Raw genomic sequence first — 218,638 nt, 5'->3', positions numbered from 1 at the left:
ACGTTGCCGGCAATCGCGCCGGCGACGTCATTGAAGGTTTCGCGCGCTGTGCGCAGGCCGCGTAGCTGCAACTCCTCCTGGCTCAGCACCTCGATGCTGGCCGGGGTTTCGCGGGCCGTGAGCCGCAGGCGGCTGCCCGCGTCGGTGGCGGTATCGAGATGAAGCGAATCTCGCTGGCCGGTGACGACGATGGGTCCCGGTGCATCCGGCGCCGCAGTGGACTGTGCCCGGCACGGCGTGGTGACGACGGCCGCAAGTAGCGCGACCGTAGAACTCTTGAACATGAATAGCCTTTCGCGCCGGTGCGGCCTGCGCCCCCCGTCCCCTGATCCTCCAAGCGGCGACGCGCGCGCGGTGCCAAGCACCGTCCGAACGAAGCCGAAGCGGCGCCCGCGAGCGCCGCGGTCAGGCTGGCAGGGGCGGGCCGCGCAGCGGCGGGCGTAGCCGGGGGGCCGCGCCGACAGCCAGCGCCGCACGGAAGAACAACGCGGCAGCGACGATGAACAAGATCGCCGAGGCAAGCTGGATCGGGTCCGCGCCGGCCAGGGCCGGGGTGGCGAGATCGGCAAAGGCACAGCCATCCTCCGCCTGGGGATGCTCGGCTGGGGCGTCGCCATGCTGCATGGCCACCGGCGCGGCCGCGCTTGCGTGATGCGCGTGGCCGGCCGATCCGTGCATGCCCGGCATCGAAGTGTGCGCGGGTGGAGCGATCGGGAGCATGGGGCCGGAGCCCGAGCAGGCGACCAGCCGCAGCCCATGGTCACCCAGTACCGGCATGAATCCGGCCGGCACCGCCAGCCGCAACGCAAGGGCGCTCAGCACGACCAGCACGGCAAGCCACCGGTGACGGCGGAAGGTTGACCGGAACGACCTCACAGCTGCGTGTCTAGGCCCGCGATGTCCTGTTGTCATCCGGGGCGCCAACTATGTTGCCCCCCCGGATCTCGCTGACCGCCGAAGCGGCCTGTGCTTGATGTGCGTGAGCACGTAGCGGGCGAACAGGCCGGCTCGCGCGGCATCGGGGAGCCCGACAAGCCTGAACATGGCACTCCCATGATAGCGGTCGGTGACTAAGTACAAGAAAAAATAGGGAAGTATTCCAGACCTTATTCTGATACGGGCCGCCCATGCTTTCAGTCACCGACAATTCCGATAGTTCGGCCACGCTGCTGGTGGTGGACGATGACCGCGACATCCGTCTGCTGCTCGCCAACAGCCTGGGCGGGCGGGGGTACCGAGTCGAGACCGCGTCCAACACCCGCGCTATGGACGAAATACTCGCCAGCACGCCCGTGGACCTGGTGATCCTGGACGTGATGATGCCAGGGGAGGACGGTCTGTCCGCCTGCCGCCGCATCGCCCGCGCGGACGGGCCAGAGATCATCATGCTGAGCGCATTGGGCGAAGAGGCGGATCGGGTCCTGGGCCTTGAAGGCGGGGCGGGGCATTATCTTTCCAAGCCGTGCAGCGCGCGCGAAATATTGGCGACGGTGCGCGCGGCGTTGCGCCGCCGGGGGGCGATCGCGGCGCCCAAGAACGAAGTGTTCGGGTTCGAAGGCTGGCGCATTGATCTGGGCAGTCATGAGCTGTTCGACCCGAAAGGGGTGCTGGTCGGGCTGACCGACGGCGAGTTCGCAGTGCTGCGGGTGTTCATCGAACGGCCGCGTCGCGTGCTGTCTCGCGAAGTGCTGCTGCAAGCGGCGCGCGGCCCCGACTCGGACGCCTATGACCGGGCGATCGACGTGCAGGTCAGCCGCCTTCGCCGCAAGCTGCGCGCGGGTGGCGACGACATCATCCGCACGGTCCGCAACGAAGGCTATCTGTTCGTTCCGCGGGTGTCGCGTCTGTGAACCGCGCCGGCGACACCTCCCGGTCGCCGCTCTTCCTGCGCATCTTCCTTGTGATGCTGCTGTGCGTCGGCGTTGCGCAGTCGATGAACCTCGTCCTCGTCATGGCCGCCGAGACGCCTGAACAGAAGCTCTACAGCATCGGCCAGATCGCCGACGCGCTGCACGGCGGGCGGGCTCCCGACGAGACGCTGCGCCTTTCCCGCGTTACCAGGGTTCCTTCGGTCCTTTCAAATCCGCGGGGCGAGCGGCTGAGCGTTGCGCTCGGCATGGCGTTGCGGATCGATCCGGCGCGGATCCGTTTCAACTTTCCGTCGGGAATATTGGGCCGCGAGCCGGTCTATGAACGGAGCAGCCTGCCGAAGGCCCTGCCATTTGCCAGCGCGGAGGCGGCGCGTTCGGTTTACGTCTTCGGCGCTTTTCGCGTGTGGGTGCAGGGCGCAGATGGCGGTTGGATCCAAGTGGAGCCCGACGGCGCAGTGGAGCCGTGGCGTTGGTTCGGCGTTCTGTGGCTGATCACGTCGGTGCTGGCAGTGGCGCCGTTCGCCTGGGCATTGGCGCGGCGCACCGCAAAACCGTTTGGCGCGTTTGCCGCGGCGGCCGAGCGGCTGGGCCGCAATCCGCACACCCGTCCCCTGGCGCTGAGCGGCCCGAGCGAGATCGTGGAAGCGGCCGCAGCATTCAACCAGATGCAGGCCCGGCTCAACCGCTATGTCGACGACCGCACCACTGTGATCGGCGCACTGGCCCATGATCTGCGCACCCCATTGATGCGCATGGCGCTGCGGCTGGAGAGCGCGCCCGATCCGGTGCGCCGCGCATGCGAGGGCGATATCCGCGACATGCAAGCGCTGATCACCTCCACCGTCGCGTACGTCCGCGAGACCGGCCAGCCGGCGACGCGGCGTCCACTCGACCTGCGCTCGCTTGCCGAGACGGTGACCGATGATCTGAGCGACCGTGGCGAGCCGGTTACGATGGAGCCTGGCGAGCCGGTGGTGATCGAAGGCGATTCGGCGGCGTTGAAGGCGATGGTGACCAACCTAGTATCCAATGCGCTGAAATATGGCGGAAGCGCCCATGTTTCGTTCGACGCCAACGGCGATGATGTGCGCCTGGAGGTGCGCGATCATGGTCCAGGCATTCCCGACGGGGACATCGACCATGTCTTTGAACCGTTTTTCAGGGGCGAACGCTCACGCAACCGTGATACTGGAGGGATTGGCCTGGGCCTGGCCAGCGCCCGCGCCGTGGCCAGGGCGCATGGCGGCGACATCCTGGTGGAAAATGCGCCGGGCGGAGGACTTCGCGCGCGCGTGACCTTGCCTGGCTGAGCCGTTGCCGCGACAACATGCGGTAAAGGCATGAACAGGAGAGTGTATGGACGTGACGCGCCGGGCCTGCCTAGCAGCAGTTGCCTCCATGCCTCTTGCCACTAAGGCGGCGGCGTTCGACGCGCCTGTTATCGGCAGTGTGCAGCGGTTCGACGCCGAACTAGACCTCATCCTTGCTCCAGATGCCCGGATCGAGGTGATCGCAAGCGGCTATCGCTGGACCGAGGGGCCGGTATGGGTTCGCGACGGTGGCTACCTGTTGTTCTCCGACGTGCCAGCGAACGTCATTCATCGCTGGCAGCCGGGCAAGGGCGCGGCGCCGTTCCTCCAGCCTTCCGGGCTTGCCGGGCCGATTCCGGCGGCGATCCGCGAAGCTGGGTCCAACGGGTTGGCGATCGATGCGCAAGGGCGGCTGGTGATGGCTGATAGCGGCACCCGCGCGATCGCGCGCGTCGACCTGACGACCAAGCGCAAGACGATCCTGGCCGATCGGTACCAAGGCAGCCGCTTCAACAGCTGCAACGATGTGGTGATCGCGCGGTCTGGGGCGATCTACTTCACCGATCCCCCTTATGGACTGGCCGAAGGCGATGCTTCGCCGCTCAAGGAAATGAAGGCGAACGGCGTGTACCTGCTGGAAACCGACGGACGCGTCGTGCAGCTTGACGCGAGCCTGACGCGCCCGAACGGCATCGGCCTCTCACCCGATGAGCGGACCTTGTACGTGGCGCAATCCGACGAAGAGCGCCCGGTGCTCCTGGCTTATGCGCTGGATGCGAAGGGGCTACCGGTCGAGTCGCGCGTGCTGAGCGACTTCCGGCGCGAAGTGGACGCCAAGCTGCCGGGGCTGCCCGACGGCATGAAGGTGGGGAAGAGCGGGCACCTGTTCGCCAGCGGGCCGGGTGGTATCCATATCCTGGCGCCCGACAGGCGGCGGCTGGGCCTTATCTCCACCGGCAAAGCAGCCGCGAATTGCGCGTTCGGGGAGGACGGGCGGACGCTGTTCCTGACGTCGAGCGACATGGTGGCGCGGGTGCGGCTAAAGCTATCGGGCTGGTGACTTGATGGCCGCTTCCCGAGGCGAGGATTGCTCGCGAGCGAGGGCGTTCCCTTCGCGGCGTTGCACGCCTAGATCGGGGACATGGCCGACCAAACGCCGATCCCTGCCGCGACACTGATCGTGATGCGCGAGGCTGCCGCCGGGCCGCCCGAGCTGCTGATGGTGGAGCGGGCGCGGACCATGGCGTTCGCGGGCGGGGCGCTGGTGTTTCCGGGTGGACGCGTCGATCCGGGAGATCGGGTCGTGACCGCGACGCTTGCCGGGGGCACCGAGGAGCTTGCCGCGCGGGTTGGGGCGATCCGCGAGACGCTGGAAGAGGCGGGGATCGCCGTGGGTCTTCGGGTGCCTGACGCCACGGCGGTGCGCGCAGCGCTTCCTGGGGGTGCGGCATTGGCGGAGCTGGTCACGCGGGCGGGCGGTGCGTTCGACTTGGACGCGCTCGTGCCCTTTGCCCGCTGGTTGCCGGACAAGGTGCCGCACCGCATCTTCGACACCCGCTTCTATCTGGCGCGCGCGCCGCATGGGGCCACGCCCGCGGTCGATGGCACCGAGAATGTGCGGGCGTTCTGGGCGACGGCGTCGGATGTGCTCGGGCTGGCGGATGCAGGCGAAGCGACGCTGATCTTTCCCACGCGCCGCAACCTGGAGCGGCTGGCGATGTTCGCCTCGTTCGAGGAAGCGGCGGCGCACGCGCGCGCGCATCCGGTTCGCATCATCACGCCGTGGATCGAAGTTCGTGACGGCGTGGAGCATCTCTGCATTCCTGCCGACGCGGGGTATCCGGTGACTGCGGAGCGGCTGGACCGGGCGGTTCGCGCATGAGGTTGGCGAGGCGATTGCCGGGCGTGCTCGTAACGCTTGCCGTGCTGCTGGGCATGGCCTTCGCGCTCTATGCCGTTCTGCGCAACCGGCCGCAGGACCTCCCCTGGACGCGGCTGGATCTGGGCGAGCCGATCGGCGCGTTTACCGGGCGCAAGCTGGCGGCGCTTGCCGGACGATCGGGCGAGTGCCGCGCGCTGCTCCACGCTGCGGGCGTGCGCTATACCCGGCTGCCTGCGGTGCGATCGAGCGCCCAATGCGGCTATGACGACGCGGTCCGCTTCCAGTCGGGCGGGGCGCAGGCGATCGACTATAGCCCGGCCCGGCTGGGGACAAGCTGCCCAGTGGCCGCGGGCCTGGCCAAATGGGAGTGGGATATCGTCCAGCCCGCGGCCCAGCGGCTGTTCGGCGCGCGGGTGGAGTCGATCGAGCATTTCGGCAGCTATTCGTGCCGGCGCATCTATGGCCGCAGCTCGGGCGATTGGAGCGAGCATTCGCGGGCGAACGCAGTCGATATCGCGGCTTTCCGCTTGTCCGACGGGAGTCGGATCAGCGTGGTCAAGGACTGGAAGAGCGGCGGCGACAAGGCCGCGTTCCTGCACGAGGTTCGCACCGGCGGGTGCAAGCTGTTCGCAACCGTCCTGTCGCCCGACTATAACGCCGCGCATCACGACCACCTGCATCTCGACCAGGCGAGCCGGGGCGAGATGGGGTGGCGAGTATGCCGGTAAGGCGCGCTTCAGTTCGGTAGGACGGCGGCGTCGACCTTTTCCACCCATTGCGGGAAAAAGGCCGGCTGGCGGTTTGACCAGCCCGACGCGGTCGCCGCGGCCTCGCTGATCGAATGGAGCAGCTTGCGCCGAAGGTCCGGATGCAAGCTGGGTAGTGCCGCTGCCGCGCAGAAGGCCGAAGGCAGGAAGGGCCGGATCTCGGCGCCCATCAGCCGCTCATACAAGAAGCGATACGCGCCAAAGCTGGTGATCCGCCCCTGGCCTAGGTCGAACGCGGTCAAGGTGGCGAGTGGCGCCAGGAAGGGCTCGATCGCGCCGAGATCGGCTTCCTCGGGCATCAACGTGCGGATCTGGTCGAGACGGACGTACATCCGGGCCTGTGCGCGGATGCTGGCAGCCTCGACCACGTCGCGCGACCAGCGTTCCATCGCGTCTTCCCGCTCAAGCCCGATGTCGAGCGAGCGGCGGATATAGCGCTGCGTCGCTGCACTGAACCCCGCGAACTCCTTCATCTCGGCCAGCGTCATCGCGCCTGAGGCCAGCTTCGTTCCTGATGCCATTCCTTCACTCCCGCCCCAGTCAATTTACCACCCGGACATCGTGCGCGCTGTTAGTTAACAGGACGCACACCTCCGACCGTTCCCACTCACAATAGGGTCGAGAAGGTGCTGCACTGCAATATTGATTGCAATCAGGTGCTTCTGCCCGAGTGAATGTGTCTTGGTATAGACGGTTCTGCGCAACATTGCTGCGGTGCGCTATTCCGGGAAAGCGCTGAGGCGCGGGAACTCACGTACCTCCGGGCTTCTACAGGGTTCCGTCGGTTCATCGGTTCGTCCCCACGGCTTATCGGATCGGCCAACCGCAGGGGTGTACCGTCGTCCTATGATTTGTGTAGCAACACTCCAACAACGCTTCCTGACCGGGGGGTCACATGAATTTTCGAGTTTTTGCAGCGCGTTTCGCGCTGTCGGCGGCTTGCGCCCTGATGACTGTGATACCGGCCCAGGCAAAGGGCGGCGTCCTTCAATGCGTGCCGTTCGCCCGTCAGGTTTCCGGCGTGGATATCCGCGGCAACGCCTGGACCTGGTGGAGCCAGGCCGCCGGTCGCTATGCCCGCGGCAATGCGCCCAAGGCCGGTTCGGTGATGTCGTTCCAGAAGACCGGCAAGATGCCCTATGGCCATGTCGCCATGGTGTCGAAGGTGGTAAGCGACCGCGAAGTGCTGCTGACCCATGCCAATTGGTCGACCCGCGGCGGGATTGAGCGCAACGTCCGCGCAGTCGACGTCTCGGCGGCAGGCGATTGGAGCCAGGTGCGCGTGTGGTTCGCCGCCGTGGGCGGGCTCGGCACCTCGAGCTATCCGGTCAACGGCTTCATCTATGCCGACGGCGCGCCGCAGGCGGAACTGCCCGCTACGCAGATCGCCCAGAAGTCCGACAAGATCCTGATGGCATCGCTGGACCTGGACCTGAGCGATCTGAAGGCGACCGGCGTCGCCAATTAAGCGAGTTCAGGCCACGCCTGGCCTGAACGTCATCGCCACGCCATTCATGCAATAGCGTTTGCCCGTCGGGCGGGGACCATCGTCGAAGACATGGCCCAGATGCCCGCCGCAACGCCGGCACAGCACTTCGGTGCGCAGCATGCCGAGCGTCCGATCGCTCCTGATGGCCACGGCATTGCCGAGCGGCTGGTAGAAGCTCGGCCAGCCGGTGCTGCTTTCGAACTTCGTCTTCGCCGAGAACAACGGCAGGCCGCATCCGGCGCAGGCGAAGGTGCCGGCGCGGTGCTCCTTGTTGAGCGGGCTTGAGTAGGGGCGCTCGGTACCTTCCTTGCGCAGCACATTATAAGCCGCCGGCGACAACCGCTTACGCCATTCTGCGTCGCTGAGCGTCAGCGGGAAGCGCTGGGCAGCTTCGGCGGGCCCGCCGCCACAGGCTGCGGTGAGTGCGCCGAGCGTGGTGGCGGCCAGGAACGTGCGGCGATCGGTCTGCATGGCGTAGATGTAGGAACCGGGCGCCCTTTTCCAATCCTCCCCGCGGGGGGAGTGGGTCAGCGTAGCTGGTGGAGCGGTAGGCGGTACCCACGAGGAGAATACCTCTCCGTCACGCTTGCGCCCCAGGGGGAGGATCTAGGCCGCGGCCGCCGCCTTGCGCCGCCTTGGGCCGCCAGACTTCAGTACGCCGCGTCGAAACAGGCGCGCGGCGATCGTTACGGTGATGCCGACCCACAGCGCCTGCCAAGCAAGCGCCAGCAGGTGCGGCCAAATCTCGGGCGCGTTGGCTGCGCGGGCGGCCATCGCCAGGGGCGAGCTGAACGGGAACATCTCGGCAAAGGTTGCGAGCCAGGCGTCGGGATGTCCGGCGGCATAAGATGCCAGGCCCAGCATGCCGAACTGAAACACCGTGATCGGCAGCGACAGCATCTGGATCTCGCGCTGCGTGCCGGCCAGCGCGCCCATGCCCAGGAACACCGCGCTTTGCAGCATGTACGCCATGGTAAAATAGGCGACGAACAGCAGCGCAAACACCGGGCCGACGGCAGTGCCGATCTCCCCGACTTCAGCCGCCATGCCTTCGGGCAGGAAGCGCGGTACATTGGCCACCAGCGTGCCCCAGAAGCAGACGAACAGGAGCGCCGAGCCGAACGCGCCGATCAGCTTGCCGAAGAACACGCTTTCCAGCGGCACTGCGGCGGCGAGCACTTCGATCACCTTGTTGGAGCGCTCCTCGGCCATGGCGCCGACCACTTGTCCCGACAGCATCAGCGTGAGGAAGAAGATGCCGAACGCGGCGAAATAGGCCGCTTGGCTGCGCCCGCTGGTCGTCAGCTGTCCACGTTGCACCACTTGCACGTCCGCACGGCTGAGTGGAGCGGTGCCGGTGCGTTCGGCCCGCACGACTTGTTCGGCCAGTTGCTCGAGATAGCCTGCCTCCACCGTCGCAGATGGCGCGCGCAGGATGTGCGGGCGATCGAACGGGCCATACAGCACCGCGGCGACATCGATGCCGTCGCTGGCGAGAAGTTTCCGAGCCTGTGCCGAACGATCCCCCGCCGGCATGTCGATGCGCAGCTCGGGCCGGACCGATGGATCGGAGAAGATCGTCCGCAAGCGGCGGTCGACCGCTTGCACCACCTGCGCCTCGCGCGAGTCGGCGATCACGACAATGCGCCGCTTGGCGTCGCCGCCGGTCGCGGCGGTGGTGGCACTGAGGCTGCCGATTACTCCAAAGCCGATCATCAGCAGCGGGCTCAACAGGAACAACAGGAAGGTTGGCGTCAGCACCGTGGCGGTGAAATCGCGCCGGGCGACGGTAAGCGCCTGCCGCGCGGCGTGGCGGAACCGAGTCATGCCGCATCCTCCCTGATCGCGTCGCGCCCGACGATGCGCACGAACGCATCGTGCAGGCTGGGGCGCTCGATCGACAATCCGGAAATGCCGTGACCTGCACCAATCAGCCGCACCAGCAAGGCTTCGACGCCGTCGTTCGGCATCGTGAAGCGCCAGCCTTCCCCGTCACGTTCGGCATCGGCCGGGAGCAGCGCCCGCGCCGCCTCGCCATGGTGATGGGGCGTGTAATAAACCTTGAAGGGGAGGGTGGCTCGGGCGTCGTTCACCGTGCCTTCGAACTGCACCTTGCCCCCGGCGATGATCGACAGCCGGTCGCACAGCCGCTCGGCATGCGCCATGACGTGGGTGGAAAACAAAATGGTGGCGCCGCGCTGCTGCTGCGCGCGGATCAGCAGCTCCAGCCGCTCTTGATTTACGGGGTCGAGGCCGGAGAAGGGCTCGTCAAGCACCAGCAGTTCGGGCTCATGCACGACGGAACCGAGCAACTGAACCAGCTGCGCCATGCCTTTGGAAAGTTTGCGGATCTTGTCGTCGGCGGCATGGCCGAGCCCGGCGGCGTCGAGCAATTCGCCCGCACGCTTGCGCCCAGTCTTCCACGGCAGGCCGCGCAGCGCGCCCATGAAGGCGATTGCCTCGCGGCACTTCATGTTGGGATATAGCCCGCGTTCTTCGGGCAGATAGCCGACGCGGTCGCTCGCCTCGCGTGGACGGTCATGGCCCAGCAGCATGCGGTCGCCTTCGTCCGGCTCGATGATGCCCAGCAGCATGCGCAGCGTCGTCGTCTTGCCCGCGCCATTGGGGCCGAGCACGCCGTAGATCAGCCCCTGCGGCACGGCGATGCTGACGCCGTCGACCGCGCGCCGGTCGCCGAAGCGCTTGACGAGGTTGGCGGCGCTTACCGCCAGTGCGCTGCTCAATATGGGTCCCCCGTTTGCTGGCTTCGTGGTAGCGGGACGATGTGCAGCACGGCAAGTCACTCGAAGCGCAAATCAAAGCAAAGGCGGCAGAAATCGGTTTCGCCGCCTGTGGTGTCGCGTCCGCCGATGCCGCGCCCAAAGCGGGCATACGCTTGCGCGAATGGCTGGCCGATGGCGCACACGGCTCCATGATCTGGATGGAGGAGCGCGCCCATCACCGCGAAAGCCCCTCGGCGCTGTGGCCGGAGGTGCGGTCGATCATCGCGCTGGGCATGAGCTACGCGCCGGCCACCGACCCGCTGGCCTTGGCCGACAAAGGCGGGATCGGCCGCATATCGGTCTACGCCCAGGGCGGCGATTATCACGACGTGATCAAGCGTCGGCTGAAGGAGCTGGCGCGCTGGCTGGTTGCGGCGGCGCCGGGGGCGGACGTCAAGGTCTTCGTCGACACCGCGCCGGTGATGGAGAAGCCGCTGTCGGAGGCTGCGGGGCTCGGCTGGCAGGGGAAGCACACCAATCTGGTGAGCCGCGAGCATGGCAGCTGGTTGTTCCTGGGCGCGATCTACACGACGCTGGACCTCGAATCCGATTCCGCGGGCCGGACCACCTGTGGCAGCTGCGACGCCTGCCTCGCTGCATGCCCGACCGATGCGTTCCCCGGTCCGTTTCGGCTCGATGCGCGGCGCTGCATCTCGTACCTGACGATCGAGCATAAGGGGCCGATTCCGTCCGAATTCCGCGCGGCGATCGGAAATCGCATCTATGGCTGCGACGATTGCCTGGCGGTATGCCCTTGGAACAAGTTCGCGGCGGCAGCGCATGCAAACCAGGCATTCCTGCCACGGGCGGAGTTCGTCGCGCCGGAGCTTGGCGACCTGTTGCAGCTCGACGATGGCGCCTTCCGTGAAGTGTTTGCCGGTTCGCCGATCAAGCGCATCGGGCGCGACCGAATGATGCGCAACTGCCTGATCGCGGCGGGAAACGGTGGGAATGCTGGGTTGGTGCCGGTGGTTGCCGCTCTTCTAAACGACCCCGCACCCGAGGTGCGCGGCGCGGCGATTTGGGCGCTGTGGCGGTTGGATGCTGGGCGGTGGGAGGTTGAGCGGGAAGGGCGCTCGCTTGCTGAAGTAGACCCTGAGGTGATGGCGGAGTGGAATCAAAATTCCCCCCGGAACGGGGAGGGCGACCGCGCCGCATAGCCGGCGTCGGGAGGGGGATGGCCGCTTCCACCATGCTTGCGCATGGTCACCCTCCCCGTGCCGGGGGAGGCGTGCGATCACTTTCGCCGCGCGCCTAGCGCTGCGACGCAGCTCGCCTGGTCGATAGGGCCCCCATCGCGCTGGCGCGTGTCGATATAGGTGACCGCCGGTTCCCCCCGCCCCTTGGGCGGATAGAGATAGGCGTCGAGCACGCAGATCGGCCCGGCGAACTGCAGCTTGCGCGCGGGGCCTTCGCTCACATCGAGCATCGGCTTGCCGAATTGCGCGAGCAGCGCGTTGGCGGTCTGCCCTCGTATGGCAGTGACGCTGGCGGGTAGCGGTCCGTTGGGCACGGGAACATAGCCTGCCGGGCGCGCCGATGGGATCGCACCGCCCGTGCCGCATGCCCCGAGCAGCAGCGCTGCACCGAGAAACCAAAACTTCATGCGCGTCTCCCGCGGTGGAATAGATGCGTCGCCATGGCCGCGCCCAGCACCGGTGCCGCCAGATTGACGAAGGGGATCAGCAACAAGGCCGTCACCACGGCGCCAAGCACGAAGCGGCGGCCGCGCGTGCGCGTACGCCAATCCGCGACCTCGGCAAAGGGCATGTGCCGAACTGCAACCATGTCGCCAAGGTCGCGTCCCAGCAGCCAGGCATTCACCAGAAAGAACGCCGCTGCCGTTCCGACGCCGGTGATCAGCAGCACGAGGTAGAGCGGCGACATGAGCAGGTTCACGCCGACCGCGCGTGCCGCCGATCCCAGCCCCATTGCCGCGGATCGGGCTAGCGGCACGTCATGCGCCGCCGCATGCGACGTGGGATAATGGCGCGCCTCGACTGCGGCGACTACGTCATCGGCGAAAACGCCGACCGCAGCGATGGCGATGGCGCGGAACAGCAGCCACCAGGCGAGCACCAGCACCAGCACCGTAGCGACATCGGCGAGCCAGCCGCTGCCAGCGGAGCCTGTCCAGCCGGAGACCGCCGCTTCCAGTCCATGCAACGCGTACCATAGCCCCACGCCGCCCGCCGCGAACAGCAGCAAGGTGAGGAGGAACGACTTGGCGAACACCGCCAGCACCGGGCGATCGAACAACTGGCCAAGGGACAGGGAAAGCGCCTGCAACATTGCGCTCTCCCTTGCCCGCCCCTAGGGCGTGGACGCAACCCTATTGGAGCCAAGACTTGACCAGCCCCACTTACGACGTGGTCGCGATCGGCAATGCGATCGTCGATATCCTTGCCCAGGCCGAAGACAGCTTCATCGAGGAGATCGGCGTCGCCAAGGGCTCGATGCAGCTGATGTTCTCGCCCGAAGAGGCGGACGCGCTCTATGCGAAGATGGGCTCGGGTCGTGAAGTGTCGGGCGGCTCGGCGAGCAACACCGTTGCGGGCATCGCCGCGCTGGGCGGCAAGACGGCGTTCATCGGCCAGGTGGCCGACGACCAGCTCGGCGCGGTCTTCGCGCATGATCTGCGCGCGGCGGGCGTCGACTACAACACGGCGGTCCGTCCGGGTCAGCCGACCACCGCGCGCTGCCTGATCTTCGTGACGCCGGACGGCCAGCGCACCATGAACACGTTCCTGGGTGCGTCGCAGTTCCTGCCCGCCGAAGCGCTGGACGAAACGGTGATCGCTGATGGCGCGATCCTGTATCTCGAAGGCTATCTGTGGGATCCGGAAGAGCCGCGCGCCGCGATGCGCAAGGCGATCGGCATCGCGCGTACGAATGGGCGCAAGGTTGCCTTCACGCTGTCCGACGTGTTCTGCATTTCGCGTCACGGCGATGATTTCCGCGCGCTGATCGCAGACGGCCTGATCGACATCCTGTTCGCCAACGAGAATGAGCTTCTGGCGCTGACGCAGAAGGACGCGTTCGAGGACGCGGTTGCGGCGATTGCCGCGCAGGTTCCGCTGGCGGTGGTGACTCGTGGCGAACAGGGCGCGCTGGCGCTTTCGGGCGGCGAGCGCGTCCAGGTGGCTGCCGAGCCGATCGCCAAGCTGGTCGACACCACGGGTGCTGGCGACATGTTCGCGGCGGGCTTCCTGCACGGGCAGGCACAGGGCCGCGGCATCGAGGAGTCGCTGCGGCTCGGCGCGATCTGTGCGGCGGAGATCATCCAGCACTATGGCGCCCGCGCCGAAGTGGACCTCAAGACGCTGACGGCCGACAAGCTCGGCTGAGCCAAGCCAAACCGCTGAACCTGGAAGGGCTGGGGTAACTCCCGGCCCTTTTTCGTTCCTCCCCGGCACGGGGAGAGGGCCACGCAGCATGGTGGAGGGGGAGCGCAGCAGGCGATCCGCTCGCGGGGAGCCCCCACGACAACACCTGCGGCGGCGTCCCCTACCCCTACCTGGGAGGACTAAAAAAGGGCCGGAGGATTTCTCCCCCAGCCCTTGTTTCGAACCGAAACCTGAAGCCTCAGGCGTCCTTGTACCCCGGCGTGGGTGCGCCCGGGAGCGGCGGAACCGGCTGAGGCGGCGCATCCGGATCGGCTTCCGACACGTCGATGATCCCGCGCCCGACATGGCTGCGCGAGCGGCTGTAGCCGAAATAGACCAGCAGCCCGATCGCCGCCCAGATCAGGAAGAGGATGATGCTCTTATGATCCAGGCTGATGAACAGATACAGGCAGCCCAGAATCGCGATCGGCGCCGTGACGAACACCGCGGGCGTGCGGAACGGACGCTTGCGGCCGGGCTCCTTTTTGCGGATCACCATTACCGCGATCGACACCGCAGCGAAGGCGAACAGCGTGCCGGAGTTGGAGATGTTCGCCAGCTGACCCACCGGGAAGAATGCCGCGAACAGCGCCACGGCGATGCCGGTGATGATCGTGATCACGTGCGGCGTGTTGAACTTGGGGTGGATCTTCGAGAACGCAGCGGGGAGCAGGCCGTCACGGCTCATCACGAAGAAGATGCGGGTCTGGCCGAACATCATCATCAGGATGACCGAAGGCAGCGCCAAACCGGCGGCGAGCCCGAGCAAATTGCCGATCTGGGGCCAGCCGATCTCGCGAAGCGTGAACGCCAGCGCTTCCTTGGAGCAGACCACGTCCTTGAAGCCCTGCGCGGCGCGCGCGGCGCACTGTGCACTCAGGTCGCGGCTGCCGGGTTCGAGCACGGCACCGGCGGCGTCGACCACCGGCTGGGTGCTCAGACCTGGGGCGCCGATCACCCCGGCTGCGACCAGGATGTAGAAGATGGTGCAGATGCCGAGCGAACCGATCAGGCCAATCGGCATGTTGCGCTGCGGGTTCTTGGTCTCCTCGGCCGCGGTCGAGACCGCGTCGAAGCCGACATAGGCGAAGAAGATCGAAGCCGCCGCCATCGAGATGCCGACAAAGCCGGTCGGTGCGAAGGGCGAGAACTGCGCGCTGTTCATCACCGGCACCGCCAGCGCGATGAACAGGGTGAGCGCCGCCACCTTGATCGTCACCAGGATCGCGTTGATCGTGGCACTTTCCTTGGTGCCGATCACCAGCAGCCACGTCACCAGCCCGGCGATCGCCATGGCAGGCAGGTTGATCAGTCCGCCGTCGAACGGCCCGAGCACCAGCGTGTCAGGTATGTCGATGCCGAACGTGTGTTCCAGCAGGCCGACGACATAACCCGACCAGCCGACCGACACCGCGCCTGCGGCAACGGCATATTCGAGGATCAGCGCCCAGCCGACCATCCAGGCGATCAGCTCGCCCATCACGGCGTAGCTATAAGTGTAGGCGGAGCCGGACACCGGCACCATCGCCGCCATTTCTGCATAGCAGAGCGCGGCGAACGCGCAGACCACGCCCGCGATGATGAACGACACCATCATGCCCGGCCCTGCCTTTTGCGCGGCCTCGGCAGTGAGAACGAATATGCCGGTGCCGATCACGGCGCCAATTCCGAGCATGGTCAGCTGAAAGGCACCGAGCGAACGGTGCAGAGATTTCTTTTCGGCTGTCGCTAGAATGGCATCGAGTGGCTTTACGCGCCCGAATATCATTGAGTTGGTCCCCTAAACGGCGCCGGTTCGCGCCGCACCCTAGATGAAAGGCGCGAGCCTAGCCGCAAACGCGGTAGGTGCAATGCTTTAGTGCGCCGCCCACGCCTCCGACCGGCGCACGCCGTCGCGCGAAACGCTTATCGCGAAAGCATCGGCCCGAGAGGCTCGCCGCCGAACAGGTGGACGTGTAGATGCGGCACTTCCTGCCCGCCATGCTGGCCGACATTGGCGAGCAGGCGATAGCCTTCGCCCACCAACCCCGCCTCGCGCGCCACATGGCCGACTGCACGGACGAAGCCGGCAATCTCCGTGTCGCTGGCGCGTGCGGAGAGATCATCCCAGCTGACATAGGCGCCCTTGGGGATCACCAGCACATGGTGCGGCGCCTGAGGCGCGATATCATGGAAGGCGAGGGCGTAGTCGTCCTCATACACGGTCTTTGCAGAAATCTCCCCACGCAGGATCTTTGCGAAGATGTTGCCGGAGTCGTAGGGCTGGGTGGCGTCAATCGGCATGGAAGTCTCCTCTGGAAGCGGCATACCCAATCCTCTCCGGCACGGGGAGGGGGACCATGCGAAGCATGGTGGAGGAGGCGTGCCTCATGGGAGTCGCTCAGCGGAGGCCCTTCCACCACGCGCTGGCGCGAGCGGTCCCTTGCCCCGTACCGGGGAGGGGTTAAGCGGTGCGCCCTGCCTTCTCTTCCAGTCCCGACAACCCTTCGCGTCGCGCCAATTCCGCGCGCACATCGTCCAGGCTCAACCCCGCATCGGCGAGCAGCACCAGCAGGTGAAACATCAGGTCGGCCGCCTCGCTCACCATGCCCGCACGGTCATCGGCAATCGCCGCGATCACGGTTTCGACCGCTTCCTCGCCAACCTTTTGCGCGATCTTGGCGCGGCCTCTGGCGGTCAGCTTCGCGACATAGGAGGTCTCGGGATCGGCCGCGCGGCGCTGGCGGATCGTCTGTTCGAGCGCGTCGAGCGTATCCATGCCGTGCCGCTGCGGGAGCGGCGCGCCGCTGTCAATCCTTGCGGCGGAAGCGCGCGCGCAGTTTGCGTCGGGCAAGCCAGACGCCGCCCGCCGCACAGGCGGCAAGGGCAAGATCCGACAGTTCAGGCATCGAGCGGCTGCCCGCCACCCCGCTATGCGCCGTCGGCTGCGCGAGCACGGGCGCGGCGATGAGAAGCAGGGCGGCGGCGATGCGGGGCATGCGCGCAAGATAGGACCGGGGAGTTGGAGAAGAGTTAAAGTGCGCCAGTTACCGACGGAAGCGTCGGATGGGCGATTCGCGATACGCAGGCTCCCGATGAAGGCTGCGGCTAGCCTCGGCGCAGCTTCTAGTGAAGGTTGCCAGCGAAGGCTTCATTGCAACTGGACCCCTCCTTCGCCGGGAATGCCGACCGAAGCCGCCTCGCTCAACGCCGAACCGGAATACCCGCCGCCGCCATCACGGCATGCGCATCTGCCACCGTCGCCTCGCCGAAGTGGAAGATCGACGCCGCCAGCACCGCCGACGCATGCCCGTCGCGCACCCCCTCCACCAGATGCTGGAGATTGCCCACGCCGCCGCTCGCCACCACTGGCACCGTCACTCGGTCGGCGATCTCGCGGATCAGCGCCAGATCGTATCCATCGCGGGTGCCATCGCGGTCCATCGAGGTCACCAACAGTTCGCCCGCGCCCAGCGCCGCCAGCCGCAGCGCATGCTCCACTGCGTCGATGCCGGTCGCGCGCCGCCCGCCATGGGTGAACACTTCCCAGCGCCCTTCCGCCACGCGCCGGGCATCGACCGAAGCGACCACGCACTGGCTGCCCATCCGCTCGGCGATCTCCGCCACCACCTCGGGCCGCGCCACTGCCGCCGAGTTCACCGCGACCTTGTCTGCCCCGGCCAGCAGCAGCGCGCGCGCATCCTCGACCGTGCGGACGCCGCCGCCGACGGTCAGCGGCATGAAGCACACCTCGGCGGTGCGGCGCACCACGTCGATCATCGTGCCGCGCGCCTCATGGCTGGCGGTGATGTCGAGGAAGCACAGTTCGTCCGCACCGGCCGCGTCATAGGCGCGCGCCTGCTCGACCGGATCGCCGGCATCGCGCAGGCCGACGAAGTTCACGCCCTTGACGACGCGGCCGTTCGCCACGTCGAGGCAGGGGATGACGCGGGCCCGTACGGTCATGCGAAGTCCGCAGGCGACGCGCGCAGCCGTGCCGTCTCGATCGCCTCGGCCAAGTCCAGACGTCCGTCGTACAGTGCGCGGCCGGTGATCACGCCCTCGACGCCGTCGAGCACATGACCTGCCAAGTCCTGAACGTCGGCGATGCTGGCGACCCCGCCGCTGGCGATCACCGGGATCGCGACCTCGCGGGCGAGCGCCACGGTCGCCTCGACATTGCAGCCCTTCAAAAGCCCGTCGCGGCCCACATCGGTGAACAGCAGCGCGGCGACGCCGACATCCTCGAATCGGCGGGCGAGATCCGCCACGGCGACATCCGACACATCGGCCCAGCCGCGCGTGGCGACCATGCCATCGCGCGCATCGACGGCCACCACGATCCGTCCGGGATTGTCGCGGGCTGCTTCACGTACCAGCTCGGGGTTTTCCAGTGCTGCAGTGCCGATCACCACCCGCTGCACGCCAAGGTCGAGCCAGCGCTCGATCGACTCACGATTGCGGATGCCGCCACCCAGCTGCACCTTGCCGCCGAAGCGCCCGAGGATCGAGGCGACTGCGGCACCGTTGACGGACTCACCGGCGAACGCGCCGTCGAGGTCCACCACGTGCAGCCACTCGGCACCGGCCTGCGCAAAGGCCTCAGCCTGCGCGGCGGGGTCGTCGCCATAGACGGTGGCCCGATCCATGTCGCCCTCGGCCAGCCGCACGACCTGGCCGCCCTTGAGATCGATCGCCGGAAAAATGATCAAGGACATCAAATCCTCCTCGTGCCGGGGAGGAATGTCCTCATCACGGCTTCCATGCCAAAAACCTTTGCAGCAGCGCGATGCCGTAGCGCTGGCTCTTTTCGGGGTGAAACTGCACGCCAGCCAGATTGTCACGGCCGATCGCGGCGGTGACCTGATCGCCATGCTGCGTGGTCGCGAGCACATCCTCGCCTTCGAACGCGAAGCTGTGCAGGAAGTAAGCTTCGCCCGGCTCGATCAGCGGATGGTCGGAACAGGGCACGACATCGTTCCAGCCCATGTGCGGCACGCGTACCTCGGGAGAGGGAGGCAACTGCCGCACAACGCCTGGAATCCAGCCCAAGCCGCCATGCACGCCCAGTTCCTCTCCGCGCGTCGCCATCAACTGCATGCCGACGCAGACGCCCAGGAACGGCGCGCCTTCGTTTAGCACCCGCTGCTCCATGGCCGCGACCATGCCGTCGATCTCACGCAGCCGATTGGCGCAGGCGCCGAACGCGCCCACGCCGGGCAATACGATGCGGTCGGCAGTGGCGACCACATCGGGATCGGCGGTGATGACCAAGTCCTGCGCGCACGCCGCCTTCAGCGCATTGTGCACCGAATGGAGGTTGCCAGCGCCATAGTCGATCAGCGCAAGCGTCACTGCGCCAGCGCTTCCAGTCCGGGCGCCAGGATGCTCGGCGTCACTTCAACGAACGCATAGTCCGCTGCGCCTTCGAGTGCGAACGGGTCCTGCGCCGCCCATGCCTTCACCTCGTCCATGCTGCCGCGCGCCAGGAACATGCCCCCGGTCACGGGCTGCTGACGCCCGGCGAGCAACAGCCGGCCGTCGGCCACGCCCTGCTTCAGCCAATCGACATGTGCCGGGCGCAGCCGGTCGATCTCGGCGATGTCCACCTTGTAGCTAAGCAACACGACGATCATCACAGCACTCCCTTGGTCGACGGAATGGCATCGGCCTTACGCGGGTCAATCTCGACCGCTTCGCGCAGCGCCCGGGCCAACCCCTTGAACGCAGCCTCGGCGATATGGTGGTTGTTGGTGCCGTACAGCGTCTCGACGTGCAGCGTCACACCCGCCGTTTGGGCGAAGCTGTGGAACCAGTGCTCGAACATCTCGGTGTCCATCTCGCCCAGCTTCTTCTGGCTGAACGCGGTCTTCCACACCAGATACGGGCGCCCCGAAATGTCGATCGCGACGCGCGCCAGCGTCTCGTCCATTGGCGACAGCGCATCGGCGTAGCGGCGGATGCCACGCTTGTCGCCCAGCGCCTTGGCCACCGCTTCGCCGATCGCAAGGCCGGTGTCCTCGACGGTATGATGCTGGTCGATATGCAGGTCGCCTACGGTCTTCACGTCCAGGTCGATCAGCGAATGGCGGCTCAGCTGCTCGAGCATGTGATCGAAGAAGCCGACTCCGGTGGCGATCGTGTACGCTCCCGTGCCGTCCAGGTTCACGGTGACGTCGACCGAGGTTTCGCTCGTCTTGCGGCTGATCGTGGCGGTACGCATGTCCGCCTCACATAGCGACACGGGCAGCGCATGCAATCTTGACCGGAAGGCTCCAGCCGCTACCCAGAGGGGATGAACGCCAACGTGCCCGACAGCCTGATTCCCTATGACGAGATCGTGCAGGAAGCCCTGCGCGCCGTCGTCGGCCGCGTCCTGAATTCAGTGGCGGCGACCCAGGCGCTGCCCGGCACGCACCATTTCTATATCACGTTCAAGACGCATGCGCCCGCCGTCGACATCCCGCAGCGGCTGATTGAGCGCTTCCCGGACGAAATGACCATCGTCCTTCAGCACCGCTTCTGGGACTTGAAGGTCGATGACGAGAAGTTTTCGGTGGGCCTGAGCTTCAGCGGGGTTCCCTCGATGCTGGTGGTCCCGTTCTCGTCGATCACCGGGTTCCATGATCCGGCGGTGAATTTCGAGCTTCGCTTCCACGTGACAGAGCTGGCCGAAGAGCCGGGTCAGCATGACGAGGCGGAAAATGACGGCGACACCGCTGTTGTCGTGAAGCCGGCCGAGGACGGCTCGAACGTCGTGTCCGTGGATTTCAAGCGCAAGAAGTAACCCGCCGGAGCTTCGGAGACTCGGCGAGATCGAAAGCTCCTGGCAAGCGAAGGCGGATCAGCCCTGGGTCGGCCGGAGTAGCCGGCTGCGAAGATCTTCCATCTTTACTTGGCTCGCGGCGGAGACCCGGTCGGGCGCCTTCAGTACGGCGCCGATCTGCTCCAGCACCTGGCTGGCCCGATCCAGGTTCTGAAGCGCGCGGGCGTGGCGCTGAAGCAGGATCGGATCCTCGACCAGATTCTCGCCCAGACTGTCGAGCAGCCGCTGCACATACAGGATTTCTTCCGCGACTCGGGCGTCGAGTACGTCCCTGTCGGGGCCTGCGGGCGTCGCGGCCTCCGGCTCGGCGGGCAGGGCCGCGCCGCTCCGCACCGCGTGCTGGATCGCGTCGACGCGCTGCTGCCCCTTATATCCGTTGAAGCTGGGCGTCAGCAGGCCGGCAACCCACTCGTCGACGGAGATGCTGGTGGCTTCGAACTGGATGCCGCACCGGCCCCCAGCCTGCCAAACCACGGTGGCCGGCATTTCGATCACCGCCCGTCGCAACACCAGCTTGGTGCCGATATTGGGCAATGCCACGCCGTCCAGCATCGCGCCGCTCTGCGACAGATTGCGGATGCGCACCGTCGCCTGCAGCGTGCCGGCCTGGATCGTCGCAGCCAGCATGAGGTTCTTGCGCGGGGCACGCGCAACCTGGCCCGGGGCGGCAGGCGTTGTCGGCATAGCGGTACTCACCGTCTTGGTACTCCATCCCCCGGAATCTATTTTCCTACCGCTCGCCATACCGGCGTTCTGACAACGCTTGGTAAATGCCGGGACAATTTCCGCACCGTGTCACGCGCGGGTGCGTGCTGGCGTCGACGGGGCAGGGGGGCTAGAGCCGCTGCATCTACTTGTCCGAGGTTATGGAGGACCGCTTGACCACCCGCACCGAAACCGACTCGATCGGCGCCATCGAAGTTCCCGCCGACGCCTATTGGGGCGCGCAGACCCAGCGTTCGATCGAGAATTTCCCGTTCGGTTCGACCGAGCGGATGCCGCTGGGCATCGTCCACGCGCAGGCGATCGTGAAGCAGGCCGCGGCCCGGGTGAACGTCAAGCACGGCCTTGACCCTGAGATCGCCAAGGTCATCGATCAGGCGGCACAGGAGATCGTCGACGGCAAGCTCGACGACCAGTTCCCGCTGGTGATCTGGCAGACTGGCAGCGGCACGCAGACCAACATGAACGTGAACGAGGTCATCGCCGGCCGCGCGAACGAGATCCTGACCGGCAGCAAGGGCGGCAAGTCGCCGATCCATCCGAACGACCATGTCAACATGGCGCAGTCGTCCAACGATTCGTTCCCGACCGCATTGCACATCGCCGCGGCGCGCGCAGTGACGCTCCAACTGTATCCCGCGCTCGACCGGCTGCACGCCTCGCTCCAGGCCAAGGTTGAGGCGTGGGACCACATCGTCAAGATCGGCCGCACCCATCTTCAGGATGCGACGCCGCTGACGCTCGGCCAGGAATTCTCGGGCTACGCAGCGATGCTGGCTTCGGCGCGTGATCGCTTTGCGAGCGTGCTCGATCTCGACATCTTCAAGTTGGCACTAGGCGGCACCGCGGTCGGCACCGGGCTCAACGCGCCGGAAGGCTATGCCGAGGATGTCGCGGCGGAGATCGCCACCATCACCGGGCTGCCGTTCGTCACTGCGCCCAACAAGTTCGAGGCGCTGGCGACCAAGGACCAGCTCGTGAACCTGTCCGGCGTCTGCAATACGCTCGCCGTGTCGCTCAACAAGATCGCCAACGACATTCGCCTGCTCGGTTCCGGCCCGCGCTCGGGCCTTGGCGAACTCGACCTGCCGGCCAACGAGCCGGGCAGCTCGATCATGCCGGGCAAGGTCAACCCGACCCAGAGCGAGTCGCTGACCATGGTCGCGGCCCAGGTGATCGGCAACCACATGGCCGTCACCGTGGGCGGCATGCAGGGGCATTTCGAGCTTAACGTGTTCAAGCCGCTGATTGGCTCCAACGTGCTGCGCTCGATCCACTTGATGTCGGTCGGCATGGTCAGCTTCGCCGAGCGCGCAGTCGACGGTGCCAAGGCCAACGAGAAGCAGATTGCCGACCTGGTCGGCCGCTCGCTGATGCTCGTCACTGCGCTGGCGCCCGCGATCGGCTATGACAATGCCGCCAAGATCGCAAAGAACGCGCATGAGAAAGGGCTGACGCTTAAGGAGTCCGGCCTTGCCCTCGGCTTGGTCGACGAAGCCACCTTCGACCAATACGTCCGCCCCGAAACCATGGTCGGCCGGTAATTTCTTCAATCCTCCCCGAGTACAAGCTCGGGGAGGATCTTCGTGGAACCCATCCCCATCTCCTTCGCTATTCCAGCAAAAGGAGACGCACATGATCGGTGACGCAATCGCGGCCTTTGTTGGCCACAAGATCGACGCCAGCGACGGCGAAGGCGGCGCGGTCGGCGCCGTCGCCGGCGTGGCGGCGTGGAAGGCGGCGAAGACCGTCATCCCCGCCGTCCTGTTCTTCGGCGCGATCGCCTGGGGCATTCAGTATCTCGCCAATCACGGAGACGACGCATGATCCGCAACATTCTGGGTGCTATGATCGGCAGCCGTATCGACCGGCGTGACGGCCGCGGCGGCGTCAAGGGCGCCGTGCTCGGCTATGCGGCACAGCGCGCGCTCACCCGCATGGGCGCGCCAGGGCTGGTGCTTGCCGGCGGCTATGGCGTGTACCGCATGCTCAAGGACCGGCGGAACCGCCGCGCATGACTTGACGGGGGGCGAGTCTCCACGCCACTAGCCCCCATGCCGCACCGCACCGAAAACGATCCGCACAAATTCCGTCGCCGCGGAGTCCTGTTCGTCCTGTCCTCGCCTTCGGGCGCGGGCAAGTCGACGATCGCGCGGAAGCTATTGGCTGCGGATCCGTTCCTCGAAATGTCGGTGTCGTACACCACGCGTCCGATGCGCCCGGGTGAGCAGGACGGGGTCGACTATAACTTCGTCGACCTCGACCGCTTCCGCGAAATGGTGACGAACAACGAGTTCCTGGAATGGGCACACGTGTTCGATCACCGCTACGGCACCCCGCGTGAGACCGTGAACGCGATCCTCGCCTCGGGCCGTGACGTGCTGTTCGACATCGACTGGCAGGGCGCGCAGCAGCTGTTCCAGCTCGCCGGTGGCGATGTCGTCCGCGTCTTCATCCTGCCGCCCAGCCTCAAGGTGCTGCATGAACGGCTGATCAACCGCGGCACGGACTCTGTGGAAGTGATCGACGGCCGCATGTCGCGCGCCAACAACGAAGTCAGCCACTGGGACGGCTATGACTATGTGCTGGTCAATGACGAAGTCGAGCAATGCTATGAAAGCGTCCACACCATCCTGAAGGCCGAACGCCTCCGCCGCTCGCGCCAGACCGGCCTGATCGGCTTCATCCGCGGCTTGAACAAATAACCTCGTAAATCCTGCCCCCCCGGGGGAGGATCTAACTCACAGCGATTCCAAGAACCGCACACCTGCGTCAAAGTCCCTCCGCCGCGCTTCGGCAGCTTCGACCGCCAGCGCGTCCTCGCCCCATTGCTCCGCTTGCCAGTCTTCGTCGATGCGCGCCGCCTGCCACACCGTCTCGGCATCCGCCGCACCTTCCAGCAGCGCCAGCGCGGCGACCAGCGACCCACTGATCGTCACCACCGGCGACAGTCCCGCCAATCGGAACGGATCGAGCGCCAGCACCGCTTCACGCAGCCGCGCCACCGTCGCGTCCGGCTGGGCGCGGTGCATCACGCCGATCGCCGTCTCGAAGTGCACATCATAGCGCCCGCGCGCCCAATCGAGCAGCGGATCCCAGGCCGCGGCCTGGCGCTCGACCAGCGGCGCGGGCTCCGCGGCGCGGTAACAGAGCAGGTCGCTCTCGCCATAAGCGGAAAGGCCTTCGGCAAAGGTGTCGCGCGCCGTGGAAATCCGGTCGATCGCTGCATTGGCCAGCCCGGTCAGCGGCATCGCGCGTGGGTCGATCGTCTCTCGCACCTCGCGCCACTCCGCCGCCACGGCTTGCGCCAGCTGCGGCGTCGGCAGCGTCAGCGGAGCGCGGCCGGGAGTCCGCACCGGCTTGCCGTCCAGCGCGACCTCACCGGCTTCAACGGTCACATCCTTCCAGAATCGCCTCACGGTGTCGGGGTCTTCCATTTGCGCGCCATGGCCCGGGGCACCACGGCCATGATGTAGAGTGAGGCGAGGATCAGTGCGCCGCCAAGCAGCGTGTGTTCCGTCGCGGTCGAACGTCCGGTGATCAGCAGCCCCAGCACCGCGCCGGCGGCACCGGCCAGGTTGACTCCGGCCATCAGGTAATAGCGTTTCTGCGCCAGCCGGTCTGCGTCGGTCATAGGGCCTCCAGATGCGCGGGCAGATCGCGGGCATGCTCCAGCACATGCCGCGCCCCGGCGTCGGCCAAATCTTGCCGGCTGTGGTATCCCCATGCAACACCTATGGCATGGGCGCCGGCGGCATTGGCCATCGCCATGTCGAAGCTGGTGTCGCCGATCATCGCCGTCGTCTCGGGCGATGCTCCCGCCTCCGCGATCGCGGCTTTGATCATCGAGGGGTGCGGCTTGGACGGGTGGCGGTCGGCGGTCTGCAAGGTGACGAAGCGATGCCGCAATCCATGCTGCTCCAGCACTCGGATCAGCCCACGATCCGACTTGCCCGTTGCCACGCCCAGCACCCAGCCATTCGCGTCCAGCGCCTCGATCGCTTCCAGCACGCCGTCATAGAGCGGCTCGTCCTCGATATGCCCCGCGGTGCGTAGTTCCAGATAGACCTGCTTGTACCCCTCGGCCATCGCCTCGTGCAGATCGCGCCCCGCTTCGGGGTGCAGCCGTGCGATCGCCTCGACCAAACTCAGCCCGACGATCCGCCGGATCGCCTCGCGGCTGGGCGGCGCCAACTTCTGCCCTTCGAAACAATGCTCCATCGCCAGGCAGATGCTTGCCTGGCTGTCGACCAGCGTGCCGTCGCAATCGAACAGGGCAAGGCGGCTTGTCATCGCCAAAATCCTCCGGAGGGGGAGGGGGACCGCCGAAGGCCGTCCAGGGGTAGGTGCCGCAGGCTATGTCGCGCGTGGAAAGTACCCCTCGACCAGTTTCGCTGGTCCCCCTCCCCCTCCGGGGGAGGATCCAAGTACGTCATCACCGGCCGCCCCGGTCACCGCCACGCGGACCACTACCGCCGCTACGCCCGGCGCCGCTACGCGGTCCGGCCCCGCCGCTACGTGGTCCGCCGCTGCCTGAGCGCGGCCCGCTTCCGCCAGCGCGCGGTCCACCAGTCCCATCGCCGCTTGATCCGCTCCCGCCTGGGCGCGCGCTGCGTCCGGCAGGTGCGCCGCTCTTGGACGCGCCGCCGCCGCTCCGGGAACCGCTAGCGCCGGCCTTCGGCGCACCGGCACGGCCGCTGCGACCCGCTTCGCTCTCGCCCCGCCCACGCCGCTCGCCGCGCCGTTCCTTGCGCACCGACTTGGCATGCGCGCGCGCCTGCGACTTCAGTTCGTCGCGGCTGAGCGGCGGGCGATCCTCGAACGCCGTCGTCTCGCCCAGCGCCAGGTCGAATCCCATCGTCTTCATCGATTCGGCAAAGTGGCTCGGTAGCTCGGCGGTCACGTCGATCTTCTCGCCATCGGGATGATCGATCCGCAGCCGTCGCGAATGCAGGTGCATTTTCCTGGACACGCCCCCGGTCAGGAACGCTTCGGGGCCGCCATATTTGCCGTCGCCGACAATCGGATGCCCGATCGCCGCCATGTGCACGCGCAGCTGGTGCGTGCGCCCGGTAAAGGGCTGAAGCTCGACCCAGGCGCCGGTGTTTCCCGCGCGCTCGATCATGCGATAGCGGGTGCGCGCCGGTTGGCCTTCCTTTTCGTCCACCTGCATTTTCTCGCCGCCCGTGCCCGGCTGCTTGCCGATCGGCAGGTCGATGAAGCCGTCGGCGATGTCGGGCACGCCGACCACCAGCGCCCAGTAGATCTTCTTGGCGGTGCGCCCGGAGAACGACTTTGAGAAGAACGCCGCCGCCTTGGCCGACCGCGCGACCAGCAGCGCGCCGGACGTGTCCTTGTCCAGCCGGTGCACCAGCTTGGGGCGCCCCTCGGCTTCATATTGCAGCGCGTCGAGCAGCCCGTCGACATGCTCGAACGTCTTGGTGCCGCCCTGTGTGGCAAGGCCCGGCGGCTTGTTGAGCACGATCGCGGCGGAGTCCTTGTGGATCACCATGCTTTCGGCGAGTTCGGTCTGCTCGGCGCTCAGCGGCGGACGGTCACGCTTGGGCCGCGGCGTGCTGGCGGGCTTCGGCGCCTCGGGCGGGGGCAGGCGCAGCACCTGGCCGGCGGCAAGCCGGTCGGCCGGGGTGGCCCGCGCGCCGTCGACGCGCAGCTGCCCGGTACGCGCCCAGCGCGAGACGGTGTTGAAGCTCACATCCTCCATGTGGCGCTTGAACCAGCGGTCGAGGCGGATGCCATCGTCATCCGGGCTTACCGTAAACTGGCGTACGTCATTGCTCATGCCACGGCCCTTATCATGCCCATACCCGCGGCCAACGCCGCCACCGATCCGATCACCGAGACCAGAACATATCCAAGCGCCATCACCCAGTCGCCGCGCTCGATCATCGTCACGACGTCGAGCGAGAACGCCGAAAACGTCGTAAACCCACCCAGCACGCCGACGCCCAGCAGCAGGCGCCATGGCTCGCCGACCTCTCCGAACCGCGCCAGGCTGCCGGCCAGCAGCCCCATGGCGAACCCGCCGATCAGGTTTACGGCCAGCGTGCCGAACGGATAGCTCGGCCCCCACCAGCCCAGCGCCGCCCGCCCGGCCAGGTGCCGGGCACCGGCGCCGACGGCGCCGCCCAGCATCACGAGGAAAAGATTTGGCATGGCGCAAGCCGGTAGCCTGAAATCAACGCTTTGCCTATTCCTGCGTGATCCCGAGCGCGTGGCAACCAGCGCGAGGCAGAAGAAGCGGTGTTCCAGCCCAAGGCGCAAAGGCGCTAAGAAGGCAGGGCTCGCGCAGAGGCGCGGAGGCGCAGAGGGAGGCAACCTGCCGCGCGCCAGCGGCCCTCAACAACCAGCGTTTCCACATTCGATAGCCGCTAACGCGGCACATGCAGGCGTCACGCGCCAAATCTCTCCGCGTCTCTGCGCGAACCTCTTACTTAAAACTTTCGCGTCTTCGCGCCTTCGCGTGAACCCTCATGTTCCCGCGCGAAGGCCGAAACTCAGCTGCCGTTGTTGGCGATCATGTCGATATCGGTCCCGCCATCGCTGCGGCTGGTCATGAACAGCACATACGCGCCGTCATCGCGCACGCGCGTGCCGCCCAGTATATGCTGCTTGCCATCCACCTGATGCTCGGCGGTGTACCCGCCGCGCTTTGCCTTGGTGTAATACCAGTCGAGCAGCAGCTCCATTGGCTGGGCGGTGGAAAAGGTCACGACGCGCAGCGAGCATGTGCCGCCCTGGTTGCCCGCCGCCTCGATCATCCGCGCCTGTGGGAACAGCGGCAGGTCGGCGGGCAGGCGCGTCGCCCAGCGTGCGGAATAGTTCAGCGTCGAGGCGCATTGCCGGGTTCGCGCATTCTTCTGGCGCGATGCCAGCCCGTCCAGCGTGATGCTGTCGCGCGCGGCGGCGCATTGCGGACAGTCCTTGCCGGCCGCCACCGCCGGTGGAGCCTTCATCAGGCCGCTTGTGTCGATTTTGTCGCGGTTGGCGGCGATCGCGTCGCTCGGCACCATCGCTGAATAGGGCTGGGGCGGCGGGCGCAGCGCGTCCTTGTTCGCCATCTGCGTCAGCTGCGGGTCGACCATGATCTGCTCGTGCAGCGCACTGGTCACCGCCGGATCGGCGATGTTGCCAAGCTCGCTGTCGTTGACCGGCACGGGCTCGTCCTTCTTCCCGCAAGCGGCGAGCATCAGGGGCAGGGCAAGCAGAAGGGCAGGGCGAACCATCGCGAACGTTCCTTTAGGGTGACCGCGGTGCTGCCACAGCCACGGTTAAGGAAGCGTTGGGTGTATTGTTCAGGCGGCCTGCCGCGCCGTTCCGGTGGGCATGCGGATTTCGGGCAGTGCCCGAAGCGCAGGCCGCGCGAACAGATAGCCTTGCTGATAGCGTACGCCCAGATTGGTCAGCGTCGCATATTCAGCCTCTGTCTCGATCCCTTCGGCGATCACGGTGATGTTCAGCCCCTGCATCATCCGCATGACGCCCTCGACGATCATCCGCCGCGGCAGGCTGGTGTCGATCCCGCGCACCAGCTCCATGTCCAGCTTGATCAGGTCGGTCTGCAACCGCGCCAGCAGCCCCAGCCCGGCATGCCCAGCGCCGAAATCGTCCAGCGCGGTGGCGAAGCCCAGCCGCTGATACGCTTCAATAATCGACGCAACATGGTCGGTGTCGACCATCTCCTCACCCTCGGTGAACTCGAAAATCAGCCGGTCACTCGGCAGTCCGGTCTTGCGCGCGGTCTTCAGCGTCAGCTGGATGCACGCCATCGGGGAATACACCGCGTTGGGCAGGAAGTTGATCGACAGCCGGGCGCCGGTGTCGAGGATACCCGCGTCGACCGCCTGCTCAATCGCCGCGACGCGGCATTGCTGGTCGAACGCATAGCGGCTCGCCTCGGTAACGCGGCCCAGCACGTCGCCGGCGCTTTCCCCGTTCGCGCCACGCACCAGCGCCTCATAGGCAAAGGCGTGTCCGGTGTTCACGTCGACGATCGGCTGGAACGCCATGGCGAGGCCGAAATCCTCAGCGCCTTCGCGGCATCCCCGGCAACCCAGCTGTGTCATGCAGATCCCTTCCGGACCCTGCTCTATCCACGAGCCGATAATAAACCGTTGATCGGCCGAACGATTCCTCGCCTAATTTCCTTGATCATCCCGCCCTCGAGCCCGGATCCCGCTTCTTCTGCCGGTCCAAAGCAGCGGGACCCCGGCGCAAGGCCGGGATGACAAGAAGCGAGGATAGACCCTTACGCCGCGATCCCCTCCAGCGCCTCGCTCGCCGCCATCCACGCCAGCTCCGCGGCATCGATCTTGTCGCTCAGCTCAGCACGGCGCTTCATCAATTCGGTCATGCTCAGCTTGGCGAGCGGTCCTTCGGCCGTGCTGGGATCGAACATCGCCCGCTCCACCGCGCTGCGCTGCTCGGTCAGCTTCGCCAGCTCCGCCTCGGCCGCCTTCGCTGCCTTGCGCAGCTCGGCTTCCTTCTCGCGCGCCTCGGTCGCCAGCCGCCGCGCTTCCTTCTTGTCGGCCTTGGACAGCTTGGGACCGGCGCCGTCCTTGCTCAGCACGAAGCTGATATAATCGTCCAGCGACCCGTCGAATTCCTTGGCCGTCCCGCTGTCGACCAGCACCAGCCGGTCGGCGGTCATCTCCAGCATGTGCCGGTCGTGGCTGACCAGAACGACGGTGCCCGTATATTCGTTCAGCGCCTGGATCAGTGCCTCGCGGGCGTCGACGTCCAGATGGTTGGTCGGCTCGTCGAGGATCAGCATGTGCGGCGCGTCGCGCGTGATCAGCGCCAGCGCCAGCCGTGCACGCTCGCCGCCCGACAGCTTGCCGACTTCGGTCGTCGCCTTCTGCCCCGAAAAGCCAAACCGCCCTAGCTGCCCGCGCACCGCGCCCTGGGTCGCGCCCTTCATCAGGCTGGTCATGTGCTGCAGCGGAGTCTCGCTGCGATCGAGCTCTTCGACCTGATACTGGGTGAAATAGCCCACCCGCATCTTGCCGCTGGCGTTCATCTCGCCCTCCATCGGCGTCAGCTGCGCCGCGAGCAGCCGCGCCAGCGTCGTCTTGCCGTTGCCATTGCGCCCGAGCAGCGCGACGCGGTCGTCGGGATCGATGCGCAGGTTCAGCCGCTTGAGGATCGGCGTCTCGCCATAGCCGACGGTCGCCAGGTCGAGCGTGATCAGCGGGGGGCGCAGCTCGTCGGGATTGGGGAAGTCGAAGCTGAGCGTCGGATCGTCGAGCAGTTCGGCGATCGGCTGCATCTTGGCCAGCGCCTTTTGCCGGCTCTGCGCCTGCTTGGCGGTGGACGCACGCGCCGAGTTCTTCGCGATATAGGCCTGGAGATGCTCGCGCTGCGCCTGCTGCTTGGCCCGCGCCGAGGCGATCTGCGCCTGCCGCTCCGCCCGCTGCCGCTCGAACGAGTCATACCCGCCGGGGTAGAGCGTCAGCTTGCCGCGATCCAAGTGCAGGATGTGGTCGACCACATTGTTCAGGAAGTCACGCTCGTGGCTGACCAGCAGGATCGTCGCGGGATAGGACTTCAGAAAGTCCTCCAGCCACAGCACCGCCTCAAGGTCCAAATGGTTCGACGGCTCGTCGAGCAGCAGCATGTCGGGTTGCGAGAACAGCAACGCGGCAAGCGCCACGCGCATCTTCCACCCGCCCGAAAAGCTGTCGAGCGGCCGGTGCTGCATGTCCTCGTCAAAGCCCAGGCCTACCAGGATCTGCGCCGCACGGCTCGGCGCGGTATAGGCGTCGATCGCCATCAGCCGCTCATACACCTCGCCCAGCCGGTCCGGGTCCTGGCTGGTCTCGCTTTCCTCCAGCAAGGTGGCGCGCTCGATATCGGCGGCCAGCACCGTCTCGAATGGCGTGGCGTCACCATGCGGTGCTTCCTGCGCGATATAGCCCAGCTTGGCGCCGCGCGGCATGTCGACGCCGCCGGTGTCGGGCTCAAGCTGCGACGCGATCACCTTGACCAGCGTCGACTTGCCCGCGCCATTGCGGCCGATCAGCCCGATGCGCCCCTTGGGCGGCAGCTTGGCGGTGGCATTGTCGATGATCGTGCGCCCGCCAAGGCGCACCGTGATGTCGGTCAGGTTGAGCATGCCCGCGCCCGTAGCAGGCCCAGCGCTTCAGCCCAAGCGCCGCGTGCTTTCAATAGCGCCCATTCTCAATAGCGCCCATTCTCAATAGCGGTAGCGCAACTCCGCCCGACCGCCCGGCGGCAGCACCGGCGACCAGGTGGCGATGCCATCGACCACCACCAGCGGTTCGCCCTCGCTGACGATCTCGTTCCCCGCGCGCGCGATCGGAAACTCTGCCGCGACTGGATACGGATTGGCGTTGGTGACGCTCAGTACCGCCTGTTTATCGGCAAGCACCGCCTGCTCCACCATCACCTGGCTGCTCACGCCCGCGCCCAGCCGCAGCGTCTCGCCCATCGCGCGATCGGTCATGCTGCCCAATCCGAGCAACAGCCGCTGGTCGCCGCGCCGTGCATACAGCGCCGTGTCACCGGCAGGCAGCGGCACGCCCAACCCTGCATCCTTCTCGTTCTTGAGCGCCAGCACGATGTCGGTCGGCGCGGCGTCGATCTTCTGTCCGGGGTAGATGACCTTCCGATAACGTCGCTCGAACGGCACCCGCGCCTGCGACAGCAGCGCCAGTTGCTTCTGCCCGCGCGGGGAGACGGTGACGCGCTCGGGCACGCGGTACAGCTTCAGGTCGCCCAGGTCCTCGGGCGGCGGCGGCGGCGCCGGGGGAGCAGGCGGCGATACCGGCGCCGGCATCACCGTGGCAGTTGACATGGCCATCCTGCTGCCAGTCACCACGATCTCGTCCGCTTCCTCGAACCGCTCCTCGCGCAGGTCCGAGGTGGTGGTGCCCAGCGGAAAGCACATCAGCCGCAGCGCCGCCACGGCGCGCTCGATCGGCTGCGTCCAGATCCGGTTCAGCCGCCCGGCCACCGCCTGCACTTGCGCGCCGGCAAAGCGCTCCGGGTTGGCGTTCGCCAGCGTCAGCCAGGCGAACAGATCAAAGCTGCCACCATCCGGCGCCATCGTCGCGACATAGCTGGCCCGCCAGTCGAAGCCGGAGGACAGATAGGTGAGCGTCACCGTCACCGTCTGCGCGCGCGTGCTGGTGGTCGTGACGCTGAGCACCGGCTTGCTCGACAGCCCGGCGGGGACTTCTTCGAAGCGTAGCTTCTCGGGCAGCCCCGAGCAACGCAGCGCCTCGATCCCGCTCCCGGTCTGCAGGATCACGCCAGGGGAGGGGCCAGCGACGATGGTCGCCTCCTCGCTCACCTGCTTGCCGGTCGCCTTGTCGGTGCGGGTGAGGGTAACCTGCCGCCCCAGCGTGCCGTCCACCAGCGCGGCGGGTGACAACAGCCGCGCGTCGCGGTTCTTCTCGATCGTCCCGCCGGGCAGCCCCTCGACGATCGCGCTCACCGGCACGATCCCCTCCGCCACGCCCTCGAACCGCACCACGGACGTTCCGCGCGGCAACTTCACGCGCCGCGTCTCGGTCACCATCGCGAATCCGCGCAGATAGCGAAGATCGATCGCGCCGCCGCCATTGGGCGCGCGGTAGACGGTCAGCGAGACGCGGTCAGGCGCCGGCGACGTGACGGTCTGCGCCCGCGCCGGCCCTGCCCCCACCACTGCCAGGGCCGTGCCTAGGAGTGTACGCCACATGCTCAGTACCGCGTGTCGAACGTCGCGGTGACCACCGCCTCCCCATTGGCAGGCACCGGCACCTGCCATGTCATCGCGCCCGCATCGGTGCGCTCGCCCTTGCCGCTGTCCGCCAGCACGCGCGTATCGCCCCAATCCAGCCCGTTCTGCACCAGCCGCACGGTTACCGATCGCGCCCGCGCGTTGGTCAGGCGGTAGCGCATTTCGGTGCGCCACCGCGTGCTCGAGATTCGCGTACGCGCCACGGTGGTCGCCTGAACCTTCACGTCGAACGCGTCGCCGGTGGGCAGCGCGATGTCCGAGCCCTGCGGCGTATGGTCGATCCGGTTCTCACCCGTGAACTGCGGCTGCCCGCGCGCATCGCGCACATAGACCCGCACCACCCCTGCGGGCAGCGCATCTCCAAGCCCGGCGGCCCCTGAGTTGGAGAAGCGCAGCATGGATTGGGCACTGCGGGGTTCTTCCGAACTGCCCAGCCAGCCATTATCGAAACGATAGCCCGAACTCGCCGCAGCGCCCTTCACATCCAGAAAGCTCACCTGCTTGGTCTGCTTGTCCGCGATCGTCGTGCGCTCGGCCAGCGGATACAGATAGAAGTCGCCCAGCTGTTCGCGACTGGCGGTTTCCGTGCCGGGCGCGATGCGCGTGACTCGCCGCGGCCGCGCGCGATATCCGCCGTTGCTATCATCGGCACTGCCGACCTCGCCGGCCACCAGCAATGTCTTGGCGTTGTTGAAGGTCGTGGCGCTGGTGTTCTTCAGCGTCACCCAGCCTTGGACGTCGATCTTCCCGCTCTTGTCGTCGAACAGCGCGACATAGTCCGCGCTCCAACCGAGCCCGCGGCTCAGATACGACAAGGCCGCCGGGCGCGCGCCGCTCCGGCTGCTTGCAAGGGTGACGGACAGGGTAGGGCGCGCCCGCAGCGATTCGGGCACGCGGTCGAACACCGCCCGCACCGGCAGGCCATCGTCGCGCAGCACTTCGATGCGCCCGCCGATGTCCAGCACCACGCCGCCATTCACTGCCAGCACACGCGCCCGCTCGCGGGTCTCGGCACCGGTCGCCGGGTTGGTCCGCACCAGGGTGATCGTTTCGCCCACCGCTTTTTGCATCAGGCTGGAGGGGCTCAGCAGGTCATAGTCGAAATTCTGCTCGACGATCGTGGCGTCGGGCACGGCCAGCGAAACCGTCTCGGCGCGGATCGCCGCACTGACATCGGGAAAGTCCTGCCGTACGCGCCCATTGCTCAGGCTGAGCGTCCGTACGTCCTGCACCAGCGCGACATCGTTGTTGTAGATGGTGACCGACACGTCTCCCTGTGCCGTGGAAGCATTCGCCGCTGCCGGTGCGTCTTGTGCGGCCACGCTCAACGGCAGCAATATCGCCGCGCACGCGCCAATCCCCATGACCGCCCGCATCGCACTCTCCCCCTTTGTTCGCCGCCAGCATGCCCGGCCTTCCTGCGCGTGGCAATGGCGGGACGGCGTTCTATACGGGGCCTTGCGTCCTATCTTGCCAACACACCCGCGCCACTCCATATTCCGCCCATGCTGAACCTGCTTTCCATCCTCATCGGCCTGGTGGCGCTGCCCTTCGCGGCCGTCGGCATCATCCCGATCCCGCTGCTGCCGCTGATCAATTGGATCGCGCTGCCGATCGCGATTGTCGGCACGGTGGTCGGCATGGCCTCGCGCAGCAATGGCGGACGCAATTTCAACCTGGTCATCGTCCTGATCAGCGGCCTGCGAGTGATGCTGACCGGCGGCATCATCTGACAGCCAAACTGGGCGGCTCGGCGTCGGCCGCCTCGCGTCAGACTTCGTGGGTCGATCGCTGACCGGTGGCGCTCAGCACGATCCGGCGCGCACCCTCGGGCTTGGCCTCGGACAGCCAGACCCGGATATTTGCCGTGGAGTCCAAGCTGGCGGAGATGTTCAGCAACCTGTATTCCCGCGGCGGCTGTGAGCAGGCGATCAAGATCGGGCTGGAACTGGCCGCCGATGCCGAATTGAACAAGAGCGGGCGGCTCTGGCTGTACATGGCGGCGGCCTATGGTCAGCAGCATGCCGCGTTGGTCCGCGCCGGGAACGCCGACGATGCGGCGCTGGCAAGCAGCAGGAACAGGGCGCTCGAGGCGGTGCGCAACGCCGTCTCGCTCGACCCGGCGGAAAACCTGCCAGCGTTCCGCATGCTCTACGACCGCACCGACACAGCCAGGCCAAGGGGGGAGAGCGATCTCGTGATATTCTTCGGCGATCCCGACTTCGACAGGATATTGCTGCCGCCTTCGCACGGCGACGCGATCTGACATGAAAAAGCCCGGCGGAAACCCGCCGGGCTTTGTTTTGCCGCATCGGCAAGCGCGTCAGCGGCAGCGCACGTTGCCACGGTCGACCGACGAACCCAGTGCTGCACCGGCGGCTGCGCCCAGCAATGTGCCCAGTGTGGACGAACGGCCATTGGACAGCGTGTTGCCCAGCAGCCCGCCGGCCAGGCCGCCAACGATCAGGCCGGTGGTGCCATCGTTGCGGCGGCAATAATATTGCCCGTTGCGGCCGCGATAGATCCGGTCGTTCCGGCTCAGGCGGCGCTCGCGATAATAACGCCCGTCGCGGTAATATTGGTCGGCATAATAGACGCGCTGACCCGGGCCGGGACGGTTGTAATCGTAATCGCGATAGCGGCGCCAGTCTCTGCGCGCCTCGCGGCGGTCGCGGCGGTCATAGCGGCCGTCTCGCCGATCGCGCCAGTCCTGGTCCATCGCAGCAGTGACGGCGGCGGTGCTCACCATCGACGCGGCCGTCGTGGCGGACGCTGCCGGCACGGCGGCGGGAAGGGTCGCGGCAGCCAGCGTGGCAGCAAGAAGAAAACGCATCGTCGCGACTCCATGTCGTTGTCGATGCGGTTTGAACGTGCTGCCCGCTTACGCGGTTGCGTGAACGGAAAACTACCTTCCGTTCACATCCCGTCCAGCATCAGATCCGCGTGTCGCCAGGATAGGCGAACAGCAAATCGCTGCCCATCTCGGCATGCAATTCGCAGCCCCCGTGCAGCGTCACGCACTCGCCGGCATGGAACGGCACGCCGTCCACCACGCCTTCGCCCTGCACCGGGATCAGCCACCCGGTCTTGCCCTCCGGCAGGGTTAGCGTGCGGTGACCGCCCTCCCAGCGTTCCAGGACGAACTTGGGCCCTTCGACCAGGATGGTCCGGTCATCGGCAACCTTGCCGGGCATCGGGTGCGGCACGAACGGACGCGCGTCGGATACCGCCACGCCTTCGTCCAGGTGCAGCTCGCGCGGGCGGCCATAATCGTACAGGCGATACGTGGTGTCGCTGTTCTGCTGAATCTCGATCAGGGTGATGCCCGCGCCGATCGCGTGCACCGTGCCCGACGGCGCATAGAAGAAGTCGCCCTGCTTCACCGGCTTCCAGTCGAGCAGATCCTCGATAGACCCGTCCAGCGCCGCGGCGCGCAGCGTCTCGCCATTTACCGGCGCTTTGGTCCCCAGTGCGATGGTGGAGTCCGGCTCGGCGGCCAGGATCACCCAGCATTCATCCTTGCCGCGCGGCAGCCCGCGGGCATGCGCCTGCTCGTCATCGGGGTGCACCTGCACCGACAGCTTCTCGGACGTGAACAGATATTTGATCAGCAGGTCGGGCGTGCTGTCGCCGGGCGTCTGGAACCACACCTCGCCCACCGGCTCGCCATCGGCGGCAGGATCGGTGAAGCCGGGATACAGGCTGTGCCGGCCCCAGGGCTTCTCGACGCGGTGAGTGGCAAGCAAAGTGGCAGTCACGGTTCTTCTCCGGTGCGGGGAGGGGATGTCGCGCTTCACCTAAGGGCGGGGCCGGGGAACGGCAATGGTATGGTTGCGGTACTGCAATCGTCCCCTGCAAGGGGAGGATTGCAGTTGAGCGCGACACCGCCACCCGCGCGACCCAACCGCCTGTACTTTCAAAGCGCGCGCGCGGCATCAAATCACCTCCCGCACACTTCCCGCCGCAATCCCGCCCTGAAAAGGATTGTTTGCCGCCACGCCCCTCGGCTAAGACGCCAACCCATGCGTAACTCCCTGTCGCGCGCCGCCGCGCTCGTGCTCCTCCCGGTCCTCGCTTTCTCCGCCGCCGGCTGCGCCCGCCGCGGGGGCGGCAATGCCGACCTGCCTTATGTCGCGCGCGACGTCGGCACGCTCTACACCGCGGCCAAGGACCGGCTCGACCGCCGCCAGTACAAGCTGGCCGCCGCGCTGTTCGATGAAGTCGAGCGCCAGCATCCATATTCGATCTGGGCGCGGCGCGCGCAGCTGATGGGCGCGTTCAGCTATTATCTGAACCAGGATTATGCCCAGGCGATCGCCTCGGCGCAGCGCTTTCTGGCCGTCCACCCGGGCAACCGCGACGCCGCCTACGCTTATTATCTGATCGGCCTGAGCTATTATGAGCAGATCGCCGACGTCACCCGCGATCAGAAGATCACGCAGCAGGCGCTCGACTCGCTCGGCGAACTCACACGCCGTTACCCCAACACCCGCTACGCGGCAGACGCACGGCTCAAGATGGACCTGGTGCGCGATCACTTGGCGGGCAAGGAAATGGAGATCGGCCGCTTCTATCAGCGCCGGGGCCAGTGGCTCTCCTCCACCAGCCGCTTCCGCTCGGTGGTGGACAATTACCAGATGACGACGCACGTGCCCGAAGCGTTGCTGCGCCTGACCGAGAGCTATCTAAACCTCGGCCTGCCCGGCGAGGCGAACAAGGCGGCCGCCGTGCTCGGCGCCAACTATCCCGGGACCGACTGGTACAAGCGCGCTTATGACCTGATGCAGGACAATCGCGAAAAGCTTGCCCAGGCACAGATCGAGGCACAGGCCCCGGCGCCGACCGCCCCTGCACCAACAATCCCCGCGCAGCCCCAGGCGACTCCGGCCACCTAAAAAGCGGGCGTGACGGCTTCCGTTCGCGCTGTGTTCCTGCGATAAGGCACGCGCATGCTGACGGCGCTTTCCATCCGCGATGTGGTCCTGATCGAGGCGCTGGACCTCGAATTCGGCCATGGCCTTGGCGTGCTCACCGGCGAAACCGGGGCGGGCAAGTCGATCCTGCTCGATGCGCTGGGCTTGGCGCTCGGCGCCCGCGGCGATAGCGGGCTGGTCCGCCAGGGCGCGGCGCAGGCGGTGGTCACCGCCAGCTTCGACACTCCGGCCAGCTATGGGGGCATCGCCAACCTGCTCGCGCAGAACGGCCTCGACCTCGAACCAGGCGAGCCCTTGCTGATCCGCCGCATCGTCAAGGCCGATGGCGGCAGCCGCGCGTTCGTCAACGATCAGCCCGCTTCTGCCGGGCTGTTGCGTGAACTCGGACCCCATCTGGTTGAGATCCACGGCCAGCACGACGACCGGGGCCTGCTCAACGCCCGCGGCCACCGCAGCCTGCTCGACGCATTCGCCCGACTTGATACCGGCAGCGTTGCGGTCGCCCACCGCGCCTGGCGGCAGGCCGAGGATGCGCTTGCCGTCGCCCGCGCCGAACAGGACCTGGCCGAGCGTGACCGTGAATGGCTCGAACACGCCGTCGCCGAACTGCGCACCCTGGCGCCCGAGCCCGGCGAGGAGGAGCGCCTCGCCGACCGCCGCGCCTCCATGCAGCGCGGCGAAAAGATCGCGACCGAACTCCAGTCGATCGCCGAATTGCTCGACGGCTCCGAAGGCGGCCTGACCCAGCTTCGCCAGGCCGCGCGCATCCTCGAACGCATCGCGCAGGGGCATGACGCGCTCGCCGAAGCCCTCGCCGCGCTCGACCGCGCGATCACCGAAGCCGCCACCGCGCAGGACGCGATCGACACCGCCGCCGAAGCGCTCGCCTTCGATCCCGCCGCGCTGGAGGCCGACGAGACGCGTCTGTTCGATCTGCGCGGCCTGGCGCGCAAGCACCGCGTCCAGCCCGACGATCTCGCCACGCTGCTCGAGGAACTATCCGCCCGGCTCGAGCGCCTGCAAAGCGGCGGCGCGGGCATCGCGGCGCTCGAACGCGGGGTCATTGACACGCACGCCACCTACGCCGCCGCCGCGCAGACCCTGTCGCTGGCGCGACAACAGGCCGCCGCCCGCCTCGACGCCGCGGTGGAGACCGAGCTCAAGCCCTTGAAGCTCGACTCCGCCCGCTTCCGCACCGCGGTGGAACCGCTCGACGAGGCGCAATGGACCGCCACGGGCATGGACCGCGTTGAATTCGCCGTCTCCACCAATCCCGGCGCCCCCTTCGCCCCGCTCATCAAGATTGCCTCGGGCGGCGAGCTCTCGCGCTTCATCCTGGCGCTGAAGGTCGCGCTCGCCGAACAGGCCGGCGCCGCCACCTTGATCTTCGACGAGATCGACCGCGGCGTCGGCGGCGCAGTCGCCAGCGCGATTGGCGAGCGCCTCGCGCGCCTCGCCGGCACCGCGCAGGTCCTCGTCGTCACTCACAGCCCGCAAGTCGCGGCACGCGGCACCCAGCACCTGCTCATCGCCAAGAGCCATGACGGCACCGTAACGCGCACCGGTGTCACCCCCTTGAGCGAAGCGCAGCGCCGCGAGGAGATCGCCCGCATGCTTTCGGGCGCCGAGATTACCGACGAAGCCCGCGCCCAGGCGCAGCGCCTGCTCGCCGCCTAGCCGCCGACCCGTTCCACAAAACGGCGCGCCCGCGACCCAAGTCCTTCCGGCAGCGCGTCGGCCGCAAATGCCGCCACCGCCTCGATCTCAAGCGACCGCGCCGGCCGGTATACCGCGCCCTCCACCAGGAACACCCGCACCGTATCGCGCTTGAAGTCGATCACATGCTCGAACCGGTCGGCTTGCCGGATCGACGTGTGACTGGCCAGCCCGATCTCCTCGCGCAATTCCCGCAGCATCGCCGCCTCGGGCGTCTCGCCGCGCTTCACGCCGCCGCCCGGCAAGTGCCAGCCTGCCCGGTAGGACAGCCGCACCAGCACCACATTTCCTCCAGGCGTCCGCACCACTGCCTGCACGCCCTGGCTATGCGGTCGCGTGAAGAACCACAGCGCGCGGCAAAGCCGTTGATAGGCGGACACGGCCAAACGGATGAGGAAGCGCGGCATGGCGCATCGATACGTCACTGCGCGCACCGGCGCGAGGCACCCATCGCCCGCCTGGCGCGTTGTTGCGCAAAGTCGCAGGGGAGTTGGTATGGACATCATCAAGCTACCGATCGGACAGGCCGCAGCCGGGAATGTCGATTGCATCCGCATTCAGGAGCTGCCGGATGGGCAATTCGAACTGAACGGCTCGGTGCTGTTGCAATGCGGCGATTCCGATGTGGCCGAATCGGTGGCGATGGTGGGCAGCGAGCCTTATCGCAGCGCTGACGCCGCCGAATCCGCCGGCATGGCCTGGGCTGCCGACCATTGCGTCGAGCAACTGCACGTCGCCCGCTCCGACGGCACCAAGCCGCTGCCCGATCCCGCCTGACCGCGCAGCGGCTGCCAAATGCTCGACGCGCGACATGAACGAACCCGTCGGGAATGCGACAAATAGCGACACAAAAGCGTCGGCGGTGGGACATTCGCGACACAGCCCATGCCCATATGTCTCCTCAGGCCGCTTCGGCGGTCCGGTTCTCAAGAGGAGAGTTTCCATGCAGAAGTTCGCACTCATGCTCGCAGGCCTCGGCATCGCCGCCGCCACCGTTCCCGCCGCGGCCATCGCCGCCCCGGCGCCCGCGTTCGCCCAGGCCGGCTGGCAGAATGTCAATGCGCGTCAGGCGCGGCTCGAAACACGCATCGACCAGGGCATCCGCTCCGGCGCGATCACCCGCCGCGAGGCCACCCGCCTGCGCAACGACTTCCGCGCCCTGTCGCGCCTTGAGGCGCAGTATCGCCGCTCGCGCCCGGGCCTGACGCTCAACGAACGCCGCGATCTCGATCGCCGCGTCGACGCGCTTTCGGCACGCATCCGCGTCCAGAAGCACGACAATCAGCATCGCGGCCGCCGCTGGTAAGCCGCACCCGCGCCCATCCCCTGCAGGCCAGGGGGTGGGCGCCCTATCGCAGCGGCTTGCCGCTGTCCTTCCACTTGTCGAGGATCTGCGATTCCCCGCTTGCGGCATAATCGTCCGCAACCGATCCGCTCTCGGCATAGGCCGGTTGCACGCGCTCCACTGGCGTCGCCGCCTTCACCGCCGCCGCGACCGCCTGCACCGGCGCCACACTGGCGGCCGTGACGGGGGCGGGGACCAGCCCTGCCATCTGCGGCACCGGCACGTCCACCGGCGCATGCGGCCCGGGCAGCGGCTCGCCGCCGCGGTACGCCTTGGCAAACGCCGCCGCCGTACCCCACCAGCCCTTCCAGCGGTGGAAGAAATGCGCGCCGAACACGCCGGTCATCACCAGGCTGCGGTTCCACGACGGAGTGACGGCATAAGTGTGGTAATGCGTCGCCAGGCCCACTGGCGCGAACACGCTGCCCGCCAGCGCCGCCGCCGCCACGCCCTGGGCCCGCATCCAGGCGCTGCGTGCCGGCACCCGCGCCATTGCGCCATCGCACGCAAAGCTGAACTGGCAGCCGCGCCGCTCCGATCCCTGATACACCACGCCGCACACGGTCGCTGGAAAGGCCGAGTGCCGCACGCGGTTGAGCACCACTTGCGCCACCGCCCGCTGCCCGTCCTCGGGCTCGCTCGCCGCTTCGTAATAGATTGCGCTGGTCAGGCATTGCAGCGCCCGGACGCGATCCTCCGCGGTGCCGGCCAGGCGAAAGGGTTGGGCAGGGCGCACCGATCCGCCGCCCGGCAGTTCGGCCGCTGCCGCAACCGGCACCGCCGGCAGCGCGATGGTGCCGGTCGTGCCTGCCGCGATTGCGGCATCGTCATCCACGGCGTTGTACAGCGCGGCGCCCGGAAAATGATCCTCGGCCTCATATCCACTGGCGGCGGCGTGGACCGCCACGGCGCCGGTCTCGGGCGGTTGCAGCGCCTGCGCGGAAAAGCCGGCGCCAACTGCCGAGACCAGCAGACCCGCCGCCAGCCCCCGCAATTGCATGCCGCTAAATCGCCGCCAGACCACGCCACATCTCCCCGCACCGGAATGGCGCGGACGGCAGCCCATATATTGCGCTTCGCCTGCGGGTGCGCCCCCCGTTTTAAGCGCGTCCGCAGCGACACAGCTTATGGTTAAGCTAAACTTTTGGTGGAGAACCCGTCGCGCGGACGCCCCTAGGTCGTATCGGGTGCGGCTGCGCAGCAGCCGCGCGGCGCGTGGCACCGCTCCAGCCCTCTCCAAGCTGCGCTAGGCAGCGGGCTGCCAAGCTTCGTTATCCTCTCCCCTATCAAGGGGAGAGGATAATCAGGCTGAATGTCGATACGCCCTGACGCCACGTCTTAGCGATAGCGGTACAGCCGCACGCGATAGACCCTGCCTTCGGCGGCATCCTTGGAAAACAGGCGAAGCGACTGGCCCTGTGCATTCTCGTCGCCGTTCAGCCGCCGCCCGGTCACCGTGCCGCTGTCGCGCAGCATCTGCTCGTCGATCGCCTCGATGCCGACGATGGGCGCGCCCGGGCGGTCGCTCGTGAAGCTGATCTGCACGTCGCCGCTGCCCAGCACGATGAATTCGTCCGGGCCGGTCTGCAGGAACATCGCGGCGACGCGGCTGGTGGGATCCACGCTGCCGTCCGGGCCGTTCGCGCGCGTCATGTTGACGACATAGTCGCCGATCCGGCCACGCCCCACGCGCTGCGCGGCGCCCTCCATCACCACCGTGTTGATCTTGCCCTCGGCCTGCTTCTGCAACACCAGCGGCGCCAACCGCTTGAGCTGACCATAGATGGCGCCGATCGCCGGATCGCCGTCATGGCCGGCACCCACGCCTACGCTCACGTCGCCGGCCAGCACGACTCCCGCGCCATCGACGCCAAAGGGTGAGAAGCCCAGGCCTTTCAGCGCGCCGATGGTATAAAGCAGATTGGCTGCCCCGGCTGCGCCGCCGCGCGCTTCGGGCACGAACAACACATTGTCCGGCCGCCGATATTCGGACGCCCAATGGGCGTAATTGTCGAAATAGATGTCGGGGGACAGGAAATCGAGCGAAGGCGCACCCGCTTTCCAAATGTCGAGCGAGGACGGCAGCGGCCCGCCGGAATTATACTGGCCCGGCTCGTAATTGGGCCGGATCAGCGCAGCGTTGGTAAACATGGGCAGGGCGTATTCGGCCTTACCGGCGGCGGTCACGCGCTCGATAAAGGTCGCGTACCACCATGACATGAACAGCGAATCGGTCATCGCGCCGTTGCCGAACACTTGCTGCCACGAACCGGTCATCGGGGCGCCCGCCGCCTCCCAGGCCGCACGCAGCTGCGGGTTGAGCGTGGCGCGGTGCGCGCTCAGATGGCGCATCAGCGGCTCGGGTACGGGCGCGCTGAAGGCGGCTTCGGCCGGTGCCGAATGGTCGCGCGATTCGGGGATCACCCCCACTTCGTTCTCGACCTGCACGAACAGCACCGTCTGGCGCGTGCCGTCGACCGCGCGGAGGTGCTGCATCAGCTTGGCGAACGCGCGCGCATCGGCGTCGCGCGCCGCGGTGGAAAAGGGCGACAGCCGCTCGGTCCCGCGCCCATCGGCGGTCTGCACCCGTGCGAACCGCGCCTGGTCGCGCTTCACCCATCCGGGCACATAGCTGGAATAGGTATTTTTCCACGATCCGAACCACAGGATCACCAGGCGCAGGTCATGGTCGCGCGCGCTCTTCAGCAGCCCATCGACATTGCTGAAATCGAACCGGCCTTCTTCCGGCTCGATCGTCTCCCACGCGACGGGAACCAGCAGCGTGTTCAGGTTCATCGCCTTCAGCCGCGGCCAGATCGGCGCCATATAGGCAAGGTCGCTGGTGCTGGAATTATGCGTCTCGCCGCCAAGCACCAGGTACGGCTTCCCACCGACGATAAGCTGCGTGGCCTCGCCGCGGCGCTCCAGGCGCGGCAAAGTCTGCGCTTGTGCGCTTCCTCCTGCGACCTGTGCCAAACTCGCAGCGGCCAGAACAAGAGCAGCTAACAACGTTCGCATTCGGGGGACCTCCGGCTGATCAACAGATCGGTTCAGCGCACAGCTTCGTTGCATGGCGGAAGCGCGGGCGCAATCGGCCAGCTGGCGCTGCGGAACGACGGACCTGGGCGCGGCTGTTCGGAACCGTTACGTCACCTTCGGGGCAGTGACCATGGCCGTCCAACTCGATGCCCTCCGCCGGGCAGCAAGGTTGTTCATGCCGTAAACTGAAGGCATGATGGCAGTATCATCCGACAGGAGAGCCTTCGATGTTCCGTCCGCTACTCGCATTCGCCTGCGTCGCAACCTTGGGAGCCGGCGGCGTAGCCGCCCAGTCGGCCCGTTCGTCCGGGGACGTAGCCGCCGCCGTTGCCGCCCCGACGCGCACGCCCGCCAACCGTGAGCGCGACCGGTACCGGCATCCGGTGGAAACGTTGAACTTCTTCGGCGTGAAGCCCACCCAAACGGTGGTCGAGTTCCTGCCCGGCGGCGGCTGGTACACCGAGATCCTGGCGCCGCTGGTCAAGGGCAAGGGCCGCTACCTCGCGCTGGTCCCGGGCGCGCAGCAGGCCGACCGGCTTCGCGCGTCGCTGGCTGGCAAGGCGGCGCTATATGGCGACACCCAGGTGCACACGCTCGATTTCGCCACCGGGGCCTCCAGCGTGCCCGCCGGGACGGCGGACGTGGTGCTCACCTTCCGCAACGTCCACAATCTGCTGATGCAGGACGATCCCGCAGTGGCGGCCCGCGCGTTCAAGGCGTTCTACGCCGCGCTCAAGCCAGGTGGCGTGCTGGGCGTGGTCGACCATCGCCTGCCAGAGGACATGGACACCGCGCGCGAGAAGACCAGCGGCTATATCAAGCGCTCCACCGTCGTCCGGCTCGCGCAGGAGGCGGGGTTCCGGCTTGCGGAGGAAAGCAGCGTCAACGCGAACGCCAAGGACACGCACGACCATCCCGAGGGCGTTTGGACGCTCCCGCCGACCTACCGGCTGAAGGACGAGGACCGCGCCAAATATGCCGCGATCGGCGAAAGCGACCGCTTCACGCTCAAGTTCGTCAAGCCGCGCTGAGGCGCCGGGCGGGGAAGGGCGCTTCAGCCCTTCTCCGCAGCGCTTCCGCGATAGGCTTGGCGGAAGCTGTTGGCGAAGGTGGCGAGCTGCCCCGCTTCGATCGCGCCGCGCAGGTCGCTCATCAGCGCCTGGTAGAACCACAGATTATGCTCGGTCATCAGCATCGCGCCTAGGATCTCGCCCGCGCGCACCAGGTGGTGCAGATAGGCCCGGCTCCATGTTCCGCATATCGGGCAGCCGCATGCCGCATCGATCGGTCCTTGGTCCTCGCTGAACTTGGCGTTGCGGATGTTGATCGGGCCGGTCCGGGTGAATGCCTGGCCGGTGCGGCCTGACCGCGTCGGCAACACGCAGTCGAACATGTCGATGCCGCGCTCCACGGCGCCGACGATGTCGTCGGGCTTGCCCACGCCCATCAGGTAGCGCGGCTTGGCTTCGTCCAACTGGCCGGGCGCATAGTCGAGCACGCCGAACATCGCTTCCTGGCCTTCGCCGACCGCCAGCCCGCCCACGGCATAGCCGTCGAAGCCGATGTCCTTGAGCGCGTCGGCGCTCGCCTTGCGCAGCCCTTCGTCCAGCGCGCCCTGCTGGATGCCGAACAGCGCCGCGCGCTCGGCATGTGCGCCGCCCGCGTCGAAGCCGTCGCGGCTCCGCTTGGCCCAGCGCATCGACCGCTCCATCGCCGCGGCCTGCACTTCGCGGGTCGAGGTGGTGGGGACCAGTTCGTCGAACGCCATGACGATGTCGGAGCCGAGCAGCCGCTGGATCTCCATCGATCGCTCGGGGCTCAGCATGTGCTTTGTGCCGTCCAGGTGAGACTTGAACGCGACGCCTTCCTCGGACCGCTTGGTCAGTTCGGACAGGCTCATCACCTGATATCCGCCGGAATCGGTCAAAATAGGCTGATTCCAGCCCATGAAGCCGTGCAATCCGCCCAGCCTGTCCATGCGTTCGGCGGTCGGGCGCAGCATCAGGTGGTAGGTGTTGCCCAGGATGATGTCGGCGCCCGACGCGCGCACGTCCTTCGGCTTCATCGCCTTGACCGTCGCGGCGGTGCCGACGGGCATGAAGGCGGGGGTGCGGATCTCGCCGCGCTGCATGGCAATCGTGCCGCGGCGCGCTTTTCCGTCGGTGTTGTGGATGCTGAACTGGAAACGGGGCATGGGCGTTGCCCTAGCGCCGCTCTGCCGGGGGAGTCGAGGGAACATGGTCAGCGAAGCCGATCGAAACTTGCGCGAAATGGCTGCGCACCGTGGCTTGAAGCTGATCCGCTCGCGGCGACGCAAGCCGGGCGGGGACTACGGTCTGTTCGGGTTGGAAGACGCCGCGGGCAAGCCTGTGCTCGGCGTGGAAGATGGTGTGTTGTCAGCCACTTATGAGGAGGTTGAGGCTTATCTGCGCGGGCGCCTCCACGCCGATTGGGCCCAATCCGCCGGCACGCCGACCAAGCGTTTTCCGCGTCGACAAGATACTGTCCAACCTCCCAAGCCCCGCTTCAAACCCGAAGTCGCCAACCTCCTGAAACCGCTACCCCCCGCAACGGACGGCGAAGTCTTCACCCCTCTCCTCGATGCCCCCAGCTTCAAGGTAGAGCGCATCGTCTCCCACGGCCAATCCACCCCCAACGATCAGCCCATGGTGCAGGACCGCGACGAATGGGTCCTCCTCCTCGAAGGCGCCGCCGGCATCCGCGTCGAGGACTCGCAAGTGATCACCCTGAAACCGGGCGATCATCTCCGCATCGGCAAGGGACAACCCCATTGGGTCGCATGGACCGCAACCGACCGCCCAACCGTTTGGCTTGCGATCCACTTGGATTGAGAGGAACAACCATGGTCACCAACCCCGGCGACGAAGCCGAACCCGGCACACCCGGAACCGGCGAAAACATCTGCCCCCAATGCAATGGCTCAGGCGAGTTCAGCGGCCGCGAATGCTCCGACTGCGCAGGCACGGGCAAAGTGATCGAGGGGATCGGCGGCGCGTAGCCTCAACTGTTCGCGGCGACGAAATCCAGGATGTCCTCCGGCACCCTGAACAACGTGTCGGGTTCATGCGCGGCGAGCACTTCCTCGCTCGCATATCCCCACAACACCGCGCCCGCGCGCATCCCGACTTCGCGCGCCGCATCGATGTCACGCGTTTCATCCCCAACCGCGAATGCTTGATCCGGAGCCACACCCAGTTTCTTAAGCACGTGGCGGAACTTGGGCGCCTTTCCGAACAGCGACGATCCGCACGCGAAAATGTCGATCCGTGCCGCATGCTGATCGCCCAGGATCAGCCGCGCATTGCGTTCGGAATTAGAGGTGACCAGCGCGATCCTGACGCCCGTTGCGGCCAATCGCTCGAGGAGATCGGGGGTGCCGGGGAAGAGTTCTATCTGATGAAAATCGCGGTGAACAAGTTTGCGAAGGTGCCGCGCAATGAGGGGCATTTTCCAGCGGGCGATGCCTAGATATCCAACCACTTCACGAGAGCTTTTGTGGCGGAGCATCGCCACTTCGGCGTCACACACGCGGCGGAAGTTGAAACGTCGCGCCAATTCGTCCGCGACCGACAGGAACCAGTCGCCGCTGTCCGACAGCGTCCCGTCGAAATCAAAGATGACCAGCCGCACCGGCCGATCAGACATGCGAAGGACCATGCAGCCGGCACTCGGCGCCTTCGCCAAGCTCGATCTGGACCGTGATATGGTCGATGCCGAAATCGTGGGCGAGCCGATGCGCAAGATCGCCAAGGAACGCGTCCCCGGGGTGCCCGCCGGGCATCACCAGATGCGCGGTCATCGCAGCCTCGGTCGTGCTCATCGGCCAGATGTGGAGATCGTGGACCCGAGCGACCCCGGGCAGCGCGACCAGCGCGGCGCGCACCGCGTCGGGATCGATGCCCGCAGGCACCGCATCGAGCACCATGGTCAACGATTCGCGCAGCAACCCCCAAGTGCTCCACAGGATCACGGCAACGATCGCCAGGCTGATCGCCGGATCGATCCATCCAGCCCCCGTCCACAAGATCAGAGCCCCGCCGATCACCACGCCCGCGGACACCGCAGCATCCGCCGCCATGTGGAGATAGGCGCCGCGGATGTTGATGTCGCCCTTGCGCCCGCCAACGAAGAGCAGCGCGGTCGCGACGTTGACGGCAATGCCCACCGCCGCCACCGCCATCACGGTGCCGCCGGCGACCGGGGGCGGCGCGGAGAACCGGCCCACTGCTTCCCAGGCGATACCCCCGACCGCGAACAGCAACAGCACCGCGTTGCCGAGCGCGGCCAGAATCGAGCTGCCGCGAAAGCCATAAGTGAAGCGTTTGGACGCGGGCCGGGTCGCCAGTTTCGCTCCGCCCCAGGCGAGCAACAGCCCCAGCACGTCGGAAAGGTTGTGCCCGGCATCGGCGAGCAGGGCGACCGAATCAGTGAGGAAGCCGGCGGTGCCCTCCACCACGACGAAGATCAGATTGAGCGCAGTTCCGATCGCGAAGGCACGCCCATAATCGACGGGTCCGTGCGTATGTCCGTGAGCATGACCATGACCATGACCATGCCCGCGCGCGTGACTATGCGCGTGGCGGTGACCAGGATCATGGTGCGGCGCGGCATCGTTCATGCGGGAAGATGTAGCGACAAATGGCGGCGATGTGCCATCCCTGCCGATCGCGGCGCGTCGGGTAGTTGTGGAAGAATCTGGTGAGGCGCCGTCGTCGGTCAGTTGCGGCGGCGGCGGCCCTTGCCGTCGCGGTCGCGGTCGCGATCTTCGCCATCGCCGATCCGCCGGGCCCGGATCGTCAGCAGCTCAGCACGAACAATGGTGCCGTCCTTGTCCGCATCATACTGGGCGAAATAGCGCCGAAAGCGCGCGAGCAGTTCGTCGACCGTGATCCCGTTGCTGCCGTCGGCGTCCACGTCGAACGGGCTGGGCAGCGCGTTGCGGTTGCCCAGCCATCGCTCTGCCCAGTCACCGAAGCGGATGTAGCCCATCGTCGTGCTGCCAGAGGCGATGGCATCGAAGGACTGGCGCACGCCCGCGTCAAATTCGGCACGCGTGACACGCGCGTCCCTGTCTGCGTCGAAGGCGGCAATCATCATGCTGACCGGTTCGGCAATGATCGTCGCGTTCCCGCCCGCCGCCTGACGTGCGCATTCGGGCGTGGCCGCGGTGCATGGCGGGGAAGGGCGGTCCTGGGCAAAAGCGGGTGACGCCAGGCCAATGCCCAGGAGAAGGAGAATGCGCATCGGCAGGGCTTTCAAAGGGGGAGACCGGGCAAGCGAGCAGTTCGGCAGGCATAGCCGTGAAGCGGCTGCCGCGTAAGCATTTCCCGCTGGTCGATGCGGTGTGACCGAGACCTTGTGCGTCAACGATGCTGCAAACTGCCGCGGAATGAAGTTTGAGCGGGTCGAGAGGTTGTCGACTACACAGGTCTGCTCGACGGTTTCGAACGCAGCCTGTTCCCACGCCTGGATCGTCAGAGTGGTGGTTACAGATATAAACAGTCGCGCAGAAGGCTCAGTCTCTCAGATTATTGCTCTACTCGTCGCATCCATAAAATAAATTGTTGAATGTTTGGCTGTCCTGGTAAATCTTACAAATTCTGAAGACACCGGGAAAACCTGGTGCGAACAGGAGAGGAAGATTGATGCACCCATCGCTCAAGGTGTGTTTGCTGCTTGGCGGCGCTTTCGCAACCGTGCCCGCCGCGGCGCAACAAGAAACGGCGGCAGCACCCGGTTCTGCCCAGACCAGCACGCTTCCCTCGGCACAGGACACCGCCTCGCCAGGCGCGGAGCTGAGTCAGGGCGAGGCGCAAACCGACGACGTGGTGATTACCGGAATCCGCAGCAGCCTTGCGGCTTCCGCACGCATTAAACGCGACGCGCAGCAGATCGTCGATACCATCTCCGCAGAGGATGTCGGCAAGTTCCCCGATGCGAACATCGCTGAATCCTTGCAGCGCATCACTGGCGTGGCGATCGACCGATCGGGCGGCGAAGGTCAGTTCATCACCGTGCGCGGGCTGGGTCCGGAGTTCAACACGGTGCTGGTCAACGGCCGTGTCATGGCGACGGACAACCCCGGCCGCGAATTCTCGTTCGACGTGCTGTCGTCCAACATGATCCAGCGTACCGACGTATTCAAGTCGAGCGTGCCCGAGCTGCAGGAAGGCGGGATCGGGGCGACCGTCAACATCATCACGGCCCGGCCGCTGGATGGCCAAAAGGGCTTTCACTTCGCGGCGTCGGCAGGTGCCATCTATGACAGGTTGCGCGAGAAGACCGGACCGGACGCCTCAGCCACGGCATCGTGGACCAACGACAGCAAGACGTTCGGCGTGGTCCTGTCGGGCTCTTACACCGATCGTTACAGCCAACTCGATTTCGTACAAACCGAAGGCTGGCTGTTCGGCCCGCAGCAGGTAGTGGCCGGCACCCCGGGCTCGACCAATCTGCCTGCCAGCGCAGTGACGAGCAGCGGGCCGATCCATACCCCGCAGAACATCCAATTCGACCGCTTTCAGGAGCGCCGCAAGCGCATCAACGTCGCGGGCGCCGTGCAGGCGCAGCTAACCGACACACTGTTGCTGACGGTGGACGGTATCTTCTCGAAGTTCGACGTGGTTACCGACCGCAATTACTTCGTCAGTTTCTATGCGCAGCCGTTCATCGGCTTGCAAACCGACGAAAACGGCACGGTGACGAGCTTCAACCGCTTCGGGCTGGATTTCCTGGCGGCCAATCCGGCGATCCAGGGCGCCGGCTATCCCGCCGGGGTGGGCGACAACATCACCGGCCCGACCAGCCGCCTGACCGAAACCTATCAGGCTGGCGGTAACCTGAAATGGAGCCCATCGGCCGATGTCGAGCTGCGGCTGGACGTGTCGCGGACGCAGGCCGTGCAGCGCAATCCCGGGCAGTTTGTCGTGGTCGGCGCGCGCACCAGCACGGCGCCCGGGTTCGACCTGAACAAGGGCAACGACCTGCCGATCGCGTCCAACCTGGGCGACATCACCAATCCGGCGATCATGACCGCCCATTATCTGGACGTATCCGACAACCGGGCGCGGGATGAAGGATCCGAATATCATCTGGATTCCGACTTCAAGGTGCATGACAGCATCCTTCAGGCGGTTCGTGTCGGCTTTGCTTATTCGGATCGGCAGAAGGTGCGGCGTTCGCTGAACAACCAGGATGGCCAGTGCGCCTATTGCGGGTACGAAATCCCGATCGATCCGGCGCTGTTGCAGCCTTACAAGCTGGACAACTTCCTGTCCGGCGCGACGGGCGCCGAAGCGGTGCCAAAGCAGTTCTTCACCTACGATCCAAACGCGATCATCGCCTATCTGTCCGATCCGGCGCGTCTGGCGTTGCCCCGTAGTGGGCGCACGGCCGAACAGCAGGCGGCCGAAGCCGCGCGGCTGTTGGCGCTGCCCGGTGGTCCTTTCGGGGTGCGGGAAAATCTGGGGAGCCGCCTGGACGTGACCGAGCGGCTGTTGGCCGGCTATATCGCGATGCAGTTCGGCGGCGAGCGCTGGACGGCGAATGGCGGTGTGCGCGTCGTGCGTACCGAAACCATTTCGCGCGGATTCGATCTGCCGGTGCTTGGAATATCGGTCACACCCGGGGACGATACGCTGCAGTTCGCCTTCGGAACCTCTACGCCGGTTTCGGTTCGAAACAGTTATGTGAATGCGTTGCCGTCGTTCAACATCAAGTACAATCTGACGGACAAGTTCGTCGCGCGTGCTGCCTTTTCGCAAACGGTAACCCGCCCGACACTGACCGATCTGGGCGTCGACAACAACTTTGGCGGCCGGGTGTCCGTGCCGCTGTCCGGCGGCGGTAATCCGTCGCTTCAGCCGTTCAAGTCGACCAATTACGACGTCTCGCTGGAATGGTATCTGTCCTCCGTCAGCTATCTCAGCGTTGGCGGGTTCTACAAGACACTGAACGACTTCCTGGAATTGCAGACGCTGCCCGTGCAACGCTTCGGCCGCACCTTCCAGGATACGCGCACGCGCAACGGGCAGACCGGCTATATCCGCGGTGTGGAAGTCGGCGGACAATATGCTTTTGACTGGCTGCCCGGCTTCGCCTCAGGCTTCGGCGTCACGGGCAATTACACCTATGTGAACAGCAAGGCGGAGCGGGACCAGGCGCTTGCCGATTATGAGTGCGGTTATAACGGGCTCTCGCCCCATTCGGCGAATGGCAGTGTCTTCTACGAGAAGTTCGGGATCTCGGCGCGTGCGTCGTATAACTGGCGCTCGGAATATCTGCGTGCCTGCCAGTCCAGCCAGGGGCGTCCGCGCAACCGATCGAGCTATGGGCAGCTCGACTTCAACCTGGGCTATGACGTCACGCCCAATCTCCAACTTTATGTGCAGGGTGTGAACGTCACCAACCAGCGCGTGCACGAATGGTCGGCGATCCAGGACCGGTTCCTGCTGCTTCAGGACACGGGCGCGCGTTATAATTTCGGGGTTCGGGCGAACTTCTGAGCCGGGGTGATGCTTTCCGTTACGGCCGGGTGATCGGCCGTGACGGCAAGCTGTCTGGCGTCCAGCTGCGACAGGTTCGCGGCCGAAACTTGTACGTCGTCGGGATAAGCAACGCGCCGTGGATGACGCACCTGCCATTTGGCGGCGCCGAAATCCGTTCGCTTGCTGCGTTATGGCTGCGGGCCGGGCAGTGATGCGTCTGTCGTCACACCACCCAGTGGGTAGCTCCCTTTAGGCCGCCAACGCCGTTGGTGCGGCTATGCCTTGCACCGCTGTGCCGCGTGCGGGAGGTGTGCAGGGGCCTGGTCGGCGGTTTCGCGCATCTGCCCGTCGGCGATGTCGATCGCTATCAGCAATTCATCGAAACAGGGCGACTCATCGACCGCGAAGGCGCGGGAGAAACCGGAACCCAGGCGTTCCAAATCACGCGCGTTGAGAAGCCCGATTGCTACGATCCGATCCGGCATGGCCCCTCCTTAATGTGCATCAAGACAACGGCGCAAGGGAGGAGAGGTTTCGGTGATGCCGGTGCCTGCGGTAAAATAGGTTGTGGACGGTGCGCGCGCCGCGCCGGCGCGTGGCGCGAAGCGCCAAAGGCAAACAACAGGAGGGCGCTCCCCGGGGACACTGTCCCGGGGAGCGGTTCCTTTGGTTACAGGCGAATGGAAACGCCTGCGACGATCTGGCGACCCAGCAGGTCGTAGCCCATGATCGTATTGCCTCGCAGCAGGCCGATGCGGCTGCGGCTGTCCGGCACGATCGGCGGGTCGCGATCGAAGATGTTGTTCGCAGCGAGGCGGAACGTCATCTGCTTGTTGATGTCGAACGTGAACGCCAGGTCGAACCAGTCATAGGCCTTGATGCCCGGGAACTGGTCGCGCTTGTCGCCTTCGGGAAGCGCCGGGATGCCGGTGCTGGCAGGTGCGTACACCGTCATCGGCATGGCGCTGCGGTGACGCCAGTTGAGCGACACGCTGGCGACACGGCTAGGCGCGGTCCAGGTGGTGCGAAACTGGTGCGCCCAGGTCGGCATGCTCTCGCCGCAACCGCTGCCGAAATAGCCGGTGCAGTCGCGCGGCGCGATGTCCGGCGCGCCCTGGCTGCCGACCAGCGTCATCAGCGTGCCGTTGAAGCTCATGTCGAGCGAACCGACATCGCCCATGCCGACATTATACTGGCCCTGGAAGTCCCAGCCGTGCGACTTGGACTGGTAGCCGTTGGTCGAACCGCGCGACACCCAGCCGGTCGCCGGGCTGGTGGTCGGCGAGCTAGACAGCGTGCCATCGGCGTTGCGCTTGATGCCGCGGCAATAATAGTCGTTGCCGGTGGTGAGGCAGCCGGTGAGCCAGTCGAGCGGATTGAAGAATTCGAGCTGATCCTCAAGGTCGATCAACCAACGATCGACGGACACCGTCAGGCCCGGAATGAAGCGCGGGCGCAGCACCACGCCGACCGTCGTGCTGTAAGCAGTTTCCGGCCGCAGTGCGAAGCCGCCTTCGCGAACGGTGCAGGCATCGTTCGGGCAGATGAGCGTCGGGCTGTTGTAGAGGTTGGTGGCCAGGCCGGTATTGGCGCACTGCTGCGGCGTCCAGGACGGCGCAACGCGCGGGCCATTCGGGTTAGACGCGTTGATCTGCGGCGCGCAGGGATCGGCATAGAAACCCTGGTTGTAGAAGATGTTGGAGGCATTGGCCGCCGCGCCGACGCCGGGCGCTGCCTGCGACTTGTTGTACGAGGCGCGGAAGGTGATGTCCGAGACGGGCGACCAGATGCCTTCGATCTTCCAGGTGCCGAACTTGTCTTCCAGGCGGTTGTACTTGGAGATACGATAGCCTGCGTTCAGCTGCAGCAGCTTCGTCCAGGACTGGTTCTCTACCAGCGGCGCCTGAAGCTCGACATTGCCTTCCAGGATGGTCTGGGTGGCACGGACGTTGGCGCCGCTGCTGTTATTCTCGCGGAAGATGTCGTTATAGTCGGTGCGGTCCATCTCCGAGCGGAACTCGGCGCCGAGCGCGATCGCCAGACCCTGCTCCGCAAAGGGCGAGGTGATGCCATACTTGCCGAGATCACCGCTCACGGTGCCGAGAAACTGCAGCAGGCGAGGAACGCGCTTGGCGATACCGCCGGTCGCGCCGCCGAACAGATACTCGTTCAACGCAGAATCGCTGTTGAACGGCGTAAAGGCGTTGAACGGCGTGCAGGTGGGATCGGTGCCGTTGACGACCGAGCGGCAGGTCGGGCGGCCATTCACGTTCACTACGTCGAGCGAACGGTTGATGTTTTCGAAGCGTGCGCGCGGCACGTCGATCGTATCAAGCTGTCCGCGCGAGATCATGCCGGCGACATCATAGGACCAGGCATTGTCCAGCACCCGGCCACGCAGGCCCGCGACGATGCGGTAGCCCGCGTTGATGAACTCCTGACGCACGAGCGGCTGGGAATCGAAGCGATAGCGCACGTCAAGCGGCGCATATTGCCCCGCCAAGCCCGCGTTCGCGCCGCACAGCGTCTGTGCCTGCGAGGCGGAGAGGAACGGGTTGTCGCAGTTCACCTGGAACGGTGTGGTGCCATAAACGGTATAGGAGTAATTGCGGTTCAGCTGCGTGTTGTACGACTTGTCGCGATAATAGAGCCCGTTCACGTACAGTTCGACGTGATCCGAGATCTCCGCGGTCAGGAAGCCACCGGCATTGATGCGGTGGAACGGTCGCTGAAACGCCCAGTCGTCATACGGATTTGCCGAGCTTCCGAAGGGCCCGCTGTTGATCGGGATGAAGGTGCCGTTGCCGTTCGGGTTGTTGACATACTGCGTACCCGCGTTCGGACCCGCCTGAGGGATGATCGTTCCGGCGGGCGTGTAGCTGGCGCGCGAGCAGGCAAGCGGCGAGGTGGGGCTGCTGGTCACCACTTCGCAGACCGCGTTCGCGCGGTCGCGCAGCTTGACCAGGGTCGACTGGCGGTAATCCGCGAACGCCGAGATGTTGACGCGGTCGTCGAACAGGTTCTTGCCCACAGCGATGCTGAGATCGGCACGAGCGCCGTCGTTGGTCATGCCGAGCGGCGAGCTGAAGCCGGCACGCTGCGCCGCATCGGTCACCGCGCTGCTGCGATTGTTGTGGTTGAAGAAACTGTAGTTTCCGTCGAGGCGGATACCTTCGAAATTCTTCTTGAGGACGAAGTTGACGACGCCGGCGACGGCATCCGACCCATAAACCGAAGAGGCGCCGCCGGTCAGCACGTCGATGCGCTCCACCAGCGCGTTGGGAATGATGCCCAGGTCGACCGAGTTGGGCAGGCCAATGCGGAGGCCGTCGATCAGCATCAGCGTGCGCTCATAGCCCAGGCTGCGCAGCTTGATGCGCTGACGCCCTTCGGAGTCGCTGAAATTCTGTTCGGAGTTCACCTGCACCTGGGGCAGGCGGTTGACCACTTCCTCGATCGTGGTCGCGCCTTGCGCGGCGATCTCGGCTGCGGTGGTGGTAACGATCGGCGCGGCCGAGCGATTGTTCGGCCGCTGGATGCGCGTTCCCGTGACGACGACATCCCGGGCGTCGTCATTCTCAACGCCGGCTTGGCCGGAATCGGCGGCAATCTTCGCCGCGGCGACCGGATCCCCGGCTGAAACTGGTGCGTCCTGCGCCGCGGCAGGCATTGCGATCAGCGCGGCCACACAAGAACTGGTGGCCAAAAGTCCCCTAAACAACATTCTATTTCCCCTTCGCTTCCCTGAAGCGTCGGGTGGATCGATGCAGCGTCGGCCGCTCCTGCTGGCCATTCCGCCACACATTGCGCGGTGAGCTATCCTGCCCATTCCGCACATGCACCGCTCCCCCAACGTCGGTACATGAATGCTGTCACAAAGGGCTGCCTTCGACAATACCAATTCGAACAATTGTTTTATAAACCTGTTCACCCGCGTTGTAGAATTTCACAGATACTAGGCGGCAAATGCCTCCCTCATCCGGCGCGGCTGCCTGGCTCCGCCGCCTCAACTACAGTCGGGGTGCCCGACGTCATTGTAGGTCTGGCGAGCTTAGCCTCAGGCGGCGCGGATCCGCTCCAGAAATCCGGCTGTCTCCGCTCGAAGCGTATCGGCTTGCCGGGAAATGTGAGCGATGGTCTCGTTCATGGCGCGAGCCAGGCTGCTGGTCACTTGGGCACCGCTGGCCAGTTCGGCCGCACGTTCGCGGACATCGTCGACATGGTCTGCGACCTGATTGGTCTCATGCCCGATTTCGAGCGTCGCCTGGCGCTGCTGCGTGATCGATGACGCGATGAACGAGGCGATCGCCGCCACTTCGTCGATCTTGCCGGCGGTTTCCGTCATGCGGGCAGAGGCGGTCGCGATCTGACCCACGATCGACCCCGTCTGCGCGCGCACATCGGCAGTGGCGTTCGACGTGCGGCTGGCCAGCGCCTTGACCTCGCCCGCGACAACGGCAAAGCCCCTGCCGACATCACCTGCCCGTGCCGCCTCGATCGTTGCGTTGAGCGCGAGGAGCTTGGTCTGGCCGGCGACTCCGTCGACGAGCTCGATGACGTCGTCGATCTTTGCCGCTTCCTCGCGAATGGCATGAATTCGCTCCGAACTGGAGCTGGCGAGCATTCGTGCGGCGTCGCTTAAGGCGGCATGTCCATCGACATGACTGGCGATCTCACCCACGCTCTGCCCCAGCTCACTTGCAGCGGTAGCGGCAAAGAGCGCCGATGAAGAGGCCGCGGTGGCGCGCTCCGCGACATCGGCGGCGGCGCCTGCGCTTTTCTCACCAATGGTGGCGAGTTGCGCAGCGGACTGGTCCAGTTCCGCCACGGCTTGCGAGAGCAAGGTCACCGCCGCGGCGACGTCCTTTTCGAATTGTGCGCCGAGTTCGAGCAGCGAAGCGCGTTTGAGTTGTTCAGCCTGACGGGAGGCGGCGATGCTTTGTTCTGCTTCACGGGCGCGCGTCTCGGCAGCGCGCCTTGCCTGCTCCTCGGCCGATTTGCGTTCCACCTCAACCCTGGCCAACTCGCTCTCGGCGAGCCGGCTGGTGGAAGTCTGCGCTTCCGCGAACACCGCCGATTGATCCACCGCAGCCTTTGCCATGATCGCATAGTAAACCAGGATCATCGGCAGGCTGACCGCGGGCCCCCCGAGCGTGACTGGCGACGAGGTAATCGCCAGTGACAGAGCGACCGGCGTGCTGAAGCCGAAATAGCCGATAGGCAGGTTCACATACATAATCAGCCCGACGGCCATCAGCGCCAACTGCACCAGGGAAACGAGGAAGATCTGCTCGCGGCTGGCATAGGCGGTAAGCGCGATGCACAGCACCGCCCAGCCTATGCCGACCAAGCTTGCGCAGATCAGATGGCATCGGGCGACCTCCTTGAGATCCTTGTCCGCCGTGCGAGTGGGAATCACGCGCCAACCCCAGATCATCGTCCCGATGATCAACAGCGCGCCGGCAATGGCGCCAGGCCGATTGGTGGAGCCCCAAAGAGCGGCGATACCCGCCGCGACGAAAACAATCGCGAGTGGCACGAGACCGCGCCAGGCATGCGTCGTGGCATCGAGCTGCCGCGCGAATACCAGCCGAACGGTCCGATCTTCCGCAATACCCATCCTGCACAGCGCCCGGACATAGCTGACCAGCAGGTTCCAAGCAGAGGGTAGAAATTTCTCGGGTTGTGCCACTTCGACGTCGCCTGCTTGCTTCTCAGGCAAGTTTAAGCGGCAATGGTTAACGCTATGATATCCGCGATTTACAAGGCGGGAGCCGGAAGAAGCAGCGATGCGTCGCCATAAGAGTAGAAGCGGTATCCACTCGCAATCGCATGCGCGTACGCCGCCTGCATCGCCCCCAGCCCCATCAGCGCCGATACCACCATGAACAGATTTTGGGCACGATGTAGGATAAGAGATACTTCTCGAGAAATCTGGCTGCTGTTTAACCCACACCCGTCAACGTCCTGAACGCGGCTGTCTTACGGACTCGAGGCTTAGCCAGCCCAGAGCATGTTGGCTGGATGCAGTTTGGCGAAGTCGCCCACCATCCGGCAGCACGCAGCGCTTCCGGCGTACCTCTCAAGGAGTGCTGTCGACGTAGCTATGTCTCGAACTGGTGGAGGCCGTGTGAGAACGGCTTTGTGCGTTGGTTGGTTGGGCGCGCGCGGCGTTGTGGTTCAGCCCTGCATTGCGGCGATGAGCCCTGGCACGTCCAGGAGCGCGATGGCGCGCTTAATGTTGTAGGCGAGGATGTGGAGGCTGGCCTCGGTTGCCACGTTCCCGAGCCTTCGTGTTTTGAGGTGGCTTCGGCCCATCCAGTCTTTCAGCGTACCGAAAACGTGCTCCACCGTTCGTCGTCGCACGCGCATGGCATCGGGCCAGCGGTCAAGCCGGGCCTGCATGGCATCGATCACCTCTTCATGCTCCCATCGTTTGATGCGTCGCTCGATGCCCGCGGTGCAGTTCGCCTTTACAGCGCAGCGGGAGCGACAGGCTGGCGTGGCATAGCCATGAAGCGTCAGACCATGTTCGAGGCTGGAGAAGCGTCGGGTCAGGGTTTAGCCGGCGGGGCAGCGATAGGTATCAGTGTCCGGCTGGTAGACGAAGTCCTGCTTGCCGAAGCGCCCCTCGGCCTTGGCGCCTGAGTTAGTGGCTTGGGGCAGATCGCCACGACGCCGTCCTTCTCGCACGCCAGCACCTCCGGGCCTGAGAAGTAGCCGCGATCGGCCAGCACGATAAGCGTATCGGCGCCGGTCGCGTCTCGCGCCTGTTTCCCCATGCTCGCCAGCGACGTGCGATCGTGGCCAAGATTGATCACTTCGTGCGCCACGACGATGTGGGTGTCCGCGTCGCCCGCCGCCTGAAGGTTGTAGCCGACAAGGCCCGTGCCGCCTCCCGCCGACGCCATCGCGCGCGCGTCCGGGTCGCTCAGCGAGATCTGCCGGTCGGGTGTGGCCGCGACCGCCTGCTCCATGGCTTCCAGGTCGCGCATTTGCCGGCGCAAGGCGTCGAGCCGCGTCGTCGTCAGCCGGGCCGTGCGCCATTCAGCTGCCTCGCCCTCCTGCCGGTCGGCAGTATCGAGCATGCCGAGATAGCGCTGGATGCTGGCATCCACCTGCTCCATCCGGTGCCGGATCGTGACAGGCGTGAAGTTCCGGTCGCGCGCATTCACCGCTCGCAGGCGGCTGCCGTCCACCGCCACCGTGCCGCCAGCGATGAGACCCAGGTTGCGGCAGACCAGGACAAAGCGCCGGCATGCCGCCTGTATCGCCGCACCATGGTTGCGGCGAAAGTCGGCGATGGTCTTGAAGTCAGGCGCGAGTTTGCCTGTGAGCCACATGCACTCGACGTTACGGCCCGCCTCGCGCTCCAGCCGCCGGCTCGACTGCACCTGGTTGAGGTAACCGTAGATGTAGAGCTTGAGCATGGTCGCCGGATGATAATTCGGTCGCCCCGTCGCGGCGGCTGCGCCAAAACCCAGCTCGCTCAAGTCCAACTCGTCCACAAACATGTCGACCACCCGAACCGGGCTGTCCGCGATCACATAATCGTCGATACAGTCCGGCAGCAGCAGCCTCTCCCGCCGGTCGCTCCCCTCGATGAAACGGCCCATCCCAGCACCTCCATCAGCGCCAGAACTCTACCACATCAGCACGTTTTCACACAGTCTCGGTGGAAAGCGGTCGGTCTGCTTTCGCGTGCGAGCCGCCGAAAGCAGACGGGCTTGTCGGTAGCTCGGCGAGCGGACTCACGGTGTTGCGCGCATAATTCATGCGTGGCGCCGAGGTGGTGGCTTAGGTAGCTTTGTCGCATGACAATCAAGCTCATCTGCCTCGACGCTGACGACACGCTTTGGTACAATATGAAGCACTTCAACTCGACTGAAGAGGCTCTGCTGGATCTCGTCGAGCCGTTCGCCTCCCGCGATATCGCGCGGGACCAATTGAATGCGTGCGAGGCGAGAAACCTGAAGCTTTATGGCTACGGCGCTAAGGGCTTCACCCTGTCGATGATAGAGACCGCTATCGAATTGGCGGACGACCCGTTGCCTAAAGATCTTCTCGCGCGCATTCTGGCTGCCGGTCGCGCATTGCTGTCGCATCCGGTCGAACTTTTCGACGGGGTTGCAGATACCTTGGCCCAACTCGCTTCCAGGGGCCCCCTCGTCCTCGTCACGAAAGGAGACCTGCTCCACCAAGAAGCCAAGCTGGCAGCCTCGGGGCTGGGGGACCGCTTCAGCGGGATCGAGATCGTAAGTGACAAGACGGCTGACACATTCCGCCGGATTTTCAAGAACGAAGGCGTGGCTGCTGAAGAGGCGTTGATGGCGGGGGACTCGCTCCGCTCGGACATCAACCCCGCGCTAGAAGCGGGTGCATGGGCAGCCTTCATCCCGCAAGAGGGTGCTTGGGTTCACGAGAAGGCCGAAGTGCCAGCCAATCACCCGTGCTTTACGAAACTGAACAGCCTCGCGGAACTGCCTGCATTGATTGACGCCATTCGTTAGGAGGCTAGCGTTTCCACAAGCCGGACCGCCGAACCATCGGACAACATCATTCGCGTCCATCGGCACCGGCTGGAACGGATGGGCACCGCGACGGAGTCGTTATTTCCGGTTTCAAGCTCGACACAGGGCTCTCCAGCGTCCCTCATTCTGTATTCGGCAGCTGCGATCTCAGGCGTGGCATAAGGCCATAGAGATCGGCCAGTGAGGTCCTCCTGCCCGAACTCACCTCTTCTTGAGGATGATGCAGCCAGCAATGTGTGGGTGGTGTTGCAGATGATGTGCACGGGCCGCGGGCTCTCGCAAACAAGCTTCGCCAGTTCCCGATCGGCGGCCGCTTCCAATCTCGCGCTCAACACGGACCAGAGCCGGGCATATTGATCCGGCGCTGGTGCTATCGAGCCTGCCTCCCAACGCGAGATTGTACTTTGAGTAACGCCGAAGATTTCAGCGGCGTGCGCTTGCTTGATGCGGTGGAGCAGCCGCCACCTCCGCAGTGCCAATCCTGTCGAGTGGAAGTCCGTCAAGGCCATCAGGAACAATCCATCTTGCGCTCCGTCACACGGCGAGCCGCAACGCGATGCCAGTTCATAACGTTGTCTTCCCACCAATGCGAGCGCAAGTACATCTGGCCGCATTTAGTTTCGTGGCCCAACCATCCGCGCAATCTGCCGGTTGCATACAGCAGCTAGGTTCGAGCATCAGAGGTACAGTGATCACGATCAGACCCTCGACTCCGAAGGATGGTGACCGGGTCCTTACGATCTGGCGCGATGCAGTTGACGCCACCCACACCTTCCTGACGCCCGAAGACCGGCTTGCGATAGACGAACTGGTGTCAAACTTCCTGCCGAAGGCACCGTTGTGGCTCGCGGTCAATTCAACCGAACGTCCAGTTGCCTTCATGCTGCTCAACGACGGGCACATGGAAGCTTTGTTCGTCGACCCGACCGTGCGCGGGGAGGGGGTTGGGGCTGCCCTCGTTAGGCACGGTTCGGCTCTGCACCCAAATTTGACTACGGACGTCAATGAACAGAACGAGCAAGCGGTGGGCTTCTACGAACGGATGGGCTTCGTCCAGGTGGGTCGCTCAGCGTTAGACGGCCAAGGCAGACCATACCCCCTCGTGCATCTCAGGCTTCGAGTTCAAACCGCGATGAGCGCTGTGCGATAGGTGATGGTTTTTTGCCCATAGGCTGAGGCCAGGGCGAGTACCTTTCAGCAACGCCGGCTGGCTAAGTCAGCTTCGATGAGATTCTCTTTCCAGATTTCGACAGATGATCGACGCGGGCTGCTGATGATGACGTTCAGCAGTTTAGCCACCCTAGCGGATTTCGAAGAGTGGGAGGCAGAGCGCGATCAAACGCTTTCACACAGCACCAATTTGGCCCTGATCGACGTCCGCGCTTGCAACATCCAGACACAGGAAATCGCCGAAAAGATCCGGAAGACGATTGGAGAGGATGCTAGTCGCTTTCGCCGAGTGGCGATCGTTACCGGCGCTTCGGCAATCAAGATGCAGATGCGCCGGATGAGCGGCGAAGCCGACACGGTTCGCGGATTGACGACCGGGCATCGGCTGAGGCTTGGCTATTCGAAGCTGTATCTATGTGACCGCATCGAAAATCGGGACAGCAGGCTAGGTGGTGCCGGCCACGCAATCAATAGACGGCAGCAGCTGAGCGCCAGGACTTCGCCGTTCGGCTTGTCGCGAGGCGTCTCCGTCCGTTAGTCGATCAACACGCATAATGGTTGGCGCCCGGTCTGCTTACGCGGCGATTACCGTCGTAAGCAGACGCAGAGGGGAGGCGCTGATCCGCTCTATGCGGAAGCCAATGACTGGTGAGCGGCGACGCCCGCGAGCACCCCCGAAGCCGACGCGATCGTCGCATTATGCATAGGGCTGGTCGCATCACCCGCCGCGTACACGCCGAGCTCTGAGGTCGCTCCCCAGGGATCTACCTTCACGAAGGGACCGGTGGGGCCATCCTCCATGGCGCAGCCAAGCTCGGCGGCGATCATGCTGGTTGGTCTGGTCCGCGGCGCGGTGAAAACGGCGGACACTTCGATCATGCGGCCGTCTGCCAACTCGACGGCGTGTAGGTTCGGAGCGTCTCCGACCAACGCGATCACGGGAGAGCGCTCGATCCGTACGCCCCGCTTGCTGAGCAAAGCCGCCTGTTCCGGTTCGGGTTCGTGGACGCCCTGCGTGAAATATGTGGCCGGTCCCCAGTCGGGGATCAACACTGCTTGGTGCGCGGACATCGGGTGGTTGGCTATCACACCGAGAGGATGGTCGCGAACCTCATAGCCGTGGCAATATGGGCAATGAAGGACCGTCTCTCCCCATCGTTCCGACATGCCGGGAATATCGGGCAGGATGTCTGTAACGCCAGTGGCGAGCACGAGGCGCTTTGCACGGTGCTCGGCCCCATCCGTCACCGTGACGACGAAAGAATCGTCCTGCCGGGCGGCGCGCTGTGCCTCCGCGGCGAGAACCTGAGCCGTGGGATATTTTAGCAGCTGGGACGTCGCCCCCCGCATGATCGCGTGAGGCGCGTTGCCGTCCTGGCCAAGAAAGCCGTGCGATGCGTTAGCGTACCGATTCCGCGGCATGCCCGCATCTATCAGAAGGACGTTCTGCCGTGCCCGGGCAAGCTGCATAGCGGCGGACTGGCCCGCGAAACTCCCGCCGATCACAATCACATCATGCATGTCACTTTACTCCTGCCATGGCGCGTTCTGTAACAGGATAAGTTACATATCCGGGTAAACCGGATTATGCAACTCATGATGTGACATGAGCACCCTGAGGAAGAAATCGATGCAACCGGACGGTCGTTTATCGAGGATGCTGCACCTCCTGATCCACCTGGACAGGGCCGATGCCCCGATCACCTCCGGGGACGCGGCGCAGATGCTCAACACCGATCCTGTGGTGGTGCGGCGAACAATGGCGGGGCTGCGGGATGCAGGGCTGGTCCGCTCAGATAAGGGGCACGCCGGGGGCTGGACTTTAACGAAATCACTTGACCGCTTCACGATGCTGGACGTCTACAAGGCGGTGGGAGAGCCGCGGGTTTTTTACCATAGGCTTGGCTGATCCAGCGCCTGAATGCCTTGTCGAACAGGCAGTGAACGCCTCGATGAACGATGCGCTTAGGGCAGCCGAAGCCATGTTGATCGGCAAACTCGGCAAAGTCACTCTGGCAGAGATCGCGAAGGATCGTGAAAAGCGTTACTCGTCTCGCGGGGAAGACATCGAGCGCTTCGTCGAAAACGTTCGATCACGCGGTGCCTTCGTGGACTACCATCGCGTGCTGGGAGCCGACCACGACTTCGAAGTTAATAAGACGATCGCGCCCAAGGTTCTACCAGAGGTTGCAAGAACTATGTGTCGCTTCCTTATAGAACAGCAGGTGTAGACGTAGATACAAGTTCAAGCCGAGCAACATACGTGAAAAGGTGGGGCTCTTTATAAGCAACGCAGGAACGCTCAAGTGAGCTAGAGACGAGTTGCGATGGTTGCTCTGATTTGCTTGCGGATTGAGTGGCCCGCTAGATGCTGCTCCACACCGGAATAACCCTCGGACGCGAGTGTGCGGCGGACCTCCTCCACGTCGCGGCAACCGCTTTCACGCGCGAGTTCGAATGCCCGCTCCAGCGTACTCTTCCTCTGCACCACGATCAGCCTTTGAGGTGCTCTTCGACGGCGGCGGCGCTGTGGCCAACAGCATCAACAGCTTCCTTCAGCTGCTCGTGCGTGACGCCGAACTTATTGGACCAGTACCGAACTTCGTAGTCCTCGTGGATTGCGATGCGTGAGGCGTCTTCGGGGCCTCGAAGCTCTTTGTTGTCGGACATGCACTTCTCCTTTGAGATCATAACGATTGCGACTCTCTAAGGATGCAAGCGTCGCCCGTGGCTAGGTCAAGGAGCGGGGCAGTCAATCAGCCCCTGAGCCTGCGGGTTAAGTGCTTCCATTTCTGCTCGGTGCGGGAAACGGATCAGCAGGCGTCGGCTGGTGCGAGTTAGCGCGAAGACGAGGGTGACGCAGGTTGTATCGGTGACATCGGATGCGGTGGCCCAGAGTCGCCAGAGAGGTGTTCCAGTCCCGCGCCATCGCATACCGGCAGAACCTAGATGGGTCGTAGATGTGCTGCTTCCCAACTTGGAAATGACGAGCAGGTTGGCTTTGTGGCGGATCAGATCATGAAGGTCATCAAGCCGAACATTCGCGCCCATCCTAGAGGGGGAGGTGCAGCTGGTTTGGATCAAAGGTCCGATCGCCGGTCAGAGCCTGCGCGATCGAAACAGCCAGTTCTTGCGCTGCCTTCTGGCGCATCTGTTCATCGGGTGCGGTTAAGCCGATCCTTGCCCATCCGGGCGTGGAGAACAGCAGCGCTTCAGCAATCGCGGCGGGCTGGAGGGAGTCGGTCTGCATCGCGGCAGAGTGGAACATAAAGAGAACACTGGCAACCCCTGGTTGAAGGCCTCGTGACGCACATGGTCCAAGGCCGAGAACCCGCCGCCATAATGCGGCACCGCCTCGGAATCTGCCGGCCTGTTCACGGCCCAATTGCAATCGTCCTGCTGTTGCTACCAAGCACCCACCACTGCAAGGCGAATGGGCGTTAACCTGATACTCGTGGCTGTCCCCACTCAGCACCGTTGTAACGGGAGAAGGAGCGACGCATCCCCGTAAGAGTAGAAACGGTAATCATTTTCAATGGCATGGGCATAAGCCGCCTTCATCTGGTCGAGCCCCATCAGTGCCGATACCAGCATGAACAGGGTCGAGCGCGGCAAATGGAAATTGGTCATCAGCCCATCGATGCCGCGAAAGCGGTAGCCCGGGGTGATGAAGATCGCCGTGTCCCCTTCGAAGGGGCGGATGATGTTGTCTTCGCCCGCGGCGCTTTCGATCAACCGCAAACTGGTGGTGCCCACGGCGATCACACGGCCGCCGGCGGCGCGAACGGCGTTGAGCCGGTCGGCCGTGGCGGCGTCGATGCGGCCCCACTCAGCGTGCATCTTGTGTGCGTCAGTGTCCTCTGCCTTGACCGGCAGAAAGGTGCCGGCGCCGACATGGAGCGTAAGCGTGGCGTGGCCGATGCCTGCCGCCTCGAGCCGGGCGAGGAGATCCGGGGTAAAGTGCAGCGCCGCGGTGGGGGCGGCGACGGCCCCCGGCTCATTGGCGAACATCGTTTGATAGTCAGTGGCGTCCCGTTCGTCGGTCGGACGCTTGGAGGCGATATAGGGCGGGAGCGGCATATGGCCGCAGCGCGCGAGGAGCAGCTCCACCGGCTCGTCGCCGGCAAAGCGCAACAGGAAGCTACCGTCTTCGGCGCGGCCGCTGGCGGTCGCGGTGACTCCTTGGCCGAAGTCGATCACGTCGCCGTCGCGCAGCCGTTTGGCGTTGCGGATGAAGGCCCGCCACTCGCGCGGACCCTCCCGCTTGTGGAGGGTGGCGCCGATGCGCGCATCTCCGCGCCGCCCATCCAGCTGCGCGGGGATGACGCGGGTGTCGTTGAATACGAGCAGGTCGCCCGGAGCTAGCAGCCCGGGCAAGTCGCGGACGTGTCGGTCCTGGCGCTCGTCACCCGTCAGCAGCAGCAGGCGGGCCGCATCGCGCGGCTGCGCGGGGCGCAGCGCTATCCGCTCGGGCGGAAGCTCGAAATCAAACAGGTCTACGTTCACGGCCCACGACTCCGCTTATTGCGGCAACGTCGCCTTTTGTTCGCCAGCCGGCAGTGCCGGGGCATTGACGGGAGCTGCCTGGTAGGCCGGGGGATTGTCCGACGCGATATAGGCGTGGAGGATGCGGGTAGGGCGCGCGGGCGGCTCACCACGCTCGATCTTGTCGACCCACTGCATGCCGTCGGTCACGCGGCCGAATACAGTGTAGTCGTGATCGAAGCCCAGCCGCGGGCCGAACATGATGAAGAACTGGCTGTTGGCGCTGTTCACGTCCTGCGCGCGAGCCGCGGAAACGGCGCCGCGGACATGGGGCAGGTTGCTGAATTCGGCGGGGACGTTGGGCAGATCGGAGCTGCCGCGGCCGGTGCCGGTGGGATCCCCACCCTGGGCCATGTTTTCGCTGCCTTCGATTACACGATGGAAGATCGTGTTGTCGTAGAAATGCCTGCGGGTGAGTGCCTTCACCTGCGCCACCATCTTGGGCGCGGCGTCGGGGCGCAGGCGGATCGTGACGCGACCGCCGGTGGACAGGTCGAGAACCCAAGTGTTTTCAGGATCGGCCGCGACGGATACGGGCACGTGAGTCGCCGCGTCGGTCTGAACGCCCTTTAGCGGCTCCGGCTTGGGCGGCGGCCCCTTCTGCGCAGCGGCGGGAAAGGCGAAGAACAAGGCGGCCATGGCAGCCGAACTGGCAACGAAACGCATCAACATCCCCACGGGTATGAACCGGTCGGTTCTAGACCATCACTATGTGGCGAACAAAGGGCGATTCAGCTGCCCTTGCGGCCAATCTTGCGCACGCGCTCGACCACCTCGGTCTCGACAGCAGGCGAGACGAACTTGCGCACGTCGCCACCGTACAAGGCGATCTCCTTGACCAGGCGGCTTGCGATCGGCTGGAGCGAGACGTCGGCCATGAGGAAAACCGTTTCGATACGATGGTTCAGCTGTTGGTTCATGCCAGCCATCTGGTACTCGTATTCAAAGTCGGCAACGGCGCGGAGACCCCGGACGATCATGCTGGCCCCCTGGCGCTCGGCAAAGTCCATCAGCAGCGAATCGAAGCTGACCACGCAGATGTCGCCCTCGATACTCGCCACTTCGCGCTTCACCATCGCCAGGCGCTCTTCGATCGAGAACATCGGCGATTTGGAAGGATTGGTGGTGACGCCGATGACCAAGCGGTCGACCAGCTTTGCGCCACGGCGAATGATATCCATGTGACCGCGGGTGATCGGGTCGAACGTGCCGGGATAAACACCAGTGCGCGTGGTCATGGCTTAGCGGTCCCGTTCAAGCGTGTAGCGGGCAATGTCGCGCAGAAGGTCCGCCTCGGGACCGAAGTTCTTGAGATGCTCCACGGCTTGATCGACCAGGATGCGCGCCTGTTCGCGGGCACGATCAAGCCCAAGCAGCGTGAGGAAGGTTTCCTTGCCCGCTTCGCCATCCTTGCGCAGTTTCTTGCCGGCCAGAACCTCGTCGCCCTCTGCGTCGAGGATGTCGTCGGCGATCTGGAAGGCGAGCCCCATGTCGCGGGCATAACCGCGCAGGCCCTTGCGGCCCTCGACAGGCACGCGGCCCAGCACCGCGCCGCATTCCACCGAGCAGCTGATGAGCGCGCCGGTCTTCATCGCCTGAAGCCGAGTCACGGTGGGCAGGTCGAAGCTCGCTTTTTCCGCCTCCAAATCCATCATCTGCCCGCCGGCCATCCCCGACGGGCCCGCGGCGTGGGCAAGCGTCTGGAGGAGTTCAACGCGGACGAATGGATCGGCATGCGTCGCCTCGTCGGCCAGGATCTCGAAGGCGAGGGCATGAAGGCAGTCGCCCGCAAGGATCGCAGTGGCCTCGTCGAATGCCTTGTGCACCGTGGGTTTGCCGCGGCGCACGTCGTCATTGTCCATCGCCGGCAGATCGTCATGGACCAGCGAATAGACGTGGATGCACTCGATCGCCGTACCGACGCGCGCCATGCACGTGCGGTCGACGCCGAACAGCTGCGCGGTGGCGAACACCAGCAGCGGGCGGAGCCGCTTGCCGCCGCCGATCGCGGCATGGCGCATCGCTTCGTACAGGCTGCGGCGGGGATCGTCGGGCACCGCGAGTACGAGATCGAACTGACGGTCGATCTCGGCCGCGACCTGACGCAGCGCCGATTCAAGGGCGAGGCTGGCGTGCGGGAGCGCCATGTCAGCCGGCGTTGAACGCGGTGGTGCCGGTCGGCCGGCCTTCGGCATCGGTGCGGATGGCCTCGATCCGGGCCTGTGCCGCGTCCAGCCGGGCGGCGCATTGGCGGCGGAGCTGGTCGCCGCGCTCGTACAGATCAATCGCCTCCTGAAGCTGTGCCTCGCCGCTTTCCAGCCGCGCGACGATCCGCTCGAGTTCCTTCAACGCGTCCTCGAACGAGAGCGCCGCGATATCCGCTTCTTCTGCCATGCGCACGCTATGCGGCAGGGGCGTTGCCCTTGCAACCGGGCTGAGCGACCATGAGTTCATGGCCCGACAGCAAAGGAAACTCCATGTTCACCAGCATCAATCCGGCAACCGGCGCCACGGGCGACAGCTTTCAGGAGCTTGCGCCCGAAGAGATCGAGCTTGCGTTGCAGCGGGCGCAGGACGCGTATCGGTCCTGGCGCACCACGCCGCTGCAAAAGCGTACGCAACTGCTCTGGGCGATCGCCGACAAATGGGAGGCCGACAAGCCGCATCTGGCGCAAGTGGCGGTGCGCGAGATGGGCAAGACGCTGAAGTCGGCAGTGGCCGAAGTCGAGAAGTGCATCGCCGGCTTTCGCCATTATGCCGAACACGGCCCGCGCTATCTGGAGCCGGTGGACGTTGAAACCGCGGCCGGCCATGCCGCGGCGCGCTGGCTGCCGATGGGACCGGTGCTGGCGATCATGCCGTGGAATTTCCCTTATTGGCAGGCGGTGCGCTTCATCGCGCCGACGATCATGGCGGGCAATGTCGCGCTGCTGAAGCACGCGTCGAGCGTGCAGGGCTGTGGGCAGTTGATGCAGCAATTGGTGAGCGCCGCTGGCGCGCCGGACGGATTGTTCCAGAACCTGCCTATCAAGTCGGACATGGTGTCGGATCTGATCGCCGACCAGCGCGTGGTGGCGGTGACGCTGACCGGCAGTGAAGGCGCGGGCGCCAAGGTGGCGCAGGCGGCAGGGCGTGCGCTGAAGAAGGTCGTGCTGGAGCTGGGCGGGTCCGACCCGCTGATCGTGATGCCGTCCGCCGACCTGGAAAAGGCGGCGAAGACGGCAGTCACCGCGCGCGTGCAGAATGCCGGGCAGAGCTGCATCTGCGCCAAGCGGATGATCGTGCACCAGGATGTGTACGACGCGTTTCTGGAGCGGTTCGCGGCCGGCATGCAGGCGGTGAGGGTCGGCGACCCTATGGAGGACGGCGTCGAGATGGGGCCGCTCTCCAGCATCGAGCAGCGCGACACGGTGCTGGAGCAGGTCGAGCGTGCAAGGGCGGCGGGCGCAACATTGTTGGTCGGTGCGGAGAAGATCGAGCGCGACGGCGCGTGGATGACGCCGGGCGTGCTGGTCGACATCGATCCGGAGAGCAACGTGGCCAAGGAGGAGATTTTCGGGCCGGTGGCCGCCGTCTACAAGGCGCGTGACATCGACCATGCGATCGAACTGGCGAACGACGTGCCCTATGGGCTGGGGTCGGCGGTGTGGACCAAGGACGATGCCGAGATTGAGCGATTCGCGCGCGATATCGAAGCGGGCATGACGGCGGTCAATTCGCTGCTGGCGTCGACCCCTGAGGCGCCGTTCGGGGGCGTGAAGCTGTCAGGGCATGGCCGCGAGCTGGGGCCTTGGGGGTTGCATGAGTTCATGAACCTGAAGGCAGTGATGTTTGCCGCGGAAGGCGAGCGGACGGGCCCCAAGGCCGCCGACTAAGGCGAACCCGATGCTCTCCCCTCCCTGCAAGGGAGGGGAGGCTCGTCGACTGCTTACTCCGCCGTCACCTCGGCATAGAGGTCCTTGCGGCTGAGCTTGCCGATCATCGTTTTGGGCAGGCTTTCGCGCACCACCACCTGCGACACGCGTTCGTGCTTGCCAAGATGGCCGTTGAGCCACAGGCAGAGTTCGGGGCCGCTGGCGGTGCTGTCCTCGTTGAGCGTGACGTACGCGCGGGGAAGCTCGCCATGATAAGGGTCGGGCAGGCCAAGGACGAGGCACTCCTTCACCGCGGGGTTGCGGTAGAGCACCGCCTCAATCTGGCTGGGGAATACCTTGAAGCCGCCGACGGCGATCATGTCCTTGAGCCGATCGACGATGCGGACATAGCCGTCTTCATCGATCAGCCCGACATCGCCGGTGCGCAGCCAATGGTCGTCGACAAACACGCTGGCATCGGCATCGGGGCGGTTCCAATAGCCCTTCATGATCTGCGGGCCTGACACGACGATCTCGCCAGGCTCGCCTTCGGGCGGGGGGCGCTTCGGATCTTCCTTGTCGACCAGCCGGACGCGGGTGGCCGCGAGCGGCTGGCCGATCGTGCCAGGCTTGTTCATCCCGACATAGGGATTGGCGGAGACCACGCCCGAGCTTTCCGACAGGCCATAGCCTTCGATGATGCGGGCGCCGGTGATCCCCTCAAAATTCTCCTTCAGCTGCTGGGGCAGCGGCGCGCCGCCCGAGATGCAGAATTTGAGCGAGCTGAAGTCACTGGGCTTCATGCCAGGCGCGTCGAGCAGCGCCTGATACATGGTCGGAACGCCCGGCAGCGAGCGGGGGCGGGTGCGGCGGAGCTCGGCCAGTGCCTGCTTCGCGTTAAACCGCGGCAGCATCACGATCTCGCCGCCGGTCACCACCGTGCGATTGAGCACACAGGTGTTCGCGAAGACGTGAAAGAAGGGGAGCACCCCGAGGATCCGGTCGGTGGTCCGGCCCATCTCCGGATCGAGTCGCGCAACCTGGCGCGCATTGGCCGATAGGTTCTGGTGCGTGAGCACCGCGCCCTTGGGCGTGCCGGTGGTACCGCCGGTATATTGGATCAGCGCTACGTCATGCTCGGGGTCGAGCTGCGGCATCTCGCAGCTGCCTTCGTTTGTGATCAGTTTGGAGAAGGCGAGGACTCGCGGATCGGCAGGGCGGGGGGTGACTTCCTTGCCCTTGAACAGCCGGTAAAGCAGCGACTTGGTAGCGGGAAGGCCGCCAGCGACGGAGCCGACAACAAGGCGTTCGAGGCCGCTCTTTTCCAGCACCTTGAGTGCGGTAGGCAGCAACGCCGTGGCGGAGATGGTGAAGAGAAGCTTGGTGCCCGAGTCGGCGACCTGTTCGGCCAGTTCGTCGACGGTGTAGAGCGGGGAGAAGTTCACCACCGTGCCGCCTAGTTTCAAAATCCCGTAATAGGCGGCGACATAATGGGGGACGTTGGGAAGGAATAGGCCGATCCGGTCACCCGGCCCATAACCCAGTTTTCGCAGGCCGCAGGCGACGCGGTTCACGCCGTCCGACACCTCCCCATAGCTGTATCTGCGACCCATGAAGTCGAGCAGCGGCGCCTGGGGATGATCCCTGGCGCTTTGCTCGAACAACTCGATCATGGAAACGGGAAGGAAGGGTTCGTCCCACACTCCCGGATGACGATAGGCGGTGCGCCAGGCTTCCTCTGCGTTTATCATTGACACCAATGTAAGCAGTCGAGCGAAAACCGGTCAATGGGCCAGCTGCTTGCTCCACGTTAGGAGAAAGGAAAATCCGACGATGCCGAGGTCGACCACCGCCTGCATCCGCTGCGGCGAGAGGTCACCTTGATGATGCGTCACGATCGTGATGTCGGCGCGATGCGGCGGTGCGGCGATGGCAATCAGCGCGATGCCGGCGAGTCCTGCCCACATCAGCGTACGAACCCGCTTCGTCATCCACCCTCTCCCTCGCGCAGATGCTATCGTGCCCTGCGGCGTGCTGCAATGCCATTGGCAGGCTTGCCCGCCTTCGCCCCTGTCGACAACGTTGGTTAGGAATAAGCTCCTTCGTCCTGGCTTCGCCTGCCGCGGCTTCGCGCGGCAGGCGGCAGGGAGATGGCGTGCACGATGCCCGGTTTTGCTTCGTCGAAATGGACGCTAGGGAGCGGCTGCGAGAGGATAATTCATGGTAGTAACGCTGCCCGAAAGCGGGAGCGGCATGCAGGGCAAGCGGATCGCCGCCGTGGACATCGTTCGCGGCTTCGCGCTGATGGCACTGTTCCTGGTCCACATGATGGAGAGCTACGAGCTCTACTGGGCCAACCCGCAGTCGGGCCCGGCGGACGCCGTGTTCCTGTTGTTCATGGGCAAAAGCTTCTCGCTGCTGGCGCTGTGTTTCGGGTTCAGCTTCTTCATCCTGATGGATCGCGCGGCGCAGCGAGGTCAGGATTTTTCACTGCGTTTCGCCTGGCGGCTGCTAATCCTGGGCGCGATCGGCGTGCTGCACGGCGTGATCTATCGCGGCGATATCATCCAGGTGTTGGCGGTTATCGGCATGCTGCTGCTGTTGATGCACCGGGTGGAGGACAATCGCCTGCTGGCGGCGTTCGCCGGGCTCCTGCTACTGGCGCCCAGCCTGTGGTTTCAGCTGGTCGCGGCGGCGCTAGGGGCGGATTGGGCCAACCAGCCTTCGCGCTCGTCGCATGACCCGGCGATGGCGATCTATCTTGGCGGCACCCTTACCGAGACGCTGCGCGCCAACCTTTGGCAGGGGCAGGTGCCGAAATGGTGGTTCATGTTAGAATATGGTCGGGTCGTTCAGATCCTCGGCCTGTTCGTGCTGGGAATGCTGCTGGGACGAATCGGTTTCTTTGAGCGGCTGGATCGTTTCACGGTAAGTCGTCGGGTGGCGCTCGCCTGCTTGGTGGGCGTGATGGTGGCGTCGTATTTCTGGCGCGCGGTGGTGTTCAACTGGTTCGCGACCTTCGGCCATGGCGATGGCGCCAACCGAATGTTCGATGCGATCCTCGCCAGCTGGTTCGAGCTTGCCGGCACCTTTACCTGGGGGCTGGTGCTATTGGAGCTGTGCCGGACACCGGCGGTCCGCCTGCTAGACAAGCTCGCGCCGGTCGGGCGGGCGACGCTGACCCTCTACATTCTTCAGTCGGCGGTGTTCGTGCCGCTCTTCTACAATTTTGGGCTGGGGCTGTGGGACGATTGGAGCCAGGAAACTCGGCTGGTGGTGGCGCTGGTCGCGATCGGCCTGCAGGTCTGGGGCGCACGGCTGTGGTTCGCGCGCTTCCATTACGGACCGATTGAATGGGTGTGGCGGGCGCTGACCTATTGGCGCCGTGACGTGCCGTTTCGGCGCGAGCCGCGGCGTGCGGGGCGGCTTTGCACGGCGTAACGCCGCGGTCTGGAGCTGCCTCGTGACCAGGGTTCCCCCGGCGAGGCACAAGATGGAGGTCTTCCATCTCGACGCCGTTGCAACTTCGCCCGGCCTTCGCCGGGGAACTGCTTTCCTACTGCCAACAGTGTGACTACAAACAAAAAGGGCCGAGACTTAAGTCCCAGGCCCTTTGTCATAACCGCCGCAGTTACTCGGCTTCTACCGGCTCGGTCTTCTTGCCGCTGCCCTTTTTGGGCTTTTTGGGCGCGGCGGGGATCGTCTCAAATGCGAGCGCGCCGTCCTTCATCTTCACATGCACCTCGCCGCCATGGACGAGCTTGCCGAACAGCAACTCCTCGGCAAGCGGCTGCTTGATCTTCTCCTGGATCAAACGGCCCATCGGGCGCGCACCATAGAGCTTGTCATAGCCACGCTCGGTGAGCCACGCCTTCGACTCGTCGTCGAGCTGGATGTGGACGCCGCGATCCGCCAGCTGGAGCTCGAGCTGGAGGATGAACTTGTCCACCACGCGCGCCACCACTTCGGGTGGAAGATAGCCGAACGGCACGATCGCATCGAGACGGTTGCGGAATTCCGGGGTGAAGAGGTTCTTGACTGCTTCCTCCTGGACATCCTCGCGCCCGCCGAGATTTCCGAAGCCCAGGCTTTCCTTGGCCATGTCCGATGCGCCGGCATTGGTGGTCATGATCAGGATGGTGTTCCTGAAATCGACCGTCTTGCCATGGTGATCGGTGAGCTTGCCGTTGTCCATCACCTGCAACAGGATGTTGAAAAGGTCGGGATGCGCCTTTTCAATCTCGTCGAGCAGCAGCACCGAGTGCGGGTTCTGATCGACCGCGTCGGTGAGCAGGCCGCCCTGATCATAGCCGACATAGCCGGGAGGCGCACCGATCAGCCGCGAGACGCTGTGGCGTTCCATATATTCGGACATGTCGAAGCGCTGAAGCGGGATGCCGAGCAATTCGGCAAGCTGCTTCGCCACTTCGGTCTTGCCGACGCCGGTCGGGCCCGAGAACAAATAGTTGCCGATCGGCTTGTCGGGATCGCGCAGGCCTGCACGGCTGAGCTTGATCGCCGAGGACAGCACTTCGATCGCCGCATCCTGCCCGAACACGACCCGCTTCAAGTCGCCTTCAATGTTGGCGAGCACCCGCGTGTCGTCGCTCGACACGGTCTTGGCCGGGATACGCGCCATGGTGGCGATCACCTGCTCGATCTCCTTGGGGGTGATCGTCTTCTTGCGCTTGTTGGGCGCCACCAGCATCTGCATCGCGCCGACTTCGTCGATCACATCGATCGCCTTGTCGGGCAGCTTGCGGTCGTTAATGTAGCGCGCGGAGAGCTCCACCGCCGACTTGATCGCGTCGGGAGTGTATTTGACGTGGTGGTGCCCCTCGAACGCCGTGCGCAGCCCGGTGATGATCTTGATCGTGTCCTCAACCGAGGGCTCGTTGACGTCGATCTTCTGGAAGCGACGGAGCAGCGCCCGGTCCTTCTCGAAGTGGTTGCGGAATTCCTTGTAAGTGGTCGAGCCGATGCAACGGATCGTGCCGCCCGACAGCGCGGGCTTGAGCAGGTTGGACGCGTCCATCGCGCCGCCGCTGGTCGCGCCGGCACCGATCACCGTGTGGATCTCGTCGATGAACAGCACCGCGTGGGGCAGCTTCTCGAGCTCGTTGACGACCTGCTTCAACCGCTCTTCAAAATCGCCGCGATAGCGCGTGCCGGCAAGCAGCGCCCCCATGTCGAGCGAGTAAATCACGGCTTCGAGCAGCACCTCGGGCACCTGGCCCTCGACGATCTTGCGCGCGAGGCCTTCGGCGATCGCGGTCTTGCCGACGCCGGGATCCCCCACATAAAGCGGGTTGTTCTTCGAGCGGCGGCACAGGATCTGCACGGTCCGATCGACTTCGGCCGACCGGCCGATCAGCGGATCGACCTTGCCGTTCTTCGCCTTTTCGTTGAGGTCCACGGTGAACTGCTTGAGCGCACTCTCGCTCTTGCCGCCCTTGGGATCCGCCTTTGCCTTTTCTTCTTCGGCGCCTTTGGGCGTGGAGGCTTCGGCCGGGGCCGACCCCTTGCCGACGCCGTGGCTGATGAAGCTGACGGCGTCGAGGCGGCTCATGTCCTGCTGTTGCAGGAAATAGACCGCATAGCTTTCCCGCTCGCTGAACAAGGCGACGAGCACGTTGGCGCCGGTCACTTCATCGCGGCCCGACGACTGCACGTGAAGGATCGCGCGCTGAACGACGCGCTGGAAGCCGCTGGTGGGCGACGGATCGGTCGCTGTATCGACCTTGAGCGCTTCGAGTTCGGTGTCGAGATAATGCGCGACGGTGTTCTTGATCTCACCGAGATCAACGCCGCACGCGCTCATCACCTTGGATGCATGTTCATCGTCGACGAGCGCGAGCAGCAGGTGCTCCAGCGTCGCATATTCGTGGCGGCGGGAGGACGCGGCCTCCAAAGCCTTGTGCAGGGTAGATTCCAGCGCGGAGGCGAAACTAGGCATTCAGGTATAACTCCTGTGGGCCGAAAGGGATACGCGACCCGTTTGTCTTTATGTCGGGATGGCGTCGCCCCGCATCAAGCATGGCCGTCCGGCTTCGGAGATCAGGGGCGCTTGGCCCATGGTTCCGTGCCGCCACGCTCATTTCCTGAATAGCGCGTCGGCGCTTGCGCGGTGGTGAACCGCGTACTCTATTTTGGCGCGGCTGCGCTCGATTTCGGCCTCCAGGGCGAGAATGCGCGCTTCGAGTTCGTCCACGGAGAGCGGGTCTAGGTCCTGTCTGGCGAGCGCGTCGAGCAGATCGTCTTTACGGCGCGGAAGATTTTCGTCGGCGTCCATCGGGGCAGCGTTGACCGCGGCAGGGGCGATGTCAATAAGACGCCGGAATTCTACGGAAGCTGAAAGCGACGAACGGATGATCGTGCCCGAAACAATGTTCGCGATCGATCCGGCCGAGCCGGGCGGCCCCGAGGTTCTGGTTCCGGTGAAGCGGCCTGTTCCGCGGCCCGGTGACGACGAAGTGCTGATCAAGGTAGCGGCTGCCGGGGTAAATCGGCCCGAGGTGATGCAGCGCATGGGGCTGTACCCGCCGCCCGCGGGAGCACCTTCCATCCTGGGCATGGAGTTGTCGGGAGAGATCGTGGCGGTAGGAGGCGAGGTGCCGCGCGAGATGATCGGTCAGCCGGTCTGCGCGCTGGTGACCGGCGGTGCCTATGCGCAATACGCAACGGCGCCCTTTGGCCAGTGCCTGCATGTGCCCGAGGCGCTGAGCATGGTCGAAGCGGCGGCGATGCCGGAAACGCTGTTCACCGTGTGGACCAACGTGTTCGAGCGCGCTTATGCCTCGGCGGGCGACTGGATCCTGGTGCATGGCGGCACCAGCGGGATCGGTACGATGGCGATCGGCTTGGCCAAGCTGTTCGAGCTCAGCATCATCGTGACTGCGGGGTCGGACGCCAAGTGCGATGCGGCGCGCCGGATCGGGGCGGACCACGCGATCAACTATCGTGACGAGGACTTTGTGGCGCGCGTCCAGGAGATTACGGGAGGCAGGGGCGTCGACGTGGTGCTCGACATGGTCGGCGGTGATTACGTCGCCCGCAACATCCAGTGCCTGGCGGAGGAGGGGCGGCACGTCTCGATCGCTGCCCAGCGCGGCGGAGAGGCTGCAATCCCCATTTGGCCCGTAATGCGCAAGCGGCTGACCCTGACTGGATCGACGCTGCGCCCGCGCGACAAAAGCTTCAAGACCATGGTCGCCGACGAAATCGCCCGCACGGTGTGGCCCCACGTCGAGGCCGGCAAGTTGAAGCCGGTCATCGACAGCGTGTTCCCTTTGGCAGAGGCCGCAGACGCACATCGCCGCATGGAAGCAGGCGATCACGTAGGCAAGATCGTGCTGACGATCGAGGCGTGACCCGGCGCGCTGCCTACGAGCGCGTCTCAGGCCCGGAAGACAGCCGCTTCGGCTGTAAAGGTCGCGATGCCGGTCAGCGATGGGCCTGGCATCCACCGAGGATTGTCGGCGTAGATCCGGTGATGCTCGGGATTGGCATAGATGATGGTGACGCAATCGGTCTCCATCGCGAGCGCGCGCTCTAGCTGGAGTTGAACCTCCCGCATGATCTGCGCGCCGAAAGGATTGTAGAAATATGCGACGATGTGCGCGCCGGCGGGAGTGTAGGACGTGGCGTCCGCCTGTACGATCGCCGCATCGGATTGGATGCCGCTGCGCGCCGTGAAGCGTTGGAGGTTGTCGCGTGCGATCTCGCAAAGGCTCCCGGCTAGTTCGACGCCCGTCACGGACTTGAAGCCCATCTGCATTGCCAGCATGAGCATCCGCCCCTTGCCGGCCCCGTAATCGATGAAATCGCATCGCGCGGGGACGATGCCGAGCAGTTCGACGGGCTCGCGCAGCATCGCCGCATCGCTCGGGTCGTAGCGGCGGCATTGATCGATGATCGCCGGATCAAAGCCTAGATCATGTACGCCGACGCCGCCGCTGGTGTCGGTGCCCCATTGTTGATCGAATGCGCGGTCTTGCACGCGACGTGCGCGATTTGCCGAGGACAGCGTGGTCATCAGATGCGTGACATTCTTGACCGCGAGTTCGGCCAAGTCCGCAGGGCTTCTTCCACGAAGGCGTGAGCGAAGCCGCCCTAACATCTCTGATCCCTTCCACGTTTACGAATGGCGGTCTAGCCGAATAGTTGTTGAGAAGCGGTGCATGTCTCAGGGCATATGCCAGCCGGCTCCCCTAAGCGGCAGACAAATTCATGTTGTAACAAACATGCGGCATACAAGCTTTGGGCAACGGCTCAGCGGGGACCTCGGCCATGGCGACGATCACCAGGCTTCCTTTCGATGCGACGCATCTTTCCGATTTTCAGGCCAGCAAACCAGCGATTCCCGAGCGGATCATCGCTGGGCGCCGCCAATACCGCACTGTTTGGATTTCGGACGTGCATCTTGGCACGCGCGGCTGCAACGCGGCGATGCTGATAGACTTTCTCGATCATGTCGACAGCGAGAAGATGTATTTGGTTGGCGACATATTTGATGGATGGGCGCTTAAGAAACGCTTCTATTGGCCGGCTGCGCATAATGACATCGTCTGGCGCATACTGAAGCGAGCGAAGCGCGGCACCGAGATCGTCTATATTCCCGGCAACCATGACGAGATGTTCCGCCAGTTCACAGGGCTGAATTTCGGTGGAGTGCACATCAGGCGCCAGGCAGTGCACGAAACCGCCGACGGCCGGCGGCTGCTGGTGCTGCATGGCGACGAGTTCGACGCGATCACGATGTCGCATCGCTGGCTCGCATATCTGGGTGATGCGGCATATGAGGCGATGATGGCGCTGAACCGGTGGCTGAACGTCGTCCGCCGTTCGATGAACCTACCCTATTGGTCGCTCAGCAAATACGCCAAGCAGAAGGTGAAGAACGCAGTGTCCTTCATCTCTAAATTTGAGGAAATCGTCGCGCACGAGGCAAGCGTGCGGCGCGTCGACGGCGTTATCGCCGGCCACATCCACAAGGCGGAAATGCGCGACATCGCCGGAATCGCATATTATAACGATGGCGATTGGGTAGAGGGTTGCACCGCGCTGGTGGAGCATTACGACGGATCCATGGAACTTCTCCATTGGGCCGAGGAAATCGCCGCGCGGGAAGCGCCCGAATCCGAGGTCAGACTGGCGGCGGCGTGACGGCGGCGGAGGCCGAACCGGTGCGCATCGCAATTGTAACCGATGCCTGGGAGCCCCAGGTCAACGGCGTCGTCCGCACGCTCAAATCCGTCCGGCGGGTGCTGGAAGGGCAGGGGCATGAAGTCGAGGTGATTTCACCCGACCTGTTCCACTCGCTGCCGTGCCCCACCTATCCGGAGATTCGGCTTGCCCTGGCGCGCACCGCGAGCGTCGGTGCTCTATTGGAAAGGTTCCGGCCGACAGCGATCCATCTGGCCACGGAAGGACCCCTCTGCATTGCGGCGCGACGGTGGTGCCTGCGCCATGGCATGCCGTTCACCACTGCTTATCACACGCAATTTCCCGATTATGTCTCGGCGCGCTCGGGTGTGCCGGCGGAGTGGATTTGGCGTTATATCCGCTGGTTTCATGCGGCGAGCCAGGCGATCCTTGCGTCGACCCCGTCTATCCGGCAGTCGCTGGTGGATCACGGCCTTGGCCAAGTGAAGCATTGGGGACGCGGGGTCGACCTTTCCCACTTTCGACCTGACCAGCACCCGCATTCCGTTATGCAGGATTTGCCTAGGCCGGTGCAGTTGTACGTGGGCCGCGTCGCGGTCGAAAAGAACCTGGAGGCGTTCCTGCGCACCGATCATCCCGGTACCAAAGTCGTCGTCGGGGATGGCCCGGCACGTGCCGGGCTAGAGGCGCGCTTTCCTGACGTTCATTTCCTCGGGCCCTTGTTCGGAGAGCAACTAGGCTCCGCCTATGCGGCGGCGGACGTCTTTGTGTTTCCCAGCAAGACCGACACGTTCGGGCTGGTGATGATCGAGGCACTGGCATGCGGTGTTCCGGTAGCGGGATATCCGGTGACGGGACCGATCGACGTGCTGACGCCAGAGGTCGGCGCGATGGCGCCGGACCTGACCGAGGCCATCGCCGAGGCGCTGACGAAGGATCGGGCGGCGTGCGCCGGCTATGGTCGCAGCTTCACCTGGGAGGCGAGCGCACAGCAGTTTCTTCAGGCGCTGTATCCGATGCGAGACGAACAGGCCGCGGCGTAAGTCGGAGCGGCCGCCGCGAATCGCTATGCCTCGGTAATATCTTGCCCTTGCTTCTTTCGCGCACTAAGTCACTGCCATGAATGGCCGCCCGTGAAGGGCGGCCCTTATTGTTTCTGGAGACTATCGTGGCCCAGCCGCTGATGCCGCATGCGACCGCTTCCTGGCTGGTCGACAATACGTCGCTTTCTTTCGAGCAGATCGCCGAGTTCTGCGGGCTCCATATCCTTGAGGTGCAGGCGATTGCCGATGATACCGCGGCCACGAAGCTCACCGGCCGCGATCCTGTCCGCGCGCACGAGGTGACGATGGAAGAGATCGAGAAGGGGCAGGCGAACTCGAACTACGTGCTCAAGATGCTGAAGGGCCCCGAGCAGGTTCGGCGCACCAAGGGGCCGCGCTACACGCCGGTGTCCAAGCGCCAGGACAAGCCGGACGGCATCGCCTGGATCCTGCGCAACCACCCGGAGGTATCGGACGGGGCGATCGGCAAGCTGATCGGCACCACCCGCACGACCATCGCCGCGATTCGCGACCGCAGCCATTGGAACATCGCCAACATCGTGCCCAAGGATCCGGTGACGCTGGGGCTTTGCTCGCAGCGTGAGCTGGACGCACTGGTAGCCAAGGCTGCCAAGGCAGCGGGCATCGAGGCGCCGACCGACACGCGTTTGGAGGGCGACCGCGAGGCGCTGATCGAGCAGCTGCGTGCCGAGCGCCAGGCTGCCGCGCATGTGAACGATGGCGAAGAGCCGAGCGAGGTTCGTGTCGAGCACACTGCCGAGACGCTGTTCAAACACTGAGTTCTTCGAAGCGAATGGGAACGGGCTTCGGCAGGCGCCGGGGCCCGTTTTCTTTTGGCGAAAGCAGCGGCCTTGCGGGCGCGGTGAAACGCTATAGCTTCTCCCCACACCTTCGGGAGAGCAGCGATGTGCGACGAATGGACCGCAGCCGATAACGACCGTCACCTGGGCGCAATGACGCGGCGAAGCTTCGCCACGGCGGCAGCGGCGGCAGGTGTTTCGGTGCTGCTGCCGAGCCCGGCGAACGCGCTGGCGGTGAAAGGCAGGGACGTGACCATCCGCACGCCCGACGGAAATGCCGACGCCTATTTCGTCGCGCCGGCGAGTGGCAGGCATCCGGCGGTGCTCGTCTGGCCGGACATCATGGGACTACGGCCTGCGTTCCGCCGGATGGCCGACAGGCTGGCCCAGTCGGGTTATGCGGTGCTGACGGTGAACCAGTTCTACCGCTCGACCAAGACGCCGTTCGTGCAAGCTGGTGAGTCGTTCGACCAGCCTGCGGTGCGGCAACGGATCGAGCCGTTCCGCAAGGCACTCACACCCGAGGGCACGACGCGGGACTCGATCGCCTTTGTCGCGTTCCTTGATGCGCAGCGGGAAGTGGATACGGGAAGCGGGGTGGGCGTCACCGGCTATTGCATGGGCGGGCCGATGATGATGCGGACGGCGGCGGCGAACCCGGCGCGGGTGCGGGCCGGGGCGAGCTTCCACGGCGGCGGGCTTGCGGCAGACGGGCCCGACAGTCCGCTGCTGCTCGTACCGCAGATGAAGGGGCGGTATCTATTCGCGGTGGCCGAGAACGATGACGCGCGGGCTCCTGGCGACAAGGACAAGCTCGCTGCGGCGTTCGCCGCGGCGAAGGTGCCGGCGGAGATTGAGGTGTATGCCGGGACGCTGCACGGGTGGTGCCCGCCCGACAGCCGGGCGTACAATCCGGCGCAGGCCGAGCGGGCCTGGGGGCGGTTGCTGGCTACGCTCTTGTGGACGCGGAAAACGTGAATCCCGGACAGTCGACCCTTGACTCGAGGATTTGAGAGTTCATGATATGTTCTTGTATCAACAAGGGGAGACGTGGCATGTCGGACGAACTGGTTTTCTACACCAACCCACAATCGCGCGGGCGCATCATCCGGTGGATGCTTGAAGAGGTGGGGGCGCCGTACCGGACCGAGATCGTCGACTATGGCACGACGATGAAGGACACGGCGTATCGGGCGATCAATCCGATGGGGAAGGTGCCGGCGATCGTGCATGGCGGCAAGATCGTGACCGAGTGCGCGGCGATCTGCGCCTATCTGGCCGAGACGTTCCCCGATGCGGGATTGGCGCCGCAACCCGCAGAGCGTGCCGATTATTATCGCTGGCTGTTCTTCGCGGCAGGGCCGGTGGAGCAGGCGGTGACTAACAATTGGGCCAAGTTCGAAGCGACTGCGGAGCAGGGGCGCATGTTCGGCTATGGCAGCTTTGACCAGGCGGTCAGCGTGCTGGAACAGGCCGTGTCGGCGCATCCCTACATCGCCGGCGACCGGTTCACGGCCGCGGACGTCTATGTCGGGTCGCAGGTCGGCTGGGGAACGATGTTCGGCACGCTGCCCAAGCGCGACGCGTTCCTGGCCTATCATGAGCGGCTGACCGCTCGGCCGGCCTATCGCCGGGCTGCCGAGGCGGACGATGCGCTGATCGCCGCCGCGGCCTGAAGCGGATAGCAGTGGGGGCAGCCGCGTGGCTGCCCCTGCCCAAGAGGCCCCTGCTTACAGGGCGATGGTGTAGCTAAGGAAGTCCGGGACCGGGCCGTTCCAGCCTTCATCCGGACCATCGTCGGCAGCATTGGCGTAGCGGCGCGGTTCGCGGGCCAGCATCTCCGGCGAGCGGTCGTCCGATGCCCGGTTACGGCCGCGCGCAGAGCGCTCGTTCCGTTCCGGGGGCTCGCTGCGCTCGGCACGGGGGGCACGCTCGGCACGCGCGCTGCGTTCCGCAGGCGCGTTGCGCTCCACCGGTTCGCCGCCGCGTTCGGCGCGCTCGGCTCGGTCGCTCCGATCCGCACTGTCGCCATTCTCCGGACGCGCGCTACGTCCCGCGCGATCACCACGTGCCGCGCGGTCGCCGGTCTCCGAGCGAGCGCCGCGTTCGGCGCGGTCGCCATTCTCGGCGCGCGCGCGACCGCGTCCGCCTCGCTCGCGGCGCTTGCCAGCGTCGTCGGCCCGTGGTTCGCTGGCGGTTTCCTCAGCGTCGGCAGTGACCGTCACGCGCGCGATCTTCTGACCGGTCAGCTTTTCGATCTCGGCGATGTTCTCGGCGTCTTCGGAGGTCACCAGCGTATAAGCGATGCCGGTCGCGCCGCCGCGCCCGGTGCGGCCAATACGGTGGACATAATCGTCGGGATGCCAGGGCGCGTCGAAGTTGAAGACGTGGCTGACGCCCTTGATGTCCAGGCCGCGCGCCGCGACGTCCGAGGCGACGAGGATGTTGACGTCGCCCGACTTGAACCGTTCAAGCTCGGCGATGCGCGCGGGCTGGTCCATGTCGCCATGGATCTCGGCCGAGCGGAAACGGTGCTTCTTGAGGCTCTTGTTGAGCTCACGCACCGTGGTCTTGCGGTTGCAGAAGATGATCGCGGTGCGGACGTCCTCGCGCTCGAGCAGGGTGCGCAGCGCGCGGCGCTTTTCGAAGCCGCTGGAAGCCACGGGCACCAGATGCTGGGTGATGTTGATGTTGGTGCTCGCGGGGCGCGCCACCTCGATCTGCTTGGGATTGTCGAGGAACTTGTCGGCCAGCTTCTTGATGACCGGCGGCATGGTCGCGGAGAACAGCAGGGTCTGGCGCTGCTTGGGCAGCTTGGTGCAGATCTCTTCGATGTCGGGGATGAAACCCATGTCGAGCATGCGGTCGGCTTCGTCGATCACCAACAGGCTGCAGCCGGTGAGCAGGATCTTGCCGCGGCTGTACAGGTCCATCAGGCGCCCGGGGGTGGCGATCAGCACGTCCACGCCGCGCTCCAGCGCCTTGACCTGGTCGCCCATCTGCACGCCGCCGATGAGCAGGGCCATCGAAAGCTTGTGATGGACGCCATACTTCTCGAAATTTTCGGCAACCTGCGCGGCGAGTTCGCGCGTCGGTTCGAGAATCAGCGAGCGCGGCATCAGCGCGCGGGTGCGGCCTTCGCCCAGCACATCGATCATCGGCAGCACGAAGGCTGCGGTCTTGCCCGTGCCCGTCTGCGCGATGCCGATCAGGTCGCGGCCCATCAGCACCGATGGGATCGCCTGCCGCTGAATCGGCGTGGGATCGGAATAGCCTGCGGCGGTTAGTGCGCGCAGAAGGTCGTCAGAAAGGCCGAGATCGGCAAAGCTCATGCGGTTATCCGGAAAACGGACGCGATTGCCCACGTCACCAAGCCTGCACGCGCTTGCGGATTTGGTCGCGAATGTCAAGCGCGTGGCGCGATTTAGCGCGAGGCGAGCGCAGAAGATCGGGGGCGAAGCGCTCCACCGACGCCGCGTTTCGCTCCGGCGGCGGGACTCAGTCGGACGCGACGAGCTTGGCGAAAGACTGGATGCCGCACGAGCGGCCCGTGCGCGAGCGGAAGGCGTCGCGCCCGGCGCATATCTTCTTGTCGGGATTGGGTTTGACGTAGAATCCCGAATAGAAGCCCAGGGCAGGGCAGCGTGCGCCCAGACGCGCGCGCAGCTGGCCGCCATCCTTGAGCAGCAAGTCAACGCTGTCGAATCGGTTCACGGTGAAGCCGGCGAGCTTTTCCACCTTCACGCACTTGCCCGCCTTTTTCTCCAGCAGCGGCGTGGGCCGGGGCTCGCGCAGGATGATGGTGGTCGTGGTAACGGTCACGCGCGGCACATGCACGGTGGCACGCTGTTGCAAGGCATGCGCCGCCATATCCCAAGGGGAACCCATCGGCTGGGCCGAGGGCGCGAACAACAGCAGCAATCCGGAGGCGACGATGATCGGGTTCAGCATGCGAGGACCGTTTCTATTCCCGAGTGTTGAACAGTGGATGAACTGCGGAGGCGATGCTAGCGCCGCAGCCATGAACCCGAGCCAGCATCAGCTTGTCGACTCCCTACGCGCGCGGTTTGGCGCCGGCATCGCCGAAACCGACCCGCAAATGCTGGCGCCCTGGCTGGCCGATTGGCGGGGCCGCTTCCAGGGTGCGACGCCCGCGATGCTGTCGCCCAGTTCGCTTGAGGAAGTGCAGGCAGTGTTAGCGCAGGCCGGCGCCTTTGCCGTGCCGTTGGTACCGCAGGGCGGCAATACCAGCATGGTGGGCGGTGCAACGCCGCCGGCCGACGGCAGTGCAGTCATCCTGTCATTGCGGCGCATGAACCGCATCCGGTCGATCTCGCCCGAAGACAGCCTGGCGATCGCCGAGGCCGGCGTCATCCTGGCGGACTTTCACGACGCGGCTGGCGCCATCGGGCGCCGGTTTCCGCTTGATCTGGGATCGCGCGGCAGCGCGACCATTGGCGGGCTGGCTTCCACCAATGCGGGGGGCACGCAGGTGCTGCGGTGGGGAACGATGCGCGCGCTGGTCGCGGGGGTGGAGGCAGTGCTGCCCGATGGTTCGGTGCATGACGGACTGTCGGCGCTGAAAAAAGACAATCGTGGTTATGATCTGAACCAGTTGCTGATCGGTGCCGAGGGAACGCTGGGCGTCATCACGGCGGCGACCCTGCGCCTGGTGCCGGCAGTAGCGACGAGAGCAGTCGCGTGGGCGGCGATGGAAAGCCCCGACCAGGCGCTTTCTCTGTTGCGGCGGATAGAGCGGCAGACCGACGCAGTCGAAAGTTTCGAGATCATGCCCGCCGAAGCGCTGGCGAGCGTCCTTGCGCATATTCCGGGCACCCGCGCGCCAGTGGATGCCAAGCACCGCTGGCATGTGCTGATCGAAGCGGTGGCGACCGATGCCGGTGACCGAGCCCCGGAAGACCTGCTGGCGGACCTGTTGCGCCAGCCGCTGGAGGCGGGGTTGGTAGGCGACGCGGTGGTATCGGCCAGCGAGGCGCAGGCCGAGGCATTCTGGCGCATCCGCCATGGAATATCCGAATCCGAGCGTGCCCGGGGCGCGGCCGTGCAGCACGACATATCGGCGCCGGTGGATGCGATGCCGCGCTTCATGCGCGAGGCCGGGGCGGCGATCGAGGCGCGGTTCGCGGGAACGCAGGCAGTGGCGTACGGCCATCTGGGTGACGGGAATGTCCATTTCCACGTGCGCGCGCCCGTCGCCGCAGATCGCGGGCACTGGTATGCCAGCGAGGCCCCGGCGATCACGCGTGCGGTGCACGACCTGGTCGTTCAGGCGGGGGGCTCCATCTCTGCAGAGCACGGGATCGGTCAGATGAAGCGGGACGAATTGGAGCGGCTTGGGCCGGCGTCGCGCGTCGCCACCCTACGCGCGATCAAGCGCGCGCTGGACCCGGCCGTGCTTCTCAATCCAGGCAAGCTGGTGACGCTTGCGCGCCGATTGGACAGGTCATAGACCGCCACGCAACCTTTTAGACGGTTGCAAGTTTCAGGAGATTCGGATGGCCACGGCGCCGCAGCAGCAGCTTCCTTTGTTTTACAATCAGCTCGAGCCGCTTTCGAGCCAGGTTCATGGCGACTATCGCGTTCGCGTCGCCGACACTGCGAAGTTCCTGGCGGAGCAGCACGCCGTGCCCGTCACTGTCGAGGAATTCCCGCTGGTGCAGCGTTACATGCCGATCGTGTTTTCGGTCGGCGACGATCCCGTTCCGCTGGCGCTGATGGGCCTGAACGAAGGGGTGAATACCTTTTTCGATGAAACCGGCAAGCTGATCGACCCCAACTTCTACGTGCCGGCCTATATCCGCCGCTATCCCTATCTGTTGGCGCGGCTGCGTCCGGAATCGGACGAGCTGTCGCTGTGCTTTGATCCGACCGCCGACACGATCGGCCAGTTCGAAGATGGCGAGCCGCTGTTCGTCGACGGCCAGCCGAGCGACTTCACCAAGGGTATCCTTCAATTCAACGAGCAGTTCGAGCAGGCCGGCGCCCGCACGTCGATGTTCATGAAGGACCTGAAGGACATGGGTCTGCTGATGGACGGTGAAGTGACGATCCAGCCGGAAGGCGCCGCTCAGCCGTTCATCTATCGCGGCTTCCTGATGGTGGACGAGGCCAAGCTCAACGAGCTGCGGGGCGACCAGCTGCGCAAGATTGTGCAGAACGGGATGCTGCCGCTGATCTATGCGCACCTGTTCTCACTGTCGCAGATGCGCGACATCTTTGGCCGCCAGATGCGCATGGGCAAGGTGCCGCAGCCGCAGCTCGTCGCGCCGATGTGATGCCTCCGGTTCGCTGAGCGATCCACTCAGCCGGTGAAAAGAGAGGCGGCGGTCACCTTGGTGGCCGCCGTTTTCATAAGCGAGAAAGCGTTTGATCGCTGCGGAGGCACGGCTGCTCGCAGTTTGCGCGCAGCCCTTGAACCAAACAAACGCTCGACTATATTCTCATTTGTACGGCGTCGTGTCCCCCCTTTCGCGGTGCCGTGCGACACGCCCTCGGGCGTGTCTCCTCCCTGAACCTTGGCCACCTCGCGGGTAACCGCGGGGTGGTTTTTTATTCGGCTGCCATCGCGTTCGGGAGGGCTTCGTCGAGCAGCGCGTCGAGGATGGCCCGGAGCAGCCGCGCGGCGGCGGCGAAGCCGGGCCCGGGTCGGTCCAGGGTAGCGTCCAGATAGAAGCTGCGGTCGAATTCCAGCTGGACGCCATGGATGTTGCCGGAGGGCCGGCCATGCCGCTCGAGCGTGTGGGCCCCGGCATAGGGCGTGTTGATGGCAACAGGCACGCCGAGCCCGCGTGCCGCCTCTTCGATGCGACCGGTGAACCGCGCCGCGGCCGCCTTCCCGAACCGGTCGCCGATCACGAGGCGCGGCGGCTCCCCCGAGGACCGCAGGGGCGGCATGGAGTGGATGTCCACCAGAATGGCGATACCATAGCGGGCGTGGGCCGTTTCCAGCGCGTGGTCGAGCGCGGTGTGATACGGCCGGTGATCCTCGTCGATGCGTGACGCGACTTCGCCGGAGGACAACCGGCGATTCCAGATATCGCCGCTGTTGCCGACGCGGCGCGGGACCAGACCGAGCCCGCTGCGCAGCTTGTCGGATAAGGGGGCGCCGGCTGGTCCGGCGCCATCCTCAACCTTGGGATCGCGATCCTGCTCACTGCGGTTCAAGTCGATCCAGGCGCGCGCACGGTGGGCGATGAACAAGGTCTCGCCCCGCCAGGCTTCCAGCGCCAGCGCGTCGGCACAGCGATCCTCCAGGGTCTTGAGCGCGGCAACCGGAACGCGGATCGCGGATTGCAGCGCCTGGGGATAGTCGCGGCCGGCATGCGGCACCGCAAGTACGAGCGGGCTTGACGGCACAAGCGGCCCGTGGCGCGTGAAGGAGGGCGGCGACGTCACTCACCCCTGCCTAAGCACGTGCCGCCGCGCAGGCAATGGGCCGCCGCGATCACCGGCTGGAAATTCTTAAGGCATTGACGCATAAGACATCGCCCACACCTTGGGGAGCGACGATGATCCGGATTTTGCTGGCTGAGGATGACCGCGTGATGCGGGAATACCTAGCCCGCGCGCTCGAACGGTCGGGCTATGCCGTTACTGCGGTGGACCGCGGCACCGCCGCGCTGCCGCTGATCGAGAGCGAACGATTCGATTTGCTGCTGAGCGACATCGTCATGCCCGAAATGGACGGCATCGAGCTTGCCCAGCGCGCCGCCGAGATCGCGCCCGACATGCGCGTGATGTTCATCACCGGCTTCGCCGCGGTGACGCTGAAGGCCGGCAAGCAGGTGCCCCAGGCACGCGTGCTCTCCAAGCCGTTCCACCTGCGCGACCTGGTGCTGGAAGTGGCCCGCATGTTTGAAACCGAGAATGTCGGCCTGAGCTGAACTTTTTGAACAAGAGGTGCTTGCGCGGCCCGATAACCGCCGCTAAAGCGCCGTCTCCCCGGGGGGCGTGTAGCTCAGTGGTAGAGCACTGTGTTGACATCGCAGGGGTCGCAAGTTCAATCCTTGCCACGCCCACCACGCGAAAAAGGCTCGCCAGGCAATAGCTTGGCGGGCCTTTTTGTTTGGCGATGCGCGCGAACAACGCTTTGACATGCGGCGGCTTTTGGGGCCCATGGGGCGTATGAACGACGCCGATGCCGCGCTGCTGCGCTTGTTGGAAACGCTGCGGACGCGCGGCTATCATTTCGTCACGCCGACGCCCGCGACGCACGCGCGCGTGGTGGCGCGGCCCGGGCGCGATCGGGCGCGGGACCTGGCTGATATTTTCGGGTGGAGCTTGCCGTTCGAGCGCGGGCTGCTCGATGGCGATCTGCTGGCGCTGCTGGAGGCGGCGGGTGCAATGGAGGATGCCGGCCAAGGGCTGGTGCGCAGTGCGGTGCGGGTGTCGTGGCTGAAGGGGGAGCTGTTCCTGCATTCGGCCTATCCGACCGAGGAAGAGGACGCGGTGTTCTTCGGGCCGGACAGCTACCGCTTCGGCGATCTGATCGAGGCGGAGCTGGCGCGGCACTGTCCGCCTGGTGCGCGGATCGTCGACATCGGCACGGGAAGCGGGGTCGGCGGCATCGTCGCGGCAAGGCTGTGCCCCGGTGCTTCGGTGGTCCTGACCGACATCAATCCCAAGGCGCTGCGCCTTGCGCGCATCAACGCCGCCGCCGCGGGCGTGGCGGTGCAGTGTGTCGAGGGAGATGACCTGAGCGGTGTGGAGGGCTCGATCGACGTAGCGCTGGCAAACCCGCCCTATATCATGGACGCAGGCAGCCGCGCGTATCGCGACGGGGGCGAAATGCGCGGCGGCAAGGTGTCGTTCGAAATGACGCGCATGGCCGTGGAGAAGCTCGCGCCGGGGGGCCGGGTGGTGCTTTATACCGGCAGCGCGATTGCTGCGGGCGAGGACGTGCTGCGCGACGCGCTGGCGGGGCTGGCGGCCGCGCATGGGCTCGACTTCAGCTATCGCGAGCTTGATCCGGACGTGTTCGGCGAAGAGCTCGACCAGCCGCCTTATGCGGAGATCGAGCGGATCGCCGTGGTGGGAGCGATCCTCACGCGGCGGTGAGGCGCTTCCGCTCCCGGGCGGCGCGAGCGAATCTCAGTCCCTCAGCGGATCGTGGCCCCAGTTCGTTAACGAGTATCCGGAATGTCGGCCTTGTGCTCTGGGCCTTGTGCTAGATGCCGGTGCACATAGCCAACGACTTTGGCCATATGGGCGTAATCGGCGTCGCGCTTTCTTTGTGCGCAGAATCTCCGCGCTGTGCTCGCCGGAGTGTGATGGCCGACGCTTTCGCTGCCGCCGTCATGGGTGATGCCGACCGAGCGGCTTTCCTGCGTCCCCAGCCAGCGTTCGCGCTCTGCGGGGGCGAGGTTCACCACCTGGGGAAAGTCGCGATAGCTTTGTTCGGGATCGTCGCTCATGCGCAGGTCAACCGACATGGCGGGAAAGGCGGTCCGTGGCCCCGGTGGTCCGGAGCCACGGAGACTTGGCCTTAGATGTGCAGCGCCTTGCCGTAAGCGCCGAGCACGCTTTCGTGCATCATTTCGCTGAGCGTGGGGTGCGGGAAGACGGTTTCCATCAGCTCGGCCTCAGTGGTCTCAAGCGTCTTACCGATGGTGTAGCCCTGGATCAGCTCGGTGACTTCGGCGCCGATCATGTGCGCGCCCAGCAGCTCGCCGGTCTTGGCGTCGAACACGGTCTTGATGAAGCCTTCGGCCTCACCCAGTGCGATGGCCTTGCCATTGCCGATGAACGGGAAGTTGCCGACCTTGACGTCGTAGCCGGCTTCCTTGGCCTTGGCTTCGGTCAGGCCCACGCTGGCGATCTGCGGGTGGCAATAGGTGCAGCCCGGGATGTTGCGCGGGTCCATGGCATGCGGGTGGCCGCCATTGATGGCCTCGACCGCGATCACGCCCTCATGGCTCGCCTTGTGCGCGAGCCAGGGCGGAGCGGTGATGTCGCCGATCGCGTACAGCCCGTCGACATTGGTCTTGCAGGTGGCATCGGTCTTGAGGAAGCCACGGTCGTCCATCGCGACGCCGAGTTCCTTCAGGCCGATATCGGCCGTGTTGGGGACGATGCCGATCGCGACGATGACATGGCTGTAGTCGCCCTGGATGAGCTTGCCATCCTTGTCCTTGATCGTCGCCTTCACGCCGGCGTCATTGGCCTCGATCTTTTCGACCGCGGCCTTGGTCAGGATGGTCATGCCCTGCTTCTTGAGCGACTTTTCCAGGAAGGTGGAAACGTCGGCATCCTCGACGGGCACGATGCGGTCCATCATCTCGACCACGGTCACGTCGGACCCCATGTCGTTGTAGAAGCTGGCGAATTCGATGCCGATCGCGCCCGAGCCGATGACCAGCAGCTTGGTCGGCATCTCCGCCGGAGTCATCGCGTGCCGATAGGTCCAGACGCGCTTGCCGTCGCCGGGCAGGTGGGGAAGGTCGCGGGCGCGCGCGCCGGTGGCGACGATGATGTTCTTCGCGGCCAGTTCGGTGGTCTTTCCATCGGCGGCGGTGACAGTCAGCTTGCCTTTACCGGTCAGCTTGCCGGTGCCCATGTGAACGGCGATCTTGTTCTTCTTCATCAGGTGCGTGACGCCCTGATTGAGCTGCTTCGCGACGCCGCGCGAGCGCTTCACCACTGCGGCGATATCCGCGCTGATGCCATCGGCGACCAGGCCGTAATCCTTGGCATGCTGCATATAGTGGAAGATCTCGGCCGAGCGGAGCAGCGCCTTGGTAGGGATGCAGCCCCAGTTGAGGCAGATGCCGCCCAGATTCTCGCGCTCGACGATTGCGGTCTTGAGCCCGAGCTGCGCGGCGCGGATCGCGGCGACATAGCCGCCGGGGCCCGAGCCGAGGACGATAAGGTCGTAGGATTCAGCCACTGAAACTTCCTTCTTCTCCCTCCCCCCTTGCGGGGGAGGGGCGGGGAGAGGGGGAGCGCAATGCGGGGCTCGATGCCCCGGCTTGCGCTTCGATTGCCGCCAGAATGGCAGTTAGAACGGAATCTGGTTCCGCCAAGATGGCGTTGTTGTGGAAGCGGAGCAGGCGAAAGCCTTGGCCTTGCAGCCAGGCGTCTCTGGCCGCGTCATAGGCGCTGGCGATGTGCTGAGCACCGTTAGCTTCGACTATCAGGTGATGCTTTAGGCAGGCAAAGTCTGCGATGTAGCGGCCGATCGGCTGTTGCCGCTTCCACTTGGTATGGGCGAGGCGATGGTTGCGGAGCAGGCGCCAGAGCTTGCGTTCGGCTTCGGTGGGGTGCTTGCGCATTTCGCGCGCTCTGGCGAGCGCGCGCCCTCTCCCTCCCACCGCTGCGCGGCGGGCCCCTCCCTCCCCCGTAAAGGGGGAGGGGGAAGAAGAGAGTTCAGGCAGCACTCACCACTCGCGGCTTCCGTTCCTCGTCGATGGCGACGAAGACGAATTGCGCTTGCGTCACCATGCATTGCGCCTCGGTGTGGCGGCCGCGGCGCCAGGCCTGGACGTCGATGGTCATCGAGGTGCGGCCGACCTTGACCATGTCGGCGAAGACCGAAACCTCGTCACCGACCGCGACGGGGGCGTGGAACTTCATGCCCTCGACTGCGATCGTGACGGCGCGGCCGCGCGAATGGCGCGATGCGACCAGGCCGGCGGCCATGTCCATCTGGCTCATCAGCCAGCCGCCGAAGATGTCGCCATAGGGATTGGCGTCTGCGGGCATGGTGGTGACGCGGATCGCCGGCTGGCGATTGGGCGGGCCGGTTTCAGCCATGGGGCATTTCCTTGTTCGTGCCGTGCAGCCGCGCGCGGTCTTGCGCATAGGCGCGGCGCAGCGGACCGATGCCCATCAGCACGACGATGACCATCGCGGCGTACGCGACCAGCCAGATGTCGTCCCTGCCTAGCGGGTAGGACCAGGCCGCAAGCCAGGCGATGCCCCAGCTAGCGAGCAGGCCGGAAACGATGAAGGCCGTTTCGATGAGGACGCGCATGGCCGGCGGGGCCTTACGCGATCATGCCCATGGGCGCTTCGACCAGCGCCTTGAAGGTCTTCATCAGCTCGGCGCCATCGGCACCGTCGATCGCGCGGTGATCGAAGCTCCCAGTGGCGCTCATGATCGTGGCAATCTGGAGCGCGTCGTCGATCACGTACGGGCGCTTCTCGCCCGCGCCGATCGCCATGATCATGCCCTGAGGCGGATTGATCACGGCTTCGAACTGCTTGATGCCGTACATGCCCATGTTGGACAGGCTGGCGGTGCCGCCCTGATATTCTTCGGGCTTGAGCTTGCCTTCCTTGGCGCGGCCGGCGAGGTCCTTCATCTGCGTCGAGATCGAGGCAACGCTAGCGCCCGCGGCGTCGCGGATAATCGGGGTGATCAGGCCGGTGGGCGTGGACACCGCGACGGAGACGTCGGCGCGGCTGTACTTGATCAGCTTGTCGCCAGTGTACGTGACGTTGCACTTGGGCGTCTGTTCCAGCGCGACGCCGAGCGCCTTGATCAGCAGATCGTTGACCGACAGCTTCACGCCACGCGCTTCGAGCGCCTTGTTGAGCTCGCCACGCAGCTTGAGCAGCGCGTCGAGGCGGATGTCGACGGTCAAATAGATGTGCGGGACGGTCTGCTTCGACTCGGTGAGACGGCGCGCGATCGTCTTGCGAATGTTGGAGAGCTTCTCTTCCTCGTGCGGGATCGAGTCGTCGTACCAGATGGCCTTGGTTTCGGCGGAAGCGGCAGGCGCAGCAGCGGCGCTGGGTGCCGAAGCGGCAGCGGCGGGTGCAGCCTGCTGGACAGCCGGGGCGGCGCCGGGCTTAGCGCCTTCGACATCGGCCTTGACGATGCGCCCGTTCGGGCCGCTGCCGGTTACCGAGGACAGGTCGACACCCTTGGCGGCGGCGATCCGCTTGGCGAGCGGACTGGCCTTCACTCGGTCGCCCGAAGCGGGGGCGGGGGCGGGCGTTGGAGTGGGAGCGGGGGTCGGAGCCGCGGCTTCCGCCTTGGGAGCGGGCGCAGGCATGGACGCCGGGGCAGGGACGGCGGCGCTGGCGGACGATACGTCCTCGCCTTCGCCCGCGATCACCGCGATCACCGTGCCGACCTTCACATTGTCGGTACCCTCGGCGACGAGGATCTTGCCGATCGTGCCTTCGTCCACGGCTTCGAATTCCATGGTCGCCTTGTCGGTCTCGATCTCGGCAAGGAGGTCGCCCGACTTCACCGTGTCGCCCTCCTTGACCAGCCACTTGGCGAGAGTGCCCTCTTCCATCGTGGGGGAAAGCGCCGGCATTTTGATTTCGATCGACATGGAGGTTCCCGTCGGTTGGACCTGTAGGTGTTGGCGTCTTCCTTTGCCGCGACCTTCCCTAGGGTCAACCCCTCGGACTTGCGCAAGCTGCAATCGCACGGCACGTAAATGTGCTAAGACACGGGGAAACAAGCATGCGCACCTATCTGGTCGTGATCGACGACAGTCCGGAGGCCGAGATCGCGTTGCGCTTCGCGGCGCGGCGGGCAGTGAAGACCGGCGGCAATGTCGAAATCCTGGCACTCGTCCCGCAGCCCGAATTCGTTCAGTGGGGCGGGGTGATGGCGGCGATCGAGGAAGAGGCGCACGAACGTGCCGAAGCTTTGCTGCAGCGCGCGGCGGGCACGCTGCTCACCGAATCGGGGCTGAAGCCGGCGATCACCGTGCAGGAAGGCGACGGCGCCAAGGTGGTGCGCGAGATGATCGCTGCCAATCCAGCGATCGCGGCTTTGGTGCTGGGCGCCGCGCCGAGCGGAGCGCCGGGTCCGCTGGTCAGTCACTTCACCGGCGCCGATGCCGGGACCTTTTCCGTGCCGGTTATGATCATTCCCGGCTCGCTCGACATCGCCGCCATTGACCGCCTGAGCTGAAGGTATTCCCATGCGCCATTATCTTGCCCTGCCGCTGTTGTTCGCCGCCGTGCCCGCCGCTGCGCAGGACCAGCCAAGCCCCACGCGGCTGAAGGCCGATGTCGAGAAGCTGGTAAGCTTCGGCACGCGGCACACGCTATCCTCGCCGACCGATCCCAGGCGCGGCATCGGCGCGGCGCGGCGCTGGTTCGCGAGCGAGATGGAGCGGATCGGAAAGGGCTGTGGCGGCTGCATCCAAGTAGCGAACGTGGCGCGAACCTTTACAGGGCCGCGAGCGCCGAACGGAGTAGAGATCGTCGACGTGCTCGGCTTCCAGGCGGGCAGCGATCCCAAGCGCGTCGTGATCGTGATGGGGCATATCGACAGCCGCGTGACCGATGTAATGAACGCGACCGCCGACGCGCCGGGCGCCAATGACGATGCGTCTGGCGTGGCGCTGGTGCTGGAAGCGGCGCGGATCCTGTCGAAGGAAAAGCTGAACGCGACGGTGATCTATGCCGCGTTGTCGGGCGAGGAGCAGGGGCTGTATGGCGGCACGCTGTTGGCCGAGACGGCCAAGGAGCGCGGCTGGACGGTCAGCGGCGTGCTCAACAACGACATCGTCGGCAACACGGTCGGGCAGGACGGGCGGCGCGTGGCCGACCGGGTGCGGGTGTTCTCCGAAGGCATCCGCCAGGTCGAGCCGCTCGACGCGCAGATGGCGCGCGGGGCCGATGGCGGCGAGGATGACGGGCCTTCGCGCGCGCTGGCCAAGGCGGTGGATAGCGCGGCGAAGACGATCCCGGGCGGACTCGACGTGTTCGTGGTGCGGCGGTTCGACCGGTTCGGGCGGGGCGGGGATCATACGCCGTTCCTGAAGCTGGGCTATCCGGCGGTGCGCTTCTCGGTCGGCGCGGAGAATTACGATCAGCAGCACCAGGACCTGCGCAGCGAAGGCGGCAAGGTCTATGGCGACACGGTCGACAAGATGGACTTTCCGTATCTGGCAAAGGTGACGGCGATCAACGTCGCGACGATCCGTCAGTTGGCGAAGGCGCCCGCTGCGCCCGACAGCGTGACGATCGGCGGGGCGCTGGCGACCGACACGTCGGTGAAGTGGCCGGCCGTGGCGGGTGCGGCGGGGTACCGGGTGCACTGGCGCCGAGCGGACGCGCAAGACTGGACCGATCACCTGGACGTCAAGACCAACGAGGCGGTGCTAAAAGGCGTGATCGTCGACGACAGCTTTGTCGGCGTTTCGTCGCTGAGTGCCGATGGGGCGGAGAGCCTGGTGACGTTTGGCGGGCGCGAGCGAAAATAGGTTGCCCGCTGTTCCCCGGCAAAGGCCGGGGCCCAGCTTCGATGAAGTCGAGGGTGGTTCCGCCTCGCTAGGCTGGTGGCAGCTGTTCTCCGGCCCCCGCCGGGGAACAGTTTAGTAGAGTCTCACGTCCGGTTCGATCTCAGCAGCCGCAGCGCGGGGCGCGGCGGAGCAGCTTCTTGCGCAGCACGCGCTTGGGCGCGACCGCCACGCTGTCGGCAATGATGCGCTCCTCCACCACCGTCGTGGTGGTGGTGACGATCGGGGCGGGGTTGATCACGATCGTGGTGGAGGCGCCGCTGGCATAATAGCCGCTTGCATAGGCGCTGCCGCCATAGAAGGCGCCGCCTTGATACGCCCCGCCACAGACCTGTGCACAGGGTGGAGCGCCATAGGTGCGAACCTGCACGGGCGCGGAATAGGGCTGGACGTGGATCGGAGGCGCGGGCGGGTAGGCGCCGTACGGCGCAGGGATCGGCGCGTCATAGCCGGCGCCGGGTGGGGGCGGCGGGACGTCGGGTGCTACCGGAATGTCGTAATCGTCATAAGGCTCGACCGGCTGGATCTGCGGTGCGGCGTAGCTCGCGCCGGCGTCGGCATAGCTGGCTGCATAGGCGTAGCTTTCGGAATAGCTGCTGCCGTCGCTCCAGGCGATGCCATCGCGCGAGTCCCACACCTGACCGCGGCCGTCGACCAGCACGGCGTCGTCATAATAGCGCACCCAGCTGTACCCCTGGGGCGGGGCGGCGAGCCCGAAGCTGAGATAATCGGGGACGCGGAAGCCCGACCCCGTCCAATAGGATGGCAGCGCGTTGCCGCGGTGCAGGCGGCGATAGCCGCTCCAGCCGCCCGGCGCCTGCCAGCCGGCGCTCCAGCGTCCGTTGACCGGCTTGCCCCAGCGGTGCGGACTGACTCGGCCGACCTGCGGGCCGGAGCCCTTGGGCATCACGACCCAGCGGCCGTTCTTCCACACGCGCTGTGCCGTTGCGGGCGTCGCAGCGGCGAGTGCCGTAACGGCTGCCGCCGCCAACCAAAGATTTCGCACCTGGGTCTACTCCTTCGTGTGCAAGCCGAGACTCGCTTAACGAGAAAGTAACCCTTACGCTTCCGTGAAGAAATCCACGAGAGGTGGTTAACGCTGTCCCAATGCGGGTCAGCGTCCCGCAAGGCGTGGGGCGAGGATGCGGACCAGTGCTTCGCAGCCTGCGGCGTCGCCTGCGTCGAAACGCCCCGGCAGGGGGCTGTCGAGATCAAGCACGCCGAGGAGTTCGCCCTGATGGACGATCGGCACCACCAGTTCGGAGCGGCTGGCCGCGTCGCAGGCGATGTGGCCGGGAAAGGCGTGGACGTCCTCGACCAGCTGCGTCTCGCGGGTGCTGGCGGCGGCGCCGCATACCCCCTTGCCGAACGGGATGCGGATGCAGGCGGCTTTACCCTGGAACGGGCCTAGCACGAGCTCGTCAGCCACGTTGCGGTAGAAGCCGGCCCAATTGAGATCGGGCAGATACTGCCAGATCAGCGCCGACACATTCGCCATGTTGGCGATGGCGTCGGGTTCGTCGGCAGTGAGCGAGTCGAGCGCGGCGGCGAGGTCGCGGTAGAGTTCGGACTTGGATCCGGCGGCGATGTCGAAAGCGTACATGGGAGGCGATGTAGGCGATCCGCTGCGCCAGCGCGAGGGCTGGCGCAGCGGTGCGGCGATCACGCCGCGATGGCGTTCAGTGCGGCCATGGCGTCATCGGGTAGTTCCAACTTGGCTGTGGCCAGGTTCTCACGCAGATGCGCCACCGACGACGTGCCCGGGATCAGCAGGATGTTGGGCGCGCGGCGAAGCAGCCAGGCGAGCGCGACCTGCATCGGCGTGGCGCCGAGCTGCTGCGCGACGTCCGACAACGCCGAGGACTGAAGCGGAGTGAAGCCGCCCAGCGGGAAGAAGGGCACATAGGCGATGCCTTGCGCGGCGAGATCGTCGATCAGCGCATCGTCGTCGCGGCGGACCAAGTTGTAGTGGTTCTGGACGCAGACGATGTCGCAGATGGTGCGGGCTTCGGTGACCTGAGCGGACGTGACGTTGCTCAGGCCGACATGGCGAACCAGCCCTTGCTGCTGGAGTTCGGCGAGGACGGTGAGACGTTCGGCGACCGAGCCTTCGCTGGGTCCGTGGACGTTGCCCATGATACGCAGATTGACGATGTCGAGCGCGTCGAGCCCGAGGTTGCGCAGATTGTCGTGCACCGCCTGGCGCAGTTCTTCGGGCGATTCGGCGGGGAGCCAGGAGGCGTCCGCGCCACGCTTGGCGCCGATTTTGGTCACAATCATCAGGTCGTCCGGATAGGGCGAAAGCGCTTCGCGGATCAGCTGGTTGGTGATGTGCGGGCCGTAGAAGTCGCTGGTGTCGATGTGATTGACGCCCTCCGCAACCGCTTCGCGCAACACCGCCAGCGCGGCGTCGCGATCCTTGGGCGGGCCGAAAACGCCCGGACCGGCGAGCTGCATCGCGCCATAGCCGAGGCGGCGCACCCGGCGATCACCGAGAGAGTAGGTGCTGGACTGATCGATCATGAGAGTTCTCCGCTTGAGACCAACTCCAGATAGGCGGTGGCCGGTCGCACGATAATCCGGCAGGATCCGCACGGGCTGTGCGGGATCGCGAACAATGAAGTACGATCTGGGTGACTTGAACGCGTTTGTGGCAGTGGCCCGATCGCGCGGATTCCGCGACGCGGCGCGCGCCAGTGGTGCGAGTGCGTCCGGCCTGAGCGAGGCGGTGCGGCGGCTGGAGGCGCAGATGGGCGTGCGGCTGCTCAACCGCACCACCCGCAGCGTTGTGCCAACCGAGGCCGGTGAGCGGCTGCTGGCGCGGCTGGCGCCGGCGCTCGGCGAAGTCGAGGCTGCACTGGATGTAGTGAACGGCTTTCGCGACAAGCCTATGGGGACGCTGCGGCTGAATGTACCGGTCACCGCCGCACGGCTAGTGCTCCCGAGGATCGTACCAGAGTTCCTGGCGGCCTATCCTGACATCCGGCTAGAGGTGATCGCGGAAGACAGCTTCGTCGACGTGCTAGCGGCGGGGTGCGACGCAGGCATCCGCTATGACGAGCGGCTGGAGCAGGACATGATCGCGGTGCCGATCGGCCCGCGGGTGCAGCGCTTCGCGGCAGTGGCGTCGCCTGCTTATCTAGCCGGGCGGGGAAGGCCGGAGCATCCGCGCGATCTGCTCGATCATGCCTGTCTGCGCGGGCGGTTCAGCAGCGGGTCCATGCCGGACTGGGAGTTCAGCCGCGACGGGGAGCTGGTGCGGGTCGATCCCCCCGCGCAGTTGATCGTGCAATCGGGCGGGGCGATGGACCTGGCGCTGGACGCGGCATTGGCCGGGTGTGGAATCCTGTACCTGTTCGAGGATTGGCTGCGACCGCATCTCGACACCGGCGCGCTGGAGCCGGTGCTTGAGCCGTGGTGGGACTCGTTTCCGGGGCCGTTCTTATACTATCCCGGAAGGCGGCTGGTGCCAGCGCCGCTACGGGCGTTCGTGGATTTCGTGCGTGCGGGTAGTCCGCAGAGGGGTTGAGCCGCGCCTGCATCGCGCCGAACCTCACCCCGGCCCTTTCCACGAGCGGGTAGGGAGTGTTTGATCAGTCCAGGCTGACCTTGCCGCGGCCGGCCTTGACCTGGCTGCGGCCCTTCTTTTCGTCAACGCGGCGCGCCTTGGCGGCTTTGCTTGGCTTCGTCTTCACGCGCCGGGGATCGCGCTGGAACGATTCCGCGATAAGTTCGGATATTCGGGCGCGCGCATCGGTGCGGTTGGCGTCCTGCGTACGGAACTTGCGCGCGGTGATGACCAGTTCGCCGCCCGACGTCAGCTTCGAGCCGGCGAGCTGCTTGAGCTTTTGATAGGCGTAGAGCGGCAGGCCGAGCTTGAAAACATCGATGCGCAACTGGACCGCGGTGGCGACCTTGTTGAAGGTGTCAAGGTTTCCCCGCGCCTAGAAGCGTCACTCTCGGATTTTTCCGCGTCCAGCCTTGATGGTGGATCGCTTCACTTTGCTATCTACCCTCCGAGCTTTCGCGGCTTTGCTCGGTTTGGTGGGGCGGCGTTTTTTCTCAACAAAGGTGGCTTCGCGGATTAGCTCGATAAGGCGCGAACGCACTTCTTCGCGGTTCATGTGCTGCGACCGGGAGCTTTCTGCTCGAAGGATCAAGACGCCATCGCGCGTCATCCTTGATCCAGCCAAAGCCACCAGCCGCACTTTGACCATTTCGGGAAGCGTTTGGTTGGCAGCCACATCGAAGCGCAGGATCACTGCCGAGTCGGTGGTGTTTACATGTTGGCCACCGGCACCGCTCGCACGCGTGGCGGATTCGACAAGCTCGCTATCGTCTATCCAGATTGAGCGGGTGATCGGGATGGCAACCATGCGGCGCGCTTACATCAGCAAGTGATGGGCGACAAAGCGCTCACAGTGCCGCCCATCGCTGATATTTAGTCAGCGTATAACTTCGCTTCGGCGGCGCGGCGGCGCGTAAGGCCAGCGAGCACCTTCCCGCCAGCTTTATTCCAGCGCAGAAATTCCTTGGCCGCTCCGGCGTGATCTCCGGAGATGTGCTTGCGTAGGAGGGTGGACGATTTCAGTGCGGCCAGTCCGCAATTGAACGCGAAGCTCACCAACGCATCGAACTGCCCCTGCGAACAGTCTCCGGCGATCTTGGCGACACCATCAGCAAACTTCGCCACATCGCTGGCGAGACGGTCAGCGGCTTGCTTCTGTGTCCAGACCATACCGAGTTTGATATCAGGGCCAGTCGCTCCCCACCCAAGCGTGGGGACGCCAGCCGAGCATGTGTAGGCGCGGAGTTTGCAGCCTTCAAAGGCCTTGATCAGGTCGATGCATTCTTTGGAAGGGGATAGGTTCATCCCCTATTTAGTGGATCAGGCAGCGACCTTCCTTTCCGCACCACCGATCCGTGCCTTGGCCATTTCGAAGATGTCGCGTCCTTGCCTGTCGGTACCATTCTCCGCGCCGACGAACCGGCGTTTCGTATTCAGCGCTGCGATACCAGCCGAGCCACTTCCCATGGTGGGATCAAGCACGATCTCGCCCTCATTGCTGAAAGTGCGGATCAGGTATTCAAGCAACCAAATCGGCTTGGCGAAGGGATGGAGCTTCTTCGCATCATGGTCCTTCGGGCCATAGATGACGCTACGCGGACAATTCTTAAGGGCATCATATGCCTCACCCGCCTTCTTTTTCGAGCTATGCGGATTTTGAAGATAGTTGACCGAGCGTTCGCGCTTCCGGACAAACTTGGTCACCTTTTCCGCGCCTTGCGGGTTGTAGGTCATCTGCCTTTGAGAGGAAGCCTCACCAGTTGCGGTACCCTTCGAGAACACAATCATCGTCTCGTGACAGCGGAGGAACTGACCCTTGGAGTGCTGGAAGTTGGTCGCGTTGGGCTTCTCCCACACGGTGTCGTACTTGTAGATGTCGCGACCGGCGTTCATCAGATCAGTGGCGAACGGCTGAACACAGAATGCGACAATCGCCCCGCGATCAGTGACGATGCGCCGCATCTCGGTCATCCAAGCTTCAACATCGATCTTGGGATCGATCTCAAGTCCAGTGATTCCATACGGGAGGTCACAGAGCACGAGATCAACGCTCGCGTCCGGAAGCTTGCGCATCATCTCCAATCCGCATCCGTTCACCAGTTGAGGGTGATCAAGGGTAAGCGTGACCTGATCGTCATTGGCAGCACGAGTAACCTTCACGCGAGGGCTCTTGGCGGGTGCCGCCGACTTCTTCGGCTTGGGGGCAGGGGCCGGAGCAACGGCATCGGGCGCAGTCTTCGGGGCGATCAGCCGATAGCGGTTGCCGTCCGCCTCAACATCCATGGCAGGGTTGTTGGCAAGATCGCGATAGCGCTTGTAGATCAGCCCGAGCGAAACGCCGTGCCGTGCGAGCCTCTGGTGAAGCGCCGGGGCACTCTGAAATTCGTGCGTCAGAGCGTTGAGGAAGATGGTGTCCGCGTAGCGCTTGTCGGTGCGCTTCAACTTGACCTTCGGAGCGACCTTTGCGCTTGCCTGCACCTTCTTCACCGGCTGCGGTTCGACAGGCTTGGGCTCAACGGGTGCGTTGTCATTCGAGATAATGCTGGCGAGTGCTTCGAGCTTCCCTTCCGCCGCAGTGGCGCGGGCATTCGCCCGCTCGACAATTTCCATGATCGTGGCGGTAAGCTGGTTGAGGATTTGGTTGAGGTTGTTCATTTCAGTTCTCCATCTGTTGCAAGGTTAACCGTTACTGTCGGCGTCACTTCGATAGGCAGAGAAATACATGCGAACTGTCCGGATGTCCCACGGCTGTAACGGGTGGAAGGGATATCGTAACGGGTGCAAGGAGGGTCAGCAGAAAGGGCGGAAGAGGTAGAATGAAGCGTATCTTCGTGAACTTGGATGGAGCGGTGTCGCGCGACATCCTCGCGGAGAAGGACTGGATTCTTGGCAACCAGTCTTCGACGGCTGAAAAGCGGCGAAGGGCGTTCGACTACGCCTCGGGCGTGGCGAAATGGGTGAGAGTTGCCGTCCACAATACGCGCAACCCGAACACGGGGGTGATTTCGCTCCGGAAGGTAGCCAAGTTCCTCAATAACTTCCAACCCGAGGGCTTCCCGATCCTCTCGCAAGAGGGAAAGCCGTTCGCCGCGACGACGGTATCGCGCTTGCTTTATGAGACAGAGACCAAGAACACCGGTTGGGTGGAATTCGAATTTGAGCGTGAGATTGCTCGACTTGGTGACAAACTCACACCGGAGATCAGGAAGAAACTTGAAGCCAAGCGTGATGAGTTGATCCAACGGGGTGTCGAGCTTGGTCGATACATGCGGATGGACGATGCGCCCGTGAGGAAGCCGGACCCGCTTTGGTAGGCGACGCTACTGCCTCGCCAACGAGATCATCGCATCAGCATGGTCATCAGTCGTCGCGAGTAGATCGTGACCGTTGAGCATCCGGCCAGCGAACGGGAACACGGGAACATCCCAGTCCGTGGCTTCGCCAGCTTCGATGGCCGCGCTGATCATCCGCGCGAGCATGTGGCGGATGCGTTCCCGACCATCCGCGAAGTCGGGATAGTCTAAAAACTGATTTTCAAACTCGGTGGTGGTCCACCACCCGGTTGGCCGATAGGTGGAACCGACCATCGGGACCGGGGGAAGATCGTCCGGTTCAAGTTCAAAATCAGTTTCGAACACGGTGGAGAGATCGGGAAGCTGTGGGGTCATGCCTCACCTGCCGCAACCAACATCGGGTTTAATGTGGTGCGGGCGATCTCGGCCTCGACACGCGCGAGCGCGGCTTCGGCACGATCAGCGCGGCGCGTCTGGCGATGTAGTGCTATAAACAATGTGATAGTGATGGTCACAGTCGCGATGACCGTGGCAGTGTAGAGTAGTTCCATGGTTCTCCTTGGTTATTTCAAAAACTGGTTGCGAGCATCGTGAGATCGATTTCGTTTTCGGCGCAGACGATCAGTGCTTCATTGTTGACATTGAATCGGAGCCAAATCTTTGCGACCGCGTTGCGGTCAATCCACTCTTGAAGTGCTGGTGAGAATATCCACCGAAACCCTTCCGTGTAGTCGATCATGGATCGACGGGCGGGCATCTCGTGTGGAGCATTGGCGGCTCTCTGAAGCCCCTGTCTCATGGCCATCATCTTGGTGAATCCTTTCGTGTAGTAGATATCCATCATACATGTCCTTTCTTCTCTCTTCATTATTTACAGTGTTGCTGCGAAATTGCCCGGATAAGGCTCATTTTTTCCACTTTTTGAGTTTCTCCTTCACCGGACACTGCTTCTCCACACGCTCGGCCATCAACTCCGCGTAGCGAGAGACCGCAGCCGCGTGAGCGTTCTCCGCGTCGTGATCGATGTCGCTGGTGTCTCGTCCGATGCTGGTGGCGAACTGGAACCCGATGCTGGCGAGATCATCGGCGCTGATCGCGTAACCCTTGAGCAGAGCGCGGACGCCAGTCCGAACCATGAAGGGAAACATGCGGGTGCCCGGTGCTCCGGTGCATGCCTTGGATAGGCTCTCATTGGTCACGAAATCGCCGTGTAGGCTGATTTGAGAGGGGCAGGGGAGCTTGAGGCCGCTGGTATCGATAAAGGCGCTGGTGAGCGTCTTTGAGGCTCTGGCGGGCACCACAACCGGGTTGGTGAGCTTGATGAGATCGACACAAACCGGCTCGCCAGCATCGTGCCGGTGAAACTCCGCACCCGGCCAAGCGCGTGGTGCGATGAACAACCGGGACTCATCCTTGGTCTTCACATCCACGCAGCCAAGCCACTGTGCGAAGCTTGCCCATACCTCGGCAAATTCTTCCCGCTCCACGAGACGATCCAGCGGGAACATCAGGCGGAAGCAATGGCCATCTGACTTGTGCGATGTGGTGGTGTAGATGACGAAGGGAGCATCTTGCGCCCTCATCTTCTCCGTGACCGCCTCGATGGTGGAGTGGGGTTGATTGCCTTCCTTGTTGTCGATGTCAGCGGCAAACCAATTCCACCCAACCACCCGGCTCTTCGCTCGGATCACGCCGTCGTCATAGATGGCGGGACAGACGCAAAGCGTCCGCCCCTTGTCGATACCGGGTCTCTTCGATTGTCCTTCGAGGAAGTCGGCGAACGACTTCCAAGAGGGTTTGGTATCGGTGACCGGGCGGTTGTCCCGGACATGCCGAACGGTGCTGAAAGCGATCACGAAGACACCCGCGCACGGAATTCCGCGTTGTTGAAGATGGGTGTTCGTCACGGTGGTCGCGGGAGCTACCGGGCCAACATACTGCCACCCGTTGAACTTGTTGGTCTTGCGGACGATTAGCGGGAAGTCGGCTTCCTGTGCGCTCATGCGGCGAAGCTCGTTGAGGAAGGCTTGTTGCTCCAACGGACGCGCCTTCCGCATTGCCGAGCACCAGTCCCGATAAGCGAGGTAGATCGTCTCTTTGGTGATCACGCCTGTGTCGAGTGAGCCGCCCCCACCGGGTGGTCCGGGTTGATAGTTAGTGCATTGTCGTCTCCGCCGCCATTGCGGGTTGGAGGTGGAGCGAAGCGGAACCGGAGGCCGGCAATGGCGGCGTCTCTGTGTCGGGTGCCGGTGGTCGGTAGCCTAGGCTGCTGTGGGGTCGGACGGTGTTGTAGTGGCGCCGCCATGCCTCGATCAGCACCTTGGCTTCGGCGAGGCTGTAGAAAATCTCGCCGTTCAGCAGCTCGTCCCGCAGCGAGCCGTTGAAGCTCTCGTTGTAGCCGTTCTCCCATGGCGAACCCGGGGTGATGTAGAGTGTCTTTACGCCGATCTGCCTGAGCCAGGTCTGGACGGCGGTGGCGATGAACTCGCTGCCATTGTCCGACCTGATATGCGCGGGCGGCCCCCGTTCGATGAACAGCTCGGCCAGTGCTGCCAGTACGTCTTCGTATTTGAGCTGGCGCGCGACGACGAGTGCCAGGCACTCGCGGCTGGCCTCGTCGATTATGGTCAGGATGCGGAACTTGCGTCCGTCATGGGTGCGTTCCTCGACGAAGTCGTAAGCCCAGACATGGCCCGGATATTCTGGCCGCAACCGGATGCACGAGCCATCGTTGAACCACAGCCGCCCGCGTTTCGGCTGGCGCTGCGGCACCTTCAGCCCCTCGCGTCGCCAGATCCGCTCGACCCGCTTGTGGTTCACCGACCAGCCCGCCGCATGCAGCAGCGCGGTCACCCGGCGATAGCCGTAGCGCCCGTACTGCCTGGCTAGTGCGATAATATCCTCGGTGAGCGCCAGTTCGTCATCTGCCCCGCACGGCATCTTGCGCTGCGTCGACCGGTGCTGGCCGAGCACACGGCACACCCGCCGCTCGGATACATCCAGCACCTCCCGGACCTGGTCGATGCAGCGCCGGCGCCGCGCAGGGCTCAGAAGTTTCCCTTGGCGGCCTCCTGCAGGATCAACTTGTCCAGCGTCAGATCCGAGATCGCACGGCGCAGCCGCAGGTTCTCCTTCTCCAGATCCTTCATCCGCCGAGCCTGATCGGTCTTCAGCCCACCATATTCCTTGCGCCAACGGTAGTAGGTCTGCTCGCTGACCCCGATCCGTCGGCACGCCTCGGCGGTCGTGCCGCCCTGGCCCAGCACGATCTCAACCTCACGCAGCTTCCCGATGATCTCCTCGGGCTTGTGCTTCTTCGCAGGCATTCGTCGTCCCTTCCTTGATCCAGACTGTCATAGTCGATGGACCACTCAGAAGGGGGCAGCTCAGATTCGCCCCTCTAACCCACGCACTCGCAGACGCGATCCTTGAAGCTCCCGGCTGGGCACGGCTTGGGATAGCCGTTTCCGATGCGCGAATGCGGCAGCGAGCAGCGCATGAACTCGCGCTCTCAATTGTAGAAAACCTCAATCCGGCACCCGCAGACGCTGCGGACCAGCTACCTCTGGCGTTGTGAGCCATGGCGGGACGCTTCCTTTTAGCAAAACGCTTGCCAAGCTGCGGCTGGTGACAGATTCGGCCTCACGGGGGAGGCGGGGAAGGTGGCAGCAGGTGCCACAGCAGCCCTCTGGGGCTAAACGATGAGCTTTACGACAGCTATCAAGACTTGTTTCCGTAAGTATGCTTCTTTCCGAGGGCGAGCGCCAAGATCAGAGTTCTGGTTCTTCACCCTCTTCTGGTTCGGTGTTTGCTTCGCAGCGATCATACTCGACACCATGCTCGGCTGGTCCGGCGAAGAGGCGGGCGCGGGGCCGCTTTACGCTTTAGCGGCAATCGGCCTATTTCTTCCATCGATCTCTGTCGCGGTGCGGCGATTACATGATACGGACCGCTCCGGATGGCGGTATTGGCTGGTCCTGTTCCCGCTCATCGGGTTTATCTTTCTCCTCGTATGGTTTTGCCAACCCGGCACTGCCGGTGAAAACCAGTATGGAGAGGAGACCATCTAACGGGAATGTTTGTGGGACAGGGCGGGTAGTGCCTGTCTCACAACCTATCTAACGCCGCGGGCGTTCACTTCGAGCAGCTTAGCTTTCCAAACCTTGGCAGCTTCATCGTCATTGCGGGCGATAGCGCGAAAATGCTCATCCTCAATCAATCGGAATGCCAAAGAGCCGAAGTTCGACTATTGCTTCGGTAGGGTCTTTCAACGCAATCATGGTGCGGCGCACAATGCCGATGCGACATGAAGGGTTCTTGAACAAATTCGACTGATCTGGATCAATCAGGCCGCATTTGCGGAGCGTCGATCCCGGAGGTTGAGATTAGGGTTTCGTTAACGAAACATGCTGCATGCGCGAACTTCAAAGATCAGGAGGTTCCTCACAGTGCAAAACGAGTGTGCCCGTGGACTTGAGTTGACCAAGCTGGCGGTTGTCTGCCGCGACATGGCAAGAGTGGTCGGAAGCGATGAAATGCACAACGAGTTGCTGAAAATGGCCAATGAGTATGAGGTGGCCCTTGCCGCGCACAAGCAGTCGCACGGGTTAAACTGATCCGCTGATCCGTTATTCACGACAGCGATTAGCGGTGCAAGCTCGCAAGCACATCCACCCACGGGCAATGCTCGAAGGTCTTCTCCTCACGAATTTTCGTGAGCGGCAGAGTGCCAGATATTAAAGCCGAATAAGCGCTATTCTGAAACGCCTCTACCTGCACCGCTGCTTGGTCTCGCCAGTGTGGGTGAACAGCGATCAGACACCCTTCTGGGGTGTCGGACTCGTGTGCCGTCCACCAGTCGCGCGATATCGCGCGGATGTAGTCGAAGTTGTGTCCAAGGATGTCCTTCGTCTGGCCGTCTCGCCACACGACGCACCGAAGATGGAACTCGTCCCTGCCTTCCCCATGGCTGAAGATCAGGAATGATCCGTGTTCTTCGGCGCGATCCCAGTCGATCTCGCCGCAAGTTATTACGCCACCGATATGAGCCATTGCTAACTCTCCCGATGCCGGATTAGGTCGGAAAGAGTTACCTAAAGGTTAACTTACAAATGCCCGGAAGCTACTTGTAACTGCCACGACTAATGTGTCAGCCGAATACACGCCGATTGAAAGGCAAGATGTTTTAGGTTTCCAACATAGATCAGCACGACTCTCCATCGTCTTCGAGGAGCCAAGCTAACGCAGCAGAGTGGAATTCACTTCGAGCAGCTTCGCTCGCCACGCCTCGGCTGTGTCATTGTCGTTCCGTGCCACTGCTCTTTCGATCTCATCCTCGATCAGTCGATAAGAGAGTTGGCCGAAGCGGGAGGTAATCGACTCAACGGGTTGGTTCAAAGCGAGCATCATCAACATTGCGGTGCCGAAATGCGGACTTGCGAATCGTTTTCAAGCGGCTTGGCGACGCAATGATGGTTAAGCCGGTTGGATTGAAGCGAACTCCCCGAGCGTCTCCCGGATGCCTCGCAGCGTCATCGGCGCGAGCTTCATAGCGTCGGTGGTTTCGCCGATTGGGAAAGTGAGTAGCTTATCCGCACCTTTCGGGTTGACCGCATTCAGGTCGATGGCTTTGACGAACTTGCCATCTGCGAAACGGTAGCACTTCAACCCGCCGCGCAGGGTAACATCGAACGCCCCATCCGAGTGAAATTCGATACGATCAATGACTCGGCGGAGTGCGGCGGCCAGTTTCGCTCGCATGTCGAAAAGCGCAGCACCAGAAACGCCCACCATTTCGTCGCGGAGCTTGCGGACGGTGGCGCGTCGAGCATCGATAACACTCCGCTTGGTTGTGCGAACGGTCTCATCAAGCTCAACGATTTCCGCCTGAATGGTAGGTAGGGCTGCGCTGTAGCGCTGAATTGATGCGTAAAGCATATCCTTGATAGTGCCGTCTTCCTCTTGTTCCCACTTGGCGAAAGCACTCGCGAGGCGTCGCTTCGTGTCGTCTCGCTCGGCCTCTTTCGCGTTGAGTTTCAGACCAGCGATATCGGCGTTGTTGGCCTCTGTGTCGCTGACTTTGATGTCAGTCACCCAATCGAGGACTAGGTTCTCAAGTCGCGCATATGGAAACCGGGCACTGTTCTGGCACTGGTGCCCTCTGCGATTACCCGAACAGGTAAGGAACACGCTCGCGGGGCTGGAGCGGCTCTGGCGGTCTCGATACTCCATTGAGCGGCGACACTGACAGTGGGCGAGCCGGACAAAGATATTAGGCACCTTGCCCGTCTTTCCCGGCGATGCGCCGCTATGACGCTTTGCGATTTCAGCCTGTGCGAGGTAGAACAGCTCGTCCGAGATCACAGCAGGGAAGTAGCCTTTGATTGGATCACCGATTGGGCGGCGCGGGCCATCAACCTTCGTGTAAAGCTGTAGCTCTCCGATGGTGCGGCGATCCTTCAGAATTTCCGCTATCGCCGACATTCCCCAACCGTCTCCGTGCTTAAAAGGTCGTTCCCCTTCCGCGTTGAGACGGCGTGCGATGGCTTCCTTACCTAGTCCCTCGACGCAAAGCGAGAAGATGCGGCGCACGGTCGCGGCGCGTTCATTAAAGTGCCACTCCCCGACCAAAGGATCGGTAGGGTCATCCGCGATCAGGCAAAGCCACCCCGGACCTTGCCGAGTTAGCTTCTTCCGAATGCCCGGACCCAACTCGGAGCGCTTGTTATCCCAAGCTTCCTTGAGCCGTTCAGCCTTGTCCTTCTGTTCGCGGTTGCCCTTGATGAACGCAGAGATAGAAACCGTGAGATCGTTGGGGCGATCTATGATGGTCCGCGTGCTGTAGATCATGTCATCGTTGAGCGTCGCAACCACGATACCAGCTTCGATGATTCGCAAAAACAAAGACACAGCGGAGAGCACATCTTCGCGGGTAAGGCGGTCCAGATTTTCCACGATGAGATAGGAACCGCGTTCAATCTCCCCGCTTTCGATCTTCCCGAGGAAACTGGCGAGCGCACCTTTGTGGCGGTTCGTCCCCTTGTAGGCACTCAAGCCAAGGTCCCGGTGTGAGGTGTCGAGCGTCAAACCATTCTGGGACGCAAACTTCTCCGACTTCGCTAGCTGCCTGCGGAGCGAATCCCCTTTAAGCTGGGCGGGCGTCGAGAAACGAATGTAACTGTAAGCTGTCGCAGGCATTCCCGAGTCCTAACAAAAGCGGGTGCGAACCCGCATTCATTATCTTCGGGGAAACTAGGGGACCTTGTTGACGTTCTGCCCGCCTGGGCCGGAAGCAGCGAGGAAGCGTTCCTCGACGATAGCTTCCTCAGGAATTTCAGTCACGGCCAAAGCCGAGATTATGGAAGCGCACCGGCAGCGGCGCGTGTGCCTCGACCGGGGGCTTGCCCTCGCGCGGGATGGTCAGACCCTCGGCATGGAGCATCACTGCGGGGCCGCCGGCGCCGTAGACCGGATCGCCGGTGATCGGGATGCCGAGCCCTTCGGCAGCGTGGATGCGGATCTGATGCGTGCGGCCGGTCTCCGGGTAAAAAGCCAGCAGGGCCCGTCCGCCGCGGGACTCGAGCACTTCCCAGCGGGTGCGGGCGGGCTTGCCCTTCGGGTCGCCGCGCATGCGCCAGCCATTCTCGGCGCTGGAAATCTTGGCGAGCGGCAAGTCGATCATGCCTGATTGATCCGCGGGCACGCCCTCAAGGATTGCAAGGTAGCGTTTTTCCACAATGCCGGCTTCGAATGCCTGCGCGAAGCGCTTCATCGCTTTGGGATTGCGCGCGAGCAGCAGGCAGCCGCTGGTGTCGCGGTCGAGCCGGTGCATCGCCACGGGCAAGCGGCGGAAACCAAAGGTCAGCTCGCCGAGCAGATCCTCGAGGCTAGTGGAGCGATCACGCGGCCGGTCGACGGGGAGCCCGGCGGGCTTGTCGATCACGATGGCTTCGCCGTCGATGAAGAGTACGCGGTCCTGGAACATGGATCGGCATATAGCGGGCTGCCGCCAAACGAAAAGCGGCGGCCGGTAGGGGAACCGACCGCCGCCTGTGAAACCGCGCGAGAGGAGGGGCGTGCGCGGTTTCAGTCGCGCGCGTCGGGGATTACGCGGCGAGCTTGTTCGCGACCTCGGCTATGCGGCGGCCCTGGTAGCGTGCGCCTTCGAGCTCGACATCGCTGGGCAAGCGGCTGCCGTCGGCACCGGCAATGGTCGTCGCGCCATAAGGCGAGCCGCCCTTCACTTCATCGACACCGCCCTGGCCCTGGAAGCCATAGTCGAGCCCGACGATGGTCAGGCCGAAGTGCAGCAGGTTGGTGATGATCGAAAAGAGCGTAGTCTCCTGACCGCCATGCTGGCTGGCGGTGGACGTGAAGGCGCCGCCGACCTTGCCATTGAGCTTGCCCTGGAACCACAGGCCGCCCGCCTTGTCCCAGAAGCTAGCCATCTGGCTCGACACGCGGCCGTAGCGGGTGGGAGAGCCGACGATGATGCCGTCGTAATTGGCGAGCTCGTTGACATCGTCGAGCACCGGGTGGCTTTGATCAGCGATGAAGCCGGCCGCCTGGACGACTTCGGCCGGCGCGGTCTCGGCGACGCGGCGAACGTCGACCTGCGCGCCGGTGCTGCGCGCACCCTCGGCGACGGCATCGGCCATCTTCGCGAGATGGCCATAGGACGAGTAATAGAGGACCAGGATCTTGGACATGGTGGATGCTCCCTTGTGGTTCGGATTCACTCGCTGTCGACGAGAACGATTTCGGCGTCTTGGAGCGCGGTGATGATGATGTTTTTGCCGCCGGTGAACGCTGCGCCGTCGCGCGCATGCACCTGCTCGCCGTCGATCTCGACCGCGCCGATTGCGGGGACCAGATAGGCGTGCCGGGCGGGACCGACGGCATAGTCGATGCTTTCGCCCGCTTTCAGCGTGGCGCCAAGAACGCGCGCGTCGGAGCGAATCGGCAGGGCTTCGCCGTCCTCGGCAAAGCCGGAGGCGAGCGGCACGAATTTGCCTGACCGGTCGCCCTTGGGAAAAGGCTTGGCGCCCCAGCTGGGCTGGCCGCCGCGGGTGCGCGGCTGAATCCAGATCTGGAAGATGCGCGCGGTTTCGGGCTCAAGATTGTATTCCGCGTGACGCACGCCGCTGCCCGCGCTCATCACCTGAACGTCGCCGGCTGCGGTACGGCCTTTGTTGCCCATCGAATCCTGATGGGTGATCGCGCCCGAGCGGACATAGGTGATGATCTCCATGTCCTGATGCGGATGCGGTGGGAAACCGGAATTGGCTGCGATCTCATCATCGTTCCAGACGCGCAGCGCACCCCAACCCATGCGGTTGTGATCATAATAGCCCGCGAAGGTGAAATGGTGACGCGCCTTGAGCCAGCCGTGATCGGCATTTCCGAGGCTATCAAATGAGCGTTTGTCGAGCATGTTGATTATCCGGTTCAAGGCTGAGACATAGGCAGCACCATTGCGAGCTGAAATGGAAACGTTGGAAACCGATCGTTTCTGATGTACGCGTGCTCTCCATGAAACTGCCTGATTTCGAAGCCTGGGCGATCTTTGCCGCCGTCGTGGAGCATCGCTCGTTCAGCGGCGCCGCGGAAGCGCTGGGTGTATCCAAGGCAACGGTTTCAAAGGCGATTACGCGGCTGGAGCAACGGCTGGGCACCGCGCTATTTCACCGCACCTCGCGCCGGCTGGCACTGACCGAAAGCGGGCGCGGGCTGGCCGAGCGGGCGCAGCGTATCCTGTCAGAAGGCGAAGCGGCGGAGGAGGCGGCATTCGAATCCGCCAGCGCGCCGGCGGGGCTGGTGCGCATCGCGGCGCCGCTCACTTTCGGGATCAGCCATCTGGGCCCGGCCCTGGCCGAGTTCATGACGCTGCACCCGGGCATCCGTGTCGACCTGCGCCTGTCCGATGCGTTCGTCGACATCGTCGGCGAGGGGATCGACGTGGCGATCCGCATCGCCGAACTGCCCGACAGCTCGCTGCGCGCGCGGCGGCTGGGGCCGGTGTCGACCTTCGTGGTCGGCGCGCCAGCCTATTTCGAGCGCGCGGGGCGCCCGCGCCACCCCGCCGATCTCGCGACGCACGCATGCTTCATCTACACCAACACCAGCTCGCCCGACGTGTGGCGGTTTCGCAAGGCAGGCGGTGAGGAAGCGGCGGTACGGGTTGACGGCCCGGTGCGCACCGACAATGGCGATGCGATGCTGCCGGCGCTGTGCGCGGGCCTGGGGGTAGCGCGGCTGCCCGATTTCCTGGTCAACAAGCATATCGCGGCGGGAACGCTGGAGGCGGTGCTGAATGACTGGTCGGGCGGCGCGGCGGGGCTGCACCTGATGACGCCGCCCGGCACATTGCGGCCGGCCCGTGTGGAAGCGCTGATCGAATTCCTGTCCGAGCGGCTCAAGCGATTGTGCGTAGAGGCCGCGTAACCGCTTCGTAACCGCTGTGGCGATAGCCTTAAGTATATGTCCTAAGACACGTGAATGGAGCCGGTTAGGCCGAAATTAACCTTTTGCCTTCAGACGGGGTTAGGTTAATGGAATCGTCCAACGCGTCGGCCAGCGGGGCTCCACGCGTCTGAGGACAGGGGATACGGCGATGCGCGTGCTGCTGATCGAAGACGAGCCTAGCACTGCAAAGGCAATCGAGCTGATGCTCGGCGCGGAAGGCTTCAACGTCTACACCACCGACTTGGGCGAAGAGGGCTTGGATCTTGCCAAGCTCTATGACTACGACATTATCCTGCTCGACCTGAACCTTCCCGACATGCACGGCTATGACGTGCTGAAGAAGGTCCGCGTCGCCCGCGTGCAGACGCCGGTGCTGATCCTGTCGGGCGTCAACGAAATGGATTCCAAGGTGCGCTCGTTCGGCTTCGGCGCCGACGATTACGTCACCAAGCCCTTCCACCGCGAGGAACTGGTGGCGCGCATCCACGCAGTGGTTCGCCGCTCGAAGGGCCATTCGCAATCGGTCATCCGCACCGGCAAGCTGGCGGTGAACCTGGACGCCAAGACCGTCGAAGTCGACGGCGCGCGCGTGCACCTGACCGGCAAGGAATATGCGATGCTGGAGCTGCTGTCGCTCCGCAAGGGCACGACCCTGACCAAGGAGATGTTCCTCAATCATCTCTATGGCGGGATGGACGAGCCCGAGCTCAAGATCATCGACGTCTTCATCTGCAAGCTGCGCAAGAAGCTGACCATGGCGACCGAAGGCGAGAATTACATCGAGACTGTCTGGGGCCGTGGCTATGTGCTGCGCGAGCTGGACGGCGTGGAAGCGGGCGTTTCGGCAGTCGCCTGATTTGAAACACAGCGGGGGCTGTATGGGCCGCGGTTCCGGATGGAGCCGCGGCCCTTGTTTTTTGAGGCGCTGAACGCGAGGGGTCCTGCCAGTTCGACAGACGCACTCAGTCTATGACGGTGATTTCGGTTGCGGTGACGGTCTCGTCCCTAGGGTGGATGACCGCCGAGAATTGTCTTTCGACGAACACGACCTGGCCACCCCACATCATTTGAAGATAGTCGCGCCGGGACGCGTGAAGCTTCTCCCACCAGCCGAGCGCTTCCATGCCGGCGCGGCCGATCATGCCGGGCGAGTACCTTGACGCAAGGCTCGCCCCGCGCCCTCTGCTGCGCTCGCTCGTCTCGTTGCAAATAGGTGCGGTGTGCTTAGCGGCGCCGCGACTGGGCGTGGGCTTCGGCGCGGTCGAGCAGGGCTGCGAGATCTTCGCTGTCGATGTCGAAGCTCTCATGCGCCTCCGCCAAGGCGGCGTCGATGTCGGCACGCAGGAGGCTGGGGATTGCGGCGGCCGGGGCTGGCTTGTGCGGGTAGCTGTGGCGCGAAAAGCGGTGATAAGCGAGACCCACGCCCACCAGCACGGCGGCGTTGAGGCCGACCGGGAGCAGCGCGAAGGCGAAACCCTTACCCAAGATCGCGGGGCCGCCGAGCACCGGCAGCAGCGCGCAGGCGCCGCCGGGCGGATGGAGGCAGCGCAGCAGCGACATCAGCAGGATGGCTAGGCTTACCGCCACGCCAGCGGCAAGCGCCCCATGGCCGAGCAGCAGCGCGCAGAAGAGGCCCACCGACACCGACAGCATGTTGCCGCCGAGTACGGGCCAGGGCTGGGCCAGTGGGCTGGCCGGCACGGCATAGACCAGCACCGCGGAGGCGCCCATCGGCGCGACGAGGAAGGGCGCCGCGGCTGGCGGCAGCAGCCCGCCGACGGCCGCAGTGACCACGATGCCCGCAAGGGCGCCGACGCAGGCGATCAGCCGGTCGGGCCAGTTGGCGCCGGCCAGCAGCAAGTGCCCTATTTGGCGGGCCATGCCTTATATCCTCCAACCCAGGTTTCCAGCACTTTGGTGGCACGCAGGGCGCCGGGGGCGGCAGTGACCGGATCGCGGTCGAGGATCAGGAAGTCGGCGAGCAGGCCGGGGGCGAGGCGGCCGATCTTTCCTTCGGCGAAGCCCGCATAGGCGGCGCCGGTGGTGAAGCCGGCCCAACCCTGTTCGCGCGTCACGGCATCCTGCATGCGCCAGCCGCCGGGGGGCTGGCCCTGCGGATCCTGGCGCGTGAAGGATGCGGCCCAGCCGGCCCAGGGATCGGGGCTCTCGACCGGATAGTCGGAGCCGAAGGCGAGCCGGCCGCCGGTCTGGAGGATCGAGCGCCAGGCATAGGCGCCGTTCAGCCGTCCTTCGCCCAGACGGGCTTCCGCCATGGTTCGGTCCGAAGTCTGGTGCACCGGCTGCATCGAGGCGATGATGCCGAATTTGCCGAAGCGGGGCAGATCCGTGGGATCGACGATCTGGGCATGTTCGATCCGCCAGCGGCGATCGTCCTTATAGGTGTCCGACAGCACCTCGATGGCATCGAGCGCCTGCTGGTTGGCGCGGTCGCCGATGGCGTGGATGGCGATCTGGAACCCGTCCATCGAGCCGCGCGTCATCATGTTGAGCAGTTGGTCGTCGCTGAGGAAGCCCAACCCCCGCTGGTTAGGGGCGTCGGCATAGGGTGCCTTGAGCCACGCCCCTCGGCTGCCCAGCGCGCCGTCGTCATAGATCTTGATGCCGCCCATGCGCAGCCGATCGCCATAGAGCCACGGCGTCGGGCCCTGACCTGCGACAGTGAGCGCGGTGTCGACGCCGTGTGCATAGCTCATGATGCGTACCTTGAGCAGGTTGAGGTCACCGATGCGGCGATAGGTCAGCCAATCCTCGATGGTGGTGCCCATGTCGGCCGTGGCGGTGACGCCGAGCGACAGCAGCTTGTCCTGCGCGGCGAGGAACGCGGCGTTGCGCTCCCGCGGCGTGGACTGTGGAACGACCTTCTCGACCAGGGTGCGCGCGGAGTCGACCAGCACGCCCGCAGGCGCGTTACCGCCTGCGCGTTCGATGCGGCCGCCGGCGGGGTCCTTGGTCGCGGCGGTGATACCTGCGGCGGCGAGCGCGCGGGTGTTGGCCCAGCCGGCGTGGCCGTCGACCCGCTCGAGATAGACCGGACGGTCGCTAACCGCGCGGTCGAGATCGGCGGCGGTCGGGAACCGGCCAAGCCCCCAGCGCTCCTGGTTCCAGCCACTGCCGACGATCCACTTGTTGGGATTGGCCGCGGCATAGCTGCGGATCTTGTCCAGCGCTTCGTCGAGCGAGCGGGTCTGCGACAGGTCGAGCAGCAGGAGCTGCGAGCCCAGCCCCATGACATGGCCGTGCGCGTCGATCATCCCGGGCACGAGCGTGCGCCCCTGCATGTCGGTGCGCCATTCGACCTTCTTGGGCGGCTTTTCCTTCCCGGCGAACAGGCGGACCACCTTGCCGTTCCGGTCGATCTGCATCGCGCGGAACCGGACCACTTCGCCGCGTGCACCTAGCGTGATGCCGTTGACGTTGTCGACCACGCCATCGGCCAGGGCGGCGGGCGCGCTGAGCAGCGCAGTGGCGGCAAGAAGCGGAGTCAGGATGCGGGTGAGGCGGGGCGTCTTGAGCATGGGGCAAGCGCATAGGGCCTGTTCCCCCGCTGCGCCAGATGGTCTACGCCTTGCCGCATGGCCACCAAAGCAGTTCCGGCAGCAACGCCGCTATCCGTATCGATCGACGATGTTCGTGCAGCGCAGGCGCGAATTTCCGGATCGATCGTGCGGACGCCAACGCTGATCAGCAAGACGCTGTCGAAGCTGACCGGTGCGACAGTATATCTGAAGTTCGAGAATTTGCAGTTCACCGCCGCTTATAAGGAGCGCGGTGCGCTCAACACGCTGCTGCAATTGGACGAGGCGGCGCGCGCGAAAGGGGTGATCGCCGCGTCGGCGGGTAACCACGCGCAGGGGCTGGCCTATCACGCGACGCGGCTGGGCATCCCAAGCACCATCGTGATGCCGGTGAACACGCCGATTGTGAAGGTCACCCAGACCGAAGGACACGGCGCCACCGTGATTCTGCACGGCGAAACGTTCGACGCGGCCTATGCCCATTCGCGTACGCTGGAGGCCGAGAGGGGCTTTACCTTCATCCACCCGTTCGACGATGCCCGGGTGATCGCTGGCCAGGGTACGGCGGCGCTGGAGATGCTGGAGGATGTGCCCGAGATCGACATGCTGGTAGTGCCGATCGGCGGCGGCGGGCTGATCTCCGGATCGTCGGTGGTCGCCAAGTCTGAAGGGCGCTCGGTGGAAGTCGTCGGCGTGCAGGCCGAGCTGTTCCCGTCGATGTACAACCGCATCCACCATACCGAGATGCCCTGCGCAGGCGATACGCTGGCGGAGGGTATCGCAGTGAAGGAGCCCGGCGGGATCACTGCGGGAATCGTCGAGGCGCTAGTCGACGACATCGTGCTGGTCGGCGAGCGTCGCTTGGAGGAATCGGTCAGCCTGCTGCTCCAGATCGAGAAGACGGTGGTCGAAGGTGCGGGCGCGGCGGGGCTCGCAGCGCTGTTGTCCGAGCCCGAACGGTTCAAAGGGCGCACGGTCGGCACTATCCTGTGCGGCGGCAATATCGATACGCGGCTGCTCGCCAATGTGCTGCTGCGTGATTTGGCCCGCTCCGGGCGGCTGGCGCGGCTGAGCGTGCGCTTGCAGGACCGGCCGGGCGCATTGTTTAACGTGGCCAAGATCTTCCAGGAGCAGGGCGTCAACATCCTGGAACTGTATCACCAGCGGATCTTCACGACGCTGCCGGCCAAGGGATTGACGCTGGATGTGGAATGCGAAACGCGCGACCGCAATCACCTCGACCGGCTGATCACCGCGCTTCGCCGCGCGCAATATGAAGTGAAGCAGATTGAATTAGCCTGAGCCGGGTTCGCCATGAGGGGCCTTGGGACGAGCGAAGCCGAGGGGCGGATTCCCAAGCGCACGCTTTTGCTATATGCTGGGTGCAGCCGGGAAGCGGATACCCGCTCGTATTCGCGGAATGGTTAACGGTTGCGCCAGACCAACGCGGCCGCGAGGCGTTAAGTCGCTGTTCTGGCATTCTACCTTCTGCGATCGATTGTTAACTTTCTTTCATGGTAAAGGCGCTTTTCATCATGTGCCGACCGCTTCATAGTCGCGTCCACAAGGCCGATCGTGTGGCCGGAACGAGGACCAACAGGCGGTGACTGCACTTACCCGTTTCCCCCGATTCTTCGTGACCAGCCCGTCACCCTGCCCGTATCTGCCGGGGCGGCAGGAGCGGAAGATCTTCACCGAACTGAGCGGGCAGCACGCCGGGGAGCTCAACGATGCGCTGGGGCGGATCGGATTTCGGCGGAGCCAGTCGGTCGCTTATCGACCTAGCTGCGCAGGCTGCACGGCGTGCGTTTCGGTGCGGATCGTCGCCGATCAGTTCCAGCCCAATGCGACGCAGCGCAAGCTGCTCAAGCGCTATGGTGACCTGGAAGTCACGGCGTGCAAGCCTTGGGCGACCGAAGAGCAATATGATCTATTGCGACGCTATCTGACCGCGCGGCACCCGGGCGGCGGCATGGCGGCGATGGACGAGAGCGACTATGCCGACATGGTCGAGCAGTCACCCGTCAGCTCCTATGTGATCGAATATCGCGAGCCGTCGGTGGACGGCGCGCGCGGGCGGCTTGTGGGCGCATGCATCACCGATCGGCAGGCCGACGGGCTGTCGATGATCTATAGCTTCTTCGTGCCGGACGATACGCGGCCGAGCATGGGCAATTACATCATCCTCGACCACATCCTGCGCGCGCGGGATGCCGGTTTGCCCTATGTCTATCTCGGCTATTGGGTGAAGGGGTCCGAGCGGATGGCGTACAAGACGCGCTATCGGCCAATCGAGGTGCTCGGCCCCAATGGCTGGGCGCTGCTGACCGACGAGGACGAGACCCTTGCCATGCCGTTGCCGTCGAAGGTGCGCGCGCTGGCTTGATCGTCGCCTTCAGGCGTCGCCGGGCATCTGTTCCACGTGCAGGTCGACATCGAGCTGTTCCAAGCCGTAGCCGATGCGCGTGCCGGCGATCGCCGCCGCGCCCGCTGCGTCGAGGCCGATTGCGACACGGACATAGCGTTCGTCGGGGATTAGGCCTGCGGCGGGATCGAAACCGATCCAGCCCAGGCCGTAGACATGCGCTTCGGCCCAGGCGTGCGGCGCGGATTGAGCTACGCTGTCGCTGCGGTAGCCGGATACGTAGCGGGCGGGGATCTGAAGGCTGCGAGCGGCTGCGATGAACATCTGGGCGACGTCGCGCGATGTCGCCTTGCCGGCAACGAACGCCGCGGCCGCCGAGGTGCCGGTGTCCGGTGCATCGGGTGCGCAGGGGAAGCGGGCGTGAAGCGCGCAATTCAAACGGTGGAGCGTGTCGAGCGGATCGCGCGCGCCCGAAACGCTGTCTGACGCAAAGCCAGGAAGGTCTGTGCCCGGCGCAGTGCGCGCGGTGGTGCGGAGATACAGGAGCGCAGGCAGCGGTTCGGCTGCTTCGTGGATCACACCATCGGCGTCGGTGGTCAGCACTTCGCCGGTGACGTGGACGTCGATCGCGGCGAGCGGCCCGTCGGCATAGAGCATCGTGACGGCGTTACCGAATCCGTCGGTCGCGTCGCGCAGGCGGGCGTCGCAGTCGACGCTGACCATCCAGTTCACCACCGTCTGATCGCGCGTGTCGCCCGGCGTGAGGCGCAGCATCTGAACGATGCGGTCTTGAGGCTTGGAGAAGCGGTAGCGGCTGTGGTGATCGATGGCGATGCGCATCAGATGAACCGAAACTGGCGGCTTATCGCGGCGTCGAGCATCGCATTTTCCTGAATAAAGGCGGTCAGATGTTCGTGGAGGCCCGTGACGATGATATCTGAGGTGCGGGTCTTCTGCATCCGCGCCATGCGCGCCCGGGCCATGCGGTCCGCCTCACCCTGAAGGCCAGTGCGTTTGGCGAGTTGGCTGAGAATGCCGACGCTTTCCTCGGCACAGGCCGCGAGGCTGCGTGGCAGCTCGACGCGGCTGACCAGCAAGTTGATGACGTTGCTGGGCTGAAGGCCTTCCTTGTAGAGCCAGCGATAGGCATTCACGGCCGAGACAGTCTGGAGGATCGTCGTCCATTGATCCCGGTCGACGACGCCGCCGACCCGTTCGCCCTCGGGCAGCAACAAATGGTATTTCACGTCGACCAGCCGGGCGGTGTTGTCGGCGCGCTCCACGGAGGCGCCGAGCTGGATCAGCCAGGTCGCCTCGTTGCGCATCATGCGGTGGATCGACCCTTCGAAGCCGCGAGTCTCGCCCTTCACTTGCTCAACCAGATTCAGCGTCTGCGTAGCACTGCCGGTGCTTACCCGGTTCTGGAACAGCAGCCAGGCACGGTTAACCGCGGTCCACGCGTCGCGGGTGAGCGCGGTGCGCACGGCGCGCGCATTGTTGCGCGCCAGTTCCAGGCAGCGGACGATCGAGCCCGAATGGCTGGCGTCCAGCGTGAGAAAATGCGCGACCTCGGCCTGGGTGAAGTTGCCGCCGGTCGCGGCGAACGCCTGGTCAGTGTAGCTGACGGCGAGCGCGCTCTGCCATGCCGCTTCGCCAGCGGGACGGGCGGAGAGGGCGTCCAAGCGGATCGTGGCTTCCACCAGCCGGGCGATGAAATCGGCGCGTTCGACATAGCGGCCAAGCCAGTAGAGTGCCGAGGCGGTGCGGGAGAGCATCAGCATGGCGACCTCACAGTCCCTGCCGCTGTGATTGGGACTGAGTAGGCGCGCGGTCGTCCAGCAGCACGAAGCTGTCCTTGGTGCCGCCACCCTGGCTGGAATTCACGACCAGCGAGCCTTCGCGCAGCGCCACGCGGGTGAGACCGCCGGGCACGACGCGGACGCCATCGCTGCCGGTGAGGACGAATGGGCGGAAGTCGACATGGCGTGGCGCCAGGCCCTGTTCCACCAAAGTGGGCACCGTGGAGAGTGCCAGCGTTGGCTGCGCGATGTAGCGATGCGGTTCGGCAATCAGCGCGGCGCGGAAGTCGGCGATCTCCTGCTTGGAGGCGGTGGGACCGACGAGCATGCCATAGCCGCCCGAGCCGTCGACCAGCTTAACGACCAATTCGGGAAGATGATCGAGGACGTACTTCAGCGGCTGCGGTTCGCGGCACCGCCAGGTCTCGACATTGGGCAGCTTGGCGTCCTGGCCGGTGTAGAAGCGGACGATTTCCGGCATGTAGCTGTAGATCGCCTTGTCGTCGGCGATGCCGTTGCCGGGAGCGTTGATCAGCGCGACATTACCGGCACGATAAGCGGCGATGAGGCCGGGCACGCCCAGCATCGAATCAGGCCGGAAGATGAGGGGATCGAGAAAGTCGTCGTCGATCCGGCGGTAAATGACATCGACCCGCACCCGTCCGCCGACGGTCTGTACCCAGACGATGTCGTCATCGACGACCAAGTCGGCGGCTTCCACCAGTTCGATCCCCATCGAATCGGCAAGGAAGCTGTGTTCGTAATAGGCCGAATTGAAGTGGCCCGGCGTCAGCACGACGCACATCGGATCGGGGTTGTTGCCTGGCGCGACGGAGCGCATCGTCTCGAGCAGCCGGTCGGGATAGCTGTCGACTGGGGCGACGCGGAATTCGCGGAACAACTCGGGACACAGGCGCAGCATCGCCTCCCGGTTCTCCAGCATATAAGACACGCCCGACGGGGTGCGAGCATTGTCCTCCAGCACGAAGAACTGGTCGGGACCGGTGCGGACCAGGTCGATGCCGCAGATATGCGCCCAGATGCCATGCGGCGGACGGATGCCGGCGACTTCGGGGCGGAACTGATCGTTGCGGAAGATGAGCTCCGGCGGGATCAGCCCTTCGGCGAGGATGCGGCGCTCGCCATAGATATCTTCGAGGAAGGCATTGATCGCCTGTACGCGCTGCACCAGTCCTTCCGACAGGCTGGTCCATTCCTGATGCAGGAAGAGGCGCGGCACAATGTCGAACGGGATGATGCGTTCCGCCGCATCGTTTTCGCCATAGACGGCAAAGGTGATGCCGAGCTGGCGGAAAGCGGCTTCGGCGGATTGCTGACGTTGGTGGAGTTCCTCGGTCGAGGTGTTTGCCACCCAGCGCGACAGCGCCTGGAATTCAGGTCGCGGCGAATCCGGCCCGCCAAAGCCCCAAATCTCGTCGAACGCCCCACTTGTTCCCATTCACGCCCCAAGCGCTGAAGTGCCTGCAAGTTCCATGCTGCAACGCACCGTGAGGCCGCACAAGGAAATTAACGGGAGCGAGCAAGATCAACGAGTTGCGACCGGCTTAGGATTTGCGGCAATAGTTGCGGGTGGTCTTGGCCCGGCGTGTACCACAAGTAGAGCGGCACCCCGGCGCGGTTGTGGCGCTCGATGAAGCGGCCGAGCGCCGGATCGCCGTTGGTCCAGTCGCCCACAAGAACTGCGACGTTGCCGTCGCGCAGCGCGTCGCGCACCGCAGCGGTGTCGATCACTGCCTTTTCATTCACCTTGCAGCTGAGGCACCAGTCGGCCGTGAAATAGGCAAAGACCGGTCGGCCTTCGGCGCGGAGCTGCGCGAGGCGGGCTTCGCTGAAGGGCTCGGTGCCGGATGGGGCCTGCTGGCTGGATTGCGCGGGGCGGACGAATGCCGTCGCCGCGCAGGCGAGCAGCAACAGCGGCAGCGCCGGAAGCCAGGCGCGAACGGCGCCACCGCGCTGGCGGGCGCCTGCCCACCACAGAGTCAGCGCAGTAAGCAGCATTGCGCCCAGGCCGATCGTCATGCCGTTCACCCCGGTCTGGCGTCCCAACACCCAGGCAAGCGCCAGCGCGGTCAGGAACATCGGCACCGACAGAATGTGGCGCAGCGTCGCCATCCAGGCGCCGGGCCGCGGCAGGCGGCGGCGCAGCGCCGGCACGAAGCCGAGCAGGAGGAAGGGAAGCGCGATGCCCAGCCCCAGGCCGCCGAACACCGCGAGAGCCGCAGGCCAAGGCAGGATCAGTGCCGCGCCGAGGGCGGAGGCCATGAAAGGTCCTGCGCATGGCGTGGCGACAAAGGCCGCGAGAGCTCCAGTGGCGAAGGCTCCGCCCCGTCCGCTCGCCGCCGCGCGATTGGCGAAGCCGGGCGCGCCTAACTCGAACAGGCCGGCCAGGTTAAGCGCGATGGCCACAGTCAGCAGCAACAGCAGCAGGATGACCCCAGGGCTTTGAAGCTGGAATGCCCACCCGGCCGATGCGCCGCCGGCACGGATCGCGAGCAACGCGCCGCCTAGCGCAAGGCACACCAGCACTACGCCGGCGGTATAGGCCAGGGCTTCGCCCCGCGGATCCTCGCCGTGCCCCTTTGCCAGACTCAGTGCCTTGAGGCTGAGGATCGGGAAGACGCAGGGCATAATGTTGAGGATAATGCCGCCGAGCAGCGCGGCGAAGAACGCGGCCAGCGTTGTGACCACGCCCGTGGAAAAAGTGGAGGATGCCAGTGGAGGCACGTTGCCGGGTGTAGCAGTGACGAGCAGCCCCTGGCCGCCGATCTGAAGGACACCCTGCAAAGCTTTGGGCTGCCCCTTGGCCGCGGTCTCGATCACGATCCGGTCGCCGTCGCGTCCGACGGTCTGCGGCGCGGCATAATCGAGCGCATTCTGCGTGCGCGGATAGAAGTATGCGTCGTCGAGCGGTGCATCTGCAGGGTACGGGACGGCGAGCCTGATCCGCCCGGCGTCCAACTGGAAGCTGGCCGGGCTGCCCAGCGGCTTGGGCAGCGCGGCACGCCAGCGGTCGAACCGCGCCCGGCGCTCTGGCGCGATGCTGCCATCGCCTACGGTAAGCGTTGTGGCGAGGTCGGCCCGCTCGGGTACGCAGATGGCGTCGGTGCAGACGAGATAGTCCACACGGACCCGGACGGGCAGCGTACCGCTGGCGCCCGCCGGCAGCTTCAGCGTGACCAGCGGGGCGAAGGGGCCCTCATAGACATAGTTCATCAGGCCCGAGATCATCAGGCGCTGCGGCACCGGGTAGCTTGGTTCGCCAACGCTGGCCCCCGACGGAAGCGACCAGTCGAACCGTGCAGGCAGGCCGGCGTCGCCCGGGTTCTGCCAATAGGCGTGCCAGCCTTTTTCCGGAGCTGAGGCGAGGGCCAGCGTCACCGTGCTACCGGGCGCCGGGTGATCGGTTTCCGCAAGCAGTTCGACGCGGACATGCGGTCCGTTGCCGACCGGCTGGGCAAGCGCCGGCAATGCGACAAGCGCAAGCAGCAGCGACATCAATCCGAAACGAAGGAAGGCCATGGCCCGTCCTTGCCCAGGAAGCGCCGTTGGACAATAGCTGGGTTCATATCCTTCCCTTGCCGGAGCCGGCCCATGAAATTCACCACTCCCGTTGCCGCCGCGCTGGCGCTGCTTGCCGCGTCGCCGATCGCTGCCCAGGAAGCGCAAGCTCCGGCCCGTGCCGCAGCGCCCGCTGCGCCGCCCAAGCTGGTGGTGGTGATCTCCGTCGACCAATTCTCGGCCGACTTGTTCGCCGAGTATCGCGCGCAGTTCACTGGCGGGCTGGCGCGGCTGATGAGTGGTGCGGTGTTCCCGTCGGGCTATCAGAGCCACGCTGCGACCGAGACTTGTCCGGGACACTCCACCATCCTGAGCGGCGCGCGCCCGGCGCGGACCGGGATCGTCGCCAACGACTGGACCGACTTCAACGCGCCGCGTGACGACAAGACCGTCTATTGCGCTGAGGACGAGAGCGTGCCCGGCAGCACTTCCGAAAGCTATACTGTGTCGGACAAGCATCTGAAGGTGCCGACGCTAGGCGAATGGATGAAGCTGGCCGATCCTGCGAGCCGCGTCGTGTCGGTGGCCGGCAAGGATCGCGCCGCGGTGATGATGGGCGGGCACAAGGTGGACGAGCTGTGGTGGTGGAACGGCAAAGCCTTGGTCTCCTATGCCGGGCGCACCGCGCCGGCGATGGTGACCAAAATGAACGCCAATGTCACCGGCCGTATCGGCGAAGCGCAGGCGCCGATGGCGCTGCCCGCCTTCTGCCAGGCACGCAGCCGGGCGATCCCGCTAGGTGCGACCAAGACGGTAGGTGACGGGCGCTTCGCACGCGCTGCCGGCAATGCCGGCGCGTTCCGCGCCTCGCCCGAGTTCGACGAAGCGATCCTGGCGCTAGGCGCCGGCGTCGCCACCGACATGAAGCTGGGCCAGAACGGGCACACCGACCTGTTGATCGTCGGCGCGTCGGCCACAGACTATGTCGGGCACACCTTCGGCACCGAGGGTAGCGAGATGTGCATCCAGATATTCGCGCTCGACCAAATGCTGGGCAAGCTGTTCGCGGTGTTGGACAAGACCGGCGTCGATTATGCCGTCGCGCTGACCGCCGATCATGGCGGGCATGACTTGCCCGAGCGAAACGACGAGCATGCCGCGCCGATGGCGGCGCGCATCGACCCAAAGCTGAACCCCAAGGCAGTCGGCGCGGAGATCGCCACCAAGCTGGGCATCAGCGGCAACCCGCTGGCCGGAAGCGCGGCTGGTGACATCTATGTCGATCCCAAACTGCCCAAGGCGCAGCGCGACAAGGTGCTGGCAGAGGCGATCGGTCGCTATGCCGCGCATCCGCAGGTTTATGGCGTATATACCCGGGCGCAGATCCTGGCGACGCCGCATCCCAAGACGCCGCCCGAGACCTGGACGATGCTGGAGCGCGCGCGCGAGTCGTACGAGCCTTCGCGATCGGGCGACTTCGTGGTGGCACTGAAGCCGCGCGTGACGCCCATCGCTGATCCGACCCGTGGTTCGGTGGCGACGCATGGCAGCTTCTGGGACTATGACCGGCGCGTGCCGATCCTGTTCTGGCGCAAGGGGATGACCGGGTTCGAGCAGCCGCTGTCGGTGGAGACGGTGGACATCGCGCCGACGCTGGCCGCGCTGATCAAGGTGCCAGTGCCGGTCGAGATCGACGGGCGCTGTCTGGACCTGGACGCGGGGCCGGGCGACACCTGCCGCTAGGCTCAGCGGCGTTCGAAGGAGCGGATGCCGGGCCCTAGCGTGTTGGTGCCAAGTTGGATGCGCTGGCCGCTGAGGTCGGCAACGAAGGCTGGGTTGGTCGGCGCGCCCGGTGCCAGCGTAGCCGTGTTGCCTTCGACGCGGAGTCCGGCGGTGGCATAGGTCTTGCCCTCGGCCGCGACGACGATCAGGCCGGAATTGTTTTCCTTGTTGCGGCCCTGAACGAAGGTGTTGCCCGAGATCACGCCAGTGCCGCCTTCGGACAGATCGATCATGTAGTTGGTCTTGGTGCCACGGCTGTCGTCGAAGCTGTTGTTGTTGATCTGCACCTGGCGCGCGCGCAGCTTGACATAGTGACCGCCGGTTCCGCGTTCGAAGCGTGAGCGAGTGACGGTGACCAGACCGTCGACTGCCAGATAGATCGAGTGCGAGCAATTTTCGGTTTCGCACTGGCCGAGGCCGGAGAAGGTCGATCGGTCAATCGTGATGCGGCGCACGGTTTCATGCCCGCCGCCCAATATGCCTTCCTGGCTGTCGAGGAACATCGAATTGGTGACGGTGAGGTCGCCCATCTCGATGCGGATGCCGGCGCCGTTGCCGTCATTGACCGAATAGCCGCGGAATACGATGCCATCGACGACGGAGCCGCGACCGCGGAGCACGAAGGCGGCCTTGTCCTCGCACGTCTCGGACTCGAAGATCGCCTTGCCGGGCACCGTCGCCTTGAAGGTGATGTGACCGCCGGCTTGCACCGTGCACTGGCGATAGGTGCCGGGCGCGATCAGGATGGTGGCGGTACCGTCGCGCACCTCGGCGACTGCTTCGTCCAGGGACGCGAAACCCTGCCCGGTTTCAGCGATGACGAAGGGCGCGCGCTGCTGCGTCTGGGCGGCGGCGGGGGCGGCAAGGGCGAGCAGGGCGAAGATCGGGCGCATGGGCGAGGTATGCGCCCGATCGGCAAACAGGCGGTTAAGGCGCTCAGCGCAGCGTCTTGATGATCCCCGAAAAGTCGAGCCCTGCGCCTTCACCGGCGACGAACGTTTCGTAGAGTTCTGCGGCGCGGGCGCCCATCGGGGTTCGCGCGTTGACGCTGCCTGCGGCTTCCATCGCCAGTCGGAGGTCCTTGAGCATCAGCGGTGCGGCGAATCCGCCCTGATAATCGCGGTCCGCGGGAGTTTCGGGGCCGACGCCGGGAACGGGACAATAGCTGGTGACGGACCAGCTCTGGCCCGAGCTGACCGAAGCGACGTCGTAGAACTTCTGGGGATCGAGACCGAGTTTCTCCGCAAGAGCAAAGGCCTCGCAGGTGGCGATCATCGTCGCGCCGAGGATCATGTTATTGCAAATCTTGGCCGCCTGCCCCGCGCCGTTGGCGCCGGCATGGATGACCGACTTGCCCATGTCCGACAGGAAGGGCTCGGCCTTGTCGAAGGCGGTGGCGCTGCCGCCGACCATGAAGGTGAGCGTGCCGGCGTTGGCCGCTGCGATGCCACCGGATACGGGGGCATCGACCGCGGCGAGACCATGGTCAGTAGCCGCCTGGGCGACGCGACGGGCAGTGTCGACGTCGATCGTCGAGCAGTCGATCAGGATCGTGCCGGGTTCGGCATGCTCGAAGATGCTGTCGCCATAGACACTTTCGACATGCTTGCCGGCGGGCAGCATGGTGATGACCGCCTCGGCACCTTCGATGGCGGCGATCGCATCATTTACCGGAAGGCAGCCGGCCTTTTTCGCCTTGTCGAGCGCGTCTTGGCTCAAGTCGAAGGCGCGGACGTCGTGGCCGGCCTTGGCGAGGTTTGCCGCCATGCCGCCGCCCATATTTCCCAGGCCGATGAATGCGATGCGTGCCATGTTGTCCTCTCCTAACGGTGTCTCTCCCGTTGATAAGGGAGAGAATAGCGCAGCTTGCCAGCTTTGTGGCTAGCCAAGAATGGCGGGTGGAGCGGAGCTTGGCTCCGTGCGTTTGCGAGGCAAGCGCTCAGCCCGCACCCAGCTTCGACTAAGGCATTTCGAGCCTAAGTTTGCACCCCCTCTCCCTTGAAGGGAGAGGGGGGCATCGTTTACTTGCCCGTCCAGATTCCGGACCGCTTTTCGACGAAGGCGGCCATGCCTTCCGTCTGGTCTTGCGTGCCGAACAGCGCGTGGAACAGGCGGCGTTCGAACTGGACGCCTTGAGCAAGCGTGGTTTCATATGCCACGTCGACCATCTCCTTGTTCGCTTTTACCGCGAGCGGTGCCATTGAGGCGATCGTTGCGGCGGTCTTGAGCGCGTCGTTCAGAAGCTCGGCTGCAGGGAGGATGCGGCTTACCAGACCCGCGCGCTCGGCCTCGTCGGCGTCCATCATCCGACCGGTGAGGCACATCTCCATCGCCTTGGCCTTTCCGACGGCACGGGTAAGGCGCTGAGAACCGCCCATGCCGGGCGAGACGGCGAGCTTGATCTCGGGCTGGCCAAACTTCGCGCTGTCGGCGGCCAGGATGAAGTCGCACATCATCGCCAGCTCGCAGCCGCCGCCGAGCGCATAGCCAGCGACCGCGGCGATGACCGGTTTCCGCGTGCGGGTGAACGCGTCCCAGCCGGCGAAGAAGTCATGGCCGTACATGTCGGCGAAACCCTGCGCCTGCATCTCCTTGATGTCGGCACCGGCGGCGAAAGCCTTTTCGCTGCCGGTGATGACCGCGCAGCCCTGCGATGCGTCTTCATCGAAAGCGCGCATCGCGTCGAGCAGTTCGGACAGGATCTGGGTGTTGAGTGCGTTCAGCGCCTTGGGGCGGTTGAGCGTGACGAGCGTGACGGCGCCGCGCTGCTCGACCAGGATGGTTTCGTACTGGGACATGGAAGGTTCCTTGTTCAGGCGGGCTTCCAGGATTCGTGGTCCGGAAGCGGCGCGAAGATGGCGTCGATCTGGTTCTGGGTCACGCCCTCGGGCGTGGCGGGGTTCCACTTGGGCGCGTTGTCCTTGTCGAGGATCACCGCGCGCACGCCCTCGGCAAAGTCGGGCAAGCGGCCGACGCGGGTGGCGACGGCATATTCCTGGCGCATCTCGTCGGCGAAGCTGGGCATGGCACGACCTTCAGCGAGGAGGCGGAGTGAGACCTTCATCGCCTGGGGCGATTTGGTACGCAGGGTGGCGCGCTGTTGCTGCGCCCATTCGCTATCGTCGGCTTCGAGCACGGCGACGATGCCCTCGAGCGTGCTGGAGGCGAAGAGCCGGTCGATCACGTCGCGATGCGCGAGGATGCGCGCCTGCGGTGCCGGCGCGACGAGGGTATTGAGGATACTTTCGATCTGATCTGGCGCCTCGGCCATGCGCGCCTTGGCTTCTTCGAGCCTCTCGGCAGGAAGATAATGGCTGGCGAGGCCCAGCGCGAGGCATTCGGCCCCGTCGAGGCGGTGCCCGGTCAGCGCGATATATTCGCCCATACGGCCGGGCAGGCGCGACAGGTACCAGCCGCCACCGACATCAGGAAACAGGCCTATCCCGGTTTCGGGCATGGCAAATTTGGTGTTCTCGGTGGCGACGCGGAACTTCGCCGGCAGCGAGATGCCGACGCCGCCGCCCATGGTAATGCCGTCCATGAAGGTGATGATCGGCTTGGGATAAGTGAACAGCCGGTGGTTCATCCGGTATTCGACGCGGAAGAAATCGGCGGCGTTCTTGCCGCCGCCCGCGCCGCTTTCCGCGATCATGCGGATGTCGCCGCCGGCGCAGAAGCCGCGGCCTTCAGCGTGGTCGATGAGGATCGCTTCGATGGTGGGGTCAGCTTCCCACGTGTCGAGCGCGTGGAGCATTGCCTGGCACATGGCGGTGTTGAGCGCGTGGAGCGCCTTGGGGCGGTTCAGGCGGATGCGGCCTAGTGCGCCTTCGTCGGTGGTGAGGACGTCGGTCATTTTGATGCACGCGAAGGCGCGAAGGCGCAAAGAGAGGAAGTGAAGAGGTTCGCGCAGAGGCGCGGAGGCGCAGAGGCACGCCTTCCGGCGGCGTCAGCCGCCCGTCGATCGGCGAGCAGCTTGGCTAGCGGTGCGTGTTCAAGGCCGCTGGCGCGGCGAGGCCAACTCTCTGCGCCTCTGCGCCTGTGCGCGAACATCGTCTTCGCGTCTTCGCGCCTTCGCGTGAACATCACTGCCGCACCAAGTCGCGGCCGACGATCATGCGCATCACCTGGTTGGTGCCTTCCAGGATCGAATGGACGCGCAGGTCGCGCCAGAAGCGCTCGATTGGATAATCCTGGAGATAGCCATAGCCGCCGTGGAGCTGGAGCGCGCGGTCGACCACGGCGCTGCCGGTGTCAGTGGCGAAGCGTTTGGCCATGGCAGCGAAGCGGGTCTTGTCCGGCGCGTTCTCGGTCACCTTGGCGGCGGCGAGGTAGAGCAGGGCACGGGCGGCTTCCAATTCAGTCGCCATGTCGGCCAGGGTGAACTGCGTGTTCTGGAAGTCGGCGATGGGCGTTCCGAACTGCTTACGGTCCTTGGTGTACCTAACAGCTTCCTCAAGGCAGCGCTGCGCGCCGCCCAGGCTGCAGGCGCCGATATTGAGGCGGCCGCCGTCCAGGCCCATCATCGCGATGCGAAAGCCTTCGCCCTCCGCGCCGACTAGGTTCTCTACGGGCACGCGGACTTGATCGAGGATCACTGCCGCGGTCGGCTGCGAGTGCCAGCCGAGCTTGCGCTCCTGCGCGCCGAAGCTGACGCCGGGCATGTCCTTTTCGATCACCAGCGCGGAAATGCCCTTGGGGCCTTCCTCGCCGGTGCGGACCATGGTCACGTAGATCTCGTTCTCGCCGCCGCCGGAGATGAACTGCTTGGTGCCGGTGACGATGTAATGGTCGCCATCCTTGACAGCGCGGGTCTTGAGCGCGGCGGCGTCGGAGCCCGAACTGGGCTCGGTCAGGCAATAGCTCGCCAAGCGATCCATGGTGACCAGGCTGGGGAGGTACTTGTCCTTAACCGTTTGGCTGCCGAACCGGTCGATCATCCAGCTCGCCATGTTATGGATCGAAATGAAAGCGCTGGTGGAGGGGCAGCCATAGGCCATCGCTTCGAAGATCAGCGCGGATTCGAGTCTGCCCAGGCCGATGCCGCCGCTCTCCTCGGACACATAGATCGACGCGAAGCCGAGCTCGGCCGCGGCCTGAATCGTGTCGCGGGGGAAGATGTGCTTCTCGTCCCACTCGCCGGCATGCGGCGTGATGCGATCGGCGGTGAACTGGCGGGCGAGGTCTTGGACCTGGCGCTGCTCGTCGGTGAGGTCGAACTGGTGAGTCATTGCTTCAGCCCATCGTGGGGATGACAAAAGCATCCTGGATGCGGCTGGGGCCGCCATCCTCGGAGCCGCGTGGCAAGTCGACCGAACCGTCGGGCCAGCGCTGGGTCACCGTCTTGGTCTTGGTCCAGAAGCGGATGCCTTCCATGCCGTGCTGGTTGATGTCGCCGAACGCCGAGCGCTTCCAGCCGCCGAAGCTGTGATAGGCGACGGGCACCGGGATCGGCACGTTGATGCCGACCATGCCGACATTGACGCGCGCGGCGAACTCGCGGGCGGCGTGGCCGTTGCGGGTGAAGATCGCCACGCCGTTGCCATATTGGTGTTCGCTGGGAAGGCGCACGGCGGTCTCGAAGTCGGGGGCGCGGACGATCTGCAGGACGGGGCCGAAGATCTCTTCCTTGTAAGACTGCATGTTTGGGGTCACGCGGTCGAACAGCGACGGGCCGATGAAGAAGCCCTGCTCATGGCCCTGAAGCTGAAAGCCACGACCATCGACGACCAACTCGGCGCCTTCGTCGATCCCGGTCTGGATCCAGTTCTCGACACGCTGCTTGTGTGCGGCGTTCACAACAGGCCCGTAATGCGAATCATTATCGGTCGAAATGCCGACGCGCAGCGATTGAATCGCGGGTAGCAGCTTCTCGCGCAGCGCGTCGGCAGTCTTTTCACCGACCGGAACCACCACCGGAAGCGCCATGCAGCGCTCGCCGGCTGAACCGAAGGCGGCACCAGACAGGTCGGCCACGACCTGGTCGAGATCGGCGTCGGGCATAACGATACCGTGGTTTTTCGCGCCACCCATCGCCTGGACGCGCTTGCCCGCGTCGACGCCGCGACGATAGACATAATGGGCGATGTCGGAAGAGCCGACGAAGCTGACGGCGCTGATAGCGGGATGATCGAGGATCGCGTCGACCATCTCCTTGTCGCCGTGGACGACCTGGAGGATGCCGTCGGGCGCGCCGGCTTCCAGCATCAACTCGGCGAGGCGGACGGGAACGCTCGGATCGCGCTCACTCGGCTTGAGGATGAAAGCGTTGCCGCACGCGATGGCGACGCCGAACATCCACATCGGGATCATCGCGGGGAAGTTGAACGGGGTGATGCCCGCGCCGATGCCGAGGGGCTGGCGCATCGAATAGACGTCGATGCCGGGGCCTGCCCCCTGCGTGTATTCGCCCTTGAGCGCATGGGGGATGCCGCAGGCGAATTCGATAACTTCAAGGCCGCGCTGAATGTCCCCCTTGGCGTCGGCGATCACCTTGCCATGTTCGGAGGAAAGGGTGTGGGCGAGGGCTTCCATGTTCGACTCAACCAGTTCCTTGAAGCGGAACATGACGCGGGCGCGGCGCTGCGGGTTGGTGGCGGCCCATGCGGGCTGCGCGGCCTGGGCGGCGGCGACGGCGCGGTCGAGATCGGCCTGGGTGCCGAGCAGGACCCGCGCCTGAACCCGGCCGGTGTTGGGGTCGAAGACATCGCCGGTGCGGGCGGCGGCGCCACCCGGGTTGTTGACGATGAAGTGCTCGATCGTGCGCATCCAAACTCTCCTGCGGCGGGCTCATTGGCCCGACTCGTCATGTAATTTTATTGCGCAATGACACAGGGGCGAGCGGCACTCAACCGTCCGCTGCCGGAGGTTCAGGCCGAAAGGCCGATCGGGACGGGCAGCAGGCGACCTTGCTCGTCGGGAACGACCATCACCTCGACACCGAAGGCGTCGCGGAGCGGTTGGTGGGCGAGCGCCTCGCGGGCGGGACCGAAGGCGACCACCCGGCCACCCTTGAGGAGAAGGACGTCATCCGCGGCGCGGGCGGCTTGGATCAGGTCGTGAAGGACGATGACCACGCCCATACCGCCCGCAGCGAGGGTCCGGAGCTGATCAAGGAGGCCAAGCTGGTGGACAGGGTCGAGGCTGGCCAAGGGCTCGTCGGCGAGGAGCCATTGCGGCTCGCCCGCTAGGACCCGTGCAAGCAGGACGCGGGCGCGTTCGCCGCCGGAGAGGGCGTGCATGTCGCGTTCGGCGAGGTGGTTGGTATTGGTCGCGGCTAAGGCGGCGCCGATGGCCATCGCGTCGGCCTGCGACGGGCCGGCAAAGGGCGAGCGGTGCGGCAGCCGGCCCAGCGCGACGACTTCGCGGACGCCGACATTCCAATGCACCGAAGCGTCCTGCGGCAGGTATCCGAGCAGTTGGGCACGTTCTCGTACGGAGATGCGGTTGAGGTAGCGCCGATCGAGGCGGACATGGCCGCGGTCGGGATCGAGCAGGCCGGCCATCGTGCGGATCAGGGTGCTCTTGCCCGAACCGTTGGCCCCGAGGATCGCAGTGACGCGGGCGGGGCGGAACTCGGCGGTGACGCTGTCGAGGACGCGGCGGTGGCCGAGGCTGACGCTGAGATCGGTGACGCTCAGATCCATGAGGCGCGGCGTCCCTTGAGCAGAAGCACGAAGAAGAAGGGCGTGCCGATCAGCGCCATGGCGATGCCGAGACGGACCTCGCTCGCGCCGGGGGAGAGGCGGACCAGGCTGTCCGCGGCGAGGACAAGGGCCGCGCCGCCCAGCGCGCTCGGGAGCAGCAGTGCGGAAGGCCTAGCGCCGGTGAGCGGGCGCAAGAGGTGCGGAACGATCAGGCCGACAAAGCCGACGATGCCAGTGACCGCGACGGACGCGCCGACCGCTAGGCCGGTGCCGAGAACGACCAGCATCTGCACGACCCCTAGGCGGACGCCGAGGGAGCGGGCGGCGTCTTCGCCTAGCGTGAGGGCGTCGAGGGAACGGCCTGTAAAAAGGAGAAGGGCGCAGCCCAAAGCGATGAAGGGGAGAGCGAGCTGCACTTCGCCGAAGCTGCGATCGGTGAGGGCGCCCATCAGCCAGTCAATGATCTCGGCGGTCATCCAGGGATTGGGCGCGACCGAGATGAGGAAGGCGGTGAGGGCGGCGGAGAGGCTGGCGAGCACCGTGCCGGCGAGGATGAAGGCAACGGCGCCTTCCGAGCGCCAGGCGAGGGCGGCGAGGAGGAGCATGGAGGCGCAGGCGACTATCATGGCGACGCAGAAAATGACGAGGGGAGCCGTCGCTGCGAAGAGGACAATGGAGGCGACGGCGCCAAGTGCTGCACTGGAGGATATTCCCAACACAGCTGGATCGGCGAGGGGATTGCGGAGATAGCCCTGAAGGACCGCGCCGCTGAGACCCAGGGCGGCGCCGATGGCGGTGCCAAGGATCGCGCGGGGGAAGCGGAGTTCGGCGATGATCCACCAGCGCGGGTCAGCGGAGAACCAAGCGTCGAAGGGCACCCACGCCTTTCCCGCCATCAGCGATGCCGCGAACAGCAATGCGACCAGGAGCAGCAGCGAAAGGTTCAGGAAAAGGCGGTTCATCGAGCGATCTCGCGACGAATTCGCGCCAAACGCGCCATTGCAGGCACGATCACGGGGCCGCCGCAATTGACCAGTTCGCGCGGGAACACGGCCTGTGTGACCTTGGCGCCGCTGCGGCGAACGGCCCACTTGCGGAGCTGGGCGGCGCGCGAGTCCGCGTCGCGGCCCGCTTCCTCTGGCGCGATGATTGCGCGGGGCGGATCGGCGAGCACCTGTTCGATCGGGAGATAGCCGGTGTGGGTGAGGCCATAATGCGCCGCGTGATTGCTGAAGCCGGCCTTGGTCATCATTTCGTCGAGCAACGTGCTGCCTCCCGTAGCCAGATTGCCGCCGATCCATAACAAAGCCGTGACAGGCGGCGTGTTGCTGTGCGCGTCGCGGACGGCGGCATCGATACGGGCGACCAGGGCGTCCCCTTTAGCGGGCGCGCCGACCGCGGCGGCGAGTTCGCGAATTTGCGCCTTGTTGGCGTCGATGGTGGGCGGGATGTCGAGGTAGAGCGTCTTGAGGCCGGCGCGGGCGAAAGCCTCACGCGTGGAGGGGGCGGTGTAGCTGCTCGCCACCACCAGCGAGGGACGCAGCGTGATCACTTCCTCGGCACTGCCAGAGGTGGCGGGGAGGCTTGCCGCCACCTCTGGCGGGATGGAGCTGGCGCGCGGATCCTTGGAGTAGCGGCTGATTGCCGTGATGCGTTCAGGCGCGACCAGTTCGATCAGCATCGCGTCCGCGCAGGGATTGAGCGACACGATCCCGCCGGTGCGGGACGGGGGCGCCGCGCATCCTGCCAGAACCAAGCAGAGAAACGCGGCGCGCCGCATCAGTAGCGCAACCGGACGCCGGCAAAAGCCGAGCGGCCATAGGTGCCATAGCCGGAGACCACCTGGTAGCGCGCGTCGGTGACGTTCTCGACCCGGCCATAGACCGAGAGCAGCTGGTTGATCGGCAGCTCGGCACGCACGCTGCCGATCGCGAAGCCGTCGAGCCGGGTACGGTTCGACGCTTCGTTGAGGCTGTCGCCGATCATCGTGACGGTGCCGCCGAGCGACAGACCGAACGGAAAGCGGTAATCCGCCGAAACGCTGGCGACATCGCGCGGACGGCGGGCGAGATCGTTGCCCTGGTAGCCTGCCGAGCGGTTCTCGGTATCGGTGTAGGTGTAGTTGGCGGTGAAGGTGAGCGCGTCGACGGGCTTGAGCGCGAGTTCGACCTCGACGCCCTCGGCATGAGCACGGGCGACATTGGCGTAGACCGAGTTCACCAGGTCGAAATCGATCTGATTGCGCGTATTGCGGTGGAAATAGGTCAAGCCGAGCTTGGCCGCGCCGTCGAGCGCGGACTGCTCGATGCCGACATCCCAGCTCTTCGCGGTTTCCGGCGCGAGCGTATCGGTGCCGTAGAAGGGCGCGAACAGCTGGTACAGCGTCGGCGCCTTGAAGCCTTCGCTATAGCTGGCGCGCAGCAGCGTGCCGTCCAGCGGACGGATCGCAGTGGAGGCGCCCCAGCTGGTGAAATCGCCGAAGCGGCTGTGATTGTCGTTGCGTACGCCGCCGGTGATCGTGACCTGCTCGACGGGGGTTACGATCGCCTGTCCGAACACGCTGGTGATGTCGGCGCGGTTGGTCTGGCTGCCATCATAAAAGCGGAGATTTTCCTGCTCGGCGCCAAAGGTCAGACGCAACTGATCGGAGAACGCGGCGTCGCCGCGATATTCATACCGTTCACTGCGGCCGCGATAGAGATAGATGGGGGTGACGCTGGAATCGTCGGCGAAATTGTCGCGGTTGATATCCGCGATCGTGAAGGCCACGCGGTTGGAGATCGGCCCGATATCCGCGAACAGGCCCGCATAACCATAAAGTTCCTGCGTCGTGGCGAACTCGTCAGTGTCCCCGAAGGAATAAGGGGGGATGGAGAGGTAGCCGTCGAGGTCCGCGCGTGAGTCGGCATAATAACCGCGCAGGTCCAGCCCGATACCGGGCGCGAACTCGACGCGCAGGCGGCCACTGGCATTATACTGGCGGAAGCCGTCAGCCTCAGTGCCGTTTGCCGCCGTCGAAATGCCGTCGGTCCGGAAGTAGCCGGCGGTGAAGCCGCCCTGGACGGTCTGCGTGCCGCCGGCGATCGCGGCGTTGGCGGACACCTGATCGGCATAGCCATATTCAGCGTTGGCACGCGCCTTGATGCCGCCAATCGGCGCTTCGGTGACGACGTTGACGACGCCGCCGATCGCCTGGCTGCCCCAGACGACCGAATTGGCGCCGCGCAACACCTCGACCCGCTCGATGGAGCCGGTGAGCAGGTTGCCGAAATCGAAGGCGCCGGCTGGAGCGGAAGGATCGTTCACGCGTACGCCGTCGATCAAGACCAGGGTCTGCGCGTCGTCGGCACCGCGGATACGAACCGCAGTGAGCGCGCCGGCGCCGCCGCTGCGCGTGACGCTTACGCCAGCGGTGGTCGTCAGCAAGTCGGACAGCGAGACAGTCTGGCGCGTCTCGATGGTCTCACGATCGAGCACCGTGACGGCGCGACCGGTGGTGTCGGCGTTTTGCGGCACGCCGCTGGCGACCACGACGACCTGTTCGTCCTCGGGGACCTCGGTCTGGGCATAGGCCGAAACCGGAGTGAGTGCCGCACCGGCGAAAAGGAAAAGCTTGAACGTCTTCACTGCAAGACACCTTGATAAAGGATCGCCCCGCACATGCAGACGCGGCGACCCGATGTGGTGTCGCTCACGCGGGGATTTCTCTCCCCGTTCGCCCGGTGCACCCCGCCCGCGCAAAGGAATCGACAAGTGAAGGGCAGGTCTCCTGGCTTCCGGGTCTTCGCGTGTTCGCGCAGCCTTCCCGGGTTTTCCCAGTGGCACGGTGCGCTACGCTCGCCGGTTACAGTTGCGGGGGCAGCATCGGCTTTGCACCGATTTCCCATTTTCATCCCTCTTGCAAGGGACACCCTTTACTTGGACGCGCTCTAGGGCTTGGCCGCACCTGCTGCAACTGCGAAAAAGATGGTTTTGTCTCCGTAATGTAATCAACCGTAAAACCTGATTTTACCAACACCTGTTCTATGCAGGGCATGCCCGCTGCCGCTTTGTCCCTTGTTCCGCCTGTCGCCGCTTCCGGGAATTGGCTGCTGCCGTGCGAGATCGATCCGCCCTGGCTGACGCTGGAGGATTCAGTGTTCAAGGCAGTGAAAGCGTTCACCGCCGACCCCGACCTGCGGGTGATGCCGGTGCTGGACGGCGCCATGCGTCCTGTCGGCGCGATTTTCGAGAAGGACGTGCGCCGGCTGCTGCTCAACCCATTCGGTCACGCGCTGCTGCGCAACCCGAGCTATGGCCATGGCGTGGCACGGCACGTGCGGCCCTGTCCGGTGGCGGAAGCGTCGCTGGACATCGGTGCGATGATCCACGCCTATCGCGCCGCCAACGGTTCAGAGGGGATGATCATCGTGCGTGACGGGCGACTGCACGCCGTGATCAACAATCGCCGGCTGGTGCATCTGGCCGCCGAGCATGAGCGTGAGACCGCCAAGCTGCGCGTCGCGCGCGCCGAGCGGATCGAGCAGGCGAGCGAGCGGTTCGAAGGGCAAGTGGACGTGCTGGCACAGGCGATGCGTGCGCTGGCGGCTGAGTTGCAGCAAGGCGCCGCGGGTACTGCCGATCGGGCAGTGGAAGTGGGCGAGCGGGCCACCGCAGTGGCTGCCGCGGCGGCGCAGACCAGCGACAATATGGCCGAGATCGCCGCGCGCGGCACCGACCTTGCCATGACGCTGACTGCGATTGGGCGCGAATCGCAGTCAGCAAGTGTCGCTGCCGAGGAAGCGGCGGCGTTGGTGCAGCTCGGCGGCGAGCACACCCGTGCGTTGATCCTTGCCGCCCAGACGATCGATTCGGTGGTGGGCATGATCGGCGACATCGCCCGGCAAGTGAACCTGTTGGCGCTGAACGCGACGATCGAGGCGGCGCGAGCCGGCGAGGCGGGCAGGGGTTTCACCGTGGTCGCCAACGAAGTGAAGCAGCTGTCGAACCAGACCGGCATGGCCGCGGCGAAGGTCGCCAGCCATGTTGGCGACATCCGCGCCGGCATCGAGGACGTGGCGCACGGCCATGGCCGAGTAGAAGCCGCGATCGCCGCGATGGCGGCGATGGCGGCGAGCGTCCGCTCGGCGGTCGCGGCACAGGAAGTCGCCACGCGAGGCATCGCGCACAATGTTGCGGAGGCGGTGGAAGCGGGAGAGGGCATCCGCCACGAAATGGAAGCGATCGGCGAATCCTCGCGGCACGCCTCGGCCGGCGCGCACCACATGGCGGGCGTGGCGCAGCGCCTGCAAGGCGAGGCGGAAGCGCTGTCCAGCCAGGTCGGCGGTTTCCTTGCCGAACTGCGCACTCTGTAGGCGCCGCTCTTCGTCTCGCACGCGGAACATCTGCGCCGCATCCCCGTTGTGGCAGCTTCGGAGAAGGACTGCCTAACATGAAGAAGATTCTGACCCTCGGGCTTCTGCCCGCGCTGGCGCTGGCGGCTTGCAACGGCGGCACGACCGAGAACAGCACGGCCAACACGGCGGATGGTGGTGTTAGCAACGCCGGTCTGGCGACCGATGCGATGACGCCTGGCAACGAAGCCGACAATGCGCTGATGACCGGCGAGGCGGCGACTCCTTCGCAGAAGTTCGCCAACGATGTCGGCGCGAGCGACTTCTTCGAGATTCAATCGGGCAAGATGGCGCAGGAAAAGGCGCAGAACCAGGCGCTGAAGGACTTTGGCGGCATGATCGTCCAGCATCATACCGAGTCGACTCAGAAGCTGACCGCCGCGGGTGCCAAGGCCGAGCCGGCGATTGTGCCGAACCCGGCGCTGAACGCCGAGCAGGAAGCGAACTTGGCCGCGCTGGAAAAGGCCGAGGGTGCGGCGTTCGACGCGCTGTTCAAGCAGCAGCAAACGGTTGCGCATGAAAAGGCGCTGACTCTGCTCAAGGGTTATGAGTCGGATGGCGACGTGGCTGCGCTGAAGGCCTTCGCTGCCGACGCGCAGAAGGTGGTGCAATCGCACCTGACCAAGATCAAGAGCCTCTAAGCTCCGAGCCCATCGGACGGAGAGGGCGCGCTTCTGCGGGAAGTGCGCCCTTTTTGTTGTGGGCAAGGCCAGCGCCACAAGGGGCAGGGGCATTGACCGCCACCCGCGCCGCAGGTATAGGCGCGACCGTTCCCATGAGGAGGCTTTTGGCCATTAAACCTCGCGGGACAAAGAGCTGAACGTTGCTGGGGACGCAATGGCCCGGGGGATCCACGGATACCCCGTGCTTTTTCGTATTCTCTTCTCAGGGCTCCAGCAAAGTAACCGCCGGGTTCGCCCGGTACCGTAGAAAAGGTGAAGGGCTTCATGCCAACGATCAACCAGCTGATCCGCAAGGGTCGCGAACCGCAGAAGGCCAAGTCCAAGGTCCCTGCGATGGAACAGAACCCGCAGAAGCGCGGCGTTTGCACCCGCGTTTACACGACGACTCCGAAGAAGCCGAACTCGGCGCTTCGCAAGGTGGCCAAGGTTCGCCTGACCAACCAGCGCGAAGTCATCAGCTACATCCCGGGTGAAGGCCACAACCTTCAGGAGCACTCGGTTGTGCTGATCCGCGGCGGCCGTGTGCGCGATCTTCCCGGTGTGCGCTACCACGTGCTGCGCGGCGTGCTCGACACGCAGGGCGTCAAGGACCGCAAGCAGAGCCGTTCGAAGTACGGCGCGAAGCGTCCCAAGTAATCCAGCCATAGTAAGCCCCGGACGCGGCTTTCCATCGAAGTGCTGCTTCGATGGGGCCCAGAGGTTCCGGATCAGCTGAAGTTTAGAAGGAAGTTCAAGATGGCTCGTCGTCGTCGTCCCGAAAAGCGGGAAATCCTGCCTGATCCCGTATATGGTGATGAGGTTCTGTCCAAGTTCATGAACTCGGTGATGCTGGACGGCAAGAAGTCCGTCGCCGAGAACATCGTCTATTCGGCGCTCACCACCGTCGAGCAGCGCGCCAAGCGCGAGCCGATCGGCGTGTTCCATGACGCGCTGAACAACATCAAGCCGGGCATCGAAGTGCGCAGCCGCCGCGTCGGCGGTGCGACCTACCAGGTTCCCGTCGAAGTGCGCCCCGAGCGCGCCCAGGCGCTGGCGATCCGCTGGCTGATCACCTCGGCCCGCAACCGCAGCGAGCACACCATGTCGGGTCGCCTTTCGGGCGAACTGATGGATGCCGCCAACAATCGCGGCAACGCGGTGAAGAAGCGCGAAGACACCCACCGTATGGCCGAAGCGAACCGCGCCTTCAGCCACTACCGCTGGTAAAAAGCGACACTATATGGGGTGGGAGTTCAGGCTCTCACCCCAATCACCGTTCGCCCTGAGCTTGTCGAAGGGCTGTCCTTTTCCCCACGGGAAGAAGGAAGTACAGGGCTTCGACAAGCTCAGCCCGAATGGGTTGAGGTACGGCCCGACCTAGGTTTCAGCCCGCCGCGTGGCGGCATTGGAGAAGACACATGGCCCGCAGCCATCCGCTCGAGCGCTACCGTAACATCGGCATCATGGCGCACATCGACGCCGGTAAGACCACGACCACCGAGCGTATCCTTTACTACACCGGCAAGTCCTACAAGATCGGCGAAGTGCATGAAGGCACCGCGACGATGGACTGGATGGAGCAGGAGCAGGAGCGCGGGATCACGATCACGTCCGCCGCTACGACGTGCAAGTGGCGCGCCCAAGAGGGCAAGGGCGAAGAGCACCTGATCAACATCATCGACACGCCGGGGCACGTCGACTTCACGATCGAAGTCGAGCGTTCGCTTCGCGTGCTCGACGGTGCGGTCGCATGCTTCGACGGCGTTGCCGGCGTGGAGCCGCAGTCCGAGACCGTGTGGCGCCAGGCCGACAAGTACGGCGTGCCGCGCATGTGCTTCGTCAACAAGCTAGACCGCACCGGCGCCGACTTCTATTTCTGCGTCAACTCGATCATCGAGCGCCTGGGCGCCCGTCCGGCCGTGCTGTATCTCCCGATCGGCATCGAGGGGCAGTTCAAGGGCCTGGTCGACCTGGTCGAGAACCGCGCGATCATCTGGCTTGAGGAAAGCCTGGGTGCGAAGTTCGAATATCAGGACATTCCCGCGGACATGGCCGAAAAGGCCGCCAAGTATCGCAGCGACCTGATCGAAATGGCCGTCGAACTCGACGACGACCTGATGGAAGCGTATCTGGAAGGCAACGAGCCTTCGACCGCCGACCTCAAGAAGCTGATCCGCAAGGGTACGCTGAGCATGGCGTTCGTGCCGGTGGTTTGCGGCTCGGCGTTCAAGAACAAGGGCGTGCAGCCCCTGCTCGACGCCGTGGTCGACTATCTGCCTTCGCCGCTCGACGTTCCGGCCATCAAGGGCGTGAAGCTCGACGGCGAGACGCCGGACGAGCGTGCGTCCTCGGATGACATTCCGTTCTCGGCGTTGGCGTTCAAGATCATGAACGATCCGTTCGTGGGTACGCTGACCTTCGCGCGCATCTATTCGGGCAAGCTCGAGACCGCGTCGCAGGTTACCAACTCGGTCAAGGACAAGAAGGAAAAGGTCGGTCGCATGCTGCTGATGCATGCGAACGAGCGCGAGGACATCCAGGTGGCTTATGCCGGCGATATCGTCGCGCTGGCGGGTCTCAAGGACACCACGACCGGTGATACGCTCTGCGCGATCAGCGCCCCGATCATCCTCGAGCGGATGGAATTTCCCGAGCCGGTGATCGAGCTTTCGGTGGAGCCGAAGACCAAGGCTGACCAAGAGAAGATGGGCGTCGCGCTCAATCGCCTGGCGCGCGAAGATCCGTCGTTCCGCGTGTCTTCGGACAACGAGAGCGGCCAGACCATCATCAAGGGCATGGGCGAGCTCCATCTTGAGATCCTGGTTGATCGCATGAAGCGCGAGTTCAAGGTCGAGGCGAACGTCGGCGCGCCGCAGGTCGCCTATCGCGAGTACCTCAAGAAGCCGGTTGACGTAGACTACACCCACAAGAAGCAGTCGGGCGGCACCGGCCAGTTTGGCCGCGTGAAGGTGAAGGTTGCGCCGGGCGAGCGCGGCTCGGGCATCATCTTCAAGGACGAGATCAAGGGCGGCAACATTCCGAAGGAATATCTGCCGGCGATCGAGAAGGGCTTCCGCGAGACTGCGGCGACCGGTTCGCTGGTCGGCTTCCCGATCATCGATTTCGAGATCGTGCTGTATGACGGCGCCTACCATGACGTCGACTCGTCGGCGCTGGCGTTCGAAATCTGTGCTCGCGGCGCGATGCGCGAAGTGGCGCAGAAGGCGGGCATCACGCTGCTCGAGCCGGTCATGAAGGTCGAGGTCGTCACCCCGGAAGATTATCTGGGCGACGTCATCGGCGACATGAACAGCCGTCGTGGCCAGATTCAGGGTACCGACAGCCGCGGCAACGCGCAGACCGTCGAGGCCATGGTGCCGCTGGCGAACATGTTCGGTTACGTGAACGCGCTGCGCTCGTTCACCCAGGGCCGCGCGCAGTACAGCATGCAGTTCTCGCACTATGACGAGGTTCCTTCGAACGTCGCCGAGGAAGTGAAGGCCAAGCTGGCGTAACGCGCCGGGCTGGCAATCAGTCAAAACAGTCGTTATGGGGCTCGCCTTCCGGCGAGTCCCTTAGCGGCGCGGATATTCAGATCAGAAGGTAGGGAAAAATGGCGAAGGCAAAGTTTGAGCGGAACAAGCCGCACCTCAACATCGGCACCATCGGTCACGTCGACCATGGCAAGACGTCGCTGACGGCCGCGATCACCAAGATTCTGGCGGAAAACGTCGCTGGCAACGCCGCTGTCGACTTCGCCAACATCGACAAGGCTCCCGAAGAGCGCGAGCGCGGCATCACCATCTCGACCGCACACGTCGAGTACGAGACCGACGCGCGTCACTATGCGCACGTCGACTGCCCGGGCCACGCCGACTATGTGAAGAACATGATCACCGGCGCGGCGCAGATGGACGGCGCGATCCTGGTGGTGGCAGCGACCGACGGTCCGATGCCGCAGACCAAGGAGCACATCCTGCTCGCTCGCCAGGTCGGCGTGCCGACCATGGTGGTCTTCCTCAACAAGGTCGACCTGGTCGACGACGAGGAAATCCTCGAGCTGGTCGAGATGGAAATCCGCGAAGAGCTCTCCAAGCGTGAGTTCGACGGCGACAACATCCCGATCATCCGTGGTTCGGCAACCGCCGCGCTTTCGGGTTCGGACGACAAGCTCGGCAAGGAAGCGATCCTCGCTCTCATGGCAGCTGTCGACGAGTCGATCCCGCAGCCGGAGCGTCCGCTGGACAAGCCGTTCATGATGCCGATCGAAGACGTGTTCTCGATCTCGGGTCGTGGTACGGTGGTGACCGGCCGCGTCGAGACCGGCATCGTGAAGGTTGGCGAGGAAGTCGAGATCGTCGGCATCCAGGAATCGGTCCGCAAGACCACCGTCACCGGCGTGGAAATGTTCCGCAAGCTGCTCGATCAGGGCCAGGCTGGCGACAACATCGGCGCGCTGATCCGCGGCGTCGCTCGCGACGAAGTGGAGCGTGGTCAGGTTCTGGCGAAGCCGGGTTCGATCAAGCCGCACACCGAGTTCCAGTCGTCGGTGTACGTCCTGTCGAAGGACGAGGGTGGCCGTCACACGCCGTTCTTCGCGAACTATCGTCCGCAGTTCTATTTCCGCACGACCGACGTGACGGGCACGATCGAACTGCCGGCTGGCACCGAAATGGTGATGCCGGGTGACGAAGTCGCTTTGGGCGTCAAGCTGATCGCACCGATCGCAATGGACGTTGGTCAGCGCTTCACGATCCGTGAAGGCGGCCGCACCGTCGGTGCAGGCGTCGTCGCTGAAATCGTTAAGTAATCAGCGCCCGCAAGGGCTCTGAAAAGAAAGCCCGGTCTTCCGAAAGGAAGGCCGGGCTTTTCTTTTGGGTATTGCCCTAGCAGGGACGAGCGTGGCGGTTCAGCTTGCTCTATGCTGACATCGGCTGTGCCTGCGTCATTGTGGGGCAGGTGGACTGAGATCGAGCCCGGAAGCCGCCAGCGCTGCGTCGAAAACGGGTGCTCTAGCCATGGCGGTGCCGCGCACGGCGACCCTTGCGATTGACGCAGGGCGTTAATGAGGGTTCAAACAGGCATGGCTTCTTCCTCGCTCACCCTTTCGCGACGTGCGCTCGTCGGCGCCGCAGTCACGCTTGGCGCATGTCCCTCCAGGCTGATGGCGCAGCGCGCGCAGAACGTGCAGCAGATCGTCGCGGGCACTTATGCGCGCGAGGGCGGGCCAGGCCTGGCCCAGTTGGAAGCATCGCCGAACGGCTGGGTCATGCGCGGTGCGGTGTCGACGATCGCAAACGCTTCCTTCGGCGTACGGAATGCTGCGGGGATGCGCTATCTGGTCGATGAGCAGGCGGAGGGATCGCTCAGTATCCACGGACGGGATCTGCGGCGCATCTCGACGGTGTCAACGCTTGGCGCCGACCCGTGTCACGTGGCGCTCGCCGCCAATGGCCGCGCGCTGGCGGTAGCGAACTATTCCAGCGGAAGCGTTACGTTGTGGAAGCTCGATGCCCGAACCGGTCTCCCGGTGGGTGACGGGCAACGCATCCGGCACGACGGCAGTGGGCCGAACCGCGAGCGCCAGGCCAGTGCGCATGCCCATTGGGTCGGGTTCGCGCCGGGGCGGCCCTTTCTGCACGCAGTCGACTTGGGAGCAGATGCGGTTTTCGCTCACCGTCTCCATCCGCGTTCGGGAGCGTTGGCGGATACCCGTATCGCCTATCGCGCAGAGCCAGGCTCCGGTCCCCGCCACCTCGCCCGCCATCCGCGGCTGCCGGTTGCCTTTCTCGTCGCGGAGCTCGCAAATACAGTAACCACACTCCAGGCGCAGACGAACGGCACGTTCACCGCTCGCGGTGTTGTCTCCACACTACCAACAGGGTTCAACGGACCCTCTGCGGCGGCACATATCGCAGTGAACCGAAGCGGCGATCGGCTCTATGTCTCCAACCGCGGGCACGACAGCATCGCGGTCTTCGCCATCGACAGGCAAGGCGGGCTGACGCTCCTTCAACACTTCGGCTGTGGAGGACATTGGCCGCGCATGTTCCTGCTCCTCGAGGACCGAGGCGAGATGCTGGTCGCCAACGAACGTTCGGGGAACATCGCGAGGCTTCGCATAGCCGGCAACGGCACGCTATATGCTGCGTCGCCCGGCCCCTCGATCCCCGGGGTGGTGTATCTGTCAATCTGAGGGCGTGCTTACGCCTTGGCGGGGTATAGCCGCGCTCTGGCGTTGCTCCGTGCGTGGTCCTTCAGCGCTTCCGGAGTGCTCGTGAGCAAAGTCTGGGCCAAGGAAGCGGCTGGATCGGTCAGCCAGCCTGAATGGAGCTGTCGGTTGCAGTCAGCAGCGTAGAGATGGCTGTCACGACCTGCGCCGGTGCGAACGGCTTTTGGAGCAATACGCTTTTGGGAACGCCGTTGGCGGCCCAGTCCGCGGCGCTGTCTCCGGTCATGTATATTACGGCGAGTTCGGGCTTTTGCTCGCGCCCTTGGCGCGCGACCGCCCACCCGTCCATCTCGCCTCCAAGGCGAATGTCCGTCACGATACCGGCCACGTCCTGACCATGCTTTTTCATGAGCCCCAAGGCTTCTGACCCATCAAGAGCCGTCAGCACCTCATAGCCACCGTCCGTCAAGGCGTCCTCGATGATGTGCATGATCATGGGCTCGTCTTCCACGAGCAGCAGTAAGAGAGACTTGGACACGGCATCCTCGACCAGCGACTAGGGGGTGGGTTAACGTCCGGCAAGAGCGCCTGCAACAATGTGGAAATACGTACGGCGTTCCATGCCTGTATAAAATGCGTATCGCAGGCGGGGGCGGACGAACAGGTGCGCGGAAGCGTGGAACACGGGCGATTGTCCGAGTGGCAGCAGCAAGCGAAACTGGTAATCCATCCAGTTCAACGCATGTAGCGTGTTTAATCTAGATTACCACGGTCGCGCTCCTTCCGTCGCTTGGCTCGGGCGGATCCGTAACGAGCTTGATTCGCCCGAGATTCGCCCGCAGGACGCCTGGGAGCAGTGGGTAGATTAGGATTGGGCATGGCTGAGTCTGCTTTTGACGACCACGCGGCGAACGGACGGTTCCAGCTGCTGGTCGAGTCAGTTACGGACTATGCGATCTATATGCTCGATCCGAATGGCCGGGTCGTAACCTGGAATGCGGGCGCCGAACGCTTCAAAGGCTACACTTCGCAGGAGGTCATCGGCGAGCACTTCTCGCGTTTCTACACGCAAGAAGACCGTGACGCGGGGTTGCCGGCGCGAGCACTCAAGATCGCTGCGGATGAAAGCCGCTTTGAAGCCGAGGGCTGGAGGGTCAGGAAGGATGGAACCCGTTTTTGGGCGAATGTCATCATCGACCCGATCCGGGGGGGGGACGGATCGCTTGTCGGCTTCGCGAAGATTACGCGAGACATCACCGAAAAACGGCAGCTCGAACAGGCCACATACCAAAGCGAGTTGCAGTTCCGGATGCTGGTGCAGGGCGTGCGCGATTACGCGATCTACATGCTCGATCGGCAAGGCAGGGTAACCAGCTGGAACTCCGGGGCCCGTGCCATCAAAGGCTATGAAGAGGCCGAGGTGATCGGACACCACTTCTCGCGCTTCTACACTGCTGCGGATCGCGACCGCGGGGCGCCGCAGTCCGCCCTGGAAACGGCGTTGCGCGAAGGTAAGTTCGAAGCGGAGGCGCAGCGGGTCCGCAAGGATGGATCGCCATTCTGGGCGCATGTGCTGATCGATCCGATCTACACCGAAGCAGGCGACCATGTCGGCTTCGCGAAGATAACCCGGGACATCAGTGAAAAGATCAAGGCGCAGGATGAGCTTCGGCAAACCCAGGCGGCCCTGCTCCAATCCCAGAAGCTGCAAGCGCTTGGAGAGCTCGCGGGGGGCATCGCGCATGACTTCAACAACCTGATGACCGTCATGCGGGGCTCTGCCGACTTCCTGTTGCGGCAGCCCGACCTGCTGGTCGAGAAGCGTAACCGGTACCTGCACGTCATGTTGGAAACGGCGGAGCGGGCAACCAGTCTTACTTCTCAGCTCCTAGCATTTGCGCGGCGCCAGCCCCTGGAGCCCGAGGTCATCGATCTGAGCGTGCGCCTGGATGCCATGGCCGAGATGCTTCAGCGTACGTTGGGCAACCAATATGACCTGCGGCTCAACCTTTCTCCCGCGTTGTGGCGCGTCGAAATCGATCCGACCGGCTTGGAAACTGCGCTCCTGAACGCGGTTTTGAATGCGCGTGACGCCATGCCGAACGGGGGGCACATCATCATCTCGACGAGCAATGTGTCAGGGTCGGATGGAGACATGGTGTGCCTTGCGATCGGCGACACAGGGGAGGGGATCCCGCCCGAGAAGCTGGAGCGCGTGTTTGAGCCGTTCTTCACGACCAAGCCGACGGGCAAGGGAACGGGGCTGGGGCTCTCGCAGATCCACGGTTTCGCGGTTCAGTCTGGCGGCTCGGTGCGCCTGGAGTCGGAGGTGGGTACAGGCACGACGGTTCAGATCCTGCTCCCTCGCACGGCCAAAGCTTTTCGCGCAGAAGCGGACGACGCGTCGAGCATCGCACTTCCCGAAGGGCTGAAGGTCCTGTTGGTGGAGGACAGCGACCATGTACGATATTTCGCCCACCAGTTGCTCGAGGATCTGGGCTGCAAGGTCGTTGAAGCGGTTGACGGGTATCAAGCCCTTCGTCTGCTGGAGGCGCACGACGTCGACATCGTGTTCTCGGATATCGTCATGCCCGGCATCAGCGGCCTGGATCTCGCCAAGAGGATCAGGCAGGACAACCACGACTTGCCCGTGCTTCTCGCCAGTGGCTACAGCAGCAAGCAATTCATCCCAGCCGATCAGCGCGAATTCCCCATTTTGCGCAAGCCGTACAAGCTGGAAACCCTGGCGGCGGGCATCAACCAGCTCCTGACCCCAACGCCTTGAAGTGCCTGACGGGCGTTCCCTGCATCCGCCGTTTTGCGAGCCTGACCTGAGGTAGAGGTGAGGCAAGCGCGCGCACGAAAGCCGGCGGCTGCGGGGTGAAGGGCGATGCGGAACAAGGTTTTAGGGGCTTGATCCGGGAGGCCCCGATGTGTAGAGGCCGCCCTTCGGTTTTTCGCAACAGCAAGAGCCGCGTTTCGCGCGGCCCGCTCTTTCGCATCGGTAGGGACTATGGACAGCAATATCCGCATTCGCCTGAAGGCGTTCGATCATCGCGTGCTCGACCAGGCGACCGGCGACATCGCCGACACCGCGCGCCGCACCGGCGCGCTTATCCGTGGCCCCATTCCGCTGCCGACCAAGACGGAGAAGTTCACTGTTCTCCGCGGTCCGCACATCGACAAGAAGTCGCGCGAGCAGTTCGAAGTCCGTACCTACAAGCGGATGCTCGACATCGTGCAGCCGACTCCGCAGACCGTTGACGCGCTGATGAAGCTCGACCTGGCCGCCGGCGTCGACGTCGAAATCAAGCTTGCCTGATTCATTGTCCGCCCGCGCTTCGGCAGGGGTGGACAGGGAAGGCGTGCTGACGTAAAGGCGCGCCTTCGCAAGAGTTTCGCGAGTCTCCTGTGGGAGATTCGCCGGTTTCTCGACAGGATCTTCCCGATCCGACGCAAGAAACGGAGGGCGCCAAGCGGGCGCCCTCATGACGACATAGGGATACCGCCGGCCTCTCACGAGTGTCCGGGCCTGCGTCCCCCGTCTCCCTCGCTTTGGCGAGGGTTCAGCCCGGACGGGGGCTCGCACTACAAGCAGGGCTGAGGCACGCACCCGGGGGAATGGTCCCGCGGGTGCCTATGCATAGGAGCATAAGATCATGCGCACTGGCGTGATCGCGAAGAAGTTGGGGATGACCCGCCTGTTCCAGGACGACGGCCGCCACGTGCCGGTCACCGTTCTGGCGCTCGAAGGCGTTCAGGTCGTCTCCGTCCGCGAGCAAGATCGTGACGGCTACACCGCTGTCCAGCTCGGCGCCGGTTCGGCGAAGAGCAAGAACGTTTCCAAGCCGCAGCGCGGCCACTTCGGCAAGGCCGAAGTCGAGCCCAAGGCTGTGGTCCACGAGTTCCGCGTCAATGCGGATGGCCTTCTGGACGTGGGCGCCGAGATCTCGGCCGACCATTATGTCGCTGGCCAGTATGTCGACATCCAAGGCAAGACCCAGGGTAAGGGCTTCCAGGGCGGCATGAAGCGCTGGGGCTTCGGCGGTCTGCGTGCCACCCACGGCGTCTCGGTTTCGCACCGTTCGCTCGGTTCGACCGGTCAGCGCCAGGATCCGGGCAAGGTCTTCAAGAACAAGAAGATGGCCGGCCACATGGGTGACAAGTATCGCACCCAGCAGAACCTCGAGATCGTCGGCACCGACGTCGAGCGTGGCCTGATCTTCGTGAAGGGCTCCGTGCCCGGTTCGAAGGGTGGCTGGTTGTTCGTCAAGGACAGCGTCAAGGTTTCGCGTCCCGAGACTGCGCCGTTCCCCGCCGGCCTGAAGGCCGTCGCCAACAGCAACGAAGCTCCCGCTGAGGCGCCTGTCCAGGCTGCTCCGGAAGCTACCGAAGGCCAGGAGGGCTAAGTGCAGGTCAAGGTTCAAACCCTCGACGCCGCAGAAGCGGGCGCCATCGAGCTCAACGACGCGATCTTCGCCGTCGAGCCGCGCGCCGACATTCTGCACCGCGTCGTGACGTGGCAGCTCGAGAAGCGTCGCGGCACCGCCCGCGGCACTCGCGAGCGTTCGGATGTGGCGCGTACGGGCAAGAAGTGGGGTCGCCAGAAGGGCGGCGGCACGGCTCGTCACGGCGATCGCCGCGCTCCGATCTTCATCGGTGGCGGTAAGGCGCACGGCGCCCGCGTCCGGGACTTCAATCCGTCGCTGAACAAGAAGGTCCGCACGCTGGGTCTTCGGATGGCGCTGTCGAGCCACGCCAAGGCGGGTTCGCTGATCATCCTCGATGGCAATGCCGGCGAGAAGACCAAGGAGCTTCAGGCGCAGTTCGCTGCTCTGGGCTTCGGCAAGAAGGCGCTGATCATTGACGCGGAAGCCGGCGGTTTCTTGGCGGCGCGCAACCTGCAGGGCATCAACGTCCTGCCGGCGATCGGTGCCAACGTCTACGACATCCTGAAGAGCGACACGCTGGTCCTGACCCGCGCTGCCGTCGAAAAGCTGGAGGCGCGCTTCAATGGCTAAGAAGCAGACTGCCGCGATCGACAACCGTCATTATGACGTGATCGTCGCGCCGCACATCACCGAAAAGTCGACGCTCGTCTCCGAGCACAACGCGGTTGTGTTCAAGGTCGCCGGCGACGCCACCAAGCCCGAGATCAAGGCCGCCGTCGAGGCGCTCTGGAATGTCAAGGTGACCGGCGTCAACACGATCGTCCAGAAGGGCAAGACCAAGCGCTGGAAGGGTGCTCCCTACAAGCGCTCCGACATGAAGAAGGCGATCGTGACGCTGGCCGATGGCGAGCAGATCGACGTGACCTCGGGGGTCAACTCGTAATGGCACTCAAGAATTACAACCCGACGTCGCCTGGCGTCCGCGGTCTCATCCTCATCGACCGTTCGGGCCTGTACAAGGGCCGTCCGGTCAAGTCGCTGACCGAGGGTAAGACCAAGACCGGTGGCCGTAACAACAAGGGTCACGTGACCTCGCGCGGCATCGCCGGCGGCCACAAGCAGCGCTATCGCATCGTCGATTTCAAGCGCCGCCTGTGGGACGTCGAAGGCACCGTCGAGCGGATCGAATATGACCCGAACCGCACCGCGTTCATCGCGCTCGTCAACTATGGCGAGATCGACGGCAAGCCGAGCCAGGCCTACATCATCGCTCCGCAGCGTCTGGCTGTTGGCGACAAGGTGATCGCCGGCCAGAAGACCGACGTGAAGCCGGGCAATGCCATGGAGCTCGCGTCGATGCCGGTCGGCACCATCGTCCACAATGTGGAGATGAAGCCGGGCAAGGGCGGTCAGATCGCACGTTCGGCAGGCACCTACGTGCAGGTCGTCGGCCGCGACAAGGGCATGGTGATTGTTCGTCTGAACTCGGGCGAGCAGCGCTATATCCACGGCAATTGCATGGGCACGGTCGGTGCGGTGTCCAACCCGGACAACCAGAACACCAACCTGGGCAAGGCCGGTCGCAACCGCTGGCTGGGCAAGCGCCCGCTGACCCGCGGCGTCGCCAAGAACCCGGTCGACCACCCGCACGGCGGTGGTGAAGGCCGGACCTCGGGCGGCCGTCATCCGGTCACGCCATGGGGCAAGCCGACCAAGGGTGCACGCACCCGTCACAACAAGTCGACCGACAAGATGATCATCCGGTCGCGTCATTCGACGAAGAGGAAGGGCTAACATGGCTCGCTCAGTCTGGAAGGGTCCTTTCGTGGACCTCCATCTGCTGAAGAAGGCGCAGACCGCGCAGGAAACCAATGCGCGCGCGCCGATCAAGACCTGGTCGCGCCGCTCGACGATCCTGCCGGACTTCGTTGGCCTGACCTTCAGCGTGTACAACGGCCGCAAGTTCGTGCCGGTGTCGGTCAACGAAGACATGGTCGGCATGAAGCTGGGCGAGTTCGCTCCCACCCGCTTCTTCCCCGGTCACGCTGCCGACAAGAAGGGTAAGCGCTGATGTCGAAGCCTAAGGCACCCCGTCGCGTAGGCGACAACGAAGCGCTGTCGGTCGGCACGCAGATCCGTGGTTCGGCGCAGAAGCTGAACCTGGTCGCTGGCCTGATCCGCGGCAAGAAGGTCGGCGACGCGCTGAACATCCTTCAGTTCTCGACCAAGGCGATGGCGGTTGACGCGCGCAAGGTGCTCGCTTCGGCGATCGCCAACGCCGAGAACAACCACAACCTCGACGTCGACGCGCTCGTCGTTGCCGAGGCGTCGGTCGGCAAGTCGATCACGATGAAGCGCTTCGCGACCCGCGGCCGTGGCAAGTCCACCCGCATCCTGAAGCCGTTCAGCCGTCTGCGCATTGTCGTGCGCGAGCAGGAAGAAGCATAATGGGTCACAAGAGCAACCCAATCGGTCTGCGTTTGCAGATCAACCGGACGTGGGACAGCCGCTGGTTCGCAGAAGGCGCGGATTATGGCCGCCTGCTCCTGGAGGATCTGAAGATCCGCCAGTACATCATCAAGACGCTGCCGCAGGCCGCGATCTCGAAGGTCGTCATCGAGCGTCCGGCCAAGCTGTGCCGCATCTCCATCTTCGCTGCGCGCCCCGGCGTGATCATCGGCAAGAAGGGTGGCGACATCGAGAAGCTGCGCAAGACGCTCGGCGCGATGACCAGCTCCGACGTGAGCCTGAACATCGTCGAGATCCGCAAGCCCGAAGTCGACGCCAAGCTCGTCGCGCAGGGCATTGCCGACCAGCTGGAGCGCCGCATCGCGTTCCGCCGCGCCATGAAGCGCGCGGTGCAGTCGGCGATGCGCCTGGGTGCCGACGGTATCCGCGTGATGTGCGGCGGCCGTCTTGGCGGCGCCGAGATCGCACGCAACGAGAGCTATCGCGAGGGCCGGGTGCCGCTGCACACGCTGCGCGCCAACCTCGATTATGCCGACGCGACTGCGCACACCGCCTATGGCGTGTGCGGCGTGAAGGTCTGGATCTTTAAGGGTGAGATCCTGGGTCATGATCCCATGGCGCAGGACCGGTTGATGATGGAGGCTCAGACCTCCGGCGTGCGCCCCGCGCGCGACGATCATCGCCGCTAAGGGAGTAGAGAAACATGCTGCAACCTAAGCGCACCAAGTTCCGCAAGGCCTTCAAGGGCCGCATCCATGGCGACGCCAAGGGTGGCACGGACCTCAACTTCGGGTCGTATGGCCTGAAGGCGATGGAGCCGGAGCGGATCACCGCTCGCCAGATCGAAGCGGCTCGCCGCGCGATCACCCGCCACATCAAGCGCCAGGGGCGTTTGTGGATCCGTATTTTCCCGGATCTTCCGGTTTCGTCGAAGCCGGCCGAAGTCCGCATGGGCTCGGGCAAGGGTTCGCCGGAGTTCTGGGTAGCTCGCGTCAAGCCGGGCCGCATCCTGTTCGAGCTGGACGGCGTTCCCGGTCGGCTCGCCGCGGAAGCGTTCGAGCGTGCGGCGATGAAGCTGCCGATCAAGGTCAAGGTCGTGGCGCGTCTCGGCGACACCACCCACCTGGAGGGTTGATAGAATGACGAAGGCTACCGATCTCCGGGCCCAGACCGACGATCAGCTGAGCGACGAGCTTGGCAACCTGAAGCGCGAGGCATTCAACTTGCGTTTCCAGGCCGCGACCAGCCAGCTTGAGAAGCCGAGCCGGGTCAAGGAAGTCCGTCGGGACATCGCCCGTATCAAGACGCTGCAGTCCGAGCGTTCGCGCTCGGAAGCGAAGTAAGGAAGCGAACCATGCCTAAGCGCGTGTTGACGGGGCAGATCGTCTCCGACAAGGGCGAGAAGACGGTGGTGGTGCTGGTGGAGCGTAAGGTCAAGCACCCGCTCTATGGCAAGATCATCCGTCGTTCGAAGAAGTACCATGCCCATGACGAGGGCAACGAGTATAAGGCGGGTGAGACCGTGCGCATCGAAGAGACCGCGCCGATCTCCAAGCTGAAGACCTGGAAGGTGATCGAGCGGGTTAACACCCACGCGACCCCCGAGCGGGCCGACATCGCCTAACCAAGGGCCTAACGGCTTTAACTGGAACCGCCGGGCCAGAACTACACTGGTCCCGGTAGGCCGAACGAGAAGGAACCGGATCAATGATCCAGATGCAATCCAATCTCGACGTCGCAGACAACAGCGGCGCGAAGCGGGTGCAGTGCATCAAGGTGCTGGGCGGCTCTAAGCGCCGCTTTGCCGGCGTTGGCGACGTGATCGTCGTCAGCGTGAAGGAGGCCGCACCCCGCGGCCGCGTGAAGAAGGGCGACGTTCACCGCGCTGTGATCGTCCGCACCGCCAAGGACGTCCGTCGTACCGACGGTTCGGTGATCCGCTTCGACGGCAATGCCGCGGTGCTGGTCAACAAGAACGAGGAGCCGATCGGCACTCGTATCTTTGGCCCGGTGGTCCGCGAGCTCCGCTCGAAGGGCTTCATGAAGATCATTTCGCTCGCCCCCGAGGTGCTGTGATGGCTGCTGCCAAGATCAAGAAGGGCGACCAGGTTATCGTCCTGTCCGGTAAGGACAAGGGACGTACCGGTGAGGTCGTCAAGTCGCTGCCCAAGGACGGCAAGGTCGTCGTTTCGGGCATCAACGTGGCGGTTCGCCACAAGAAGCCGAGCCAGACCAACCCGCAGGGTGGCCTGGAGCGCTCGGAAGCGCCGATGGACGTTTCAAAGGTCGCGCACGTGACCGCCGACGGCAAGCCTACGCGCGTCCGCTTCGAAGAGCGTGACGGCAAGAAGGTCCGCGTGGCCGTCAAGACCGGGGATGTCATCAATGGCTGACAACTACACGCCGCGTATGCGGAAGCTGTACGACGAGACCATCGCCAAGGCGATGACCGAGAAGTTCGGCTACAAGAACGTCATGGAAGTGCCCCGGCTCGACAAGATCGTGCTGAACATGGGCGTTGGCGAAGCCACCCAGGACAAGAAGAAGGTCGATCAGGCCGCTTCTGAAATGGAGCTGATCGCGGGACAGAAGCCGGTGATCACCAAGGCGAAGAAGTCGATCGCGCAGTTCAAGCTGCGCGAAGGCATGCCGATCGGCGTGAAGGTTACCCTTCGCCGCGAGCGCATGTACGAGTTCCTCGACCGCTTCGTCACGATCGCGCTGCCGCGCGTCCGCGACTTCCGCGGCCTGAACCCGAAGTCGTTCGACGGTCGTGGCAACTATGCCTGTGGCCTGAAGGAACAGCTCGTGTTCCCCGAGATCAACTATGACCGCATCGACAAGGTGCGCGGCATGGACGTGATCGTCACCACCACCGCAAAGACCGACGAAGAGGCTCGCGAGCTCCTCCGTCTCTTCGGCTTCCCGTTCCCGCAGGATGCGGACGGCGAAGCGAAGCAGGCAGCGTAAGGGAAAGAGAACTTAAGTCATGGCGAAACTGAGTTCCGTGAACAAGAATGAGCGTCGTAAGCTGCTGGTGAAGAAGTACGCCGGCAAGTATGCGAAGCTGAAGGCGATCGCGAACGACGAGAGCGTGGATGAGACCGAGCGTCTCATCGCGCGCCTCAAGATGGCGGAGATCCCGCGCAACGGTAACCCGGGTCGGGTTCGCAACCGTTGCGAACTCTCCGGCCGGCCGCGCGCTTATTACCGCAAGTTCCGTCTCGCTCGTGTGATGTTCCGTGATCTGGCCAACAAGGGCCTGATCCCCGGTGTCACCAAGTCGAGCTGGTAAGGATCACGAAGATGGCAGTGACCGATCCCCTGGGTGATATGCTCACCCGCATCCGCAACGGCCAGCGCGCGAAGAAGGACTCCGTCCTGACCCCTGCGTCGAAGCTGCGTGTCCGCGTCCTCGACGTGCTCCAGCGCGAAGGCTATATCCGCGGTTATTCCGAAGAGCAGATGGGTCCGGCAGCGGGCATCCGCATCGAGCTCAAATATTTCGAGGGCCAGCCGGCGATCAAGCATGTCGCCCGCGTCTCGAAGCCCGGCCGCCGCGTGTATTCGGGCTCGCAGGAGCTTCCGCGCGTTCGCAATGGCCTGGGCATTACGATCGTCTCGACGCCGCGTGGCGTTCTGTCCGACGCCGAAGCGCGCGAACAGAATGTAGGCGGCGAAGTGCTCGCGGAGGTGTTCTGATGAGCCGCATCGGTAAGAAGCCGGTTTCCGTACCGGCAGGCGTTACCGCCTCGATCGACAATCGCGTGCTGAACGTGAAGGGCCCCAAGGGCGCCCTTTCGCTCAACCTGCGCGACGAGATCAGCTACACGCTCGAAAATGACGGCATCCTCGTGAAGCCGGCGAACGAGACCAAGGCGGCGCGTGCCTTTTGGGGCATGCAGCGCACGCTGGTCCAGAACCTGATCACCGGCGTGACCGAGGGCTTTACCAAGAAGCTCGTGATCACCGGCGTTGGTTATCGCGCTGCGTCGCAGGGCAAGGTGCTCAAGCTCCAGCTCGGCTATTCGCACGACGTGAACATCGACGTGCCGGAAGGTATCGAGATCAAGACCCCTGATCAGACCACGGTCGAGATCTCGGGTATCGACAAGCAGAAGGTCGGCCAGATTGCGGCCGAGATTCGCCGCTGGCGGAAGCCTGAGCCGTATAAGGGCAAGGGCATCAAGTACGACGGCGAGTTCATCTTCCGTAAGGAAGGGAAGAAGAAGTGATCAGCACCAAGGGTCTTTCGCTTTTCGAGAAGCGTCGCCGCCGCAACCGTACCGCGCTTCGTGCGCGTGCTGGTGGCCGTCCGCGCCTGTCGATCCATCGCTCGGGCAAGCACATCTATGCCCAGGTGATCGACGACGCCGCAGGCCGCACGGTGGCCGCTGCTTCCACCCTCGAGAAGGACGTGCGCGGCTCCACCGGCGCGACCATCGCGGCGGCGCAGGAAGTGGGTAAGCGCGTTGCCGAGGCTGCCAAGGCCGCCGGCATCACCCAGGTCGTGTTCGACCGCGGTGGCTTCCTCTACCATGGTCGCGTCAAGGCGCTGGCGGATGCCGCGCGTGAGAGCGGATTGGAGTTCTAAAGATGGCTGACGAGAACAACACGCCAGAAGCTGGCGGCTCGGCCGCTCCCGCGGAAGCCAGCGCTCCGGCGCAGGACGGCGGTTATCAGGGCGGCGGCCGTGGCCGCGGCGGTCCCGGTGGCGGCGGTGGCCGTGGCCGTGGCGGCCCGGGCGGCGGTGGTGGTCGTGGTGGCCGCGACGGCGGTCGTGGTGGCCGGGACAATCGCGGTGGCCCGCGCGGCGCCGATGACGGCGGCGAAGAGCTGATCGAGAAGCTGGTTCACATCAACCGCGTCTCGAAGACGGTGAAGGGCGGTAAGCGCTTCGGCTTCGCAGCGCTGGTCGTCGTGGGCGATGGCAAGGGGCGTGTCGGCTTCGGTCATGGCAAGGCACGCGAAGTGCCGGAAGCCATCTCCAAGGCGACCGCAGCTGCCAAGAAGACGATGGTCCGCATTCCGCTGAAGGAAGGCCGCACGCTTCATCACGACGGCAATGGCCACTTCGGTGCCGGCCGCGTGACGCTTCGTACGGCGCCTGCCGGTACCGGCATCATCGCGGGTGGCCCGATGCGCGCCATCTTCGAGAGCCTGGGCGTCGCCGACGTGGTGACCAAGTCGGTCGGTACGTCCAACCCGTACAACATGATCCGCGCCACCTTTGAGGCGCTGAACGAACAGACTTCGCCGAAGTCGGTCGCTCAGCGGCGCGGCAAGAAGATCGCCGACCTGCTCGGCCGCGGTGGTTCGCAGACCGCCGAGGCAGATGCCGCAGCGATCGCGGAGTAACAGATCATGGCAACCATCAAGATCAAGCAGACCGGTTCGCCGATCCGCCGCACCAAGGATCAGCGCGCAACGCTGATCGGCCTTGGCCTCAACAAGATGCACAAGGTCAGCGAGCTTGAGGACACGCCAGAAGTTCGTGGCATGATCCGCAAGCTGCCGCACATGGTCGAGATCGTCGAGGGCTGAGCCTTCTTCGCCTCGTCCAGGTGACAGATTACCGGTGACAAACCGGGGGAAGGGGGCTAAGCGGCCCCCTTTCCAGTTTAAACCAACGTCCATCAGCGCGACAAAAGCGAAAGCGAGTGCACATCATGAAGTTGAACGATCTCCGCGATAATCAGGGTGCCCGCCAGGGCCGCGTCCGCGTCGGCCGCGGTATCGGTTCGGGTCTCGGCAAAACCGGTGGCCGCGGCCAGAAGGGTCAGAAGAGCCGCAGCGGCGTCTCGATCAAGGGCTTCGAAGGCGGCCAGATGCCGCTCCACATGCGCATCCCGAAGCGCGGCTTCAACAACATCTTCGCCAAGGACTATGCCGAGGTGAACCTGGGTGAGATCCAAAAGGTGATCGACTCGGGCCGTCTGACCGCGACCGACATCGACCATGATGCGCTGAAGGCCGTTGGCCTGGCTCGTGGTGGCAAGGACGGCGTTCGCCTGCTCGGCAAGGGTGAACTGACGGCAAAGCTGAGCTTCACCGTTGCGGGCGTTTCGAAGGGTGCTCGCGAGGCAGTCGAAAAGGCTGGCGGTTCGGTGACCGTGCCGGAAATCGTGCCGGCTGCTGACAAGCACAAGGCCAAGCACCGCACGACGCAGGCCGCCAAAAAGGCCGCGATCCAGGGCTGATCTTGCTTCGCCCCGACTTGTCGGGGCGAGGTTTTCCGGCCGCCTGCAACTGTCCCCAGGCTTTACCGGGGAACAGATTGCCCAGAGGGCATCAAGCCCTATATGAGCGGCGGGGGCGATTGAACGCTTTCCCGCCGTTTTGGTTTCCAGGACAGATTCGCACATGGCATCCGCAGCCGATCAACTCGCCTCCAGCATCAGCCTGTCCAAGTTTGGCAAGGCGACCGAACTCAAGAAGCGCCTATGGTTCACGATCGGCGCGCTGATCGTCTTCCGGTTGCTCAGCTATGTGCCGCTGCCTGGCGTTGACCCGACCCAGCTGAACCTGCTCGCGCAGCAGACCCAGGGCGGTGTGCTCGACTTCTTCAACAATTTCACCGGCGGCGCGCTCAATCGCATGTCGGTCGTAGCGCTGGGTGTGATGCCGTACATTACCGCGTCGATCGTGGTGCAACTCGCGACGTCGCTGTCGCCTCAGCTGAACGCCATCAAGAAGGAAGGCGAGAGCGGCCGCAAGCGGTTGAACCAGTATACCCGCTACGGCACGGTCGCGCTGACGGCGGTGCAGGGCTGGTTCATCGCCGTCGGGCTGGAAAGCTTCGGCGCGGCTCAGGGCCTGCAGCCGGTGATCGAGCCGGGCATGCTGTTCCGCGTCGGCGCCGTCGTGTCGCTGGTCGGCGGTACGCTGTTCCTGATGTGGATCGGTGAGCAGATCACCAGTCGCGGCATCGGCAACGGCATCTCGCTGATCATCATGGCCGGCATCGTCGCCCGCCTGCCGACCACCATGGTGCAGCTGTTCGAGAGCGGCCGTACCGGCACGATCGATCCGCTGCGCCTGATCCTGATCCTGGTGGCGGTCGTCGGCTTGGTGCTGTTCATCTGCTTCATGGAGCGCGCGCAGCGCCGCATCCTGATCCAATATCCCAAGCGCCAGACCGCGCGCGGCGTGCAGGCCGAGCGCAGCCATTTGCCGCTCAAGCTGAACACAGCCGGTGTGATCCCGCCGATCTTCGCTTCGTCGCTGCTGCTGCTGCCGCTGACGATCACTCAGTTCGCCGGCCAGGCCACCGCGGGCGAGAGCTTCATGGGCGACCTGGTGATCAACCTGAACACCTGGCTGCGTCACGGCTCGCCGCTGTACATGGCGCTCTATGGCTTCGGCATCATTTTCTTCTCGTTCTTCTACACCGCCGTCGTGTTCAATCCGGAAGAAACCGCTGACAATCTCAAGCGGCATGGCGGCTTCATCCCCGGCATCCGTCCGGGCAAGAACACCGAGAGCTATTTCGACTATGTGCTGACGCGCATCACCGTGATCGGCGCCGCGTACCTGACCTTTATCTGTCTGGTGCCCGAGTTCGCGATCTCATCGTTGGGCGGGACCTTCCTGATGGGTGGCACTAGCCTTCTGATCGTGGTCAACGTAACGATGGATACAGTGACGCAGATCCAGTCGCACCTGCTGGCGCACCAGTATGGCGACCTGATCAAGAAGGCGAAGCTGAAGGGTCGGACGCGCTAACAGGCGCGCGCGCATCGAAGGGGTAAGTTGCGTTGAACATCATCCTGTTGGGCCCTCCGGGCGCGGGCAAGGGCACTCAGGCGAGTCGTCTGGAGGCGGCGCGCGGCATGGTGCAGCTGTCGACCGGCGACATGCTGCGTGCGGCGGTGAAGGCGGGAACGCCGACCGGCATTAAGGCCAAGGCTGTCATGGAAGCCGGCGAGTTGGTGTCCGACGAAATCGTGTCGGGCATCATCGGTGAGCGGCTCGACATGGCCGACACTGCTACGGGCGCGATCTTCGATGGCTATCCGCGCACTTCGGCACAGGCGGAATCGCTTGAGGCACTGCTTACCGAGCGTGGGCGCAAGCTGGACTATGTGATCGAACTGCATGTCGATGAGGACGCGCTGGTCGAGCGGATCACCGGGCGGTTTACCTGCGCCAAGTGCGGGGCGGGATATCACGACACGTTCAAGCAGCCTGTAGTTGCGGATACCTGTGATGTGTGCGGGAGCCATGAGTTCAAGCGGCGGCCGGACGACAATGCCGAAACGGTGCGGACGCGGATGGCGGAGTATCGGGCGAAGACGGCGCCGATCCTGCCTTTCTATGAAGCCAGGGGTCTGGTGCGGCATGTCGATGGGATGGCCGACATGGATGAAGTGACTCGGCAGATCGATGCAGTGCTGGATGGGGCGGCCCAAGGCTGAGGCGCTGGCCACTATCTGGTCGACGCGGAAAACGATGATCGCCGCGTCGCCAAAATGGTGATTTGGCCAACGCGATCAATGGCTTGGGCGTCGCTTACGCCGGTTTAACGAATCTCCAGGACAACTATCCCTCGCCGGTGGGCTGCGCACCGGCGGGGGGTTTTTACCATGTGGGCAAAGCGTGCCGCGTTGACCTTTGCCGCGCATAGCGGCCTTTCGCGTCTCGCCGACGTGATGACGGCCCGGCAATTGCGCATCCTGTGCTATCATGGGCTCTGGCTTTTGCCCGGGCGGCCGCATGGATCATGCCTGTTCATGACGCCGGACCTGTTCGAGGCGCGGATGGCGCGGCTCGCTCGGTCGAGGCGACCCGTCCTCGCACTGGGCGAAGCCGTGGCGCGAATGGCTGCGAACGACCTGCCGCCTGGGGCGGTGGTGATCACCATCGACGATGGCTGGGCGTCGACCTTTACCCATATGCTGCCGATCCTGGAGCGATATGGGTTTCCCGCAACGCTGTACGTGACGAGCTGGTACGCCGAGCGCGACCTGCCGGTAATGAACGTGGCAGCGGATCATATGCTCGCCCAGGCAGGCCATGGCCTTCATTCCAGGCGCGCGGCGATCCGGCGCATCGAAGCACTTCCCGAAGCCGAGCGGTTGAATGCGCTGAGAGCGTTGGGCCGAGACGCGGGCGTGGACGAAGCGTGGCTGAGGCTGCGCCAGTTCCACCTGATGCAGCGCGGCGAGCTGGCCGCGGCGCGCGCCCGAGGACTCGACCTGCAACTGCACACCCATCGCCATATCGATGTGCAGAGCCAGGTCGGGCGGCTTGCGGAGGAGGTTGCGCAGAATCGCGCCTTCCTGAAAGGCGTGAGCGGCGGGGCTGAGCCTACCCACTTTTGTTTACCCCAGCGGCAGCTTCCATCCCGCAGCGCCCGCACTGCTCGCCAGTGCAGGGATACAGTCGGCGACGCTGGTCACAGAAGGGCTGAATGCGCCGGGATGCGATCCGCTACGGCTGCGCCGCTTCGTGGACGGGCAGGGCGTAGGCATAAGCGAGTTCGAGGCGTATCTGAGCGGCACATTGCATTATCTGAACGGGGCGCGGAGCCTGTCGACCTGGGCGCAGGCGGGGCCGCCGATCCGCGCGGCAGCGGCATCGAGCATGCTGCTATGCGCAGCCAATTGAGCGAGACCCAGGGTCACCAAGACCCCCACACACCGCCAAGGCGCCAAGGCGAACACCGTGAAAACGACCAAGGTCACCACGACCGGGACACGATCCGAAAGTAAGTTGCTGTGCTCCGGTGCCCTCGCCCCGGTACCGGAAAGATGGCCGGCGGTTTCTCCTCTATCCGCCAGCCGTCCCGTTTCTTATCGATCCCGAGACACCGCAGGGGCCCGTGATGATCCGGGGCCGGCCGCGCACCAGCCGCTTGGCGGGCGCGCAACGATCGTGTATGAATCGGGTTCCGTTTTTCCGGCCTGCCACGCTTGACAGCATGGCGGCGGCTGCATATGTCGCCCTTCTTCCGAATAGCAGTTGTTTGCTTGGCGTGTTCGCGCGCCGTTTGTCTCAGCTGCGGTCCGGAATTAACGCTACGAGATGAGGCGTGTGCTGCCATGCGGCGCCTTGTGGAGCTGGGAGAACAAAGTTCATGGCACGTATTGCGGGTGTAAACATCCCGACCAACAAGCGCGTTCTGATCGCGCTTCAATATATCCACGGCATTGGTCCGACCAAGGCCAAGGAAATCACCGAAAAGCTGGGCATCGCCATCGAGCGTCGCGTGCAGGACCTGAGCGATCAGGAAGTGCTGCAGATCCGCGAGACGATCGACGCCGATCACACCGTCGAGGGTGACCTTCGTCGCGAAACCGCGATGAACATCAAGCGCCTGATGGACCTGGCCTGCTATCGCGGCCTGCGTCACCGCAAGGGTCTGCCGGTTCGTGGCCAGCGCACGCATACCAATGCGCGCACCCGCAAGGGCAAGGCAAAGCCGATCGCAGGTAAGAAGAAGTAAGCCGCTGGGCCGCGCACACGCGGCCCGCCTGCTCTTCGCTTTTCGAAGGATTTCCAAGTAAATGGCACAAGCACCGCAGCGCCTTCGCCGTCGCGAGCGTAAGAACATCACCTCTGGCGTCGCCCATGTGAACGCCAGCTTCAATAACACCATGATCACCATCACCGACGCACAGGGCAACGCGATCTCCTGGTCGTCGGCCGGCATGATGGGCTTCAAGGGTTCGCGTAAGTCGACCCCTTACGCGGCCCAGGTTGCCGCAGAGGACGCAGGCCGCAAGGCAGCCGAGCACGGCGTGCGTACCCTGGAAGTGGAAGTGAAGGGCCCGGGTTCGGGCCGTGAGAGCGCGCTGCGCGCCCTCCAGGCAGTTGGTTTCCAGATCACGTCCATCCGCGACGTGACTTCGATCCCGCACAACGGCGTTCGTCCGTCGAAGCGCCGTCGCGTCTGATCTGCCCTGCTCGAACCGTTGGCCCGGGGGCGGGCCAGCGGTCGGCAGTTATTTTCTGGCAGGCCGCCCCAGCCTGCCCAAACATGAGGAAAGCCCGTGTCGGTCAACGCTAAGAACTGGCAGGAACTCAAGAAGCCAACCGGCCTTGAAAAGAAGGCGGGTGGCGACTCCAAGCGCAAGTCGACCTTTGTGGCCGAACCGCTCGAGCGCGGCTTCGGCCTTACGCTTGGAAACGCACTGCGCCGCGTGCTGCTCTCATCGCTTCAGGGCGCTGCGGTCACCTCGATCAAGATCGAGAACGTGCTGCACGAATTCTCCTCGCTCGCCGGCGTGCGCGAAGACGTGACGGACATCGTCCTGAACGTGAAGCAGATCGCCATTCGCATGCAGGGTGAAGGCGCCAAGCGCCTGCAGCTCTCCGCGACCGGCCCGACCGAAGTGAAGGCCGGCGACATCGCCGTTTCCGGCGACATCGAAGTGATGAACCCCGAACTGGTGATCTGTCACCTGGACGAGGGCGCGACGCTCAACATGGAGCTGACCGCCGATGTGGGTAAGGGCTATGTTCCCGCCGCGTCGAACCGTCCCGCCGATGCGCCGATCGGCCTGATCCCGGTCGACGCGCTGTACAGCCCGGTTCGCCAGGTGTCGTACAAGGTCGAGAACACCCGCGTCGGGCAGGAGCTGGATTACGACAAGCTGACGCTGTCGATCGAGACTGACGGCACCATCACCCCGGAAGACGCCGTGGCCTATGCCGCGCGCATCCTTCAGGACCAGCTGGCGCTGTTCGTGCACTTCGACGACTCGGCGGTCACCCGTCAGGCGCCGGTTCAGGTTGGCGGCGTTCCGTCCGCCGCGCCGGAATCCGGTGGCGATACCGCGCAGATCAACCGTTACCTCCTCAAGAAGGTGGACGAGCTGGAACTGTCGGTGCGTTCGGCGAACTGCCTGAAGAACGACAACATCATCTATATCGGCGACCTGGTCCAGAAGACCGAGGCCGAGATGCTGCGGACTCCGAACTTCGGCCGCAAGTCCTTGAACGAAATCAAGGAAGTGCTGTCGTCGATGGGCCTGCGTCTGGGGATGGAAATCCCGGGCTGGCCGCCGGAGAACATCGAAGAGATGGCGAAGAAGCTCGAGCAGGAGATCATGGGCTAAGTCCCAGGATCTGTTTGCGAAGACAAAAAGGGCCGTCCCGCAAGGGGCGGCCTTTTTCGTTTGCGCGGTTTGCGCGGGCGGGTGTCTCGGCTTAGCTTGGCGTGATGCCCTTAGTAGTTCGTACCTCCCGCAACCTTGGCTCCGCTGTCGCTGCTGGCGCTTACTGGCTGGCGGCATGCTGGGTGTGCTTCGCGCTGAGCGGCAACGACCCTGTCGATGCTGTCACGATGTCATATTTCGGCGGGCAGCAGGTAGCGTCGCTTGCCATGTTTGGCGGATCCATCGTCCTGTTTGCCGTGTTGCTGCGGGTGTCTCGGCGCCGGCACGGCAGGTCCGGCAGCGCGCTTGGCTTCTGCTTGGGCTGGGCGGTGGTGAGCGCGGGCTATTGGATCGCGGCGCTCCATCTCGCGACCGGGCTGCTGCTCGGCGAGCGCCTTACCGAACATGGCATGGAGGCCGCTGCTCCGGCATGGGCGGTTTGGGTGATGATGGCCGTCACTCTCTCGCTCTACGCGCTGCTATCGGCTGCCACGCGGCATATCCAGGGCGCATTGGCCAGTTAGCTGAAACCGCCTCGATGGTTAGTGTAACTGCTTAACGGGGTTTTATCCGCTGGTCGGATCGGTTACGGTAACCGGGTGAACAAGGGCAAGCCTCGTGCCGACCGGGATGGGTTCCGCTTTCGCGGCGGCCACCCGGTGCTGGACCTTACCGCGACGTTAACGGGTCGGGCAAGTGGCCGCGCGCTCGACCTGCTGGCGACGCCCGAGGATCTGCGGCGATGGCTAATCAGCGCCGGGCTGGCATCGGCGGTCGACAAGCCGGCGCAGGCGGACCTGGATGCGGCGCGGCGGCTGCGCGAAGCGTTTTTCGCGCTGGCGAGCGGCGGGCGCGCCAAATGGGCGGTGGCCGCGGTCAACGCGGTGGCTGCGGACGCGGCGGCCGTGCCGGTGCTCTCCAGCGACGGGCAGGTGTCGCGGGCCGGAAGCGCGGCGTCGCACCTGGCGGCGCTGGCGCGCGAGGCGGTGCTGCTGTTCGGGCGCGACGCTGCCGCGCGGGTGGGGGCTTGCGAGGGCGAAGGGTGCGGAACGCTCTTTCTCGACGCGTCGCGCAAGGGCGACCGGCGCTGGTGCTCGATGGGGGGATGCGGTAATCGCGCCAAGGTGGCGGCGTTCCGCAAGCGCGAACGGGCGGGAAAGGCTTGACTTTGTGCGGGCGATCGGCTCTTGCCGCCGCTTCGCGTTCGCGCGTGGGTTGTTGGCGGTGGCCCTGAACACCGCCTGGTCTGGGGTTCCGTGACACGGCCCCTTAACGAACGAAGGAAATGATCATGCGTCACCGTTATGGCGGCCGTAAGCTTCAGCGCACCTCGGCACACCGCCAGGCCCTGTTCCGCAACATGTCGGCCGCGCTGATCAAGCACGAGCAGATCACCACCACCGTCGCCAAGGCCAAGGAGCTTCGCCCGTATGTGGAGAAGCTGATCACGCTGGCGAAGAAGGGTGGCCTGTCCAACCGCCGCCTGGCGCATGCCCGCCTGCTCGATGACGCGCAGCTCGTGAAGCTGTTCGACACGCTGGCGACCCGCTATGCCGACCGCAACGGCGGCTACACCCGCGTCATCAAGGCCGGCATCCGCAAGTCGGACGCGTCGCCGATGGCGATCATCGAGTTCGTCGACCGCGACGTTTCGGCCAAGGGCCAGGATTCGGGCCCGGTCTATAACGACGAGGATTTCGCCGACGCCGCCTGATCCCTTCAGGACGTTGAGAGATTTGGGGGTGGCGGCACTGCGGTGCGGCCGCCCCTTTCGTTGCTGGGGATCATGCATGCGAGTGTTGGTGCTGGCAGCGGCGCTGCTGCTGGGCGGATGCGGCGACGATAAGTTGGCCGAACGGCGCGCGGCGGCGGGGGCGAATCCGACGCTGGGCGATTACCTGCGGGTAAGCGATGCCGCGCGGGGGCGGCGGCTGTTCGGGCAATGTGCGGCGTGCCACACCGTGCGCGTCGGCGGGCCGGACCTCAACGGGCCGAACCTGCACGGCGTGGTCGGGCGCGGGATCGCGCAGGGACGCGGGCGCGTCGGGTACAGCGCGGCGTTGCAGGCCAAGCAGGGGGCGTGGACGGTGGAGGCGCTGGACGCCTGGCTGGCGTCGCCGCAGCGCTTCGCGCCGGGCACCAGCATGAGGTTCGGCGGGGTCCGCGATCCGCTGGACCGGGCGGATGTGATCGCCTTTCTGAGGGCGAACTAATCCTCCGTCACGGGAAGGATGCAAGCGGGACACACGAAAAGCGGTGACAAAGCGGGCGCTTGGCGGATAGCCTTTCGGCTTGTCTCAAGCACCTTCCGACGAAAGGCCGTTGATGCGCCGCTCCCTGCTCGCCCTCCCGCTTCTTTTCGCTTCTCCCGCCCTTGCCCAGACCGCACCGGAGCCTGCCGCCACGATGACCAAGCCCGCTTACCCGCAGACGCGCCGCGTCGATGTCGTCGAGGAACAGTTCGGCGTGAAGGTCACCGATCCATATCGCTGGCTCGAGAACGATGTGCGGGGCGACAAGGAAGTGGCCGCATGGGTCGCGGCGCAGAACCAGGTGACCAACGCCTATCTGGCGACGCTTCCCGGGCGGAAGATCTTTGCCGAGCGGATCAAGACGTTGTTCAACTATGAGCGCTTCGGCCTGCCCACCAAGAAGGGCGGCAAGTATTTCTATTCGCATAACAGCGGCTTGCAGAACCAGGCGGTGCTGTGGGTGCGCGACCAGCTGAACGGGCAGGGCCGCGTGCTGATCGACCCCAATGGCTGGTCCAAGGACGGCGCGACCGCGCTGGCCGAATGGCTGCCGTCCGAGGATGGCAGGCTGCTGGCCTATTCCATCCAGGATGGCGGCACCGATTGGCGGACGATCAAGGTGCTCGACACCGCGACCGGCAAGGACCTGGGCGACGAAGTCAGCTGGGCCAAGTACACGATGGGGCTGAGCTGGGCCAAGGACGGCAGCGGCTTCTTCTATTCGCGCTATCCCGAGCCGCCGGCCGCCGAGAAGTTCCAGGCGACCAGCGAGAACCACAAGGTGTTCTTCCACAAGCTGGGTACGCCGCAATCCGCCGACCGGCTGGTCTATGCGACGCCGGAGAACCCCAAGCTTGGCCATTATGCCGGGATCACCGACGATGGCCGGTACCTGGTGATCAGCACTACCGAGGGCACCGACAACCGCAACATGGTCCACATCCTGGACCTGAAGGACGCGTCGGCCACGCCGCGGACGATCATCGGCAAGCTCGAGAACGACTGGAGCGTGATCGGCAACCAGGGCACGCGATTCTTCTTCTCGACCAATGCCGGTGCGCCGCGCGACCGGATCGTCAGCATCGACCTGAGCGATGCGGGTCTGACGCCGAAGGAGATCGTGCCCGAGCAGAAGGAAACGCTGGCGGGCGCGTCGATCGTCGGCGACCGGCTGGTGCTCAACTACATGGCCGACGCGAAGACCGAGATCCGGCGCTACACGCTGGACGGCAAGGCCGAAGGCAAGGTGGCCTTGCCCGGGATCGGCACCGCCAGCGGCTTTGGCGGCGAGATGGACGATCCCGAGACCTTCTTCGCCTTCACCAGTTTCAACTATCCCACGACGATCTTCCGCTATGACGTGAAGACCGGCGCGGCGACGCCCTGGGCCACGCCAAAGGTCGCGTTCGACCCCAGCCAGTACAAGGTCGAGCAGCGCTTCTTCGCGTCGAAGGACGGCACCAAGGTGCCGATGTTCGTGGTGCGCAAGGCGACCACCACCGGGCCGGCGCCGACTTTGCTATGGGGCTATGGCGGGTTCAACGTGCCCTATACCCCCAGCTTCTCGGCCGCGCGGGTGGCGTGGATGGAGCAGGGCGGGGTGTTCGTCCTGGCCAACATCCGCGGCGGCGGCGAATATGGCAAGGCGTGGCACGATGGCGGTCGGCTGGCCAACAAGCAGAACGTGTTCGACGACTTCATCGGCGCGGGCGAGTATCTGATCCGTGAAGGCATCACCGGCAAGAACCAGCTTGCGATCCAGGGCGGATCGAATGGCGGTCTGCTGATCGGGGCGGTGGTGAACCAGCGGCCCGACCTGTTCGCCGCGGCGCTGCCGGCAGTGGGCGTGATGGACATGCTGCGCTTCGACCGGTTTACCGCCGGACGCTACTGGGTCGACGATTATGGCTATCCCTCGAAGGAAGCCGATTTCAAGCGGCTCTATGCCTATTCGCCCTACCACAACATCAAGGGTGGCCGGGACTATCCCGCGATCCTGGTGACCACGGCGGACACCGACGATCGCGTGGTGCCCGGCCACAGCTTCAAATATACCGCGGCGCTCCAGGCGGCGAACATCGGCGACAAGCCACACCTCGCGCGGATCGAGACGCGGGCGGGCCACGGATCGGGCAAGCCGACCGACAAGATCATCGAGGAAACCTCTGACCTGTACGCCTTCGCCGCGAAGTGGACGGGAATGGACGTGAAGGCGCGCTGAGCGGCGCGGGCTGCCGTTCGCGCAAGGCGCGGCGGCAGCTTGCGCCCAAAGTCGGTCGCTCCGATCGGCGCTCGCGCCACAGTTCAAGCAGAACCACAAAGCTATTCGGACGCTAAGCGGAGTGTTTCCTGACCACGACCGCGAGGCATCCCCGCTGGATTGCCGAGCTGGCGCGATCGAACGGTCCAAATGGGGCGATTTGTGGACGCTCGCTTGATCGACGGCTCGGTGTTGTACTTCAATAATTCGGCGTCGCGCATTCTACATGTTCGAAAGAACGGGCCAGCGGATTATACATAATCTGTACAGCGAGGCACTCTTCAGCAGCGACCGCGGGATAGTCGCGGAACTGAACCCATCGGCGATGGCCCGGTCTCAAGTCTGCTATTGCCGGGCACGGCACTGCTTTCAAGGTATCGTCAACCTGGATAGTGTCACAGCCAAAGTCGGCGCCACGTTCCGTCTCGACTTCAATTGTATAAGCTCCATGAACTCTACCACTCTCCTCTGTGTAATATCGCGCATATCTCTCCAAACGGAGTGCCCCCTTAGGCAAGGTCAAATTTGCCTCGATCTCGTCCATCAACTTCTGCCGACGAGAATTCTCTCCTCCGCTGCAAGCGGTGACGAAGAACAGCACGATTAGCGGGTATGGCAGCTTCACGTTGACTTGATCTCACAACCCTGTCGTGTCCGCAACGTGCGCGCTAGCGGGCACCCGCGACAGCAGGCCTAAGAACGGCAGCTATTTCGCATCTGAGTGCTAGAAGCGGACCGACCGCTTCCCACCAGTAGCGGACGAGATAGTCACTGTTGGAAGGCCGGCTCCTGGAGGCGCTAGAGCTTGGGTGCTTTGAACTTCACGTGGATAAACCCGGCCATTTGCAACGTGTATATAGCGCCACCAATGCATCTGTAGGGCGTATCGCGCACCGCGATGATCCGTGCGGATCGCTGCGGTAAGGCTTCTTTTCTCGCAACTTCCAGCAAATCGCTCATTTCCACTTGGCGACCGCGTGCAGGACCGCAACTTCATCAACTTCACCCGTGCGAATTTCAGCAGGACGCCGCCCAAATCCTCGCATTTTTCCACCAACCTTCTGGTTGGTTGACCGCCTGCCTCCGAACCGTCTGCCGCCGCGAGTCGCGGTTGGCTTTACAGAAACGGCCTCGCTCCCTATCGGCCAGCCATGACGGTCGAGCACAACGAATCCATCCTCATCGTCGATTTCGGTAGCCAGGTTACCCAGCTGATCGCGCGGCGCGTGCGCGAGGCTGGCGTCTATTCCGAGATCGCTCCCTTCACCACCGCGCGCGAGGCGTTCGAGCGGATGAAGCCGCAGGGCATCATCCTGTCGGGCTCGCCGGCATCGGTGCTCACCGAGGGCAGTCCGCGCGTGCCGCAGGAGATCTTCGACTCCGGGCTGCCGATCCTGGGCATCTGCTATGGCCAGCAGACCATGACGCACCAATTGGGCGGCGAAGTGGTGCTGGGGGATTCGGGCGAGTTCGGCCAGGCCTTTGTCGACGTGGTCGAGGGTTGCGCGCTGTTCGACGGGCTGTGGCAGGTCGGCGAGAAGCACCAGGTCTGGATGAGTCATGGCGACAAGGTGACGCGCCTGGCCGACGGCTTTCGCGCCGTGGCGGTCAGTCCGGGCGCGCCGCATGCGGTGATCGCCAATGACGACAAGCGCTATTATGCGATGCAGTTCCACCCCGAAGTGGTGCACACGCCCGACGGCGCGCGGCTGCTGGCAAACTTTGTGCGGCATGTCTGCGGGCTGCACGGCGAGTGGACGATGGCCGAGTTCCGCGCCGCCAAGATCGCCGAGATCCGCGCCCAGGTGGGTTCGGGCCGGGTGATTTGCGGGCTGTCGGGCGGGGTCGATTCCGCCGTGGCGGCGGTGCTGATCCACGAGGCGATCGGCGAGCAGCTGACCTGCGTGTTCGTCGACCATGGGCTGATGCGGTCGGGCGAGGCGGACCAGGTCGTCAGCCTGTTCCGCGGGCATTACAACATTCCGCTGGTCCATGTGAACGCCGAGACGCTGTTCCTGGGCGGGCTGGCCGGGCTCACCGATCCCGAAGCGAAGCGCAAGTTCATCGGCAAGACCTTCATCGAGGTGTTCGAGGATGAGGCCAAGAAGATCGGCGGGGCCGACTTCCTGGCGCAGGGCACGCTGTATCCCGATGTGATCGAGAGCGTGAGCTTCACCGGCGGTCCGTCGGTGACGATCAAGAGCCACCACAATGTCGGCGGCTTGCCTGAGCGCATGAACATGAAGCTGGTCGAGCCGCTGCGCGAGCTGTTCAAGGACGAGGTCCGCGAACTGGGGCGCGAACTGGGGCTGCCCGATATCTTCGTGGGACGGCATCCGTTTCCGGGGCCGGGGCTGGCGATCCGCATTCCGGGCGAAGTCACCAAGGAACGCTGCGACATCCTGCGCAAGGCCGATGCGATCTACCTGGAGGAGATCCGCAACGCCGGGCTGTATGACGCGATCTGGCAGGCGTTCGCGGTGCTGCTGCCGGTGCGCAGCGTCGGCGTGATGGGCGATGGGCGGACCTATGACAATGTGCTGGCGCTGCGCGCGGTGACCTCGACCGACGGAATGACAGCCGTGGCGTTCCAGTTCCCCGGCGACTTCCTGCCGCGCGTGGCGACGCGGATCGTCAACGAAGTGCGCGGCGTCAACCGCGTAACCTATGACTATACGTCGAAGCCGCCTGGCACGATCGAGTGGGAATGACGAAAGCCTGATCCTGTCGGGCGGGATCGCGGCTTCGCCCCTTGTTCATGCGTGCGTTCTTTCGGCCAGCCCCTGCCCGCAGGCGGGAGGCGAGCAAGGCACGCTCAGTGTGCGTTCATCCGCGGTCGGGCAGCGCAGTTGCGTGACCGCGCCGGTGGTGCGACACTCGCCCCAAGGGGAGGAGAGACATGAAACGGATCGCAACCGCTGCCCTGTTGGGGATGCTGGCCGCGTGCGGCGCGCCCGAGGCGGGCAACCAGCCCGAACAGGCGCAAGCCGCCGCGGTCAACGAAGCCGAGATCTTCGTGCCGCAGGGCGATGACGGCAACAGCGCGCAGGCTGCCGCGAAAACCCCGGCGCTTGGTCTGTCGCCAGATGGGCTGACACTGGTCTCCGCCGATGGATCGGCGCGGCAAGTGAATTTCGGGATCGCGCAGGACGATGCGATGCGGGCGGCGAGCGTTGTCGCGGGCAAGCCGGGGAATCCTATGCTGAACCCGGATTGCCCGAGCGGGCCGCTCGACAGCGTCGACTTCGCCGATGGTTTGACGCTGTTCTTCGAGGGCGCGCGGTTCGTCGGCTGGGACGTCGATGATACCGAGCCCGGGCGTTTCACGACGATGAGCGGGGTGGGCATCGGCACGACGCGGCGTGCGATGGAGCGATCGGTCGTCATCGAAGTGGAGAACACCAGCCTGGGTCATGAATTCCGCGCGGGCGCCCTGTCCGGACTGCTCAGCGCGCCTGGCGAGACGGGCCGGGTGATGCAGCTCTGGGCCGGCACCACGTGCATCTTCCGCTGATCGAACCGGCAACCCCGGAGGATCGGGGGGCGGTGGTCGCGCTGTGGCGTGCCTGTGGGCTGACGCGGCCGTGGAACGATCCCGATGCCGATTTCAAGCTTGCGCTCGGCAATGGGGGCTCGACGGTCCTGCTGGCGCGGGTGGCGTATCGGCTGGTCGGGAGCGTGATGGCCGGGTTCGACGGACATCGCGGGTGGATCTATTATCTCGCGGTCGATCCCGAGCAGCGGCGCGGGGGCCTTGGGCGTGCGCTGATGGCGGCGGCGGAGGCGTGGTTGAAGGCGCGCGGCTGCCCGAAGATCCAACTGATGGTGCGCGAGGACAATGCCGAGGCGCTCGACTTCTACGCCGCGATGGGGCTGGAGCGGCAACGGGTGGTGACGCTGGGGCGGTTCCTGCACGATCCCGCCTAGCGCGCTGGAGCCGTCAGCGGGCGGCGGCGGAACGCCCCTGCGCGCGGCAGCGGTCGGAGCAGAATTTCACCGAGTCCCAATCCCGCGCCCACTTCTTGCGCCAGGCGAAGGGACGCCGGCACGCCGCGCAGGCCTTTGTCGGCAGGGTGAGCTTCTTGTGAACCATGGGCTGCGCAACGCGTGGGCCAAAGGTCAGGTGCCATGTTCCTTTCCCTGCCCGTGATTGCGGCGGCATCCTCATGCGTGCCGGCGGCAAGCGGCTGCATTTCGCGGTGGCAGCGGCTATTCGCGCCGTGTCGAGACTCGCGGGAGGAAGAGAGCGTGACGGTTACGGTATATGGCATTCCGGCCTGCGATACGATGAAGAAGGCGCGGGGCTGGCTAGACGAGCATGGCGTGGCCTATGGCTTTCACGACTACAAGAAGGCCGGGATCGATGCGGCGCGGCTGACACGCTGGGTGGGGCTGGTCGGCTGGGAGCCGCTGCTGAACCGCGCCGGGACGACGTTCCGAAAGCTGCCCGATGCCGACAAGCAGGGGATCGATGCGGGCAAGGCACAGGCGCTGATGCTGGCCAATCCGTCGATGATCAAACGGCCGGTGGTGGAGCATCCCGGCGGACTGCTGGTGGGTTTCGTGCCGGAAACGTTCGCCCAGGCGCTGCTGTGAGGCGCGGGGTGGCTGGCGGCCGGGTTCGGCGCTAGACTGGCTGCATGTCCACCTACACGCTCGATACCGCCACCAGCCGCGCCACGCCCACGCCCGTGCCGATGAAGCGGCTGACTGTGCCCGCGATCCGCAACCGCAAGGGCGGCGAGCCGATCGTGATGCTGACCGCCTATACCGCGCGAATGGCGCAGCTGCTGGACCCGCATTGCGACGTGCTGCTGGTCGGCGACAGCCTGGCGCAAGTGATCTATGGCCTGCCCTCGACGCTGCCGGTCACGCCCGACATGATGATCGCGCACGGCGCCGCGGTGGTGCGCGGGAGCCATCATGCCGTGGTGATCGTGGACCTGCCGTTCGGGAGCTACGAGGCCAGTCCCGAACGCGCGTTCGAGACCGCCGCGCGGGTGCTCGCCGAGACGGGGGCGGCCGGCGTCAAGCTGGAGGGTGGCGTGGCGATGGCGCCGGTGGTGGAATTCCTTACGCGCCGAGGGATCCCGGTGATGGGCCATGTCGGGCTTACGCCCCAGGCAGTGAACGCGCTGGGCGGCTATGGCGCGCGCGGGCGCAGCAATGCCGAGCACGCCCAGATCCTGGACGACACCCGCGCGATCGCGCAGGCCGGCGCCTTCTCCATCGTCGCCGAAGGGGTGGTGGAGGGGCTGGCCAACGAGCTGACCGCCGCCGTGGCGGTACCGGTAATCGGCATCGGCGCATCGGCGCAGTGCGACGGCCAGGTATTGGTGACCGAGGACATGCTGGGACTGTTCGAGCGTACGCCGCGCTTCGTGAAGAAGTTCGACAATCTGGCTGGCCGCATTTCCGCCGCTGTTGAGACCTATGCCGCCGATGTCCGGTCCCGGGCCTTTCCGGGAACCGATCAGGTCTATGCGGCGCGCGATTGAACGACTAGGCGGGCACTTCTACAAGCTTCGCCGCACCGACACCCATGGAGTAGATCTTGGCGCTTCCCCCGACCGGCACGACTGACCAGACCTTTTTGCGCGAGGTTGACGAGGAATATCGCCGCGAACAGGCCGCGCAGATCTTTCGCCGCTATGGCCGCTGGATCATCGGTGCGGTGGTTCTGGCGCTGATCGCGCTTGCCGGCTTCCTGTATTGGCAGCACCACAAGCAGAACGCGGCCGGGACGCAGGGCGAGCAATATGACGCCGCGCTGCGGCTGGCCGAGGGCGGCAATGCCGACAAGGCGATCCCCGAACTGAACAAGATCGCTGCGAACGACGACGGCGGCTATGCCGCGATGGCGAAGATCGCGCAGGGCAGCTTGCTGCTTCAGAAGAACAACGTCAAAGGCGCGGCCGCCAAGTTCGCCGAAGTCGCGAACGACGACGATTACCAGAAGCCGTTCCGTGATCTGGCGCTGATCCGCCAGACAAGCGCAGAGTTCGACATGCTGAAGCCCGAGGTCGTGATCCAGCGCCTGAAGCCGCTGACCGATCCGAACTCGGCCTGGCTGGGCACCGCGGGCGAGCTGGTGGCATCCGCTTATCTCAAGGCCGGCAACCGTGCGGAAGCCGGCAAACTCTATGGCCAGATCGCCCAGGCGGGCGACAAGGTGCCGGATTCGCTTCGTCAACGCGCGGTTCAGCTGGCGGGTGTACTCGGCGTAGACGCCATCGATCAGTCGAAGGAAACCAAGGCTCAATGAATACCAAGTTGAGGGTGGGTACCGCTCTCGCGGCGCTCGCGCTGGTGAGCGGCTGTGGCGTCCTGAAGGGATCGGCCAAGAAGACCCCCGTGCTCGGCGAGCGCGTCCCGATCCTGATGGCGGAAAACGACATCGCCGCGGACGCATCGCTGGCCGGTGTCGATGTGCTGGTGCCCGAGGCGGCGGCCAACGACGCCTGGACTCAGCCGGGCGGCAATGCTGCCAAGGCGATGGGGCATCTGGCGCTGGGCGAGAGCCTGTCGCGTGCGTGGAGCAAGGACGTCGCGAAGCCCAGCAGCCGCGCGCGGCTGGCCGCCTCGCCGGTGATCGCGGGCAACATGCTGTTCGTGATGGACACCGATGGCGTGGTCCATGCCATGGCCGCCGATACCGGCGCTGAGCGCTGGCGGGCGGACACCGCCAAGGAAGAAGGCAACAAGCCGGCGCGCTTCGGCGGAGGCGTCAGCGTCGAGGGTGAGCGGCTGTTCGCGGCCAACGGCCTGGGCGATGTGGTGGCGCTGAATGCGGCCGACGGCAAAGAGATCTGGCGCAAGCGCCCGGGTGGCCCACTGCGCGGTGCGCCGACGCTGGCGAGCGGCAACGTCTATGTCGTCACCCAGGACAACCAGCTGTTCGCGCTAACCCAGGGAGCCGGCGACGTTTCCTGGACGGGCTCCGCCAGCATCGAATCGCAGGGCGTGTTCGGCGTTGCGGCCCCCGCCTCGGCGCAGGGGACCGTGGTGGCGGGCTTCTCCTCGGGCGAGCTGAACGCCTATCGCTATGAGAATGGCCGATCGCTGTGGTCGGAAGTTCTGTCGCGCACCAGCATCTCGACTTCGGTTTCGACGCTGTCCGACATCGACGCCGCGCCGGTGATCGACCAGGGCCGCGTGTTTGCGGTCGGGCAGGGCGGGCGCATGATCTCCATCGATCTGGCCAGCGGCAATCGCATGTGGGAGCAGAACATCGCCGGCATCTCGACCCCGTGGGTTGCAGGTGAATGGGTGTTCGTCGTGACGGACAGCGCAAAGCTGATCTGCCTGTCGCGCGGCAGCGGCAAAATCCGCTGGATCGCCGACATGGGCCAGTATCGGAACGCCAAGAAGCTGAAGGGCCTGATCACCTGGACCGGACCGATCATGGCGGGCGGCAAGCTGGTGCTCGGCAATTCGGACGGCAAGATCGTCTTCGCCTCGCCCAAGGACGGCAGCGTGCTATCGACCATGGACGTGAAGGCGCCGGTGACGTTGCCGCCGGTAGTAGCCAACAGCACGCTGTATGTGCTGGACGGCAAGGGCACGCTGTCGGCGTATCGCTGAAACCTGCCCCTCGCTGCACGCAGGGAGGGGATCGAGGGTAGTTCACTAGCGGGTGGAGCTTGACGCTCCGCCCGCTACTTTATTGGTCTACCGCTTGAGTCTATGAGGCGCGCAGACGCGCGCACCCACCCCTGGCCCCTCCCTGCTTGCACGGAGGGGGAGTAACAAGACCATGCCTCTTCCCACTGTCGCCATCATCGGACGCCCCAATGTCGGCAAGTCGACGCTGTTCAACCGCCTGGTCGGCAAGCGCCTGGCGCTGGTGGACGACCAGCCCGGCGTGACGCGTGACCGCCGCGAAGGCGACGCCACGCTGCTGGGCATGGACTTCCGCGTCATCGACACGGCGGGCTATGAGGATGAGGATGTGGCGACGCTTCCCGGGCGGATGCGGGCGCAGACCGAGGCCGCGGTGCAGGACGCCGATGTCGCGCTGTTCGTGATCGACTCGCGCGCGGGCGTGACGCCCCTGGACGAAGAGATCGCGCGCTGGCTGCGCAGCACCGACCGCCCGATCGTGGTGATGGCCAACAAGGCCGAGGGCAGGGCAGGCGACTCCGGTGTGTACGAGGCGATGGCGCTCGGCCTGGGCGATCCAATACCCTTCTCCGCCGAACATGGCGAAGGCGTGGTCGACCTGTTCGAAGCGCTGCGTCCGCATCTGGAACGCGAGGAAGCGGACGAGCCCGAGGAGGATCCGGAGTCCCCCGACGCGATCCTGAAGCTGGCGATCGTCGGCCGCCCGAACGCGGGCAAGTCGACGCTGATCAATCGCCTGCTGGGGCAGGACCGGCTGATTACCGGACCCGAAGCGGGTATCACGCGCGATTCGATCGCAGTCGATTGGGAATGGACCGATTTCGAGGAGCGCAAGCGCCCGGTGCGGCTGATCGACACCGCGGGCATGCGCAAGCGGGCCAAGGTCGAGGAGAAGCTGGAGAAGCTCTCGGTGATGGATGCGATGCGCGCGGTCGACTTCGCCGAAGTCGTGGTACTGCTGCTCGACGCTACCCGGGGCCTTGAAGTGCAGGACCTCAAAATCGCGGACCGTGTGCTGCAGGAAGGCCGCGCACTGATTGTGGTCATGAATAAGTGGGACGTGGCCGAGAACGCGTCGAGCCTGTTCAACGGCGTGAAAGGCGCGCTGGACGAAGGGCTGGCGCAGGTGAAGGGCGTGCCGCTGCTCACTGTGTCCGCCGTGACGGGCAAGGGGCTCGATACGATGATGAAGGTTGCGTTCGAGACTCGCGAGGCGTGGTCGCGGCGCGTGTCGACGGGTCAGCTCAACCGCTGGTTCGAGCGAGCGATCGAAGCCAATCCGCCGCCGGCGCCCGGCGGCAAGCGCATCAAGCCGCGCTATGTCACCCAGAACAAGTCGCGCCCGCCCAGCTTCGTGTTGTTCGGAACGCGCGTCGACTTGTTGCCGACGAGCTATCAGCGCTATCTGATCAACGGATTGCGCAAGGAGTTCGATTTCGGCGCGGTGCCGGTGCGGCTGACGCTGCGTGCGCCCAAGAACCCGTTCGATCGCGAGCGCGAATAGACAAGCCGCTTGCCATATCAACGGCATGTTTACGCAATGCCGCTAGAGTATGCGCATTGCAGAGGGGCGAGACGAGCGTGACTGGAATGGGCAACGATCCGCTGGTGAATTGGACCGCGTTAGCGCAGGCCCGCGCCGAGCTCGGTGCGAATTTCGGACGCATTCTCGGCTATTTCCGTGAAGATGGCGTCAAGTCCGTGTCGCAGGTCGAAGCCGCGATGCGCGCGCAGAACGCAGCGGCGCTGGTGATCCCGGCCCACACGCTCAAAGGCGAGGCGAGCCAGTTCGGCGCCGACACGCTGGCCGAGCTGGCGGAAACAATCGAGACGATCGCGCGCGACTGTGTCGAGCAACAGGAAACGCCGACGGAGGCGCTGGAACATGTCGTCCGGCTGCGCCCCCTGTTCGAGGCGACCATGACGCTGCTGGAGCGTGATGCCAACCCGCCGGTGCCGCGCCGGCCCGTCGGCGGCTTCGGCCGTCGGCCGGTGACGGGTTGATATGGAGCGGCTCTAGGCAATGAAGGCTGCGAGCTCGTCCGGGCTGCCGTTCGGAAACGCATGCCGCAGATGATCCAGAAATGCCGACACCCGCGCGCTGAGCAGGCGCCGCGACGGGTATAGCGTCCACAGGTTGATGCCCGGGGCGTCGGCGTCGCCCCAATGCACCAGCCGGCCCGCGGCAAGATCGTGCGACACCAGCGAAACGGGCAGCCGCGCTGCGCCAGCACCGGTCCGCACCGCATCGCGGATCATGATAAGCGATGAAAGCGCCAGCACCGGTTCGACCGCGATGCTCGATTGGCCACTCTTCGTCTTCATGTTCCAGACCGGCCGATCCCCGATGGTGCGAACGACGGCGGGGGTCGCGGCGGCTCCCGTTGGGCGCGGCAAGTCCGGACTTGCGACCACCACCAGTCGATCCTGCAGGAAGGCGCGTCCGACCAGGCTTTCGTCGGGGCTAGGATTGACGCGGATCACCAGGTCATAGCCTTCCTCGATCATGTCGACGGCGCGATCCTCCGTCGTGACTTCCAGCCGGACATCGGGATGCCGAAGAACGAAGCCGGCGGCGAGCTTCCCCATCGCGATCTGCGAAAAGAGCAAGGGGGCGCTGATCCGCAGGGTGCCGCGGGGCGTTTCGCCGCCCGACGCAATCGCCGCGGCGGTCTCCTCGAGTTCGGCGAGCAGCCGCCCGGCGCGTTCGAACAAAGCCCGCCCTTCCTCTGTCAGCTTCAGGCTCCGCGCGCCGCGCTCGAACAAGCGGAGGTTCAAGCTTGCTTCCAACTCGGCCACGCGCCGCGACAAGGTGGCCTTTGGCCGCCCGGCGGCGCGCGCGGCGCGCCCGAAGCCGCCATGGCGCGCAACGAGGGTGAAGTCAGCAAGAGCAAGCAGGTCCATATGTTCCACCAGTGAGACGACGCGTCTAGATATAGACGCTTTCGCAATGATTGTGGATCGCTAACTTCAGGGCTGCCACCCCGGCACCTCTCCAGGAGTTAAGCGCATGACCATCCTTGTTACCGGCGCCACCGGCACTGTCGGCCGCAATGTCGTAGAACAGCTTGTGCAGCGGGGCGCCGATGTGCGCGCGCTGGTTCGCGATCCCGCAAAGGCCGGGCTCCCGGCAAGTGTCGCGATCGCGCAGGGCGACCTGCTCGACGTCGACGCGCTCCGCGCGGCCTTTTCCGGCGTTTCGACGCTGTTCCTGCTGAACGCAGTCACGCCCGACGAATACACCCAGGCGCTGGTCGCGCTGGGCGTCGCGCGCCAGGCCGGCATCGAGCGGATCGTCTACTTGTCCGTGATCCACAGTGACCTTTACGTCAACGTGCCGCATTTCGCCGGCAACTTCGGCGTGGAACGGATGATCGAGGCGATGGGCCTGCATGCCACCGTGCTGCGCCCGGCCTATTTCATGGACAATGACCGGCAGATCAAGGACGTCGTGACCGGCTACGGCATCTATCCGATGCCGATCGGCAGCAAGGGGCTGGCGATGATCGACGCGCGCGACATCGGTGAGATCGCCGCGATCGAGCTGATCCGCCGCGAGACGGCGCCGCAGCCATTGCCGTTCGAGCGGATCAACCTAGTGGGTCCGGACACGCTGACCGGTGATGATATCGCCGCGATCTGGAGCGGCGTGCTGGGCCGAGCGATCACGTATCCCGGCGACGACACGGCCGCGTTCGAAGCGAGCATGCGGCAGTTCATGCCCAGCTGGATGGCGTTCGACATGCGCCTGATGGCCGAACGGTTCGTGAGCGACGGGATGGTGCCGGAAGCGGGCGATGTCGACCGGCTCACCGCGCTGCTCGGCCGGCCGCTGCGCACCTATCGCGACTTTGCCGCCCAGATCGCCGGCTGAGCCCTACCTCCAGGAGACGCACCATGATCTATTCCACTACCACGGTGCCGGTGAACCCGGACGGCGAAATCCCCCTCTCGCGCGAACAGGTCTGGAAAGGGCTGGTGCTGAAGGCGCGTGACGCGCGGCTGTTCCTGCCGCCTGGCCTGTGCACGCGTTGCGACATCGTGGAGGAGAGCGATACGCATGTCGTGCGTGAGGCCACGGTTGCGGGGGCCGATCTGCGCGAGATCATCGCCTTCGAGCCGCAGCGAAAGGTCACCTTCTTCCAGGCGACCGGCCCGCGCGAGGGCGCAATCATCAATGAAGTGTTCGAGGATGCCGGCGGCGCGCTTCAGCTGCGTTTCTATTGCTATCTCGGGCTGCGCGGAAAGGAGCCGAACGGTGCAGAGGAGCAGGCCGAGCAGGCGCAGTTCGACGGCGAGAGCGGGTACCGGAGCGCGCTCCTATCGACGCTGAAGCGCACCCGCGCGCTGCTGGCGGAAGGCAGGCTTTGAGCGGACGGAGCGGGACTGCCCCTGATGGCAGTCCCGCGTTCCGTTCAGCCGTGGGGCTCTTCGGGCTTGCTGTTGAGCTGGATGTAGTTTTCGATGCCCATTCGCGCAATCATGTCGAACTGGCGTTCCAGCGTGTCGATATGCTCCTCCTCGCTATCGAGGATGCGGCGGAACAGGTCGCGGCTGACATAGTCGCGGACGGCTTCGCAATGCTGGATCGCGTCGCGCAGCACGGCGACGGCTTCGACTTCGACCGCCAGGTCGGCGCGGAGGACTTCCTCGACGGTTTCGCCGATGCGCAAGCGGCCAAGCAGCTGGAAGTTGGGCAGTCCGTCGAGGAACAGGATGCGCTCCGCCAGCCAGTCGGCGTGCTTCATCTCATCAATCGACTCGTGCCGTTCGAGCTCCGCGAGCTTGCGGACGCCCCAATGGTCCAGCAGGCGGTAGTGCAGCCAATATTGATTGATCGCCGTGAGCTCGTTCTTGAGCACCTCGTTCAGATAATCGACGACCTTCGCGTCACCCTTCATCACTGCACCTCTGTTGGAAACAGAGGCGGTGATAGCGGAAAAACGAAGCGGCGAAAACCGCGGAAATCCGCCATTTTCTTAGCTGCGAACGTCACGCAGCCGCACGTTCCTCACGAATGATCTCACGCGCAAAGGGGACGCATTGGCCGCATTTGGCGGCCAAGCCCAGCGTCTTATACGCCTGGCACGCGCTGCTCGCGCCGCCGCGTGCCGCCTGGCGCACATCACGTTCTCGGATACCATTGCAAACGCAAACGACCATCGAACCCTCACACTCACTTGCACGCCGATCTACGGCTAATGAGAGCGATTCGCAAGGCCTATTGCGAAGCAATCGCAGATCTGGCGAAGTCGGTTCGTCGCATCGGCTGCACCGCGCCGCGTGCCAAGCTGCGCCATAGCCATTCGAGCGGACCGAATCGGAACCGTGCCAGCCAAGGTTTCGACCAGAGCAGGATCAGCAGCCAGACAGCCACGACGATCGGATACAGCTGCCAGCGCGAGAAGTGCCCGAACCAGCCCAGACCATAGCCGTAGAAGATCGACGTGCAGAGCAGGCTGGTCATCAGATAATTGGTGAATGCCATCTGGCCTGCCGCGGCCAGACGCGACGCGAGGGCACTTCCGGGGTGAAGGGCGAGGTGGAGCAGGCAGATCCAGCCCACGATCATCAAGGGGCGGACCAACGCGGTGAGCGGCAGGCTCGCCAGCGTGACCGGCAACAAGGCGAAGCCGCTGGCGACCAGCCAGGCCGCAAGCGCGGCATAGGCGGGAAGGGCAAAGCCCCAACAGCAACGGAGCCAGCGCCGGTACCGCTCCCGCGGCCACGCGCCGCCGAGCAGGCCACTGCGCAGCGACGCCATGCCGAGCAGCATATAGGCAAGGGTCTCGGGACCATAGAAAAACAGCATGGCCAGCGGATTGGTGCCGCTTTCGGCGATCCGCGCCCGTAGAATCGGCAGATAACCGCCGCGATACTGCGCAAGCTCTCGGGCGATTGCTTGCGCCGAGGGGATGCCGAAGCTGTTGTTGAGGCTTTGCAGCTGCCCCGCATTTGCCTGTGCCCCGGCCACGTCGGATGCTTGATGCTGGAGCGTCCAGACTAGAAGCGGGACGAGCGCGAACACCGCCATGGCGGCTACGACCAGCAGCAGGCCGAGGATAACCAGCCGTTCGGTAGGCAGGCGGCGAAGCGGGAAGGCAAGTGCGCCAACCAGCGCATAATGGGCGAGGATGTCGCCGTCCCACAGCAGGCAAAGATGCGCCACGCCGAAGACCAGCAGCCAGGCCATGCGCGTGTAATGGACGCGCACGGGATCGCGGCCGCCCGCCTGCGCGGCGTCTGCGATGAGCAGGATCGAGGCTCCGAACAGGAACGAGAAGAGCCCCCGCATCTTGCCATCGAAGAGGAGGAAATTGACGCCCCAGGCGAGCAGATCGGCACCGTGCCAGCCGCCATAGGCGCGCGGGTTCTCATACGCGGCGCCGGGAAGGGCGAAGCCGACGATGTTGAGCAGCAGGATACCAAGCACCGCGACGCCGCGGATGCGGTCGAGCGATTCCAGCCGCTGCGGCTTGACTACGCTATTGGACGGAGGCGCCATGACGGGCGAGCGCTACAGCCAGCTGGTGATCTGCTCCAGCGGCTTCTTGTCGAGCGCGTGCTGCGGGATGCAGGCGTCACTCGCGGCATGGCCGGCGATGATCATCATCAGTGGCTTTTCGTGTTCGGGCCGACCACACACCCTGTTGAGGAAGCGCATCGGATCGGGCGTGTGGACCAGGGTCGCGATGCCGGCCAGGTGCAGCGCCGCCAGCAAGAATCCGCAGGCGATCCCGACGCTTTCGCTCACATAGTAATTCTGTTCCTGATCATCCTCGTCCACGCCGCCCCAGCGTTTGGCGAAAGGGATGATGATCCACGGCGCCGACTCGAGATAGGCCTTGTCCGGCCCGGTGCCGAGCGCCGACAGCGCGTTCAGCCATTCGCGATCGGCCCGACCGCCATAGAAGCGGCGTTCCTCTTCCTCGGCATAGACGCGGATCGTGCTCTTGGCCTCTGGCGAAGAGATGACGGCGAAGTGCCAGGGCTGGCGGTTGGCGCCATTGGGCGCCGATGCGGCGGCCTGAAGCGCCGCTTCGATGACCGCGCGCGGCACGGGCTTGTCATCGAAAGCGCGGCAGCTGCGCCGCGTGCGCATGCGTTCGCTGAAATCCCGCGCGCGCGCGACGCGCTCGGGGTCGCTCATCTCGGCATAAGGCTGCCAAGGAAGCGTGGCCTGTCCGTTCATCCGATCTCCTGAACATGCATGTTCGACGCAAGGAACTGGAGCCGGAGAATCACCACGTCATCTCCCGATCAGCTTGGTTCCTGACCAGTTCTCATCGAATCCGCAAGTATCGGCGATTACGAGATTTACCGGAGCAGCAAGGTGGTCCATCCTTTCCAGTTCCGCTGTGCCGCCACTCACAGGCAGCAATATCCAGACAATCCCTTTGGTCGCCATTAGCGGTGCCAGCGCGGTCAGTTCGCGCCGCAGCGCGTCGCTATCGCTGGCGCACAGCACCGCGCATTGCAGCCCGTCGGTGGCGGTAGGTTGCTCCTCGATCCCCAACGCATCCGCATCGATCCTCGCGCGCAGCGCTTCTGGCAGATTATGGAACCAGCAGCGGATGCCGGGCTTAAGCCCAAGCTGCTCCGCCAGGATGTGGTCCGCGGCCATGATGCGTCTCCTGTTGTCCGTGCACAACGCCCAAACGCCTGGAGCGCCCCATGCCGTCAGGCGAGCGCTGCGTCTTCGCCCATCAGCGTTGGGAAGAAACCCTCGTGCGCCGCCTTGAGATCACTCAAGGAGACACAGAAGTCCCCTTCTTCCAGCTCGAAGATGAGCCGGCTGGCGATGGTGCGGCCGATCGGGTCAGCGACCAAGCCCGCCTTGTCCGCAGCGACGAGGAAGTCGGCCAGCGCCTCATCCTTCACCGTCACGACGTACAGGCCCTGGTCCTCGCCGAACAGCGAGCCGGCAATGCCGAAGGGCTGGGGCTGATCGATGATCACGCCGATGTTCGAGGCGAGCGCCATTTCGGCAAGGGTCACGGCGAGGCCGCCGTCCGACACGTCGTGGCAGGCGGTGATGCAGCCGGTGCCGATTGCCGAGCGGACGAATGCACCGAGGCGGCGCTCCATCATCAGGTCGACTTCAGGAGCAGGGCCTTCTTCACGGCCATGGATCTCGCGCAGCCAGATAGACTGGCCGAGGTGACCGGCGCGCTCGCCCAGCGCGATGACGATGTCGCCGGTGCCCTTGAAGCCGATCGTGCAGTTCTTCTGCCAATCTTTGAGCAGCCCCACGCCGCCGATCGCGGGGGTGGGGAGAATCGCCGAACCACCGCCGGTCGCCTTCGACTCGTTGTAGAGCGAGACGTTGCCCGAGACGATCGGGAAGTCGAGCGTGCGGCACGCTTCCGACATGCCCTCAAGGCAGCCGACGATCTGGCCCATGATCTCGGGGCGCTGCGGGTTGGCGAAATTGAGGCAGTTGGTGACCGCCAGCGGGGTAGCGCCGACCGCGGAAAGGTTGCGATAGGCCTCGGCGACCGCCTGCTTGCCGCCCTCGACCGGATCGGCAAAGCAATAGCGCGGCGTGCAGTCGGTAGTCATCGCCAGCGCCTTCTGCGTGCCGTGGACGCGGACCACCGCGGAGTCGCCGCCCGGACGCTGGACAGTGTTGGCACCGACCATGTGGTCGTACTGCTCCCAGATCCAGCGGCGGCTGGCGATGTCGGGCGAGCCCATCAGCTTGAGCAGATCGGCAGCCGGATCGACGCTCTCGGGCACGTTCGTGAGCTCGGCCGGCTTGGGCGTCGGCACGTGCGGGCGGTCGTAGAGCGGCGCTTCGTCGGCGAGCGGGGCGAGCGGGATGTCGGCGACAGTTTCGCCCTTCCACTTCAGCACCATGCGGCCGGTGTCGGTGACATGGCCGATCACGGCGAAGTCGAGCTCCCACTTGCGGAAAATGGCCTCGGCAAAATCCTCGCGGCCGGGCTTCAGCACCATGAGCATGCGCTCCTGGCTTTCGCTCAGCATCATCTCGTAGGGCGTCATGCCCTCCTCGCGCTGGGGCACATCGTCCATCACCAGCTCGATGCCGACGCCGCCCTTGCTGGCCATTTCGACCGAGGAGGAGGTGAGGCCTGCGGCGCCCATATCCTGGATCGCGACGATCGCGTCCGAGGCCATCAGCTCGAGACAGGCTTCGATCAGCAGCTTTTCGGTGAACGGATCGCCGACCTGGACGGTGGGGCGCTTCTCGTCCGAATTTTCGCCGAAGTCGGCCGAGGCCATGGTGGCGCCGTGTATGCCGTCGCGGCCGGTCTTGGAGCCGACATAGACGATCGGATTGCCGATGCCCGAAGCCGCGGAATAGAAAATCTTGTCCTGATCAGCGACGCCCACGGTCATCGCGTTGACGAGGATGTTGCCATCGTAGGCGGGGTGGAAGTTCACTTCGCCGCCCACCGTCGGCACGCCGACGCAATTGCCATAGCCGCCGATACCATGAACCACGCCGGCGATCAGGTGGCGCATCTTGGGATGATCGGGCCGGCCGAAGCGCAGCGCGTTCATGTTAGCGATCGGCCGCGCGCCCATGGTGAACACGTCGCGCAGGATGCCGCCCACGCCGGTCGCGGCGCCCTGATACGGTTCGATGTACGAGGGATGGTTGTGGCTCTCCATCTTGAAGATGGCGGCCTGGTTGTCGCCGATGTCGATCACGCCGGCATTCTCGCCGGGGCCGCAGATCACCTGGGGACCCGTGGTTGGCAGCTTCTTCAAGTGGATGCGGCTCGACTTGTAGCTGCAATGCTCCGACCACATCACCGAGAAAATGCCGAGCTCGGTCAGGTTGGGCTCGCGGCCCATTGCCTTCAGGACGCGCTCATATTCCTCAGGGGACAGGCCGTGCTCGGCGACGATCTCGGGGGTGATCTGAGTCATGGCTGGAGCCCATAGCGAGGGCTTTTGACGGCGTCACCTGTTCGCGTGAGTAGAGGCGGAGCGGCAGGCGCTAAAATCCTCCCCCCGGAGGGAGGTGGCACGCACAGCGTAGCAGAAGGGTAGTCTCCACGAGGCTATATGGCCTGTGGAAACTACCCCTCCACCAGCTTCGCTGGTTCCCCTCCCCCTCCGGGGGAGGATTTGATTTACCTCAGCAGGTCGAAGCGATCGGCGTTCATCACCTTCACCCAAGCGCTGACGAAGTCGCGGACGAACTTCTGACCCGCGTCGTCGCAGGCATAGACCTCGGCGATGGCGCGCAGCTGGCTGTTCGACCCGAACACCAGGTCGGTGCGCGACGCGGTGCCCACTTGCTCGCCGGTGTGGCGATCGGTGCCGACGAACTCCTGGTCGCTCTCTTCAGAGACCTGCTTCCAGGCGGTAGCCATCTGGAGCAGGTTGATGAAGAAATCGTTGGTCAGCGTACCCGAGCGGGTGGTGAGGACACCGTGCTTCTCGGCCTTGGGATGGTTGGCACCCAGGACGCGCAAACCGCCGACCAGCACCGTCATCTCCGGCGCTGACAGGCCGAGCAACTGCGCGCGGTCGACCAGCAGTTCCTCCGTCGGCACGGTGAACCGAGTCGACAGATAGTTGCGGAAGCCATCGACCTTGGGTTCGAGCACCGCGAAGCTCTCGACATCGGTCTGCTCCTGGCTCGCGTCGGTGCGCCCGGGGGTGAAGGGCACTTCAATCGCATGACCCGCGGCAAGTGCCGCCTTTTCGATGCCGACCGAGCCGCCGAGCACGATCAGATCGGCGATCGAAACCTTGCGCCCCTGGGCGCTGCTGCCCTCGAACTCCGCCTTGATGCTCTCATAGACCTTGAGGACGCGGGCGAGTTCCTCGGGCCGATTGACCTCCCAATCCTTTTGCGGGGCAAGGCGGATGCGCGCACCGTTGGCGCCGCCGCGACGGTCCGATCCGCGATAAGTGGAGGCCGAGGCCCAGGCGGTGGTGACCAGTTCAGAAACCGACAGCCCCGATTTGGCGATCAGCAGGCGGAGGCCGGCGGCGTCATTGGGAGTAATCGCATCGCGTTCGGGGGCCGGGATGGGGTCCTGCCACAGCAGGTCTTCCTGTGGGACTTCGGGGCCGATGTACCGGCTCCTGGGACCCATATCGCGGTGCGTCAGCTTGAACCAGGCGCGGGCGAAGGTGTCGGCGAAATAGGCCGGGTCGGCGCGGAACTTTTCCAGAATGGCGCGGTAGTTCGCGTCATCCTTGAATGCCTTATCGGCGGTGGTCATCATCGTCGCGACCTTCTTGCCCGGGGTATGTGCCGCCGGTGCCTGGGTCTCTTCCGGGTTGCCGACCGGCTGCCACTGGTTGGCGCCTGCCGGGCTCTTCACCAGCTCATATTCGTGGTCGAGCAGCATGTCGAAATAGCTCATGTCCCACTTGGTGGGGGTTGGGGTCCACGCGCCTTCGATACCCGATGTGATGGTGTGGTCGCCCATGCCGCTTTCGTGCTCGGAGGCCCAGCCCAGGCCCATCTGCGAAATGTCGGAGGCTTCGGGCTCCTTGCCTAGCTTTGACGGATCGCCCGCGCCGTGCCCCTTGCCGAAGGTGTGGCCACCCGCGGTGAGCGCGGCGGTTTCCTCATCGTTCATGCCCATGCGGCTGAACGTCTCGCGCAGGTCACGAGCCGAGCCCTTGGTGTCTGGCTTGCCGCCTGGACCTTCGGGGTTCACGTAGATCAGGCCGTGCTGGATCGCGGCGAGCGGGTTCTCGAGCGTAAGGCCCGCTTCTTCGTCGATGCGGGTCTGGCCGAGCCATTCCTGCTCGGTTCCCCAATAGATGTCGCGCGCGGGCTCGAACACATCCTCACGGCCGCCGGAGAAACCGAAGGTCGGGCCGCCCATCGACTCGATCGCGACGTTGCCGGTCAGGATGAAGAGGTCTGCCCAGCTGAGCCGCGCACCGTACTTCTGCTTGACCGGCCAGAGGAGCCGGCGCGCCTTGTCGAGATTGCCGTTGTCCGGCCAGGAGTTGAGCGGCGCGAAGCGCTGCCCGCCCGATGAGGAGCCGCCACGGCCGTCACCCGTGCGATAAGTACCGGCCGAGTGCCAGGCCATGCGGATGAAGAACGGTCCGTAATGCCCGTAATCGGCCGGCCACCAAGGCTGGCTATCCGTCATCAGCGCCTTCAGGTCTTCCTTGACCGCCCAATAGTCGAGCTTCTGGAACTCCTCGCGATAATTGAAGTCGGGGCCGTACGGGTTGGGCGAGACGCCGTTCTGGGTGAGGATCTCGAGGCTGAGCTGCTCGGGCCACCAGTCGCGCGGCGTTTGGCCGAGCAGGCGGCGGAGCGCCTCAGGCTGTTTCTTCGGATCATTGATCGGGCTGTTCTCGGTGACGGCGTCCATGCGGGAGGCTCCTCTCTGCGGTCGTGTTGATGCAGCCTATGCGTTGAACGCCCGCGTGGAAAACGATCTCCGTCGGTCAGACCGATTGAAGCGGTCGATCAACGATCAGGGTGGCCGGCGTCTGAAGAGCCAGCGCCAGAACCGTGCTTCGGCGAGCATCAGGCGGGCGACCAGCGGGGGAAGGCCGGTGTCGACGAGCGCCTGCGCGTCGGCCTTTTTCGAGAAGGCGATCCGCAGCATGGCAATCATTGCGCCGAGTTCGAGCAGCAGCAGTCCGGCAACGCCGATCCCGCGCAGCCACCCGAGCTCGCGCAGCACCAGTTCGGCGGGATCGGGTACCGTCCGGCCCGCCACCCAGACGCCGGTGCACACCAGCGCGACGACGCGGACCGCGACCGCCTTGGCCGGCCGGCGACCGCGGTAGCAAAGCGCATAGAGCGCCGGGACGAACAGGCACCAATCGAACAGCGCGGCAGCCTCCCCGAAGCGCGGCTGGCGTGCCCAATCGTGCACGAAGTGCAGATTGACCGACGCCGCGAACCAGAGCGGGAGCAACAGGTAGAACCAATGCTGCCGAATCAGCGTCGTCATCTGCAACCGCGCCATTGCCGCACCCCTTGCTTAGTGGTTGCCCCCGATAAGGTCGCCAAGGCCACCGAGCACCGACCCCTCGCCGCGATTGCCGCCGCCCGATGCGCCGGAAGCTGCGAACATGCGGCCGGCGAGGCGGGAAAAGGGCAGCGATTGGATCCAGACCTTACCCGGCCCGCGCAAGCGCGCGAAGAACACGCCTTCGCCACCGAAGATCATGCTCTTGACGCCGCCGGCCGCAATCAAGTCGAAATCGACGCTGGGCGTGAGAGCGGCGATGCAGCCCGTGTCGACATGGAGCTCCTCGCCGGGTGCCAGCACGCGCTCGACCACGGTGCCGCCCATCTGAACGAAGACCCAGCCATCACCCTCCAGGCGCTGCATGATGAAACCTTCGCCGCCGAACAGGCCGGTCATGATGCGGCGCTGGAAATGGATGCCGATCGACACCCCCTTGGCGGCGGCGAGGAAACTGTCCTTCTGGCAGATCAGCGCGCCGCCGAGCGTGTCGAGCTTGATCGGCAGGATCGCGCCCGGGGTAGGGGCGGAAAACGCGACCCGGGCCTTGCCGCGGCCTTCATGCGTGAAGACGGTGGTGAACAGGCTCTCGCCGGTGACGAGCCGCTTGCCCGCGCCGAGCAGCTTGCCCATGAAGCCGCCGCCCTGGCCGCCGCTGCCATCGCCGAACACGGTGGTCATGTTCACCGACGCGTCTTTCCACACCATCGCGCCAGCCTCTGCCACCGCGCTTTCGCCGGGATCGAGCTCGATCTCGACGAACTGGAGTTCCTGGCCCTTGATCTCGAAGTCGATGTCGTCGGCGAGGCCGGTGTTGCGGTGGTGTTGCCAGGGACTTGTGGGCATGATGCGGCTCCGTGTTGGTGCGGCTTCCTACCCCGGTTTGCGCAGGCGACGGAAGAGGCCACCGCTTGCGACGGGCTCGAACAGATCCTCCGGATTTTCGGGATCGAGCGCTTCGTTTTCGGCCAACCACGCCGAGACGACGGTGAGGTCGGGCGTCTCGTACGGACGGAGCGTGCGGCCGGGGCGGGAGCGCAGCGCTTCGATTGCGGCGACCAGCGAGCCTCTCTCGGCGATGGCAGCGCAGATTTCTTCCGGCGTACTGCCGAGATGCTCGGCGAGCAGGCCGTCGCGGATTCCGTGAATGCTGGCGCGCATGGTGTCGTCGGTGGCCTCCACCGTCACGTCGCATTCGGTGTCTAGGCGCAGCGAGCGGTTGTTGAAGTTGGACGAACCGATGCGCAGCACCTGATCGTCAACCACCAGCACTTTTGCGTGAACATAGATGGGCTGACCGCCCGCCGTGAAGGGATGATAGAGGCGGAAGCGGCCATGGCGGTCGCGCTGGCGCAGCGCCTCGAACAGCCGGGCGCGCGCCGTATCCATCGCGAGCTGTTCGAGCCAGCCGTCCGCCTTTTCCGGATTGACGATGACGATTTCGGGACCGTTGGGCTCGTCCAGCCGGCGAGCTATCGCCTCGGCGATGCGGCGCGAGGCGAAATACTGGCTTTCGGCGTAGATCGTCCGCCGCGCGCTGGCGATCAGCGCCAGGTAGAGTCGCTCGATCTCGTGGATCGGTTCGTCGTCCTTCACTTCGGGCTGGGTGCGGGAAATGCCCGCCTGGATGTTTTCGAAATGCGGCGTGAGCATTTCGGGCCAGCACAGGTCGGTTGGGGGTGGCGCAGGGATCTCTGGCCCACCCGAAAGCGCCCAGCGGGTGCGGGCGAGTTCGCCTAGGGCCTTGGCGATCGGGCCTTGTAGCGCAGTGGTGGCGTCGTGCCACGGTCCGTGCTGCCGCCAGCCCGGGTTGGCGCGGCGCGGATCGTCGTCGAGATGCTCGCGCGTGTCCCAGCGGCCACCGGTCATGTCGATGCCGCCGCAAAAGGCGAGACAATCGTCGATCACCACGATCTTCTGGTGATGGGAAGCGCCGGGGGGGTGGTGCCCGTCGAGCCGCGGGTGGATGCGTGAGTGCATCAGCCAGCGAGCGATCGTCGCGACCGTCTTGGGCCGCAGGAACGACTTGAGCGCGCCCATGTCCCAACGGAGCAAGTAGATGTTGAGTGAAGGCGTGCGGTTAGCGAGCCAAGTGAGGAGCGGCCCCACTTGCTCAGGTGCTCCGGGGGCGTTGTCGCATGCCTTGGCCAAGCGGATGCGGGCGTCGAAGTCCCAGCCGATCAGCAGGATCTGGTGCTTGGCCTCGAGCATCGCGTCGCGGACGGCACGGAAATAGTCTTCAGCATCGACGATCACCGACACGCGGGTGGCCTGTTCGATACGCCAAGCGGTGTCGCCGGGCCGTGCGATTGCTCCTGGCTGACTCACCGCGGTGCGATCACAGGATTTCGCGGACCTTTTCAGGCGGCCGGCCCAGGCACACGCCCTTCTCGGTCTCCACCAGCGGCCGTTCGATCAGCAATGGATCGACGGCCATCGCCTCGAGGATAGTGTCGGCGTCGGCGCTCTTCAGCGGCCGCGCTGCATCTTCCGCCACGCGCAGCCCCGCACGCGGCGTCATCCCCGCGCGGGCGTAGAGCTCCGCAAGTTTGGCTCGGGAGGGCGGGTTCTTCAAATATTCGACAATCTCCACCTCGGCGCCGGCATCCTGAAGGATCGCCAGCCCCTCGCGCGATTTGGAGCATCGCGGATTGTGGTAGATCGTCGCCTTCACGCGTCCTGCTTCGCCAGCCACTCTTCCAGCCATTTGATCGTGTAGTTGCCGGACTGGAAGTCGGGCTCGTCGAGCAACGCCTGGTGGAGCGGGATGGTGGTCTTCACCCCTTCGACCACGAACTCCTCAAGCGCGCGGCGGAGGCGGCGGATGCAACCTTCACGGGTTCGGCCGAAGACGATCAGCTTGGCGATCATCGAGTCGTAATAAGGCGGGATCTTGTAGCCCGCATAGATGCCGCTATCGACGCGGACGTGCATCCCGCCCGGGGCGTGGAAGTACGTCACCTTCCCGGGCGAGGGTGCGAAGGTCTTGGGATCCTCGGCGTTGATGCGGCACTCGATCGCGTGGCCGCGGAACTCGATCTCTTCCTGGCGGACGGAGAGCGGGTGCCCTTCGGCAACGCGGATCTGCTCGCGGACCAGATCCAGACCGGTGATCATCTCGGTGACGGGATGCTCGACCTGGAGGCGGGTGTTCATCTCGATGAAGTAGAACTCGCCGTTTTCCCACAGAAACTCGATCGTGCCGGCGCCGCGATACCCCATGTTGGCCATCGCCTTGGCCACGATCGCCCCCATGCGCTCGCGCTCCTCGGGCGTGATCACCGGAGACAGCGCTTCTTCGAGCACCTTCTGATGGCGGCGCTGGAGCGAGCAGTCGCGCTCGCCCAGATGCACGGCATTGCCGTTGCCATCGCCGAACACCTGAAATTCGATGTGGCGCGGATTGCCGAGGTATTTTTCCAGATACACCGTGGCGTCGCCGAACGCCGCCTTCGCCTCAGAGCCCGCCTGGAGCATCTGGGTTTCGAGCTCGGCGGGATCGTGCACGACCTTCATGCCGCGGCCGCCGCCACCCGACGCCGCCTTGATGATCACCGGATAGCCGGCACGCTCGGCAATTGCCTTCGCCTCGGCCACGTCGCTGATCGCGCCGTCCGAGCCGGGAACGAGCGGCAGCCCCAGCGCGCCGGCGGTGCGCTTCGCCTCGATCTTGTCGCCCATGGTGCGGATATGCTCGGGCTTGGGCCCGACGAACTTGATCCCGTGCGCCTCAACGATCTCGGCGAATTGCGCGTTCTCGGACAGGAAGCCATAGCCCGGGTGGATCGCGTCGGCGCCAGAAATCTCCGCCGCCGAGATGATGTTCGGGATGTTGAGATAGCTCTCGCCCGCCGGCGGCGGTCCGATGCAGATCGCCTCGTCGGCCAGGCGCACGTGCATGGCATCGGCGTCGGCGGTGGAGTGCACCGCGACGGTTTTGATGCCCATTTCATGGCACGCGCGGTGGATGCGCAGCGCGATCTCGCCGCGATTGGCGATCAGAAGCTTCTTGATCTGCGGCATGCTTACTCGACGACCACGAGCGGCTGGTCGAACTCGACGGGCTGGCCGTTCTCAACCAGGATCGCGCGGACGGTGCCGGCGGCGGGCGCGTTGATGGTGTTCATCACCTTCATCGCCTCGATGATCAGCAGCGTGTCACCAGCCGCGACCTTGTCGCCGACGGTTATGAACGCCTTCGCTTCGGGGTTCGGCTTCAGATAGGCAGTGCCGACCATCGGCGACTTGACGGCGTTCTGCGTGGCGGCGGGCGCCGATGCGCCGACTTCCGCCGGTGCCGCTGCGGGTGCGACGGGCGCGGGCATCGCCATCGGCGGCGCCATGTGCATCGCCGCAGGCGCAGCCTGCACCTTGCGCGCTACGCGGACGCGGCGGGTGCCGTCCTCCACTTCGATCTCAGTGAGCTGCGTATCGTCGAGCACGGCAGCGAGCTGGCGCACCAGCTCTATATCCACCTGAATTGCCCCGCTGTTGTTGTTTTCGGCCACAGACGACCCTTCTTATACGGATGAAACCGCGCCCTCTGTCAGAGTCGCGCGGCAGCTTCAAGCGCAAGCATGTAGCTCAGCGCCCCGAAGCCGGCGATGGTTCCGCGCGCGGCACGCCCGACAAAGCTTGTATGCCGGAAGTCCTCGCGCGCGTGCGGATTCGATAGATGTACTTCGATCACCGGTGTGGCGATGCTGCGAATCGCATCGTGCAGCGCCACCGAAGTGTGCGTGTAGCCGCCCGGATTGAGGATCACGGCCTGGGCGCCGCGCGCCTGCGCTTCGTGCAGCCAATCGATCAGATGCCCCTCATGATTGGACTGGCGCATGTCGATGACGAGGTCGAGCTCGCGTGCCCGATCCTCCAGCTGACCGGCGATATCGTCCAGCGTGTCATGGCCATAGACCTCAGGCTCGCGCAGTCCCAGCAGGTTGAGGTTGGGACCGTTGAGGACGTAGATCGTGTCAGCCAAGAAAGTGCCTTCCGGTTGCGGCGTCAGCGCGGCCGACCCTATATGACCCCGCGTCCCCGATCAAATCCAAGGCTGGTTCATGCACACCGACGGCACCGTTTCCATCAGCGTCAATGGCGAGCACAAGCGTGTCACCGCCGGACTCACCATTCTCAAGCTTGCCGAGGAAATGGGGTTGGTGACCGAAAAGATTGCGGTGGAGCGCAACTTGGAAGTGGTGCCGCGCTCAACCTTGGGCGAGGTGCTGGTCGAGGATGGCGATGAACTGGAAATCGTTCATTTCGTCGGCGGCGGCGACCATGCGCGCGCAGTCACTGCGGAGGACAGCTGGAGCGTTGCAGGCAAGACCTTCCGCTCGCGGCTGATCGTCGGGACCGGCAAGTATAAGGATTTCGCCCAGAATGCGGCGGCCGTGGAAGCATCGGGTGCGGAGATCGTCACCGTGGCGGTGCGCCGGGTGAACGTCAGCGATCCGAGCGCGCCGATGCTGACCGACTATATCGATCCTCAGAAGATCACCTACCTTCCCAACACCGCTGGCTGCTTCGACGCCGACAGCGCGATCCGCACGCTGCGGCTGGCGCGTGAGGCGGGTGGCTGGGATCTGGTGAAGCTGGAAGTGCTGGGCGAAGCGCGCACGCTATACCCGGACATGGTCGAGACGCTGCGCGCAACCGAGATCCTTGCCAAAGAGGGCTTCAAGCCGATGGTCTATTGCGTCGACGATCCTATCGCCGCCAAGCGGCTGGAGGATGTCGGTGCAGTAGCGATCATGCCGCTGGGTGCGCCCATCGGGTCCGGGCTGGGCATCCAGAACCAGGTGACGATCCGGCTGATCGTTGAAGGGGCAAAGGTGCCCGTGCTGGTAGATGCCGGTGTCGGTTCGGCATCAGACGCGGCAGTGGCGATGGAACTTGGCTGCGATGGCGTGCTGATGAACACCGCCATCGCCGAGGCCAAGGAACCGATCCTGATGGCATCGGCGATGAAGGCCGCTGTCGAGGCGGGCCGGCTGTCCTATCGTGCCGGGCGGATGGCCAAACGTCGCTATGCCGATCCGTCCAGCCCGCTGGCCGGCCTGATCTGATGCGCGCGGCGGTGCTTGCCGGGCTGCTGGTGCTTGGTGCCTGCCACCCATCGGGGCAGGGGGCAGGCAGCCAAGTGTCGCCCGGCCGCATCTCCGCCGAGCCCGTCACGCTCACCGCGGCGGACGGCGTGAAGATCGACGGCGTCTATACGCAGGTCGAACATCCCCGCGCGCTGATCCTGCTGTTTCACCAGGATAGATCAGGCAAGGACGAATACGCGCTGATCGCGCCGCGGCTGGCGCAGTCCGGCTTTGCGTCGCTGCGCATCGACCAGCGTGTGGGCGGCGACTTGTTCGGCGGCAACCCGACCGCGCAGCGATTGGGCAAGCGCGTTGGGTATCTGGACGCGAAGCCCGACTTGGTGGCGGCGCTGGGCTGGGCCAAGCCGAAGAAGCTGCCGGTGATCCTGTGGGGCAGCAGCTATTCGGCATCGCTCGCGGTGCTGCTCGCGGCCGAGCGGCCGGACGCGGTTGCAGGGGCGCTGGCGTTTTCGCCGGCCGAGTATTTCGGCGATCGCAACCTGCTTGCGCGAGCCGCCGCAAAGACGCGCACGCCGCTCTTTGTGACCTCAGCCCAAGATGGGCGGGAAATCGATGCGGCGCGTGGCGTGATCGAGGCTGCGCCCGCTGAAACCAAGGTCCAGTTCATCCCCAAGCTGGGCGGCGTGCACGGGTCTTCCACGCTCCTGCGTGAGCACAATCCGAACGGCGCGGAGCCGGCGTGGAAGGCGGTGCTGGCGTTTCTGGACAGCGTCGCAGTGCCGGCGCGTTAGGAACCCGAGGCTGCCGAAGCCGTTATCGTCTGCAATGGGATGCAAGAGCGCCGACACGGCGCCGGCCCCGCAGCCAGGAGAATGATCATGGGTGAACTTACCGACAAGATCAAAGGCAATGTCGACGAACTGGTCGGCAAGGTGAAGCAGCAGTCGCCGAACCCCGCGACGCGCGACGAAGGCGCCGCGCAGCAGCTCAAGGGCAAGGGCGAGCAGTTCACTGGCAAGGTCAAGGGCGCGCTGGGCGACGACATCTGACCTGACGAGCTTACGCAGGGGAAGGGGCGGTCCGGAGACGGGCCGCCCCTTCTCGTTTCAGTCGTTCACGTAGAACGCCCACAGCCGGCTCGGCAGCCGGGCGGCGGCGAACCGTACGGGGCTGCGGGCAGAGCCTACTTCGCAGACGGAAAACGACTCGGTCTGCGATGAGTCGAGCGGGTTGGGCAGGCGGACCGTCTGGCCGTTGATCCAGCGCCACTCCTGCTGCCACACCTTCACGCCCTTGAGCGCGAACTGATCGTTTTCCTTGCCGATATGTACGTTACGCCACGACATGAAGGTCTCCTTTGTGGTGCACGTTAACGAGAGATGGTTCAGCGATTCCTAATAGCGGTGATGGTGGTCGCGGCAGTGATGATTTCGACATCGGTCTTGAGGTGGAGCAGGCGAACACCGCTCTGATGCAACGCCCGGTCGAGCGCAGGTGCGAAGTCCTGCGTCCGCTCCACCGTCTCGGCCCATCCGCCAAAGGCGCGCGCAAGTGCGGCGAAATCCGGGTTGCGCAGCGTCGTGCCGGAAAGGCGGGCGGGAAATTCGCGCTCCTGGTGCATGCGGATGGTGCCATAGGCGGCATTGTCGACGACGATCACGATCAGGTTGGCACCGTGCTGCACGGCAGTCGCGAGTTCCTGGCCATTCATCAGGAAGTCGCCATCGCCGGCGACGGCGACCACCTGCCGCTCCGGCGCGCGCAGCGCCGCTGCCACGGCGGCCGGCACGCCATAGCCCATTGCGCCGGCGGTCGGGGCAAGCTGCGACGGCTGCGCGCCATAGTGCCAGTACCGGTGCCACCACCCCGAGAAATTGCCCGCGCCGTTGCAGATGATCGTGTCCGCCGGCATCGCTTCGCGCATGGCGGCGACACACTGGCCCAGATCCAGCGCGACGCCTTCACGCGGTTGGGGGGTGGACCAGGCGCGCCACTCGGCATGCGCCTCCGCGCCCAGCCGCGAGGGGGTGCCGCGATTGTCCAGCGCGATCGCCGCGGCGAAACTCGGCATGTCGGCGCAGATCGCGACGTCGGCATGATATACGCGGCTCAATTCACCGGGATCGGGATGGACGTGGATCAGCGTCTGCCCCGGATGATCGGGCGTGACCAGCGTGTACCCATCGGTGGTCGCCTCGCCGAGCCGGGCGCCGACGACCAGCAGCAGGTCGGCGGCCTTGATCCGCGCAACCAGCTTGGGATTGGGGCCATAGCCGAGATTGCCGGCATAGACCGGACACCCAGCCGGCAGCGCATCCTGCCGGCGGAACGCAGTGGCGACAGGAAGGCCGCGCCGCTCGGCGAAGGCAGCGAAGTGCGCGCCGGCAGCGGCGTTCCAGTCCGCACCGCCGACGATCGCGATCGGGCGCTGTGCGCTGTCGAGCAGCGCCGAGAGCGTCTGCATCGCGCGCGCGTCCGGCGCCTGGTCGAGGCGGGGCAGGGGCGGGCGGTCCACTGCTTCGACCACGTCGAGCAGCATGTCCTCGGGCAGCGCGATCACCACTGGGCCTGGTCGTCCGCTGATCGCGACGTTCCAGGCGCGGGCGACATATTCGGGGATGCGCGCCGCGTCCTCGATCCGCGTCGCCCATTTGGCGAGCGGCGCGAACATGGCAGGCAGATCGACTTCCTGGAACCCCTCCCGATCGCGCATGCCGCGGTCGACGTCGCCGATGAACAACAGCATCGGCTGCGAATCCTGCATGGCCACATGTACGCCGATCGAGGCATTGGTCGCGCCGGGCCCACGCGTTACGAAACATACGCCCGGCCGCCCCGTCATCGCCGCGTCGGCACACGCCATGAACGCCGCGCCGCCCTCTTGCCGGCAGGTGACCAGATCGATCTCCGGCGTGTCGTGCAGCGCGTCGAGCACGGCCAGGAAGCTTTCGCCCGGCACGTGGAAGATCCGGTCGCACCCTTGTGCCATCAGATTGTCGACAAGGATGCGGCCGCCGGTGCGAAGCTGGGTCATGCACCTTCCTACCCTGCGCCCGCGCAGAAGCAAAAGGGGGCTGTACCCTCGCCCGAGGCTGGCTTATCGCCGCCTTCGGTTTAGGAGAGGACCGGCGATGAAGAAGCTTTACCCGGACGCAGCCGCAGCGCTGGAGGGACTGCTGTTCGATGGCATGACCATCTGCGCGGGCGGGTTCGGCTTGTCGGGTATACCGGAGCGGTTGATCGACGCGATCCAGGCCTCCGGTGTCAAGGATCTGACCATCGCGTCCAACAATGCCGGGATCGACAATGAAGGTCTGGGCAAGCTGCTGCGCAGCCGCCAGGTCAGGAAGATGATCTCTTCCTATGTCGGGGAGAACAAGGAGTTCGAGCGGCAATATCTTTCGGGCGAACTGGAGGTAGAGTTCTGCCCACAGGGCACCCTGGCCGAGCGCTGCCGCGCCGGCGGCGCTGGCATTCCCGGCTTCTACACAAAAACGGGCGTGGGTACGCTGGTCGCCGAGGGCAAGGAGGTCAAGACCTTCGAGGGGGAGGAGTATATCCTGGAGCGCGGCATCCGCGCCGACCTGTCGATCATCAAGGGCTGGAAGGCCGACGAGGCGGGCAACCTGATCTTCCGCAAGACCGCGCGCAACTTCAACCAGCCCATGGCCACTGCGGGCAAGGTATGCGTCGCCGAGGTCGAGGACGTGGTGCCGGTCGGCAGCCTGGATCCCGATCAAATTCATTTGCCCGGCATCTATGTGAAGCGGATGGTCGTCGGCGCGCCGTACGACAAGAAGATCGAATTCCGCACCGTTCGCCCACGCGCCGGGAGCGACGGCGCAGCATGAGCGTGGTTCGACTTTCGGCGGCAGTGCTGGCCGGGGCGGGGTTCGCCTTGTCGGGCTGCATCGCGGCGGCGGTGCCGGTTGCGGCGGCGGGCGGCATCTACAAGGTGCGCCAGGATCGGCAGGACAAGCGCGAACGGCGCGCCAAGCGGGACAAGCAGGTAAAGGCGCCTGTCGCCGGTCAGGTGATCGTCACGCCAGACGGGAAACGCGTCACGGTCACCGGGCTCACCCAATTGCCCGCACCCGACGGCACAGTTGCCGCAAAGACGAACACCGGCAACGTCCCGCCGGAGATGCAGTATCTTTATGGTTCCGGTGAAGCCGCCGCGCTGAGCTACCAGGCCTATCAGGCGCTGTGGAACTACCTGCGTGTCGAGATCGGCTACCTGCGCGACAAGTCGCAGGCCAAGTCGGTCGTGCTGTCGCCCGGTTCGACCTTGGACAATCTCAAGTTCGAGACTTGCGGCAAGCGGCCGATGGCGGTGGTGCTGGATGTTGACGAGACCGTGCTCCAGAACCTTGGCTACGAAGCCGATGCGGCGGCGCGAGGCGGCGGTTATGATGCCGGCCGCTGGAGCCGCTGGGAGCAGACCGGCGCCGAGCAGGTGCTGGCGGTGCCGGGTGCCGCCGAAGCGCTGGCAGCAGCGCGGCGCGAAGGCTTCACTGTCATCTTCAACTCGAACCGGTCGGCCGCGACCGCGCCGCAAACCGTGGCGGCGTTGGAGCATGCGGGCCTTGGTCCGGCGGTGCTTGGCGAGACGCTGTGGCTGCGCGGCGAGGGCGAACCGAGCGGCAAGGACGCGCGGCGGGCGCGGATTTCCCAACATTATTGCATCGTCGCCATGGCGGGTGACCAGCTTGGCGACTTCAGCGATCTGTTCAATGCGCCCGAGCTGGGCGTGCAGGCCCGGCGGAGCAGCGCCGGCGTCAGCCTGGTAGCGCCGCTCTGGGGGGCGGGCTGGTTCATGCTGCCCAACCCGGTGTACGGCACCGGGCTGAAGGGCGGCATGGATGATGTGTTTCCGCCTGCCGTGCGCTGGACCGACCCACAGGAGAAGAAGTGATGCCCTGGACGCGGGACGAAATGGCGGCGCGCGCCGCGCGTGAGCTGCAGGACGGATTCTACGTCAATCTGGGCATCGGCATTCCGACGCTGGTGGCGAACCATATCCCGGCAGGCGTTGAGGTGACGCTCCAGTCCGAAAACGGTATGCTTGGTATCGGGCCGTTCCCGTATGAGGGCGAAGAGGACCCCGACCTGATCAATGCGGGCAAGCAGACGATCAGTGAACTGCCCAGCTCGGTGTATTTCGGTTCTGAGCAGAGCTTTGCGATGATCCGCGGCGGTCATATCGACCTGACCGTGCTCGGGGCGATGGAAGTCAGCGAGCGGGGCGACATCGCCAACTGGATGATCCCGGGCAAGATGATCAAGGGCATGGGCGGCGCCATGGATCTGGTTGCCGGGGTCAAAAAAATCATCGTTGTGATGGAGCACACCAGCAAGAACGGTGAGCCCAAGTTCATCCCCGCCTGTACGCTCCCGCTGACCGGCAAGAACGTGGTCGACATGATCATCACCGATCTGGCCGTGTTCCAGCGCGCTGACCATGCCAGCCCGTTCCGGCTGATCGAACTGGCGCCCGGCGTCGCCGCCGAGGAAGTCGCCGCCAAGACAACTGCGAAGTACGAGGCCTAGCTTAGCGAATCGCCCCTCAACCAACCTTTTGGTTGGATGATGAGTCGCAGGATTCCTGCCGATCGCGCCGCTTTTCGGCGCAGGTGAAGTTTGCGAAGTTGCGGTCTGGCGAGAGCCGGGGTGGTAGGCAGCGGAAGCGAGCGGATCAGCCATGCATGGAGCACAGCAGGACAAATCCTATTTTGCGAGTGAATCCTGCAATGTCCGCAGTCGGGTGGAAGGCAGACGTTGACGCGCGTTCGCCGCCTATACCCCTCTGCCCGACACAGTAGTGCAGGAAAGTGAGCAAAGGCGAGCAACCCGATAGCTGTATGCGTTCACCCGCCGCGACGAGTCCATTCCTTCGATTAGCGGGCGAGCGATGCCATAGTGATGTAGGATCTACTTGCCGCCCGGCTGGCTGCTCGCCGAGGGGGGATCGGTGAACTGGACGACCACTTCGTTTTCGCCTGCGCGGAGCTGCCCAGGGATTTCGCAGCCTTATCAGCCCGGTATGGACGAAGCCGTTCCTAGGCGCGCCTGCTGCGCTTTCACATCACCGCCGGCGAAGGCAGCTCGGGCCAGGAAACGGCCGATTTCATCTGCACTCCTATGCTCCTGTGACGCCTGCTCATTGTTCCATGCGCGACATCGAAGGAGGCACCGCACCTGGCGCGCTGCCCCAGCCCGTGTTCGGCTTCGCTCCCATGGTAAGTACCAACGTCGCGCCGTCCTTGATATCCGCATGGCTGAACCAGGGCTTGTTCCATAGCCGACCGTTTAAAGTCGCTGACTGGACGTAGGCGTTCGCCGCAGAATTGTTGCGCGCAATGATCTCCAGCACCTTGCCGTTTCCCATCCTGAGACGAGCGCGGTCAAATATCGGGCTACCGATGATGAAGTGCGGGGTCGATGGGTCGACCGGGTAGAAGCCCAACGCGCTCAGCGCATACCAGGACGATGTCGAACCCTGATCGTCCATGCCCGGATAGCCATAGCCGGACGCATCGCTGCCATAGAGCTGGTCTAGGATACGCCGTACCAAGGCCTGCGTTTTCCAGGGCTGGCCGCTCCAGGCGTAGAGATAGGGGGCGTGCTGGTCAGGCTGGTTGCCCTGAACGTACTGGCCGATCAGACCGGTGCAATCGCGGCAGATTCCCTTGGGAGCGTAAGGTGTCGCGAAGAACGCATCGAGCTTGGCATTGAAAGCGTCCCGACCGCCGAGCAGGGATATCAACCCGCTCACGTCATGTGGCACGAGCCAGAGATTGGACCAACCCGACGCTTCTTTGCTTGCGAAGTTGTAGTAAGGCTCGCCAGGGTCGAACGGTTCGATCCACCGGCCTTCGGCAGTGCGGCCGCGCATGAACCCGGTCGATCGGTCGAAGACATGGCGGTAATTACCGGCTCGCTTCATCAGCACCGCCGCGTCGTCCCCCTTGCCCAGCCGCTGCGCCATCTGGCCCAGTGCATAATCGTCCCAGGCATATTCCAAGGTCTTGTCCATGCCCGCTTTTCCACCGGCATAAGGCGGGCTTGGACTACCCGGCGGAACGATGTCGGATATCCAGCCCTGGCGGAGATATTCGTCAAGGTGGGGACGAGGGCCATTGGGATCGAAGGCGTTCTTCCGAAGAAAGTCGTAGGCGCCGGAATAGTCGAACGGCACGCCGCGCTCCATGGCGCCCAGATACATCAGCACCGCGTGATCGCCGTGAAACGACGTGTTCATGAACCCGCGCTCTCGAGCCGTCTCCAACTCCGAGCGCATGACATCCGCTAGCAAGTCCGGCTCCAGCAACTCCAGCAGCGCGATCTGATTGCGTGCCGTGTCCCAGTAAGGGACCGGGCTGTAGCGGTCATAGGCAGTGGCGACGGCGCTGCCGCTGCGTCCGCGCAGTTGATCGCCCTTTCGTGCAACCAGGCGTGGACTCGAAAAGGAGTGGTACAGTGTCGAGTAGAAGAGTTGGCGCTGGCGTCGCGTTCCGCCGGTCACTTCCACTCGGTTGAGCAAGTCCGCCCAAGTACGCCGGGCGGCGGCGTGGATGCCGTCGAAGTTCCAGCCTGGGCTCTCGGCGCGAAGCCGCTGCTCTGCCTCGGCATAACTGTGCCCGTGGGCAATTTTGACCAGCAGCTTGTCGCCATTCGCGGTTGGAAAGGTGATGTAGCTTCCGGCGAAGCCGCCCGACACGCTGCGGCGTGCGGCTTCCACATCCTTATCGCCGATGCCCCACACGGAGCGGTCTCCCGGCGCCTTCCGAAAGGTGCCGTAATTGGTGAAAGGCCGCGAAAACTCGGCTACAAAGTAGGGGCCATCGGCCACTTCGTTGTCACGCCCTTCGGCGAGGCCTCGAATGGTGTGATCGCCAACCACTTCTACTGTGCCGCCCGCGCGCGGCAGGTTGACAAGGACGCTGGACCGGCTGCTCTTCGGGAAGGTGAACCGCATCAACCCAGTCCATCGGCTAGCGGTAAGCTCCACCTTCACCCCGCTGTCGAGATCGACCGCATAATAGCCGGGCGACGCAGTTTCGCGTGCCTTGTCATAATGAACTGAGGTGTAAACAGGCGGCACCGTCCAGTCGCCGACAATCGGCATGATGAATGGCTTGGCCCTGCCTCCATAGGTAGGCCCCCCACCTGCAGTGAAGCCAAGCATCGTCGGGTTTGGATGATGATATGGCGCACCGACGCCTGTTGGATAACTGAGTTCGAGATTGACGTTGACTGGGGCTACTTCGACGGAGCTATGCGGCAGCCGAGCCCCAGGAGAAGTTTGCCCTGAATAGACGGGCTCACCAGGCGGTGGCGCATTGCCGACCAACTCGGGCCGATCCAGCGGAGCGGTGCCGACAAGCGGGTTCGCCTCGTCTATTGGCGCCCGCTCGCTGCCATACGCGCCGGAAGTTTGCGCGTCCACAGCACTCGGCGATGCCATGCACGACACCGTCGCGAGAAGAAGATGTAAACCGGGCGCGATTGCTCGCCTTTGCATGGCCTGACGAACAAGCGCCATCGGTATCCTCCCTTGCAATGCGGGCGTGTCTCGCTCCGCGATGCCCGACTCGTTGTGTGTCCGAGCCATCGGCTTTCACAACGTCCAATAAGCCAATTATTTTGTCAAATTGCGGCAGTGATCGCCGAGCGTGGGGCGGTATTCGGTAGCACAGCAGTGCTAGGCACTCGCTCCGCCTGACGGCGTCTCGAGCCCAGCCGGCGGCGCTGGTGCCGTGCTGACCTACGACCCATGTGGCTTTGTCTTCTGTAATGCCGCTGTTAGGGGCGGCCATTACGGCGGCGGACTAGCACTCGGAAAATTGCGTATTGGGTTGCCCCTGCGATCTTTTCTATTAGATCGCCCTCATGTCCAACGCACCGCGCACCTTGTACGAGAAGATCTGGGCCGACCATGTGATCGAACGCCGGGATGACGGCACCTGCCTGATCTACATCGACCGCCATCTCGTCCACGAAGTCACCAGCCCACAGGCATTTGCCGGGCTCCGCGCTGCCGGGCGCGCGCTGCGGCGGCCGGACCTTACCCTGGCGGTGCCGGATCATAACCTGCCGACCACCGCGCGGGTCGATGCGGCGGGCCAACCGCTGTTGATCGCCGATCCGGCGAGTGCGGGGCAGCTTTCGGCGCTGCGGGCGAATGTCGCGGAGTTCGGCGTGCCCTATATCGACGCGCTCGATGCGCGGCAGGGGATCGTCCATGTCGTAGGGCCGGAGCAGGGCTTCACCTTGCCGGGGACCACCTTGGTGTGCGGCGACAGTCATACTTCGGCGCATGGTGCGCTGGGGGCGCTGGCCTTCGGAATCGGCACGTCCGAGGTCGAGCATGTCATGGCGACCCAGACGCTGCTGCTCGCGCAATCGAAGACCATGGAAGTCCGCGTCGACGGCACGCTTGGCTATGGCGTCAGCCCCAAGGACGTGGTGCTGGCGATCATCGGCAAGATCGGCGCGGCGGGCGGCACCGGTTATGTGATCGAGTTTACCGGCGAAGTGATCCGCGCGATGTCAGTCGAGGGACGGCTGACCGTCTCCAACATGTCGATCGAGGGTGGGGCACGCTCGGGGCTGATCGCGCCGGACGAGACGACCTTTGCGTATCTCAAGGGGCGCCCGATGGCGCCCAAGGGCGCGGATTGGGACAAGGCGGTCGCCTATTGGCGGACGCTTCCGAGCGATGCCGGCGCGCGCTATGACGCTACCGTGCAGTTGCAGGCGAGCGATATCGCGCCGTCGCTCACATGGGGGACCAGCCCGGAGGATGTCGTGCCGATCACCGGCGCGGTGCCCGACCCCGAGAGCTTCGCCGATCCGTCCAAGCGCGTCGCGGCGCAGAAGTCGCTCGACTATATGGGCCTCGCCGCTGGCACGCGCATGCAGGACATCGGCATCGAGCATGTCTTTATCGGCAGTTGCACCAACAGCCGGATCGAGGATCTGCGTGCCGCCGCGGCGGTGGTGAAGGGGCATCATGTCGCCGACCGTATTCGCCAGGCACTGATCGTGCCGGGTTCCGGGCTCGTCAAGCGCCAGGCCGAGGCGGAAGGGCTGGACCGTATCTTCGTGGAGGCCGGGTTCGAGTGGCGTGAACCGGGCTGTTCGATGTGCCTGGCGATGAACCCCGACAAGGTCCCGGCCGGTGAACGTTGCGCTTCCACTTCCAACCGCAATTTCGTAGGACGCCAGGGTCCGGGCGCGCGGACGCACCTCGTTTCGCCGGCAATGGCGGCGGCGGCGGCGGTGACCGGGCGCTTGACCGATGTCAGGGACTTGATGACGGCGGACGCGTGAGGGATTTGTATCATGAAGCGGGCGCTGTACGCACTCATCATCGGCACCGTGCTGAGCGGCTGCGCGGCAGCCTATGCCTCGGCGCACAGCAGGTCGGCGCAGCCGTCGGGTCTGCCCGCGGCCAAGTGATGCGGTTCCCCGGCGAAGGGCGGGGCCCAGTCTCGGCGGCGTCGACAAAAAGCGGGTACGGTGCCGAGCCGGCATTGCAACTGGGCCCCGGCCTCCGCCGGGGAAGCGCGTACTTCTCACGTTCGATCGCCGCAGGAGCCTGACCATGGAGCCCGTCCGCCAGGTCGAGGGGCGCGCCTATCCCTGGGGCGCCAAGAACATCGACACCGACATCATCATCCCCGCGCATTGGCTGAAAACCACGACGCGTGAGGGGCTCGGTAAGGGCGCCTTCGAAACCGTGCGCGCGCAGCCGGGGAACCTCTTCGACGATCCGCGTTATGCCGGTGCACCCGTGCTGGTCGCCGGCGACAATTTTGGATGTGGCTCAAGCCGCGAGCATGCCGCTTGGGCGCTCGCCGACTTGGGTATCAAGGCGGTCATCGCGCCGAGCTTTTCCGACATCTTCTCAGGCAATGCCTTCAAGAACGGCATCGTTCCGGTGGTGCTGCCGCAGGCGGCAGTAGACCGTCTGGTCGAGGTTGCGCGAACCGACCCGATCACGGTCGACCTGGAGACGATGACGGTCACCACGCCGTACCAGGACCGGTTCGGTTTCACGCTTGATCCGTTTCGCCGCCGGTGTCTGCTCGAAGGACTGGACGAGATCGGCATGACGCTGGCACAAGATACCGCAATTTCGAAATACGAGTCCGACGTCGCCCAAGCGCGGCCCTGGACCCTGGTGGGAGTGGGCGGTGAAGGCTCTGTTGTCGAAGGCGCCGGGCGGACCTGAAACCCTAACGCTGGAAGAGGTGCCCGATCCGCTACCTGGTGAAGGCCAGGTGGTGGTTTCGGTGCATGCCTGTGCGATCAACTATCCCGACGTCCTGATCATCGAGGACAAGTATCAGTTCAAGCCGCCGCGTCCGTTCGCGCCCGGTGGAGAGATTGCGGGGGTTGTCGCGGCGGTCGGCGAGAGCGTGACCGGCTGGTCAGTCGGCGATCGCGTGATCGCGGTTACCGGCCATGGCGGACTTGCCGAAAAGATCGTTGTGGGCGCGTCGCAGCTTTTCCGCCTGCCCGAAGCGCGCAGTTTCGAGGAAGGCGCGGCCCTGCTGCTAACCTATGCTACGGCCATTCACGCGCTGCTCGATCGGGGGAATCTGCGTGAAGGCCAGACCATGCTGGTGCTCGGAGCGGCGGGAGGCGTGGGGCTAGCTGCGATCGAGTTGGGCAAGGCGTTCGGAGCGACGGTGGTCGCCGCCGTTTCTTCCCCGGAGAAGGAGGCGGCGGCCCGGTCGGCGGGTGCGGATCGCGTGCTGGTCTATCCACGCGCACCGTTCGACCGCGATCAATCAAAGGCGCTGAGCGATGCGTTCAAGGCTGCTGTGGGCGCGCGCGGGGCCGACGTGATCTTCGATCCGGTGGGCGGTGAGTATGCCGAGCCGGCGCTGCGGGCGATTGCCTGGGAGGGGCGCTATCTGGTGGTCGGCTTCCCTGCGGGTATTCCCAAGCTGCCGCTCAACCTGACGCTTTTGAAAAGCTGCGATGTATGCGGCGTGTTCTGGGGCGCCTTTGCCGCACGCGATCCCGAAGCCAATGCGGTGCATGTGGACCGGCTGTTCCGGCTCTGGGACGAAGGGCGGATCGCACCGAAGGTGACAGAGGTTTTCTCACTCGCCGACGCTGGTCGCGCGATTAGCAGGATCGCAGCGCGGCAGGCGATCGGAAAGCTCGTGGTGAGCTTGGCCTGATTGATTGCCGCGAATCGCCTGTCGCGGCGACGGCGGGCTCCGAGAAACGCGTACCGTTTCATGGAACGACGTTAACAGAGTTCAGAAATGTCTTTCGCGAGACCCCCGGGCGAATCCTTAGGTTCGCCACGGATGATTTCGGCGTAGAAAGTTGCAGAAAGGCGCAATTTTAGGCGCCAAGGACTTGACGATGGTTACTTTATTGGCAGCAGTCCCGGCCATGGAGGATGCCGCTATACGTGGGTCCGTCGAGCCAGGCATGATCTGGACCGATGTGATCACAGACGCTGTGACAGGATTGTCTTTCCTGGCGATCCTGGCTGCGCTGCTGACGCTGGCGTACCGCCGTGGAGACGTGCCGCTCGGCTGGCCCTTCTGGTGTCTGGTCAAGTTCCTGATGGCATATGGGCTGGTGCATCTGCTCGCCTCCTGGTCGCCGTGGCAATCGATTCCCGTCGTCGAAACGGCGCTCCAGATCATCGCGACGTTCTTCGCAGTGGCGACCGCGGGCACCGTATGGGCGCTTCTTTCGCGCCTCACGGCTATGCCCAGGGCAGGATCGCTCGCCGATGCGCATGCGGAACTGGCAGCGGTGAGCGCAGAGCGTGATAGCGTGCTGGCGCAACTGCGCGGCGAGACTGAACAACGCCGCCAGGCAGAAGTTGCGCTGCTGCGCGCCAAGAAGCTGGAAGCGGCAGGGCTGCTCACCGGCGGCATCGCGCATGACTTCAATAATCTGCTCCAGGCGATCGCCGGCAATCTCGAGTTGATCGCGCGCAAGGCCGATGATCCCGACCGCGTGGTCCGGTGGAGCGCAAGCGCGCTCGACGCGGTCGAACGGGGGCGGGCGGTGACGGGACAGTTGCTTGCCTTTTCGCGGCGCCAGCAGTCCGTCCTTGCACCGGTGCGATTGGTCGAACTGATCGCCGGAGTAAGAGAGTTGGCCGAACGAGCGGTTGCACCGCTTGCTCAGGTGGCTGTGGAGCCGATCGACACCAGCTGGAACGTCCAGGTCGATGCGCTGCAACTCGAACTGGCTATTTTGAACCTGGCCTTCAACGCACGCGAGGCGATGCCAGATGGTGGCGTCCTGACTCTGTCCGCGGAGCAGGCACGGGGTTCGCTGCCGGCGAATCTGACCTTTGGCGACTATATCGCGTTGCACCTGACCGACACCGGCCGGGGGATGAGCAAGGACGCCATCACCCAGGCACTTGAACCGTTGCTGTTGCAGCAGGAGGATGGCGGGCGCGCTGGGATGGGCGTGTCGATGGCCAGTGAAGTGCTCCGCCGGATGGGCGGCGCGGTTGCCGTCGAATCGCGTGAAGGCGAGGGGACGCGCGTCACGCTCTACTTGCCCGTGGCCAATAGTGAGCCGCCGCGTGCGCCAGCCGACAAGCAGTTCAGCGACGCACGCGTGGATCTGAGCGGAGTCACTATCGCGCTGGTAGACGATGACCCACAGGTGCGTGCGACGCTAGCCGAGACGCTCGCCGCAGCAGGAGCCGAGGTCCTTGAGGCGGGAAGCGGAGCGGATGGGGTGACCTTGGTCCAAACCCGCAATCCGGATATCCTGATCGTCGATTTCGCGATGCCGGGAATGAGCGGCGCCGAGGTTGCCGGCCAGGTTCGCGAGCACCGCGTAGATCTGCCGATATTGGTGGCGACCGGCTTTGCCGATGCCCCGAATCTCGAGCGGGTACGAGGCGCCCGGCCCGCGCTGCTGCGCAAACCGTTCGACTCGCACGAGCTGCTTCGGCGGTTGAGCGAATTGCTGGGCCGGCACTTCTGAGCGGTGGCGTCCGGGCGGACCGGACGCCTTCCAGCACCTACGCCTGTTTGGGCCGTTCCACCGGTACATTCTGCCGGAGTTCGTCCAGCCATGCCGTTGCAACGCTATCCGAAGGTGCGCGCCAGTCGCCACGCGGGCTCAGCGCTCCGCCAGGCGAGACCTTCGGGCCGTTGGGTAGCGCCGACCGTTTGAACTGACTGATCTGGAAGAAGCGGAACAGGAACGTCTCCAGCCACTTGGTTATGGCCGCCAGATCGTATTGGTTGCGGCCTGCTTCCGGGAAACCAACGGGCCATTGCCCGGCATCGCGGTCGCGCCATGCGTGCCACGCCAGGAACGCGATCTTGGAGGGGCGCAGGCCGTGACGCACGACATAGTGCAGGAAGAAGTCGTGCAGTTCATAGGGGCCGATCCGGTCCTGCGTGCTCTGCATCTTCCCGTCGGCGTCGGCAGGCACCAGCTCGGGCGAAATTTCCGTATCGAGGATCGCCAGCAGCGTCGTTGCGGCCTGGCCGTCGAACTGGCCGTTCGAGACGGACCAGCGGATCAGATACTGAATCAGCGTCTTGGGCACGCCTGAATTCACGGTGTAGTGGCTCATCTGGTCGCCGACACCATAAGTGCACCAGCCGAGCGCAAGCTCCGACAAGTCGCCCGTGCCGACCACGAAGCCGTCGCGCTGATTGGCGAGCCGGAACAGATAGTCGGTGCGAAGCCCGGCCTGCACATTCTCGAACGTGACGTCGTAAACCGGCTCGCCACCTGCAAAAGGATGATCCATGTCGGCGAGCATCTGGCGTGCGGAGGGACGGATATCGATCTCTTCGCCCGTAACGCCCAGCGCGTTCATTAGCGCCCATGCATTCGACTTCGTCTCGTCCCCCGTCGCAAAGCCGGGCATGGTGAAGCCCAGGATTTCCGAACGTGGTCTTCCGAGCCGGTCCATCGCTTTGCAGGCGACGATCAGGGCATGGGTGGAATCGAGCCCTCCGGACACGCCGATCACCAGATGCTTGGTGCCGGTCGCTTCCAACCGCTTGCGAAGGCCTTCCACCTGGATGTTGAAGGCCTCGTAGCAATCTTCCTCCAGCCGGGCCGGGGTATTCGGAACGAAGGGGAAGCGGCGGAGCGGGCGCTTGAGCCCACGATCGGTCAGGTCCAGCTGATGCTCGAACTGGATGCGGCGGAAGCGGGTCTCCGGATGGCCGCAGGCGCGGGCGCTGTCGTTGAAGGTGCCGTTGCGCATCCGGTCGTGGCGAAGCCGCTCCAGGTCGATGTCGGCGCATACCAGGCCAGTCGTCAGTTCGAAGCGTTCGGACGCCGCGATCTGCTCCCCTGTTTCGTAGATAAGGCCCTGGCCGTCCCAGGCGAGGTCGGTGGTGCTCTCTCCGGGGCCGGAGGCGGAATAAACATAGGCGGAGAGCGTGCGAGCCGATTGCGATCCGCACAGCAGCTCGCGCTCTCGTCCCTTGCCAATTACGATGTTCGAAGCCGACAGGTTGCACAGCACCAAAGCACCCGCCAGCGCCCCCTCGGTCGAGGGTGGAGTGGGCGCCCAGTAATCTTCGCAAATCTCCATGTGGAAGATGAAGTCGTCTATGTCTGACGCTTCGAAGATCAGGTTGGTGCCGAACGGAACCACCTGTCCGGCCACTTCGATCTGCAGGTCGGTAAGTCCCTGGCCGGAAGCGAACCAGCGTTTCTCATAATATTCGCGGTAATTGGGCAGGAACTGCTTGGGCACGACGCCAAGGATGCGCCCACGGGCTATCGCCAGCGCGCAATTGTACAGGCGGCCGTTCCGGCGAAGCGCGGCACCGACCAGCAGGACTGGACGCAGCGTTCTGCTCGCCTCCAGAAGCTCGGCGATCCCCGCCTCGCTCGCGTCCAGAATCGCGTCCTGGAGGTGCAGGTCGTCAATCGCATAGCTGGTGATGTTGAGTTCGGGATAGACCAGCAGGTCGGCACCCTCTGCATCGCCGGTGCGGGCAAGCTCTATGGCCGAGCGGGCGTTGGCGCGCGGATCCGCGACGCGCACGGCGGGCGTGCAGACGCCGACGCGGACCATCCCCTGCCGATGCAGCGCGTAGAAGCTGTCGGTGTTGGTCATGCCAGTGCCTCGTCAGGAAGGCCGTCAGTGCAGCTTCCGGAGATGGCGGTGGCCAGGCCTTGCGTGAGGGCACGTTGCAGCGGCTTGCGGGCGCCCTCTGCGACTTGTGCGGAAAGCACGGGCGACAGCATTTCAATCATAGATCGGGTTCCTAATACCGCTCCGGTGGAAGTGCCAACCCCGTGTTGCGGGCTTTGATCCCTCACGCCAAAGCGCGGTGGCTAGGAACGACGCGGCTAGCGCGCAGAATACCGCGCGTAGCGCCGGCATCGTTCGCGGGCAGCCTTCAGCCCGCGGGCGAGCGATCAGACTTTGGCGGAATAGATCATGCGGCCGGGGCCAAGACGCTCGAACACCTTGGCCAACTCACGCTCGCCCACGGCGAAGCAGCCTTGGCTTCGGCCGAGCTTGCCGTGCTTGGCGATCATGTCCGCATTGGAATACCAAGCCGAATGAACCACGATCGCGCGGTCAAACGCATTGTTGTTGGTCGCGTCGAGGCCGAGCAGCCGCTGCGAATCGCCGTGTTTACCGACATAGTAATCGGCGGTCAGAAAGGCGCCTTCGCTGCTCGCTTCCGAATTGGGCTCGTTCGAGAAACGCTGCAACAGGCCGGTGTGGCCGGGGTCGGAGCCGACGCCATGGGCAACCAGGAAGCTTTCGCATTCGCCGGTGCCAAGGTGCACCAGGTGCAGGCGCGGGCGGTACGACGCCTGAGAGAAGTCCACGATGGCGATGCGGTCATGCGTCGGGATGCGGCTGGCATGCCGGTCGAGCGCGGCCACTGCGCGCTTGAACAATTCGGGGCGAATGTTCGCGGGTGCCTTGGGGCCGTTCCTGGCGACCTGAACCGGTGCGGGGGCGGCAGGCAAGGGCACCGGACGCGGCGCCTCTGCGATCCTGGCCGCCGGCGCGACACAGGAAGAAACTGCGAGCCCACTGGCAGTAAAGAAAGCCGAACGAAGGAGTGCGCGGCGCGACTGCGCCGCCTGCATCATGTCTGTCACTATATCTGTCGCCCGCTTTTGCTGACCCGCTGCTCTATAGCAGAGCATGTCTTAATTATGGGCACGCGGGGGGGCTGATGCACGGCGATTCGGCGCGCGCACCGCTCAACTCGCCGTAAGTGCACGCGCAAAACGGTAAATGGTTCCAGCAACTTGCCCGGTCAGCCGGGCCGCGACTCGGCGCCGGCACCAATTCCGGTTAACTGTGTTGAGGAAGCTGCCGAAGGCTTCTTGAATGATTTGGAGGAGTTGAAATGCCGATGCGCCGTTCCTTGGCTGTCGCGCTGGCCGGCGCGGCGGCGATGCTGGTGATGCGCCCCGCGATGGCACACGAAATGGCCGACGTTGCGCAGTCGGCAGCGGAGCTGAAGCTGAGGCCTGGGCAGTTCCGGTGGTTCGAAGATCCGCGGCCTGCGCCGGCCAATGCGGGCGCCAGTGCCGCGGTGTCGATCGTCGTCAGCTTGGCCGAACAGCGTGCCTACATCTTTCGCAGCGGCAAGATGGTGGGGGTAAGCAGCGTGTCGACCGGCAAACCGGGATACGACACTCCCTCTGGCGAGTTCACGATCCTGGAGAAGAAGCCGTTCCACCGATCAAATCTGTATAGCGATGCACCCATGCCGTTCATGCAGCGCCTCACCTGGGACGGTATCGCGCTGCATGCCGGCGATCTGCCGGGCAGGCCGGCGTCGCATGGCTGCATCCGCCTTCCCAATGCGTTTGCGCGCCAGCTGTTCGGGCTGACGGCGATGGGCGGGACAGTGACCATCGTGGAGGATACGTTCGGCGACCCGGGGCTGTATGCGCCGGTGCCCGTGCTGGCGGTGCATACCGATCGGTTGGGCGGCACCGCCTATGACGTGTTGACGCTGAGCGGTGACCCGCCGCCGCCGACGCAACCCGCGTCCTGGAGCAACGGCGCGCGTGCGAACTGAAACCTCCACCGGGCAGACGCGTTAGGAACCCTCATGAGCAAGCAACCTCCCGTGCCAATGGGCAACCAGTCCCCGTATCCCGTCGAAGAAGCGCCGCATGATCATAAAGGTGAAGGCGAAGCAGTGAAGGCTGCGCGGGAGGCCGCCGAAGCCCGGAAGCGTCGGACGGCATCCTCGCGCCAGCTCGGCATCGGAGCCGCTGTGGGCGTCGGCTCAGCCGCCGTGGTAGCGGGACTGATGTACTGGCGTGGCAATCGCAAGGACAGCAAGGACAAGAAATAGCAAACGACTTGGTACCTGGGGCAGCTGGATGCTGTGATCGTTAAGGCTGGCCGAGTGCCGTCGGCCCCGAGCTCGCTAATGGCGAGGGATGGGGCCGATGCCCCGATGGAACTGGAACCTGCCGGTAGAACGCGACCCGGGATAAAGCCGCACCAAGCGGCTCCTCGCGATGCAATATAATCGGCGCGATCGCGGCGTATGACGCGGGGTTGAGGATCGTTCACATGCGGAAGGCACGCTCGCTTCAGTGAAGGTCGCGGTGCGCTTGTGAAGCTTCGCACCTTCCGAGAGCTGGTCAGTCATGCCGCGCTCTTGTTACGGTAGAACTGGACGCCCAGCTGCAGGCTCTCGGCAATCCGGTCTGCTCGTTCCTGGAACGAGGCGGCCTTCTCCGCTTCGAGAAGTTCGTTGCTTGTCTGTTTCCAGATAGTTAGCCACCGGGCGAAGTTCTCGCGCGTCATGTGCTGTTCGTGGCGAACATGGGCTGTCATCGGTTGGCCCTTGTAGCGCCCGCTGGTGAGCATGACGGAGGACCAAAAAGCCTTCAGCTTCTCGAGATGATGCGGCCAGTTCTCAATCGCGCCGTCGAAGATTGGGCCGAGAAGGTCGTCCTGCCGGACACGCGCGTAGAAGGCCGGGACCAAGCTGGCGATATCGTCTTCGGTGATTTCGGTCGTCATGGTCCCCCTCTTGTAAACACGTTGCTGATCAGCATGGCGAAGGCAGGGCCGCTCGCGCAGCCCTGCCTTTGATACTTTCCTGATCAGGCTACCTTCTTCCAGATCGGTTCCAGCGCGACGTGCGGCGGGCAGGCGGCCACTTCGCCGCTGGGCAGGCCGCCCAGTTCATTGGCGAAGCTGTGGTTCACGTCGCGGTGATGGGCTTCGTCGGCGCGGACCACGAGCACTACGTCGCGCAAGGTCGCATGCTCGGGCAGCCCCCAATACATCTTCGCGAGCTCGGGTGCCGGAACGTTGGCGCTGCGGCCTTCGTCGATCTCGGCGAGATAGTGCGTGTAGCTGATCACCGCTTCCTCCTCGAAATAGCCGACGACGCGGTGCGCGGTCTTGGAGCTGACGAGATAGAGGCCGAAGAAAAAGAGGTAGAACACCCACTGCACACCGATGATCACCGCGCGCTCGAACCACGTTGGTTTGGCGATCTCGATGAAGGTCATCAGATGCATCCGCTCATTCTCGGCCTCGTCCATGAGCGTCTTGATCCAACCCTTATCGTCGCACATGCGGCGAAGGCAGGCGAGGTGGTTGATTGTGGCGCCGACCATCCCTGGCACTGCCGCGACGGTCTCAAGTACAACGGCGCGATGGCCGTAGCGCTCGGCAAAGAAGGTGTCGGCGGTCCAGCGCAGCATCTTGGTGAAGCCAAAGGCGATCCGGTCCGAAAGACCTTTGGGCTGGTGATGGACGCTAAGGTCAATGAACGGCGGGGTCATTGCAGATCTCCGGTAGTGCGTGCGTTTCGTCTGGCGCTGCATCTATGCCGGTGATGCCGGTCGTGGAATTTGGATGTTGTCCCTACCGCGCTTACCCTAAGGGCCTTACCGGAGGTGGGCTTGCGGGATGGCCTTGGGCATGAAGGATAGCGTGACTTCAAAGCGGCACCAGTTTCTGCACACCATGCTCCCGTCCCCGCCTTTGCTCGTGACGCTGATGTTGACCATGATCGCGGTCGCGCTCGGCGCCAGCGTGCGGATCGCCTTCGCGGCGGAGTTGGGCCAGCGGGCGACCTACATCTTCTTCGTTCCGGCGGTGGTCGTCGCCAGCGCGCTTTCCGGCCTGCGTGCCGGAGTTGCGGCGAGCTTGGCCGGCGCCGCCGCGGGCATTTGGTGTGATCGCATGATCGGTCCGGTCGCCGTGCCTAGCCTGATCGCGGCCGGAGCATTCGTGGTGATCGGCTTTGCAGTCGCTCTCGGCGGCGAATGGTTCCAGCGTGCGCGCGCCGAGGCGGAGACCGTGACCGCCGGTCTGGCGCGCCGCGAGGCACATTTGCGTTCAGTGTTGGATACGGTGCCCGATGCCATCGTGGTGATCGACGAGGGCGGGCTCGTGCGCGATTTCAGCCCGGCGGCCGAGCGTATGTTCGGCTGGGAAGCCGACGAAATCCGCGGTCGCAATGTCAGCATGTTGATGCCCGATCCCTATCGCACTGCTCATGACGGTTATCTGCAGCGCTATTACCAAACGGGTGAGAAGCGGATCATCGGCAAGGGGCGGGTGGTGGTCGGGCAGCGCAAGGACGGGTCTACCTTCCCGCTCGAGCTTGCGGTGGGCGAGATGAACGTGACCGGGCTGCGCCACTTCACCGGCTTCATCCGTGACCTGACGGACCGTCAGGAGGCCGAGGCTCGGCTGCAGGAACTGCAGAACGAGCTGGTCCACGTCTCGCGGCTCACGGCGCTGGGCGAGATGGCATCGGCGCTGGCGCACGAACTGAACCAGCCGCTTTCCGCGATCGCTAATTACATGCAAGGCAGCCGCATGCTCCTCGCGCGCGAAGAGGTTCCGCTGGAGCGCGTCAGTGACGCCGTAGAACGCGCGGGCGAGCAGGCACTGCGTGCCGGCGACATCATCCGGCGCTTGCGCGAGTTCGTCGCTCGCGGCGAGACCGAGCGCGCGGTTGAGAGCCTACCAAAGCTGGTGGAGGAGGCCAGTGCCCTGGCGCTCGTGGGCGCTAAGGAGTACGGCATTCGCGTTCGGTTCGACTTCAGTCCGGATATTGACCTCGTGCTCGCGGACAAAGTGCAGATCCAGCAGGTGGTGCTGAACCTAGTGCGTAATGCCGTGGATGCCATGACCGACGCCCAGTCGCAGCGCCGCGCGCTCAGCATCGCAATAGCGCCGGCAGACGCCAACATGGCCCAGGTGACCGTCACCGACACCGGCCCGGGGATCGATGCGGAAGTTGCCGAGCGGCTGTTTCAGCCGTTCGTCACTACCAAGCGCACGGGGATGGGAGTTGGCCTGTCGATCTCACGCACGATCGTTGAGGCCCATGGCGGCCATATCTGGACGGGAGCGGGTGACGGCGGGGGAGCATTGTTCGGCTTCACGCTGCAGCGGATTGGCCAGGAGGAGCTCTACGATGGCGAGTGAACCAATCGTCTATGTGATCGACGACGACGATGGTGCGCGGCATTCGCTCGAGTTCCTGCTCGACTGCGCGGGCATCCGCGTGCGCTCGTTCGCTTCCGCCGACGCCTTCTTGGCCGCATCCCCGCCGCTGGCCGGTGGGTGCGTCGTCACGGATGTCCGCATGCCGGGGCGGAGCGGTATCGAACTCGTCGAGGAGATGAACCGGCGCGGCACCGATGTGCCGGTGATCGTGATCA

242 protein-coding genes, 1 tRNA gene, 4 pseudogenes and 1 riboswitch (2 of these 248 only partly in view) are annotated in these 218,638 nt (G+C 64.8%); of the genes and pseudogenes, 118 read left to right on the top strand and 129 right to left on the bottom strand.

Going from position 1 to position 218,638, the window contains the following annotated elements:
- Nucleotides 1-284, bottom strand: partial view of a TonB-dependent receptor gene (locus tag FHT02_RS05070; protein WP_184085085.1) — the 5' end (the start) only. 1,915 nt of this gene lie to the left of the window's left edge; 284 of the gene's 2,199 nt are visible here — the first part of the coding sequence; it begins with the start codon at nt 282-284; the stop codon falls past the left edge of the window.
- 121 nt (nt 285-405) lie between these two features.
- Nucleotides 406-822: a hypothetical protein gene (locus FHT02_RS05065; protein WP_184085082.1), complete on the bottom strand. Its 417-nt coding sequence runs from the start codon at nt 820-822 to the stop codon at nt 406-408.
- A gap of 305 nt (nt 823-1,127) precedes the next feature.
- Between FHT02_RS05065 and FHT02_RS05060 the strand changes: the two genes are divergently transcribed.
- From FHT02_RS05060 to FHT02_RS05040, 5 genes are all read left to right on the top strand, one after another.
- The gene (locus FHT02_RS05060) at nt 1,128-1,850 is read left to right on the top strand and encodes a response regulator (RefSeq protein WP_184085079.1); all 723 of its coding nucleotides are present in this window, start codon (nt 1,128-1,130) and stop codon (nt 1,848-1,850) included.
- A complete protein-coding gene (locus FHT02_RS05055) occupies nt 1,847-3,181 on the top strand; it encodes an ATP-binding protein (protein ID WP_343056832.1) in 1,335 nt (444 codons plus the stop codon). The genes FHT02_RS05060 and FHT02_RS05055 overlap by 4 nt, the downstream gene beginning before the upstream one ends.
- 88 nt (nt 3,182-3,269) lie before the next feature.
- Complete coding sequence (locus FHT02_RS05050) at nt 3,270-4,241, top strand: SMP-30/gluconolactonase/LRE family protein (RefSeq protein ID WP_246352192.1); 972 nt, start codon at nt 3,270-3,272, stop codon at nt 4,239-4,241.
- Nucleotides 4,242-4,322: 81 nt separating this feature from the next.
- Nucleotides 4,323-5,063 (top strand): NUDIX hydrolase, encoded by a 741-nt coding sequence (locus FHT02_RS05045; protein WP_184085073.1) that lies wholly within the window; start codon nt 4,323-4,325, stop codon nt 5,061-5,063.
- Nucleotides 5,060-5,791 (top strand): extensin-like domain-containing protein, encoded by a 732-nt coding sequence (locus tag FHT02_RS05040; RefSeq protein WP_184085070.1) that lies wholly within the window; start codon nt 5,060-5,062, stop codon nt 5,789-5,791. Before FHT02_RS05045 ends, FHT02_RS05040 begins: the two co-directional genes overlap by 4 nt.
- Nucleotides 5,792-5,799: 8 nt before the next feature.
- On the opposite strand, the gene FHT02_RS05035 is transcribed toward FHT02_RS05040, so the two are convergent.
- Nucleotides 5,800-6,351, bottom strand: a complete 552-nt coding sequence (locus tag FHT02_RS05035) for a hypothetical protein (RefSeq protein ID WP_184085067.1) — start codon at nt 6,349-6,351, stop codon at nt 5,800-5,802.
- Between the two features lie 374 nt (nt 6,352-6,725).
- On the opposite strand from FHT02_RS05035, the gene FHT02_RS05030 reads away from it, so the two are divergent.
- Complete coding sequence (locus FHT02_RS05030; protein WP_184085064.1) at nt 6,726-7,298, top strand: CHAP domain-containing protein; 573 nt, start codon at nt 6,726-6,728, stop codon at nt 7,296-7,298.
- Between the two features lie 6 nt (nt 7,299-7,304).
- On the opposite strand, the gene msrB is transcribed toward FHT02_RS05030, so the two are convergent.
- The 3 genes from msrB to FHT02_RS05015 form a co-directional block, all read right to left on the bottom strand.
- Nucleotides 7,305-7,790, bottom strand: coding sequence for a peptide-methionine (R)-S-oxide reductase MsrB (gene msrB / locus FHT02_RS05025; protein ID WP_184085061.1), 486 nt, complete (start codon nt 7,788-7,790; stop codon nt 7,305-7,307).
- A gap of 135 nt (nt 7,791-7,925) precedes the next feature.
- Complete coding sequence (locus FHT02_RS05020) at nt 7,926-9,146, bottom strand: ABC transporter permease (RefSeq protein ID WP_184085058.1); 1,221 nt, start codon at nt 9,144-9,146, stop codon at nt 7,926-7,928.
- Nucleotides 9,143-10,063 (bottom strand): ABC transporter ATP-binding protein, encoded by a 921-nt coding sequence (locus FHT02_RS05015; protein WP_184085055.1) that lies wholly within the window; start codon nt 10,061-10,063, stop codon nt 9,143-9,145. The genes FHT02_RS05020 and FHT02_RS05015 overlap by 4 nt, the downstream gene beginning before the upstream one ends.
- Nucleotides 10,064-10,104: 41 nt before the next feature.
- On the opposite strand from FHT02_RS05015, the gene queG reads away from it, so the two are divergent.
- Complete coding sequence (gene queG / locus FHT02_RS05010) at nt 10,105-11,262, top strand: tRNA epoxyqueuosine(34) reductase QueG (RefSeq protein WP_184085052.1); 1,158 nt, start codon at nt 10,105-10,107, stop codon at nt 11,260-11,262.
- 77 nt (nt 11,263-11,339) lie between these two features.
- Here the strand turns inward: queG and FHT02_RS05005 are convergent, their stop codons facing one another.
- Entirely contained in the window at nt 11,340-11,708 is a 369-nt protein-coding gene (locus FHT02_RS05005; RefSeq protein ID WP_184085049.1) for a hypothetical protein, read from the bottom strand.
- The gene (locus tag FHT02_RS05000; RefSeq protein ID WP_184085046.1) at nt 11,705-12,394 is read right to left on the bottom strand and encodes an EI24 domain-containing protein; all 690 of its coding nucleotides are present in this window, start codon (nt 12,392-12,394) and stop codon (nt 11,705-11,707) included. Before FHT02_RS05000 ends, FHT02_RS05005 begins: the two co-directional genes overlap by 4 nt.
- A 56-nt stretch (nt 12,395-12,450) precedes the next feature.
- Here FHT02_RS05000 and FHT02_RS04995 point away from each other — a divergent pair, with 56 nt between their 5' ends.
- Nucleotides 12,451-13,449: an adenosine kinase gene (locus FHT02_RS04995; RefSeq protein ID WP_184085043.1), complete on the top strand. Its 999-nt coding sequence runs from the start codon at nt 12,451-12,453 to the stop codon at nt 13,447-13,449.
- A gap of 238 nt (nt 13,450-13,687) precedes the next feature.
- Here the strand turns inward: FHT02_RS04995 and FHT02_RS04990 are convergent, their stop codons facing one another.
- The 9 genes from FHT02_RS04990 to hisB all read right to left on the bottom strand — a co-directional run bounded on the left by FHT02_RS04990 (nt 13,688) and on the right by hisB (nt 19,690).
- Nucleotides 13,688-15,256: an amino acid permease gene (locus FHT02_RS04990; protein WP_184085040.1), complete on the bottom strand. Its 1,569-nt coding sequence runs from the start codon at nt 15,254-15,256 to the stop codon at nt 13,688-13,690.
- Between the two features lie 137 nt (nt 15,257-15,393).
- On the bottom strand, nt 15,394-15,771 hold the full coding sequence (locus FHT02_RS04985) for a histidine triad nucleotide-binding protein (RefSeq protein WP_184085037.1): 378 nt from the start codon (nt 15,769-15,771) through the stop codon (nt 15,394-15,396).
- 160 nt (nt 15,772-15,931) lie between these two features.
- Nucleotides 15,932-16,246: a phosphoribosyl-ATP diphosphatase gene (locus FHT02_RS04980; protein ID WP_184085034.1), complete on the bottom strand. Its 315-nt coding sequence runs from the start codon at nt 16,244-16,246 to the stop codon at nt 15,932-15,934.
- A gap of 31 nt (nt 16,247-16,277) precedes the next feature.
- Nucleotides 16,278-16,466, bottom strand: coding sequence for a hypothetical protein (locus FHT02_RS04975; protein WP_184085031.1), 189 nt, complete (start codon nt 16,464-16,466; stop codon nt 16,278-16,280).
- 205 nt (nt 16,467-16,671) lie between these two features.
- Entirely contained in the window at nt 16,672-17,433 is a 762-nt protein-coding gene (gene hisF / locus FHT02_RS04970; RefSeq protein WP_184085028.1) for an imidazole glycerol phosphate synthase subunit HisF, read from the bottom strand.
- The gene (hisA, locus tag FHT02_RS04965; protein ID WP_184085025.1) at nt 17,430-18,185 is read right to left on the bottom strand and encodes a 1-(5-phosphoribosyl)-5-[(5-phosphoribosylamino)methylideneamino]imidazole-4-carboxamide isomerase; all 756 of its coding nucleotides are present in this window, start codon (nt 18,183-18,185) and stop codon (nt 17,430-17,432) included. Before hisA ends, hisF begins: the two co-directional genes overlap by 4 nt.
- 34 nt (nt 18,186-18,219) lie before the next feature.
- Nucleotides 18,220-18,822, bottom strand: coding sequence for an imidazole glycerol phosphate synthase subunit HisH (hisH, locus tag FHT02_RS04960; RefSeq protein ID WP_184085023.1), 603 nt, complete (start codon nt 18,820-18,822; stop codon nt 18,220-18,222).
- Entirely contained in the window at nt 18,819-19,103 is a 285-nt protein-coding gene (locus tag FHT02_RS04955; RefSeq protein WP_184085019.1) for a YciI family protein, read from the bottom strand. The genes hisH and FHT02_RS04955 overlap by 4 nt, the downstream gene beginning before the upstream one ends.
- The gene (gene hisB, locus FHT02_RS04950) at nt 19,103-19,690 is read right to left on the bottom strand and encodes an imidazoleglycerol-phosphate dehydratase HisB (RefSeq protein ID WP_184085016.1); all 588 of its coding nucleotides are present in this window, start codon (nt 19,688-19,690) and stop codon (nt 19,103-19,105) included. The genes FHT02_RS04955 and hisB overlap by 1 nt, the downstream gene beginning before the upstream one ends.
- A 72-nt stretch (nt 19,691-19,762) precedes the next feature.
- Between hisB and FHT02_RS04945 the strand changes: the two genes are divergently transcribed.
- Nucleotides 19,763-20,254: an SspB family protein gene (locus tag FHT02_RS04945; RefSeq protein ID WP_184085013.1), complete on the top strand. Its 492-nt coding sequence runs from the start codon at nt 19,763-19,765 to the stop codon at nt 20,252-20,254.
- A 57-nt stretch (nt 20,255-20,311) separates the two neighbouring features.
- Here FHT02_RS04945 and FHT02_RS04940 read toward each other — a convergent pair whose 3' ends face one another.
- Nucleotides 20,312-20,977, bottom strand: a complete 666-nt coding sequence (locus FHT02_RS04940) for a PilZ domain-containing protein (protein ID WP_184085010.1) — start codon at nt 20,975-20,977, stop codon at nt 20,312-20,314.
- A 194-nt stretch (nt 20,978-21,171) separates the two neighbouring features.
- Here FHT02_RS04940 and fumC point away from each other — a divergent pair, with 194 nt between their 5' ends.
- The 4 genes from fumC to gmk all read left to right on the top strand — a co-directional run bounded on the left by fumC (nt 21,172) and on the right by gmk (nt 23,721).
- Nucleotides 21,172-22,560 carry a class II fumarate hydratase gene (gene fumC / locus FHT02_RS04935; protein ID WP_246352191.1) on the top strand — a complete coding sequence of 463 codons (1,389 nt, stop codon included), beginning with the start codon at nt 21,172-21,174 and terminating at the stop codon, nt 22,558-22,560.
- A 91-nt stretch (nt 22,561-22,651) separates the two neighbouring features.
- Nucleotides 22,652-22,843 carry a hypothetical protein gene (locus FHT02_RS04930; protein ID WP_184085007.1) on the top strand — a complete coding sequence of 64 codons (192 nt, stop codon included), beginning with the start codon at nt 22,652-22,654 and terminating at the stop codon, nt 22,841-22,843.
- A complete protein-coding gene (locus FHT02_RS04925; protein ID WP_184085005.1) occupies nt 22,840-23,034 on the top strand; it encodes a hypothetical protein in 195 nt (64 codons plus the stop codon). The genes FHT02_RS04930 and FHT02_RS04925 overlap by 4 nt, the downstream gene beginning before the upstream one ends.
- A 36-nt stretch (nt 23,035-23,070) precedes the next feature.
- A complete protein-coding gene (gene gmk / locus FHT02_RS04920) occupies nt 23,071-23,721 on the top strand; it encodes a guanylate kinase (RefSeq protein ID WP_184085002.1) in 651 nt (216 codons plus the stop codon).
- A 36-nt stretch (nt 23,722-23,757) separates the two neighbouring features.
- Here the strand turns inward: gmk and FHT02_RS04915 are convergent, their stop codons facing one another.
- The 10 genes from FHT02_RS04915 to FHT02_RS04870 all read right to left on the bottom strand — a co-directional run bounded on the left by FHT02_RS04915 (nt 23,758) and on the right by FHT02_RS04870 (nt 34,156).
- Complete coding sequence (locus FHT02_RS04915) at nt 23,758-24,435, bottom strand: ATP12 family protein (RefSeq protein WP_184085443.1); 678 nt, start codon at nt 24,433-24,435, stop codon at nt 23,758-23,760.
- On the bottom strand, nt 24,432-24,650 hold the full coding sequence (locus tag FHT02_RS04910; RefSeq protein WP_184084999.1) for a hypothetical protein: 219 nt from the start codon (nt 24,648-24,650) through the stop codon (nt 24,432-24,434). Before FHT02_RS04910 ends, FHT02_RS04915 begins: the two co-directional genes overlap by 4 nt.
- Entirely contained in the window at nt 24,647-25,309 is a 663-nt protein-coding gene (locus tag FHT02_RS04905; protein ID WP_184084996.1) for an HAD-IA family hydrolase, read from the bottom strand. Before FHT02_RS04905 ends, FHT02_RS04910 begins: the two co-directional genes overlap by 4 nt.
- Nucleotides 25,310-25,451: 142 nt before the next feature.
- Nucleotides 25,452-26,816, bottom strand: a complete 1,365-nt coding sequence (locus FHT02_RS04900; protein ID WP_184084993.1) for an RluA family pseudouridine synthase — start codon at nt 26,814-26,816, stop codon at nt 25,452-25,454.
- A complete protein-coding gene (gene crcB / locus FHT02_RS04895) occupies nt 26,813-27,190 on the bottom strand; it encodes a fluoride efflux transporter CrcB (protein ID WP_184084989.1) in 378 nt (125 codons plus the stop codon). Before crcB ends, FHT02_RS04900 begins: the two co-directional genes overlap by 4 nt.
- A gap of 341 nt (nt 27,191-27,531) precedes the next feature.
- Nucleotides 27,532-28,260 (bottom strand): hypothetical protein, encoded by a 729-nt coding sequence (locus FHT02_RS04890; protein ID WP_184084986.1) that lies wholly within the window; start codon nt 28,258-28,260, stop codon nt 27,532-27,534.
- A 69-nt stretch (nt 28,261-28,329) separates the two neighbouring features.
- Nucleotides 28,330-29,100 (bottom strand): EAL domain-containing protein, encoded by a 771-nt coding sequence (locus tag FHT02_RS04885; RefSeq protein ID WP_246352190.1) that lies wholly within the window; start codon nt 29,098-29,100, stop codon nt 28,330-28,332.
- Between the two features lie 182 nt (nt 29,101-29,282).
- Nucleotides 29,283-31,148 carry an ABC-F family ATP-binding cassette domain-containing protein gene (locus FHT02_RS04880; protein WP_184084983.1) on the bottom strand — a complete coding sequence of 622 codons (1,866 nt, stop codon included), beginning with the start codon at nt 31,146-31,148 and terminating at the stop codon, nt 29,283-29,285.
- Between the two features lie 81 nt (nt 31,149-31,229).
- Complete coding sequence (locus FHT02_RS04875) at nt 31,230-32,738, bottom strand: DUF4139 domain-containing protein (RefSeq protein ID WP_184084980.1); 1,509 nt, start codon at nt 32,736-32,738, stop codon at nt 31,230-31,232.
- Between the two features lie 2 nt (nt 32,739-32,740).
- Nucleotides 32,741-34,156, bottom strand: coding sequence for a DUF4139 domain-containing protein (locus FHT02_RS04870; RefSeq protein WP_184084978.1), 1,416 nt, complete (start codon nt 34,154-34,156; stop codon nt 32,741-32,743).
- Nucleotides 34,157-34,285: 129 nt separating this feature from the next.
- Here FHT02_RS04870 and FHT02_RS04865 point away from each other — a divergent pair, with 129 nt between their 5' ends.
- Nucleotides 34,286-34,513 carry a hypothetical protein gene (locus FHT02_RS04865; protein WP_184084975.1) on the top strand — a complete coding sequence of 76 codons (228 nt, stop codon included), beginning with the start codon at nt 34,286-34,288 and terminating at the stop codon, nt 34,511-34,513.
- A gap of 37 nt (nt 34,514-34,550) precedes the next feature.
- Here the strand turns inward: FHT02_RS04865 and FHT02_RS21850 are convergent, their stop codons facing one another.
- Complete coding sequence (locus FHT02_RS21850; RefSeq protein ID WP_281393031.1) at nt 34,551-34,679, bottom strand: hypothetical protein; 129 nt, start codon at nt 34,677-34,679, stop codon at nt 34,551-34,553.
- Here FHT02_RS21850 and FHT02_RS04860 point away from each other — a divergent pair.
- Entirely contained in the window at nt 34,669-35,046 is a 378-nt protein-coding gene (locus tag FHT02_RS04860) for a hypothetical protein (RefSeq protein ID WP_184084972.1), read from the top strand. The two genes, FHT02_RS21850 and FHT02_RS04860, sit on opposite strands and share 11 nt — an antisense overlap.
- Before the next feature lie 57 nt (nt 35,047-35,103).
- Here FHT02_RS04860 and FHT02_RS04855 read toward each other — a convergent pair whose 3' ends face one another.
- On the bottom strand, nt 35,104-35,529 hold the full coding sequence (locus FHT02_RS04855; RefSeq protein WP_425506411.1) for a glycine zipper 2TM domain-containing protein: 426 nt from the start codon (nt 35,527-35,529) through the stop codon (nt 35,104-35,106).
- A gap of 184 nt (nt 35,530-35,713) precedes the next feature.
- Entirely contained in the window at nt 35,714-36,538 is an 825-nt protein-coding gene (locus FHT02_RS04850) for a cupin domain-containing protein (RefSeq protein WP_184084965.1), read from the bottom strand.
- A 264-nt stretch (nt 36,539-36,802) separates the two neighbouring features.
- On the opposite strand from FHT02_RS04850, the gene FHT02_RS04845 reads away from it, so the two are divergent.
- Together FHT02_RS04845 and recN are read left to right on the top strand one after the other, a co-directional pair.
- Nucleotides 36,803-37,675 carry an outer membrane protein assembly factor BamD gene (locus tag FHT02_RS04845; protein WP_184084962.1) on the top strand — a complete coding sequence of 291 codons (873 nt, stop codon included), beginning with the start codon at nt 36,803-36,805 and terminating at the stop codon, nt 37,673-37,675.
- 54 nt (nt 37,676-37,729) lie between these two features.
- A complete protein-coding gene (gene recN / locus FHT02_RS04840) occupies nt 37,730-39,391 on the top strand; it encodes a DNA repair protein RecN (protein WP_184084958.1) in 1,662 nt (553 codons plus the stop codon).
- On the opposite strand, the gene FHT02_RS04835 is transcribed toward recN, so the two are convergent.
- Entirely contained in the window at nt 39,388-39,837 is a 450-nt protein-coding gene (locus FHT02_RS04835; RefSeq protein ID WP_184084956.1) for an NUDIX domain-containing protein, read from the bottom strand. The two genes, recN and FHT02_RS04835, sit on opposite strands and share 4 nt — an antisense overlap.
- 88 nt (nt 39,838-39,925) lie before the next feature.
- On the opposite strand from FHT02_RS04835, the gene FHT02_RS04830 reads away from it, so the two are divergent.
- On the top strand, nt 39,926-40,207 hold the full coding sequence (locus FHT02_RS04830) for a hypothetical protein (protein ID WP_184084953.1): 282 nt from the start codon (nt 39,926-39,928) through the stop codon (nt 40,205-40,207).
- Between the two features lie 166 nt (nt 40,208-40,373).
- Complete coding sequence (locus FHT02_RS04825) at nt 40,374-40,736, top strand: hypothetical protein (protein WP_184084950.1); 363 nt, start codon at nt 40,374-40,376, stop codon at nt 40,734-40,736.
- 43 nt (nt 40,737-40,779) lie between these two features.
- Here FHT02_RS04825 and FHT02_RS04820 read toward each other — a convergent pair whose 3' ends face one another.
- Both FHT02_RS04820 and FHT02_RS04815 read right to left on the bottom strand, forming a co-directional pair.
- A complete protein-coding gene (locus tag FHT02_RS04820; RefSeq protein WP_343056830.1) occupies nt 40,780-41,799 on the bottom strand; it encodes a cell wall hydrolase in 1,020 nt (339 codons plus the stop codon).
- Between the two features lie 314 nt (nt 41,800-42,113).
- On the bottom strand, nt 42,114-43,751 hold the full coding sequence (locus tag FHT02_RS04815) for a GH35 family beta-galactosidase (RefSeq protein WP_246352189.1): 1,638 nt from the start codon (nt 43,749-43,751) through the stop codon (nt 42,114-42,116).
- 290 nt (nt 43,752-44,041) lie between these two features.
- On the opposite strand from FHT02_RS04815, the gene FHT02_RS04810 reads away from it, so the two are divergent.
- Nucleotides 44,042-44,845, top strand: a complete 804-nt coding sequence (locus FHT02_RS04810) for a class I SAM-dependent methyltransferase (protein ID WP_184084941.1) — start codon at nt 44,042-44,044, stop codon at nt 44,843-44,845.
- Nucleotides 44,846-44,868: 23 nt separating this feature from the next.
- On the opposite strand, the gene tgt is transcribed toward FHT02_RS04810, so the two are convergent.
- Entirely contained in the window at nt 44,869-46,008 is a 1,140-nt protein-coding gene (tgt, locus tag FHT02_RS04805) for a tRNA guanosine(34) transglycosylase Tgt (protein WP_184084939.1), read from the bottom strand.
- Nucleotides 46,009-46,102: 94 nt separating this feature from the next.
- On the opposite strand from tgt, the gene FHT02_RS04800 reads away from it, so the two are divergent.
- Both FHT02_RS04800 and FHT02_RS04795 read left to right on the top strand, forming a co-directional pair.
- Entirely contained in the window at nt 46,103-46,666 is a 564-nt protein-coding gene (locus FHT02_RS04800; protein WP_246352188.1) for a cupin domain-containing protein, read from the top strand.
- 11 nt (nt 46,667-46,677) lie between these two features.
- A complete protein-coding gene (locus FHT02_RS04795) occupies nt 46,678-46,833 on the top strand; it encodes a hypothetical protein (protein WP_184084936.1) in 156 nt (51 codons plus the stop codon).
- 2 nt (nt 46,834-46,835) lie between these two features.
- Here the strand turns inward: FHT02_RS04795 and FHT02_RS04790 are convergent, their stop codons facing one another.
- The 3 genes from FHT02_RS04790 to FHT02_RS04780 form a co-directional block, all read right to left on the bottom strand.
- Nucleotides 46,836-47,480, bottom strand: a complete 645-nt coding sequence (locus FHT02_RS04790; RefSeq protein WP_184084933.1) for an HAD-IA family hydrolase — start codon at nt 47,478-47,480, stop codon at nt 46,836-46,838.
- Nucleotides 47,473-48,453 carry a cation diffusion facilitator family transporter gene (locus FHT02_RS04785; RefSeq protein ID WP_184084930.1) on the bottom strand — a complete coding sequence of 327 codons (981 nt, stop codon included), beginning with the start codon at nt 48,451-48,453 and terminating at the stop codon, nt 47,473-47,475. Before FHT02_RS04785 ends, FHT02_RS04790 begins: the two co-directional genes overlap by 8 nt.
- A gap of 98 nt (nt 48,454-48,551) precedes the next feature.
- The gene (locus FHT02_RS04780) at nt 48,552-49,079 is read right to left on the bottom strand and encodes an EF-hand domain-containing protein (protein ID WP_184084927.1); all 528 of its coding nucleotides are present in this window, start codon (nt 49,077-49,079) and stop codon (nt 48,552-48,554) included.
- Nucleotides 49,080-49,480: 401 nt separating this feature from the next.
- Between FHT02_RS04780 and FHT02_RS04775 the strand changes: the two genes are divergently transcribed.
- Entirely contained in the window at nt 49,481-52,339 is a 2,859-nt protein-coding gene (locus FHT02_RS04775; RefSeq protein WP_184084924.1) for a TonB-dependent receptor, read from the top strand.
- A gap of 257 nt (nt 52,340-52,596) precedes the next feature.
- On the opposite strand, the gene FHT02_RS04770 is transcribed toward FHT02_RS04775, so the two are convergent.
- The 5 genes and pseudogenes from FHT02_RS04770 to FHT02_RS04750 form a co-directional block, all read right to left on the bottom strand.
- Nucleotides 52,597-52,806 carry a hypothetical protein gene (locus FHT02_RS04770; RefSeq protein ID WP_184084921.1) on the bottom strand — a complete coding sequence of 70 codons (210 nt, stop codon included), beginning with the start codon at nt 52,804-52,806 and terminating at the stop codon, nt 52,597-52,599.
- Nucleotides 52,807-52,991: 185 nt separating this feature from the next.
- Nucleotides 52,992-56,009 carry a TonB-dependent receptor plug domain-containing protein gene (locus tag FHT02_RS04765; RefSeq protein ID WP_343056829.1) on the bottom strand — a complete coding sequence of 1,006 codons (3,018 nt, stop codon included), beginning with the start codon at nt 56,007-56,009 and terminating at the stop codon, nt 52,992-52,994.
- Nucleotides 56,010-56,378: 369 nt separating this feature from the next.
- Nucleotides 56,379-58,043, bottom strand: a complete 1,665-nt coding sequence (locus FHT02_RS04760; protein WP_184084918.1) for a methyl-accepting chemotaxis protein — start codon at nt 58,041-58,043, stop codon at nt 56,379-56,381.
- Between the two features lie 38 nt (nt 58,044-58,081).
- Nucleotides 58,082-58,213: pseudogene (locus FHT02_RS04755) on the bottom strand (S-adenosylmethionine:tRNA ribosyltransferase-isomerase); the annotation flags it as partial.
- A 288-nt stretch (nt 58,214-58,501) separates the two neighbouring features.
- Nucleotides 58,502-59,937: pseudogene (locus FHT02_RS04750) on the bottom strand (IS1182 family transposase).
- A gap of 198 nt (nt 59,938-60,135) precedes the next feature.
- Here FHT02_RS04750 and FHT02_RS04745 point away from each other — a divergent pair.
- Nucleotides 60,136-60,831: an HAD family hydrolase gene (locus FHT02_RS04745; protein ID WP_184084915.1), complete on the top strand. Its 696-nt coding sequence runs from the start codon at nt 60,136-60,138 to the stop codon at nt 60,829-60,831.
- Here FHT02_RS04745 and FHT02_RS22190 read toward each other — a convergent pair.
- Nucleotides 60,828-61,361 (bottom strand): helix-turn-helix domain-containing protein, encoded by a 534-nt coding sequence (locus FHT02_RS22190; RefSeq protein WP_184084912.1) that lies wholly within the window; start codon nt 61,359-61,361, stop codon nt 60,828-60,830. The two genes, FHT02_RS04745 and FHT02_RS22190, sit on opposite strands and share 4 nt — an antisense overlap.
- Nucleotides 61,362-61,540: 179 nt before the next feature.
- Between FHT02_RS22190 and FHT02_RS04735 the strand changes: the two genes are divergently transcribed.
- Nucleotides 61,541-62,002 carry an acetyltransferase gene (locus FHT02_RS04735; protein WP_184084909.1) on the top strand — a complete coding sequence of 154 codons (462 nt, stop codon included), beginning with the start codon at nt 61,541-61,543 and terminating at the stop codon, nt 62,000-62,002.
- Between the two features lie 123 nt (nt 62,003-62,125).
- Complete coding sequence (locus FHT02_RS04730; RefSeq protein ID WP_184084906.1) at nt 62,126-62,560, top strand: STAS/SEC14 domain-containing protein; 435 nt, start codon at nt 62,126-62,128, stop codon at nt 62,558-62,560.
- Between the two features lie 89 nt (nt 62,561-62,649).
- Here FHT02_RS04730 and FHT02_RS04725 read toward each other — a convergent pair whose 3' ends face one another.
- Nucleotides 62,650-63,543, bottom strand: coding sequence for an NAD(P)/FAD-dependent oxidoreductase (locus tag FHT02_RS04725; protein WP_184084903.1), 894 nt, complete (start codon nt 63,541-63,543; stop codon nt 62,650-62,652).
- Nucleotides 63,544-63,628: 85 nt separating this feature from the next.
- On the opposite strand from FHT02_RS04725, the gene FHT02_RS21450 reads away from it, so the two are divergent.
- Nucleotides 63,629-63,931, top strand: a complete 303-nt coding sequence (locus FHT02_RS21450) for an Rrf2 family transcriptional regulator (protein WP_246352187.1) — start codon at nt 63,629-63,631, stop codon at nt 63,929-63,931.
- A 43-nt stretch (nt 63,932-63,974) separates the two neighbouring features.
- Nucleotides 63,975-64,253: a TMEM53 family protein gene (locus FHT02_RS21445; RefSeq protein ID WP_246352186.1), complete on the top strand. Its 279-nt coding sequence runs from the start codon at nt 63,975-63,977 to the stop codon at nt 64,251-64,253.
- A 262-nt stretch (nt 64,254-64,515) separates the two neighbouring features.
- Here the strand turns inward: FHT02_RS21445 and FHT02_RS04715 are convergent, their stop codons facing one another.
- The 7 genes from FHT02_RS04715 to FHT02_RS04685 form a co-directional block, all read right to left on the bottom strand.
- On the bottom strand, nt 64,516-64,692 hold the full coding sequence (locus FHT02_RS04715; protein WP_184084900.1) for a DUF3606 domain-containing protein: 177 nt from the start codon (nt 64,690-64,692) through the stop codon (nt 64,516-64,518).
- A 382-nt stretch (nt 64,693-65,074) separates the two neighbouring features.
- A complete protein-coding gene (locus FHT02_RS04710; protein ID WP_184084897.1) occupies nt 65,075-65,272 on the bottom strand; it encodes a DUF6771 family protein in 198 nt (65 codons plus the stop codon).
- 218 nt (nt 65,273-65,490) lie between these two features.
- Nucleotides 65,491-66,528 carry a tRNA preQ1(34) S-adenosylmethionine ribosyltransferase-isomerase QueA gene (gene queA, locus FHT02_RS04705; RefSeq protein ID WP_184084894.1) on the bottom strand — a complete coding sequence of 346 codons (1,038 nt, stop codon included), beginning with the start codon at nt 66,526-66,528 and terminating at the stop codon, nt 65,491-65,493.
- Nucleotides 66,529-66,543: 15 nt separating this feature from the next.
- Nucleotides 66,544-67,233, bottom strand: coding sequence for a peptidylprolyl isomerase (locus FHT02_RS04700; protein ID WP_281393030.1), 690 nt, complete (start codon nt 67,231-67,233; stop codon nt 66,544-66,546).
- 65 nt (nt 67,234-67,298) lie between these two features.
- A complete protein-coding gene (coaD, locus tag FHT02_RS04695) occupies nt 67,299-67,805 on the bottom strand; it encodes a pantetheine-phosphate adenylyltransferase (RefSeq protein ID WP_184084891.1) in 507 nt (168 codons plus the stop codon).
- 3 nt (nt 67,806-67,808) lie between these two features.
- Nucleotides 67,809-68,714, bottom strand: a complete 906-nt coding sequence (locus tag FHT02_RS04690) for a polyprenyl synthetase family protein (protein WP_184084888.1) — start codon at nt 68,712-68,714, stop codon at nt 67,809-67,811.
- A gap of 1 nt (nt 68,715) precedes the next feature.
- Complete coding sequence (locus FHT02_RS04685) at nt 68,716-68,961, bottom strand: exodeoxyribonuclease VII small subunit (protein WP_184084885.1); 246 nt, start codon at nt 68,959-68,961, stop codon at nt 68,716-68,718.
- Nucleotides 68,962-69,044: 83 nt separating this feature from the next.
- Here FHT02_RS04685 and FHT02_RS04680 point away from each other — a divergent pair, with 83 nt between their 5' ends.
- The gene (locus FHT02_RS04680; protein WP_246352185.1) at nt 69,045-70,442 is read left to right on the top strand and encodes an NAD-dependent succinate-semialdehyde dehydrogenase; all 1,398 of its coding nucleotides are present in this window, start codon (nt 69,045-69,047) and stop codon (nt 70,440-70,442) included.
- A 53-nt stretch (nt 70,443-70,495) separates the two neighbouring features.
- Here the strand turns inward: FHT02_RS04680 and FHT02_RS04675 are convergent, their stop codons facing one another.
- Nucleotides 70,496-72,172 (bottom strand): AMP-binding protein, encoded by a 1,677-nt coding sequence (locus FHT02_RS04675; RefSeq protein ID WP_184084879.1) that lies wholly within the window; start codon nt 72,170-72,172, stop codon nt 70,496-70,498.
- 33 nt (nt 72,173-72,205) lie between these two features.
- On the bottom strand, nt 72,206-72,412 hold the full coding sequence (locus FHT02_RS04670; protein WP_246352184.1) for a hypothetical protein: 207 nt from the start codon (nt 72,410-72,412) through the stop codon (nt 72,206-72,208).
- A gap of 229 nt (nt 72,413-72,641) precedes the next feature.
- On the opposite strand from FHT02_RS04670, the gene FHT02_RS04665 reads away from it, so the two are divergent.
- Nucleotides 72,642-73,862 carry a DUF418 domain-containing protein gene (locus tag FHT02_RS04665; protein WP_184084877.1) on the top strand — a complete coding sequence of 407 codons (1,221 nt, stop codon included), beginning with the start codon at nt 72,642-72,644 and terminating at the stop codon, nt 73,860-73,862.
- A gap of 190 nt (nt 73,863-74,052) precedes the next feature.
- Here FHT02_RS04665 and clpA read toward each other — a convergent pair whose 3' ends face one another.
- Nucleotides 74,053-76,377, bottom strand: a complete 2,325-nt coding sequence (clpA, locus tag FHT02_RS04660) for an ATP-dependent Clp protease ATP-binding subunit ClpA (protein WP_184084873.1) — start codon at nt 76,375-76,377, stop codon at nt 74,053-74,055.
- Nucleotides 76,378-76,515: 138 nt separating this feature from the next.
- The gene (locus FHT02_RS04655; RefSeq protein WP_184084870.1) at nt 76,516-76,713 is read right to left on the bottom strand and encodes a DUF1192 domain-containing protein; all 198 of its coding nucleotides are present in this window, start codon (nt 76,711-76,713) and stop codon (nt 76,516-76,518) included.
- A 76-nt stretch (nt 76,714-76,789) separates the two neighbouring features.
- Here FHT02_RS04655 and FHT02_RS04650 point away from each other — a divergent pair, with 76 nt between their 5' ends.
- The gene (locus FHT02_RS04650; RefSeq protein ID WP_246352183.1) at nt 76,790-77,791 is read left to right on the top strand and encodes an NAD(P)H-quinone oxidoreductase; all 1,002 of its coding nucleotides are present in this window, start codon (nt 76,790-76,792) and stop codon (nt 77,789-77,791) included.
- A gap of 26 nt (nt 77,792-77,817) precedes the next feature.
- Here the strand turns inward: FHT02_RS04650 and FHT02_RS04645 are convergent, their stop codons facing one another.
- The gene (locus FHT02_RS04645) at nt 77,818-78,456 is read right to left on the bottom strand and encodes a class I SAM-dependent methyltransferase (RefSeq protein ID WP_184084867.1); all 639 of its coding nucleotides are present in this window, start codon (nt 78,454-78,456) and stop codon (nt 77,818-77,820) included.
- Between the two features lie 254 nt (nt 78,457-78,710).
- Here FHT02_RS04645 and FHT02_RS04640 point away from each other — a divergent pair, with 254 nt between their 5' ends.
- The 5 genes from FHT02_RS04640 to FHT02_RS04620 all read left to right on the top strand — a co-directional run bounded on the left by FHT02_RS04640 (nt 78,711) and on the right by FHT02_RS04620 (nt 83,126).
- Entirely contained in the window at nt 78,711-79,586 is an 876-nt protein-coding gene (locus FHT02_RS04640) for a UDP-2,3-diacylglucosamine diphosphatase (protein WP_184084864.1), read from the top strand.
- Between the two features lie 20 nt (nt 79,587-79,606).
- Nucleotides 79,607-80,629 (top strand): glycosyltransferase, encoded by a 1,023-nt coding sequence (locus tag FHT02_RS04635; RefSeq protein ID WP_184085429.1) that lies wholly within the window; start codon nt 79,607-79,609, stop codon nt 80,627-80,629.
- 140 nt (nt 80,630-80,769) lie between these two features.
- Nucleotides 80,770-81,429, top strand: a complete 660-nt coding sequence (locus FHT02_RS04630; protein ID WP_184085427.1) for a DUF1013 domain-containing protein — start codon at nt 80,770-80,772, stop codon at nt 81,427-81,429.
- A 126-nt stretch (nt 81,430-81,555) separates the two neighbouring features.
- On the top strand, nt 81,556-82,428 hold the full coding sequence (locus FHT02_RS04625) for a dienelactone hydrolase family protein (RefSeq protein WP_184084861.1): 873 nt from the start codon (nt 81,556-81,558) through the stop codon (nt 82,426-82,428).
- Nucleotides 82,429-82,505: 77 nt separating this feature from the next.
- Nucleotides 82,506-83,126, top strand: a complete 621-nt coding sequence (locus tag FHT02_RS04620) for a glutathione S-transferase family protein (protein ID WP_184084859.1) — start codon at nt 82,506-82,508, stop codon at nt 83,124-83,126.
- 54 nt (nt 83,127-83,180) lie between these two features.
- Here FHT02_RS04620 and FHT02_RS04615 read toward each other — a convergent pair whose 3' ends face one another.
- Together FHT02_RS04615 and FHT02_RS04610 are read right to left on the bottom strand one after the other, a co-directional pair.
- A complete protein-coding gene (locus FHT02_RS04615) occupies nt 83,181-84,782 on the bottom strand; it encodes a DEAD/DEAH box helicase (RefSeq protein WP_184084857.1) in 1,602 nt (533 codons plus the stop codon).
- 166 nt (nt 84,783-84,948) lie between these two features.
- Nucleotides 84,949-85,401: a hypothetical protein gene (locus FHT02_RS04610; RefSeq protein ID WP_184084854.1), complete on the bottom strand. Its 453-nt coding sequence runs from the start codon at nt 85,399-85,401 to the stop codon at nt 84,949-84,951.
- Nucleotides 85,402-85,471: 70 nt separating this feature from the next.
- Here FHT02_RS04610 and FHT02_RS04605 point away from each other — a divergent pair, with 70 nt between their 5' ends.
- Entirely contained in the window at nt 85,472-86,920 is a 1,449-nt protein-coding gene (locus FHT02_RS04605) for an FAD-binding oxidoreductase (protein WP_184084851.1), read from the top strand.
- Between the two features lie 46 nt (nt 86,921-86,966).
- On the top strand, nt 86,967-87,746 hold the full coding sequence (locus FHT02_RS04600; RefSeq protein ID WP_184084848.1) for a SapC family protein: 780 nt from the start codon (nt 86,967-86,969) through the stop codon (nt 87,744-87,746).
- A 274-nt stretch (nt 87,747-88,020) separates the two neighbouring features.
- Here FHT02_RS04600 and FHT02_RS04595 read toward each other — a convergent pair whose 3' ends face one another.
- On the bottom strand, nt 88,021-88,866 hold the full coding sequence (locus tag FHT02_RS04595; protein WP_184084845.1) for an N-formylglutamate amidohydrolase: 846 nt from the start codon (nt 88,864-88,866) through the stop codon (nt 88,021-88,023).
- A 113-nt stretch (nt 88,867-88,979) separates the two neighbouring features.
- On the opposite strand from FHT02_RS04595, the gene cpdR reads away from it, so the two are divergent.
- The 3 genes from cpdR (at nt 88,980) to FHT02_RS04580 (ending at nt 90,528) form a co-directional block, all read left to right on the top strand.
- Nucleotides 88,980-89,354 (top strand): cell cycle two-component system response regulator CpdR, encoded by a 375-nt coding sequence (gene cpdR, locus FHT02_RS04590; RefSeq protein WP_184084841.1) that lies wholly within the window; start codon nt 88,980-88,982, stop codon nt 89,352-89,354.
- A 63-nt stretch (nt 89,355-89,417) separates the two neighbouring features.
- Nucleotides 89,418-89,492: transfer RNA gene (locus tag FHT02_RS04585), tRNA-Val, on the top strand.
- A gap of 103 nt (nt 89,493-89,595) precedes the next feature.
- Nucleotides 89,596-90,528 carry a methyltransferase gene (locus tag FHT02_RS04580; protein ID WP_246352182.1) on the top strand — a complete coding sequence of 311 codons (933 nt, stop codon included), beginning with the start codon at nt 89,596-89,598 and terminating at the stop codon, nt 90,526-90,528.
- A gap of 65 nt (nt 90,529-90,593) precedes the next feature.
- On the opposite strand, the gene FHT02_RS04575 is transcribed toward FHT02_RS04580, so the two are convergent.
- The 6 genes from FHT02_RS04575 to FHT02_RS04550 all read right to left on the bottom strand — a co-directional run bounded on the left by FHT02_RS04575 (nt 90,594) and on the right by FHT02_RS04550 (nt 94,757).
- Nucleotides 90,594-90,884 carry a DUF3140 domain-containing protein gene (locus FHT02_RS04575; protein WP_246352181.1) on the bottom strand — a complete coding sequence of 97 codons (291 nt, stop codon included), beginning with the start codon at nt 90,882-90,884 and terminating at the stop codon, nt 90,594-90,596.
- A gap of 71 nt (nt 90,885-90,955) precedes the next feature.
- Nucleotides 90,956-92,356, bottom strand: coding sequence for a dihydrolipoyl dehydrogenase (gene lpdA / locus FHT02_RS04570; protein WP_184084836.1), 1,401 nt, complete (start codon nt 92,354-92,356; stop codon nt 90,956-90,958).
- Nucleotides 92,349-92,780 carry a DUF559 domain-containing protein gene (locus FHT02_RS04565; protein ID WP_184084833.1) on the bottom strand — a complete coding sequence of 144 codons (432 nt, stop codon included), beginning with the start codon at nt 92,778-92,780 and terminating at the stop codon, nt 92,349-92,351. Before FHT02_RS04565 ends, lpdA begins: the two co-directional genes overlap by 8 nt.
- Nucleotides 92,781-92,835: 55 nt before the next feature.
- Nucleotides 92,836-93,222 carry an acyl-CoA thioesterase gene (locus FHT02_RS04560; RefSeq protein ID WP_184084830.1) on the bottom strand — a complete coding sequence of 129 codons (387 nt, stop codon included), beginning with the start codon at nt 93,220-93,222 and terminating at the stop codon, nt 92,836-92,838.
- Nucleotides 93,215-93,442, bottom strand: a complete 228-nt coding sequence (locus tag FHT02_RS04555; protein ID WP_184084827.1) for a hypothetical protein — start codon at nt 93,440-93,442, stop codon at nt 93,215-93,217. The genes FHT02_RS04560 and FHT02_RS04555 overlap by 8 nt, the downstream gene beginning before the upstream one ends.
- Before the next feature lie 13 nt (nt 93,443-93,455).
- Entirely contained in the window at nt 93,456-94,757 is a 1,302-nt protein-coding gene (locus tag FHT02_RS04550; RefSeq protein WP_184084824.1) for a pyruvate dehydrogenase complex dihydrolipoamide acetyltransferase, read from the bottom strand.
- Nucleotides 94,758-94,891: 134 nt separating this feature from the next.
- Between FHT02_RS04550 and FHT02_RS04545 the strand changes: the two genes are divergently transcribed.
- Entirely contained in the window at nt 94,892-95,347 is a 456-nt protein-coding gene (locus tag FHT02_RS04545) for a universal stress protein (RefSeq protein ID WP_184084821.1), read from the top strand.
- A gap of 10 nt (nt 95,348-95,357) precedes the next feature.
- On the top strand, nt 95,358-96,647 hold the full coding sequence (locus FHT02_RS04540) for a M20/M25/M40 family metallo-hydrolase (protein ID WP_184084818.1): 1,290 nt from the start codon (nt 95,358-95,360) through the stop codon (nt 96,645-96,647).
- 139 nt (nt 96,648-96,786) lie between these two features.
- Here FHT02_RS04540 and FHT02_RS04535 read toward each other — a convergent pair whose 3' ends face one another.
- The 3 genes from FHT02_RS04535 to FHT02_RS04525 all read right to left on the bottom strand — a co-directional run bounded on the left by FHT02_RS04535 (nt 96,787) and on the right by FHT02_RS04525 (nt 99,206).
- Nucleotides 96,787-97,689, bottom strand: a complete 903-nt coding sequence (locus tag FHT02_RS04535) for an RcnB family protein (protein ID WP_184084815.1) — start codon at nt 97,687-97,689, stop codon at nt 96,787-96,789.
- A gap of 108 nt (nt 97,690-97,797) precedes the next feature.
- Entirely contained in the window at nt 97,798-98,286 is a 489-nt protein-coding gene (locus tag FHT02_RS04530) for a GAF domain-containing protein (protein WP_184084812.1), read from the bottom strand.
- Between the two features lie 59 nt (nt 98,287-98,345).
- Nucleotides 98,346-99,206 (bottom strand): aldo/keto reductase family oxidoreductase, encoded by an 861-nt coding sequence (locus tag FHT02_RS04525; protein WP_184084809.1) that lies wholly within the window; start codon nt 99,204-99,206, stop codon nt 98,346-98,348.
- Nucleotides 99,207-99,300: 94 nt separating this feature from the next.
- Between FHT02_RS04525 and FHT02_RS04520 the strand changes: the two genes are divergently transcribed.
- Nucleotides 99,301-100,212 (top strand): LysR family transcriptional regulator, encoded by a 912-nt coding sequence (locus tag FHT02_RS04520; protein ID WP_184084806.1) that lies wholly within the window; start codon nt 99,301-99,303, stop codon nt 100,210-100,212.
- Between the two features lie 64 nt (nt 100,213-100,276).
- Here the strand turns inward: FHT02_RS04520 and arfB (FHT02_RS04515) are convergent.
- From arfB (FHT02_RS04515) to FHT02_RS04500, 4 genes and pseudogenes are all read right to left on the bottom strand, one after another.
- A pseudogene (gene arfB, locus FHT02_RS04515) lies at nt 100,277-100,603 on the bottom strand (alternative ribosome rescue aminoacyl-tRNA hydrolase ArfB); the annotation flags it as partial.
- Between the two features lie 33 nt (nt 100,604-100,636).
- Entirely contained in the window at nt 100,637-101,059 is a 423-nt protein-coding gene (arfB, locus tag FHT02_RS04510) for an alternative ribosome rescue aminoacyl-tRNA hydrolase ArfB (RefSeq protein ID WP_184084800.1), read from the bottom strand.
- Nucleotides 101,060-101,124: 65 nt separating this feature from the next.
- Complete coding sequence (locus tag FHT02_RS04505; RefSeq protein ID WP_184084797.1) at nt 101,125-101,556, bottom strand: lysozyme; 432 nt, start codon at nt 101,554-101,556, stop codon at nt 101,125-101,127.
- Nucleotides 101,557-101,571: 15 nt separating this feature from the next.
- Nucleotides 101,572-102,906, bottom strand: coding sequence for a DNA-methyltransferase (locus FHT02_RS04500; RefSeq protein WP_184084794.1), 1,335 nt, complete (start codon nt 102,904-102,906; stop codon nt 101,572-101,574).
- A gap of 161 nt (nt 102,907-103,067) precedes the next feature.
- Here FHT02_RS04500 and FHT02_RS04495 point away from each other — a divergent pair, with 161 nt between their 5' ends.
- Nucleotides 103,068-103,565: a hypothetical protein gene (locus tag FHT02_RS04495; protein ID WP_184084791.1), complete on the top strand. Its 498-nt coding sequence runs from the start codon at nt 103,068-103,070 to the stop codon at nt 103,563-103,565.
- A 6-nt stretch (nt 103,566-103,571) separates the two neighbouring features.
- On the opposite strand, the gene FHT02_RS04490 is transcribed toward FHT02_RS04495, so the two are convergent.
- The 5 genes from FHT02_RS04490 to FHT02_RS04470 all read right to left on the bottom strand — a co-directional run bounded on the left by FHT02_RS04490 (nt 103,572) and on the right by FHT02_RS04470 (nt 106,870).
- A complete protein-coding gene (locus tag FHT02_RS04490; RefSeq protein WP_184084788.1) occupies nt 103,572-103,919 on the bottom strand; it encodes a hypothetical protein in 348 nt (115 codons plus the stop codon).
- Nucleotides 103,916-104,095, bottom strand: a complete 180-nt coding sequence (locus FHT02_RS04485) for a hypothetical protein (protein WP_184084785.1) — start codon at nt 104,093-104,095, stop codon at nt 103,916-103,918. Before FHT02_RS04485 ends, FHT02_RS04490 begins: the two co-directional genes overlap by 4 nt.
- 17 nt (nt 104,096-104,112) lie before the next feature.
- Nucleotides 104,113-104,385, bottom strand: coding sequence for a hypothetical protein (locus FHT02_RS04480; RefSeq protein ID WP_184084783.1), 273 nt, complete (start codon nt 104,383-104,385; stop codon nt 104,113-104,115).
- A 64-nt stretch (nt 104,386-104,449) separates the two neighbouring features.
- Nucleotides 104,450-105,652, bottom strand: a complete 1,203-nt coding sequence (locus FHT02_RS04475; RefSeq protein ID WP_184084780.1) for a hypothetical protein — start codon at nt 105,650-105,652, stop codon at nt 104,450-104,452.
- Nucleotides 105,653-105,698: 46 nt separating this feature from the next.
- A protein-coding gene (locus tag FHT02_RS04470) for an IS3 family transposase (protein WP_184084777.1) occupies nt 105,699-106,870 on the bottom strand; the annotation gives its coding sequence in 2 pieces (ribosomal slippage) (nt 105,699-106,606 and nt 106,606-106,870; 1,173 coding nt in all).
- 14 nt (nt 106,871-106,884) lie between these two features.
- On the opposite strand from FHT02_RS04470, the gene FHT02_RS22005 reads away from it, so the two are divergent.
- The 3 genes from FHT02_RS22005 to FHT02_RS04460 all read left to right on the top strand — a co-directional run bounded on the left by FHT02_RS22005 (nt 106,885) and on the right by FHT02_RS04460 (nt 108,160).
- The gene (locus FHT02_RS22005) at nt 106,885-107,121 is read left to right on the top strand and encodes a DUF6771 family protein (protein ID WP_343056823.1); all 237 of its coding nucleotides are present in this window, start codon (nt 106,885-106,887) and stop codon (nt 107,119-107,121) included.
- 124 nt (nt 107,122-107,245) lie between these two features.
- The gene (locus FHT02_RS04465; RefSeq protein ID WP_184084774.1) at nt 107,246-107,614 is read left to right on the top strand and encodes a DUF805 domain-containing protein; all 369 of its coding nucleotides are present in this window, start codon (nt 107,246-107,248) and stop codon (nt 107,612-107,614) included.
- 408 nt (nt 107,615-108,022) lie between these two features.
- On the top strand, nt 108,023-108,160 hold the full coding sequence (locus FHT02_RS04460) for a hypothetical protein (RefSeq protein ID WP_184084771.1): 138 nt from the start codon (nt 108,023-108,025) through the stop codon (nt 108,158-108,160).
- 28 nt (nt 108,161-108,188) lie between these two features.
- Here the strand turns inward: FHT02_RS04460 and FHT02_RS04455 are convergent, their stop codons facing one another.
- The 7 genes and pseudogenes from FHT02_RS04455 to FHT02_RS04425 all read right to left on the bottom strand — a co-directional run bounded on the left by FHT02_RS04455 (nt 108,189) and on the right by FHT02_RS04425 (nt 112,977).
- Nucleotides 108,189-108,596: a hypothetical protein gene (locus tag FHT02_RS04455; RefSeq protein ID WP_184084768.1), complete on the bottom strand. Its 408-nt coding sequence runs from the start codon at nt 108,594-108,596 to the stop codon at nt 108,189-108,191.
- A gap of 186 nt (nt 108,597-108,782) precedes the next feature.
- Nucleotides 108,783-108,959 (bottom strand): hypothetical protein, encoded by a 177-nt coding sequence (locus FHT02_RS04450; protein ID WP_184084765.1) that lies wholly within the window; start codon nt 108,957-108,959, stop codon nt 108,783-108,785.
- Between the two features lie 60 nt (nt 108,960-109,019).
- On the bottom strand, nt 109,020-110,741 hold the full coding sequence (locus tag FHT02_RS04445; RefSeq protein WP_184084762.1) for a recombinase family protein: 1,722 nt from the start codon (nt 110,739-110,741) through the stop codon (nt 109,020-109,022).
- Between the two features lie 60 nt (nt 110,742-110,801).
- Nucleotides 110,802-110,885: pseudogene (locus FHT02_RS21440) on the bottom strand (alternative ribosome rescue aminoacyl-tRNA hydrolase ArfB); the annotation flags it as partial.
- Nucleotides 110,878-111,528, bottom strand: coding sequence for an RluA family pseudouridine synthase (locus FHT02_RS04435; protein WP_184084759.1), 651 nt, complete (start codon nt 111,526-111,528; stop codon nt 110,878-110,880). The gene FHT02_RS04435 and the pseudogene FHT02_RS21440, both read right to left, overlap by 8 nt.
- Before the next feature lie 121 nt (nt 111,529-111,649).
- Complete coding sequence (gene wrbA, locus FHT02_RS04430) at nt 111,650-112,252, bottom strand: NAD(P)H:quinone oxidoreductase (protein ID WP_184084756.1); 603 nt, start codon at nt 112,250-112,252, stop codon at nt 111,650-111,652.
- A gap of 26 nt (nt 112,253-112,278) precedes the next feature.
- On the bottom strand, nt 112,279-112,977 hold the full coding sequence (locus FHT02_RS04425; protein ID WP_184085426.1) for a pirin family protein: 699 nt from the start codon (nt 112,975-112,977) through the stop codon (nt 112,279-112,281).
- A gap of 98 nt (nt 112,978-113,075) precedes the next feature.
- On the opposite strand from FHT02_RS04425, the gene FHT02_RS04420 reads away from it, so the two are divergent.
- Complete coding sequence (locus FHT02_RS04420) at nt 113,076-113,987, top strand: LysR family transcriptional regulator (protein WP_184084754.1); 912 nt, start codon at nt 113,076-113,078, stop codon at nt 113,985-113,987.
- 169 nt (nt 113,988-114,156) lie between these two features.
- Nucleotides 114,157-114,864: a response regulator transcription factor CtrA gene (ctrA, locus tag FHT02_RS04415; RefSeq protein ID WP_184084752.1), complete on the top strand. Its 708-nt coding sequence runs from the start codon at nt 114,157-114,159 to the stop codon at nt 114,862-114,864.
- 106 nt (nt 114,865-114,970) lie between these two features.
- Here the strand turns inward: ctrA and FHT02_RS04410 are convergent, their stop codons facing one another.
- The 3 genes from FHT02_RS04410 to FHT02_RS04400 all read right to left on the bottom strand — a co-directional run bounded on the left by FHT02_RS04410 (nt 114,971) and on the right by FHT02_RS04400 (nt 117,544).
- The gene (locus tag FHT02_RS04410; protein WP_184084749.1) at nt 114,971-115,150 is read right to left on the bottom strand and encodes a hypothetical protein; all 180 of its coding nucleotides are present in this window, start codon (nt 115,148-115,150) and stop codon (nt 114,971-114,973) included.
- 82 nt (nt 115,151-115,232) lie between these two features.
- Complete coding sequence (locus FHT02_RS04405) at nt 115,233-115,889, bottom strand: HPP family protein (protein ID WP_184084746.1); 657 nt, start codon at nt 115,887-115,889, stop codon at nt 115,233-115,235.
- Nucleotides 115,874-117,544 carry an amidohydrolase gene (locus FHT02_RS04400; RefSeq protein ID WP_184084743.1) on the bottom strand — a complete coding sequence of 557 codons (1,671 nt, stop codon included), beginning with the start codon at nt 117,542-117,544 and terminating at the stop codon, nt 115,874-115,876. Before FHT02_RS04400 ends, FHT02_RS04405 begins: the two co-directional genes overlap by 16 nt.
- 57 nt (nt 117,545-117,601) lie before the next feature.
- Between FHT02_RS04400 and FHT02_RS04395 the strand changes: the two genes are divergently transcribed.
- Both FHT02_RS04395 and FHT02_RS04390 read left to right on the top strand, forming a co-directional pair.
- A complete protein-coding gene (locus FHT02_RS04395) occupies nt 117,602-118,846 on the top strand; it encodes a threonine ammonia-lyase (RefSeq protein WP_184084740.1) in 1,245 nt (414 codons plus the stop codon).
- Nucleotides 118,847-119,147: 301 nt separating this feature from the next.
- Nucleotides 119,148-119,930: an arginyltransferase gene (locus FHT02_RS04390; RefSeq protein ID WP_184084737.1), complete on the top strand. Its 783-nt coding sequence runs from the start codon at nt 119,148-119,150 to the stop codon at nt 119,928-119,930.
- A 9-nt stretch (nt 119,931-119,939) separates the two neighbouring features.
- Here the strand turns inward: FHT02_RS04390 and FHT02_RS04385 are convergent, their stop codons facing one another.
- From FHT02_RS04385 to FHT02_RS04370, 4 genes are all read right to left on the bottom strand, one after another.
- Nucleotides 119,940-120,749 (bottom strand): transglutaminase family protein, encoded by an 810-nt coding sequence (locus FHT02_RS04385; RefSeq protein ID WP_184084734.1) that lies wholly within the window; start codon nt 120,747-120,749, stop codon nt 119,940-119,942.
- On the bottom strand, nt 120,749-121,684 hold the full coding sequence (locus tag FHT02_RS04380; RefSeq protein WP_184085424.1) for an alpha-E domain-containing protein: 936 nt from the start codon (nt 121,682-121,684) through the stop codon (nt 120,749-120,751). The genes FHT02_RS04385 and FHT02_RS04380 overlap by 1 nt, the downstream gene beginning before the upstream one ends.
- A gap of 13 nt (nt 121,685-121,697) precedes the next feature.
- On the bottom strand, nt 121,698-123,167 hold the full coding sequence (locus tag FHT02_RS04375; RefSeq protein WP_184084731.1) for a circularly permuted type 2 ATP-grasp protein: 1,470 nt from the start codon (nt 123,165-123,167) through the stop codon (nt 121,698-121,700).
- Nucleotides 123,168-123,235: 68 nt separating this feature from the next.
- A complete protein-coding gene (locus tag FHT02_RS04370) occupies nt 123,236-125,248 on the bottom strand; it encodes a protein-disulfide reductase DsbD family protein (RefSeq protein ID WP_184084729.1) in 2,013 nt (670 codons plus the stop codon).
- Nucleotides 125,249-125,320: 72 nt separating this feature from the next.
- Between FHT02_RS04370 and FHT02_RS04365 the strand changes: the two genes are divergently transcribed.
- Complete coding sequence (locus tag FHT02_RS04365) at nt 125,321-126,970, top strand: alkaline phosphatase family protein (protein ID WP_184084726.1); 1,650 nt, start codon at nt 125,321-125,323, stop codon at nt 126,968-126,970.
- 2 nt (nt 126,971-126,972) lie between these two features.
- On the opposite strand, the gene FHT02_RS04360 is transcribed toward FHT02_RS04365, so the two are convergent.
- The 10 genes from FHT02_RS04360 to FHT02_RS04315 all read right to left on the bottom strand — a co-directional run bounded on the left by FHT02_RS04360 (nt 126,973) and on the right by FHT02_RS04315 (nt 138,279).
- Nucleotides 126,973-127,902 carry a right-handed parallel beta-helix repeat-containing protein gene (locus FHT02_RS04360; RefSeq protein ID WP_184084723.1) on the bottom strand — a complete coding sequence of 310 codons (930 nt, stop codon included), beginning with the start codon at nt 127,900-127,902 and terminating at the stop codon, nt 126,973-126,975.
- Between the two features lie 43 nt (nt 127,903-127,945).
- Complete coding sequence (gene mmsB / locus FHT02_RS04355) at nt 127,946-128,821, bottom strand: 3-hydroxyisobutyrate dehydrogenase (RefSeq protein WP_184084720.1); 876 nt, start codon at nt 128,819-128,821, stop codon at nt 127,946-127,948.
- Between the two features lie 209 nt (nt 128,822-129,030).
- Nucleotides 129,031-129,807, bottom strand: a complete 777-nt coding sequence (locus FHT02_RS04350; RefSeq protein WP_184084717.1) for an enoyl-CoA hydratase — start codon at nt 129,805-129,807, stop codon at nt 129,031-129,033.
- Nucleotides 129,808-129,821: 14 nt separating this feature from the next.
- On the bottom strand, nt 129,822-130,862 hold the full coding sequence (locus tag FHT02_RS04345; RefSeq protein ID WP_184084715.1) for an enoyl-CoA hydratase/isomerase family protein: 1,041 nt from the start codon (nt 130,860-130,862) through the stop codon (nt 129,822-129,824).
- 229 nt (nt 130,863-131,091) lie between these two features.
- A complete protein-coding gene (locus FHT02_RS04340; protein ID WP_184084712.1) occupies nt 131,092-132,237 on the bottom strand; it encodes an acyl-CoA dehydrogenase family protein in 1,146 nt (381 codons plus the stop codon).
- A gap of 4 nt (nt 132,238-132,241) precedes the next feature.
- Nucleotides 132,242-133,774: a CoA-acylating methylmalonate-semialdehyde dehydrogenase gene (locus FHT02_RS04335; protein ID WP_184084709.1), complete on the bottom strand. Its 1,533-nt coding sequence runs from the start codon at nt 133,772-133,774 to the stop codon at nt 132,242-132,244.
- A gap of 101 nt (nt 133,775-133,875) precedes the next feature.
- The gene (locus FHT02_RS04330; protein ID WP_184084706.1) at nt 133,876-134,652 is read right to left on the bottom strand and encodes an ABC transporter ATP-binding protein; all 777 of its coding nucleotides are present in this window, start codon (nt 134,650-134,652) and stop codon (nt 133,876-133,878) included.
- Nucleotides 134,643-135,614 (bottom strand): FecCD family ABC transporter permease, encoded by a 972-nt coding sequence (locus FHT02_RS04325; protein WP_184084703.1) that lies wholly within the window; start codon nt 135,612-135,614, stop codon nt 134,643-134,645. The genes FHT02_RS04330 and FHT02_RS04325 overlap by 10 nt, the downstream gene beginning before the upstream one ends.
- Nucleotides 135,611-136,432 carry an ABC transporter substrate-binding protein gene (locus FHT02_RS04320; RefSeq protein ID WP_184084701.1) on the bottom strand — a complete coding sequence of 274 codons (822 nt, stop codon included), beginning with the start codon at nt 136,430-136,432 and terminating at the stop codon, nt 135,611-135,613. Before FHT02_RS04320 ends, FHT02_RS04325 begins: the two co-directional genes overlap by 4 nt.
- Complete coding sequence (locus FHT02_RS04315; RefSeq protein WP_184084698.1) at nt 136,432-138,279, bottom strand: TonB-dependent receptor domain-containing protein; 1,848 nt, start codon at nt 138,277-138,279, stop codon at nt 136,432-136,434. Before FHT02_RS04315 ends, FHT02_RS04320 begins: the two co-directional genes overlap by 1 nt.
- 115 nt (nt 138,280-138,394) lie before the next feature.
- Nucleotides 138,395-138,582, bottom strand: a riboswitch (cobalamin riboswitch).
- A gap of 104 nt (nt 138,583-138,686) precedes the next feature.
- On the opposite strand from FHT02_RS04315, the gene FHT02_RS04310 reads away from it, so the two are divergent.
- The 7 genes from FHT02_RS04310 to FHT02_RS04280 all read left to right on the top strand — a co-directional run bounded on the left by FHT02_RS04310 (nt 138,687) and on the right by FHT02_RS04280 (nt 146,903).
- Entirely contained in the window at nt 138,687-140,006 is a 1,320-nt protein-coding gene (locus tag FHT02_RS04310) for a methyl-accepting chemotaxis protein (RefSeq protein ID WP_221239300.1), read from the top strand.
- A 77-nt stretch (nt 140,007-140,083) separates the two neighbouring features.
- A complete protein-coding gene (locus tag FHT02_RS04305; RefSeq protein WP_184084692.1) occupies nt 140,084-140,686 on the top strand; it encodes a DUF4142 domain-containing protein in 603 nt (200 codons plus the stop codon).
- 306 nt (nt 140,687-140,992) lie between these two features.
- On the top strand, nt 140,993-141,364 hold the full coding sequence (gene rpsL / locus FHT02_RS04300) for a 30S ribosomal protein S12 (RefSeq protein ID WP_147044308.1): 372 nt from the start codon (nt 140,993-140,995) through the stop codon (nt 141,362-141,364).
- A 99-nt stretch (nt 141,365-141,463) separates the two neighbouring features.
- Entirely contained in the window at nt 141,464-141,934 is a 471-nt protein-coding gene (gene rpsG / locus FHT02_RS04295; protein ID WP_184084689.1) for a 30S ribosomal protein S7, read from the top strand.
- A 191-nt stretch (nt 141,935-142,125) separates the two neighbouring features.
- Nucleotides 142,126-144,222 (top strand): elongation factor G, encoded by a 2,097-nt coding sequence (fusA, locus tag FHT02_RS04290; RefSeq protein WP_184084686.1) that lies wholly within the window; start codon nt 142,126-142,128, stop codon nt 144,220-144,222.
- Nucleotides 144,223-144,320: 98 nt separating this feature from the next.
- Nucleotides 144,321-145,517: an elongation factor Tu gene (gene tuf, locus FHT02_RS04285; protein WP_184084683.1), complete on the top strand. Its 1,197-nt coding sequence runs from the start codon at nt 144,321-144,323 to the stop codon at nt 145,515-145,517.
- Nucleotides 145,518-145,790: 273 nt separating this feature from the next.
- A complete protein-coding gene (locus FHT02_RS04280) occupies nt 145,791-146,903 on the top strand; it encodes a lactonase family protein (RefSeq protein WP_184084680.1) in 1,113 nt (370 codons plus the stop codon).
- A 118-nt stretch (nt 146,904-147,021) separates the two neighbouring features.
- On the opposite strand, the gene FHT02_RS04275 is transcribed toward FHT02_RS04280, so the two are convergent.
- Nucleotides 147,022-147,417 (bottom strand): response regulator, encoded by a 396-nt coding sequence (locus FHT02_RS04275; protein WP_184084677.1) that lies wholly within the window; start codon nt 147,415-147,417, stop codon nt 147,022-147,024.
- Nucleotides 147,418-147,756: 339 nt separating this feature from the next.
- Here FHT02_RS04275 and FHT02_RS04270 point away from each other — a divergent pair, with 339 nt between their 5' ends.
- From FHT02_RS04270 to FHT02_RS04110, 33 genes are all read left to right on the top strand, one after another.
- Complete coding sequence (locus tag FHT02_RS04270) at nt 147,757-149,664, top strand: hybrid sensor histidine kinase/response regulator (RefSeq protein WP_184084674.1); 1,908 nt, start codon at nt 147,757-147,759, stop codon at nt 149,662-149,664.
- A 228-nt stretch (nt 149,665-149,892) separates the two neighbouring features.
- Complete coding sequence (gene rpsJ / locus FHT02_RS04265; protein WP_184084671.1) at nt 149,893-150,201, top strand: 30S ribosomal protein S10; 309 nt, start codon at nt 149,893-149,895, stop codon at nt 150,199-150,201.
- A gap of 337 nt (nt 150,202-150,538) precedes the next feature.
- Entirely contained in the window at nt 150,539-151,288 is a 750-nt protein-coding gene (gene rplC, locus FHT02_RS04260; protein WP_184084668.1) for a 50S ribosomal protein L3, read from the top strand.
- Nucleotides 151,289-151,900, top strand: a complete 612-nt coding sequence (gene rplD, locus FHT02_RS04255; protein ID WP_184084666.1) for a 50S ribosomal protein L4 — start codon at nt 151,289-151,291, stop codon at nt 151,898-151,900.
- Nucleotides 151,893-152,213: a 50S ribosomal protein L23 gene (locus FHT02_RS04250; RefSeq protein WP_184084663.1), complete on the top strand. Its 321-nt coding sequence runs from the start codon at nt 151,893-151,895 to the stop codon at nt 152,211-152,213. The genes rplD and FHT02_RS04250 overlap by 8 nt, the downstream gene beginning before the upstream one ends.
- On the top strand, nt 152,213-153,064 hold the full coding sequence (gene rplB, locus FHT02_RS04245; protein ID WP_184084660.1) for a 50S ribosomal protein L2: 852 nt from the start codon (nt 152,213-152,215) through the stop codon (nt 153,062-153,064). The genes FHT02_RS04250 and rplB overlap by 1 nt, the downstream gene beginning before the upstream one ends.
- Nucleotide 153,065: 1 nt before the next feature.
- Nucleotides 153,066-153,341 carry a 30S ribosomal protein S19 gene (gene rpsS / locus FHT02_RS04240; protein ID WP_029936458.1) on the top strand — a complete coding sequence of 92 codons (276 nt, stop codon included), beginning with the start codon at nt 153,066-153,068 and terminating at the stop codon, nt 153,339-153,341.
- A complete protein-coding gene (rplV, locus tag FHT02_RS04235; RefSeq protein WP_184084657.1) occupies nt 153,341-153,718 on the top strand; it encodes a 50S ribosomal protein L22 in 378 nt (125 codons plus the stop codon). Before rpsS ends, rplV begins: the two co-directional genes overlap by 1 nt.
- A complete protein-coding gene (gene rpsC / locus FHT02_RS04230; protein ID WP_184084654.1) occupies nt 153,718-154,428 on the top strand; it encodes a 30S ribosomal protein S3 in 711 nt (236 codons plus the stop codon). Before rplV ends, rpsC begins: the two co-directional genes overlap by 1 nt.
- Before the next feature lie 14 nt (nt 154,429-154,442).
- Nucleotides 154,443-154,874, top strand: a complete 432-nt coding sequence (rplP, locus tag FHT02_RS04225) for a 50S ribosomal protein L16 (protein ID WP_184084651.1) — start codon at nt 154,443-154,445, stop codon at nt 154,872-154,874.
- Nucleotides 154,875-154,878: 4 nt separating this feature from the next.
- Nucleotides 154,879-155,082, top strand: coding sequence for a 50S ribosomal protein L29 (gene rpmC, locus FHT02_RS04220; protein WP_184084649.1), 204 nt, complete (start codon nt 154,879-154,881; stop codon nt 155,080-155,082).
- An 11-nt stretch (nt 155,083-155,093) separates the two neighbouring features.
- Complete coding sequence (rpsQ, locus tag FHT02_RS04215) at nt 155,094-155,363, top strand: 30S ribosomal protein S17 (RefSeq protein WP_184084646.1); 270 nt, start codon at nt 155,094-155,096, stop codon at nt 155,361-155,363.
- 83 nt (nt 155,364-155,446) lie between these two features.
- Nucleotides 155,447-155,815 carry a 50S ribosomal protein L14 gene (gene rplN, locus FHT02_RS04210; protein WP_184084643.1) on the top strand — a complete coding sequence of 123 codons (369 nt, stop codon included), beginning with the start codon at nt 155,447-155,449 and terminating at the stop codon, nt 155,813-155,815.
- Entirely contained in the window at nt 155,815-156,132 is a 318-nt protein-coding gene (gene rplX, locus FHT02_RS04205; protein WP_184084640.1) for a 50S ribosomal protein L24, read from the top strand. Before rplN ends, rplX begins: the two co-directional genes overlap by 1 nt.
- The gene (gene rplE, locus FHT02_RS04200; RefSeq protein ID WP_184084637.1) at nt 156,125-156,709 is read left to right on the top strand and encodes a 50S ribosomal protein L5; all 585 of its coding nucleotides are present in this window, start codon (nt 156,125-156,127) and stop codon (nt 156,707-156,709) included. The genes rplX and rplE overlap by 8 nt, the downstream gene beginning before the upstream one ends.
- Before the next feature lie 19 nt (nt 156,710-156,728).
- Nucleotides 156,729-157,034 carry a 30S ribosomal protein S14 gene (gene rpsN, locus FHT02_RS04195; RefSeq protein WP_184084634.1) on the top strand — a complete coding sequence of 102 codons (306 nt, stop codon included), beginning with the start codon at nt 156,729-156,731 and terminating at the stop codon, nt 157,032-157,034.
- 11 nt (nt 157,035-157,045) lie between these two features.
- Nucleotides 157,046-157,441, top strand: coding sequence for a 30S ribosomal protein S8 (gene rpsH / locus FHT02_RS04190; protein WP_184084631.1), 396 nt, complete (start codon nt 157,046-157,048; stop codon nt 157,439-157,441).
- Nucleotides 157,441-157,974, top strand: coding sequence for a 50S ribosomal protein L6 (rplF, locus tag FHT02_RS04185; protein ID WP_184084628.1), 534 nt, complete (start codon nt 157,441-157,443; stop codon nt 157,972-157,974). The genes rpsH and rplF overlap by 1 nt, the downstream gene beginning before the upstream one ends.
- On the top strand, nt 157,974-158,333 hold the full coding sequence (gene rplR / locus FHT02_RS04180) for a 50S ribosomal protein L18 (RefSeq protein ID WP_184085422.1): 360 nt from the start codon (nt 157,974-157,976) through the stop codon (nt 158,331-158,333). The genes rplF and rplR overlap by 1 nt, the downstream gene beginning before the upstream one ends.
- A gap of 2 nt (nt 158,334-158,335) precedes the next feature.
- A complete protein-coding gene (gene rpsE, locus FHT02_RS04175; protein ID WP_246352180.1) occupies nt 158,336-159,097 on the top strand; it encodes a 30S ribosomal protein S5 in 762 nt (253 codons plus the stop codon).
- Nucleotides 159,098-159,103: 6 nt separating this feature from the next.
- Nucleotides 159,104-159,283: a 50S ribosomal protein L30 gene (gene rpmD, locus FHT02_RS04170; RefSeq protein ID WP_221239299.1), complete on the top strand. Its 180-nt coding sequence runs from the start codon at nt 159,104-159,106 to the stop codon at nt 159,281-159,283.
- A gap of 125 nt (nt 159,284-159,408) precedes the next feature.
- The gene (rplO, locus tag FHT02_RS04165; RefSeq protein ID WP_184084625.1) at nt 159,409-159,939 is read left to right on the top strand and encodes a 50S ribosomal protein L15; all 531 of its coding nucleotides are present in this window, start codon (nt 159,409-159,411) and stop codon (nt 159,937-159,939) included.
- A 163-nt stretch (nt 159,940-160,102) separates the two neighbouring features.
- Nucleotides 160,103-161,464 (top strand): preprotein translocase subunit SecY, encoded by a 1,362-nt coding sequence (secY, locus tag FHT02_RS04160; RefSeq protein WP_184084622.1) that lies wholly within the window; start codon nt 160,103-160,105, stop codon nt 161,462-161,464.
- Nucleotides 161,465-161,496: 32 nt separating this feature from the next.
- Nucleotides 161,497-162,156, top strand: a complete 660-nt coding sequence (locus tag FHT02_RS04155) for an adenylate kinase (protein ID WP_184084619.1) — start codon at nt 161,497-161,499, stop codon at nt 162,154-162,156.
- Between the two features lie 168 nt (nt 162,157-162,324).
- Nucleotides 162,325-163,452, top strand: a complete 1,128-nt coding sequence (locus tag FHT02_RS04150) for a polysaccharide deacetylase family protein (RefSeq protein WP_184084616.1) — start codon at nt 162,325-162,327, stop codon at nt 163,450-163,452.
- Nucleotides 163,453-163,817: 365 nt separating this feature from the next.
- Nucleotides 163,818-164,186 (top strand): 30S ribosomal protein S13, encoded by a 369-nt coding sequence (gene rpsM / locus FHT02_RS04145; protein ID WP_184084613.1) that lies wholly within the window; start codon nt 163,818-163,820, stop codon nt 164,184-164,186.
- A 61-nt stretch (nt 164,187-164,247) separates the two neighbouring features.
- The gene (rpsK, locus tag FHT02_RS04140) at nt 164,248-164,637 is read left to right on the top strand and encodes a 30S ribosomal protein S11 (RefSeq protein WP_184084610.1); all 390 of its coding nucleotides are present in this window, start codon (nt 164,248-164,250) and stop codon (nt 164,635-164,637) included.
- A gap of 96 nt (nt 164,638-164,733) precedes the next feature.
- The gene (locus FHT02_RS04135; RefSeq protein ID WP_184084607.1) at nt 164,734-165,801 is read left to right on the top strand and encodes a DNA-directed RNA polymerase subunit alpha; all 1,068 of its coding nucleotides are present in this window, start codon (nt 164,734-164,736) and stop codon (nt 165,799-165,801) included.
- A 104-nt stretch (nt 165,802-165,905) separates the two neighbouring features.
- Nucleotides 165,906-166,364, top strand: a complete 459-nt coding sequence (locus FHT02_RS04130; RefSeq protein WP_184084604.1) for a hypothetical protein — start codon at nt 165,906-165,908, stop codon at nt 166,362-166,364.
- 75 nt (nt 166,365-166,439) lie between these two features.
- The gene (locus FHT02_RS04125) at nt 166,440-167,006 is read left to right on the top strand and encodes an ABATE domain-containing protein (protein ID WP_184084601.1); all 567 of its coding nucleotides are present in this window, start codon (nt 166,440-166,442) and stop codon (nt 167,004-167,006) included.
- Between the two features lie 125 nt (nt 167,007-167,131).
- Nucleotides 167,132-167,554, top strand: a complete 423-nt coding sequence (gene rplQ / locus FHT02_RS04120) for a 50S ribosomal protein L17 (RefSeq protein ID WP_184084598.1) — start codon at nt 167,132-167,134, stop codon at nt 167,552-167,554.
- A gap of 76 nt (nt 167,555-167,630) precedes the next feature.
- Entirely contained in the window at nt 167,631-168,053 is a 423-nt protein-coding gene (locus tag FHT02_RS04115; RefSeq protein ID WP_184084595.1) for a c-type cytochrome, read from the top strand.
- A 112-nt stretch (nt 168,054-168,165) separates the two neighbouring features.
- Nucleotides 168,166-170,313: a prolyl oligopeptidase family serine peptidase gene (locus tag FHT02_RS04110; RefSeq protein ID WP_184084592.1), complete on the top strand. Its 2,148-nt coding sequence runs from the start codon at nt 168,166-168,168 to the stop codon at nt 170,311-170,313.
- Nucleotides 170,314-170,551: 238 nt separating this feature from the next.
- On the opposite strand, the gene FHT02_RS04105 is transcribed toward FHT02_RS04110, so the two are convergent.
- Together FHT02_RS04105 and FHT02_RS04100 are read right to left on the bottom strand one after the other, a co-directional pair.
- The gene (locus FHT02_RS04105) at nt 170,552-170,896 is read right to left on the bottom strand and encodes a hypothetical protein (RefSeq protein ID WP_184084589.1); all 345 of its coding nucleotides are present in this window, start codon (nt 170,894-170,896) and stop codon (nt 170,552-170,554) included.
- Nucleotides 170,897-171,150: 254 nt separating this feature from the next.
- Nucleotides 171,151-171,312, bottom strand: coding sequence for a hypothetical protein (locus tag FHT02_RS04100; RefSeq protein WP_184084586.1), 162 nt, complete (start codon nt 171,310-171,312; stop codon nt 171,151-171,153).
- A gap of 191 nt (nt 171,313-171,503) precedes the next feature.
- Between FHT02_RS04100 and guaA the strand changes: the two genes are divergently transcribed.
- The 3 genes from guaA (at nt 171,504) to FHT02_RS04085 (ending at nt 174,279) form a co-directional block, all read left to right on the top strand.
- On the top strand, nt 171,504-173,063 hold the full coding sequence (gene guaA, locus FHT02_RS04095) for a glutamine-hydrolyzing GMP synthase (RefSeq protein WP_184084583.1): 1,560 nt from the start codon (nt 171,504-171,506) through the stop codon (nt 173,061-173,063).
- A 188-nt stretch (nt 173,064-173,251) separates the two neighbouring features.
- Nucleotides 173,252-173,866 carry a hypothetical protein gene (locus tag FHT02_RS04090; RefSeq protein WP_184084580.1) on the top strand — a complete coding sequence of 205 codons (615 nt, stop codon included), beginning with the start codon at nt 173,252-173,254 and terminating at the stop codon, nt 173,864-173,866.
- Complete coding sequence (locus FHT02_RS04085; RefSeq protein ID WP_184084577.1) at nt 173,851-174,279, top strand: GNAT family acetyltransferase; 429 nt, start codon at nt 173,851-173,853, stop codon at nt 174,277-174,279. Before FHT02_RS04090 ends, FHT02_RS04085 begins: the two co-directional genes overlap by 16 nt.
- Nucleotides 174,280-174,292: 13 nt before the next feature.
- Here FHT02_RS04085 and FHT02_RS04080 read toward each other — a convergent pair whose 3' ends face one another.
- Entirely contained in the window at nt 174,293-174,445 is a 153-nt protein-coding gene (locus tag FHT02_RS04080; RefSeq protein WP_184084574.1) for a DUF2256 domain-containing protein, read from the bottom strand.
- A gap of 155 nt (nt 174,446-174,600) precedes the next feature.
- Here FHT02_RS04080 and FHT02_RS04075 point away from each other — a divergent pair, with 155 nt between their 5' ends.
- From FHT02_RS04075 to FHT02_RS04050, 6 genes are all read left to right on the top strand, one after another.
- Nucleotides 174,601-174,948 carry a Spx/MgsR family RNA polymerase-binding regulatory protein gene (locus FHT02_RS04075; RefSeq protein ID WP_184084571.1) on the top strand — a complete coding sequence of 116 codons (348 nt, stop codon included), beginning with the start codon at nt 174,601-174,603 and terminating at the stop codon, nt 174,946-174,948.
- Between the two features lie 44 nt (nt 174,949-174,992).
- Complete coding sequence (panB, locus tag FHT02_RS04070; RefSeq protein ID WP_184084568.1) at nt 174,993-175,850, top strand: 3-methyl-2-oxobutanoate hydroxymethyltransferase; 858 nt, start codon at nt 174,993-174,995, stop codon at nt 175,848-175,850.
- Between the two features lie 56 nt (nt 175,851-175,906).
- Nucleotides 175,907-176,617 (top strand): tetratricopeptide repeat protein, encoded by a 711-nt coding sequence (locus tag FHT02_RS04065; protein WP_184084565.1) that lies wholly within the window; start codon nt 175,907-175,909, stop codon nt 176,615-176,617.
- Nucleotides 176,614-177,936 carry an outer membrane protein assembly factor BamB family protein gene (locus tag FHT02_RS04060; RefSeq protein ID WP_184084563.1) on the top strand — a complete coding sequence of 441 codons (1,323 nt, stop codon included), beginning with the start codon at nt 176,614-176,616 and terminating at the stop codon, nt 177,934-177,936. Before FHT02_RS04065 ends, FHT02_RS04060 begins: the two co-directional genes overlap by 4 nt.
- A 172-nt stretch (nt 177,937-178,108) precedes the next feature.
- Nucleotides 178,109-179,479 (top strand): ribosome biogenesis GTPase Der, encoded by a 1,371-nt coding sequence (der, locus tag FHT02_RS04055; protein ID WP_184084560.1) that lies wholly within the window; start codon nt 178,109-178,111, stop codon nt 179,477-179,479.
- 86 nt (nt 179,480-179,565) lie between these two features.
- Nucleotides 179,566-179,979: an Hpt domain-containing protein gene (locus FHT02_RS04050; protein ID WP_184085416.1), complete on the top strand. Its 414-nt coding sequence runs from the start codon at nt 179,566-179,568 to the stop codon at nt 179,977-179,979.
- A gap of 12 nt (nt 179,980-179,991) precedes the next feature.
- Here the strand turns inward: FHT02_RS04050 and FHT02_RS04045 are convergent, their stop codons facing one another.
- Nucleotides 179,992-180,879 carry a LysR family transcriptional regulator gene (locus FHT02_RS04045; protein WP_184085414.1) on the bottom strand — a complete coding sequence of 296 codons (888 nt, stop codon included), beginning with the start codon at nt 180,877-180,879 and terminating at the stop codon, nt 179,992-179,994.
- A gap of 106 nt (nt 180,880-180,985) precedes the next feature.
- On the opposite strand from FHT02_RS04045, the gene FHT02_RS04040 reads away from it, so the two are divergent.
- Together FHT02_RS04040 and FHT02_RS04035 are read left to right on the top strand one after the other, a co-directional pair.
- Nucleotides 180,986-181,849, top strand: a complete 864-nt coding sequence (locus FHT02_RS04040; RefSeq protein WP_184084557.1) for an SDR family oxidoreductase — start codon at nt 180,986-180,988, stop codon at nt 181,847-181,849.
- 23 nt (nt 181,850-181,872) lie between these two features.
- Complete coding sequence (locus FHT02_RS04035; RefSeq protein ID WP_184084554.1) at nt 181,873-182,346, top strand: SRPBCC family protein; 474 nt, start codon at nt 181,873-181,875, stop codon at nt 182,344-182,346.
- 44 nt (nt 182,347-182,390) lie between these two features.
- Here FHT02_RS04035 and bfr read toward each other — a convergent pair whose 3' ends face one another.
- The 14 genes from bfr to aroQ form a co-directional block, all read right to left on the bottom strand.
- Complete coding sequence (bfr, locus tag FHT02_RS04030) at nt 182,391-182,876, bottom strand: bacterioferritin (protein WP_184084551.1); 486 nt, start codon at nt 182,874-182,876, stop codon at nt 182,391-182,393.
- A 91-nt stretch (nt 182,877-182,967) separates the two neighbouring features.
- Nucleotides 182,968-183,138 carry a (2Fe-2S)-binding protein gene (locus FHT02_RS04025; RefSeq protein WP_184084548.1) on the bottom strand — a complete coding sequence of 57 codons (171 nt, stop codon included), beginning with the start codon at nt 183,136-183,138 and terminating at the stop codon, nt 182,968-182,970.
- Between the two features lie 58 nt (nt 183,139-183,196).
- On the bottom strand, nt 183,197-184,480 hold the full coding sequence (locus FHT02_RS04020; protein ID WP_184084545.1) for a DUF418 domain-containing protein: 1,284 nt from the start codon (nt 184,478-184,480) through the stop codon (nt 183,197-183,199).
- Between the two features lie 12 nt (nt 184,481-184,492).
- Nucleotides 184,493-185,167 carry a nitroreductase family protein gene (locus FHT02_RS04015; protein ID WP_184084542.1) on the bottom strand — a complete coding sequence of 225 codons (675 nt, stop codon included), beginning with the start codon at nt 185,165-185,167 and terminating at the stop codon, nt 184,493-184,495.
- A gap of 57 nt (nt 185,168-185,224) precedes the next feature.
- Nucleotides 185,225-185,599, bottom strand: coding sequence for a hypothetical protein (locus FHT02_RS04010; protein ID WP_184084539.1), 375 nt, complete (start codon nt 185,597-185,599; stop codon nt 185,225-185,227).
- 56 nt (nt 185,600-185,655) lie between these two features.
- Nucleotides 185,656-187,875: a phosphoribosylformylglycinamidine synthase subunit PurL gene (gene purL, locus FHT02_RS04005; RefSeq protein ID WP_184084536.1), complete on the bottom strand. Its 2,220-nt coding sequence runs from the start codon at nt 187,873-187,875 to the stop codon at nt 185,656-185,658.
- Between the two features lie 206 nt (nt 187,876-188,081).
- A complete protein-coding gene (gene katG, locus FHT02_RS04000; RefSeq protein ID WP_184084533.1) occupies nt 188,082-190,304 on the bottom strand; it encodes a catalase/peroxidase HPI in 2,223 nt (740 codons plus the stop codon).
- Nucleotides 190,305-190,409: 105 nt separating this feature from the next.
- On the bottom strand, nt 190,410-190,910 hold the full coding sequence (locus tag FHT02_RS03995; RefSeq protein WP_184084530.1) for a hypothetical protein: 501 nt from the start codon (nt 190,908-190,910) through the stop codon (nt 190,410-190,412).
- A 15-nt stretch (nt 190,911-190,925) separates the two neighbouring features.
- Entirely contained in the window at nt 190,926-191,759 is an 834-nt protein-coding gene (locus tag FHT02_RS03990) for a TIGR00266 family protein (protein ID WP_184084527.1), read from the bottom strand.
- A gap of 27 nt (nt 191,760-191,786) precedes the next feature.
- Entirely contained in the window at nt 191,787-193,241 is a 1,455-nt protein-coding gene (locus tag FHT02_RS03985) for a phospholipase D-like domain-containing protein (protein WP_184084525.1), read from the bottom strand.
- 10 nt (nt 193,242-193,251) lie between these two features.
- A complete protein-coding gene (gene arsC, locus FHT02_RS03980) occupies nt 193,252-193,587 on the bottom strand; it encodes an arsenate reductase (glutaredoxin) (protein ID WP_184084523.1) in 336 nt (111 codons plus the stop codon).
- On the bottom strand, nt 193,584-194,936 hold the full coding sequence (gene accC / locus FHT02_RS03975; RefSeq protein ID WP_184084521.1) for an acetyl-CoA carboxylase biotin carboxylase subunit: 1,353 nt from the start codon (nt 194,934-194,936) through the stop codon (nt 193,584-193,586). The genes arsC and accC overlap by 4 nt, the downstream gene beginning before the upstream one ends.
- A 2-nt stretch (nt 194,937-194,938) precedes the next feature.
- Complete coding sequence (gene accB / locus FHT02_RS03970; RefSeq protein WP_184084519.1) at nt 194,939-195,421, bottom strand: acetyl-CoA carboxylase biotin carboxyl carrier protein; 483 nt, start codon at nt 195,419-195,421, stop codon at nt 194,939-194,941.
- Between the two features lie 38 nt (nt 195,422-195,459).
- Complete coding sequence (gene aroQ / locus FHT02_RS03965; RefSeq protein ID WP_184084517.1) at nt 195,460-195,894, bottom strand: type II 3-dehydroquinate dehydratase; 435 nt, start codon at nt 195,892-195,894, stop codon at nt 195,460-195,462.
- A gap of 79 nt (nt 195,895-195,973) precedes the next feature.
- Between aroQ and thiS the strand changes: the two genes are divergently transcribed.
- The 3 genes from thiS (at nt 195,974) to FHT02_RS03950 (ending at nt 198,012) form a co-directional block, all read left to right on the top strand.
- Nucleotides 195,974-196,981, top strand: a complete 1,008-nt coding sequence (gene thiS, locus FHT02_RS03960; protein ID WP_184084515.1) for a sulfur carrier protein ThiS — start codon at nt 195,974-195,976, stop codon at nt 196,979-196,981.
- Complete coding sequence (locus tag FHT02_RS03955) at nt 196,981-197,754, top strand: alpha/beta hydrolase (protein WP_184084512.1); 774 nt, start codon at nt 196,981-196,983, stop codon at nt 197,752-197,754. The genes thiS and FHT02_RS03955 overlap by 1 nt, the downstream gene beginning before the upstream one ends.
- Nucleotides 197,755-197,841: 87 nt before the next feature.
- Nucleotides 197,842-198,012 (top strand): CsbD family protein, encoded by a 171-nt coding sequence (locus FHT02_RS03950; RefSeq protein WP_184084510.1) that lies wholly within the window; start codon nt 197,842-197,844, stop codon nt 198,010-198,012.
- A 57-nt stretch (nt 198,013-198,069) separates the two neighbouring features.
- On the opposite strand, the gene FHT02_RS03945 is transcribed toward FHT02_RS03950, so the two are convergent.
- Together FHT02_RS03945 and FHT02_RS03940 are read right to left on the bottom strand one after the other, a co-directional pair.
- Nucleotides 198,070-198,309 (bottom strand): hypothetical protein, encoded by a 240-nt coding sequence (locus FHT02_RS03945; RefSeq protein ID WP_184084508.1) that lies wholly within the window; start codon nt 198,307-198,309, stop codon nt 198,070-198,072.
- 38 nt (nt 198,310-198,347) lie between these two features.
- A complete protein-coding gene (locus tag FHT02_RS03940) occupies nt 198,348-199,997 on the bottom strand; it encodes a thiamine pyrophosphate-dependent enzyme (protein WP_184084506.1) in 1,650 nt (549 codons plus the stop codon).
- A 97-nt stretch (nt 199,998-200,094) separates the two neighbouring features.
- On the opposite strand from FHT02_RS03940, the gene FHT02_RS03935 reads away from it, so the two are divergent.
- From FHT02_RS03935 to FHT02_RS03925, 3 genes are read left to right on the top strand one after another with little or no spacing between them, the layout of a single operon-like run.
- Complete coding sequence (locus tag FHT02_RS03935; protein WP_184084504.1) at nt 200,095-200,814, top strand: CoA transferase subunit A; 720 nt, start codon at nt 200,095-200,097, stop codon at nt 200,812-200,814.
- Nucleotides 200,811-201,878 carry an HAD family acid phosphatase gene (locus FHT02_RS03930; protein WP_246352179.1) on the top strand — a complete coding sequence of 356 codons (1,068 nt, stop codon included), beginning with the start codon at nt 200,811-200,813 and terminating at the stop codon, nt 201,876-201,878. Before FHT02_RS03935 ends, FHT02_RS03930 begins: the two co-directional genes overlap by 4 nt.
- Nucleotides 201,878-202,513 (top strand): CoA transferase subunit B, encoded by a 636-nt coding sequence (locus FHT02_RS03925; protein ID WP_184084502.1) that lies wholly within the window; start codon nt 201,878-201,880, stop codon nt 202,511-202,513. Before FHT02_RS03930 ends, FHT02_RS03925 begins: the two co-directional genes overlap by 1 nt.
- Nucleotides 202,514-203,123: 610 nt before the next feature.
- Here the strand turns inward: FHT02_RS03925 and FHT02_RS03920 are convergent.
- Nucleotides 203,124-205,430 (bottom strand): GH92 family glycosyl hydrolase, encoded by a 2,307-nt coding sequence (locus tag FHT02_RS03920; RefSeq protein WP_221239296.1) that lies wholly within the window; start codon nt 205,428-205,430, stop codon nt 203,124-203,126.
- Nucleotides 205,431-205,855: 425 nt separating this feature from the next.
- Here FHT02_RS03920 and leuC point away from each other — a divergent pair, with 425 nt between their 5' ends.
- The 4 genes from leuC (at nt 205,856) to FHT02_RS03900 (ending at nt 210,955) form a co-directional block, all read left to right on the top strand.
- Nucleotides 205,856-207,298 carry a 3-isopropylmalate dehydratase large subunit gene (gene leuC, locus FHT02_RS03915; RefSeq protein WP_184084500.1) on the top strand — a complete coding sequence of 481 codons (1,443 nt, stop codon included), beginning with the start codon at nt 205,856-205,858 and terminating at the stop codon, nt 207,296-207,298.
- 274 nt (nt 207,299-207,572) lie between these two features.
- A complete protein-coding gene (leuD, locus tag FHT02_RS03910; RefSeq protein ID WP_184084497.1) occupies nt 207,573-208,202 on the top strand; it encodes a 3-isopropylmalate dehydratase small subunit in 630 nt (209 codons plus the stop codon).
- Nucleotides 208,165-209,163: a zinc-binding dehydrogenase gene (locus tag FHT02_RS03905; protein WP_184084494.1), complete on the top strand. Its 999-nt coding sequence runs from the start codon at nt 208,165-208,167 to the stop codon at nt 209,161-209,163. The genes leuD and FHT02_RS03905 overlap by 38 nt, the downstream gene beginning before the upstream one ends.
- Before the next feature lie 190 nt (nt 209,164-209,353).
- Nucleotides 209,354-210,955, top strand: a complete 1,602-nt coding sequence (locus FHT02_RS03900; protein WP_184084491.1) for a response regulator — start codon at nt 209,354-209,356, stop codon at nt 210,953-210,955.
- A 37-nt stretch (nt 210,956-210,992) separates the two neighbouring features.
- Here FHT02_RS03900 and FHT02_RS03895 read toward each other — a convergent pair whose 3' ends face one another.
- The 3 genes from FHT02_RS03895 to FHT02_RS03885 form a co-directional block, all read right to left on the bottom strand.
- The gene (locus tag FHT02_RS03895) at nt 210,993-213,065 is read right to left on the bottom strand and encodes an NAD(+) synthase (protein ID WP_184084488.1); all 2,073 of its coding nucleotides are present in this window, start codon (nt 213,063-213,065) and stop codon (nt 210,993-210,995) included.
- Complete coding sequence (locus FHT02_RS03890; RefSeq protein WP_184084485.1) at nt 213,062-213,205, bottom strand: hypothetical protein; 144 nt, start codon at nt 213,203-213,205, stop codon at nt 213,062-213,064. Before FHT02_RS03890 ends, FHT02_RS03895 begins: the two co-directional genes overlap by 4 nt.
- Nucleotides 213,206-213,370: 165 nt before the next feature.
- Nucleotides 213,371-214,063 (bottom strand): murein L,D-transpeptidase catalytic domain family protein, encoded by a 693-nt coding sequence (locus FHT02_RS03885; RefSeq protein WP_184085408.1) that lies wholly within the window; start codon nt 214,061-214,063, stop codon nt 213,371-213,373.
- 263 nt (nt 214,064-214,326) lie between these two features.
- On the opposite strand from FHT02_RS03885, the gene FHT02_RS03880 reads away from it, so the two are divergent.
- A complete protein-coding gene (locus FHT02_RS03880) occupies nt 214,327-215,007 on the top strand; it encodes a L,D-transpeptidase family protein (RefSeq protein ID WP_246352178.1) in 681 nt (226 codons plus the stop codon).
- A 33-nt stretch (nt 215,008-215,040) separates the two neighbouring features.
- On the top strand, nt 215,041-215,289 hold the full coding sequence (locus FHT02_RS03875; protein WP_184084482.1) for a hypothetical protein: 249 nt from the start codon (nt 215,041-215,043) through the stop codon (nt 215,287-215,289).
- 299 nt (nt 215,290-215,588) lie between these two features.
- Here the strand turns inward: FHT02_RS03875 and FHT02_RS03870 are convergent, their stop codons facing one another.
- Nucleotides 215,589-215,969, bottom strand: coding sequence for a group III truncated hemoglobin (locus FHT02_RS03870; protein ID WP_184084479.1), 381 nt, complete (start codon nt 215,967-215,969; stop codon nt 215,589-215,591).
- Nucleotides 215,970-216,052: 83 nt separating this feature from the next.
- Complete coding sequence (locus tag FHT02_RS03865) at nt 216,053-216,742, bottom strand: alternative oxidase (RefSeq protein WP_184084476.1); 690 nt, start codon at nt 216,740-216,742, stop codon at nt 216,053-216,055.
- A 217-nt stretch (nt 216,743-216,959) separates the two neighbouring features.
- On the opposite strand from FHT02_RS03865, the gene FHT02_RS03860 reads away from it, so the two are divergent.
- Both FHT02_RS03860 and fixJ read left to right on the top strand, forming a co-directional pair.
- Entirely contained in the window at nt 216,960-218,402 is a 1,443-nt protein-coding gene (locus FHT02_RS03860; protein ID WP_246352177.1) for a two-component system sensor histidine kinase NtrB, read from the top strand.
- Nucleotides 218,392-218,638 carry the beginning of a response regulator FixJ gene (gene fixJ / locus FHT02_RS03855; protein WP_184084471.1) on the top strand. The gene runs 365 nt beyond the window's last position, so only the first 247 of its 612 coding nucleotides appear in the window; its start codon is at nt 218,392-218,394; the stop codon falls past the right edge of the window. Before FHT02_RS03860 ends, fixJ begins: the two co-directional genes overlap by 11 nt.

It is taken from the genome of Sphingomonas xinjiangensis, from assembly GCF_014199255.1.
Taxonomy (GTDB): Bacteria; Pseudomonadota; Alphaproteobacteria; order Sphingomonadales; family Sphingomonadaceae; genus Sphingomonas; species Sphingomonas xinjiangensis.
Note: the sequence above shows the minus strand (reverse complement) of the source record. Positions and strands in the feature narration are given on the sequence as shown.

Excerpts from the sequence above, each read along its gene's own strand:
- FHT02_RS04280 (WP_184084680.1), top strand. The coding sequence starts at position 145,791 with ATGGCTTCTTCCTCGCTCACCCTTTCGCGACGTGCGCTCGTCGGCGCC.
- FHT02_RS04540 (WP_184084818.1), top strand. The coding sequence starts at position 95,358 with ATGCGCCATTATCTTGCCCTGCCGCTGTTGTTCGCCGCCGTGCCCGCC.
- rpsK (WP_184084610.1), top strand. The coding sequence starts at position 164,248 with ATGGCACAAGCACCGCAGCGCCTTCGCCGTCGCGAGCGTAAGAACATC.
- FHT02_RS04560 (WP_184084830.1), bottom strand. The coding sequence starts at position 93,222 with ATGGCTGAAACCGGCCCGCCCAATCGCCAGCCGGCGATCCGCGTCACC.
- tuf (WP_184084683.1), top strand. The coding sequence starts at position 144,321 with ATGGCGAAGGCAAAGTTTGAGCGGAACAAGCCGCACCTCAACATCGGC.
- ctrA (WP_184084752.1), top strand. The coding sequence starts at position 114,157 with ATGCGCGTGCTGCTGATCGAAGACGAGCCTAGCACTGCAAAGGCAATC.
- FHT02_RS04775 (WP_184084924.1), top strand. The coding sequence starts at position 49,481 with ATGCACCCATCGCTCAAGGTGTGTTTGCTGCTTGGCGGCGCTTTCGCA.
- FHT02_RS04250 (WP_184084663.1), top strand. The coding sequence starts at position 151,893 with ATGGCTAAGAAGCAGACTGCCGCGATCGACAACCGTCATTATGACGTG.
- FHT02_RS03870 (WP_184084479.1), bottom strand. The coding sequence starts at position 215,969 with ATGACGACCGAAATCACCGAAGACGATATCGCCAGCTTGGTCCCGGCC.
- rpsJ (WP_184084671.1), top strand. The coding sequence starts at position 149,893 with ATGGACAGCAATATCCGCATTCGCCTGAAGGCGTTCGATCATCGCGTG.
- FHT02_RS04860 (WP_184084972.1), top strand. The coding sequence starts at position 34,669 with ATGTTCAGCAACCTGTATTCCCGCGGCGGCTGTGAGCAGGCGATCAAG.
- FHT02_RS04115 (WP_184084595.1), top strand. The coding sequence starts at position 167,631 with ATGCGAGTGTTGGTGCTGGCAGCGGCGCTGCTGCTGGGCGGATGCGGC.
- FHT02_RS04490 (WP_184084788.1), bottom strand. The coding sequence starts at position 103,919 with ATGACCCCACAGCTTCCCGATCTCTCCACCGTGTTCGAAACTGATTTT.
- rpsC (WP_184084654.1), top strand. The coding sequence starts at position 153,718 with ATGGGTCACAAGAGCAACCCAATCGGTCTGCGTTTGCAGATCAACCGG.
- FHT02_RS04380 (WP_184085424.1), bottom strand. The coding sequence starts at position 121,684 with ATGCTCTCCCGCACCGCCTCGGCACTCTACTGGCTTGGCCGCTATGTC.
- FHT02_RS04395 (WP_184084740.1), top strand. The coding sequence starts at position 117,602 with ATGGCCACCAAAGCAGTTCCGGCAGCAACGCCGCTATCCGTATCGATC.
- FHT02_RS05040 (WP_184085070.1), top strand. The coding sequence starts at position 5,060 with ATGAGGTTGGCGAGGCGATTGCCGGGCGTGCTCGTAACGCTTGCCGTG.
- FHT02_RS04080 (WP_184084574.1), bottom strand. The coding sequence starts at position 174,445 with ATGGTTCACAAGAAGCTCACCCTGCCGACAAAGGCCTGCGCGGCGTGC.
- FHT02_RS04845 (WP_184084962.1), top strand. The coding sequence starts at position 36,803 with ATGCGTAACTCCCTGTCGCGCGCCGCCGCGCTCGTGCTCCTCCCGGTC.
- FHT02_RS04975 (WP_184085031.1), bottom strand. The coding sequence starts at position 16,466 with ATGCCCCGCATCGCCGCCGCCCTGCTTCTCATCGCCGCGCCCGTGCTC.
- FHT02_RS04700 (WP_281393030.1), bottom strand. The coding sequence starts at position 67,233 with ATGCGTTTCGTTGCCAGTTCGGCTGCCATGGCCGCCTTGTTCTTCGCC.
- FHT02_RS04650 (WP_246352183.1), top strand. The coding sequence starts at position 76,790 with ATGATCGTGCCCGAAACAATGTTCGCGATCGATCCGGCCGAGCCGGGC.
- FHT02_RS04320 (WP_184084701.1), bottom strand. The coding sequence starts at position 136,432 with ATGCGGCGCGCCGCGTTTCTCTGCTTGGTTCTGGCAGGATGCGCGGCG.
- FHT02_RS04940 (WP_184085010.1), bottom strand. The coding sequence starts at position 20,977 with ATGCCGACAACGCCTGCCGCCCCGGGCCAGGTTGCGCGTGCCCCGCGC.
- FHT02_RS04685 (WP_184084885.1), bottom strand. The coding sequence starts at position 68,961 with ATGGCAGAAGAAGCGGATATCGCGGCGCTCTCGTTCGAGGACGCGTTG.
- FHT02_RS03945 (WP_184084508.1), bottom strand. The coding sequence starts at position 198,309 with ATGTCGTGGCGTAACGTACATATCGGCAAGGAAAACGATCAGTTCGCG.
- purL (WP_184084536.1), bottom strand. The coding sequence starts at position 187,875 with ATGACTCAGATCACCCCCGAGATCGTCGCCGAGCACGGCCTGTCCCCT.
- secY (WP_184084622.1), top strand. The coding sequence starts at position 160,103 with ATGGCATCCGCAGCCGATCAACTCGCCTCCAGCATCAGCCTGTCCAAG.
- FHT02_RS04710 (WP_184084897.1), bottom strand. The coding sequence starts at position 65,272 with ATGCAGACCGACTCCCTCCAGCCCGCCGCGATTGCTGAAGCGCTGCTG.
- rplV (WP_184084657.1), top strand. The coding sequence starts at position 153,341 with ATGTCGAAGCCTAAGGCACCCCGTCGCGTAGGCGACAACGAAGCGCTG.
- FHT02_RS04925 (WP_184085005.1), top strand. The coding sequence starts at position 22,840 with ATGATCCGCAACATTCTGGGTGCTATGATCGGCAGCCGTATCGACCGG.
- FHT02_RS04825 (WP_184084950.1), top strand. The coding sequence starts at position 40,374 with ATGCAGAAGTTCGCACTCATGCTCGCAGGCCTCGGCATCGCCGCCGCC.
- leuC (WP_184084500.1), top strand. The coding sequence starts at position 205,856 with ATGTCCAACGCACCGCGCACCTTGTACGAGAAGATCTGGGCCGACCAT.
- recN (WP_184084958.1), top strand. The coding sequence starts at position 37,730 with ATGCTGACGGCGCTTTCCATCCGCGATGTGGTCCTGATCGAGGCGCTG.
- FHT02_RS04305 (WP_184084692.1), top strand. The coding sequence starts at position 140,084 with ATGAAGAAGATTCTGACCCTCGGGCTTCTGCCCGCGCTGGCGCTGGCG.
- hisB (WP_184085016.1), bottom strand. The coding sequence starts at position 19,690 with ATGCGTACCGCCACGATCAGCCGCAAGACGAGCGAAACCTCGGTCGAC.
- FHT02_RS04725 (WP_184084903.1), bottom strand. The coding sequence starts at position 63,543 with ATGCATGATGTGATTGTGATCGGCGGGAGTTTCGCGGGCCAGTCCGCC.
- FHT02_RS04675 (WP_184084879.1), bottom strand. The coding sequence starts at position 72,172 with ATGATAAACGCAGAGGAAGCCTGGCGCACCGCCTATCGTCATCCGGGA.
- FHT02_RS04310 (WP_221239300.1), top strand. The coding sequence starts at position 138,687 with ATGCCCGCTGCCGCTTTGTCCCTTGTTCCGCCTGTCGCCGCTTCCGGG.
- cpdR (WP_184084841.1), top strand. The coding sequence starts at position 88,980 with ATGATCCGGATTTTGCTGGCTGAGGATGACCGCGTGATGCGGGAATAC.
- FHT02_RS04385 (WP_184084734.1), bottom strand. The coding sequence starts at position 120,749 with ATGCGCATCGCCATCGATCACCACAGCCGCTACCGCTTCTCCAAGCCT.
- FHT02_RS04600 (WP_184084848.1), top strand. The coding sequence starts at position 86,967 with ATGGCCACGGCGCCGCAGCAGCAGCTTCCTTTGTTTTACAATCAGCTC.
- FHT02_RS04880 (WP_184084983.1), bottom strand. The coding sequence starts at position 31,148 with ATGCTCAACCTGACCGACATCACGGTGCGCCTTGGCGGGCGCACGATC.
- gmk (WP_184085002.1), top strand. The coding sequence starts at position 23,071 with ATGCCGCACCGCACCGAAAACGATCCGCACAAATTCCGTCGCCGCGGA.
- FHT02_RS05000 (WP_184085046.1), bottom strand. The coding sequence starts at position 12,394 with ATGTTGCAGGCGCTTTCCCTGTCCCTTGGCCAGTTGTTCGATCGCCCG.
- FHT02_RS04870 (WP_184084978.1), bottom strand. The coding sequence starts at position 34,156 with ATGCGGGCGGTCATGGGGATTGGCGCGTGCGCGGCGATATTGCTGCCG.
- FHT02_RS04500 (WP_184084794.1), bottom strand. The coding sequence starts at position 102,906 with ATGAACAACCTCAACCAAATCCTCAACCAGCTTACCGCCACGATCATG.
- FHT02_RS04985 (WP_184085037.1), bottom strand. The coding sequence starts at position 15,771 with ATGCCGATTGACGCCACCCAGCCCTACGACTCCGGCAACATCTTCGCA.
- FHT02_RS03920 (WP_221239296.1), bottom strand. The coding sequence starts at position 205,430 with ATGGCATCGCCGAGTGCTGTGGACGCGCAAACTTCCGGCGCGTATGGC.
- tgt (WP_184084939.1), bottom strand. The coding sequence starts at position 46,008 with ATGCCCCGTTTCCAGTTCAGCATCCACAACACCGACGGAAAAGCGCGC.
- FHT02_RS04715 (WP_184084900.1), bottom strand. The coding sequence starts at position 64,692 with ATGTCCGACAACAAAGAGCTTCGAGGCCCCGAAGACGCCTCACGCATC.
- FHT02_RS04790 (WP_184084933.1), bottom strand. The coding sequence starts at position 47,480 with ATGTCTGATCGGCCGGTGCGGCTGGTCATCTTTGATTTCGACGGGACG.
- FHT02_RS04645 (WP_184084867.1), bottom strand. The coding sequence starts at position 78,456 with ATGACCACGCTGTCCTCGGCAAATCGCGCACGTCGCGTGCAAGACCGC.
- rpsN (WP_184084634.1), top strand. The coding sequence starts at position 156,729 with ATGGCGAAACTGAGTTCCGTGAACAAGAATGAGCGTCGTAAGCTGCTG.
- FHT02_RS04335 (WP_184084709.1), bottom strand. The coding sequence starts at position 133,774 with ATGCGCACGATCGAGCACTTCATCGTCAACAACCCGGGTGGCGCCGCC.
- FHT02_RS03955 (WP_184084512.1), top strand. The coding sequence starts at position 196,981 with ATGCGCGCGGCGGTGCTTGCCGGGCTGCTGGTGCTTGGTGCCTGCCAC.
- FHT02_RS04150 (WP_184084616.1), top strand. The coding sequence starts at position 162,325 with ATGTGGGCAAAGCGTGCCGCGTTGACCTTTGCCGCGCATAGCGGCCTT.
- FHT02_RS04350 (WP_184084717.1), bottom strand. The coding sequence starts at position 129,807 with ATGTCCCAGTACGAAACCATCCTGGTCGAGCAGCGCGGCGCCGTCACG.
- FHT02_RS03990 (WP_184084527.1), bottom strand. The coding sequence starts at position 191,759 with ATGCCCACAAGTCCCTGGCAACACCACCGCAACACCGGCCTCGCCGAC.
- FHT02_RS04615 (WP_184084857.1), bottom strand. The coding sequence starts at position 84,782 with ATGAGCTTTGCCGATCTCGGCCTTTCTGACGACCTTCTGCGCGCACTA.
- rplC (WP_184084668.1), top strand. The coding sequence starts at position 150,539 with ATGCGCACTGGCGTGATCGCGAAGAAGTTGGGGATGACCCGCCTGTTC.
- FHT02_RS04930 (WP_184085007.1), top strand. The coding sequence starts at position 22,652 with ATGATCGGTGACGCAATCGCGGCCTTTGTTGGCCACAAGATCGACGCC.
- FHT02_RS04555 (WP_184084827.1), bottom strand. The coding sequence starts at position 93,442 with ATGCGCGTCCTCATCGAAACGGCCTTCATCGTTTCCGGCCTGCTCGCT.
- FHT02_RS04575 (WP_246352181.1), bottom strand. The coding sequence starts at position 90,884 with ATGAGCGACGATCCCGAACAAAGCTATCGCGACTTTCCCCAGGTGGTG.
- rpsQ (WP_184084646.1), top strand. The coding sequence starts at position 155,094 with ATGCCTAAGCGCGTGTTGACGGGGCAGATCGTCTCCGACAAGGGCGAG.
- FHT02_RS04325 (WP_184084703.1), bottom strand. The coding sequence starts at position 135,614 with ATGAACCGCCTTTTCCTGAACCTTTCGCTGCTGCTCCTGGTCGCATTG.
- FHT02_RS04865 (WP_184084975.1), top strand. The coding sequence starts at position 34,286 with ATGCTGAACCTGCTTTCCATCCTCATCGGCCTGGTGGCGCTGCCCTTC.
- FHT02_RS05030 (WP_184085064.1), top strand. The coding sequence starts at position 6,726 with ATGAATTTTCGAGTTTTTGCAGCGCGTTTCGCGCTGTCGGCGGCTTGC.
- rpsM (WP_184084613.1), top strand. The coding sequence starts at position 163,818 with ATGGCACGTATTGCGGGTGTAAACATCCCGACCAACAAGCGCGTTCTG.
- rplQ (WP_184084598.1), top strand. The coding sequence starts at position 167,132 with ATGCGTCACCGTTATGGCGGCCGTAAGCTTCAGCGCACCTCGGCACAC.
- hisF (WP_184085028.1), bottom strand. The coding sequence starts at position 17,433 with ATGACCGTACGGGCCCGCGTCATCCCCTGCCTCGACGTGGCGAACGGC.
- FHT02_RS04875 (WP_184084980.1), bottom strand. The coding sequence starts at position 32,738 with ATGTGGCGTACACTCCTAGGCACGGCCCTGGCAGTGGTGGGGGCAGGG.
- FHT02_RS03935 (WP_184084504.1), top strand. The coding sequence starts at position 200,095 with ATGAAGAAGCTTTACCCGGACGCAGCCGCAGCGCTGGAGGGACTGCTG.
- FHT02_RS04100 (WP_184084586.1), bottom strand. The coding sequence starts at position 171,312 with ATGAGCGATTTGCTGGAAGTTGCGAGAAAAGAAGCCTTACCGCAGCGA.
- FHT02_RS04105 (WP_184084589.1), bottom strand. The coding sequence starts at position 170,896 with ATGGACGAGATCGAGGCAAATTTGACCTTGCCTAAGGGGGCACTCCGT.
- FHT02_RS04130 (WP_184084604.1), top strand. The coding sequence starts at position 165,906 with ATGCCCTTAGTAGTTCGTACCTCCCGCAACCTTGGCTCCGCTGTCGCT.
- FHT02_RS04040 (WP_184084557.1), top strand. The coding sequence starts at position 180,986 with ATGACCATCCTTGTTACCGGCGCCACCGGCACTGTCGGCCGCAATGTC.
- FHT02_RS04330 (WP_184084706.1), bottom strand. The coding sequence starts at position 134,652 with ATGGATCTGAGCGTCACCGATCTCAGCGTCAGCCTCGGCCACCGCCGC.
- rplE (WP_184084637.1), top strand. The coding sequence starts at position 156,125 with ATGGCTGACAACTACACGCCGCGTATGCGGAAGCTGTACGACGAGACC.
- FHT02_RS04375 (WP_184084731.1), bottom strand. The coding sequence starts at position 123,167 with ATGGGAACAAGTGGGGCGTTCGACGAGATTTGGGGCTTTGGCGGGCCG.
- FHT02_RS04270 (WP_184084674.1), top strand. The coding sequence starts at position 147,757 with ATGGCTGAGTCTGCTTTTGACGACCACGCGGCGAACGGACGGTTCCAG.
- FHT02_RS04465 (WP_184084774.1), top strand. The coding sequence starts at position 107,246 with ATGAGCTTTACGACAGCTATCAAGACTTGTTTCCGTAAGTATGCTTCT.
- FHT02_RS04630 (WP_184085427.1), top strand. The coding sequence starts at position 80,770 with ATGCCGCATGCGACCGCTTCCTGGCTGGTCGACAATACGTCGCTTTCT.
- msrB (WP_184085061.1), bottom strand. The coding sequence starts at position 7,790 with ATGCAGACCGATCGCCGCACGTTCCTGGCCGCCACCACGCTCGGCGCA.
- katG (WP_184084533.1), bottom strand. The coding sequence starts at position 190,304 with ATGGACGCCGTCACCGAGAACAGCCCGATCAATGATCCGAAGAAACAG.
- arfB (WP_184084800.1), bottom strand. The coding sequence starts at position 101,059 with ATGGTTGCCATCCCGATCACCCGCTCAATCTGGATAGACGATAGCGAG.
- FHT02_RS04795 (WP_184084936.1), top strand. The coding sequence starts at position 46,678 with ATGGTCACCAACCCCGGCGACGAAGCCGAACCCGGCACACCCGGAACC.
- clpA (WP_184084873.1), bottom strand. The coding sequence starts at position 76,377 with ATGCCTAGTTTCGCCTCCGCGCTGGAATCTACCCTGCACAAGGCTTTG.
- FHT02_RS04520 (WP_184084806.1), top strand. The coding sequence starts at position 99,301 with ATGAAGTACGATCTGGGTGACTTGAACGCGTTTGTGGCAGTGGCCCGA.
- FHT02_RS04455 (WP_184084768.1), bottom strand. The coding sequence starts at position 108,596 with ATGGCTCATATCGGTGGCGTAATAACTTGCGGCGAGATCGACTGGGAT.
- FHT02_RS21450 (WP_246352187.1), top strand. The coding sequence starts at position 63,629 with ATGAGCACCCTGAGGAAGAAATCGATGCAACCGGACGGTCGTTTATCG.
- FHT02_RS05050 (WP_246352192.1), top strand. The coding sequence starts at position 3,270 with ATGCCTCTTGCCACTAAGGCGGCGGCGTTCGACGCGCCTGTTATCGGC.
- FHT02_RS03895 (WP_184084488.1), bottom strand. The coding sequence starts at position 213,065 with ATGACCAACACCGACAGCTTCTACGCGCTGCATCGGCAGGGGATGGTC.
- FHT02_RS04955 (WP_184085019.1), bottom strand. The coding sequence starts at position 19,103 with ATGATCGTCGTGTTGCTTAGCTACAAGGTGGACATCGCCGAGATCGAC.
- FHT02_RS22190 (WP_184084912.1), bottom strand. The coding sequence starts at position 61,361 with ATGGCCTTGACGGACTTCCACTCGACAGGATTGGCACTGCGGAGGTGG.
- FHT02_RS04990 (WP_184085040.1), bottom strand. The coding sequence starts at position 15,256 with ATGATATTCGGGCGCGTAAAGCCACTCGATGCCATTCTAGCGACAGCC.
- FHT02_RS04655 (WP_184084870.1), bottom strand. The coding sequence starts at position 76,713 with ATGGACGCCGACGAAAATCTTCCGCGCCGTAAAGACGATCTGCTCGAC.
- FHT02_RS04050 (WP_184085416.1), top strand. The coding sequence starts at position 179,566 with ATGGGCAACGATCCGCTGGTGAATTGGACCGCGTTAGCGCAGGCCCGC.
- hisA (WP_184085025.1), bottom strand. The coding sequence starts at position 18,185 with ATGTCCTTGATCATTTTTCCGGCGATCGATCTCAAGGGCGGCCAGGTC.
- FHT02_RS04495 (WP_184084791.1), top strand. The coding sequence starts at position 103,068 with ATGAAGCGTATCTTCGTGAACTTGGATGGAGCGGTGTCGCGCGACATC.
- FHT02_RS03880 (WP_246352178.1), top strand. The coding sequence starts at position 214,327 with ATGCCGATGCGCCGTTCCTTGGCTGTCGCGCTGGCCGGCGCGGCGGCG.
- rplN (WP_184084643.1), top strand. The coding sequence starts at position 155,447 with ATGATCCAGATGCAATCCAATCTCGACGTCGCAGACAACAGCGGCGCG.
- FHT02_RS04745 (WP_184084915.1), top strand. The coding sequence starts at position 60,136 with ATGACAATCAAGCTCATCTGCCTCGACGCTGACGACACGCTTTGGTAC.
- coaD (WP_184084891.1), bottom strand. The coding sequence starts at position 67,805 with ATGACCACGCGCACTGGTGTTTATCCCGGCACGTTCGACCCGATCACC.
- rpsL (WP_147044308.1), top strand. The coding sequence starts at position 140,993 with ATGCCAACGATCAACCAGCTGATCCGCAAGGGTCGCGAACCGCAGAAG.
- leuD (WP_184084497.1), top strand. The coding sequence starts at position 207,573 with ATGGAGCCCGTCCGCCAGGTCGAGGGGCGCGCCTATCCCTGGGGCGCC.
- rpsG (WP_184084689.1), top strand. The coding sequence starts at position 141,464 with ATGGCTCGTCGTCGTCGTCCCGAAAAGCGGGAAATCCTGCCTGATCCC.
- rpmC (WP_184084649.1), top strand. The coding sequence starts at position 154,879 with ATGACGAAGGCTACCGATCTCCGGGCCCAGACCGACGATCAGCTGAGC.
- FHT02_RS04110 (WP_184084592.1), top strand. The coding sequence starts at position 168,166 with ATGCGCCGCTCCCTGCTCGCCCTCCCGCTTCTTTTCGCTTCTCCCGCC.
- FHT02_RS04665 (WP_184084877.1), top strand. The coding sequence starts at position 72,642 with ATGGTAGTAACGCTGCCCGAAAGCGGGAGCGGCATGCAGGGCAAGCGG.
- FHT02_RS05060 (WP_184085079.1), top strand. The coding sequence starts at position 1,128 with ATGCTTTCAGTCACCGACAATTCCGATAGTTCGGCCACGCTGCTGGTG.
- FHT02_RS04525 (WP_184084809.1), bottom strand. The coding sequence starts at position 99,206 with ATGATCGATCAGTCCAGCACCTACTCTCTCGGTGATCGCCGGGTGCGC.
- FHT02_RS04020 (WP_184084545.1), bottom strand. The coding sequence starts at position 184,480 with ATGGCGCCTCCGTCCAATAGCGTAGTCAAGCCGCAGCGGCTGGAATCG.
- FHT02_RS04060 (WP_184084563.1), top strand. The coding sequence starts at position 176,614 with ATGAATACCAAGTTGAGGGTGGGTACCGCTCTCGCGGCGCTCGCGCTG.
- FHT02_RS04620 (WP_184084859.1), top strand. The coding sequence starts at position 82,506 with ATGTCGGACGAACTGGTTTTCTACACCAACCCACAATCGCGCGGGCGC.
- FHT02_RS04610 (WP_184084854.1), bottom strand. The coding sequence starts at position 85,401 with ATGCTGAACCCGATCATCGTCGCCTCCGGATTGCTGCTGTTGTTCGCG.
- FHT02_RS04785 (WP_184084930.1), bottom strand. The coding sequence starts at position 48,453 with ATGAACGATGCCGCGCCGCACCATGATCCTGGTCACCGCCACGCGCAT.
- rplF (WP_184084628.1), top strand. The coding sequence starts at position 157,441 with ATGAGCCGCATCGGTAAGAAGCCGGTTTCCGTACCGGCAGGCGTTACC.
- FHT02_RS04640 (WP_184084864.1), top strand. The coding sequence starts at position 78,711 with ATGGCGACGATCACCAGGCTTCCTTTCGATGCGACGCATCTTTCCGAT.
- FHT02_RS04770 (WP_184084921.1), bottom strand. The coding sequence starts at position 52,806 with ATGCCGGATCGGATCGTAGCAATCGGGCTTCTCAACGCGCGTGATTTG.
- FHT02_RS04835 (WP_184084956.1), bottom strand. The coding sequence starts at position 39,837 with ATGCCGCGCTTCCTCATCCGTTTGGCCGTGTCCGCCTATCAACGGCTT.
- FHT02_RS04405 (WP_184084746.1), bottom strand. The coding sequence starts at position 115,889 with ATGGCCCGCCAAATAGGGCACTTGCTGCTGGCCGGCGCCAACTGGCCC.
- rplO (WP_184084625.1), top strand. The coding sequence starts at position 159,409 with ATGAAGTTGAACGATCTCCGCGATAATCAGGGTGCCCGCCAGGGCCGC.
- rplP (WP_184084651.1), top strand. The coding sequence starts at position 154,443 with ATGCTGCAACCTAAGCGCACCAAGTTCCGCAAGGCCTTCAAGGGCCGC.
- FHT02_RS04480 (WP_184084783.1), bottom strand. The coding sequence starts at position 104,385 with ATGGATATCTACTACACGAAAGGATTCACCAAGATGATGGCCATGAGA.
- FHT02_RS04890 (WP_184084986.1), bottom strand. The coding sequence starts at position 28,260 with ATGGTTCGCCCTGCCCTTCTGCTTGCCCTGCCCCTGATGCTCGCCGCT.
- rpmD (WP_221239299.1), top strand. The coding sequence starts at position 159,104 with ATGGCAACCATCAAGATCAAGCAGACCGGTTCGCCGATCCGCCGCACC.
- FHT02_RS03875 (WP_184084482.1), top strand. The coding sequence starts at position 215,041 with ATGAGCAAGCAACCTCCCGTGCCAATGGGCAACCAGTCCCCGTATCCC.
- panB (WP_184084568.1), top strand. The coding sequence starts at position 174,993 with ATGTCCACCTACACGCTCGATACCGCCACCAGCCGCGCCACGCCCACG.
- rpsE (WP_246352180.1), top strand. The coding sequence starts at position 158,336 with ATGGCTGACGAGAACAACACGCCAGAAGCTGGCGGCTCGGCCGCTCCC.
- FHT02_RS04445 (WP_184084762.1), bottom strand. The coding sequence starts at position 110,741 with ATGCCTGCGACAGCTTACAGTTACATTCGTTTCTCGACGCCCGCCCAG.
- FHT02_RS05035 (WP_184085067.1), bottom strand. The coding sequence starts at position 6,351 with ATGGCATCAGGAACGAAGCTGGCCTCAGGCGCGATGACGCTGGCCGAG.
- FHT02_RS04855 (WP_425506411.1), bottom strand. The coding sequence starts at position 35,529 with ATGGTGAGCACCGCCGCCGTCACTGCTGCGATGGACCAGGACTGGCGC.
- FHT02_RS03885 (WP_184085408.1), bottom strand. The coding sequence starts at position 214,063 with ATGATGCAGGCGGCGCAGTCGCGCCGCGCACTCCTTCGTTCGGCTTTC.
- FHT02_RS04450 (WP_184084765.1), bottom strand. The coding sequence starts at position 108,959 with ATGTTGATGATGCTCGCTTTGAACCAACCCGTTGAGTCGATTACCTCC.
- FHT02_RS03890 (WP_184084485.1), bottom strand. The coding sequence starts at position 213,205 with ATGATTGAAATGCTGTCGCCCGTGCTTTCCGCACAAGTCGCAGAGGGC.
- FHT02_RS04810 (WP_184084941.1), top strand. The coding sequence starts at position 44,042 with ATGTTCCGTCCGCTACTCGCATTCGCCTGCGTCGCAACCTTGGGAGCC.
- guaA (WP_184084583.1), top strand. The coding sequence starts at position 171,504 with ATGACGGTCGAGCACAACGAATCCATCCTCATCGTCGATTTCGGTAGC.
- rpsS (WP_029936458.1), top strand. The coding sequence starts at position 153,066 with ATGGCTCGCTCAGTCTGGAAGGGTCCTTTCGTGGACCTCCATCTGCTG.
- bfr (WP_184084551.1), bottom strand. The coding sequence starts at position 182,876 with ATGAAGGGTGACGCGAAGGTCGTCGATTATCTGAACGAGGTGCTCAAG.
- FHT02_RS04625 (WP_184084861.1), top strand. The coding sequence starts at position 81,556 with ATGTGCGACGAATGGACCGCAGCCGATAACGACCGTCACCTGGGCGCA.
- FHT02_RS04410 (WP_184084749.1), bottom strand. The coding sequence starts at position 115,150 with ATGATCGGCCGCGCCGGCATGGAAGCGCTCGGCTGGTGGGAGAAGCTT.
- FHT02_RS04360 (WP_184084723.1), bottom strand. The coding sequence starts at position 127,902 with ATGCGCCCGATCTTCGCCCTGCTCGCCCTTGCCGCCCCCGCCGCCGCC.
- crcB (WP_184084989.1), bottom strand. The coding sequence starts at position 27,190 with ATGCCAAATCTTTTCCTCGTGATGCTGGGCGGCGCCGTCGGCGCCGGT.
- fusA (WP_184084686.1), top strand. The coding sequence starts at position 142,126 with ATGGCCCGCAGCCATCCGCTCGAGCGCTACCGTAACATCGGCATCATG.
- FHT02_RS04530 (WP_184084812.1), bottom strand. The coding sequence starts at position 98,286 with ATGTACGCTTTCGACATCGCCGCCGGATCCAAGTCCGAACTCTACCGC.
- FHT02_RS04545 (WP_184084821.1), top strand. The coding sequence starts at position 94,892 with ATGCGCACCTATCTGGTCGTGATCGACGACAGTCCGGAGGCCGAGATC.
- FHT02_RS04365 (WP_184084726.1), top strand. The coding sequence starts at position 125,321 with ATGAAATTCACCACTCCCGTTGCCGCCGCGCTGGCGCTGCTTGCCGCG.
- FHT02_RS04045 (WP_184085414.1), bottom strand. The coding sequence starts at position 180,879 with ATGGACCTGCTTGCTCTTGCTGACTTCACCCTCGTTGCGCGCCATGGC.
- der (WP_184084560.1), top strand. The coding sequence starts at position 178,109 with ATGCCTCTTCCCACTGTCGCCATCATCGGACGCCCCAATGTCGGCAAG.
- FHT02_RS05005 (WP_184085049.1), bottom strand. The coding sequence starts at position 11,708 with ATGAAGTTTTGGTTTCTCGGTGCAGCGCTGCTGCTCGGGGCATGCGGC.
- FHT02_RS03865 (WP_184084476.1), bottom strand. The coding sequence starts at position 216,742 with ATGACCCCGCCGTTCATTGACCTTAGCGTCCATCACCAGCCCAAAGGT.
- thiS (WP_184084515.1), top strand. The coding sequence starts at position 195,974 with ATGCACACCGACGGCACCGTTTCCATCAGCGTCAATGGCGAGCACAAG.
- FHT02_RS04730 (WP_184084906.1), top strand. The coding sequence starts at position 62,126 with ATGATGACGTTCAGCAGTTTAGCCACCCTAGCGGATTTCGAAGAGTGG.
- FHT02_RS04690 (WP_184084888.1), bottom strand. The coding sequence starts at position 68,714 with ATGGCGCTCCCGCACGCCAGCCTCGCCCTTGAATCGGCGCTGCGTCAG.
- FHT02_RS04945 (WP_184085013.1), top strand. The coding sequence starts at position 19,763 with ATGAACGCCAACGTGCCCGACAGCCTGATTCCCTATGACGAGATCGTG.
- FHT02_RS04345 (WP_184084715.1), bottom strand. The coding sequence starts at position 130,862 with ATGACCGACGTCCTCACCACCGACGAAGGCGCACTAGGCCGCATCCGC.
- FHT02_RS21445 (WP_246352186.1), top strand. The coding sequence starts at position 63,975 with ATGAACGATGCGCTTAGGGCAGCCGAAGCCATGTTGATCGGCAAACTC.
- FHT02_RS03995 (WP_184084530.1), bottom strand. The coding sequence starts at position 190,910 with ATGGCGCGGTTGCAGATGACGACGCTGATTCGGCAGCATTGGTTCTAC.
- FHT02_RS04905 (WP_184084996.1), bottom strand. The coding sequence starts at position 25,309 with ATGACAAGCCGCCTTGCCCTGTTCGATTGCGACGGCACGCTGGTCGAC.
- FHT02_RS04010 (WP_184084539.1), bottom strand. The coding sequence starts at position 185,599 with ATGGCCGCGGACCACATCCTGGCGGAGCAGCTTGGGCTTAAGCCCGGC.
- FHT02_RS04980 (WP_184085034.1), bottom strand. The coding sequence starts at position 16,246 with ATGGATACGCTCGACGCGCTCGAACAGACGATCCGCCAGCGCCGCGCG.
- FHT02_RS04400 (WP_184084743.1), bottom strand. The coding sequence starts at position 117,544 with ATGCTCAAGACGCCCCGCCTCACCCGCATCCTGACTCCGCTTCTTGCC.
- FHT02_RS04425 (WP_184085426.1), bottom strand. The coding sequence starts at position 112,977 with ATGCTCGACAAACGCTCATTTGATAGCCTCGGAAATGCCGATCACGGC.
- mmsB (WP_184084720.1), bottom strand. The coding sequence starts at position 128,821 with ATGGCACGCATCGCATTCATCGGCCTGGGAAATATGGGCGGCGGCATG.
- FHT02_RS04885 (WP_246352190.1), bottom strand. The coding sequence starts at position 29,100 with ATGACACAGCTGGGTTGCCGGGGATGCCGCGAAGGCGCTGAGGATTTC.
- FHT02_RS05020 (WP_184085058.1), bottom strand. The coding sequence starts at position 9,146 with ATGACTCGGTTCCGCCACGCCGCGCGGCAGGCGCTTACCGTCGCCCGG.
- FHT02_RS04420 (WP_184084754.1), top strand. The coding sequence starts at position 113,076 with ATGAAACTGCCTGATTTCGAAGCCTGGGCGATCTTTGCCGCCGTCGTG.
- FHT02_RS04485 (WP_184084785.1), bottom strand. The coding sequence starts at position 104,095 with ATGGAACTACTCTACACTGCCACGGTCATCGCGACTGTGACCATCACT.
- FHT02_RS04830 (WP_184084953.1), top strand. The coding sequence starts at position 39,926 with ATGGACATCATCAAGCTACCGATCGGACAGGCCGCAGCCGGGAATGTC.
- wrbA (WP_184084756.1), bottom strand. The coding sequence starts at position 112,252 with ATGTCCAAGATCCTGGTCCTCTATTACTCGTCCTATGGCCATCTCGCG.
- FHT02_RS04505 (WP_184084797.1), bottom strand. The coding sequence starts at position 101,556 with ATGAACCTATCCCCTTCCAAAGAATGCATCGACCTGATCAAGGCCTTT.
- FHT02_RS03930 (WP_246352179.1), top strand. The coding sequence starts at position 200,811 with ATGAGCGTGGTTCGACTTTCGGCGGCAGTGCTGGCCGGGGCGGGGTTC.
- rplB (WP_184084660.1), top strand. The coding sequence starts at position 152,213 with ATGGCACTCAAGAATTACAACCCGACGTCGCCTGGCGTCCGCGGTCTC.
- FHT02_RS04680 (WP_246352185.1), top strand. The coding sequence starts at position 69,045 with ATGTTCACCAGCATCAATCCGGCAACCGGCGCCACGGGCGACAGCTTT.
- FHT02_RS04670 (WP_246352184.1), bottom strand. The coding sequence starts at position 72,412 with ATGACGAAGCGGGTTCGTACGCTGATGTGGGCAGGACTCGCCGGCATC.
- FHT02_RS04780 (WP_184084927.1), bottom strand. The coding sequence starts at position 49,079 with ATGCGCATTCTCCTTCTCCTGGGCATTGGCCTGGCGTCACCCGCTTTT.
- FHT02_RS03940 (WP_184084506.1), bottom strand. The coding sequence starts at position 199,997 with ATGACCCAGCTTCGCACCGGCGGCCGCATCCTTGTCGACAATCTGATG.
- rpsH (WP_184084631.1), top strand. The coding sequence starts at position 157,046 with ATGGCAGTGACCGATCCCCTGGGTGATATGCTCACCCGCATCCGCAAC.
- rplX (WP_184084640.1), top strand. The coding sequence starts at position 155,815 with ATGGCTGCTGCCAAGATCAAGAAGGGCGACCAGGTTATCGTCCTGTCC.
- FHT02_RS03900 (WP_184084491.1), top strand. The coding sequence starts at position 209,354 with ATGGTTACTTTATTGGCAGCAGTCCCGGCCATGGAGGATGCCGCTATA.
- FHT02_RS04090 (WP_184084580.1), top strand. The coding sequence starts at position 173,252 with ATGAAACGGATCGCAACCGCTGCCCTGTTGGGGATGCTGGCCGCGTGC.
- FHT02_RS03950 (WP_184084510.1), top strand. The coding sequence starts at position 197,842 with ATGGGTGAACTTACCGACAAGATCAAAGGCAATGTCGACGAACTGGTC.
- FHT02_RS03925 (WP_184084502.1), top strand. The coding sequence starts at position 201,878 with ATGCCCTGGACGCGGGACGAAATGGCGGCGCGCGCCGCGCGTGAGCTG.
- FHT02_RS04035 (WP_184084554.1), top strand. The coding sequence starts at position 181,873 with ATGATCTATTCCACTACCACGGTGCCGGTGAACCCGGACGGCGAAATC.
- FHT02_RS04015 (WP_184084542.1), bottom strand. The coding sequence starts at position 185,167 with ATGAACGGACAGGCCACGCTTCCTTGGCAGCCTTATGCCGAGATGAGC.
- FHT02_RS04900 (WP_184084993.1), bottom strand. The coding sequence starts at position 26,816 with ATGAGCAATGACGTACGCCAGTTTACGGTAAGCCCGGATGACGATGGC.
- FHT02_RS04370 (WP_184084729.1), bottom strand. The coding sequence starts at position 125,248 with ATGGCCTTCCTTCGTTTCGGATTGATGTCGCTGCTGCTTGCGCTTGTC.
- FHT02_RS04435 (WP_184084759.1), bottom strand. The coding sequence starts at position 111,528 with ATGTTCCAGGACCGCGTACTCTTCATCGACGGCGAAGCCATCGTGATC.
- FHT02_RS04550 (WP_184084824.1), bottom strand. The coding sequence starts at position 94,757 with ATGTCGATCGAAATCAAAATGCCGGCGCTTTCCCCCACGATGGAAGAG.
- FHT02_RS05045 (WP_184085073.1), top strand. The coding sequence starts at position 4,323 with ATGGCCGACCAAACGCCGATCCCTGCCGCGACACTGATCGTGATGCGC.
- FHT02_RS04580 (WP_246352182.1), top strand. The coding sequence starts at position 89,596 with ATGAACGACGCCGATGCCGCGCTGCTGCGCTTGTTGGAAACGCTGCGG.
- accC (WP_184084521.1), bottom strand. The coding sequence starts at position 194,936 with ATGCCGCAGATCAAGAAGCTTCTGATCGCCAATCGCGGCGAGATCGCG.
- FHT02_RS04605 (WP_184084851.1), top strand. The coding sequence starts at position 85,472 with ATGAACCCGAGCCAGCATCAGCTTGTCGACTCCCTACGCGCGCGGTTT.
- FHT02_RS04910 (WP_184084999.1), bottom strand. The coding sequence starts at position 24,650 with ATGACCGACGCAGACCGGCTGGCGCAGAAACGCTATTACCTGATGGCC.
- FHT02_RS03860 (WP_246352177.1), top strand. The coding sequence starts at position 216,960 with ATGTTGACCATGATCGCGGTCGCGCTCGGCGCCAGCGTGCGGATCGCC.
- FHT02_RS04340 (WP_184084712.1), bottom strand. The coding sequence starts at position 132,237 with ATGACTCACCAGTTCGACCTCACCGACGAGCAGCGCCAGGTCCAAGAC.
- FHT02_RS04025 (WP_184084548.1), bottom strand. The coding sequence starts at position 183,138 with ATGGTCGTTTGCGTTTGCAATGGTATCCGAGAACGTGATGTGCGCCAG.